Consider the following 171,333-nt stretch of genomic DNA (forward strand, 5'->3'; position numbering starts at 1 on the left):
AATCCACACCGAACCCGGAAGGCCCTCACCCGTTCAAGATCCCTCAGCCGAGATCTGGATCACCCGTCCACAACCTCCCCGGACAGAACACCTAGCGCACGCAAGATCCGCCACGATGCTTGAAGATGCTTGAAAACTCGCGCTATCTTGCAAAAATACGCGCACACTCGAAGGGTGGAGTACGCATATGAGCCATGTCGCACAGGAGTTGGCGAGCCAGCCGGAGTGCTGGACGCGGGCGGCGGAGCTCGCCGCGACCCGGGGCGGGGCGCTCCCGCCCCCCGGCGAGCGGGTGGCGTTCGTCGGCTGCGGCACCTCCCTGTTCATGAGCCAGGCGGCCGCGGCCCTGCGCGAGGGCGCGGGACAAGGAGAGTCGGACGCGTTCGCCGCCTCCGAGTTCCCCGTCGGACGCTCGTACGACCGGGTGGTCGCCCTCACCCGTTCGGGTACCACCACCGAGGTCCTCGAACTCCTCGGCCGGCTGCGCGGACGCGTCCGTACCACCGCGATCACCGCCGACCCCGCCACGCCCGTCATGACCGCGGCCGACGAGACCGTCGTCCTCGACTTCGCCGACGAGCGGTCCGTGGTCCAGACGCGATTCGCGACCACCGCGCTGACCCTCCTGCGCGCCGGTTGCGGCCAGCACACCGACGCCGTCGTGGACGACTGCCGCGGCGCGCTCGACGAACCGCTTCCCGAACGGCTCACGGCCGGTACGCAGTTCACCTTCCTCGGCCGCGGCTGGACCGTCGGCCTCGCCAACGAGGCCGCGCTCAAGGTGCGTGAGGCGTCGGCGTCCTGGGCGGAGGCGTACCCGGCCATGGAGTACCGGCACGGCCCCATCAGCGTCACCACCCGCGGCACCGTCACCTGGATGATCGGCGACCCGCCCGCCGGGCTCGCCGACGAGGTGCACGCCACCGGAGGGACGTGGGTCCCCGGCGGTCTGGACCCGCTCGCCGAACTCGTCCGCGCCCAGCGGCTCGCGGTGGCCCTGGCCGAGACACGGGGCCTGGACCCGGACAGCCCCCGCCACCTGACCCGTTCCGTCGTCCTCTCCGGAGCGTGACCCGTGCCGCTCGCCGAGACCGGCACGCTGGTCGCAGCGGCCGCCGCGGAACGCCGTGCCGTCGCCGCCTTCAACATCATCACGCTGGAGCACGCCGAAGCGGTGATCGCCGGCGCGGAGGCCGCCGGTTCCCCGGTGGTCCTCCAGATCAGCGAGAACGCCGTGAAGTACCGCTACGGCAGAGTCCGCCCGCTCGCCAGGGCCGCCGCCGAGGCGGCGGCCGAGGCCGGCGTGCCCGTCGCCCTGCACCTGGACCACGTCACGGGCGATCAGCTGCTCCGCCAGGCGGTCGACGCGGGGTTCAGCTCCGTGATGTACGACGCCGCCCACCTGCCGTACACGGAGAACCTGGCCGCGACCCGGTCCGCCGCCGAATGGGCACACGCCAACGGCCTCTGGATCGAGGCCGAGCTGGGGGAGGTCGGCGGCAAGGAGGGAGCCCCGCCGCTGGACGCCCACGCCCCCGGGGCCCGCACCGATCCCGAGGAGGCAAGCGCGTTCGTCGAGGGGACCGGAGTGGACGCGCTCGCGGTCGCCGTCGGCAGCTCGCACGCGATGACCGTCCGCACCGCCTCGCTGGACCACGGGCTCCTGGCCCGGCTCGCCGGGAAGCTGGACGTGCCGCTCGTGCTGCACGGCTCGTCGGGCGTACCGGACGGGGAACTGGCGGCCGCCGTGTCCGGAGGCATCGCCAAGGTCAACATCGGCACCGCCCTCAACCTCGCCATGACCTCCGCCATCCGTGACTACCTGGCCGCGAACGCCGACGCCGTGGACTCCCGGAAGTACCTGTCGGTCGGCCGCCGCGCGATGGCCGATACGGTCACCACGCTGATCTGCGTCCTGCGCGACGCCGGAGAGCCCGTCCCCGTCGCCTGAGAGGCACCCGGACACCGCCCCGCGAGGCGGTGTCCGGCCCGGGGCCCGTGTTGCTCCTCGACGTTCCCGCCGACACCCTCGGCCCAGTGCTCGTGCTGCCCGGCAGGCAGCGCGCGGTGCCGCGGACGCCCACACCGCAGGGCACGTCGGACACGCTCGACGGGCGAGATCCCCGCAGGCCGGATGCACCGCCTGGAGCAGCGCTGCCGGGCCGACCCGCGGAGAGGCCGTGCCGGAGCAGGCGTGGGAGCGATACGCCCCGGTCGCCGGAGCCGCCCGGCCCGGCCGCGCACGACCACCGACCGCTCGACCGCAAGGAACACCAGCTGCGCGTCGTACGGCGGGTCCGGTGAAATCCGGGGCGCACGGCCACCGGAACGGACCAACCGCGCGCGGACCCTCCCGGATTCGCCGCATGATCCAGGACACACTTTCCTCGCCATCCGTTCCCCGCGGGCGGCGGAGTGGGCTCGACGGAACGGACGCCCGGCGCAACGGGAACAGCGAGCCGCCCGCCGCCGAACCGAACCGACAGGATTCCCATGCCCCACATCACACCTCCGGCCCTCCGGCGGGGCGGCGCGCTCGCGCTCGCCTGTGCCGCGGCCGCCGCGCTGCTGACCGGCTGCACCTCCTCCGGTGACAAGGAGGGCTCCTCCTCCTCGACCGGAAAGCCGCTCGCCGGGCCCGAGAAGGCCGGTGCCGGCCTGGCCGTGCTCCGCGGCGACACGATCAGGAAGGCGCTCGTGACCGATACCGAGCTGCGTTCGTACCAGGCCCAGGAGATCAGCCCGCCGAACGTGCGGCCCAAGTCCGACCGGGAGGAGTGCCGGCCCCTCGCGGACATGACCGCCTCGGGCACGGCCCGTACGCCCGAGGCCGTCGACTTCGCCAGCCGTTCCTACGTCTCCACGGGGACGCCCGGCCTCACCACGACGGTCAGCCTCTTCTCGTACGAGGGCGACGACGCGCGGCGCACCTTCTCGGACGTCCGCAAGGCGCTCGCCACCTGCGGCGCCGGCTTCACCACTTCGGGAAACAGCGGCGGTACGTCGGTGAAGTACGTGGCCGTGAAGGAGGAGGAGGCGCCCGAGGGCGGCGACGAGGCCGTCTCCTGGAGGATGACCGGCACCGCACAGGGCTCCTCGATGCCCATGCAGATCACCGCCGTGCGGCAGGGGCGCAACGTGGCGGTGTTCTTCACGCTCAACCTCCTCGACCCGAAGAAGGCGGACCTTCCCGGGGACCTGCACGGCCGTCAGACCGCCAAGCTGGCGAAGGCCATCGAGTCGGCCGGCAGGTCCTGACCGGCGCGCGGCGGCCGCCTCCCGGCGCGGCACGTCCTGGGCGGGTCCGTCGGACCGCGGTGGGCCCGCCCAGGAGGGTCCGTCGGACATCGGCGGCCGACACGTCCTGCGTGCGCGCCTCGTGCCCCGGAACCCGCGCCTGGAATCCGGCCCGCCGCACGGTGAACACCGTTCGGCGGGCCGGGCGCGTGTCCGGGCGGCCCGTGCGCGCCGGACCAGCAGGGCTGCTTGCCGGTGGCCCGGTGCGCGTCCGGGACCGGCCCGGGCGGACCGGCCCGTCCGCGGGGAGTTCACTATGCGACATACCGCCACCGAAAGCCATCGAACCCCCGAACTCGTGTTGGCGGAAAGTGACGGGAGTTGCACAACTCGCGTTCGAAGATTGGCTGGTTGACCGTAGGATCTGGATGCCCCCCGGCGCCGGGGGAGCCCGTATGCGGTCTGGAAGGGACTCGTTCTGGCGTGGTCGCGTTATCCGGAAGCGTCGTGTCATGGTCGGGCTGCTGATCGCGGGGGGCGGCGGGGTCGCCGCCCTGGCGCTGCTGATGTGGGCGCTGTCCCTGCGCCGCAGGCTGCTCGCCGAACAGCGTGCACGGGAGCGGGCGGAAGCGCTCGCGGCCGCACGCGAGACCGAGATCGCCCACCTGGCCTCCGTCCGCGCCCCGGCCATCGCCGAACGGACGCGCACCGGCCGTCTCCTGGACGGCGTGCCCGGCCCCGTCGGTTCGGACGCGGAGCTGGGCGCCGCGTTCGCCACGGCCCTGGCCGCCGTCGTGACGGCCCTCGGCTCCGACGAGGCCGTACGCAGGGAGCGGGCCATGCGGGACTCCGTGCAGTCCGCCTTCGAGTCCGTCGCCCGCACCATGCACGCCATGGCGACCGTGCAGCAGCAGGTGCTGGACCACGTCGAACGGTCCATCGACGACCCCCGGTTGATGGCCGAGGTGATGAAGGCCGACCATGCGGCCGCCCGGATGACCCGCAAGGCCCAGACCCTCCTCGTGATGTGCGGCATCTGGCCCGCACGGCGGGAGAGCCGGCCCGTGTCCCTCTACGACTGTGTCCGCGGCGCCCAGTCGCGCATCCTGGAGTTCGGGCGGGTCGAGGTGCACGGCGGCCAGACCCTCCACGTCGTGCCGCCCGCCGTCGAGGGGCTGATGCACGCCGTCGCCGAACTCCTGGAGAACGCGACGGTGTTCTCCCCGTCCAGCACCCAGGTCGTGGTCACCGTCCGGGAGGTGGCCGCAGGTGCCGTCGTCGAGATCGACGACGCGGGCCTCGGGATGCCGCCGGACGTCCTGGCGCAGGCCACGGCACACCTCCACGACGACCCGGATCTGGCCCGGCTCGGCGCGGTGCCGCGCCTCGGACTGGCCTGCGCCGGCCGCTGGGGCCGCGAGCTCGGGTTCAGCGTGGAGCTGACATCAGCCTCCGCCTACGGCGGGACCCGTGCCGTCACGTTCGTACCCCACCGGCTGCTCACCGAGCCGCTGTCCCACCCCGCCCCGCCACGCCACGAGCCGGCGGCGGAACCGCGGGCACCCGGGCATGCGCCGTCGAGCCCGACGACCGTCGAGGGGGAGCCGCACCCCCAGCCGGACGGCCCGGACCCGGCGGTACGGGGCACGGCCGGCCCGGCAGCCGGCCTCCCGGCGCCGGGCGCCGGGCCGGCAACCGGTCCGGTGTCGCCGGGCGGCGGCCCTGCATCGGGTCTTCCGGTCCCGGGCGGCGGTCCGGCGTCCGGATCCCCGGCGCCCGGCGCCGGCCCGCGCGACGCTGGTCCGTCGCCCGCCGACGGCCCGGCGTCCCCGGCCGGCGGACTCCCACGGCGCCGCAGCAGGCGCGGCGGACGTGAACCGGGGACCGAGCAGGGCACCGGACGGAGCCACGGCGCGCAGTCGCCTCCTGCCCCCGGCACTCCTTGGACCCCCGAGGCGGCCCGCGCCTCGATCTCGGGCGTGGTGTCCGGGACACGCCGGGGCCGCGCCGCCCTGGAGAACGGCACGCCGCCACCCCGTGCGACCGATCGCGGACCCGACCACCGAACCGACCACGAGGGAGGCCGCCAGTGACCGGAGCCGTGACCAGGCTGCCCGACCTCGGCTGGATGCTGCGTCCGCTGACCGACGTCCCCGGAGTGCGACACGCCGTGGTGGTGTCCGAGGACGGGCTGCGGCTCGGCCACGCGTCCGCCGGGGACCTCACCGGACCGGTCGCCCTGCTCGGCGTCCCCGAGGCCGAGTCGCTCGCCGCGGCGTGCGCCGCGATGACGATGACCGGCCGGTCCACGGCCGCACTGCTGTTCGGTGGCGGTGCCGGAGTGCGTCAGCTGATGCTGGAGTCGGAGCACGGCTTCGTCCTGTTCACCCACGCCGGGGCCGGTGCCCACCTCGCCGTCGCCACCGGCACCGACGCCGATGTCGGCCTGGTGGCCCAGCAGATGCAGGTGCTGGTGGCGAGGATCGGCACCCATCTGAGCACCGGCCCGCGGGATCCGGCGGACCCGCCGTCATGACGGACGATCCGGAGGGCCGGACCACCACCCGTGCGGTGCGCCCCTACGTGATCACCGGCGGCCGCGCGGCCGCCGGCGGCGCGCCGCTGCCCTGGGAGACGCTGGTGACCGCCACGGGTACGGCCGCACCGGAGACCCTCCAGCCCGAGTACCGCGTGATCCTGACGCACTGCCAGGGGCTGCTGTCCGTCGCCGAGGTGGCGGCCCACCTGGGACAGCCGCCTTCGGTGGTGCAGGTGCTGCTCGCCGACCTCCTCGACTGGGGGCTCATCCTGACCCGTCCGCCGGTGCCCCGCGCCGAACGCGCCGACGTGACCACGCTGAGAAAGGTGCTGCATGGCCTCGAAAGCCGTCTCTGACGCCGGGGCCGGCGCCGCCGGGGCACCGGCCGCACGGCCGCCGCTCGGAACGGGGGCCGCCGCGGAGCCGTACCCGGGGACGGAACCCGGTGACAAGTACCTCGCACCGGGCGTCGCGGGCGCGGCCAAGCTCCTCGTCGTCGGCCCGCTCGGAGTCGGCAAGACGACGCTCATCGGAACCGTGTCCGAGATCAGGCCGCTGTCCACCGAAGCGATGATGACCCGGGCCGGCGCCCGCGTCGACACCCGGGGCGGGCGTACCAAGACGACCACGACCGTCGCCCTCGACTTCGGCCGGATCACGCTCGACGGCGACCTCGTGCTCTATCTCTTCGGAACCCCGGGGCAGCAGCGGTTCCTGCCGGCCTGGCGGGATCTGGCCAAAGGCGCGCTCGGCGCCCTCGCCCTCGTCGACACCCGCGATCCGGCGGCGTCCTTCGACGCCCTGGGCAATCTGGAGGACCTCGACCTTCCGTTCGCCGTGGCCGTCAACACCTTCCCCGGCAGCCCCGAGCACTCCGAGGACGATCTGCGCATCGCCCTCGACCTGCTGCCCAGCACTCCGCTGGTCCGCTGCGACGCCCGCGACGCGCGGTCCTCGGTGCTGGCACTGATCGCGCTCGTACGCCATCTCGTCCACGCCGCCACGGAATCCTCGTGACCACGGAATCCTCGTGACCAGGGAGTCCTCATGACCACCCCGCACGGCTACTCGCCGCCGCCCTCAGGCATCGGCGGACGGCGTCCCACCGCCACCGCGCTGTACGGGCCGCACCTCGACGGCGACGCGATGCCCGCGCTCTACGAGGAACTCCGCAGGAACCACGGCCCGGTGGCTCCCGTCACCGTCGCGCCGGGCATCGAGGCGTGGCTCGTGCTCGGCCATCGCGAGCTGCTCCGGCTCACCCGCGACGAACAGGACTTCTCCCACGACCCGCGCCGCTGGAGCCTGCTGCGCGAGGGCCGCGTGCCGCGGGACTCGCCGATCCTGCCGTTCGTCGGCTGGCGGCCCGCGCTGCTGTTCGCCGACGGCCAGCAGCACCGCCGGATGAGGGCCGCCGTCTCCGACGCCCTCGCGGGGATCGACGGACACGAACTGCGGCGAGGCGTACGGTCCGCCGCCGAGGAACTGATCGCTTCGTTCGCCGGGCGCCGCGAGGCCGACCTCGTACCCCACTACGCGCGCCGGCTTCCGCTGCAGGTCATCACGGCACTGCTCGGACTGGACGAGGGGACCGGCAGCCGGCTCGTCCACGCGATCTCCGGCCTGGCCGCCGCGACGGCCGACTCCGGCAGGGCGAGCAGGCGGATCAACGCGATCCTCCTGGCCCTGATCGACCGGAAGCGGAACCGGCCCGGGGACGACATCACCTCGGCCCTGCTCCACCACCCGGCGCGGCTCACCGACGACGAGGTGCTGCACAACCTCGTGGTGATGTTCGTCGCCGGCCATCAGACCACCGTCAACTGGATCGCCACGACCCTGCGCCTGCTGCTCTGCGACCCGGCGCTCCGCTCCTCGCTGACGGGGGGTCACCTCAGTGTCGACGACGCGCTCGACCTCGTGCTGTGGCGCTTCCCGCCGACGCAGAACTTCCCGGCCCGCTACGCAACCCGCGATCTCCGTTTCGGAGGCCAGTCCATCCGGGCGGGCGACATGCTGATCCTCGGGCTCGCCGCCGCCAACGCCGACCCGGCGGTGCTGCCCCCGGGCGGCCCGGTCACCGGCAACCGCTCCCACCTGGCGTTCGGCGCGGGACCGCACACGTGCCCGGCGCAGGACCCGGCCCGGCTGATCACCCGAACCGCAGTGGACACCATCCGGCACCGACTGCCCGACATGGAGCTGGCCGTGGACGAGTCGGAGCTGGCCTGGGTCTCGTCGCCCTGGAGCAAGGGGCCGGCCGCCCTCCCGGTCCGCTTCACCGATCCTCAGCTGCCCCGGACCCCGCGACCGGACGAGCCGGCCCGTACCGCCGGCCCCGGCCATCCGGCCGCCCCACAGACAGGAGAGGCCCGTTGAGCACCTCACCGAGCACCCCGCACCGGATGGACCCGGCCGGTGGCTGCCCGCACGCCGACAACGCACGGTTGCTGGCGCGGGGGGCGGTGGCTCCCGTCGTCCTCCCCGGTGGCGTGGCGGCCATGGCCGTCCTGGGCCACGACGCGCTCAGGGAGTTCCTGGCCCACCCCGATGTCGCCAAGGGCGCCGAGCACTTCACCGAGCTGCGGGAGGGCCGGATCGCCGACGGCTGGCCGCTGAAGACCTTCGCCACGGTACGGGGGATGACCACGGCCGACGGGGACGACCACCGCAGGCTGAGGTCGCTGGTGAGCAAGGCGTTCACCGCACGGCGGGTCGCGGAACTGCGCCCCCGTGTCGAGACGGTCACGGCGGAGCTGCTGGACGGCCTCGGCCGGGCGGCTGCGGAGCACGGCGGCGTCGCCGATCTTCGCCGGCACTTCGCCATGCCGTTGCCCATGGGCGTGATCTGCGGACTGCTGGGCGTGCACGCCCAGCACCAGCAGCGGCTGCACCACCTCTCGAACCAGGTCGTCGCCACCGACATCGGACCCGAGGAGGCGATGGCCGCCAACCGGGAGCTGGTCGACGTGCTCCGCGCCGTGGCCGCCGCGCGGGCGAAGGACCCGGGCGACGATCTCACCAGCGCGCTGATCGCCGCACGTGAGGAGGACGGCGACCGGCTCAGTGGGCACGAACTCATCGGCACCCTGCTGCTGATGATCGTCGCGGGCCACGAGACGACACTGAACCTGATCACCAACGCGGTCCGTGCGCTGTGCGCACACCGCGACCAGCTGGAGCTGGTCCGCTCCGGCGGCGCGACCTGGGCGGACGTCGTCGAGGAGACTTTGCGCTGGGACAGCCCGGTGAGCTTCTTCCCGTTCCGCTACCCGACACGGGACCTGACCCTGGGCGGCACGGTCATCCCGAAGGGCACCCCGGTCCTCGCCGGATACTCCGCCGCCGGACGGGACCCGGCCGCGTACGGGCCGGACGCGGACCGCTTCGACGTCACCCGGGCGTCCGCGTCACGTCACCTCTCCCTCGGTCACGGTCCGCACTACTGCATCGGGGCACCGCTGGCCCGTATGGAGGCCACCATCGCCCTGGAGCGGTTGTTCACCCGGTTCCCCGGGCTGGACCTGGCCGTACCGGAGCCTGAACTGGCCCGGCACGCCAGCTTCGTGGGGAACAGCGTCCGGGAGCTCCCGGTACGACCCCTGGCCTAGACTCGGGCTGCTTCCGTGGCCCCGGGCGGCGCCTCACCCGTACGGAGCAGGCCGACCGGCCCCGTCACCGGGGTCCGGCGCAGGCTGGAGTGGTACCGGGCACCGCAAGAGCTTCGGCGTCGAAGGACAGGGAGTCATCATGGCCGGACGGTTCGAGGGGACGGTCGTGATCGACCGCCCGGTCGACGAGGTGTTCGCCTTCCTCGCGGACGGCGAGAACGACCGGGAGTTCAGCCCGCGGGTGCAGGAGATGACCAGGGTCACCGACGGCCCGACGGGCGTGGGCACCGTCTACCGCAGCAGGGTCAAGGACGCTGGGATGACCACCTCGCGCGAGTTCCGGATCAGCGAGTTCGAGCCGCCGCGCCGGATGCGCTGGACGGAGGTCTCGAAGAACCTGGTGACGGTCCCCGAGGGCGGTTACGACCTGGAGGCCGTCGACGCAGGGCGGACCAGGCTCACTGTGTTCAACACCCTGGAGGGCCACGGCCTCGGCAAACTGCTCGTCGGACTCGCGCTGAGCGCGGCGCGCAAGGACGCGGACGACTTCGCACGGCGCATCAAGGCGGCGGTCGAGGCGCCCTGAGAGCGCGCAGGCCGGCCCGTTCGTGGTGAACCACGGTCGGGTGCGGCGGGTCCGTTCGCGTGATCCATCGCCGGGTGCGGCAGGTCCGTGACGGGTGTTCGGCGGACGCGCGGTGAGCGGCCGGTCGTGCACGGCCGTACGGCGCACCGGCGCACCGCGTCCGCCGTGGGACGCGTGCCGGCGCCGCGTGCCCGGGACGCGCTCCTCCCGGGGGCCGCCCGGCCCGCCCGCCCGGCGTGCCCGGGACGCGCGTGTCGGAAGGCACGCTCCCCGACGCATACGCGTCGCGGTGCCGCCGCGCCCGCTCGGCCGACTCGCCGTGAGGTGCACCGCACGGACGCCCACCAGGGCGGGTCCGGGCCACGACCGCCGGCGGGCGGGTCCGGACGCGCACGTCCGACGAGGGCGGCCCCCGGCGATCCCGGCCGGGCACGGCTCCGCGCTTCCGGCGTCCCGCCCTCGCGCTGGGACTCAGCCGCCGGCGGCGGGCGACGAGTCGAGACGCAGCCGCAACTGCTTCTCGCCGTCCCCCGAGACCGCGTGCTCCACCTCGACCACGAAACCCGTGGTCATGGCGTGTGCGAGTCGGTCGACCGCCGCGTACGAACCCGACAGCTCGGCTCCCACCGGCCGGTGCAGGGCCGTGGCCGCCACCGGGCCGGCGGTGTCGGCGCGAGCCACGTCGTAGGTCGCCGACCAGATCGTCGGATGGCCGCCCCGGCCCTCCTGGTGGGGGTGCTCCTCGGCATCCCGGTCGCAGGGGTAGGCCGCGAGCAGCGCGGCGAAGACGGCGTCGGCGTCCTCGGGTGCGCCGGTGAGCTGTACCGATACTTCCTCGTGCCTGTCGATGACGGCCATGGTGATCCCCGTCCTCTCTCACGCTCGGGCGTCCCCCTCCAAGGTCGCACCTCCCGGCCGGGACGGCACACGGCCGGACGCGGCGGGGGCGCTGCCGCTCGGTCCGTGCGGGCGCCGGACGGGTGGGGGACGGGCGCCGGACGGTTGGGCGACGGGCGTCCGATGGGGGAGCAGCCCTCCTCCAGGTCGCAGAGGCCCTGCGACCAGAGCCACGCGGACACCCGGCTCCCGAATCGGCGAAGGGTCGTGCAGCCGAGGCGGCCGCGCCGATCCGATTCCGTAGCGCCGGCCGATCCGATCCCGTAGCGACGTGAGCCGTGACTCGTCCCCGCGAGTGCCCCGTGGACCGTCCGGAGCCACGCGGAGCAGGTCCGCTCGTGGCCCGGACACGCCCCCGACCGCATCGTGCCCGCGGCCTCCCCGCTCCGCTCAGTCCGCGCCCGGAAGTTCCCCGGTCCGCGCCCAGTGCAGCACCTCGTCCACGCCTCGGGTGTTGACCACGCGCGACTTCGGCACCCCGCACTCCTCGGCCCGGGCACAGCCGTTGATCTGCCAGTCGAGCTGGCCCGGAGCGTGGGCGTCGGTGTCGATCGCGAAGAGCACGCCCGCCTCCACCGCGCGCCGCAGCAGCGGGCGCGGCGGATCCAGCCGGTCCGGGCGGCAGTTGATCTCCAGCGCCGTGCCGGTCTCGGCGCACGCCGCGAACACCTCGTCCGCGTCGAACTCCGACTCCGGCCGTCCGCGCCCTCCGTCACGCCCTTTCAGCAGGCGTCCCGTGCAGTGCCCGAGGACGTCGACGAGCGGATTGGTCACCGCGGCGACCATCCGCCGCGTCATCGGCCGTGCCTCCATGCGGAGTTTGGAGTGCACGGACGCGACCACCACGTCCAGCCGGTCGAGCAGCTCAGGCTCCTGGTCGAGCGAGCCGTCGGGCAGGATGTCGCACTCGATGCCGGTGAGCAGCCGGAACGGCTGCCACGTCCGGTTGAGTTCGGCGACCGTGTCCAGTTGATCGCGCAGCCGCTCCGGACTGAGCCCGCGCGCCACCGTGAGCCTGGGGGAGTGGTCGGTGAGCACGGCCCACTCGTGGCCGAGGGCGGCCGCCGCGCGCCCCATCACCTCGATGGGGCTTCCGCCGTCGGACCAGTCCGAGTGGAGATGGCAGTCCCCGCGGAGCGCCGCGCGCAGCCGCGCTCCCGGGGCGTTCTCGTCGTGCCGCGCGCCCGTATCGTCCTCCAGGCGCCGCAGATACGCAGGCACCTGTCCGGCCAGGGCTTCCCTCACGACCTGGGCGGTCTTGGGCCCGAGGCCCCGTACCGACTCCAGTGAGCCGTCCGCGGCCCGTCCGGTGACCTCGTCCTCGCCCAGGGCCGTGACCGCCGCCGACGCCGTGCGGAAGGCACGCACCCGGTACGTGGGGGCGCCGGACCGCTCCAGCAGGAAGGCGATCCGGTCCAGTGCCTCCACCGGGTCCATGGCCGGGGACCGCTAGCAGGCGCCGCGGGAGCGGGCCGCGACCGCCGACTCGTGGGCGCCGGTGCCCTGCGCCGGGCGGCCGCCCAGGTGTACTGCCCCGTGGTGCGCCGTCATCACGCCACCCTTCCTCGATGGTCCGCTCCCACCGTGCTCCCGCGGTACGTCACGAGCGACCGACGAACTTCCGCGCCAGTCTGTCGCCCAGCGTCACCGCGGCCCGGTGGGATTCGATGGGGGTGACCTTGGAATCCCGGAACAGGATGTACGTCACGCCGGAGTTGACGCCTCCGGTGGCCGGATCGGGGTCTATGCCCAGCGCCCGCGCGGTGGCGTGCGACGCCTCGCCGATGAGGTCGGTCGGTCCGGCGTCGCCGACGACCGCGTACACCAGCCGGTTGCGGTGGATGACGGCGGCGACGGTACCCCCGCGGATGCGCGAGTAGTTGTAGTCCCACAGCGGACTCGCCGCCGGTACGACGATGAACGGGAGGTCGGCCGAGTCCAGCGGGTACCCCTCCGAGTCCCAGTACGCGGTCTCGGGCTGCCAGTACTCGTCGGTGTCGGGGTTGCACTCCGGGCTGCTCAGCCCGTCGCAGTCGATGTCGAGGTCCGCCTTCCAGAAGACCACCGAACTGGTGCCGCACACCGGTATGGACTCCTCCTGGTCGGCGTCGGTGCGGAAGAGCCCGTCGGATATCTGTGTGCAGCTCCTGACCTTGGCCAGGAGTTCGCGGGCGGTCACGGAGCCCTCGTAGCCGGGGCGGGCGGTGGCGGTGGCGGGCAGGACGGCCGCGACGAGCAGTGCCGCACCGCACGCGGCGACGGTCTTGAAGCAAGGGGACACGGGCTGTTTCCTCCGGTTCGGGGGCGGCGGCCGCGTTCAGCGGCCGCCGCGTATGTGGTGGGCAAGCCGGTCCAGGAAGATCCGCTGGCCGGGGACGAGCAGCTCCGCCGCGCGTTCCAGGGGGAACCAGCCGACCCGGTCGACCTCCGGGAACTCCGTCGGCACACCGGACCGCGGCGGCCACTCCATCGTGAAGGTGCCGGGCACCACGCAACGGGGATCGAGGTCGCCCTCGACCGCCCACACCGTGACGGTCTTGCCGCCCGGCTGGCGGCTCTCACCGAGGGCGATGCGCTCGCCGTCCGGGGCGGGCAGTCCGAGTTCCTCCTCGAACTCCCGCCGCGTCGCCGCCTCCGGCTGCTCCTCCGGGCCGTACTCGCCCTTGGGGATTGACCACGCGCCCTCGTCCCTGGCGGCCCAGTAGGGGCCTCCCATGTGCCCGATCAGCACCTCGAGATCCGTCGCGGCGCCCCGGAACAGCAGGAGGCCGGCGCTTCGCTTGCCCGACATGCCGCCGAGTCTGCGGGGGGCCGACGGCCGCCGCCATCGGACCTCGGGGCCGCCGGCCGCCGGGTGAACGTCATCAGCCGGGTTCACTCCTGGGAGTGGGCCGGTCCGGCCGGAGCAAGGGCGTCTAGCCCAGGAGAGTGGACAGGTCGACGCTCTCGTCGGCGGGGGGCGTCGCCGTCGGGACGGGCTCGTCGTAGTCCGAGAAGTCGACGGTCGCCTTCGCCGCACCGGCGCTCGTCACCACCAGGCGCACCGGGTACGGCTCGCCCTCGGTGGCGACGTACAGAGTGATCGTCCGGCCGGCCAGATTGCCCGACAGCGGGATGGCGTCGACCCCGTCGACCTTGGTCTTCGTACCCTTGGTGAGGTCGACGTCGCTGGTGGGGACGCCGGTGAGGCGGTCGACGAACGTGTCGAGGTCGCAGACCTGGGTCATGCCCTTGAGCAGTCCGTTGTCCGTCGTGCCGCGCAGATAGCGGTCCCCTACGAGCTCCTTGACCGTGTCGCCGCCGCCCGGCACCTGGTTCTTCCAGAACGCCGCGTCCGGCTTCATCCACACCGTCCCGCCCCGCTTGATGATCTCCACGGAGCCCTCGTCGCCCATGCTGACCGTGCCGGCGCAGTTGCCCGAGCGGTCGAGGGCGAGATCCAGCTCGCTCGGCGAGCCCGGCTCGCGCAGGTCGCCCTTGCTGGTGATGTGCACCGACTCGGCGCCGAGCAGCGCCTCACGGGCCCTCTCCGCGATCTGCCGGGCCGTGAGCGTCTCGATGTCGTCGCCCGCGTACGCCGTGCCGCCGGCCGCCAGTGCGACCGCGAGCAACGCCGCGGACGACACCCGTGTCCAGCCCCTGCTCCCGCTGCTGCGGCGAAGTGCGCTCACGATCGCCTCCCGGTGACGCGACCGGCCGGGGTGATCCGCCGCTCCCGAGCCTACGCCGCGGGGGCACCGGCTGCCCGTTCGGGTGAACCGCGGGCGATTGGGGCGGGTGGCGAGCCCGGCGGTTGCGAGGGGCGGCCGGCCCGGCCGGTCGCGTTGCGCCGCCGCTCCCGGCACGGCAGGGTCGTAAGTGCGGCCGAAGGAGGACACAGCCATGGCCATCGCCAGTGTGAATCCCGCGACCGGCGAGACGCTCAAGACCTTCGAAGCCATCGGCCCCGAGGAGATCGAGAACCGCCTGGCCGCCGCCCACGCGACCTTCCGTGCGTACCGCACGACCTCGTTCTCCGAGCGTTCCCGGCTCCTGAAGCGGGCCGCCTCGCTGCTGGAGGAGGACCAGGAGGACATCGCCCGCACCATGACGAGCGAGATGGGCAAGCCGCTGACTGCCGCGAGGGCCGAGGCGGCGAAGTGCGTGAAGGCGATGCGCTGGTACGCCGACCACGCCGAGGAACTGCTGGCCGACGAGCACCCTTCGGACGACGACGTGAAGGACTCGGGTGCCTCCGGTGTCACGGTCCGCTACCGCCCCCTGGGCGTGGTGCTCGCCGTGATGCCCTGGAACTTCCCGCTCTGGCAGGTCGTGCGGTTCGCGGCACCCGCACTGATGGCCGGCAACACCGGACTGCTCAAGCACGCGTCGAACGTCCCGCAGACCGCCCTCTACCTGGGCGATCTCTTCCACCGGGCCGGATTCCCGGACGGGTGCTTCCAGACCCTGCTCGTCGGCGCGGGCGCGATCGAGGGCGTACTGCGCGATCCGCGGGTGGCAGCGGCGACGCTCACCGGCAGCGAGCCGGCCGGGCGGTCCGTCGCCGCGATCGCCGGTGACGAGGTCAAGAAGACCGTCCTGGAGCTCGGGGGAAGTGATCCGTACGTGGTCATGCCGTCCGCCGACGTGGACCGGGCCGCGCGGGTCGCCGTCACCGCCCGGGTCCAGAACAACGGGCAGTCGTGCATCGCGGCCAAGCGGTTCATCGTCCACGAGGACGTCCACGACGCCTTCACCGAGCGCTTCACCGCCCGGATGGAGGCACTCGCCGTGGGCGACCCCATGGACGAGTCCACCGACGTCGGGCCGCTGGCCACCGAGCAGGGCCGCGCCGACCTCGAGGAACTGGTCGACGACGCGGTACGGCTCGGCGCGCAGGTGCTGTGCGGCGCCGGTCGCCCGGGGGAACGGCCGGCCGGCTGGTACTACCTGCCGACGGTCCTCGCGGGGATCACCCCGGAGATGCGGATCCACCACGAGGAGGCCTTCGGCCCCGTCGCGACCGTCTACCGCGTCTCCGACCTGGACGAGGCCGTGAGCGTCGCCAACGACTCGCCCTTCGGGCTGAGTTCGAACGTCTGGACCCGGGACGCGAGCGACATGGAGCGGTTCGTCCAGGACGTGGAGGCTGGTGGGATCTTCTTCAACGGCATGACCGCCTCTCATCCGGCGATGCCCTTCGGCGGCGCGAAGCGGTCCGGCTACGGGCGAGAGCTGTCCGACCACGGGATCAAGGAGTTCTGCAACATCACGACCGTATGGACCGCCGCCTGAGGCGAGCACGGCCTCGCTCAGGGGTCCGGGAGCCTGCGCCCGTCGTGCGACCCGGACGGGCGGGACGGTCCTCGGGCCGCCGCCACCCGCAACCGCGCCTCGTCCTGCCGTGCGACTCGATGTACGCCGCGGCTCCCTTCGTCAGCGGAACCCTCGTGTGGAGCGGTATCGCCCTCCCGCTCATCCGCCCCCGGCCGACCGGCGACTGACGTCGGCGGCCCCCTCGCCGGCGGCTCCCGCCCGGCCGCGACACGAGCCCGTCTGCGACACCGACCGGAACCCGACCCCTCCCGAAGTCCCCTCGGACCGTTCGCCGCACCCACCGGCGGCCGGCGTCCGGGGCGCCGCACCAGGAGCCCGGGTCCTGCAGTTCGTCGCGCGCGATCCCTGGGCAGGAAGAGGGGCAGCGAGTCGCAGGCGAGGGGCAAGGAGCACTCGATCATGGACCGGCAGACCGACTGGCAATTCCTCGACGACCGGGGCCGTCTGGCCACTTCCGACCGGCGGCCCGAACGGGTCGTCGCCTACATCCAGGCCGGAGCGACCCTCTGGGAGCACGGCATACGCCCGGCCGGGCTGTTCGGCTCGAACCACGACGGCGACGGGCCCGACCCGGTCAAGGCCGGATCCCTGCCCCTCGACGACGTCGGCTATCTCGGCTCGGGCGCCGCGCTCGACGCCGACGCGCTGCTCCGCGACGACCCCGATCTGGTCGTCGCCGTCACCTACGGCGGAGGACAGGTCTACGGCCTCGACCCGGACACGGCGAAGCACGTCGAGGAGCGGGTGCCCCTGGTCGTGCTCGACGTCGGCCAGGACCAGTCCCTCGGCGACGTGCGCGCCCGGTTCGCCGCCCTCGCCCGAGCCCTGGGAGCCGCCCAGGACACGGCGGGCGCCATAGCCCTCGCCCGCGCCACCGCCCGGCTCCGGGCCCTCGCACACGACAACGCCGCCCGCCCGCCCCTGCTGGCCCTTTCACCGGCCTCCGCCGACAGCGTCTGGCTCGCCAAACCGCAGTCCTGGCCCGCCCTCAGGGAGCTCACCGCCCTCGGCCTCGATCTGGTGTCCCCGCAGGGAGGCGCCGGCGTCAACTGGCTCACCGCCGACTGGCCGTACGTGGCGGAGCTCTCCGCGCGGGTGCTCCTCGTCGACGCCCGAGCCAACGCGTACCCCCTGGACGCCCTCGGTGACAACGCCGCCTGGCGCACGGCCGCGTCCGCCGCCCGGGTCGTGCCGTGGAACCCCGAGGAACCGCACAGCGACGGTGCGCACGCGCGCTTCTTCGACCGCGTGGCCGACGCGGTGGAGGCCGCGGGAGGCGGTGGGGTGTAGCGGCGGGGCCCGATGACGTACGGGACGCGGCGGCAGGGGCGGGAGCCTTGCGGACGGCGGGCGGGGCTGTGGTGCGGCACCGTCCGTCCTGACGACGTCTCAGCGGCGGCCGGCGAAGCCGTCGAGCGCGGCCAGCACCGCGGCTTCCGCCGCCTCGCTGCCCAGGTGTCCCGCGTCGCCGACCGTCACCAGCCGGGCGTCCGGCCAGCCGCGGCACAGCTCCCACGCCGTGTCAGGAGGGCTGGACAGATCGAGTCTGCCGTGCATCAGCACGCCGGGGATTCCGGTGAGCCGCGCGGCGTTCCGCACCAGGGAGCCCTCCTCGAGCCACGCCCCGTGCGCGAAATAGTGCGAGGCGATGCGGACGAGGGCGACCCGGGCAGCCGGTGCGCGGCCGGAGTAGACGCCGGACGGGGCGTGGGGCTCCAGCGAGACGACCGCGTCCTCCCAGGCGCACCAGTCGTTCGCGGCCTTCTCCCGCACGGCCGGGTCCTGGTCGTTCATCCTGCGCGCGTACGCCGCGACCGGGTCGCCGTCCCGCCCGGCCTCGGGGACCCCCGCCATGAAGCGGTCCCATTCCTCGGGGAAGAATCGGGCCACACCCCGGTAGAGCCAGTCGATCTCCGAACGACGGGTCGTCGTGACCCCGTTGACCACGATCTCCGACACCCGCTCCGGGTGCCGCTGGGCGTACGCGAGCAGCAGGGTCGATCCCCAGGACCCGCCGTACAGCAGCCAGCGGTCCACGCCCAGCAGTTCCCGCAGCCGTTCCATGTCCGTCAGCAGATGCCCGGTCGTGTTGGCCATCAGGCCGGCGCGGGGGTCACTGGCGTGCGGGGTGCTGCGACCGCAGCCGCGCTGGTCGAAGAGGACGACCCGGTAGCGTTCCGGGTCGAACCGGCGACGGGCCCCGGGCCCGCATCCCGACCCGGGGCCGCCGTGCACCACGAGGGCGGGCTTGCCGTCGGGATTGCCGCAGACCTCCCAGTACACGCGGTGGCCGTCACCGGTGTCGAGCATGCCCGTCTCATAGGGATCGATCGGTGGATAGAGCGTGGGCATGACGACTCCTCAGTTGCTCGGGCGAGGGGGAGCGGCAGCATGACGGCCGACCAGACGGCCGTCCACAGCCAGTGGAACATGTCCCTTCCCACGGTCGTGCGCTCAGGACGGCCGGGGTGCCCCGTCGTTGTCGTGCTCGCCGATCCGCTCTTCCGGCCGCTCGTCGTGGCTCTCGGGGATGCCGGCGAGGTCGTCGACATGGAAGATCCGCGCGATGGGCACATCGGTGCTGCTGTGGGCGATGATCGAGAACGCGATGCAGACGGCGATGAGGGTGTACGCCTGCTCGCCCTGCGGTATCCCGGCCTGCAGCACGAGCAGCCCGTAGACGACCGATGCGAAGCCCTTCGGCCCGAACCAGGCGGCGACCAGCCTCTCTCGGCGGTCGAAGCGGGTGCCGACCAGCGACAGCAGCATCGAGGCCGGGCGGATGAGGACGATCGCCAGGACGACGGCGACGTACCCGCCGAAGGACAGGTCGCCGAAGAGCTGGGGGGTGAGCAGCGCGCCGAAGACGAGCAGGGCGGCGAACTTCGCCAGCTCGGCCAGCGCCTCTCCCAGCGGCTCGAAAGCCGTCTTCGCCTCCGGTGACACGGCGGTGATCACCGCGCCCGCCGAGAACGCGGCCAGATACGGGTTGGCGTGGGTGAGGTGGCACACGGCGTACAGGATGATCCCCGTGGCCAGCGGCAGCAGAGGCTGCAACTTGGGCTCGGCGCCCAGCAGGCGGAACCGTGCGAGCCCGTTGACCAGCAGCGGCAGCATGACGCCGAAGGCGAGTCCCAGCCCGAGTTCCAGCGCGATCTTCCCGAACGACGCCTCGGTGTGACCGCTGGTCGGGCCGGCGGCGACGATGAAGATCAGGACGAACGGCAGGGCGAGCCCGTCGTTGATGCCGCTCTCGACGTTGAGCAACTGCCGCAGCTTGGCGGGCACTTCCTTGCGGCCCACGATCGCGGAGGCGAACACCGGGTCGGTCGGCGCCAGGACGGCGCCCACCAGGAAGGAGGTCGTCCAGTCCAGTCCGGCCAGGTAGTGGGTCACGACCGCCATGCCGACGAATGCGAGCGGCATGCCCAGGCCCAGGGCGCGGGCGGGGTTCTTCCAGTGCGCCCGCAGTTTGGGGAAGGACACGTGCATGCCGTCGGTGAACAGCACCGCGAACAGCGCCAGATCGGCGGTGACCGCCACGATCTCGCTGTCCGGTGTGATGTGGATGAGCCCGAGGAACCCGTCACTGACGAGCGCGCCGCCGACGAGGAAGAGGAAGGACGTGGAGAGCACTGTCCGGGCGGCGAGCCCGGAGAGCAGCACCGCGATGAGCAGAGCGGCGCCGAAGACGGCGACGAGCACCATGTACGTGGTCCCCCGATCGGTGGAGAGAGCTGTCTCTTGTTCGCCGACCAGGCTTCCCGGCACTCCGCGGCAGACTTTACACGTCCCTTACGCGTTCCTGACAAGCGCCTGACGGGCATCCGCTTCCGTTCCGGAATTGCCGGGACCCGGCAATTCCGGAAGGTGCGGCACCGCCCGGGCAGCGACCCGGCCCGCGCGAAGCAGGGCGACCCCGCCGTGGCCGCGCGCGGGCGGGGCGCCGACAACCGGGGCGGTGCCGGGGTCGGCTACATCGACTGGTGACGCAGGCGCTTGTCGGTGGCGACGACGAGCGCGGTGAGCGCGGCGATGCCGAGGATGCGCAGCCAGGCCTGGCCGTTGATCGGCGCGGTGTGGAAGAGGTGGTTCATCGCCGGCAGGTAGGTGAGGGCGAGTTGGCCGGCCGCCTGGACGAGGACGCCACCGATGATCCACCGGTTGCCGAACAGGCCGAGACGCCATGGGGAGCGGGTCAGGGAGCGGCAGCTGAAGAGGTAGAGCAGCTCGACGGCGACGAACAGGTTCACCGCTGCGGTGCGTGACTCCGCCAGGCTCGCGCCGGTGCCGCGTTCCCAGGTGAACAGCCACCAGGCACCGGCGACGAGCAGGGCCGAGACCAGCAGGATGCGTACGGCGAGGGCGCCGGTGAGCAGTGGCCGGGCGGGTTCGCGGGGCGGCCGGTCCATGATGCCCGGCTCCTTCGGCTCGAAAGCGAGCATCAGGCCGAGCGCGACCGCGGTGGTCATGTTGATCCACAGGATCTGGGTGGGCAGGATCGGCAGTGTGGTGCCCGTCAGAATGGCCGCCAGGATGACCAGGCCCTCGCCCATGTTCGTCGGCAGGGTCCACACGATGAACTTGGTGAGGTTGTCGAAGACGCCGCGGCCCTCCTCCACGGCGGCTTCGATGGTGGCGAAGTCGTCGTCGGTGAGCACCATGTCGGCGGCGTCCTTCGCCACCTCGGTGCCACCGCGTCCCATGGCGACGCCGATGTTGGCCTGGCGCAGGGCCGGGGCGTCGTTGACGCCGTCGCCCGTCATCGCCACGACATGTCCGCGGTCCTGCAGGGCCTGGACCAGCCGGAGCTTCTGCTCCGGCGAGACCCGGGCGAAGACCCGGGCCCGGTCCACCGCGCCCGGGTAGTCCCGGGAGGGCAGCGTCGTCAGGTCCGCGCCGGTGAGCACCTCCCCCTCGCCAGGTCCCGGCCCCGTCAGCAGTCCGATGCGGTCGGCGACGGCGGCTGCGGTGGCCGCGTGGTCCCCGGTGATCATCTTGACGGTGATGCCGGCCGTGCGGCAGGCGCTCACAGCGGCGGTGGCCGCCGCGCGGGGCGGGTCGAGCATGGCCTGCAACCCGGTGAGGACCAGGGTGCCGGGCAGGTCCTGTTCGGTGAAGGCGGCCGGGTCCGCGGACGGCCGCGCGGCGGTGGCCAGGACCCGCAGGCCGCCTGCGGCCAGGCGCTCGGCAGCGGCCAGGACGCCTTCGCGGTCCAGCGGCTGGATGGAGCCGTCGGTGGCCATCTGCCCCGAGCACAGGCCGGCGATCCGCTCGGTGGCGCCCTTGGCCAGCACCACGTGGCCGCCCGCGGTGCCGTCGTGGTGGAGGGTGGCCATGTACAGCCGCTCGGAACTGAAGGGGATCGTGCCGATCCGGGGGTACCGCTCGGCCAGGTCCGTCGTACTCGGGCCGCCCTTGCCGGCCACGACGAGCATCGCCCCCTCGGTGGGGTCGCCCATGAGCTCCCACCGGCCGTCCCTGCAGGTGAGAACGGCGTCGTTGCAGGCGGCGCCCGCCAGCAGACACCACCGCAGCGCCCGGTTCGCGTCGGCCGCGACCGCCGTGCCGTCCGCGGCGTGCAGCGTACCGTCGGGGGCGTACCCGGAACCGGTCACCTCGAAGACGGCCCCGGGTGTCCACACCGCTCGCACCGTCATCTGGTTCTCGGTCAGCGTGCCGGTCTTGTCCGAGCAGATGACCGTGGTGCTGCCCAGGGTCTCCACAGCAGGCATTCTGCGGATCACCGCACGGCGCCGCGCCATCCGGGACACGCCGATGGCCAGGGTGATGGTGACCGCTGCCGGAAGGCCCTCGGGGATCGCTCCCACCGCCAGGGCGACCGCGGCGGTGAACGTCTGCACCGCCTCCTGCCCTCGGACCAGGCCGATCGCGAAGGTCACCGCAGCCAGAGCCAGGATCACCGCCGTCAGGAGCTTGCTGAAGGCGGCGAGTTTGGCCGTCAGCGGTGTCGCCAGCGTCTCCGCGGCCCCCACCAGGCGGTGGATCGCCCCCAGTTCGGTCTCCGCGCCGGTGGCCACCACGATCCCGGTGCCCTGGCCGGCCGTCACCAGCGTCCCGGAGTGCAGCATGTTGCGCCGGTCGGCGACCGGGGTGCGGGGGTGCAGCACCACCTCGTCCTTGGCGACCGGTACGGACTCGCCCGTCAGAGCCGACTCGTCCACCCGCAGCTCCGCGGCCCGGAGCAGACGCACATCGGCCGGTACCTTGTCGCCGGCCTCCACCAGTACCAGGTCCCCGGGAACCAGTTCCGAGGACGGCGCCTGCCGTCTGCGGCCACCGCGCACCACGGTGGCCGTCGTGCGCACCAGCGCCCGCAGGCCCTCCAGCGAGGCTTCGGCCTTCGACTCCTGCACGAAACCGACCAGGGCGTTCACCAGCACCACACCGAAGATCACCGCAGAGTCGACGTACTCGCCCAGGGCCGCGGTGATCGCGCCTGCGACGAGGAGGACGTAGATCAGCGGGTGGTGGAACTGGCGCACGACTCGCCGCAGCAGGCCGCCGCCCGCCGCCGGCGGAAGCAGATTGGGGCCGAGCCGCTCCAGCCGTCGTGCCGCCTCCTCGGGCGTCAGGCCGCGATCGACATCGGTCTCCAGCAGCAGCACGACCTCGTGGGCCACCAGCGAGTGGTGCGCGTCGGCCGCGGGGCCGCCGGCCCGACGAGGCGGCCCGGGGGCCTCACCGCCCGGCACCGGAGCCCCGTGCGACGCCGACCGGGAACTCCCCCTGACGCCCGAAGCCGCCGTGGAGGAAAGGCAGCGGGCGCGTGGCCCGGATTCCGGTGCTCATCTGCAGGCCTCCTCACCCCCACACTCGCCCAGGCCCTCCCGCCGCGCCAACGGGCCGGCGCGCGTCCCGCGACCATGGGCCGACTGTCCTCCGGCCGGGTGGCCGTCGACGCCGTCCGGGACGGCACACAGCGGCAGGTGGCGCGCTTCAGCCGTCCGCTCGCCACGGCAACCCGGCACCGCGCCGGGGCGCGGGCGTTCGCTCCGGCCGGTGCGGACATACGGTGCGTCCGGTGGGGGCGCGGTTCAGCCGCCGGCGGTCTCCGCTCGCATCGGTGGTGCGGCGGGAGTGCCGGCCACGGGGCCGAACAGCACCGCCCGGGCCATTCGCGGAGCGAACAGGGTGCTCAGGGGGGTGGTCAACGTCAGCACGGAACGGAAGACCGGCCCCACGAGCACGGGATCGCCCGCGTACCGCTGCTGGACGCGGTCCAGGTACCAGCCGACCGGTCGGTCGACGGCCCGGGAGGCGACGGCGTTCCCCACCGCCCCGGGCATGGACCGGTCGGCGCCCGCGGAGATGTCCCACGCCTGGCGCGAGGCGTCGAACAGCGCCCGCTGTACCCGTCGGGTCGTGGGCCTCCGACGCGGGTCGGCCAGCGCGTCGCGCAGCGCCACGGCGCTCATCGCGGCGACCGACATGCCCTGTCCGTAGATCGGGTTGAAGGTGCAGAGCGCGTCACCGGTGGCGAGGAAACCGGCGGGGCGCCGGCCCGGGCGGTCGTACCTGCGGCGAAGGTTGGCCGTCGAGCGGAATCCGTGGGCCGGCGTCTGCGGTTCGGCGGTGAGCAGCCACTCGTGGAGGTACGGGTGGGGGAGGCGCGCCGCGAAAGCGGTGAACCCGGCGTCGTCCGTGGGGGGCTCCTGGCCGCGGAGGCCCGCGAGAGCCACGAGGTGGTTGCCGTCCTCCAGGGGCAGCACCCCGCCCGCGTACGTCTGCGAGGGGCTCGGGTAGAACCAGTAGGCGAGTGCCTCCGTGCCCAGATGGGCACCGGTGTTGCGGTAGACACGGGAGGCGTAGGCCTGGCCGGTGTCGATGCTCTCCTCCTGCGGAGGCTGGGCCCCGAGGGCCGCCAGCCACTGCGGGGCGCGCGAGCCCCGCCCGGAGGCGTCCACGACCAGATCCGCCTCCAGCGTGCGCGGCTGCCGCACACGCGGGTCGTCCGCGGCCCCGTCCGCCCCGCGGCGCTGCCTCAGCAGGACTCCGCGGACCCGGGAGGCGTCCCCGGTCAGCCCCACCGTCTCCGTGGACTCGAGCGTCGTGATCACCGGATTGGCCAGCACCCGCCTGCGCACCAGGTGCTCGAGCTGGGTTCGGGAGCCGGTGTGGATGTGCGTCGTCGGGGCCGTCCGCCGGAGCCAGGCCCCGCTCCACGCCACCATGTCCTGGGGCATGCCCACGCGCGGCGCCCCGGCCGCCCGCAACTCGGCCGTGAAACCGGGCAACAGGGAGTCCAGTGCCAGCTGCCCGCTCTCCAGCAGCACATGGGCGTGTCTGCTCTGCGGAACGCCCGGACGCGGCTGGGGGCCGTCGGGGACGCGGTCGCGCTCCACGACGGTCACCCGGTCGGCGTGGCCGGCGAGCACGTGCGCGGCGAGCAGTCCGGCGAGGCTCCCTCCGATGACGACGGCGTGGCGCCCCTTGCCGTCCCGTCCCCAACCGGCCTGTTCCCGCGCGTCGTTCACCGTGTCCGCCCCTCGTGGTCGGCGAGTACCCCTACGGCCGACCAGTATCCTCGGCTGCGACCGGAAGATCACGGGTGCCGTGCCGCGGACCCCCGATGTGGTATGGCTTCGTCCGGGTGCGGGCCGACGCGCTCGTCGCAGAGGCCGTAGGCGATCCTCTCGGGCGACTCCCTTCTCCGGCGATTCCCGATCGGGCAGCTCCCGGTCGGGTCGATCGGCCCCGGACCGGCGTGCCCCGGACCGGCGTGCCCCGGACCAGTCCGTCGGCCGGGCAACCCGGAGTTGCTCGGCGACGTCCTCCCCGTCGTGATCGACGACTTCGGCCCCGCCCCGTACGACGACTTCGACGACGCGGAGGAGAAGGTCAGGCCCGGGCCGCTCTGGCGACATGCCGTGTGGGTGGTGGCCGTCACCGCCGCCGGTGTGGCACTCGGCTGGGCGTCCGGCCGTTTCCGTCTGGGCCCCGAGGAGTACGGCCTGCCCAGCGCCGCCCCCGGCCCCCTGCTGCCCTATCTCGCCGCCTGGACGGCGATCGGTCTGGTCGCGGCCGCCGTGCTGAGGGCCGCGGCCGCCCGGGTGCCGGTCCACGCACCGGAGACGGTGGCCGTCGGTGTCGTCTGGCTCGGGACCCGGCTGTCGCTCGGCTGGCGCCCCGAGCCGCCGCTGCTGGCCCTGCTGGCGGCCGTCGCGCTCGCGGCCTCAGCGGGGTGGGGCCTCATGGCACTGCGTCCCGGCTCCGGCTGGAGGAGCGGCCGGAGGCGGGCGTAGCCGGGCGCGGGCGATTCGGGTCGCGTCGGCGGGCACCCGCGCCTGTGCCTGCCCCGCGCCCCGCCTGCCCCGCGCCCCGCCTGCCTCGCGGAGGCCCTGCAACCCCGTCCGCCCCCGGCGGCGCCGCCCCCGTCTACCCCCGCCGAGGTGCCGGGGGTAGCCCGCCGAGCTCGTCCAGCGCCTCGGTGAGCCAGCCGATCCAGAACCGCTCCAGCTCGATCCCACCGCGCAGCACCACGTGCCGGAGCCGGTCCTCGGCCGCGCCCCGCTCCGGCGGGAAGTGGCGCTTCTCGATCTCCTCGTACTCCGCCAACTGCCGCCGGTGGAGTTCGAGATGCCGATGCAGCTCCGCCTCGAGCCCCTCCGTCCCGACGACCGCCGCCGCCCGCATGCGCAGCAGCAGGGCGTCCCGGATGGGTTTGGGGTCCTCGGCCCTGGCCACCCAGCCGGCCAGTTCGGTTCGGCCCGCGGGCAGCACCTCGTACTCCTTGCGGTTGCCCCGTGCCGGCTGGGCCGCGGGCAGGGCGCGGATCAGTTCCGACTCCTCCAGCTTCCCCAGCTCGCGGTAGATCTGCTGGTGCGTCGCCGACCAGAAGTAGCCGATGGACCGGTCGAAGCGGCGGGTCAGCTCCAGGCCCGAGGACGGCTTCTCGAGCAGGGCGGTGAGGATCGCGTGCGGGAGGGACATGAACCGCATCCTAAGGATGCGGGGTCAGATCGCAGCCGCCAGCCGGGTGCCCTGGTCGATGGCGCGCTTGGCGTCCAGTTCGGCGGCCACGTCGGCGCCGCCGATGAGGTGCACGGTGCGCCCCGCCGCGGTCAGCTCCTCGTACAGGTCGCGCCTCGGCTCCTGGCCGGTGCACAGCACCACCGTGTCCACGGGGATCGTCCTCTCCGCGCCGTCCACCGTGATGTGCAGGCCCTCGTCGTCGATCCGGTCGTACGCCGCCCCCGCGACCATCGTGACGCCGCGGTGCTTGAGCTCCGTGCGGTGGATCCAGCCCGTCGTCTTGCCGAGGCCCGCGCCGACCTTGGAGGACTTGCGCTGCAGGAGGTGCACGGTCCGCGGGGACCGAGGCCGCTCCGGGGCCCGCAGCCCGCCCCGCTCCGCGTACCCGGTGTCCACGCCCCACTGCCGGAAGTACGTCTCCGGGTCCAGGCTCGCGCCCTCTCCGCCGTCGGTGAGGAACTCCGCGACGTCGAAGCCGATCCCCCCGGCGCCGACGACGGCGACCCGCTCACCGACCTCGGCCCCGTCGCGCAGCACGTCGAGGTAGCTGACGACGCTGCGGTGGTCGACGCCCTCGATCGCCGGCGTCCGGGGCGTGACCCCGGTCGCGACCACGATCTCGTCGTACCCGGTCAGCAGTTCCGGCGTGACGAAGGTCCCGAGCCGGACCTCCACCCCGCGCAGCTCCAGCTGGGTGCGGAAGTAGCGCAGCGTCTCCTCGAACTCCTCCTTGCCGGGGATGCGCTTGGCGATGTTCAGCTGCCCGCCGATCTCCCCGGCTGCGTCGAAGAGCGTCACCTCGTGGCCGCGTTCTGCGGCCGAGACCGAGAACGCGAGGCCCGCCGGGCCGGCGCCGACGACCGCCAGGCGCTTGCGCAGTCGGGTGGGGGAGAGCACCAGCTCGGTCTCGTGGCAGGCACGGGGGTTGACCAGGCAGGAGGTGATCCTGCCGCTGAAGGTGTGGTCCAGGCACGCCTGGTTGCAGCCGATGCAGGTGTTGATCGTCTCGGCGCGGTCCTCGCGGGCCTTGGCGACGAACTCCGGGTCGGCCAGGAAGGGCCGTGCCATGGACACCATGTCCGCGCGTCCCTCGGCGAGCACCCGCTCCGCGACCTCGGGCGTGTTGATCCGGTTGCTGGTGACCAGCGGCACCGACACCGCGCCCATGAGCTTCCGCGTCACCCAGGTGTACGCGCCGCGCGGCACCGAGGTCGCGATGGTCGGGATCCGGGCCTCGTGCCAGCCGATGCCGGTGTTGATGATGGTCGCGCCGGCCGCCTCGATCTCCTTGGCGAGCGCGACCACCTCGTCGAGCGAGGAGCCGCCGGGCACGAGGTCGAGCATCGACAGCCGGTAGACGATGATGAAGTCGTCGCCGACCCGCTCGCGGGTGCGGCGGACGATCTCCCGGGGGAAGCGGGTGCGGTTCTCGTACGAGCCGCCCCATCGGTCGTCCCGCTGGTTGGTCGCGCTCGCGATGAACTCGTTGATCAGGTAGCCCTCGGACCCCATGATCTCGACGCCGTCGTAACCCGCGGACTTGGCCAGCTCCGCGGCACGGACGTAGTCCTCGACGGTCCGCTCGACCTCCTCGTCGGTGAGGGCGTGGGGGACGAACGGGCTGATGGGGGCCTGCAGCGCGCTCGGCGCGACCAGCTGGGGGTGGTAGGCGTAGCGCCCGAAGTGCAGGATCTGCATGGCGATCCGGCCGCCCGCCGCGTGCACCGCTTCGGTGACCGTGCGGTGCTGCGCGGCCTCCTCCGCGGTGGTGAGCTTGGCGCCGCCGTCGTAGGGGCGCCCCGCGTCGTTCGGGGCGATACCGCCGGTCACGATCAGCCCGACGCCCCCGCGGGCGCGCTCGGCGTAGAAGGCCGCCATGCGCTCGAAGCCGTTCTCCGCCTCCTCCAGGCCGATGTGCATCGAGCCCATGAGCACCCGGTTCGGGAGTGTGGTGAAGCCGAGGTCGAGCGGGCTGAGCAGATGCGGGTACGGGGTGGGGGTCATCGGGGCGCCTCCTCGCGCAATGAGCGTCGCCCCCTTTTGTAGACGCCGGAACCTCGTTATGCAACTAGTTGCACAACGAGGTCCGGGTGAGATGCGCTACGCCGGTACGGTCCAGCGGTCCAGCTCCTCCGGGGTCCGGGGGCCCGGGCTGCCCGCTTCCAGCAGCCCGTGGGCGCGCAGCACCTCCTCCGCGGCCATCGCCCACGGCAGGCGCAGCCGGGCCGAGTCCAGCAGTTCCCGGTCCGCCAGCAGCTCCGTGACCGGCCCCGTCCGCAGCCCCGCCGGCGACAGCACGGCGGCGTCGTCCGCCCAGCGCAGCGCCAGGTCCACGTCGTGCGTGGCCATCACCACGGTCGTGCCGCCCTCCCGCAGCCGCTCCAGCACCGCCAGCAGCCGCTCCTGCCCGTGCGGGTCGAGTCCCGCCGTCGGCTCGTCCAGGACCAGCACCCGCGGCCGCATCGCCACCGCGCCCGCGATCGCGGCCCGTTTTCGCTGCCCGTACGACAGCAGATGCGTCGGGCGGTCCTCCAGCGCCGTGATGTCCAGGGCGTCGAGTGCCTCGGCGACCCGGGCCCGTACCTCCGGCTCCGGCAGCCCCAGGTTCATCGGCCCGAACGACACGTCCTGGCCCACCGAAGCGGCGAACAGCTGGTCGTCCGGATCCTGCACGACCAGCTGCACCGTCGTCCGCAGCCGGGTCAGCCCGCCGCGGTCGTACGCCACCGGCTCGCCGTCCAGCAGCAACCGGCCCTCCTCGCAGCGAAGCCCGCCGCTGAGGAGCCGCATCAGGGTCGTCTTGCCGCTGCCGTTGCGGCCCAGCAGCGCCAGGGAACGTCCGCCCGGCACGGCGAAGTCGACACCGCGCAGCACCGGCGGGCCGTCCGGGTAGGAGAATCCAGCGCCGGCCAGTTCCACCACGGGCGCCCCGGCCCCGGGTACGCTCGCGTCCACGGACGTTCTCACAGTACGGACCTTTCCAGTACGAGGGTGAGGGCGACGATCCCCGCCAGCAGCCCGGCGGTCGCCGCCAGGAAGCGGGCCGACACCGTCGCGGGCGGCACCAGGACCCGCAGCGTTCCGTCGTAGCCGCGCCCGGCGAGTCCGGTCTGCAGCCGCTGGGCCCGGTCGAAGGCCCGCACGAAGGCGGTCGCGGCGAGCCCGGCGAGGGACCGCCAGGCCGCCGCCCGGGTCGTGTGCCCGAGCCGGGCCGCCTGCGCCTGACGGATCCGGTGCACCGCGTCGAGCAGCAGAAAGCCGATCCGGTACATCACCAGGGCCACGTCCACGACGGGCCCGGGCACCCCGGCCCGGACCAGCCGGGGCAGCACGTCCGACACCGGCGTGGTGAACGCGAACAGCAGCACCCCGAGCGAGGCGGCGGACGTCCGCAGCAGGATCCGCACGGCGTCCGCGGGGCCGTCGGGCGCGAGCGCCAGGAAGCCGTCGGGGCCGCCCACCGAGAACAGCAGGGGCACCGCGCCCGTGACACAGAACCCAAGCGGCACGCGCCACGCCCGCCACAGCTGCCGCGGAGCCACCCCGGCGGGCCCGAGCAGTACGGACACGGCCGCCGCGGCGACCAGGACGGCGCCCGGCCACGGCGGCAGCGCGACGGCGCAGACCGTCAGTCCGAGCCCGAGTGCCGCCTTCTCGCACGGATGACGGCGGCGCCAGCGACTGCCGTGCGCCGCCGCGTCGATCGGCAGCATCGGCGGCTACGCGCCCGGGCCCGCGGTATCGGAAAGCCCCGCGGAACCGGCGGCCGGCGCCTCCCCGGCCACCGCCCGCGCCTCACCCTGCCGCCGCCCCTTGCGCAGCCCGAAGTAGTACGCCAGGACACCGGCACCCAGGGCCGCCTGGAGGGCGAACAGCGCCGACTCGACCTCCCCGGACGGAGGTTCGTAGAGCGGCGCGAACCACGGCTCGTAGTCCGGTGCGATCTCCGTGATCGCGGTCTCCGCCTCCCCGTCGGCGCCCGTGAAGGGCTCCTCCTTGTGGTCGCCCAGACCGAGGGCGAGCGGCAGCACCGCCAGCGCCGCCACGATCGCCACCAGCAGTGTGTTGATCTTCGCGTTACGGCTCATCGGACCGCGGCCTCCTTCTTGGCCCCGCCCTGGAGGAGCACTCCGAGGCGGGTCAGCTCACCCTTGCTGGACTGCACGAGCAGCCGCATCACCAGCACGGTGAGCAGGCCCTCGCTGACGGCCAGCGGGATCTGGGTGAGCGCGAAGATGCCGCCGAACTTGGCCAGGGCTCCGGCCACGCCGCTGCCCGGGTCGGGGAACGCCAGCGCCAGCTGCACGCTGGTGACGCAGTACGTGGACAGGTCCGCGACGAACGCGCCGAAGAAAACGCCCACCATCAGCGACACCCCGGACCGCCGCAGCAGCGCGTACACCCCGAAGCCGGCCCACGGCCCGACGATCGCCATCGAGAACACGTTCGCGCCGAGCGTGGTCAGTCCGCCGTGGGCCAGCAGCAGGGCCTGGAAGAGCAGGGTGATCGTGCCGAGCACGGCCATGATCGGTGGCCGGAACAGGATCGCGCCCAGCCCCGTGCCGGTCGGATGCGAGCAACTGCCGGTCACGGAAGGGATCTTGAGTGCCGACAGGACGAAGGTGAAGGCCCCCGACGCGCCGAGCAGCAGGGTGGACTCGGGATTCGCCCTGACCTCACGGGTGAGCGCCCGTACGCCGTGGATCACGAAGGGGGCGGACGCGACGCCCCAGGCGGCGGCGTGCACAGGGGGCAGATACCCCTCGGCTATATGCATGGTTGGGAGACCCTCTCCAGCACCTCGTGGATGGACAACGCGCCCTGGCCGGTCTCCTGGCTGACGGGTCCTGCCGCCCGGGCTCCGCCTTCCCGGACACCACGGTCTCCCGTGGCGGTCCAGTGGCTTCCTTGCGGAGAGAGCCGGACTTCCCGATCACAGTGGCGAGGGCCGCACCGGTACTCCACCGGTTTCCCGTTCACCAAGGCCCTGCGACATTAGTGCGTTGACCAGGTGCATCACAAGCCGCGCACGGATGCGCACGGTCACACCTTGCGATAGTCGTACGCCTCGGCGGCCGCCGCCTCCACCGCGTCCAGATCCGCGCCGGCGGACGCGGTGACCACCGCGGCGACGGCGCCCTCCACGAACGGCGCGTCCACCAGCCTGGTCCCCTCCGGGAGTTCGTCGCCCTCGGCCAGCAGCGCCTTGACCGTCAGCACGGCGCTGCCGATGTCGACCAGCACGGCCACCCCGGCGCCCCGGTCCACCTCGTGCGCGGCACGCGCCGTCAGCTCCGAACTGGTGCCGAGGCCGCCGTCCGCGGTCCCGCCCGCCGCGGCGACCGGTACGGCGTCGCCGGCGCCGGCCAGCCTGCGGGCGAGGTCGGCCACCGACTCCGCGACCTGCGCGCTGTGGGAGACGAGGACGATCCCGACCGGGCCGGTCATCGTGCCGCCTCCTCGAGGGCCCCGACCAGCAGGGCGGAGGACGTCGCCCCCGGATCCTGATGCCCGATGCTGCGCTCGCCCAGATAGCTCGCCCGCCCCTTGCGGGCCAGCATCGGCACGGTCGCCGCCGCGCCCTCGTCGGCGGCCTCCCGAGCGGCCGCGAAGGACTCGTCCAGCGCCGCGGCCGCGGGCTCCAGCGCGTCCAGCATCGTCTTGTCCCCGGCCTTCGCGCCGCCGAGCTGCGCCACCGCCGCGATCCCCGCGCGCAGCGCCTCGGCGAGCTGTGCCCGCGTCACCTCGGCCTCGTCGCCGAGCGCCTTGCCGGCCCGCCGCAACAGCGTCCCGTACAGCGGTCCCGACGCCCCGCCGACCGTCGAGATCAACTGCCGCCCGGTCAGCATCAGTACCGCACCGGGGGTGTCCGGCACGTCCTTCTCCAGCGCCGCCCGCACCGCCGTGAAACCCCGCTGCAGATTCGTACCGTGGTCGGCGTCCCCGATCGCGGCGTCGAGTTCGGTCAGCCGGGCCGCCTCGCGGTCCACCGCCTCGGCCAGGGCGTTCATCCAGCGGAGGAAGAAATCCGCGTCGAGCACAGCGCCGCCTCCTTCTCGTGACGCACCGGCTCCCCCGCGCGCGTCGTCGCGGCCCGCGGACGCGGAGCCGCCGTCGGCCGGGCCGGGCATGGCTCAGCGGCCCCAGCGCAGCGCGGGCGTCTCCACGGGGGCGTCCCACAGCCGCAGGATCTCCTCGTCCGCCTCGCACAGCGTCACCGAGCAGCCCGCCATGTCGAGCGAGGTGACGTAGTTGCCGACCAGGGTCCGGGCCACCGGAACGGCCCGCTCGGCGAGCACCCGGTGGACCTCCGCGTTGAAGCCGTACAGCTCCAGCAGCGGTGTCGCGCCCATGCCGTTGACCAGCGCCAGCACCGGACTCGACGGCTGCAGATCCTCCAGGACCGCGTTCACCGCGAAGTCCGCGATCTCCCGCGACGTCATCATCGGCCGCCTCTCCCGGCCGGGCTCGCCGTGGATGCCGATCCCCAACTCCAGCTCACCGGAGGGCAGATCGAAGGTCGGACTGCCCTTGGCCGGGGTCGTCACCGCGCTGAGCGCGACGCCGAAGCTGCGCGACCGCTCGTTGACCCGGCGGGCGACGGCCTCGACCCGCTCCAGCGGCGCCCCCTCCTCCGCCGCGGCACCCGCGATCTTCTCCACGAAGAGCGTCGCGCCCGTACCGCGCCTGCCCGCCGTGTAGAGGCTGTCCTGCACGGCCACGTCGTCGTTGACGAGCACCTTGGCCACCTGGACGCCCTCGTCCTCGGCGAGTTCCTGGGCCATGTCGAAGTTCAGCACGTCGCCGGTGTAGTTCTTCACCACGAAGAGCACACCCGCCCCGCTGTCCACCGCCGCCGCTGCCCGGGCCATCTGGTCCGGCACCGGGGACGTGAAGACCTCGCCGGGGCACGCCGCCGAGAGCATCCCGATTCCCACGAACCCGCCGTGCAGGGGCTCGTGCCCCGACCCGCCGCCGGACACCAGGCCCACCTTGCCCGGGACAGGGGCGTCCCCCCGCACCACGACCCTGTTCTCCACGTCGATGTTCAGCCCGGGGTGCGCCGCGGCCAGACCGCGCAGGCCGTCGGCGACGACCGTCTCGGGGACGTTGATGAGCATCCTCATGGGAACCTCCTGGTGGGACTGGCGACGATCACTCCGGACGGTGTCCTCTCAGGCCGGGCCGTGGCGGGACGGGCCGCACACCCTCTGCCAGTATCGGCGCAAACGGCCCGCACGGCACCGCGCTCCCCCCGATCCGTCGGCACCGTCAGCGGGCGGCCGGAGGTTCCCTGCGGTGACGGCCGTCCGGCGCAGGCGGGTCAGTAGCGCAGCGCGCTCGCGATACCGCCCATCCCCGCGAGCGTGCCGTCCGGGACGAACCGCACCTGCGCGCCCGTCTCCAGGGACTTCTCGACGATCTCGTCCACGACGTCGACCACCGCGTCCAGGTCGCCGGTGTCGGCGGGCAGGAGGTGGGCGCCGGTGTCCCGCACCGTCTCGCGGTAGTTCTCCTCCACGGCGAGCAGCGCGACCCGGCCCGTCTCCACGCTCTGCCGGATCTCGTCGACGCCGGCGGCGAAGGCGCGCCTGCCCCTGGCCCGGTCCAGTTCCTCCAGCACGCCGGAGACCTCCTGCTGCGCGTGGGCCTCGACGAACGGTCGCACCGCCTGCCAGACCGCATCGGCGGAGCCGCCCGCCACCCCGCCCCGGGGTGCGTGGACGGCCTGGCCCTTCGCGGCCGTGCCGACGTCGTCGAGGAGGGCGAGCGCGGCGGGCTCGCCGGTCACGTACAGCGGCCGCGGGTCGGCCTTCAGCACCGCGGCGAGCGCCGTGTCGGCCTCCCGCAGGAAGTGCCGCGTGTCCTCGTCCCGGAAGGTGCTGGGCACATCGCCGATGCGCTCCTGGCGCTCGGCGTCGAAGTTCTCCGCGGGGCGGGACATCGGGAAGGGCCCGGTGCGCTCCTCCGTGAGGCGGTCGGCAGCGCCGCTCCACAGGGTGGCCAGGTCCGACGCGACCGCCAGGACCCAGAAGGGGCGCTCCGCGGCCTGTGCCGAGACGAGGTTGCGGGTCAGATAGGTGTCCGACAGCACCACGCGCTCGGGCACCGGCCGGCCGAGCGTCCACACCTCGTGCTCGCCCGGCGCGGCGAAGACCACCAGTCCGTCCTCCGCGTGCACCAGGTCGATCTCGGCCAGCGCCCGGTCGAGCTGCTCGGACACGTCGATCCGGGTGTCCCGGGTGACGGCGGGATCGGCCTTGAGCTGCTCCTTGGCCTCCGTCATGAGATTGCGCAGCCGGACCGGGTCCTGCGCGCTGTCCGGCTCACGGCGGTGCGTGGGCATGAGCACCGACACCGCGGGATAGGGGCGCTGCCGGCGGAGCCGGACCAGGTCGTCGGAGCTGAGGGCTGGGTGCATCGGGTCCACCCTTTCCGAGCGGTGTGCACTGGAGGGCCGGGCTGTCCGCACCGAGGTGCGACGAGCTGAAGCCGACTCCTTGCACCATAAGTCGGATTGCCTGCGCGGGCACCAGGACCGGTGGGGCGCCGCCCCGCCCGCGCCGCCGTGCGCGTGCGCCGGGCGGGCGCCGACCTCACACCATGCCCACGAGACGGTCGGCGACCGTCCTCGCCCGGGGGCCCATGAGGATCGTCCAGTGGTTGCAGTCGGGCACCGCCTCCGCCGTGAGCAGCGGCGTCCGGGCGGTCCAGTGCGCGACCAGAGCGTCGGACAGCATGCCCGGCTCCGCCCCCGTCAGCCCCCGGGGTGCGTGCAGCAGCACCGCCGGCACCGCGAGTCCCGCCAGGTCCTCGGCGAGGGCCGGCGCCGAGGTGAGCAGCGCGCGGCCGTCGCGGCGGACCGGACCCTCCTGGGCGCGGGAGCGACGGGCGCCGGAGGGGCCCGTGATGTCGTAGCGGACGTACGCCTCGATGTCGTCGTTCCATTCGGGGCCGAGAGCGGGATGGGCGCGGAAGAGGTCCACGTACGCCTCGTCGCTCTCGAACGTACGGGTCAGCCGCGCCAGGACCGGCCCCATCGAGGAGTCGAGCAGGGCATCGGGATCGGCGCCGTCCTCCAGGGGCAGGGGAAGTCCGCCGTCGATCAGCAGCAGCCGGTCGAAGAGCTCCGGGCGGCGCGCTGCGGCCCGCAGCGCCGCACACGCCCCCATCGACTGGCCCGTGACCGCGACGGGCGCGCCGCCGCCCCAGCGCTCGGCAGCCGCGCACAGATCGGCGGCGTGGGCGTCGAGGCCGTGGGGCCCCGGGGTGTCGGCGCTGCCGCCCCGGCCCCGCAGGTCGAGGGCGAACAGCGACCAGTCGGGGTGCAGATGGCGGCCGAGAGCGCGGAACGACATCCCGGACGCGGTGATGCCGTGTGCCGCGACCGCCGTGCGCGGCCCCGTGCCGAACCGCAGGACGCGCAGCGTCCCGCCGTCGACGGGGAGTTCGAGCTCGAGGGGGTCGGTCATCCGGTGCTTCCTTCCGACGGGTCGTCACATCGCATCCGGGTCAGCCTTTCACCCGACCGGCCGGGGCGTTCCGCCCGGGGCGTGGTCGGGCCTCGAACAGGCAGGCGTCGTTGACCGTGTGGTCGGTGTCCGGCACCCCGCCGTCATGGGCGGGGATCGAGGGTCATGGGCTGTGGTCGCGTCCGTCCCGAGGAGCGAAGGCGCCGAGGGCGTCGGCGCCGGTCGCGTGGGCGTCGGCGTCGGTCGCGTGGGCGTCGGTCGCGTGGGCGTGCGGGAAGTGGCGGCCCGATCGGAGGTGTCCGGGCAGGGCGGCACGGGGCCCGCAGTGCGCACGGCGGCGTCCGACCGGCCGGGCCGGCGTCTTCGCGCCACGGATGTCCGCGGGCACCCGGACGCTCGGAGCCCGCGACCGGTCCGTGTCGTACGCCCCCGGCCCGGCAGCCGCCCGGCGGTGTGGTTCAACGGCCTTCTCCCGCACGCCCATTGACTTCCGCTCCGGGGTGTTGGTTCAGTGGCTCATCCACTGAACCACTGAGGAGGAGCGGCGTGGAAGCACTGCCCCGCGAGACGATCGTCGACGTCCTGGAGGGGCGGCTGAGGGATGACATCCTCACCGGACGTCATCCAGCAGGCAGCTATCTGCCGCCGGAACGCAGCCTGGCCGACGGCTACGGCGTCACCCGTACCACCCTCAAGCACGCCTTCGGGCGCCTCGTCCAGGCAGGGCTGCTGGAGACCCGGCACGGAGTGGGCACCCGGGTCCGTGACTTCGCCCGGCTCGGCGGGGCGGATCTGCTCCCCATGCTCGTGCGGCACGACCCCGGCTGGATCCGCGAGATCTTCGAAGTGCGCCGCAGCATCGGTGCGTTGATCGCCGAGCGGGCCGCCCGCCGGGCCACCGCCGGGCAGCGGGCCGAACTCGGCGCGCTGCTGGCGGCCGTGCGCGCCGCCGAGGGCGGTGACGCGGTCCAGCTCGCGGACATCGAGGTGCACCGTTCGCTCGCCCGTGCGACCGGCAACCGGGTCTACGGCCTGCTCACCAACACGCTCTTCAACGCCTATCTGCCCGTACGGGCCGCGCTCGTCGGCCCGTTCACCGACGCCGCGGCCGCCCACGCGCGGCTGGAACCCGTGGTGGCTGCGGTGCGCTCCGGCGACGGGGGCGCCGCGCGGCGGGCGGCGGAGACCTATCTCACCGAAACCGAACGGATCATGCTGGAGGGCCTCGTATGAACACGAGCGGGAACGGGAACGGCGCGGGTACGGGGGCGGAAGCGGTGGCGGTTACCGGATCGACGCCGGGCACGGGCGCGGACGCGGACGCGGAGGTGGTCGTCGGCTCGGCGGGAGACGGGGGTGCCGCCGTGGCGGTCACGGGCACGAAGCCGGACCGGGCCGCCGTGGCGGATACCGCCGCGGCGACGGTCACGCCGTCGGTCACCGCCCCGGGCGCGTCCGGTGGCGCGGGCAGGCGCGGCACAGTGTTCGCCGAGACCATGCTCGGCACGGTCCGGCTCGACGGCGAGGACCGCGCCCGCCGGATCCGCCTCGACCTCCGGGTGACGGCGGACCGTGTCATCCGTCCGCTCGGCACGACCGCAGCCCAGGCGAGCGGACGGATACGCGTCGCAGGATGGTCCGACGACGCCCGCGCCGAGGGCGGGCTGGAGATCTCCCCGCTCGCCCGGCGCCGCATCCGCTACCGGCTCTCGTTCACCGCCGGGGGCCGCCGGTTCACGCTCGACGGATGGAAGTCCGTCACCCCGCGCAGACCGCTCGCGTCCATGACCGTCCTGCCCTTCACCCTCTACGAGGACGGAGCGCGGGCCGGTCGGGGCGCGCTGCGCTTCCCGGTGGCCACGGGACTCCTGCCCTTCCTCGCGAGTTTCCGCTTCCCCCGCGCCGCGGAGAGCGCCGAGGCGCTGACGGCGCCCCGCTGGACGGGCGAGCCGGGACGCACCGAGGTCTGGTACACGACTCTCACCGACCCGGCGACCGGCGCGGGGCTGTGGCTCCACCACGAACTCACCGCCCCCGCCGACGGATCCGCGGCGTACGCCCACGGCTGGGCCGCGGTGTTCCCGAAGGACGGGCCGGTGCGCCATGCCCGTTTCGGTCCCGCCGAGTGGACGCCCGGAGGGGCGGGCTTCACGGCCGAGGGTGTCGAGGCCGTCCCCGGCCGGCTGACCGGCTCGGCCGGAGCGCTGCGCTGGGACCTCACCGAACGGGCCGAGGGCGCACCGCTGTTCACCTTCCCCCGGTGGTCCTGGCGCAGGCCGCTGCTCCCCGCCGCCCAGATCCTCCCGGCGGCCCGCGCCTCGTACGACGGCACGTTCTCCTACGACGGCACCACCCTGACGCCCACCTCCGCACCCGGTGCCTCCGCCCGGATCTACGGGCACGGCAACGCCCGCCGATGGGCCTGGCTGCACGCGGACCTGGGCGATGGCGACGTGCTGGAGATCGTCGCCGCGGTCTCCATGCGGCCCGGGCTGCGCGGCCTTCCGCCCCTGGTCTTCCTGCGTCTGCGCCGGGGCGCGCACACCTGGCCCCGGCGCGCGGAGCGCTCGGCCGCCGGCTGGGCCGGGCTCGGGCGGTTCCGCGCCTCCGTCGGCCTGCCCACGTGGTCCGTCAGCGGGCGCGCGGGGCTGCGCCGGATCCGGGTCGAGGTCACCCAGCCGGAGAACCGCACCCTGGCGCTCGACTACACCGATCCGGACGGCTCTCATGCCGTCTGCCGCAACAGCGAGCGCGCCGACGCCCATGTCCTGCTGGAGCGCCGGTGGTTCGGCGGCTGGCGCACCGAGGCCGAGTGGACCCTGGACGGCACCGCCCACGCGGAAGTGGGGACCCGGTGAGCCTCACCGGCTTCGTCGCCTCCCTCATCGCCGACGACGGCACCGCGGACTGGCCGGCGCGGGTGCCCGCACGGCTCGACGCCGTGCTCGACTCGATGCCCCTGCCCGCGCGCGCCGGGTTGCGGTCCGCCGCACGTGCCCTCGACGCCTACGCCGTCGTCCGCGCCGGCCGCGGCCTGGCCGCCCTCACCCCGGGCGAGCGCGAGTCCGTCCTGGCCGCCCTCGCCGCACGCCCCGCGCTTCTGTCCCTGCTCGACGTGCTCAAGGTGCCCGTGCTGCTCGCCGCCGGCACGGAACACATGCTCCAGCGGCCGCGGCGGGCCCCGCGGCTCGTACGCACGGACCCGCCGCTCGACTGCACCCCCGCCGGGCAGTGGCCCGACCGCTCCACCGCCGACGCCGTGGTCGTCGGCTCCGGCGCGGGCGGTGCCGTGGCCGCGCGGACCCTCGCCCGTGCCGGGCTCGACGTCGTCGTCCTGGAGGAGGGCCGGCACCACTCCACCGCCTCCTTCACCGGGCGCGCCCCGCTCGAACGGTTCGCCGATCTCTACCGCGACGGCGGCGCCACCGTCGCCCTGGGCCGCCCGCCGCTGCTGCTGCCGGTCGGCCGGGCCGTCGGCGGCACCACGGTCGTCAATTCGGGGACCTGCTACCGCACCCCCGACCATGTCGCCGAACGCTGGGCGAGGGACTTCGGGTTCGTCCTCGCCGAACGCCTCGACACCTGTCTCGACGAGGCCGAGCGCACCCTGAGCGTCGCGACCCAGCCGTCCGACGTCCTCGGCCGCAACGGCCGCATCGCCCTCGCCGGGGCCGGCAAGCTCGGCTGGCGGGCCGCGCCGCTGCGCCGCAACGCGCCGGGCTGCCTGGGCTCCTGCCAGTGTGTCGTCGGCTGCCCGACCGGGGCCAAGCAGAGCGTGCAGCTGTCCGTCCTGCCCGACGCCTGTGCCGCCGGGGCGCGCATCGTGACCGGGGCGCGGGTACGGCGCGTGCTGGTGGACGCCGACCGCCCCGGCGGACCCCGAGCCGCCGGAGTGCGCGTACGGCGAGAGGGCGGGGGCGACTTCGAGATCCTCGCCCCGCTGGTCGTCGTCGCCGCCGGCGCCCTCGAGACACCGCCCCTGCTGCGGCGGTCCGGCCTCGGCGGACATCCCCGCCTGGGCCGCAACCTCAGCGTCCACCCCGCGACCAGCGTCGCCGGACGCTTCGACGAGCCCGTCACCGCCTGGGAGGGCGTGCTGCAGAGCGTCGGTGTCGAGGAGCACCACGACCGCGGGGTGCTGATCGAGGCGACGGCGACCCCGCCCGGCATGGGGTCCTTCGTGCTGCCGGGACTCGGCGGCGAGCTGCGCAGGGAACTGGAGGACGCCGACCGGCTCGCCACCCTGGGCGCGATGATCGCCGACCGGCCCTCGGGCCGGGTCCTGGGCCGCGGCCGCACCCTGCCGCGCTACGACCTGGACCGGCGGGACGGCGCCCGGCTGATGCGCGCCGTACGCGCCATGGGGGAGATCCTGTTCGCGGCCGGGGCCCGGGAGGTCCTTACCGGCATCCCCACCGCGCCGCGCGCCCGCGACCTCGGCGAACTGGACGTCGTCCTCGCCGGCGCGGGCCCCCGGAAGCTGCACCTCTCCGCGTACCATCCCACCGGCACGGTCGCGGCGGGCTCCGATCCGGAACGCTCCCCGGCCGACGCCACCGGACGGCTGCGGGGCGTCATGGGGGTGCTCGTCGCCGACGCGTCCGTGCTGCCCGGCTGCCCCGAGGTGAACCCGCAGCTGAGCATCATGGCCGCCGCGCTGGCCGTCGCCGAGGCGCATCTGGAGCGGTGAGCCCGCGTCCGCCGGGTGAGAATGGGCCGGTGAGGTGAGTGTCATGGCTCCATGGCGGGTCCGGGACCTGGACGACGGCGACCTCGACCAGGTGGTGCGCATCTGGGAGGAAGCACGGGACACCCCCTCCGACCCGGCCGTGACACTGGCCGAGGTGGTCGGCGCCATACGCACGGACGCCCCCGCCGTGGTCGCCTCGGTGGGGGACAGGATCGTCGGCGCGGCGGTGTCCTCGACCGCCGAGGAGCGGGCGTGGGTGCTGCGGCTGGCCATCGCCCGCGAGTGGCGCGGACACGGCATAGGATCGGCGCTGCTCGCGGCCCTGGAGGAGCGCCTGTCCCAGGTGGGCGTGAGGCGTATCGGGGCCCTGCTGCCAGAGGGGGAGGTGGGCGAGCGGGCCTTTCTGAACTCCCGGTACACCCAGCGGCCCGACCTGAGCTACTTCGAGAAGGTGCTGTCCGCGGACTCGGCCGAGGCGACCATCCTGGAGCAGTTGGGCGGCGCGGTCCCGGAAGCGGGCCTGTGGCACCACATCGCGGGCATGGACGCGGAGAAGACGCTGATCGAACGGCGCCTGGTGCTGCCGCTGGAGCACCCGGAGGCCGCGGAACGCTTCCAACTGGTGCCGCCGCGCGCCGTCGTGCTGTTCGGCCCGCCGGGCACGGGCAAGACCACCTTCGCCCGCGCGGTGGCCTCCCGGCTGCGGTGGGCCTTCATCGAGGTCTTCCCGTACCAGCTCGCCGCCGATCCGCACGGTGTGGCTGCCGGTCTGCGCCAGCTGTTCTCCAGGGTGGCCCACCTCGACCGGGTGGTCCTCTTCTTCGACGAGGCGGAGGAGATCGCCTCCGAGCGCCGCGATCCCACGACGCTCGCCCACCGGGTGACCAACGAACTGCTCAAGCTCATCCCGCAGTTCCGGCGCGGCGAGCGCAGGCTGCTGATCTGCGCCACCAACGCGGTCCGCAGTCTGGACCCGGCCTTCCTGCGGCCCGGGCGGTTCGACTACCTGATTCCGGTCGGACCGCCCGACGCCGACGCCCGGCGGGCCATCTGGACGCGGTACATCGGCCCCGACCGCCTCGCCGGCATCGACCTCGAGTCGCTCGTCGCCGCGAGCGACCGGTTCACCCCCGCCGACATCGAGTTCGCCGCACGCACCGCCGCGCAGAGCGCCTTCGAGCGGCATCTGGCCGACGGCTCGCCGTCCGTGGGGGAGAGGACCGGTCTCACCGAGGACTACCTGCAGGCGGTGGCGCACACCCGCACCACGCTCACGGAGGAGGACATCCGGGCCTTCGACCACGACCTGAGGGCCGCGGCCAGGGTGTGAGCTCCGCCCGGCGAGCACCGCCCTCGATCGGGGACCCTCCACGACCGGGCACCCGAGGTCGCCGAACGGATCCGACGCGGCCGGACCCCTCCGGCGGCGCTCGCCTGGCGGAACCGCGCCGGGGCGCGCAGCGTGGATGACGGGGTCTGCGAGAAAGGTGGAACGGCATGAGCACGAGCGATCCGGCTCCCCGGGTGGTCGTGGGCGTCGACGGCTCGCCCTCGTCGTACGCCGCGCTGCGCTGGGCCGTCCGGCATGCCGGCCTGATCGGGGCGACGGTGGACGCGGTGGCGGCGTACGAGATTCCGGGCGCGCACGCCTGGTCGGCGCCCGCGGTGGACATGGAGTTCGACGCCGCCGAGGCCAAGCGCGGCCTCGTGGAGGAAGTGCGGAAGGTGCTCGGCGAGACCGGTGAGACCCAGGTCCACGAGCGACTGGTGCACGGCAACCCGGCCGAGGCCCTGCTGGTCGCCGCCGAGGGCGCCGAGCTGCTGGTGGTGGGCTCCCGCGGTCGCGGAGGGTTCGCACGGATGCTCCTCGGATCGGTGAGCCAGCAGGTCAGCCAGCACGCACCGTGCCCCGTGGTGATCGTCCGCCCGGACGTGGACGTGGGTGGCGCCGGGGCCGGTACGGCCTGACGCGGCAATGCCGTGCGCGGCACCCGTGCGCCGCGCACGGCGTGCCCTCGGGCGTCTCTCGAAAGTCCCGTCCGGGCCGGGGCGGACGACGCTGCTTCTGAAACACGCCCTCGCGCCGCGGGCCGGCGAGCGGGCCCGCGGCCGCAGGCCGGGTCAGGTGCGTTCGTCCCGCGACGGCGGCCGGAGCCGGGTGGGCAGGCCGGTGCCGCCGAATGTGCCGGCCCGGGAGCCGCGGGCCGCGGGCCGGGCCCGGGGCCGGTCACCACGGCCCGTACCGGCCCGCCGGTGACCGGCCTCCACGGGGTGTCACACCGCTGCCCGGCCGCTCACGCCCCCGGCTCCGCCTTCGTCGTTCCGATCCCGGCCCGACCGGGAGGCGGGCAGCCGGCGGGTGAACGGGAACGCCGCGAGCGTCACCCCGGCCGTGGTCAGGATCGCCGCTTTCAGACTGCCGAGCTGCGCTTCGGCGTACGAGGCGACGAGAGCGTCGACCTCGGCCGGCGGCAGCGCCGCCTGCTGGGCCGCGGCCCGTACCTGCTCGGTGGTCACGAAGCTGACCCCTGCCTCGACGGCGATGCCGGTCTGCTCACGGGCGGCGTCCGAGACACGGGGGTCGTCCTCGATCTGCGTGGTGAACACGCCGACCAGCGCACCGATCAGGATGGAGCCCACGAGCGCGGTCCCCAGGGAGGACCCGAGATTCTGGGCCGTGTACTGCAGACCGCCCGCCTCGCTGCGGTCCGCCTCCCCGACGCTGGACTGCACCACGTTGCCGAGCTGCGAGGCGAGCAGTCCCATGCCCAGGCCGAGCACGGCCATCGACAGTGCGAACTGGACGTCCTCGATCTGCGGCTCGATCCCGGCGAGGAGCCAGAGCACGGCGGCGAACAGGACGAGCAGACCGACCCGCACCACCGTGCGCGGGCTCGCGAACCGGCCGAGGAAGGGCCCGCTCAGTGAGGCGACGAGCATGGTGAGCGAGACGGGAAGCAGCCTGAGGCCGGTCCGGAAGGCGTCGAAGCCGAGGACGATCTGCAGGTACAGGGGAATGACGAAGAACAGACCGAGCAGCACCAGGTTCTGGCACAGCAGCATGGCCAGCCCCGCGCGCAGCGGAGGGACGCCGAAGAGGGAGAACCGTACGAGCGGGTCCCGGGCCCGCTCCTCCCGCCGGCGCTCCCAGGCCCGGAACAGCGCGAGCAGGACCGCTCCGGCGGCGATGACGGCGAGTGTGGGCGCGAAGCCGAACACCGTGAACGGGGCGTTGCGCGGCCGCACCCACCCCCAGGAACTGCTCTGCAGCACGCCCAGGACCACCAGCCCGAGGCCGACGGCCGACAGCGCGGCACCGACGCCGTCGATCCGCACCCGGGGACCGGTGGCGGGACGGTCGTCGATCCAGCGGATGCAGCACAGCAGGGCCAGGACCACGACCACCTCGCCGGCGAAGACCAGCCGCCACGTCAGATAGGTCGTCACCCACCCTCCGAGGAGCGGTCCCACCGCGATGCCGGCGCCGGCGAGCCCGCCGATGACGCCGTATGCCACGGCACGGTCACGACCCCGGTAGGCGCCCGCCACGAGGGCGGCCAGCGCGGGCAGGACCAGCGCGGCACCGAGCCCCTCGACGACCGACCAGCCGGCCGCCAGCACCCACAGCTCCGGGGCGACCGCCGTGATCGCGGAGCCCGCCCCGTAGACGGCCAGGCCCACCGCGAACGTGCGGCGTCGCCCGAACGCGTCCCCCAGCCGACCTCCAGTGATCATGAAGGCGGCCATGACCAGGGCGTACAGGGTGATCACTGCCTGGATCGCCGTGACCTCCGTGTCGAAGTCCTCGACGAGCCGGCTGATCGACACGTTCATCACCGAGGTGTCCAGCACCATGAGGAACTGCGCAGTCCCGAGGACGAGCAGGGCCCGCCACCGCCGCATGGCCGCACCTCCGGCAGTCGCCTACGAGATGGAGCATCCAGCCTCAGCGTCCCAGCCGTGGCGACTGCCTGCGACTCCGGCGCCGCCCGCGGTGAGCGGTGGCCCGCTCGCGGCACGGTCGCGCGGCCGCACGCGTGCGGGGGATCCTGGAGCGAGGGCGGTGCCGCGCCGGCCCCGGAGGCGCCGGTGCCGGCGGTGCGGCCCGTACGCGGGCGAGGAGGTCACGCCATGACACGGACGCTGGAGTGGAAGGTCCGCATGTACCTGTCCGAGGAGGACGGTACGACCAGGGCCAGGATGGACCTGGACACCGGCACGGCGAAGCTCACCGGCCACGGGACCGCGCGCTGCAACCCGCAGGACGTGGACGTCCCCGAGATCGGCGACGAACTCGCGGCGAGCCGTGCCATGAGCGACCTCGCCCGGCAGCTGATGCGGGTGGCGGACCGGGACCTGGAGGCGGTGGGCGCCGGGCCGGAGAGCACGGTCGCGGCCCCGTACGGCTGGCCCTCGGCATGAGGGCTGTCCGGTGACCTGGCGGAGCCCGGCGCCGCGGCCCCGGCCGGGCCCGGACGGGGCCGCGATCGGGGCCGGTGGGACCTGGCGGTACCCGTCGCCCGGTGTTTCCATGGAAGGGACGGGAAGGGCTCCAACAGAGGACGCGGAGCAGCGGTCGGAACGCTCACCGCGCAATCAGGATCCACGAGAAGTGGATGAGCCCTTTCCGCCTTCCGCGCGCCGGCCCCCTGGCGGCGGCGGGGACCGGCCCGGCGCGCTCCGCCGGCCGCGCAGCCCGGCTTCCTCCGGGCTACGGTGAGAGCTGCGCGTGGCGCGCGATGACCGTTCGACACCGGCGGAGGTGTCATGGGCGGCGACGTCCGTAGCGAAGCGGGTCAGGACGAGGGCCGGGTCCCGCGGCTGAGGTTCGACGAACTGCTCGAAGAACTCCGGGTGCGCATCGACGAGGTGCGCGGTACCAGGGACAGGCTCAACGGTCTGCTGGAGGCGGTCCTCTCGGTGGGCCGGGGGCTGGACCTGTCGCAGGTGCTCCGCGAGATCGTGGAGGCGGCGGTCGTCCTCGTGGACGCCGAGTACGGGGCCCTCGGCGTGATCGGGGGCGACAAGCGCCTCTCCCAGTTCCTGCCCGTGGGCATCAGCGACGAACTGCGCGGACGGATCGGGGACCTGCCCTCGGGGCACGGACTCCTCGGTGAGCTGATCCGGCATCCCGCACCGCTCCGGCTCGCCGAACTGGCGGACCACGAGGCGTCCTCCGGATTCCCCGAGCACCACCCCCCGATGCATTCCTTCCTCGGCGTGCCCATCAGGGTGCGCGACGAGGTGTTCGGCAACCTCTATCTGACCGAGAAGCGCAGTGGGGCCTCCTTCGACGACGAGGACGAGGCGGTCCTGACGACGCTCGCCGTCGCGGCCGGAATCGCCATCGAGAACGCCCGGCTGTTCGAGGAGACCCGGTCCCGGGAGCGGTGGCTCGCCGCGAGTGCCGAGTGCACCGCTGCCCTGCTCTCCGGCGCCTCGGAGTCCGAGGTGCTGGAGATGATGCTCGACCGGGCCCGCCGGATCTCCTGCGCCGACCTCGGGCTCGTCTACCTCACCGAACCCGACGGGAACCTGCGCTGCGCCCTCGCGCACGGTGAGGGCGCCGAGCGACATCTCGGCCTGGTGCTGCCGCGGGGCGAGGGCACGCTGGCCAGGGCCGCGGTGCTGAGCGAGAACGGGCTGCTCACCACGCCCGACGCGGCCGAGGACCCCCGTGTCACGTTCCGGCCGGAACGCTGGAAGGACTTCGGGCCGGCGATGGCGGTGCTGGTGGGCGACTCGCAGAAGCTGCGGGGGGTGCTCATGCTGGCCCGTGCGGCGGGTCGGACCGAGTTCGGCGACCCGGAGACGGCCCCGCTGTCCGGGTTCGCCGGCCAGGCGGCCCTCGCCATGGAGCTGGCCGACCGGCGCCGGGACGCCGAACAGGTGAGCCTGCTGGCCGACCGGGACCGTATCGCCCGGGACCTGCACGATCTCGCCATCCAGCGGCTGTTCGCGACGGGGATGACGTTGCAGAGCGCCCAGCGGTTCGTGGACCACCCGGTGGCCGCGGAGCGGCTGGAACGCGCCATCGACGACCTCGACTCCACGATCAAGATCATTCGCTCGACGATCTTCGGGCTTCGTGAGCACGAGGCCACCGGTGTGCTCCCGGGCCTCAGGGCACGGGCCGTACGGGCCGTGGAGGAAGCCACTCCGGCCCTCGGTTTCGCACCCGCGCTGCGTATGGAGGGACTCATCGACACCGAGGTGCCGAGCCGGGTCGCCGACGAGGCCGTCGCCGTGCTCGGCGAGGCCCTGGCGAACGTCGCCCGCCACGCCCGGGCGTCGAGGGCGGAGGTCACCATCGCCGCGCGCGCCGACCGGATGTCCGTCACCGTGACCGACGACGGCGTCGGCATCACCCCGCACGGTCGCCGCAGCGGACTGCGCAACATGGCCGAACGCGCCGAGCGGCTGTCCGGCGAGCTCGCCGTGACCCGGGGCATCGCCGGCGGCACCCGGCTGGTCTGGACGGTACCGCTGCGCGATGAAGGCCGCGGCTCCTGACGGCAGACCCGCCCCGGCGCCGGCCGTGCACGGAGCCGGCGGCCGCGTGCGCGCTCAGGCCCGTGGTTCGTCGTGCTCGTGGGCCTGCGCGGCGATGACCGCCGCCTGGACGCGGCGCTCCACGCCGAGCTTCGACAGCAGTCGTGAGATGTGGTTCTTGACGGTCTTCTCCGAGAGGTAGAGCCGCTTGCCGATCTGGCGATTGGTCAGGCCCTCGCCGATCAGGTCGAGCACGTCGCGTTCCCGTGCCGAGAGGGCCGCGAGGCGTTCGTCCCCGGCCGGCTGCGCCGTATCCGGGTCCCGCAGGGAGTGCATCAGCCGCGCGGTGGTGGAGGGATCGAGCATCGACTGCCCCGTCGCCACCGTCCGCACGGCGGAGATCAGGTCGGACCCCTTGATCTGCTTGAGGACATAGCCCGAGGCGCCGGCCATGATCGCGTCGAGCAGCGCGTCCTCGTCGTCGAAGGACGTCAGCATCAGACATGCGAGCTCCGGCATGCGGGAGCGCAGCTCGCGGCAGACCGTGACGCCGTCGCCGTCGGGGAGCCGTACGTCCAGGACCGCGACGTGGGGGCGCAGCGCAGGCCCCCGGGCCAGGGCCTGTTCGGCGCCGGCCGCCTCGCCCACCACCTCTATGTCGGGTTCGGCGTCGAGCATGTCGTGCAGCCCGCGACGGACGACCTCGTGGTCGTCCAGGAGGAACACCCTGATGGGCGATTCCTCGGAGAAGACCGGTGCCTCGGACATCTGAGCCCTCCAGGTGTGTCGTCCCACCTGATCACGTCCGCTCGGGAGAACGCGGCAACGGGGCCGGCCCGCTCGTCGGCGGACCTTCCCCCGGAACACCGTCCCCGTCCCCGGTGCACCGCCTCGCCGTACGCGGTGGGAGCGCCACCCCGCCGTGCTGCCGGGCCCCGCGGGAACGGCGCCCCGCCGGACGCACGGGCACGGCGCACGGGCCCCGGGCTCCTCGGCTCACGAGTGACACGGCCCTACGGTCGCCGCCGGTGTCAGCTCGCGGACGAGTTCCTGCTCCACACAGTCGGCCAGGGACTCGACCATGGCCGCGAGCGTCGGCGAGAGGCCGGTCCCGAGCGAGGAGTCGACCCCCTGCACCGCGTACACCATCAGCCGGCCGGGCAGCCTTCCGAGCAGCCGGGACAGCTCCAGGGCCTCGCTCAGCACGCGACCGTGCGGCTCTCCGGTCGCGGGCAGGGAGAGCCCGTCCGTGTCGAACTCCCGGCGGACCACCCTGCCGGGCTCGCCGGGATAGGCGTGTGCGCTGGTCACCACCACCGCCAGGTCCACGTCGTGCCACAGGCCCACCAGCCGTGGGGGCTCTCCGTTGCAGGTCTCAAGTTCCACCTCCGGGGGGAGGGGCCGCTCGACGGCGCGTTCGCGGAGCGCGTCGACGACGCCCCAGCCGACTCCGTCGTCCCGCCGGGAGTCGCTGCCCAGTCCGATGAGCGCGATGCGTGTACGGAGATCCATGGCGTGGCTCCTGTCGTGCTCCCCCCACGCTGGCGTGCCCGCGCGGCGGCGCGCATGGGCCGAACGGCCCAATCGGCGGGACCACCTCGCCCGGACCGGTGCGCTTCGCCCGGTACGGGCGGCGGCCCCGCGTCCTGCGCGGCGGTGCCTGCCGCCCTCTCCGGCCGCCCGCGACAGGTCGCCGCTGTCGCCGTGCCGTGCTGCCCGGAGCATCCGGGTCGTCCGGGGCGTCCGGGTCGTCCGGGTCGTCCGGGTCGTCCGGGTCAAGCATGGCGTCGGGCCGGCCGTGCCGCCGGGCCGGGGCGTCGCGATCTCCGTGCCCGGTTCAGTTGGCCAGCAGCGACTCCAGGACCGCCTCGTCCGGCGGGTTGACACCGGCCCGGTTCATGGAGACGCAGTCCGGGTCGAGGCGCAGCCGCGCCAGTTCCCGGCCGGACACGCCCCAGGCGTGCCAGGACCATCGCTCCCAGGCCAGCTGAGGGGGGGTGTACCAGCCGTCGCCGAGGCCGGAGAGGACCGGCTGGGCCTCGTCGGGGCCGGGGCCGATCCGGTACACCAGTCCGCCGAAGATCGAGGCGAACACCTCTCCGCGCTGCACGGTCAGCTCGCCGTAGCCCGGCAGCCTCCCCGACCTCAGCACCGTCCGGGTCTCCAGGTCCATGGCGAACCACGTGCCCGCCAGTCGCTTGTAGACCCCGTACAGCACCCCGTCCAGCACCTCGATGTGCTGCAGGCTCGCGTACCCCTCGAACGGAGCGACCTCCCACAGCACCTCGCGGCGCCGCAGGTCGAAGGCGACGATCGTCGCGCTCGGCCGGGCCGGGGTCACGCTCCCGCCACCCCAGGTGTCACCGGCGAGATACGCGATCCGGGTGCCCGGGCGGTCGTCCAGGGCCAGGGACATCACGCTCTGGTCGGTGATCACGTCGTGGTACACCTTCAGCCGCCGTCTCGCCCGGTCCGCCAGGGTCAGCGCACCCTTGAGCCGGCCGGCCGGCGGGGCGGACGCGATGAGGAACTGGTCCATCGTCCGCGCGTACACCATGTCCGTCGGCCGCTGCTGGTCGTTGTCGATGAACCCGAGTGAACGGATCCTGCCGCGGTCCGGGTCGAGCTCCAGCACCTCCGTGCTCGGATAGAGCGCCGCGTAGACGCGGTTGCCGGCCGTGCGCAGCTGTTTCGGCTCGCCGGACACCGGGATCCGCCGGCTCGTGCCCTGTGCGGGCCGGTGGGTCGTGATGGAGAAATGCCCGCCGACGTGCACCGCCCCACGCGTGCCCGTGGTGATGGACTGCACGGGGTCCGGGCCCGCCATCGCCGTGTCGATCAGTTCCACCGTGGTCGACCCCCCGCCGTCCGGGTCCAGCCACCACAGCCGGCCGCTGCCCGCGCCCCCGAGCAGTCTGCCGTCCGGGAGCGGGAAGAGCGCCCGGTGCTCGTCGAGCGGAGTGGGCGCGGCGACCGGCACGAGGGCGTCGCCGTCGCGCCGGTAGACCGTGCCGGTCGGGCGGCCGACGCAGTACACCGTGCCGTCGCCGGTCGACGTGATCGCGTCGACGAGTCGCTCCGCGGCCGGTATCGGGATGACCCGCGCGTCGCTCCCGTCGGGGGCCAGGTCCACGACCGACCTGCCGAACCCGCCGACCACCCGTCCGCCCCTGGCGAGCAGACAGGCGGCCCCGCCGTACGGCGTCGGCGTGATGGACCTCTTCGCGCCCGTGGCACGGTCGTACGCGACGATGTGGCCGAGCGGGAGCGTGCCGGCGTAGACGTGGCGGTCGTCGGCCGCGATCGCGCGCACGTACTGCTCGCCGGGCATCGCGACGCCCAGGTTGCGCAGCACACCGGTCGACGGCGAGTACTCCCAGACCTCGCCGCGCGGATAGGTGCCCGCGTAGATCGTCCCGTCCGGAGCCGTCGTCAGGCACCAGACGAAACCGCCCGAAGGCCCTATCGTGCCGAGCTGCGTCACCGATCCGGTCGCCGGGTCGAAGCGGTAGAGGTCCGGGAGGGGATAGGTGCCCACGTAGACCTGCCCGCCGGAGACCGTAGCCGCCCAGCCGCCCTCGCCCCGCGAGAGGCGTACCGTCCGCGTGAGCTTCCCGGACGCCAGGTCGATCTCTCCCAGCAGCGGCGGGTTCTGGCCGCGTGCCACCACATAGGCGTGACCGCCGAGGACGGTCATGCCGACGATCGCCGCGGTGTACGTCGCCGTGCCGTACGTCGAGACCGCCGGACCCGAACAGCGCCCCGCCGTGCCGGCCGAGGCCGCTCCGCTCTCCGGGGCCGGGGCGCCCGGCGTACCCGTGCCGTCGGCCGTGCGGGCCTGGGCCGTGGCCGGCACGGGCCCCAGCAAGGACGCCGCGACGAGCCCGGCTCCGGCATGCAGTAACCGCCTGCGTTCCATGCGAGTCTCCCAGGGGATGCGGACCGTTCCCTAGAGGATGACCAGCGGCTTCTCCGGAAACACCGTGCCACGAGAGGTTTTTGATGCAGTTTCAGCCACTCGCCGGAAAGTGGGGCGGGTGGGACGGGTCGCCGGCCATGGGGCGGGGGGTGGACGAGGGGCGGGGGAGCGCCGTCTCGCCGCACCTTCGCGTATCCCATTCGTTGCCGCACCCCCCGTGTCGTCACCGTCCGTGACACCGTTCACGGCGCGCCGCGTGGAGTCGTGGCCGAGAGGCGTCCCCTCCGCGGAGGCCCGAAGGACACGGCCCCTGGCCGGTGGCCCGGGCGTCGCCGGTACCGGCCAGTACGGTCCCCCGCGCACGCGGGTTGCGGCAGGCCCTGTCGTGCGGGGGCGGGTCGCCGCCGTGACCGGTGGCGGCAGCGGCGGGGGTCGGATCCGGCAGCGCGGCGGTGGCGTCGCCGTGCCCGACGGCGGCGGCGGTGGGGCGGCGGACGGCGGGGGCGACCTGGTGCGACCGCCCGGTCTGCGGGGGAGCGAGCCCCGGCGTTTCCTGCCCGCGCATGTCTCTTCCGGATTCCTGAAACGCGTTCTACTCTGTGCCGCCGCAGGGACGCACGCCGGCACGAGACGCCTGGAGGGACCCGTGCACCTGGAATACACGCCGGGACAGCAGCAGTTGCGCGCCGAGCTGCGTGCCTACTTCGACGGACTCGTTCCCGACAACGCCTTCGCCCGCCACGCGGACCCCGCCGTGCGGAAGCGCTTCTACCGGGAGACGATCCGCCGCCTCGGTGCCGACGGCTGGCTCGGCGTCGGTTGGCCGGAGGAGTACGGCGGGCGCGGGCTGACGCCTATGGAACAGTTCATCTTCTTCGACGAGGCGGCCCAGGCGGGCGTACCGCTCCCGCTCATGGCCCTCAACACCGTCGGCCCGACGATCATGCGGTACGGCACCGGCGAGCAGAAGGCGTACTTCCTGCCACGGATTCTCTCCGGAGAGATCGACTTCGCCATCGGCTACAGCGAGCCGGGCGCCGGCACGGATCTCGCCTCGCTCACGACCCGTGCCGTGCGCGAGGGCGACGCCTACGTCGTCAACGGCCAGAAGATCTGGACCACGAACGGCGACACGGCGGACTGGGTGTGGCTCGCCGTCCGGACCGACCCGGACGCCCCGCCGCACAAGGGAATCACCATGCTGCTCGTGCCGACGTCCGATCCGGGCTACTCCTGCACGCTCATCAACACGCTCGCCTCGCACGACACGACCGCCAGCCACTACGAGGACGTCAGGGTGCCCGTCTCCCGCCGGGTGGGCGAGGAGAACAACGGGTGGCGGCTGATCACCAATCAGCTCAATCACGAGCGCGTCACCCTGGCCGCCCACGGCACCATGGCCATCCGCGCCCTCCACGACGTGCAGCGCTGGGCGTCGGCGACCGAGCTCGCCGACGGAAGGCGTGTCATCGACCTCGGCTGGGTGCGGGGCCGCCTCGCCCGCACGCACGTCCGGCTCGATGCGATGAAGCTGCTCAACTGGCAGATGGTCGGCGCCGTCCAGGACGGCACGCTCACCCCGCAGGACGCCTCGGCCGTGAAGGTCTACGGGTCGGAGGCCCGCCGCGACGCGTATGCCTGGCTGATGGAGGTCGTCGGGGCGGCCGGCCCGCTCAAGGAGGGCTCGGCCGGCGCCGTCCTGCACGGTGAGCTGGAGCGCGGTTACCGGTCCGCCGTGATCTTCACCTTCGGCGGTGGCAACAACGAGATCCAGCGCGAGATCATCTCCTGGATCGGGCTCGGAATGCCGCGAGTCAGGCGCTGACCTCAATACATGGTCCACTGCGTGGACGGACCGGCGGAGGCCGGCGTTTGCCACCAGTCCCTGGTCGCTCCCGCGGAAGGATCGCAGTGCTCTCGTCCGTAGCCGTCCCCTGGCTGTGGCTGATGGCCGTGGTGGCCACCGTGGTGCACCGCTTCGCCATGGCGAGCTGGATTCCCGCCCGCAAGTTCCGGATCACCCACCCCCTACCTGTTCGAGCACGCGGGACTCCCGGACCGCCGCCACCGCCCGCGCGTCCTTCGGCTCGATCGTGCCCTCCTCGTGGACGACCGTGACCCTGCCGTTCCCGCCGGCCGTCCCGCCTTCGCCACCGCACGCCCGGCCGGCAGTGACCGCGCACCCCGCCCGCCGTGCGGCTCTCCGCCTGCCGCCCGGGCTCTCCTCCTACTGCTCGGAACCGTTCCTCTGCTCACGCACCCAGGACCGGTACGCCTCCAGCGCCGTCGGCAGCGTGGGGAAGATCCGGTCCTCGCCGACCGACGCGGTCAGCCCGTAGGCGTCCAGTTCCGCACGAAGGTCCTGCTTGACACGGGCGAGGGCGAAGACGATTCCCCGGCCGGTCAGTTCCTCGCGCACGGAGTCGACGGAGTCGAGGGCGGTGATGTCGACCGCCACGTTCGCCTCGGTGTTGAGCACGAACCACCGCACAGGGCAGTCCTGTTCGTCCACGGCGGCCAGGGCCCGGCGGCGGAAGTCCTCCGCGTTGGCGAAGAACAACGGCGAGTCGTAGCGGTACACCAGCAGCCCGGGGACGACCCGCGCCTCGGGGTAGTCGTCCACGTCGTGCATGCCCGCGATGCCCGGCACCAGACCCTGGACGGCGTCGTGCGGGCGCGCGACCCGGCTCAGCAGCTCGGCCACCGACAGGGCGACCGCCAGCAGCACGCCGTACAGGATGCCCAGGAGGAGCACCCCGACGAGGCAGCCGAGCGCCAGCAGCAGCTCCCGGCGGCGGAAGGAGGCCAGACGCCGGTACCCGGCGAGGTCGATCATCCGGACCGCCGCGTAGACGACCAGCGCTCCCAGCACGGCCGTCGGCGTGCTGCGGAGCAACGGACTGAGGAAAAGCAGCACCGCCACCACGGCGGCACCGGCGACCAGCCCGTACACCTGGGTACGTGCCCCCGTCGACCGGGCGAGAGCGGTCCGGCTCGCGCTGCTGCTCACCGGGAACCCCCGCAGGACACCGGCGCCGAGATTCGCCGCGCCCAGGGCCAGCAGCTCCTGGTTGGGGTCCAGGCGCGGTCCGTCGTCGTCCGTGACGAAGGCGCGTGCCGTGAGGATGAAGTCGGTGTAGCCGACGAGCAGCACCCCCACGGCGGGCAGGAGCAGCCGCGGGATCTCGCCGAGGTCCGGCAGGGCGAAGCCCGGCAGACCGGCGGGGATGTCCCCGACCACCGCGATTCCGCGGGCCTGCAGGCCGAACACCGCCACGGCGGCCGTACCGAGCGCCACCACCAGCAGCGGACCGGGAAAGGCGCGGGGCAGCCGCAGTGCCGAGAAGAGCAGAAGCAGGGCCACGGCGCTGAGGGCGACCGTTCCCGGATGAGCCTCGGGCAGGTGTGACAGGAAGGAGCCCAGCTGCGGGAAGAAGCCCGACCCTTCCGTCGGCACACCCGTCAGCTCGGTCAGCTGATCGACCATCATGATCAGCGCCACACCGGTGAGATAGCCGACCAGGACGGGCCGTGACAGCAGATCCGCGACGAACCCCAGCCGGGCCGCCCACGCCACCAGGCACATCAGCCCGACGGTGACGGCCAGCGCGGAGGCCAGGACGGCGTACCGCACGGGGTCGCCCCCGGCGAGCGGCGCGACGACCGCCGCCGTCATCAGCGCGGTCGTCGACTCGGGACCGACCGACATCAGCCGGGACGAGCCGAGCAGTGCGTACAGGGCGAGGCTCGGAAGCATCGCCCACAGCCCCACGACCGGCGGCAGGCCCGCGACGCTCGCGTACGCCATGACCTGGGGTACGAGGTAGGCGGCGACGGTGACCCCGGCGAGCAGGTCACCGCGCAGCCAGTCCCGCCGGTACGCTCCGGGCACCGCGAGGCCGGGAACGGCGCGGTGCAGGCCGCCGCCCGAGCCGGCGATCCGGTCAGCCACGGGCCGACGCGGCGTACGAGAGGCGAGCGAGGACGAACGCGCCCCGGCGGCACGGAGGGGACATCTGCCGGCGGTTCCCGCCTGACCGGCGGACTTCGCGTCCGGCCGCGGGGACCGGGTGCGCGCGCCGCTGACCGCAGTCGTGATCCATGGCGGCCTCCTTCTCCGGACTCGCCCCGCACACGCTGCCGCACCGGCGCGTGCGGCCCGCCACGCACCGACGGCCCGGAGAGGGCGGGACGGCGCACCCGTGCCGGGCCGGGTCAGCCTACTGCGGGGGAACGACGACGACCGGGCAGCCCGCACGGTGCAGAAGCCCGTGCACCACCCGTCCGACTCTGATCCCGGTCCCGGCACGGCGGTGCGACCGGCCCACGACGACGGCGACCGCCGACGTGGAAGCCCTCACCAGTTCCTCCACCGGGTCGCCGCTCAGTACCTCCTCGGTGACCGCCACGCCCGGATACCTCCCCGACCAGTCGGCCATGGCCCGGTCGAGCAGCCCGCGCTGCCTCTCTCCCGCCCGCTTGCGGCGAGTGAAGGGCAGCACTGGCGGCTCGGTCACGGACACCGCGTCGAGTGCGACGCCACGAACGGCCGCCTCGTCGAAGGCGAACCCCAGGGCGGCGGCGGACGGGGACCGGGTGTCGACCCCCACGACCAGGCGCGGTCGCCGGGCCCGTCCGGCCGGCGGTTCGCGCACCACGACGACCGGACACCGGGCCCGGGCGGTGAGGGGCACGACGACCGAACCGGCGCTGAGCACCTCCTCCAGGCGGTTGAGACCGCGGGAACCCACCACGACCGTTTGCGCGTGACGGGATCCGGCGGTCAGCGCGGCGACGGGACTTCCGTCGTAGACCTCCATGACCAGTTCCGCGAGCGCGTACTCGTCCGAGGCCCACGACGCCGCGGACTCCAGCATCTGCCCGGCCTGTGCGCGCAGGGACAGACGCCGCGGTTCGGCGTCGACGCGCCGGGTGTCCACCAGCCAGGGCACCGCCACCACGAGTCTCAGCGGGATGCCCCTGAGCGCGGCCTCCTCCGCCGCCCAGGAGATCGCCGCGCGTGACCGGTCCCGGGGGTCCAGACCGACGATCACCTCGCGGTCCCCGGTGGCGTCGTTCCCGGCCCCGTGGTTCCCGGCTCGGGCGTCCATGGCTCCCTCTCGTCGTCGTCCGTCCGGGGGCGGTGCCCCGGGCTCCGGACCTCCTCGCACGGCCCGGCCGCTGCGCTGCCCCCGCCCCGCCCCGCGCGGCCCCGGCTCCCGCCGGCCGGCCAGTCCGCGCCCTTCGCGGACCGCCCCGGATCAGGTCCCCGGGCGGCCGGACCACCGCGGCTCGACGACGCTCCACTCCGCTTCCCACGTCTCCAGTGTCCGCCGTTCGAGCCGGCGGGCACCGAGGGTGAAGACGCCCAGGGAAGCGGCCGAGAGGAGGGCGAACACCGACGTGCCTGCCAGCGCCGTGGCCATGATCACGTCCGTGTCCGTACGGGGACTCCTCGTGACCCCGCCGTCGTCGTCGACCCAGATCCGGACGGGGCTTCCGGCCGGTGTGCCGAGCGGTACCTCCACGACGCCCTTGTGCGGGGCCTTCCCCGGTCCCTTCCAGATGGCCTCGGCGAGCGCCGCGTCGGCGAATCCGGAGCCGCTCTCGCTCGTCCTCGCAGCCGCGCGCGTCACGGTGGTCGCCGTGACCTGCCGGCGCTGCTGCCGGTCGTCCAGCGCACGCCGGTGCTCGGCGCTCCAGGTCCCCCATGCGGCGAGGGCGGCGAGTACCAGTGCCGCCACCACGGCGAGTGCGCAGCCCGTCACCAGACGGCTGTGCGCGCGATCGGCGGGTCGGACGAGGGGTCCCGTGTCCCGGCCCGTGGCGCGGCGCAGATGCCGCCACAGGCCGTGCCTCGCGGTCCCCTGCCGCCGGGGCTCGGAGAGATCATGCGCCATGACGGGCCTCCCTGCTGAACCGCCCGTGGCTCGTAAAACCGGTGTGATGGTCGCGCTGACCCCACTCTCCGGCCTCCGCCCGGGCGCCGCGTAGGGGCGACCGTCCCCCTCCCCGGGCCGGTCGGCCCTTCCGGGGGCCGTTCGGACTCTGCCGTCACCGCTCCCGGAGGGGAAGGCTGAGTCCTGCGGGCATCGCGGTCGCGTCATTCCATCGTCACGCCTTCCCCGTCGTCACGCCGCCCCGAGGAGGTCGCCGATGCTGCAGCATGTGACCGTCGGTCTGGACGGATCGGCCGAGAGTGCCGCGGCGGCGGAGTGGGCGGCCCGTGAGGCGCTGCTGCGGACGGCCACCCTGCGTCTGGTGCTGGTGGCGGACTCGCCCGATCCACCACGGCCCGGCCCGGACGAAGGGGACGCCTTCGACGACGTGCTGGCCGGCACGGCGCGAGCCCTGCGGGGCGGAAACCCGGGACTCGAGGTCCGCACGCAACGGCTGTCCGGGCGGCCCCCGGCCGTGCTGGCCCGCGAAGCGGCCACGTCCGGGCTGGTGGTGCTGGGCTCCCGCGGCCTGGGGAGCGTCCGGGGCTTTCTCCTCGGGTCCGTCGCGATGGCGACGATCGTCGGGACGGACCGTCCGGTCGTCCTCGTAAGGCCGGGGAACGAGCCTCGCACGGAGGCGTACGCGGAGGATCTGCCCCGTGCGGAGCCGCACGCGAACAGCGGGCCGCGCCCGGCCCGGTCCGGCGAGCTGGCCGGTGCTTCCGGGCCGGTGGTCGTCGGTGTGGACGTCCACGACGCGTGCGAACCGGTGCTGGACTTCGCCTTCGGCGAGGCGGCCCTGCGCGGCGGACGCCTTCGGGCGGTGCACTCCTGGATGCTCCCGCCGTTCGGGCGGGACGCGCTGGCCCTCGACATGGCCCTGCAGGAGATGCGGCCGGACGTCGTCAGAGCACTCAGGAACGTCCTCGCCCCCTGGCGGCAGAAGTACCCGTCGGTCGACGTCGACGAACTCACGCCCGTGGGCGGAGCCTCCGAGCAGTTGCTGCACGCCGCCGACGGTGCCGCTCTGGTGGTCGTGGGGCGGCGGATCCGCACGGGGCGCATCGGGGCCCACGTCGGGCCCGTGACCCATGCGGTGATCCACCACTGCGGCTCACCGGTGGCCGTCGTCGCCCATGCCTGACGCCCGGCCCGGCTCGACCTCTCCTACGCCGTCTCCAGCACGTCCTCGACGGCGCGGCGGGGAGTCGCCGGGCCCTCCGGGCCGTACCCGAGCCGGATCACCATCTGCACATGCCCCATGGAGGAGACGGGATCGCGCAGCGCCCAGCGGAGTTCGCGCCACTCCAGTGCCTGGGAGGTCAGCGAGGTGACGAGACCGTCCAAGGTGGCCTGGAGCAGCACGCGTTCCAGCGCCTGCCCGGCCCTGAGCCAGTCGAGGGGCCCGTCGTCGGACGTCCCCAACAGGGCGAGCCGGGGCCGCTTCTCGAACGTCGCGCTGCCACGGCCGGCCACGGTCCGTCCGGCCGCGAAGTCCCGTACCGGGGCGGTGACATCGTGCTGCCGGGGGCCGAAGGCGGGCGCGGGGATGCCCTCCCCGGCCGACGCGGCGCCCGGCGTGCCGGTCCAGCGCAGCAGTTCCTCCCGTGCCTCCGGGTCGAGCGACTCGCGGCTCTCGGCGTCGTGCAGCAGGTCCAGGACCTCCTGCACATGCCAGGCGCCGGGCATGTGCAGCCGCGCGCCCTCCAGCCGTGCCGCGGCGCGCAGTCCGTCCAGAACGCCGCTGGGGACGTCTTCGTCGGTGAACGGGAAACGACTGGTGTGCCGCCGGTGAATCGCCGGGTGGAGCGCGGCGAGGTCGTCGTCCCGGCGCACCGGGCGGTTCAGCCGGACCTCCGCCAGGAGCCACGGTTCGTCGGCGTCGGGGAGCAGCACCGCGTCCGGGTCCCTTCCCGCGTGCGCGGCCGCCACTCTCAGATTGAACAGCGCGGCACCGCACCCGAGGTGCAGGGCGCGCTTCTGCGGGTCGGAACTCGGCATGGCCCGTCGCGGGTCCCCGTAGAGCCGGATCGCGCCGCGCCCCGCGTCGTACCGGAACCTCCACGGCTGGGCGTTGTGCATGGACGGGGCCGCCGTGGCGTCCCGGACGAGGGAGGTGAGGACGGCCGTCCCGAGGGGTTCTGCGGTCATGAGACGCTCCAGGGCGGGGATCAGTCGTGTGCGATGACGGCCACCGGAGCGGTGGCGTGGTGGAGTACGGCGTGGGCGACGTGGCCGAGGTGCCCGCCGACCGGGGCCCTCCGGATGCGCCGGCCGACGACCACGAGCTCCGCGTCGGCGGCTTCGCGCAGCAGTTGTTCGGCGGGGGCTCCGACGAGGACCCGTTCCTCGGCCTTGACCGAGGGGTACAGCCCCCGCCACGGCCGCAGCAGTTCGACGACGGCGCCGGCGATGCCGTCGGCGACCTCCTGCCGGACACCGGGATCGACCCCGGGCGCGTGGCCGAACGTGAACGGCAACGACCAGCCGTGCACGGCGCGGACGCCGCAGCCCCTCCGTGCCGCCTCGTCGAAGGCGAAGGCGAGCACCGCGTCGGCGGTCTCGTGGATGTCGACACCCACCACCACGTCCCGTCCCACCGCGACGTCCCCCGGCGGGCGCGGCTGCGCACTTCCGGAAGGGGACTCGGCAGGGGGGCGTACGAGCACGACGGGCGTGTCGGTGAGCCCGACGGTCGCCGTGCCGACCGAGCCGACGAGGAATCCCGCGAGGGCGCCGCGCCCGCGTGACCCGAGCACCAGTAGCTGGGAATCGGCGGCTTCGACGGCGAGGACGGCGGCCGCCCGGCCGGTCGGGCGCCGCGCCGACACCGCCAGCTCGGGGTACCTCCGGCGCAGTTCGCCGGCGGCGTCTTCGAGCACGGTGTCGGCCGAGCGCCGGTGCTCCTCCCGGTCGACGGGAGGCATGGCCGGTACACGCGGCCACTCGTCCGCGTGCACCACGCGCAGGGGAGCCTCGCGCAACAGGGCCTCCTTCGCGGCCCAGTCCGCGGCGGCGCGGCTCTCGCGGAAGCCGTCCACTCCCACGGTCACGGGGCGGGTCATGTCCGTACGCCTCCTTCGGGGGTCGGCCTCGCGGCCGTGCTTCCTGCCCGACCGGGACTCCGGCCGTGCGGGCGGGCCGCCGGGCCCGGACACGAGGGCCGAACGACCCGGCAGGTCGGTCCGCCGGGGCGGGCCCGGGCCGTCCGCCGGGACGGACCCGTGTCTTCGCCCGTCCAGGCCGAACGGTCCTCCGTTCTTCCGCTCGACCGCCGGTCCGGAAGCCGTCACGGTCGCGCGGCCGGAGCCCGTGTGCCGCGGTCAGCCCTGTTGAGCGGGGCCGTCGAGGCTCCGGAGGGTTTCCGCGCGCCTGCGGTACTCCTCGTCGTCGATGTCACCGTGGGCGTATCGCTCCGCGAGGATCTCCTCCGCACGTGTCGGTGAATCCGCACGGCTCGCCCGGCGCCGCTCGGTTCCTCCCTGCGGTGCGCCGACCTCTCCGGTCCGGCGGACCAGGAGGTAGACCCCGAGCAGCAGCACGATGAGGAAGGCCGCCGTTCCGACGGCCATGAGTGCGATGAACCAGCCTCCCGGGCCGTGGCCGTACCAGTACATGACCGGTTCCTCCTCGCCATGTCGTGGATCCCCCCGTACCTCTCCACGATCCGGCGCGTGGCGGTGCGGGGGCGAGGGCCGAACGGCCCCGCCGGGCACCCCGGCCGTCCCTCCGTGAGCGGGCCCTCGGCCCCTCCCGGGGGTCCTGAGGCCGCCGTCCGCTCCCCGGGGGGCGCGCCGCGGGGCCACCGGACCCCGCCGAGCGGTCCGTCCGGCCCCTGCCGGCCCCGGTCGGCCGCGGTCGAATCCCCGTGTCGTAAGCGCGGACGGGAGCGCGGCACGCACGGGCGGGGCGCGGCCCGGTACGCTCAGCGACCGGCCCGCAGTCCTGGTCGTGCGCGACGGGGACGTGGACGGCGCGTTGCCGAAGGAGCCGCCGCCGTCGACGGCCGGCGGATCGTCCGCCCGGGCCACCGCGTTCGCCGCCCCCGACGGGAGCCGCCAGGACGCGCGGACGCGTGCGTGCCGACCGGGTCCACGGGGCAGGGTCGACGTATGAGCGGCGAAGCCGACGACCGGGACCCGGGCCTGTTCGGCCCCGCGTCGGTCACCTGGCAGATGCACGGCGACCCCATGATGTGGATCGCCGGGGTCCGCGCGCTCTACCTCCAGGCCCTGCACCCGCGCGCCGTACGCGGAGTCATGGTCAACAGCGACTTCCGCAGGGACGCGTGGGGCCGGCTGCTGCGCACGGCGGACTTCGTCGGCACCATCTCCTACGGCACCACCGAGGCGGCGGAGCGGGCCGGTGCCCGCGTCAAGCGGATCCACCGGCTCCTCGGCGTGGACGATCCCGACCTGCTGCTCTGGGTGCACTGCGCCGAGGTGGACTCGTACCTGGACGTCCTTCGGCGTTCCGGGTTCCCCCTCACCGACTCCCAGGCGGACCGGTACGTCGACGAGCACCGGACCAGCGCCCGCCTCGTCGGACTCGACCCGGCCGCCGTCCCCGCCACCAGGGCGGCGCTCGCCGGCTACTTCGCCGCCGTACGGCCCGAGCTGGAAGCCGGTGCGGACGCCCGCGTCGTCGACGACTTCCTGCGCCGCCCGCCCGTCCACACGCTGCTCGTCCCGGCGCGTGAACTGGTCTGGCGGCGCGTCGCCGCGCTCGCCTACGACGCGCTGCCCCCGTACGCGCACGACCTCTACGGCCGGTCCGCTCCCCCTCCCGGACGCGTCACCCGGCGGCTCTCCGCCACCGGAACCGCCCTGCGCTGCGTCCCCTCACGCGTGCGCTGGCAGCTGCCGCCAGGTCACATCTTGAAGGCGATGGCGCGACTCGGGCCCGGGAGCAGGCCCGCACCGTACAAACTGCGCAGACAGGCGGCCATACTGGACGGGCCGGGGAGGGCGTAGCGAAGCGACGGGGGCGACACCACGCGATGGCGGACACCAGGCTGATCCAGGGCCGGTACCGGCTGCTTGAACTGATCGGTCGGGGCGGCATGGGTGAGGTGTGGCAGGCCCGCGACGAGTCGTTGGGCAGGCGGGTCGCGGTCAAATGCCTCAAACCGCTCGGTCCGCAGCACGACCAGACGTTCATACGGGTGCTGCGGGAGCGCTTCCGCAGGGAGGCCAGGGTGGCCGCCGCCCTGCAGCACCGCGGCGTGACCGTCGTCCACGACTTCGGCGAGCACGAGGGCGTGCTCTACCTGGTGATGGAACTGCTCGAGGGCCGCAACCTCAGCCAGCTGATGGAGGACAACGAGCAGCATCCGCTGCCGGTGTCCGACGTCGTCGACATAGCCGACCAGGTCGCCGACGCCCTCGCCTACACCCATGAACAGAACATCGTCCACCGGGACCTGAAACCCGCCAACATCATGCGGCTCACCGACGGCACGGTGAAGATCTGCGACTTCGGCATCGCCCGGCTCGGCCACGACATCGGTTTCACGTCCCGGCTCACCGGCACGGGCATCGCCATGGGCACCCCCCACTACATGTCCCCCGAGCAGATCGGCGGGGGCCACGTCGACCACCGCAGCGATCTGTACTCGCTGGGGTGCGTGCTGTACGAGATCGCCACCGGCGCGCCGCCCTTCGACCTCGGCGACTCCTGGTCCGTCCTCGTCGGCCACCGGGACACCGCGCCCCGGCCGCTGCGCAGCCACCGGCCGGAACTCCCCGGCTTCATCGACGAGATCGTCCTCGATCTGCTCGCCAAGACGCCCGAGGAGCGGCCCGCCGACGCCAAGGACCTGCGCCGCAGGATCGGCGCCGGGCGAGTGACGGACACGCCCGCCGCCGGAACCGCGCCACCGCCCCTGCTTGGGCACGGCGGCGGAGAACCGGGGCTGCCGTCCTGGACGCGCGGCATGACGAGCGGTCACAAGGCGGTCACCGTCCCCGCGCTGCGGGCTCTGCCCCCCGACCTCACGGCGGGCCTGACCGGCGAATGGACCACCGGCGTCGATCTGCGCGGTCCCGCGCCCGTGCGACTGCCCCGACCGGAGAGGCCCACCCCGTCGCCGGAACTGCTGGCCGTCCTCACCGGACGGCACAACGCCGGTCTCAGCCTCGGCCGGCTCGGCCGCTGGGAGGAGGCGGGCGAGGTGCACCGCGCCGTCGCCACCGAACGCGAGCACGCGCTCGGCCCCGACCACCCGGACACCCTCGCCAGCCGGTACGAGGTCGGCTTCACGCTGAGCAGGACCGGCCGGGCGGCCGACGCGCTCCGCGAGTTCGGCCGCGTCTCCGAGGGCCGCGAACGAGCCCTTGGCCCCGACCACCCGGAGACCCTGGCCGCCCGTCAGGAGATGGCGTACGTCCTCGGCCGGCTCGGCCGGCACTTCGAGGCGCACCAGTTGTACACGTCGGTGCTCGCCTCCCGGGAACGAACCGTCGGGCCGGAGCACCCCGACACCCTGCGCTGCCGTCACAATCTCGCCTTCAACCTGAGCCGTCTCGGCCGGCTCGAGGACTCGTACCGCATGGCGGAGGAGGTGGCCGCGGCGCGCAGCAGGGTGCTGGGCGCCGGGCATCCGGACACGCTCGCCACCCGGTACGAGGTCGCGTACGCCCTCGGTCAGCTGGGCCGCTGGACCGAAGCCCTGCAGACCTACCGGGACGTGGCGGGGGCCCGTGTGCAGGCGCTCGGCCCCGACCACCCGGACACCCTCGCCGCGCGCTACGAGATCGGGATCAGCCTCGGCCGTCTGGGACGGAGCGCCGAGGCGCTGGAGCAGTACCGGGCGCTGGTGACCGACCGCACCAGGGTCCACGGCGCCGCCGACCCGGAGACCCTGCGGGCCCGCCACGGGCTCGGCGTCAACCTGGGCCGGCTCGACCGCTGGGAGGAGGCGCTGGCCGAGGCCCGCGACGTCTGCGCGGTCCGTGAGCGGGTCCTCGGGCCCGACCACCCGGACACCCTCGTCAGCCGCCGTGAGGTGGCGGTCGGCCTCGGCTGGCTGGGCCGCTGGAGCGACGCGCTGGCCGTCTACGAGCAGGTGGCCGAGTCCCGCGAACGCGTCCTCGGTGCCGGCCACCCCGATGCCCTGGCCAGCCGCAACGACCAGGCTCACTGCCTGGAGCAGCTCGGCCGCGGGGGCGAGGCGGCCGAGCTCTACCGCCGCGTCGCGGCGCTCCGCCGACAGAGCGGGGCGGGCTGACCGTCCTGCCCGGCGGCGGGCGGCTTCGACGAGAACGCCGCCGTCATTCCGAAGAACTCGGCGACCCTCGCGGCACCCGGGCCGGCCGGGCGGATCCGCGCCGGCGAGCCGCCGTGCGGGCCCTCGGCCGTGCGAGCCTCCGTGTCCGTCACCGGCACGTCGCCCCGCGTCGCGGCGTTCCCGCCGCGACCGCACACTGTGACCATGACGGACCTGGCCGAGGAGAGGGAACGCGGCCGCGCCGTGCGCAAGGAGGTGCCGCGGTCCTCCCACGGGCGCTGGATCCCGGCCGCCGACCGGCCGGATCCGATCTCGGTGCTGGAGGACCAGGCCAAGTCCCGCGAGCCGGACCTGGTGCCCGTGCGGTACGGGCGGATGGCCGTCTCGCCGTTCACCTATCTGCGCGGTGCTCCGGCCGTGATGGCCGCCGATCTCGCCGTCCAGCGGAGCACCGGTCTCCGGGTCCAGCTCTGCGGCGACGCCCATCTGCTGAACTTCGGGGTCTTCGCCTCGCCCGAACGCACCCTGCTGTTCGACCTCAACGACTTCGACGAGACCCTGCCGGGCCCCTTCGAATGGGACGTGAAACGCCTCGTCGCCAGCGTCGCCGTCGCCGCACGGGACAACGGCCAGCCGGACGCGGGGGCGCGGCGGGCCGCACGGGCGGCGGCCGAGTCGTACCGGCTGTCCATGCGTCACCTCGCCGGGCTCGGTGAGCTCGACGTCTGGTACGAGCGCATCGCGGCCGAGGACCTGGTGCCCCTCGTGCGCGACCTGGAGCGGGCGCGCCTCGCGGCCCGGCTGGCCAAGGCGCGGCGCCGGACGAGTCTGCAGGCCCTGGAGAAGCTGACCGAGGTCGTCGGCGGACGGCGCCGGATCGTGCAGGACCCCCCGCTGCTCGAAGCTGTGGCCGGGCTCGACGCGGCCTCCGTGCGCAAGATCCTCAGCGACTACCGCAGCACTCTGCCCGAGGACCGCAGGGTCCTGCTGGACCGGTACCGGTTCGTCGAGGCGGCCCGCAAGGTCGTCGGGGTCGGCAGCGTCGGGACGCGCTGCTTCGTCGCGCTGATGACCGGACGGGACACGGAGGACCCGCTGTTCCTGCAGATCAAGGAGGCCCAGCGGTCCGTGCTGGAGCCCCATCTGCCGAAGTCCGCCTACCGCCACCAGGGCCAGCGGGTCGTCGCCGGCCAGCGGTTGCTGCAGGCGGCGAGCGACATCTTCCTCGGCTGGGTCAGCGGTCCGGGGGGCCGGCACTTCTACTGGCGCCAGCTGAGGGACATGAAGGGCTCGGCGGACGTCGCGACGATGTCACCGACGCTGCTGCGCGACTACGCGGCGCTCTGCGGCAGGGCGCTGGCCCGGGCCCACGCCCGGTCCGGGGAGCGCATCGCGATCGCCGCGTACCTCGGCGCGTCCGACACCTTCGACCGGGCGATGGGCGACTTCGCGGTGGCCTACGCGGACCGGACCTTCGAGGACCACCGGGCCCTCGTCGCGGCCATCGGATCCGGGTCGGTCGAGGCCGCCCAGGGCCTCTGAGGCCGCCCTCACGAAACCCGCGGCGCCTTCCGGGTGCGCGACTCGTCCCGCGTCCCGGTCCTCCCCGCGGCCCCGAGCCGCCTGCGCGGTCCGGGGCTCCTTCCCGCAGCCGGGACAGCCCCGCGGCGCTGCCCCTTCCGTCTCGGGGAAGTACGCGGTCCCGGACCGCAAACGTGACGCCGCTCTCTGGCCCGCGCGATCATCGCGTGTTACCAAGAGGCATGCCTGCAGCCTCCTCCGAATCGTTCAGCCGGTCCGTGTACGACGCCGTCATCGTCGGCGGCGGCCACAACGGACTGGTCGCCGCCGCCTATCTGGCCCGTGCGGGGCGCACCGTCCTGGTCCTCGAGCGCCTCGGGAACACCGGGGGAGCGGCCGTCTCCACCCGCCCGTTCGCAGGGGTCGACGCCCGGCTGTCCCGCTACTCGTACCTGGTGTCCCTGCTGCCCGCCGGCATCGTCCGCGACCTCGGGCTGGCGTTCTCGGTCCGCAAGCGCACCGTCTCCTCGTACACCCCGGTCGTGCGCGACGGCCGGGCCACCGGACTGCTCGTCGGCGGCGACCGTACGCGCGAGTCGTTCGCGGCCCTCACCGGCTCCGACCGCGAGTACAACGCCTGGGAGGCGTTCTACGACCGGACCAGGCAGGTCGCCGAGAGGGTCTTCCCCACGCTGACGGAGCCGCTGCCGACCCGCGGGGAACTGCGGGAGCGGGTCGGCGACGAGACTGCGTGGCGGATGCTGTTCGAGGAGCCCATCGGCGCCGCGATCGAGGAGAACTTCGCCGACGACCTGGTCCGCGGCGTCGTCCTGACCGACGCGCTGATCGGCACGTTCGCGGACGCCCACGACCCGTCGCTGGTGCAGAACCGCTGCTTCCTCTACCACGTCATCGGCAACGGCACCGGCGACTGGGACGTGCCCGTCGGAGGGATGGGCGCGCTGACCGACGCGCTCGCAGGGGCGGCCCGTGCGGCCGGCGCCGAGATCGTCACCGGCCACGAGGCGGTCCGCGTCGAGACCGACGGTACGGCCGCGGAGGTCGTCTTCCGCACGGGCGACCGCGAGGGCACGGTCGCCGCCCGCAAGGTGCTGGTCAACGCCTCCCCGCAGGCCCTGTCCGCCCTTCTCGGCGAGCCCGCCCCGCCCCCGGCCGAGGGTGCCCAGCTCAAGGTCAACATGCTGCTGCGACGACTGCCCCGGCTGCGGGACCGCTCCGTCGATCCGCGGCAGGCGTTCTCCGGTACCTTCCACATCTCCGAGGGCTACGGCCGGCTGGCGGCGGCCTACGCCCAGGCCGCGGCGGGGCGCCTGCCCGAGGCGCCGCCGTCGGAGATCTACTGCCACTCGCTGACCGACCCGTCCGTCCTCGGCCCCGAACTTGCCGCCCAGGGCTACCAGACCCTGACCCTGTTCGGGCTCCACACGCCGGCCCGGCTGTTCGCCGAGGCGCCGGACGCGACCCGTGACACGCTGCTCAAGGCGACCCTCGCCGAGCTCGACGCCCATCTGGACGAGCCGATCACCGACTGTCTGGCGCTCGACGAGGCGGGGCGTCCCTGCATCGAAGCGAAGACCCCGCTGGATCTGGAGCACGATCTGAGGCTTCCGGGAGGGCACATCTTCCACCGCGACCTCGCCTTCCCCTGGGCGGACGGCTCGACCGGCCGCTGGGGAGTGGAGACGGCCCACGCCAATGTGCTGCTCTGCGGCGCCGGAGCCGTGCGCGGCGGTGGTGTGAGCGGCATCCCGGGCCACAACGCGGCGATGGCGGCACTGGGTCGCTGACCGTCGGTCCCTGGTGGCGGTCGGCCCGGATCCGGCCGCCCGCCTGCCGCCCCGCGGCGGTCAGGGCCCGGCCGCGGCCCGGCCGGAGGCCATCGCGGTGTGGAAGGTGCGCCGGTAGGCGGCCGGGGAGACGCCGACGAGTCCACGCATGTGCTGCCGCAGCGAGTTGGCGCTGCCGAAGCCGGCGCGGTCGGCCACCAGGTCGATCGACAGATCGCTGGTCTCCAGCAGTTGCTTGGCCACCTCGACCCGCTGTGCGGTGAGCCACTGGCCGGGGGTGACTCCCGCCTCGTCGCGGAACCGCCGGGTGAACGTCCGCACGCTCATCCGCGCGTGCGCGGCCAGCTCGCCCAGTGTCAGCGGGCGTTCCAGCCGCTCCAGCGCCCAGGCCCGGGTGGGCGCGGTGGTGGCAGTCGTGGGCTCGGGCACGGGCCGCTCGATGTACTGGGCCTGGCCGCCGTCGCGCCACGGCGGGACGATGCAGCGGCGGGCCACCTGATTGGCGAGCGCGCTGCCGTGGTCGCGCCGCACCAGGTGCAGGCACACGTCGACGCCGGCCGCCGCGCCGGCCGAGCTGAGCAGGTCGCCGTCGTCGACGAAGAGCACGTCCTCGTCGAACCGCACCCGCGGGAACAGCCGCCGGAAGTGCTCCGCCTCCGCCCAGTGGGTCGTGGCGGGCCGGCCGTCGAGCAGTCCCGCCGCGGCGAGGACGAAGGCGCCCGTGCAGATCGACACCGTGCGGGTGCCCGGCCGGATCCGTGCGAGGGCCTGCGCCAGCGGCGCCGGTAGTACCCCCTCCTCGGCGATGCCGCCCAGCCGGTGGGTCGGTGCGACGATCACGGTGTCGGCGCTCTCCAGTGCCTCGGGGCCGTGGGCCACGTCGATCGAGAAGCCCGCCTCGGTGCGGACGGGTCCGCCGTCCGGGGTGCAGACGACGACCTCGTACAGCGCCGTCCCGCCCGAGGACCGGGCGCTGCCGAAGATCCGGGCGGGGATGCCGAGTTCGAAGGTCATGACCCCGTCGAGGGCCAGGACCACCACGCGGTGGGGGTCCGGCCCGGGCGGTACGACGCAGCCGTCGTACACGTCCCACTCATCGCTCGCCTTCCGCCGCTCCGTCGCGCGGTCCGTGGCGCGTCCCGTGTCCCGTCCCGAACTACCCATGGCCGGATTCTGTCACATCATGGCCATCCGGCCAGTTCTGGGCGGGGTCACGAGCGCCGATGGTGGAGGCGTACGGAGAACGGAAAGGACCTCTCATGCACGACACCGACATCGACACCGGCGCCACGATGCGCGCGATCAGCCCGGCCGCCTGGGGCGGACCCGAGGTGCTGCGCGAGGTGACCCTCGCCCGGCCGGCCCCGGGCCCCACGGAGATCCTGGTGCGGGTGCACGCGGCCGGGGTCAACCCCATCGACTGGAAGACGCGCGCCACCGGAGGCTTCGGGATGCACGGTGAGCCGCCGGTGCTCGGGCACGACGTCTCCGGCGTCGTCGAGGCCGTGGGGCCGGGCGTCACCGTCCACCGCCCGGGCGACGAGGTGTTCGGCATGCCGGAGTTCCCGCGCCAGGCCGGCGGCTACGCCGAGTACGTCACCGGCCCGGCCCGGCACTTCGTGCCCAAGCCCGCGGCCCTGAGCCATGTGGAGGCGGCCGCCCTGCCGCTGGCCGGCCTCACCGCCTGGCAGTCCCTCGTGGAGACCGCGGGTCTCGCCCCAGGCCGGCGGGTGCTCGTCCACGCGGCGGCGGGCGGTGTCGGCCATCTGGCCGTCCAGATCGCCGCGGCCCGCGGCGCGTACGTCATCGGCACCGCCCGCGAGGAGAAGCACGCACTGCTGAAGGAACTGGGCGCGGACGAACTCATCGACTACACCCGGCACGACTTCACGGCCGTGCTCCGGAACCAGGACGTCGACATCGTCCTGGACTCGGTCGGCGGGGACTACGGCCACCGGTCCCTGCAGGTGCTGCGCGAGGGCGGCACGCTCCTCACGCTGCCCTCGCCCGACGAGGTGCCCGCCCCGGACGGGACCGCACCGAGGGGTATCCGCACCGGATTCACGCTGGTGGAACCGGACTCCACCGGGATGCGCGCCCTCGCGTCGCTGGCGGTGGAGGGAAGGCTGCGTCCCGTCGTCGAGGCCGTGCTGCCGCTGGAGCGCGCCGCCGACGCCCACCGCCTGGGCGAGACCGGACGCACCCGGGGGAAGATCGTGCTCACGGTCGTGGACGCCTGATTCGGGACCCCGTTGACGCGGAAACCCCGTTGCGTGTCCCGTGGCCGTCGGGAAAGTGCCTGCCGAGTTCCTTCCGCGTGAAGACTCACTCGGGCGGCACAGGCGGGCCGGGGCAGGGGTTCCGGCCCGCCCCGGCCCCGCGGCCGACCGCGGCGGCCCGGCCCCCCGGGCCTTGCGGCCGACCGCGGCGGCCCCCGGGGACGGGCCCGAGGCCGCGCCCGGGACCCTCCGCGGGACCTCAGTCGGCGGACGGGCTCCAGCCGGCCGCCTCGATCCGCGCCGCGTCGCCTGCCCGGGACTCGTCGAAGAGAGTCCTGCCGCCGTCGTCGATCCGCAGGCCGTCCACGTACGCGCCGCGCCCGGTGTGCGACGGGTCCGTCGTGCACCGCCAGCACAGCCGGAGAGGCCGGCCGTGCCAGGCCGACAGATCAGCCTCGACGCCGTGCCAGACCCGGCCCGACCACCCGGTGACCCAGCCCTCGTGGCGGGTCTCCGCGTCCTCTCCCCGGCGCCGGGTCTCGAACGGCAGCGCCTGCCAGGTCGTCCCCCCGTCGGCTGACGCCTCCAGGAACACCTTGCCGGAGCCGGGTTGGGTGTCCCACCACAGGGAGCACCGCAACCGGGCGCGCCCGGAGGAGGGGATGACCTCGGGCAGTACCAGCCTCGCGGTGGTGGCCGGGACCATCCCGGCGAACCAGGCGGTTCGCCCGTGCGCGGGACGTACCGGGACGGCACGGGCGAGGTTGTTCGCGGCGGCGACGCGCGGCGCGCTGCCGGAGCGCCATGTGCGCACCGGATGGACGGAGTTGCCGAGGACGATCAGGAACGAGTCCGTCGACGGGTCGAGTACGAGACTGGTGCCGGTGAAGCCGGTGTGTCCGGCGGTGCGTGGCGTGGCCATCGCGCCCATGAACCAGTGCTGGTACAGCTCGAAGCCGAGCCCGTGCCCGTCGCCGGGGAACGCGGTGTTGGCGTCGGTGAACAGCAGTTCCACCGACTCCGGGGAGAGGATGCGGGCCCGCCCGTACGCGCCCCCGTTGAGCAGGGTACGGGCGAGGACGGCCAGGTCCCAGGCGTCGGAGAACACCCCGGCGTGCCCTGCGACCCCGCCGAACGCGTGGGCGTTCTCGTCGTGCACCTCGCCCCACACCAGCCCGCGGTCCAGACCCGACCACGGCAGTCGGGCGTCCTCGGTCGCCGCGATCCCCGGACGCCAGGGGGCGGGCGGGTTGAACCGGGTCCGGTCCATGCCGAGCGGCTCCGTGACGTCCTCCCGCAGGAGGGAGTCCAGGCGGCGGCCGGTGATCTCCTCCAGGACCAGCTGAAGCACGATCAGGTTCAGGTCGGAGTAGCGGTATCTGGTGCCCGGAGGGCTGATGGGTGCCTCGTTCCACAGCAGCCGGAGCCGGCCCGCGTGCGTGGGCTCCTTGAAGAGGGGGATCCAGGCCCGCAACCCCGAGGTGTGGGTGAGCAGTTGCCGTACGGTGACGTCCTGCTTGCCCGCCGCCCCGAACTCCGGCAGGTACGAGGCGACCTTCTGTTCCAGCCCCAGCGTGCCCCGTTCGATCTGCTGCACCGCCAGGATCGACGTGAACAGCTTCGACACCGACGCCAGGTCGAACACGGTGTCCCGGGTCATGGGGATCTGCCGCTCCGGCGGCAACTCCACGCCGGTGTCGGTCCTCTCGTCGTAGGCCGAGTAGCGCAGGGCCCTGCCGATCGGATGGTGCAGGGCGACCGTGCCGCCGCGGCCGGCGAGCAGGACGGCCCCGGCGTACCAAGGGCGCCGGGGGGAGGGGGAGAGGAAGGTCTCGGCGTCCGTGACCAGCCGGTCCAGATGCCCTGCGACGAGCCCGGCCCGCTCGGGCGTACCGTGCCGCAGCGTCGTCCGCCGTCGTCCGCCGCCTCCGCCCGCGGCCGGCACCGCCGCTGCGGCTCCCGGGACGGGTTCGATCACCTGGGGGTACCTCCCATGCGTGGCTCCGGGGAAGCTGCTCCCGGTGCGGCCGGCCCGCCGCCGAACCGGCGGCGGCCGATCCCTCCGCCTGCCGAGGCCTCCGTCATACCTCACCCTCCCTGAAGGATTCCTCCGGGTGACCATGCGACACGTGAAGCCTTCTTACCGGGACGGGAATGCGTCAAGGCGACTCAATGATCTGACACTGCATCAGAAAATCTCTTCCCTCGGCCGCTCCACTGCGGCATCCTGCGCCCATGGAGACGGAGCTGAGCAAGAGACTGGGCATCGAGCACGCCATCTTCGGCTTCACCCCCTTCCCCGCGGTCGCCGCCGCCATCAGCCGGGCCGGGGGCCTCGGTGTCCTGGGCGCGGTCCGCTACACCTCGCCCGGGGACCTCGCCCGGGACCTTGACTGGATGCAGGAGCACACCGGCGGCAGACCGTACGGACTGGATGTCGTGATGCCGGCCAGGAAGGTCGAGGGCGTCACCGAGGCCGACGTCGAGGCCATGATCCCCGAAGGGCACCGCCGCTTCGTCGAACAACTCCTCGCCGAACACGATGTACCCCCGCTGCCCTCCGGTGAGGCGTCCGGCTGGCGGATCACGGGCTGGATGGAACACGTCGCCCGCGGCCAGCTCGACGTCGCCTTCGACTATCCGATCAAGCTCCTCGCCAACGCCCTCGGCTCCCCGCCCCCCGACGTCGTCGATCGCGCCCACGGCCACGGAGTGCTCGTCGCGGCCCTCGCCGGCAGCGCCGCGCACGCCCGCCGTCACGCCGAGGCGGGCATCGACATCGTCGTCGCGCAGGGCTACGAGGCGGGCGGCCACACCGGTGAGATCGCCTCGATGGTGCTCACCCCCGAAGTCGTCGACGCCGTCGGCCCGCTGCCGGTGCTCGCCGCCGGAGGCATCGGCAGCGGCGAGCAGATCGCCGCCGGACTGGCCCTGGGCGCCCAGGGCGTCTGGCTCGGCTCGGTCTGGCTCACCACCACCGAGGCCGACCTCCACTCCCGCGCGCTCACCGCGAAACTGCTCGCCGCGGGATCCGGCGACACCGTCCGCTCCCGCGCCCTCACCGGCAAACCTGCACGCCAGCTGCGCACCGAGTGGACCGACGCCTGGGACGACCCGGACGGGCCCGGCACCCTGCCCATGCCCCTCCAGGGCCTGCTCGTCGCCGAAGCCGTCTCCCGCATCCAGAGGTACGGGACCGAACCGCTCCTCGGCACACCCGTCGGGCAGATCGTCGGCCGGATGAACTCGGAGCGGAGCGTCCGGCAGGTGTTCGACGAGCTCACCCGCGGATTCGAACGTGCCGTGGACCGCGTCCAACGCATCGCCGGAAGGAGCGCATCATGAGCGAACGGCCGCCGGGGGCACCGCTGACCGACACCCCGGGAGGCTTCTGGGCCCAGGCCGGCGCCGATCCGGATCGGACCGTGCTGATCGCCCCCGGAGGCGAGGAATGGACCGCGGGACGTCTGCACGAGGACGTCAACCGCCTCGTGCACGGGCTGCGCGCGGCGGGGATGCGGCGGGGCGACGCCTTCGCCGTCGTACTGCCCAACGGCGTGGAGTTCCTCACCGCCTACCTCGCCGCCTCCCAGGCGGGCTTCTACCTCGTACCCGTCAACCACCATCTGGTCGGCCCGGAGATCGCCTGGATCGTCGCCGACTCCGGTGCCGAAGTCCTCATCGCGCACGCACGCTTCGGCGCCGCGGCGACCGCCGCCGCGGAGGAGGCGGGGCTGCCCGCGGACCGCCGCTACGCCGTCGGGGAGGTGGACGGCTTCCGCCCCTACGCCGCGCTGCTGGACGGACAGCCGGCGACGCCGCCGGGGGACCGCACCCTCGGCTGGGTCATGAACTACACCTCCGGCACCACCGGCCGGCCCCGGGGCATCCGCCGTCCGCTGCCCGGCAGGCCACCGGAGGAGACGCACCTCGGGGGGTTCCTCGGCATCTTCGGCATCAGGCCCTTCGACGACAACGTCCACCTCGTGTGCTCGCCGCTCTACCACACGGCCGTGCTCCAGTTCGCGGGAGCGTCACTGCACATCGGCCACCGCCTGGTGCTGATGGACAAGTGGACGCCCGAGGAGATGCTGCGGCTCATCGACACCCATGCCTGCACCCACACCCATATGGTCCCGACCCACTTCCACCGGCTGCTCGCGCTGCCCGAGGAGGTCCGTGCCCGGTACGACGTCGGCTCCATGCGGCACGCCATCCACGGCGCCGCACCCTGCCCCGACCACGTGAAGCGGGCGATGATCGACTGGTGGGGGCACTGCGTCGAGGAGTACTACGCGGCGAGCGAGGGCGGCGGTGCCTTCGCCACCGCCGAGGACTGGCTCAAGAAGCCCGGCACGGTCGGGCGGGCCTGGCCCATCAGTGAACTCGCCGTCTTCGACGACCACGGAAACCGGCTGTCACCCGGTGAACTCGGCACCGTCTACATGAGGATGTCCACCGGGGGCTTCAGCTACCACAAGGACGAGGCCAAGACCCGGGGGAACCGCATCGGCGACTTCTTCACGGTCGGCGACCTCGGTATCCTCGACGAGGACGGCTACCTCTTCCTGCGCGACCGCAAGATCGACATGATCATCTCGGGCGGCGTCAACATCTACCCCGCCGAGATCGAGTCCGTGCTCCTCGGCCATCCGGCCGTCGCCGACGCCGCCGTCTTCGGCGTCCCGCACGCCGACCGGGGCGAGGAGGTCAAGGCCGTCGTCGAGCCGACCGAGGGCCACACCCCCGGCCCCGGCCTCGCCACCGAGCTCCTCGCCCACTGCGAGGAGCGTCTCGCGGGCTACAAACGGCCCAGGAGCGTGGACTTCACCGCCGCCATGCCCCGCGACCCCAACGGCAAGCTCTACAAGCGCCGGCTGCGCGAACCGTACTGGGAGGGGCAGGAGCGCCCGGTGTGACGGCCTGTGGGCTCCCGCCCCGCGGTGCCCGGCCCGGCTCAGGACGTGGTCCCGGTGCGGCGGGGCGGGATCCGAGCCCCGCACGGGAGCCCGCCCGCCGCGGTCCCGTCGGGGGTACGGGGGCTCCGGGGACTCCGGGGGGTCCGGGGACCGCCCCGTACCCCCCGGACCCCGTACCCCGGCCCCGTGGTCCCGTGGTCCCGTTGGCCCACCAGGCCGCGCGGGCCGCCCGGCCTCCTGGCAGCGTGGCGCGCATGAAGACCGGCACGAAGGCGCTGGGCGCGCAGTGGACCACCTGGGTGCCGGTGGCCGCCGCGCTGGCGCTCGTCGTCGGCTGGGGCCGGCACCTTCCGGGCTTCGCCGTGACCGTGGTGGGACTGTGCCTCGTCGGTGCCGTGCTGGCCGCGGTCCACCATGCCGAGGTCGTCGCGCACCGGGTCGGCGAGCCGTTCGGCTCGATCGTCCTCGCCGTCGCGGTGACCGTCATCGAGGTCGGACTCATCGTCACCCTGATGGCGGGCGGCGGGGACAAGGCATCCACCTACGCCAGGGACACCGTCTTCGCGGCGGTGATGATCACATGCAACGGGATCGTCGGACTGTCGCTGCTCGTCACCGCCCTGCGCAAGCGGATCGCCGTCTTCCACGCCGAGGGCTCGGGTGGGGCGCTGGCCACCGTGTGCACCCTCGCGACCATGACACTGGTGCTGCCGAGTTTCACCACCGGCCGCCCGGGCGGCGAGTTCACCACGGCCCAGCTGGCATTCGCCGCGATCGCCTCGCTCTGCCTCTACGCCATCTTCATCGCCGTGCAGACCGTCCGGCACCGCGACTACTTCCTGCCCGTCGAACGTGAAGGGCGGGGGAGCGACCCCGACGAGCACGCCCCACCGCCGGGGGTGCGCCAGACCTGGTGGAGCGTCGCGCTGCTGTTCGTGGCGCTCGTGGCCGTCGTGGGCGACGCCAAACTCGTCTCACCGACCATCGAGGGCGGAGTGGCATCGGCCGGACTGCCCAACTCCGTCGTCGGCGTCGTCATCGCCCTGATGGTGCTGATGCCCGAGACCCTCGCCGCCGTTCGCGCCGCCCGCCGGGACCGCATGCAGACCAGTCTGAATCTCGCCTACGGCTCCGCCATCGCCAGCATCGGGCTGACCGTCCCGGCGATCGCCCTCGCCTCGATCTGGCTGCCCGGTGCGCTGATCCTCGGAATCGACGCCACCCACCTGGTGCTGCTCACCCTCACCGCCGTGGTCAGTGCCCTGACCGTGGTCCCCGGCCGGGCCACCCTGCTCCAGGGCTTCGTCCACCTCGTGCTGTTCGCCGCCTTCGTCCTGCTGTCGTTCAGCCCCTGACGACGGGCGGGGCGACGGTCCGACCCGGACCGCCGTCGGCACCGGCGAGGTCGCTTCTGCCGGCGCCGGGCCCACGCTCCCCGATCCAGCCGGCGGTCGGATGATCCGGCAAGACGGCCTAACCGCCGGGCGGGAACGGCTGAGCCTGCTGTGGGGGGACACCGGCCGGAATCGCACCCGACCGGATCACCTGCTCCAGGCCGCGCAGCGTCCGCTCGGCCTCCCGGCGCACCTGAGCGGGCACATCACCGCGTTCGGTGACGAGCCGGTCGTAGATCGGCGCCTCTTGCCACACAGCCAACCAGCCCTTTCCGCAGACAAGTTCCACCTCCGGTTCCGGAGGCGGCTGCCGAGCTTAGCCGGTGCCCGGCGGCGCGCCGAAACCGGCCCGTGGAACCGCCCGTCCGCCGAACCGGCCCGTCCGTCGAACGGCCCGTCCCTGTGCGCCGGGGGGCTTCGGCCCCGGGCACCGGGTCAGCGGCGCCGGGAGGCGAAGGCCGCGGTCGAGGTGTCGTCCAGGTCCACGCAGCAGCCGTAGCCCCAGTAGACGTAGTAGTGCGGGGTGGCGAGCCGGCGGCGGCACTCGACGCACTGCACCTGTTGGTGGGGGTTGGCGCGGATCACGGCGGTGTCCTTGAGCGCGAACACCGCCCGGGTGGCATCGAGACCGTGTTCCTCGATTCCCTGCTTGACGAACTCGAACGCCCCGTAGATGTGGCCGGAAGGGCACTTGATCCGGTTGGAGTAGGCGGATCCGCACGCCTCGGCCCCGAGTTCCGCCGTGATCCGGGCCATCTCCTCGTCGGACACCGGCTCCAGGCCGAGTTGCTTCATCCGGTTGGGGGTCCAGTACCAGGCGTTCACGGCGTCGAACTGGGACCGGGTCAGATAGAAGGTCGCCGTACGGCCGCTGCGCACGGTCTCCTTCACAGCGTCCACGACAGCGGTGTCGTCGGCCGCCATCACGGCTCTTCCGCCCTTGACGACCGACTCGATACCGGCCAGTGAGGATGTGTCCACGGCGTATCCCTCCGCGGGACGGACAGGCCCGGGTGGCCTGTGGCAGGAGGCTTCCGCAGTGATGGTCCGTCCGGCGCGGGTGGACCGCAAAGCGTGGCGGGCGTTCGGGTGGACCGGGCGAGGGTGGTGGGGTGCGCGGCGCGGGTCCTCGCGACGCGGGCAGGGGCGCGAGGTCCACGCCGTCTGGGCGGTGGGGCGCGAGTGGGCGGCAGCCGGCCCTGCGCTGTCTCCGGGCCGGTCCTCAAGAGCCGGTCAGGTCGACCGAAGGTCGACGATCCGCTTGATCTTGCCGACGGATCGCTCCAGCGTCTCCGGATCGACCACCTCGACCGCGACGGACACGCCGACCCCGTCCTTGACCGCCGCCGCGATGCCCACGGCCGCGGCCTCGCGCTGCTCAGTCGACACGCCCTCGCGCGCCTCGGCCCGGACGGTGAGCGCGTCCATCCGGCCCTCCCGCGTCAGGCGCAGCTGGAAGTGCGGGGCGACACCGGGCGTGCGGAGCACGATCTCCTCGATCTGGGTCGGGAAGAGGTTCACCCCACGCAGGATGATCATGTCGTCGCTGCGCCCGGTGACCTTCTCCATCCTCCGGAACACCCGGGCCGTCCCCGGCAGCAGCCTCGTCAGATCCCGCGTCCGGTACCGGATCACGGGCATGGCCTCCTTGGTGAGCGAGGTGAAGACCAGCTCGCCCTCCTCGCCGTCCGGAAGCACCTCGCCCGTGAGGGGGTCCACGACCTCCGGATAGAAGTGGTCCTCCCAGATGTGCAGACCGTCCTTGGTCTCCACGCACTCCTGGGCCACGCCCGGCCCCATCACCTCCGACAGCCCGTAGATGTCGACCGCGTCGATCGCGAACCGCTCCTCGATCTCCCGCCGCATCTCCTCGGTCCACGGCTCCGCGCCGAATATCCCCACCTTCAGAGAGGTGGAGCGCGGATCGACGCCCTGCCGCTCGAACTCGTCCAGCAGCGTCAGCATGTACGACGGGGTCACCATGATGATCTCGGGCCGGAAGTCCTGGATCAGCTGCACCTGCCGGGCCGTCATCCCGCCCGAGGCCGGGATCACCGTGCAGCCGAGGCGCTCGGCGCCGTAGTGCGCGCCGAGCCCGCCCGTGAACAGGCCGTACCCGTACGCCACATGGACCTTGTGCCCCGGCCTGCCGCCGGCCGCGCGGATGGAGCGGGCCACCACGTCCGCCCAGGTGTCCAGGTCCCGGTCGGTGTACCCGACCACCGTGGGCCGTCCGGTCGTGCCGCTTGAGGCGTGGATGCGGCGCACCCGCGACTGCTCCACGGCGAACATCCCGAACGGGTAGTTGTCGCGCAGGTCCGCCTTGGTGGTGAAGGGGAAGCGGGCCAGGTCCGCGAGGGAGCGGCAGTCCTCGGGCCGCAGCCCGGCCTTGTCGAACGCCTCCCGGTAGAAGCCGACGTTGTCGTACGCGTGGCACAGGGCCGACCCCAGCCGTTCGAGCTGCAGGGCCCGCAGCTCGTCACGGCCGAGGCGCTCACCGGCGTCCAGCAGGTCCTCCGTCGGGTCCGTCAGGTCCGTCCGATCCGTCATACGGATGACTCCCGTGTCACTCGCAAACCGGGCGACCGATCATTCGGTCGACGTGTCCGGGATCAGTAACCCAGTCACCCCGGCCGGGCGTCAAGACATGGGTGCGGCCAGGCCGGCTCCGTCGGGCGCGCGGCGCACCCTGGGCTGCCCGATCCGTTGGCGGGATCGCCGGCGCCCGGAGAGGATCACCGTATGCCGACCTTCAGCGCCCACGACGGCACGGGGCTCGCCTACCACGCCGAGGGCGAGGGCGAGCCGCTGGTCTGCCTGCCCGGCGGTCCGATGCGCGCCTCCGCGTACCTCGGCGACCTCGGCGGCCTGGCGGCCCACCGCGGGCTCGTACGGCTCGATCTGCGCGGCACCGGCGACTCCGCGGTCCCCGGCGACGACGCGACGTACCGCTGCGACCGGCTCGTCGACGACGTCGAGGCGCTCCGCGAGCACCTCGGGCTCGATCGCGCCGACGTCCTCGCCCACTCGGCGGGCGGCAACCTCGCCCTGCTGTACGCGGCGGCGCACCCCGGACGGGTGCGCTCACTGACCCTCGTCACCCCCGGCACCCGCGCCCTCGGCATCGAGGCCACCGCGGAGGACTGGCGCGGCGCGGTCGCGCTGCGCCGGGGCGAACCCTGGTACGAGGCGGGCCGCTCGGCCTGGGAGGCGTTCCTCGGCGGGGCGGAGCTCGACGACCTCTGGCCGGACATCGTGCCCTTCATGTACGGCCGCTGGGACGCCGCCGCCCGGGAGCACGCGGCGGACGACGCGCACCAGACGAACCCGCACGCGCGCGGTGGCTACTACGCCGAAGGCGCGTTCGACCCGGGCGCCACGCGGAAGGCGCTCGCCGCACTGGAGGTGCCCGTCCTCGTCCTCGCCGGGGAGTACGACGGCGGGCCGACCCCCGCCCGGGCACGCGAGATCGCCGCGCTGTTCCCGCACGGTACGGCGGCCGTGCAGTCCGGCGCCGGCCACTATCCGTGGCTCGACGACCCCGGTGCCTTCCGCCGTACCGTCGCCGCCTTCCTGGAGGCCGGACGACCGCCGTGAAGCTCTGCTGTCGGCCGGCTTAAGAAGATCTCGATGGACTGAACGCCCTGGGCTCGGCAGATTGGTGCGCATCACCGCCGGCCGGGTCGTCATGCCTGGTCAACCCTCGCCACGCCTGGAGCCGCACTCATGAAGGCACTCGTCAAGCAGCACGCCGAGCCCGGGCTGTGGCTCATGGACGTCCCCGAGCCCGACCACGGTCCCGGCGACGTGCTGATCAAGGTTCTGCGCACCGGCATCTGCGGGACCGATCTGCACATCCGCTCCTGGGACGGCTGGGCGCAGCAGGCGATCTCCACGCCGCTCGTGGCCGGCCACGAGTTCGTCGGAGAGGTCGCCGCCGTCGGCACGGACGTCGAGGACGTGGCCGTCGGCGACCTGGTCAGCGGCGAGGGCCATCTCGTCTGCGGAAAGTGCCGCAACTGCCTGGCCGGCCGCCGCCATCTGTGCCGCAGCACGGTCGGGCTCGGCGTCGGCCGCGACGGTGCGTTCGCCGAGTACGTCTCCCTGCCCGCGTCGAACGTCTGGGTCCACCGCACCCATGTCGACCTCGACGTCGCCGCGATCTTCGACCCGTTCGGCAACGCGGTGCACACGGCGCTGTCGTTCCCGCTCGTCGGCGAGGACGTCCTCATCACCGGCGCGGGCCCGATCGGCGTCATGGCGGCGGCCGTCGCCCGTCACGCCGGCGCCCGCAACGTCGTGATCACCGATGTGAGCGAGCCCCGTCTGGAACTGGCCCGCAAGGTGGGTGCCACGCTGGCCGTCAACGTCGCCGAGACCGGCATCGCCGAGGCACAGCGCTCGCTGGGGCTGAAGGAGGGCTTCGACGTCGGCCTGGAGATGTCCGGCCGTCCCGAGGCCGTCCGCGACATGATCGACAACATGACGCACGGCGGCCGGATCGCGATGCTCGGCCTGCCCGCGCAGGACTTCGCCGTCGACTGGTCGAAGATCGTCACCTCGATGATCACGATCAAGGGCATCTACGGCCGCGAGATGTTCGAGACCTGGTACGCGATGACGGTCCTGCTGGAGGGCGGGCTCGACCTCAGCCCCGTGATCACCGGCAGTTACGGCTACCAGGACTTCGAGGCCGCCTTCGACGAGGCCGCCACCGCCCGCAGCGGCAAGATCATCCTCGACTGGACCGCCTGAGCCCCGGCCCGGCGCACGCGCCGGGCCGCAAGGCGTCCTCCGCCACCCGCCCGCAGCCACACCCCAAGGGAGCACCCCGCATGTACGCCTCCGTGCGCGACGACCTCCGCGCCACCCTCGACGAGATCCGCGCCGCCGGCCTCCACAAGCCCGAGCGGGTCATCGGCACCCCCCAGTCGGCCTCGGTGGCCGTCACCGCCGGCGGCGCCCCCGGAGAGGTCCTGAACTTCTGCGCCAACAACTACCTCGGACTCGCCGATCATCCCGAGGTCGTCGCCGCCGGCAAGGAAGCCCTCGACCGCTGGGGCTACGGCATGGCCTCCGTCCGCTTCATCTGCGGCACCCAGGAGGTCCACAAGGAGCTCGAGCGGCGCCTGTCCGCGTTCCTCGGCCAGGAGGACACGATCCTCTACTCCTCCTGCTTCGACGCCAACGGCGGCGTATTCGAGACCCTCCTCGGCCCGGAGGACGCCGTCATCTCCGACGCGCTCAACCACGCCAGCATCATCGACGGCATCCGCTTGTCGAAGGCCGCCCGCTTCCGCTACGCCAACCGCGACATGGCCGAGCTGGAGGCCCGCCTCAAGGAGGCGGCCGACGGCGGCGCCCGCCGCAAGCTGATCGTCACCGACGGCGTCTTCTCCATGGACGGCTACGTCGCGCCGCTGAACGAGATCTGCGACCTGGCCGACCGGTACGACGCGATGGTCATGGTCGACGACTCGCACGCCGTCGGCTTCGTCGGCCCCGGCGGCCGCGGCACCCCCGAGCTGCACGGCGTCATGGACCGCGTCGACATCATCACCGGCACCCTCGGCAAGGCCCTCGGCGGAGCCTCCGGCGGCTACGTCGCGGCCCGCGCCGAGATCGTCGAGCTGCTGCGCCAGCGCTCCCGCCCGTACCTGTTCTCCAACTCCCTCGCCCCGGTCATCGCCGCCGCCTCCCTCAAGGTCCTCGACCTGCTGGAGTCGGCCGGCGACCTGCGCGGGAAGCTCGCCGCCAACACCGCGCTCTTCCGCCGCCGGATGAGCGAGGAGGGCTTCGAGATCCTGCCCGGCGACCACGCGATCGCCCCCGTCATGATCGGCGACGCCGCCGAGGCCGGGCGCATGGCCGAGCTGCTGCTGGAGCGCGGCGTCTATGTGATCGGCTTCTCGTACCCGGTCGTCCCCATGGGCCAGGCCCGCATCCGGGTGCAGCTCTCCGCAGCGCACTCGGCCGAGGACGTGGAACGGGCCGTGGGGGCGTTCGTCGACGCCCGGGCGACAATGGCGGGGTGATCGACCCTCGCAGGCTCCGCATTCTGCGTGCCGTGGCGGACCACCGTACGGTGACCGCCGCGGCCGCGGCGCTGTATCTGACCCCGTCGGCCGTCTCCCAGCAGCTCGCCGCGCTGGAGCAGGAGACCGGCCACACCCTGCTCATCCGCAGCGGGCGGGGCGTGACGCTGACGACGGCGGGCGAGATCCTGCTCGGCCACGCCCACGCCGTGCTCTCCCAGCTGGAACGGGCGGAGGCGGAACTCGCGGCATACGCGGGCGGCGCGGCCGGTGAGGTCACCGTCGCCTCCTTCGCCACCGGGATCGCCGAGGTCCTCGCTCCGGCCATCGGACGGCTCGCCCAGGACAACCCGGGGATCCGGGTGCGCGTCCGCGACGCCGAGGGCGACGAGAGCCTGCCCATGGTCCTGGACGGGGAGGCCGACCTCGCCCTGGCCGTGGAGTACCGGGGTGCCCCGCGTGAGGACGACCGTCGCCTCGCGCGCGTCCCGCTCTACGCGGAGCCCTTCGACGCCGTACTGCGGTGCGGCCACCCGCTCGCGGATCGCGGCCAGGTGGAGCTCGCCGCCCTCGCGGACAGTGACTGGATCGGCCAGTACCCCGGCAACCCCTGCCATGACGTGATGCTCCTGGCCTGCGAACTCGCCGGATTCCAGCCGCGCCTCACCCACTCGTCCGACGACTTCCGGGCCGTGGTGGCCCTGGCCGGCGCGGGCGCCGGAGTGGCCCTCGTACCCCGCTCGGCCCTGCGCGGCATGGAGCTGAAGGACACCGTGGTCCTTCCCGTCGCCGGCCCGGCCGCCACCCGGCGCGTCTTCGCGGCGGTCCGGCGCGGCGCCGAGAGCCATCCGCTGCTCAGCCCGGTCCTGGAGGCCCTGGCACGCGCTGCGGCGGGTCTCTCCACCGGCTGACCGTCCGCCGGGCTCGGGCCCGGGGCGGCGTCACCCCTGCCGGGCCGGCGCCGGCGGCCGGTACCGGAACGGCGTCGTCGTGCCCAGCGCGGTGAATCCCAGCCGTTCCAGGATCGGCCGGCTCGACGGCAGCGCGTCCACCTGGAGGTAGCGGTGGCCCCGCTCGGCCGCGATGCGTGCGCGGAAGGCCACCGAGGCCCGGTACAGACCGCGGCCGCGCCACTCCGGTACCGTGCCTCCGCTCCACAGACCGGCGAAGTCCCGGCCGGGGGCCAGCTCCAGCCGCGAGGAGCCGACCGGTTCCCCGTCCACGGTCGCCACCACGGCCACCACCGTCCGCCGCTCCGACGGCAGCTGCGCCAGCAGGTGCTCCCGCAGCCAGGAGCCGTCCGCGCCGAACGCCCGCGCGTAACCGCGCACCGCGAGCTCCACCCCGGCCGCGTCCGTCACCTCGTGGAGCGTCACCCCCGCGGGGAGCTCCACCTCGAGGTCCCGGAGGGCGCCGACCGGGGCGGCCATCAGCGTCTCGGTCGGCTCCCGTACGAACCCGGCGGCGAGCAGCCGGTCCGCCAGGTCGGCCGGCCGGTCGTGTCCGTACAGCTTCCACTCGAAATCCCGCCCGAGGGAGGCGAAGTGGTGCACCTGCTCCGCGACGGCCACGTCGGCCGTCGCCCCGTCCAGGTCCGACCAGAGGACCCCGTCCCAGCCGCCGTCGTGCCCGGCGGTCTGCCGGACCACCCCGCCCACGTGCTCGACCCGTGCACCCGGTCCGTCCGCCACCGCGCCCCGCCGCATCTGCCGGTCGTGCAGCGCGAGTACCGCCTCATGATGACCCATCCGGCCAGTCCAGCACCGGGGCGGGGCTGCGGCAACGGAGTTTCACCGGTACCGGAGGGCGGTGGTCGCCTCGCGGGCCGGGTTCAGGCGCCCTGCACCAGCCGGTCCACCGCCGCCGTACCGGAGGCGTACGGCAGTGCGTGGGCCGGGTCCGCCTGGGCGGGCATGGGCATGGGGCCGGGATGCCGGCCGGCCGGCACCAGGGCCTGGCCGGGCACCGGGGCCGGGCCGGACGTGTGGGGCGTCCCGTACAGCGTCCGCTCCAGCCCCGCCACCAGCCGCTGGACGTCCGGCTGCGGTCGCACCACGAGCCGCAGGTACCTGCTGGAGCTGCCGATCTTGTTGCCGCACTCCCGCACCAGCACCCCGTGCTCCTCCAGCAGCCGGTCCCGCAGCAGCGCGCCGTCCGCCCCCTCCGGGAGCCGCACGTACACGAAGTTGCCCTGCGACGGGTACACCGTGAGCCCGGGCAACCTGCTCAGCTGCCAGATCATCTCCTGGCGGTCGCGCTGTACCAGCCGCAGACTGTGCGCATACTCCAGCCGGTGCTCCTTCAGCATGAACACCACGGTCTCCGCGAAGGAGTTGAGGTTCCACTTGGGCAGGGCCGCCCGCACCCGCCCGGCGAGCCCCGGGTTGGCGACGAGATAGCCGAAGCGCACCCCGTGGAGCCCGAAGTTCTTGCCCAGGCTCCTCAGTACGATCGTGTTGGGCCGCAGCACCGCGTCGCCGACGACACTGGCGTCCGCCTCGGCGTCGGCGAACTCCAGGAACGACTCGTCCACGACGACCAGGTCCAGGTCCTGGAGCTGGTCGAGCAGGGCGAGGACGGCGTGCCGCGGCAGCAGACCGCCGTCCGGGTTGTTCGGATTGCAGATGACGGCGGTGCGGGAGCCGCGCGAGCGGACGAAGTCGACGAACGACGCCGGATCGAGCACGAAACCGTGCGACTCGGGCAGCGGGAACATGTCCACGCGCTTGCCCGTCTCCATCGGCTGGTCCGTCCAGCGGCCGAACGTCGGCACCGGCACCGCCAGCGACTCGCGCACCAGCAGATGGTCGATCCAGGTGATCAGTTCGGTGGAGCCGTTGCCCATGGCCACGGTCTGCGGATTGAGCCCCAGCACCGAGCACAGCTCCGCGGTGATGGTGTCCGCGCTGCTGGGGTAGTAGGTGAGGATATCCCGCAGTCGGTCACCCAGTTCCTCGAACATCCCGGGTGTCGGGAAGTACGGGTTGCAGGGGATGCAGAAGTCGGTGATCGGCTGCTGGTCACCGGTCGCCCGGCTCAGGGCGGCGTACGACGGGCTGTGCGCCGTGGACGTGCGGAAGAGCTCGGTGACGTTGCTGCCGGCTTCGGCCATGGGGTTCCTCCGGAGGTGGCTCGCTGCTCCCTGCCGGGGAATACGTACGGTCGCGCGACCGTGCTCAACGCGAGTGGCCGACGAGGTTCCCGGGACGGGCGGGACGGGCGCCGCCCCTGACCGTGGGCGGTTCGCCCTCGCCGGGCCCCGTGGGGCGTCCGGCGAGGGCTCACGGCGTCCCGGTGCCGCCGGCCGCCGCGGCGACCGCCCGTGCCCAGCGGTAGTCCGCCTTGCCGCTCGGAGAGCGCTGGATGGCCGGGGCGAGGACCAGCTGCCGCGGGATCTTGTACCCCGCCAGCCGGCTGCGGCAGTGCGCCTGGAGGGACCCCAGGTCCAGCGCGGGCGCCCCCTCCCGCAGTTGTACGACAGCGGCCACGTGGTTGCCCCACTTGGCGTCGGGAACCCCGGCCACCAGCGCGTCGTAGACGTCCGGATGGGCCTTCAGCGCCTGCTCGACCTCCTCCGGATAGACCTTCTCCCCACCGGTGTTGATGCACTGGGAGCCCCGTCCCAGCACGGTGACCACGCCCTCCTCGTCCACCGTGGCCATGTCGCCGAGCAGCACCCAGCGCTCGCCGTCCCGGCCGAAGAAGGTCTCGGCGGTCTTGGCCGGGTCGTTGTAGTAGCCGAGCGGTACATGGCCGCGTTGGGCGATGCGGCCCGGCTCGCCCACCGCGACCGGCTCGCGGGTGACCGGGTCGACCACCTGAGTACGGTGGTTGACCCGCAGCCGGAACCCGTTCTCCGGACCCGAGTCCTCCGTGGCGGTGCCGTTGAAGCCGGACTCCGAGGAGCCGAAGTTGTCCAGGAGCATCACATGCGGTGCCAGTGCCTTGAACTGCTCCCGCACCGTCTCGGACATGATCGCGCCGGAGGACGACACGCTGAACAACGACGAGAGGTCCGTGCCCTTCAGCGGGCCGTTCAGGGCGTCGACCAGCGGTCGCAGCATCGCGTCGCCCACCAGCGACACCGACGTCACCCGCTCCCGCTCGATCGTGCGCAGCACCTCCTCCGGCACGTACTTGCGGTGCAGCACCACCCGCTGGCCGAAGCCGAAGCCGATGAACGACGTGAGTGTCGACGTGCCGTGCATCAGCGGGGGAGTGGGGAAGAAGGTGATGCCGTCGCCGCCGGAGGCGACACGCTCCGCCAGTTCCTCCGGGCGCTTCACCGGCTCACCGGTCGGCGCTCCACCGCCGAGCCCGGCGAAGAAGAGGTCCTCCTGGCGCCACATCACACCCTTGGGCATCCCGGTCGTGCCGCCGGTGTAGATGATGAACTGGTCGTCCGCCGAGCGCGCCCCGAAGCCGCGCTCCGGCGAGCCGGATGCCTCGGCGTCCGTGAACGCGGTGCAGTCCAGGGCCGGCGCGTCCGGCTCCGGTGCGCCGACGCGCACGAGGTGCCGCAGCTTCTCCGTCCGCGGCAGTGCTGCCGCCACCCGCCCGGTGAACTCGGCGTCGAAGACGAGTGCCGCGAGATCGGCGTCGCGGTAGAGGTAGACCAGTTCCTCCTCGACGTAGCGGTAGTTCACGTTGACGGGGACGACGCGTGCCTTGAGGCAGCCGAGGACCGTCTGCAGGTACTCGACGCCGTTGTAGAGGTGCAGCCCGAGGTGCTCCCCGGGCTCAAGCCCGGCGTCGGCGAGGTGGTGGGCGATCCGGTTCGCCGCCGCGTCGAGCTGCGCGTAGGTGAGCCGGCGCTCCGCCCCCGTTCCGGGGCGGTCGACGTAGACGAGGGCCTCGCGGTCCGGCACCACGTCGACGACCGACTCGAACAGGTCGGCAAGGTTGTACTCCACCGTTCCTCCTGACCCCGGCCAGTACGGCGCAACCGCCTCGGAGCGGTCATTAGAGCGCCGCCGCCCACAACTGGGAAGGGCTACCGCAGAAGTAATCTGACTGCCTGTCAGAAAACTATTGAACTGTTCCTCCGGCTCCTGCAACCTGTTCTGGGTCTTGCGACGGGAGGACGGTCATGACGGGTACGGAACACCTCACCGTGCTGCGCGAAGGCGCGACCCTGGTGCTCACGCTGAACAGACCGGAGGCCAGGAACGCGCTGTCGCTGCCCATGCTGGTCGGTCTGTACGACGCCTGGCTGGAGGCGGACGCGGACGACGACGTCCGCTCGGTCGTCCTGACCGGCGCGGGCGGCTCGTTCTGTGCCGGAATGGACCTCAAGGCCCTGGCCGGGAAGGGCATGGAGGGCGAGGAGTACCGCGACCGGCTCCGGGCCGACCCCGATCTCCACTGGAAGGCCATGCTCCGACACCACCGCCCCCGCAAGCCGGTCGTCGCCGCGGTCGAGGGGCCCTGCGTCGCAGGCGGCACCGAGATCCTCCAGGGCACGGACGTCCGGGTGGCCGCGGAGAGCGCCGTGTTCGGGCTGTTCGAAGTCCGCAGAGGACTCTTCCCCATCGGCGGCTCGACCGTGCGGCTCCAGCGTCAGATCCCGCGCACCCACGCCCTCGAGATGCTGCTCACCGGCCGCCCCTACACCGCCGCCGAGGCGGAGCGCATCGGACTCGTCGGCAGCGTCGTCCCCGACGGCACGGCGCTTGAGCGGGCCCTCGAGATCGCCGGGCGGATCAACGCCTGCGGGCCGCTCGCCGTGGAGGCGGTGAAGGCGTCCGTCTACGAGACCGCCGAGATGACGGAGGCCGACGGGCTCGCGGCCGAACTGAAGCGCGGCTGGCCGGTCTTCGACACCGCCGACGCGAAGGAGGGCGCCCGCGCCTTCGCCGAGAGGCGCGACCCCGTGTACCGCCGAGCCTGACCGCCCGGCCTGCCGCCCGACCGCCCGGCCTCGCCGTCCCGCAGCCGCGACGGCCCGAGCCCCCACCGGCCGAAGGTCCGCGCGGGAGCGCCGCGGCACCCCGGGGGACCCCCGGGGCCTCCCTACGCAACCGGCAGAAGGAGTCCCATGACCGCCACCCCCGCACCCCGGGTGCCTCCCGCACCGGAGGTGCTGCGCGCCCCGTTCGCCGTCGAGTTCCCCTTCACCCGCTCCCTCGGCCCCGTGCAGTCGTCCTTCCTCACCGGTCTGCGCGAGCGCATCGTGCTCGGTGTGAGGACCACCGGCGACCGGGTCCTGGTCCCGCCCGTGGAGTACGACCCCGAGACCGCCGAGGAGATAGGCGAACTCGTCGAGGTCGGCACCGCCGGCACCGTCACCACCTGGGCCTGGAACCCGGAACCGCGCCCGGGCCAACCCCTCGCCACCCCCTTCGCCTGGGTACTGGTGAGGCTCGACGGCGCCGACACGGCCCTCCTCCACGCCCTCGACGCGCCCGGCCCCGACGCCGTGCGCACCGGAATGCGGGTCCGCGTCCGCTGGGCCGCCGAGCGTGCGGGAGCCATCACGGACATCGCCTGCTTCGAGCCGTACGAGGACCGCGGCCAGGGGGACCCGACCCCGGCGACAGCCGGGACCGAGGGGCGCGCCGTGACCGGACCCCGCCCCCACAGCGGGGAGTTCGACGACCCCGTCACCGGTGTCGTCGCCCCGGCCCGACTCGACTACACCTACACGCCCGGGCGTGCCCAGACCCGCTTCATCAACGCCCTCGCGGAGCGCCGCACCACCGGCGAGCGCTGCCCCTCCTGCCGCAAGGTCTACGTACCGCCGAGGGGAGCCTGCCCGACGTGCGGCATCGCCACCTCCGAACAGGTCGAGGTCGGTCCCCGCGGCACCGTCACCACGTTCTGCATCGTCAACATCAAGGCGAAGAACCTCGACATCGACGTCCCGTACGTGTACGCGCACATCGCCCTCGACGGTGCCGGCCTCGCGCTCCACGGCCGCATCGGGGGCATTCCCTACGACCGGGTGCGCATGGGCCTGCGCGTCGAACCGGTGTGGACCGAGGGCGGCCGGCACCCCGACCACTACCGGCCCACCGGCGAACCCGACGCGGACTACGACACCTACAAGGAGCTGCTGTAGCCATGCGAGACGTCGCGATCGTCGCCTTCTCCCAGACCGACCACGTACCCGGCAGCGAGGAGTCGTCCGAGGTCGAGATGCTCATGCCGGTGCTCCACGACGTCCTCGGACGAACCGGGCTGCGCACCGGCGACATCGGCTTCACCTGTTCCGGCTCCTCCGACTACCTCGCCGGCCGGGCGTTCTCCTTCACGATGGCGCTCGACGGCGTGGGTGCCTGGCCGCCCATCGCCGAGTCGCACGTGGAGACGGACGGCGCCTGGGCGCTGTACGAGGCCTGGGTCGCGCTCCTCACCGGCGAGGCGGACACGGCCCTCGTCTACTCGTGGGGCAAGTCCTCGCCCGGCTCCGTCCGCGACGTCCTCTCCCGCCAGCTCGACCCCTACTACCTCGCCCCGCTCTGGCCCGACTCGGTGGCCCTCGCCGCCCTGCAGGCCCAGGCGCTCGTCGACGCGGGGGAGACGGACGAGCCGGCCCTGGCCGCGATCGCGGCACGCAGCAGGACCGACGCCGCGGACAACCCGCACGCCCAGCTCCGCGGGGCCCGCGCGCAGGGCGACTACGTCGTACGGCCCCTGCGCACCGGCGACTGCCCGCCCGTCGGCGACGGCGCGGCCGCGGTGGTCCTCGCCGCCGGGGACAGGGCACGGGACCTGTGCGACCGCCCCGCCTGGATCCGGGGCATGGACCACCGCATCGAACCGCACTCCCTCGGGGTGCGCGATCTCACCGACTCGCCCTCGACCCGGCAGGCCGCCGAACGGGCCGGAGCGTTCGAGCGATCCGTGGACACCGCCGAACTGCACGCCCCGTTCACCTCCCAGGAGGTCGTGCTGCGCAAGGCGCTGCGCCTCGACGGGTCCGTGCGGATCAACGCCTCGGGCGGTGCCCTCGCGGCCAACCCCGTCATGGCGGCGGGCCTGATCCGCATCGGCGAGGCCGCCGCCGCCGTCCACCGGGGCGCCTCGGACCGCGCCCTCGCCCACGCCACCTCCGGCCCCTGCCTGCAGCAGAACCTGGTCGCCGTCCTCGAAGGAGAGCAGCATGTCCGCTGAGGAACCCGTGGCCGTCGTCGGCGTCGGCCAGACCAAGCACGTCGCGGCCCGCCGCGATGTGTCGATCGCCGGGCTGGTCCGTGAGGCCGCACGGCGGGCCCTCGACGACGCCGGACTCGGCTGGGCCGACGTCGACGCCGTCGTGATCGGCAAGGCCCCCGACTTCTTCGAGGGCGTGATGATGCCGGAGCTGTACCTGGCCGACGCCCTCGGCGCCGTCGGCAAGCCGATGCTGCGCGTGCACACGGCGGGCTCGGTGGGCGGGTCGACGGCGCTGGTCGCCGCCAACCTGGTGGCGGCTCGTGTCCACCGCACGGTCCTCACCCTCGCCTTCGAAAAACAGTCCGAATCGAACGCGATGTGGGGGCTGTCGCTGCCCGTCCCGTTCCAGCAGCCGCTCCTCGCCGGCGCGGGCGGGTTCTTCGCCCCGCACGTACGCGCGTACATGCGCCGCAGCGGCGCACCCGACACGGTGGGCTCCCTGGTCGCGTACAAGGACCGCCGCAACGCGCTGAAGAACCCGTACGCCCACCTCCACGAGCACGGCATCACCCTGGAGAAGGTGCAGTCCTCGCCGATGCTCTGGGACCCGATCCGCTACTCGGAGACCTGCCCGTCCTCCGACGGCGCCTGTGCGATGGTCCTCACCGACCGGGCCGGAGCCGCCCGTTCGCCGCACCGCCCGGCCTGGGTGCACGGCGGCGCGATGCGCAGCGAACCGACGCTGTTCGCGGGAAAGGACTTCGTGTCCCCGCAGGCCGGCAAGGACTGCGCGGCCGACGTCTACCGGCAGGCGGGCATCACCGACCCGCGCCGCGAGATCGACGCCGTGGAGATGTACGTGCCCTTCTCCTGGTACGAGCCGATGTGGCTGGAGAACCTGGGCTTCGCGGCCGAGGGCGAGGGCTGGAAGCTCACCGAGTCCGGTGTCACGGAACTGGACGGCGACCTGCCGGTGAACCCGTCCGGCGGGGTGCTGTCCACCAACCCCATCGGTGCCTCCGGGATGATCCGCTTCGCCGAGGCGGCCCTCCAGGTTCGCGGCCGGGCCGGCGAGCACCAGGTGGAGGGGGCACGGAAGGCCCTCGGCCACGCCTACGGCGGCGGCTCGCAGTTCTTCTCCATGTGGCTGGTGGGAGCCGAACCCCCGGCGACCTGAACTCCGTGGGCCCGGTGGGCGCGGATGTCCGGGAGAACGCGGGCGGGCGGCGGCTGCGCACCGGGGCCGGGAACACGGCGGCGGGCCCCCGAGCGGCCCCGGCCGGCTTCCCGGAGGCGGCCGCGAGTCCTCCCGCGGCGGCCTGTCCGCGACCGGCCCCGATCGCTACGCTGACCCCGGACGACGAACCGGGAGGAGTAGGGACGTGGCCGAGAGCATCACCGCGGAGCAGCCGCTTTCGGGTTGGGACAAGCCGGAGCTCGACCTCAGCCAGGCGGACTGGCAGTCGGGGAGCCAGGGGGCGGGTGACGTCCAGATCGCCTTCGTCGAGGGCTTCATCGCCATGAGGAACGGCGGCCGCCCCGGCGGCCCGTCACTGATCTTCACCCCGGCCGAGTGGCGCGCCTTCGTCATGAACGCCCGGCACGGGGAGTTCGACCTCACCTGACGTGCCTCCGGCGGCGGCCCGGGTGCGAGGCGCACGGGGCCGCCGGCCCGGACGTCGGCCTTCGAACGAGAGGTGGGTGCCCCGAGAATCCTTGGGTTCCTGATCTTCGGGTTGTGCCCGTGGCGGATCGTCTCGATGGGACAGGGGAGAGCCCCTAGGCTGACGATCATGAGCCCAGAACGTGACCTCGGCCGTCTGCTGACCGGCATGCGTCCCGAACTGAACCTCGGCCGGTACGTCTTCACCACCGTCACCGCTGCGCCGCCGCCCGGCCTCACCCCCGTGGTCACCGTCGCCGAGGACGAGGGCCTGACCCTCGTCGTACGCGAGGAGGAGGCCGACGCCGCCGGGCTGGCCCACGACTACGTCGCCGGCTGGATCACCCTGCGCGTGCACTCCGCACTCGACGCCGTCGGCCTCACCGCCGCCGTCGCCACCGCCCTGGCCGACGCGGGCATCAGCTGCAACGTCGTGGCCGGCCACCACCACGACCATCTGTTCGTCCCGTACGAACGCGCGGACGAGGCCGTCACCCTGCTGCACGAGCTGGCGGGGCGCGCCGGCTGAGCCCGCCGGGCCCGGCCGTCCGGCCCGTTCCGGCGTGTCGCGCCGCCGAGCTCCCGCTCGGCGGCACGGCCCGCGGGACACGTACCATGTCGGCATGTCCTTCCTCCGCCGCCGCAGCGCCTCCACTCCCGCGGGCCCGGACTTCGACGTCCTGGCCATGGACCCGGGGGACTGGCCCGGCAACCTCGGCGCCGGGCTGCTGCCCGCGCCCGACGGCAGCTGCCAGGGAGTCTTCCTGCGCTACGACCTCTTCGGCGGCCGGGGTCCCGCGATGATCATCGGCAATCTGCCGGAGGGATCGCCCGCCCGAGAGGTCGCCGAAGGACAGCCCCCCTTCGAGGTCGCCCAGCTGCTCGCGGCACTGGAGAACGACGAGGAGGTCACGGTCGTCGGCACCGAGGACGTCCCCGTGATGCAGGGCGACAACCTGCTGATCGTGCGCAGGGTCAAGCTCTCCGAGGGCCGGATCTCCTGCGTGCAGTTCGACCGCAGCGACAACGTCCTCGTCACCATCGCCAGCTGGGACCGGCCGATCACCGACGATCTGTACGCCCTCCTCAAGCCGCTGCCCGCGGAACTCTTCCAGCAGGGCTGAATCCTCCGGGCACCCCCGCCGGGAGCGCGCGGACGGGCCGCACCCCGGCGGCGTCCGGGCCCGCCGGTGCCGGTGAACCCGATCCGGGTCGGGTCGTGCCCTCGTGCCCGCGCCCTGGCGCCGCCGGCCCCGGTCCCCAGCCTCCCACCGCCGCCCCACGACAGTCCGTCCGCCTCGGAGGTCGGCGGCAGGCGACGTGCCCGGGCGGACACGACCCGCCCGGGCACCGGGGTCAGAGCCGCACGGCACCCGCCGCCGCGCCGCTGTGCGATCCCGTGCCGGTGCCCACCGGGGACCCCGATCCCGCACCCGTCCGGAGCAGTCCGACGACCCTCGCCGCCGACATACCCAGAGCCAGGGGTCCGTCGAGACGCAACGCCGAGCCCGCGCCCGACCGTACGTCCGCAGCCCCGTAACGGCGCGCCTTCCGGTGCCAGTTCAGGATGCCCACGAGCCAGTCCTCCAGTTCCCGCACATAGGAGTCCAGTGCCGCCCGGCCCCGGGAGTCCAGCGCGAACCGCTCGTGCAGCAGCGGGAGTTCGTGCTCCTTGATGTGCAGGAACTGACTCAGCCGCGACCGCATCAGATCGTCCACGATCGCGACGGCAGCCCCGTAGTCGCAGCCGAAGAAGTTCTGCACCACCAGGACGCCGTTGTGCACCTCGCCCTCGACCTCGATCTCCTTGTGGTACGAGAAGAGGTCATTGAGCAGACAGGCGTAGTCCGACGCCGCGAGTTCCAGGCTCCGCATCGTCCCCGTGCCGTGGATCTCCGGCGGCAGCTCCCCCTCGTGCCGCAGCCGGCACAGCATCATCGTGAGGTCCGATCCGAAGGTGCTGCGCCGCATCTCCATGTAGTCCACGGGGTCGGGCACCCGGTGCTGCGCCTGGTTGTGCAGCTCCCACAGCCAGCTCTCCAGCATCACGTCCAGCGCACGGCGCAGCCCCGCCCGCGACTCGGGGCCCATCGGCCCCGCCGTCCGCGCCCAGAGGTCCGCGAGCGACCGCTCCATCGGGCTCCGCGCGACCGCCGCGCCCGACCCCGGGTCGTCGAGCGGCATACAGGCCGTCAGCCGGTCCGTGCACGCCTTCGCGCCGAGAAGGTCCCGGGGGCGGCCGAACACCAGCGGGTAGTAGTCGTCCCCGTACGTGCCCCAGGTCAGCCACTCCGTGCTGAGCTCCAGTTCCTCGGGCGTGGCGTCAGGGTCGATGCCGGCCGCGCACAGGGCGAAGTCGAAGCCGGTCAGCATCTCCTCGTCCCAGATGTCCCCGAGCAGCCCCATCCGCTTCGCCCAGGCGACCGACCTGGTCGTCGCCTCCTGGTGGTGCGGGCTGAGCACGAGGGGGAACGGGCAGTCGAACTCGGGCAGCAGCGACGGCCCCGTCGGCCGGTGCGGCACGTGCGTCAGTCCGCGCAGCCGGGATGCCGCCGGCCGGCCGAACAGCGCCCGGACATCGCGGGCAGACGTCCCGAGCACCCCGTCGAAGAGCGAAGGCCCCGCCACCGCGCCCTTGTTCATGTAGCGGCTGGAACGCAGATGCCACTCGTGTCCGCCCGACTGCCAGTCCTGCAGACCCTTGGTGTACGCGGCGACCGCCGCGCACTGCGCCGGGTCGAGCCCGTTCTCCACGCAGAGCGCCGGGACCTCGGTGAGCGCGGTGTTCTCGAACTGCTGCAGGCGTGACGTCAGCAGGTCGTTGACCGCGTCGGCCGCCTCCTGGGTGGAGCAGCCGAGGAACGTCTCCAGCACCAGCACGCCGTTGCTGTTCTCGCCCTCGTCGCCGACCTCCCGCTCGTACGAGAACAGGTCGTTGCGCAGATGAACCCCGTCGGAGAACGCGTCCCTCAGCACTCGCATCGGCCGCGAGCCGGCGATCCGCTCGGGGACCTCCGCGCCCGCCGCGAACTCGACGAGCCCCGCCGACCACGGCGCGCCGCCGACCTTGCGCCGCATCTCGATGTACTCGACCGGGTTGGCGATCCGGCCCCGGTTGATGTTGTGCAGCTCCCACAGCGACTCGTTGAGCAGATGCTCCGTCGCCTCGGCGAACCGGGCCCGCCACGCCGCGGACATGCTCGGCACCGTCCGCGCCCACAGGTCGGCGAGTCCCGCCTCCACCTGGTTGGTCGGCTCCGGGACGCCCTGCTCGGGATCCGGCGGCATGAACGCGGGCAGCCGGTCCAGATAGGCCTTGCCGCCCGCCGTGTCGCCCGAGCGTTTGTAGACCTCCAGGAAGTGGTCGTCGAAGAAGAACACCCACACGTACCAGTCGGTGACGAGCGAGAGCACCTCCGCCGAGCAGTCCGGATGGGTGTAGGCGCACAACAGTGCGTAGTCGTGCGCCTCGAGGTCCTCGAGCTCCCAGATCCCCGACCCCTCCAGCATCCCCATGCGGCGCGCCCAGGTGCGGGTGTGCCGCCGTGCCGCGTCGACATGGGGGTTGAGACGGGCCGGATGAGGGACGTAGAAATCCGGCAGTTCGAAGGGCTGTGCCATACGTGCCCGGCCTTTCGGTGTGCGTCCGCGCGCGAGCCGCGCGGACCGGTCGGCGTACGGGCGAGCCCTACCCGCCGCCTTTCCGGGCCACGCGGTCCCGATGATCACCCGTCCGGATGAACCGGCCGTGAGCCGGGGCCCGCCGGCGGACCGCTAACGGCGCACGACCCGCACGTCGGAGGCCTTCACGAAGGCGACCCGGTGCCCGAACTGGATCTTGTGGTAGCGCTCGGTGCCGCGCACCACGGTGTGTTTCGACGTGTCGAACGTCGTCGCCCAGTAGTACTCGCCCGGCGTGCTGCCACCGGTCACGTACCTCTGCCCCGCGAGCAGCTTGTACGGCAGCGGCGTCACCGTCTGCACCGGCACGCCCGCCGGGTACGCCGTCGGCTCGGGATAGGCGCGGCCGTACACCGGAACCTCCGCCAGGCCCTCGCGCGGGGTGACCAGTGCGGCCCGCGCGCCCACCGCGGTCGGCCGGGTGCGCGGGTTGTGGAACCAGGCCTTCTGGCCCAGGTACCAGATGGCCGTCCAGTCACCGCGGCGCTCCGCCACGGCGTACTGCTGCCCCGTCGTGGCCCGTGCGCCGGTGTCGTTGACACCGGTCGTCGACTCGCCGCCGCCCGGGCGCAGTCCGGCGTCCTTCACCAGCGGCGCCGAGTCGTCCGGCGCGGTGTGCAGCCGAACCGCAGCCGAACCGTGCGGAGCGCAGGTGTCGCCCGCCTTGGCGCAGCCCGTGTACACCGGCTGGTGCCGGTCGTAGTCGGGACGGATCGTCACCGCGGACGCGCCCGCACCCGCCGTCGGTACGAACGGCCGTCCCAGCAGCGCGAAGTAGTGCGCCCAGTCCCAGAACGGACCCGGGTCGGTGTGCATCCCCGGGATGGTGGAGGGCAGCGTGCCCGGCACGTTGTCGTGCCCGATGATGTGCTGCCGGTCCAGCGGGATGTCGTACCGCTTGGCGAGGTGGCGCACCAGCCGGGCGGAGCTGCGGTACATCGCCTCCGTGTACCAGGCGTCGGGACTGACGAGGAATCCTTCGTGCTCCAGCCCGACCGACTTGGCGTTGACGTACCAGTTGCCGGCGTGCCAGCCGATGTCCTTCAGCCGCAGGTGCTGGGCGACATGACCGTCCGACGAGCGCAACGAGTACTGCCAGGACACGTACTCCGGGTCCTGGACCAGGCGGAGTGTGGTGTCCCAGGTCGCCTCGGTGTCATGGATGACGATGTACTCGACCGACTGCGAGGCGGGCCGGTCCGCCTTGTCGTGGTTGCCGTAGTCGCCCTCGCCGAACTGCTCGTACGGTGCGGGGATCCACTCGCACGCCACGGTCACCGGACACTCCGTGAGCGACCGGTCCGCGGTGCGCAGTCCCAGCCGGGCCAGGCCCGACTTGTCGGGACGCAGCCCCTCGTCGGCCCGCAGGGACACCCGCTGCCCGCTGTCCGTGGTGCGCCGCTGGCCGGTGCGGATGACGTCGAACACGTCGTCGGCGTACGTCGCCGCGGTCGCCGTGTCGTCGGCGCCCGAGAACCGGGCGACCGCCGCGTACCAGTCCGCCGCGCCGCCGCCGGGCGCCCGGCCCAGCTCCCGCTGGGCGTCGGCGAGCAGCGCCGCACCGCCCCGTACGTTCGCGGCCGCGTTCGTGCGCAGGCGTTCGGCGGGGATGCCGGTGAGGTCCGCGGCCCGCTCCAGGGTCCGCAGCCGGGCCGGCAGCACGGAGCGCTTCGCCGGCGTGGTGCCGTCGCCCGCCCGGGGGCTGCGGGCCGCGTCGCCACGGGCGTCCTCCGCGCCGTGCGAATGGTGAGGGGCCTCTGCCAGGGCCGTCGCGGCGTCCGTGAGGTGCATCGGCCCGTAACCGCCCGTGACACTCGGGGCGCCGCCGTGCCCGTCCCAGCGCGACTGGAGGTAGGACACGCCGAGCAGCACGCTCTGCGGTACCCGGTACTCGGCGGCGGCGTCGGCGAAGGCGCGTTGGAGTTCGTCGGAGGGCGCGCCCGGCTCCGCGACGGCGGACGGAGCGGCCGAGGCCAGGGTCAGCAGCAGCGCCGCGACCACCGCCCCCCGCCTGCGAGCTTGTCTCGGTCGTGCCAGGGCGGATGCCTGCAATGCAGCCTCCAGTGACGGATGGTGCGCGAGCGACCCGTACAGGGGTAGCGGCTCCCGGACGATCCGTCAATGAGGCTCAGCGGCGCGGCAATCCAGGTCTCCGACGGGTGGGGCGCGGCCTGCGGTGCGTCAGTGGAGTGGACCAATGATCGTCGTTGGGGGGCCGTCAGGCGCGGACCTTCGCAGGGCTCGGGGAAGCACGGCCGTGGGGCGTGGCACCGCGCCCGAGAGCCGTCGCCCGCCCTGGGACGGCGGTGAACTCCCGGCGAGCGCGGGCTGCCCGGCCGCGGTGGACGACGCCGACGTCAGCTCGGCGGTACGACCGCCACGGGGCAGGGCGCGTGGTGCAGTGCGGCATGGGCGACCGAACCGATCCGCGCTCCGACGGGAGAACGGCGTGCGCGGCGGCCGACGACCAGCAGCAGCGCACGCCCCGCCGCGGACAGCAGCACCTGTCCCGCGCTGCCCATCTCGACGTGCTCCGTCACCGGCACCTGGGGGTAGCGCTCCCGCCAGGGCTTCAGCGCGTCCGCCAGGGCCTTCTTCTCGAACGGCTCCAGGCCGCCGGCCTCGTCGGCCAGCCGCATCGACCCCGGGCTGTAGGTGTAGAGGGTGGGCAGGCTCCAGGACCGCACCGCGCGTACCCCCACGCCGTGTGCGGCGGCGGTCTCGAAGGCGAACCCGAGGACGGCGTCGCAGTCCTCCGGCGTGCCGTGCTGGCCCACCACGACCTCGGCGCCCTCGTGGGGTTCCGGAACCGAGGCCTGGTCCTGATCCTCCCCGGCCGGCGCGCGCACGGCGACGACGGGGCAGGCGGCGGAGGCGATCACCTGCTGGCCGTAGGAGCCGACGACGAAGCCGACGATCGCGCCATGGCCCCGGGAGCCGAGCACCAGCATCGATGTGCGCTCCGACTCGTCGAGCAGCGCCGCCACCGCAGTGTCCGCCACCACCTCGGCGGAGACCGGCACGTCCGGATAGCGCCCGGTGATCTCCGCCTCCGCCTCACGCACCAGACTCTCGACCGAACGCGCCTGCGCCTCGCGGTCCTGCACGATCGGCACGTCGAGGGGCTGCCACAGCCATGCGTGAACCATACGGAGCGGAAGCCCGCGGAGCGCCGCCTCGCGGGCCGCCCAGTGGACCGCGGCCCGGCTCTCCGGTGATCCGTCCACTCCGGCAGTGATGCGTCGGGCCATGGGGCGTGTGCCTCCGTCCGAGGTCCGGGCTCGACCAGGCGGTCCGCCCTGGGGATGTCAGTATCGCGCAGCCGGCGCGCGCACGGGCGCGCGGCCCGCTCCCGGGTCACGGACCCGTGTTGCCCGGGTCGCCCGTGCCGCCCGGACCGGTAGCGACTTCCCCTGGGCCGGACTTGCCGCACCTCCCGCCGCGGGTCGTCCTTCCGTGGCGGGATACCGGTCCGCGTGGCGGACGGCCTCTGCCTCGGCCGTGCGGGGCGTGGCAGCAGACCTCCGACACCCCACCCGGTGCGGCCCGGACACACGCGCCGTCCCCGGCACGGTGTCCCTCGGCACACGACAGAGCGCTGTGCGTCCAGTGTGTCGGCACTGGGCACACAGCGCTCTTCCCCCTCGTCCCGGTCAGCGGGTGCCGACCGCCGCGCGCACGGCCCGCCGTGCCAGCGCGCAGTCATCGTGCAGCCGCCGCAACAGCAGCCGCTGCTCCTCGCCGGAGGAGACTCCGGCCTGCGCCGAGGCGACGGTGCCGGCCGGCGGGGCCTCCCGCATCGTCCGCTGCACGGCCGTCTCGTAGGTCCTGATCTCCCGGGTCAGCACCAGCATCAGGTTCACCAGGAAGGCGTCGCGGGCCGCGGGGCCCGACTGCTGGGCCAGCTGGCTGATCTGGCGCCGTGCCACCGGTGCGTTGCCCAGCACCGCCCAGAGCGTCGCCAGGTCGTACCCCGGCAGGTACCAGCCGGCGTGCTCCCAGTCCACGATCACCGGGCCAGTCGGCGCGAGGAGGATGTTCGACAGCAGCGCGTCCCCGTGACAGAACTGGCCCAGGCCGCCCTGCCGTCCGCCGGCGTGAGCGAGACCGTGCAGCAGCTTCTGCAGATCACCCAGGTCGCGGTCCGTGAACAGCCCCAGCTCGTGGTAGCGGGCGATCCGCGAAGCGTAGTCCAGCGGCGCGTCGAACGTCCCGGCCGGCGGTCTCCATGAGTTCAGCCGGGCGATGGCCCCGAGCGCGGCGCGGACGTCCGCGCGCGGCGGCGCCTCGGAGGGATGCCGGGCGAGGGCGGCCGGACGTCCGGGCATCCGCTCGACGACGAGCGTGCAGTTGTCCGGGTCCGCGGCGATGAGCCGGGGCGCACGCACCGGAGGCCGGTGCCGGACGAACGCACGGTATGCCCCTATCTCGTGCCGGAACCGCTCCGCCCACGCCGGCGACTGGTCCAGTAAGCACTTGGCGACGGCCGTCGTCCGCCCCGTCGTGCCGACGAGCAGCACCGAGCGACCGCTCCTGCGCAGCACCTGCACCGGATTGAACTCCGGACAGATGCGGTGCACCGAGGCGATCGCCATGCGCAGCTGCGCGCCCTGGGGGCCGGACAAGTCGATTCTCCCGCTGAGCGGTTGGCCGACGGCCCCCGGCCAGCGCCGGGTCCTGCCGGTCGTGGAGGGATCGAACGACGGCCCGCCGCCTGCCTGCAGGGTGCGCGGGCGGGGCGGGGCGGACACGGAGGACGATGCTGTGTACATGGGCGATACAGATCCCTTCGTGTGCCGACAAGTCGCGTGCGCGGCCCTGCCCCGGAAGCCTTCGGCACCCTGGGGAATGCGGTCTCGCTCCCGGGGCGGGGTGGCGCTTTCCTACCTGACACCCGGCTGCGGGTGGCACACCATCTGGCGGACCCTGGCGAACCCTGGCGAATAGTCGCGGCGCATCTGACAGGGGGTTACTGTCAACTCAGCCGAGAACCTGGGGGCTTGACGTGACCGGAGAACCCAACACCCGTCTCGCGGACCTGTTCGGCCTCGCCGGCTGGTCCAAGGGCGAGCTCGCGCGGCTCGTGAACCGGCAGGCGGCGGCCATGGGGCATCCGCAGCTGGCGACCGACACCTCGCGGGTGAGGCGCTGGATCGACATGGGGGAGTCCCCCCGCGATCCGGTGCCGAAGGTGCTGGCGGCTCTGTTCACCGAGCGACTCGGCCGTGTCGTGACCATCGAGGACCTCGGGTTCGTACGGCACGGGCGCACGCGCAAGCGAAGGGATGCCGGCGGCGCCGGCCATCCCGACGGCCTGCCCTGGGCACCCGAACGTACGGCGGCGGTCCTCACCGAATTCACGGGAATGGACCTCATGCTCAACCGACGCGGCTTGGTGGGCGCGGGCGCCGCGCTCGCCGCAGGCTCCGCACTCAGCAGCGCCATGTACGACTGGCTGCACACCGACCCCGCTCACGCCACCCATGCTCCGCGTGCCCACGATCCCCTGCACGCCGACCCCGCTGGGTTCGACCGCTACGAGGCCGCCCCCATCGGGTCGCAGGAGATCGACGCCCTGGAGCGCTCCGTCGAGGTGTTCCGCGCCTGGGACGCCTCCCGAGGCGGCGGACTGCAGCGCAAGGCGGTGGTCGGCCAGCTCAACGAGGTGGGCGGCATGCTCGCCTACCGCCACCCCGACCACCTCCAGCGTCGCCTGTGGGGGGTCGCGGCCAACCTCGCCGTGCTCGCCGGCTGGATGTCCCACGACGTCGGCCTCGAACCCACCGCCCAGAAGTACTTCGTCATCGCCGCCCACGCGGCACGCGAGGGGGGCGACCGTCCCCGCGCGGGAGAGGCCCTCTCCCGGGCCGCACGCCAGATGGTGCATCTGGGCCGTCCGGACGACGCCCTCGATCTGATGAAGCTCGCCAAGTCCGGTTCCGGGGAGGAGACCCTGCCCCGTACCCGGGCGATGCTGCACACCATCGAGGCGTGGGCGCAGGCTTCCATGGGCCGGGCCCAGGCCATGCGCCGGACCCTCGGCGAGGCCGAGGACCTGTTCGTCTCCGACAAGGGCGACGTTCCGCCGCCGAGTTGGATGCAGATGTTCGACGAGGCGGACATGCACGGGATGCAGGCGCTCGCCTACCGCACCCTCGCCGAGCACGATCCGGCGGCCGCCGGAATCGCCCAGCGCCATGCCAAGCAGGCGCTGGAGCTGAGGGAGGGGGGCCGTCAGCGGTCCAAGATCTTCGACTACCTCTCCATGGCGTCGGCGTGCTTCATCGCCGACGACCCGGAACAGGCCGACAGGTATGCCAGGTTGGCGCTGGTGTCGATGGGGGAGACCTCGTCCCACCGCACCTGGGACCGGCTCCGGGAGATGTACCGGCTCACCGGGCAGTTCGCGGGCTACGCGAAGATCGAGGACCTCCGCGAGGAGATCCAGCACGCCCTGCCCAACAGCCCTTCGAGGAGCATGCGGAACGCCCGGATCTGAGCGCCGTCGGTACCGATCACCGTCACCACCCGGAGGTGACCGCAGGCGCGGGTCGGCTGTGGCGGGCCGAATGGTGCGCTGAAGGCACGGAAGCAGCGATGTCACCGATGCCGTTCTCGTGCAGGAGACCACCGGTCGCGCCCGACGGGCCCGCTGCCGGCGCGCCTCCACCCACCCGCTATCGACTGACCCTGGCCACCATCACGCAGGCGTCGTCCTGACGCTCGATCTCAGCGAACTCCTCGACGATCAACCCGGTGCACTCCTGTGCGCTTCGGGCGACGGAGAGTGCGGGGGCGAGGGCCAGCAGACGTTCAGCGCCGGAACCGTCGTGGGCGGCGCCGGGTCCCCTGGTCAGCCCGTCGGTGTGCAGAACCAGCACATCACCGGGCAGCAGGCCGATCTCGGCCTGCTCGTACGCCCCTCCGGCCGTCGCGCCGAGCAGCACGCCGTCCGGCTGGGGCAGGGCACGCCCCGTCCCGCCGCGGAACAGCAGCGGGGCGGGGTGCCCGGCCTGTGCCCAGGAAAGCAGCCGGGTCTCGGGGTCGTAGTGGCAGCACACCGTGCTGCCGAGCGCGGGCTGTGCCGAGGAGTCCAGGAGACGGTTGAGCTGGACCATCAGAGGGCCGGGCCGGATGCCCGCCGCGGCGAGAGCCCGCAGGGCGCCCAGCAGCATCGCCATGGTCGAGGTCGCGGTGACCCCGTGGCCGGTGAGATCGCCCACGCTCAACAGCGCCCTGGCACCTGGCAGTTCCAGGGCGTCGAACCACTGGCCGCCGATCAGGCCGCCGCCCGTCGAGGGGAGGTGATGGCCCGCCAGTTCCAGCGACTCCTGGCCGTGCCCGGGCAGGATGAGCGGGCCGCGCCACGGAGGGAGAACCGCCTGGTGCATCTCCCTCGCGACCCGGCGTTCGGTCCGGTCGACGTGCTGCCGACGTGCGAGCGAGTCCTGGGACTCGCGCACCGCGCGCTGGGACCGCCGCAGTTCGCTGACGTCCCGGAGCACGGCCCACATCGAGGCCGTGCAGCCGTCTGCGTCGAGGACCGGCTCTCCCATCATGTGGAGCGTACGCACACGTCCGTCCGTGCGGACGATGCGGAACTCCCCGTCGATCGGCTTCCCGTCGACCAGGCAGTCCGTCACCATTTCCGTGAGTAACCCCTGGTCCTCGGCGAAGACCAGGGAAGGCAGCTCGTCCAGCGTCATCGGGTCGCTTCCGGCGGGCAGTCCGAAGATCTGGTGCAGTTCCCCGGACCAGCCGACCTCGTCCGTCAGCAGGTTCCACTCGGCACTGCCGACCCGGCTCAGCAGGGACCCCGGGCGCGGCGCGAGGTCCTCGTAGGGAGCCGGCTCCTCCGGGCCGAGGAGGTCCTCGGGCCCCTGCGGGGCGGGCAGTCCCTCCTTGAGCTGACCCAAGTGCGACCCGAGATCGTCGAGCTGATGGACTGCCAGGTCGCACAGTGCCCGGTGCCAGCGTCCCTGGGGGTCGTCCTCGTCGACCACGGCGTCGCGCCGGACCGCGTCCACGTCCCCGCGCAGCCTTCGGGTCTGCGAGATCAGCTCGTCAACCGAGCCGCGCCGAGGAGGCTGGGGGGCGGGGCGGTCCGCGAACAGATGGGACGGCATGTCGTACTCCGATGCAGGCGCGGCATGGCCAGGTCTCGGTGGGAGACCGTTACGACTGTTGCACAGGTAACGGGGGCGCGTAAGGGATTTGGCAACACTCGATACGGTGGTGCACCTGGCATATGTCAATGGCTCGCAGTGCTCCGACCAGCCATGACGTATTCGCTGTTACTCCTGAGTGCTCGTGAGGCGTGGCCCGGAAATGTCCCGTTCGACCTTACGCAGCAAGGCAGGCACCGGGCAGTCGCTCATCCGGGCACCGCCGCGACGGACGGGGAAGGCCCCGAAGCACGGACGGTCGCCCTCCTCCGCGAGGACTGCCGTTCGGCCCCGTCCGTGCCGTGCGCGTAAAGGTATTGAGCGCTCCGGGTGCTCGTCCACTAGCCGCTGGGCGAGGGGGACGAAGGTGTCGAGGTCTTCGGACATGTGGAGCCGCCGAGGGACTTGGGGATGTACACGCCGCCCTTGCAGGGCGCGACCTGGAAGATGAAGAGGGAGCCCTGTGTTCCCATCATGTACACACGGCCGCCGTAGCCGATGTTGATGAGGCTTCCGGTGGTCGTGGCGGGGTGCTCGGTGCTCTGGGCGAGGGTCTTGCCTGTCTTCTCGTCCAGCCACATCAGGGTTTCCTGGTAGTTGGAGGCCTCGGCGAAGGCTTTCGCGGGCGTGTTGTCGATCACGTTCTGGGTGAGGAGCACTCGCCGGTCGGCCGGTCCGATCGTGGTGAAGTAGTCGCCCATGGTGATGTCCTCACGCTGCCACTGGACCTTCATCTCACCGGTCTGCTGGTCGATGTGGACCGCGAAGATCCCCGGAACGAGCCAGTCCTGCATGAAGACCAGGCTGTTCTCCGGGTCGGTGGAGAAGGAGGCCGCGGACGTGCTCAGGCTTGCGCCGCGGACCGGCATCTTCTCGCCCCACGGGCACAGGCGGCTGGACTTGTTCGGGTCGGCCTGGCTGACGGCGAACGCGCAGATGGGAACGGTCTTGGAGGGGTCGGCGTTGGCGTTGGCGATGATCCATTCGCCGACGGCGGCGGGGGCCGCGCCGGCGCCCTGGCCCTTCAGCAGGTATTCGGGTGCCCAGGAGGTGTCTTCCGTGAGCTTCTTGGCCTGCGGGTCCCAGCGCACACGCAGCAGTGTCTCGGTGCCGGAGACGTAGGCGTAGATGTCTCCCTTCCACGTTGCCACGATGGTCCGGGCCACGATGGCCTGGCTCAGCTTGATCTCATTGACGACCTTGAGCGAGAGCGGGTCGAGGACCGCCATGGTCGTCTTCGGGTTGGCGCCGGGTGCGCCCGGGCAGGAGGTGAGCGCGTAGTTGCCGTAGGTGAGGCACCCGGGCACCCGGTTCTGGGTCTTCATCAGGATGTGGCCCTGCGGGTCGGGCAGGATGTGGAACCCGTCGAAGTTGGCATCGCTCTGCGGCCCGTCGAGCATGGGCACTTCCTGGTGAGCCAGGATCGCACCCGAGGCCGGGTCGAGCCGGTAGACGTGGGCGCCGAAGGCCGCGTAGACGCCGTCCTTCCCGACCCCCATGCTCGGCGCCGGATTGAACTGGCCGTTGATGTTGATGTTCAGCAGCGGCTGGCGCCAGATCTCCCGTCCGGTCGAAGGGTTGAACTTCGACACGTACGGCCCGGGCGAGTAGACCTCCAGGCCGCTGGCCCCGCCGATGAGGTAGGCGTCGTTGGGCCCGCCGAAGGTGACGAAGGAGATGCCGCCGGGGTAGTCGGTCTCGGACTTGTAGGAGAAGACCTGGTTGGGTCCGCTTGAGTCGCCGGTCCATGTGGCGCACGGGTAGACGCCGCTGTGGATGGCGTCGGTGTGCTCGGGGGCACCGATCACCGGCGGGTAGTTGACCATGTTGTTGGCCGGGTCGGCCGCGTAGCTCTTCATGCACGCGACCTCTTCGGGGATCGCGTTCAGGTCACCCGTGAGGGGCCCGGTGTTCGCCAGGGGACTGTCGGCGAAACCACTGAGGCTGTTCTTGACCTGGGGCGTTGCACCCTTCAGCACCGGCAGGACGATGAGCACGGCGAGGACGGCGAGCGCGACGGCCACCTCCAGGACCGGCTTGATGACGCGCCAGGCACGATGCCGGAACCGCTTCACTTGCCTGCCTCCGCGGTAGTGGAGCCCGGCGGTGCCGGCTCGGTCGTCATGGATGCCCTGGCGCTGCGGTACTCCCGCAGGGTGAGGACCGCGCTCGCGAGCAGCACCCACACCACGAACGCCACCCACCAGGCCCACAGTCCCAGTGCCCCGGTGGCGGGGTTGAGGACGCCGCTCAGCCAGAAGGGGCTGATGAACGCGAGCGCCGCCGGCACCGCGGCGACCAGCGCCAGCCATCCCAGCCAACCGCCCATCACTCCGGTGTGCAGGATCACCTTGCCCACCGCGAAGAAGAACACAGACAGCACGCCGCCGCCGAGCGCGAACAGCACCGCCGAACCGGTGAAGAACGCCGGAACGGCATCCGCCTGCGCCGGGCTCGTCGTCAGCAGGACCGAGTACGTCAGCGCCAGGGCCACCAGCATCAGCGCCGCACCGACGCCCGCCCCCACCAGCGCGACCGTCGCCCCACGTGCCGGCTCTCCCTCGGCATCCCGCAGGACCCGCCACAGAGGTCCCAGGAACCACAGGAACAACGCGATCCCCAAGGTGGTGAACAGCACTTGCAGCCGGATGTGGTTGACGTTCTGGGAGTAGAAGTCGTTCACCGTCTGGGCGTCCGCAACCGACGGGTACGGCGTGCCACCCGAGGGATCGGTAAGCATGAACATGATGAACCCGACCATGAACATCAGGGCCGCGAGCAGCCCACTCGCCGCACCCATCTGCTCCCAACCGCGGCGCTCACCCACGGAACCAGTCCCTTCTGTGCATCGGCGGTGGCCCGCCACAAGTCGTGTCGGGCGAGTACCGCCCCGACACGGCCACGGGCACGAGCGACAAGGACTTCGCCCGACCCCATGTTCAGAAGAAGCGTGGTGGCCATGTGCGCATTGCGCCGTTCCCGGGCGAGCCGGTCGTGTACAGGCAGGTGCCGGCGGGAGCGCTGAACCACCGACAGCACGACACGTGCGGGACCACACTGCCAGGACCGTCCCGCCGGCGGGCAGGGCGGTCCGGCCTGGACGTCGGCGCACGTGGCCGGAACGCACTGCCGGTGGCGCGACGGAAGAGAGGACGCGCCGAGCCGTCCGGACCGGCGTCCGGACGGCTCGGCGCCGTCAGGGCCCCGGTTCGCCGGTTTCCTTGCCGGAGCCGGAGCCGGAGCCGGAGCCGGGGTCGGGGCCGGGGCCGGAGTTCCCGCCCCCGGAGGCGCCACCGGGCCCCTCCGCGGCGGCCGGGTCCAGGATGCGGCTGAGGAAGTCGCGCGTCCGCTCCTGTCGCGGGGAGCCCACCACCCGTTCCGCCGGGCCCTGTTCGACGATCGCTCCCTCGGCCATGAACACGACCCGGTCGGAGACCTCCCGGGCGAAGCTCATCTCATGGGTGACCACCATCATGGTCATGCCCTCAGCCGCCAGCATCCGCATGACCGCGAGGACCTCCCCGACGAGTTCCGGGTCCAGCGCCGACGTCGGCTCGTCGAAGAGCATCACCTCCGGGCTCATCGCCAGGGCCCGTGCGATCGCCACGCGCTGCTGCTGCCCGCCGGACAGTTGCGCCGGATACGCGTCCGCCTTGTCCGAGAGACCTACGCGCTCCAGGTTCTCCCGGGCCACCGCGACGGCTCGCGCCTTGTCGCGCTTCAGGACCCGCCGCTGCGGGAGGGTGAGGTTCTCCACCACGGTCACGTGCGGGAAAAGGTTGAACTGCTGGAACACCATGCCGATCCGGCGCCGTACCGCGTCGATGTCGACATCGAGGTCCGTGACCTCGGTGCCGCCCACGAAGACCTTGCCCGCGCTCGGCTCCTCCAGCAGGTTCACACAGCGCAGCAGCGTCGACTTGCCCGACCCCGACGGGCCGATGACGCACACCACTTCGCCACGGGCCACGTCCATGTCGATGCCGCGCAGCACCTCGTTGTCCCCGAACGACTTGCGCAGTCCGCGGATCTCGATCTCGTTCTCCGCCATGTCCGGTCGTCACCTGGCCTTCTCGGTTCGTGCTTCCAGCCGGCGCACGACCAGACTCAGTGGGATCGTCACCAGCAGGTAGCACAGCCCGGCGACCAGGATCGGCGTGGAGTTGGCGGTCTGGCTGGCCAGGTCCCGGCCGAACTTGGTCAGTTCCCGCTCGCTCAGCGTCACACCGAGGAACAGCACCAGCGAGGAGTCCTTGAACAGCAGTACCAACTCGTTGGTCAGGGGCGGGATCACGATCCGGAAGGCCTGCGGCACGATCACCGACACCATGGCCCGCGCATGGGAGAACCCGAGCGAACGCGCCGCCTCCATCTGCCCCCTGGGCACGGCCTGGATCCCGGCCCTGATGGTCTCGGCCATGTACGCGGCGGCCACCAGCCCGAGACCGAGTGCGACCTTGCCGTACACCCCGCCGGGGATCTCCGTCCCCGGGAAGGCCAGCGGCACCGCGACCCCCACGAAGATGAAGATCAGCAGTGCGGGGAGACCGCGGAACAGTTCGATGTAGACGCTCGCCACCCAGCGGTACGGCGCCACCGACGACAACCGCATCAGCGCCACGACCATGCCCAGCACCAGACCGAAGGCGAAGCCCGACAGTGTGTACACGACCGTGTTGCGCAGCGCGATCGTGATGATGTCGGGAAACAGCTCGCTCGCGAGGTCCTTCTGCGCGAACTGGTTCCGCAACCGGTCCCAGTCGGCCAGCACGGCGATCAGGACCACGCCGGCGACGAACACCGCGTACTGGATTCCCTGCGACACCCGGCGCCGCTGTCGCCTGGTCAGCCGCGAGGTCACGACCGGCCCTCCGGCAGCGGCCCGATCCACTGCCGGTAGAGCCTGTCGTACGTGCCGTCGGCCTTGGCGTCCGTGATCGCCCCGTCGATGGCTGCACGGAGCTCGTCGTTGCCCTTCTTCACCGAGAAGCCGTACTGCTCGCCGGTCTCGATGTTCTGCCCGACCACGAAGGCGTCCGCGTTGGCCCTGTCCTTGAGCCAGCCCTGCACCACCGGGTAGTCGATCACCACGGCGTCGACCTGGCCGGTGCGCAGCCCGTTGAGCACGGCGTCGGAGCTCTCGAACGCCACCGGGTCGAAGCCCTCCGACTTGGCGTGGCTCTCGCCCGTCGTCCCGGCCTGAGCACCCAGCTTCGCGCCCTTGGCCTTGACGTCGGCCAGCGAGGTGATGCCGCTCTTCTTCGTGGCGAGCAGCGCCTGCGTGGCGTCGAAGTACGGTACGGAGAAGTCGACGTTCTTCTTGCGCTCGTCGGTGATCGTCATACCGGCGGCGGCGAGGTCGCACTCGCCGGAGTTCAGGAACGCGCCCGTCTTGAAGTTCTCGAAGGGCGTGTCGAGGATCTTCTGTTCGACCTCGAGGTCCTTCGCCACCAGGTCGACGAGGGCCACGTCGAAGCCGACGACCTTGCCGCCCTGCTCGAACTGGAACGGCGGATAAGGCAGATGCGTGCAGGTGGTCAGTTTCCCCTTCTCCACCACCGGCACTCCGCCCGCGGCCTCGCCCGGCCCCTCCCCGGAGGAGCAGCCGGCGGTGAGCGACAGGCCCGTCGCCGCGGCGCAGAGCAGGGCGAGAAGGCGGATCGGGTGGGTACGGCCGCCGGCAGTCCTGGACATGGTGACCTCCATGGGCGCAGGGATTCGGTGGATGGCACCGCCACACATGAGCGTAGGCCCTCGGTACCGCCGCGGCCCGGAAGATCGTGGACCTTGCCGGTCCGGGTGGTCTTTCCGCAGGTGCGGATCGCGGATACGGTGGGGCGATGACCATGCGGCAGGCCCCGGTGCACCTCTCGGCGTCGACCTGGCGGCAACCGCGTCCGGCTTCCGCGTCCCCGGGGCGGGACGCCCTCGTGGCGCGGATCGCGGAGCGGGTCCTCGCGCTCGGCGACCGCCGGCTGCTCGTCGGCATCGACGGGCTCACGGCCTCCGGCAAGACGAGCTTCGGCCATGAGCTGGGCGCCCGGATCGGCGCGGCGGGCCGCCCGGTGCTCCGCGCCACCCTGGACGACTTCAAGCGGCCCTGGAAGGACCGGCACCTCTACGACCGGGAGTCCGGCGAGGGCTACTACCGCAACGCGTACGACTACGAGGCCGCCCGGCGGCTGCTGCTCGACCCCTGCCGTACCGAAGGCGCCGCGTCCTGTGCGCTGTGCAGCATCGACCCGCTGACGCAGCAGGACCACTCGGCGACCAGGACACCGCTGACCGACGACAGTGTGCTGATCGTGGACGGGGTCTTCGCCTTCCGCCCCGCGATCGACGCGTACTGGGACTTCCGCATCTGGCTCGACGTCGACGCCGAGGTCTCCGTACGCCGCGGCGCCGCGCGGGACGGGGACTGGGCCGGCTCCGCGGCAGAGGCCATCCACCGCGACCGCTACCTCGCCGCCATGCGTGTCCACCTGCAGGAGGCCGAGCCGCTGACGCGGGCGGACGCGATCATCGACAACACCGACTTCGCCCGCCCACGGCTCCGCTGACCGCGGCCCTTCGCGTGCGGCGCCGTCGGGGCGTCGCACGTCGGCCCGGGGGTGGGCCCGGCGGGCCCGGCGGACATCACACCTGTGGGAACCCGGGGGGTACTTCGAGGGTCCGCGCGACCGTCCCCCAGATAGCCGTCTGGGCCGCGTCCAGGTCGACCTTCGGGTCCGACAGCATCAGTCGGATCCCGTAGCCGTCGCAGAGCGCGAGCAGGAGGGTGCTGGTGGCGTCGATGTCGCAGGAGGCGAACTCCCCGGAGTCGACGCCCCGCTTCAGCGCGCCGCCGACCCATTCGTGGAGCTGGTCGTACAGGTCGACGGCCAGCCGCTGGGCCGTGTCGTCGCGCAGCGCACGCACCCACAGCTCCTGCCAGAGCCGCCAGTCCTGACGCAGCTCGGGGTCGGTGGGGAGCAGAGTGCGCAGGATCCTGGCCAGGATCACCGCGGCGGGCACCGAGCCGGCGTCCTTCTCCAGCTCCGTCCCGGTCTGGGCGAATGAGTGCGTCATCGCCTCGGCGAAGAGCTTCTCGCGGGTGTCGAAGTGGTAGTGCAGCAGTGCCGTGGACACCCCGGCGTGCTCGGCCACCATCCGCATGCGGATCTTCTCGAAGCCGACCTCGGCGATCACTGCGCACGCGGCGGAGAGGATCCGCTCACGGGTCTCGCGAGTGCGTTCGGCCTTGGTCACGTGTGTGCTCCCGGTTCGGATCGCTGTCGGTGGTGTCGGTGGTGTCGATGTGGCTCTCGGTACGGGCCGTCGGTGCGGGCCGTCGGTGCGGGACGGCCCGTACCGCCGTCGTCCATCTTGGCGCATCCACGCCGTACGCGGGTCCCGGCACCGGCGGTCCGGGATGCCGGGACACGGCTGCGGCCGGTCGTCGGCGGGAACAGGCCACCGGTCATCGGTAGGAGTGGAAGCCGCGTCCCGACTTCCGTCCCAGCAGCCCCGCGTCCACCATCCTCGCCAGCAGCGGCGGCGGCGCGTAGAGCGGCTCCCGGAACTCCTCGTACATCGACTCGGCGATGGCCTGAGTGGTGTCCAGGCCGATCAGGTCCGTGAGCGCGAGCGGCCCGAGCGGATGCGCGCAGCCGAGCACCATCCCCCGGTCGACGTCCTCGACCGAGGCCGTGCCGGACTCGACCATCCGCACGGCCGCCAGCAGATACGGCACCAGCAGCGCGTTCACCACGAAACCGGCCCGGTCGCGGGCGCGGACGACCTCCTTGCCGAGGACCCCGGAAGCGAACGCCTCCGCCCGCCGCACGGTGCTCTCACCGGTCAGCAGCGACGGCACCAGCTCGACCAGCGGCAGCACCGGCACGGGGTTGAAGAAGTGCAGCCCCACCACCTGCTCGGGGCGCGCGGTCGCCGTCGCGAGCCGGATGACCGGGATGGACGAGGTGTTCGTCGCCAGGATCGCGTCGGTCCCGCCCACGGTCCGGTCGAGATGGGCGAACACCCTTACCTTGGCCTCCTCCCGCTCGGCCACCGCCTCCACCACGAGGTCCCGGTCCGCCAGTCCCTCCATGTCCGCCGTGACCACGATCCGCGCCAGGGCGGCGTCACGATCCGGGCCCGCGAGCCTGCCCGCGGCCACGGCCCGGTCCAGCGACGCAGTGATCCGCCCGCGGCCCTCCTTCACCGCCGCCGCGCCCGTCTCGACCACGACGACGTCCCGGCCCGCCCGCGCACACACCTCGGCGATCCCGGAGCCCATCAGACCGCAGCCCACGACCCCGATCAGCGAGCACTCCCGCTCTCCGCCAGCCATCAGTTCCTCCGGTTCAGCATCCTCAACCACCCGGCAGCAGGCACCACGGCACCGAGGGGACCGTGTCCCGGCGATCCCGCCGGGACACGGTCCCCCGGGCCTCAGCCCGCGGACGGCATCCGCAGAACGCCCGTGCCCCGCTTGACCAGTTCACCGGCGACGATCAGCCGCTGGATCTCGGAGGTGCCCTCCCAGATGCGGTCCACGCGCAGTTCGCGGTAGAGGCGTTCGACGGGGTAGGAGCGGTCGTAGCCGCGCCCGCCGAAGATCTGTACGCAGCGGTCGACGACCCGCCCGGCCGCCTCGCTGGCCGACAGCTTGGCGATCGCCGCCTTGGCGTGCAGGGTCTTGCGGTCGGAAAGGCCGGCGTCCACCTCCCAGGCGACCTGGTGGGTGTAGGCGCGGTTGACGGCGATGTCGACGGCGCAGTCGGCGAGCATGCCCTGGACGAGCTGGAAGTCGGCGATGGGGGAGCCGAACTGGCGGCGTTCGACGGCCCAGTCGCGGGCCAGTTCGAGGGCGCGCTCGGCGGCCCCGGTCGTGCGGGCCGCGATCATCAGCCGCTCCTCGGTGAACCAGGACCTGGTGATGTCGTATCCGTTTCCGACCCCGCCGAGCACCGCGTCCTCGCCCACGCGGACATCGGTGAAGGTGAACTCGGGGTGCTCGTAGACGAAGGTGTGCATGAAGCGCGGCACCCGTGTCATCTCGATCCCCGGCGTCTCCTTGTCGACGAGGAACAGGGTCGGCGCGCCCTCCTCTCCGGCGGCCGCCAGCACGATCATGAAGTCGGCGTGGTCCCCGACGGTGACGAACCACTTCTCGCCGTTCAGCACCCAGCCGTCCGGGGTGCGGGTCGCCGTCGTGGCGATGCCCTGCGGGTCCGAGCCCGCGCCCCGCTCGGTCACCGCGTAGCAGTCCCGCCGCCGGCCCTTGATGACGGGGACGAGATAGCGCTCGCGCTGCTCCGGGGTGCAGAACCGCAGGGCGTTCGCCGGCCGCCACACGGTGTCCCACAGTGCGCCCGTGAGCCTGCCGAGCTCCTCCTGCACGATCGCCTGCTCCAGGATCGTCAGCCCGGCGCCGCCCCATTCGGCGGGCATGTTGACGGCCTGGAGCCCGCTCGCGAGCACGGCGTCGCGGATCTCGTGGTGGGCCTGCGGCTGCAGCCCGTTGTTCTCCTCGCAGTCGACTTCGTACTTCATGATGAACTCGGTGAGCCCGCGGGCCGAGTCCTTCAGCTCCTTCTGGCGGGCGGTGAGACGGAAGTCCATGGCAGTGGGTCCTTTGGGGTCGGCGTCGGCGCGCAAGGGTCGGGGGTCGGGGGTCGGGGCGGCGGTCGTGCCGCCGGTGGGCGAGCCGGATCAGGAATGAGGCAGGGCGAGGGCCCCGGTGCCCCGCTTGACCAGCTCGTTGGCGACGATCAGCCGCTGGATCTCGGAGGTGCCCTCCCAGATGCGGTCCACACGCAGTTCGCGGTACATGCGTTCGACGGGGTAGGAGCGGTCGTAGCCGCGCCCGCCGAAGATCTGTACGCAGCGGTCGACGACCCGCCCGGCCGCCTCACTGGCCGCCAGCTTCGCCGTCGAAGCCTTGGCGTGCAGCGCCTTGCGGTCGGTGCCCGGCTGATCGGCCTCCCAGGCGACCTGGTGGGTGTAGGCGCGGTTGACGGCGATGTCGACGGCGCAGTCGGCGAGCATGCCCTGGACGAGCTGGAAGTCGGCGATGGGGGAGCCGAACTGGCGGCGTTCGACGGCCCAGTCGCGGGCCAGTTCGAGGGCGCGCTCGGCGGCCCCGGTCGTGCGGGCCGCGATCATCAGCCGTTCGTCCGTGAACCACTCCTTCGTCAGCTCGTAGCCGTTGCCGACCCCGCCGAGCACGTCCTCGTCGGAGACGAAGACATCGGTGAACGTGAACTCGGGGTGACCGTTCACGGCGGAGTGCATGAAACGCGGCACCCGCGTCATCTCCACCCCCGCCGCCTGCTTGTCGACGAAGAACAGGGTCGGTGCGCGTTCCTCGCCGGCGTCGGCCTGGACGAGCAGGAAGTCGGCGATGTCGCCGCAGGTGACGAACCACTTCTCGCCGTTCAGTACCCAGCCGCCGTCCGTACGGGTCGCGGTGCTCGTCCCCGACGAGGGGTCCGAGCCCGCGCCCGGCTCGGTCACCGCGAAGGCGTCGAACCTCTCGCCCCGGATGACGGGCAGCAGGTACTTCTCCCGCTGTGCCTGCGTGCCGTACGCCAGGACGTTCGCGGGCCGCCACGGAATGTCCCACAGACAGTTGGTGACCTTGCCGAACTCCTCCTCCACGATCACCTGGTCCAGCAGGGACAGCCCGGCGCCGCCCCACTCGGCGGGCATGTTGATGGCGTAGACACCGGCCTCGATCGCCGCCCGGGTGAGTTCGCGGACCGTGTCGGCCGGCAGCGGACCGCCCGCCTCCTCGGACCGGTCCTCGTACTCCATGAGCAGGCGGGAGTAGGCGGCGGCCCGGGCCTTGAGGTCCGCCTGTTCGGGGGTGTAGCGAAAGTCCATGGGGTGTTCCTCCGGAGATGCGTCAGTGGGAGGGTGAGGGAACCGGCGCGTCGCGCCGGGGGAGCGGGGAACGGAATCGGAGGTGCCGGTACGGCCGGGCGTGGGGTGCCGGGCCCGATGGAGCCGGCGAGCGGGTGTGCCGGGCCACGGCGGCCCGATTGCGGGAAGGGCGTCAGGCCAGTACCGCCCGGGCGTCGAGGGCCAGGGCCCCGTCCGGCCGTACCAGCAGCGGATTGACCTCCAGTTCGGCGATCTCGGGATGCGCGGCCGCGACGGCGGTGATGCGTTCGACCGCCTCCGCCGCGGCGTCGACGTCCACCGCAGGCAGGCCGCGTACACCGGAGAGCAGGGCCGCGGTGCGCAGGCCCCGCAGCAGTCGCGCGGCGCGCTCCGCCGGCACCGGTGCGAGCGAGAAGGCGACGTCGTGCAACGTCTCCGTGAGAACGCCCCCGAGCCCGACCATGGCGACCGGACCGAAGCGCGGATCGCGGTTGACTCCCACGATCAGCTCGACGCCGTCCGAGAGGTCCGCCATGGCCTCGACCGAGTAGGAAGGGGCGCCGAGCCGGGCGTGCATCTCCCGGTAGGCGGCGAGCAGGGCGTCACGGCCGGCCAGGCCCAGTGCCACCCCGCCCGCGTCCGACTTGTGCAGCACGTGCAGCGCCTTGAGGACGTACGGCCCCGGGAACTCCTCGGCCGCCGCGAGCAGTTCCACCTCACCGGTGACCTCCCGGGCGGCGGGGAACCGCACCCCCGCCGCGGCCAGCAGCCCGCGGACCGCGTGGTACCCGCAGTCGCGCAGCGCCGGGGCGGGCGGCGGCAGCGAGGACACACCGGACCGTCCGTCCGGGTGGGCCGAGGTCATCGCGGCCAGGGCGCGTGAGGCGTCCTCCGTGGACGGGAACACCGGTATGCCCGCGTCGACCAGGGTCCGGCAGCTCGGCGACGCCGGGTACATCGACTGGACCACCAGCGGCTTCGGCCGCCTCCTCCAGTGGTCGACGATCTCACCGGCCGCACGGCCCTCGCCGTCCGCGAGCGTCGCGCCACCGCCGCCCAGCCCGCCGCCCGCGGCCGCGTAGCCGCCGAAGTAGCCGGTCATCAGAACGGCGTCGACCTCCTCGGCGGCGAGCAGGGCCCCGACCGTCGCGGAGTACGAGAGGGGGTCCTGTTCCCCCATGCCTGCCAGGTCCACCGGGTTGCCGACCGCGGACTGCTCCCACAGCACCGACCGCAGCCTCTGCCTCGTGGGCTCACCGAGTTCGGGCACGTCGAGCCCGGCGGCCTCGGCCGCGTCGGCCGCGATGACGCCGTGCCCGCCGCCGTCGGTGAACACCGCCGTACGGCGGCCGCCGGACCGGGCCCGGGCGTTCAGCGCCGCGAGGACCACCGTCATCTCCCGCGGGGTGGCGACGAGTTCCACTCCGGCGTCCCGGCACGCGGCCGCGACCACATCGGCCGACGTGGTCAGCGCCCCGGTGTGGGACTGGGCACTGCGGGCGGACGCGGTGCCACGGCCCGCGGTGAGGAGGACCACCGGCTTGCCGGCCGCGGCGGCCGCCCGCGCGAAGGCGCGACCGTCGCCGAAGTCCTCCGCGTACACGGCGACGGCCGACGTCGCGGTGTGCCGTGCGCAGTCCTCGACGAGGTCGACGAGGGTGACGTCGGCCTGGTTGCCGAGCGAGACGAACCGCGAGAAGCCCAGCCCGTGCGGGGCCATTCGCAACTGCAGTTCCAGGGCGAGGTTGCCGCTCTGGCTCAGCAGGGCGATCCCGCCGGGTGCGAACGTGTCCGAGGCGAGATACAGCTCGGTCGTGTTGTCGGCGACGCCGAGGCAGTTGGGGCCCACCAGCACGGCTCCCGCCTCCCTCACCCGCGCCGCGACGGCACGCTGGCGCGCGAGCCCGGCGGGGCCGGTCTCGGCGAAGCCGGCGGTGATACCGACGATCGCGCGGGCACCGCACGCCAGTGCGGAGTCGACGGCCTCCTCGAAACCTGCGCCCGGGACGGATACCACCACCAGCTCCACCGGCTCGCCGATCTCGGCGAGGGTCCTGGCGGCGGGGCGCCCGAGGACGGTGCCACCGCGGCGGTTCACCAGATGCACCGGCCTGCGGTGCGGGGCGCGGAGCGCCTGCGCGGCCACGGCATGGCCGTACTTGGCGGGATCGTCACTGGCGCCGACGACGGCGACGGACTTCGGGTCGAACAGCGCGCTCAGATCACGGGTCATGTCACTTCTCCAGGCGCAGCGCGGTGTTGGGGCAGCTGTCGGCGCAGGCGCGTGCCGCGTCCTCCGAACCGGGCGGCACGTCGGCGACAGGCACCGACGCGTAGCCCCATTCGTCGAGGTCGATCAGCCCGGGGGCGTGCTCCTGGCAGAGCCCGTAGCCCTGGCAGCGGGTGGAGTCCAGGATGAGTTTCACGCGGCGTTCCTTTCGGGGAGGGCGGGACGGGGAGGGCGCCCGGCCGGCCGGGACCGGGTCAGCGGACGGGGGCGGGGTCGGGGCGGAGGCCGGCGACCTCCGGAACGGGCACGACCAGCCGATGACCACCGGTGGCGGGGCAGCCGGCACACACCGGGCACGCCGTGCCCAGGTGGTCGCGCACGGCGTCGGGGAACGCGCGCAGCAGGCTCCCCGCCGTGCCCGCGGCCGCGTCGAGAAGACCGCACGCGCCGCGTCCCGGCAGACCCCGGGCCCAGCGTTCGAGCCGCACCGCGGCGTCCGGCCCGGCCCCACCGGTGGCCAGCTGACCGAGCGTGTCGCGGATCGCGGCGGTGCCCGACACGCACACACCGCACTGCCGCGCGCTCTCGGCGGCGAGATGGTCCACGGCGTCGTGGGCGACGGCGACGGGGCATCCGCCCGGTGCGAGAAAGCGGATCGCCCCGCAGCCGAGGGACGTGCCGGCGGCGGCCAGGTCATCGGGGTCCAGCCGCAGCGCCAGCGCGCCGGAGCCGACGAGGCCGCCGAACAGCCCGCCCATCAGCACGCCGTAGGCGTCGCCGGAGCCCTGGCCCGCGGCGAGGTCGTGCAGGCGCACCCCGTAGGGTGCCTCGACGAGCAGGGGGGCGTCGCGCCGGGACGACAGGGTGAGCAGGGTGGTGCGGGCGATCGTGCCGCTGAGTTCCGGGTGCGCGGCGATCAGTGCCATCCGGGCGAGCGTCTCGACGTTGGCGACCAGCGTCGGCCGTCCGGCGACCCCGCGCTCGTAGGGGCGGGGCGGTTTGGCGGTCGGCAGCGCGGGGCCGCCGTTGATGCGCCGCACCACCGAGGTCTCCTCGCCCGCGACGTAGCCGTGCGCGGTCTCGACGACCTCCACCGGGACCTCCGGCGGGTGTTCCTCGAGGGCCCGGCGGACCTCCGCGGCTGCGCAGGGGTCGGACAGATACACATAGCCCTGCGCGGCGCCGGTGACCTCCGCGGCGCGGGAGATCCCGTCCAGCACGAGATGCGGCCTGGCCCGCAGCAGCCAGCGGTCCTTCACGGACCCGGGCTCGCCCTCCTCGCCGTTGGCCACCACGACCGGTACGCCGCCCCCGTCGCGCACGGAGCGGAGCTTCACTGCGGCCGGGAAACCGGCGCCGCCGCGGCCGCGGAGGCCCGCGCGGCCGACGGCCTCCAGGAGCCGGGCGGCCGAGGCGGCCTTCCCGTATCCGCCCGAGCGGATGTACGCCTCGGCGCTCTCGGCCCCGCCGGGCTCCGTGCCGAGCACGGAGACGGCGGGATCGCCCAGGAGCGAGCGCACGGCGGTCGCGACGGTCATGGCCGGTCTCCGTCCGGAGTGGGGGTGTTCGGTGTGTGGGTGTCCCCCGAGGGGGCCTGGAACGGGGCGCGGCCCTGACGGGCCGGGGCCGTCCGCGGGGGAGGACCGACGCGCGGTCCGGCCCCGTTCGCCGCCGCGGGGGAGCCGGCGGTGGGACGTTCCCCCGGTGACGCGGGCTCCGGTACGGCGTCGCCCGCGGGGTGGGCGGAGCCGCGCGCTCCCGGCGCGGCGGCCCGCAGGGTGCGGACCGCGGTCTCCAGCAGGGAGCGGTCCCGTGCCGTGCGGTCGTAGCCGGAGCCCGGCAGGCCGATGAGCATGCGGTGGTGTTCCAGGACGACCTCGCCCGCGACGAGCGCGGCCCCGGGGTCGCCGGCCGTGGTCCCGTCGGCCACGGAGGTCACGAGTTCGGTGACCTCCGCGAGATAGCGCAGCCAGCTGCGCTCGGAACCGTGCAGGATCAGCCGCTCCACCCGGCGGCGCTCGGCGGCGGCCGGTTCCCGGGCCTCGTCGCCGGCGTCCGGTGCGCGGGTGCGCAGCGCGGCCACGGCGGGGGGCAGTTCCCGCTCGGGTTCGGGCGTGAGCCCGAGCCAGACGAGACTCCGACGACCGCTCATGCGTGCCTCCGGGAGGGGAGAGGGGGACTTCGGGGAGCTGGAGCAGCAGAGGAGGAGCTTCGGGGTGGAGCGTGGTGCCGGGGTCTCGCGGCGTACCCCGGGGCGTGGGGCCGGAAGAGGGCCGGTACCGGTGGTCCGCCCGGGACGGCGGATGCCCGACGTCTCGGGCGCGTGGTCCGGTGTGCGGGACCGGGGCCGGGGCCCTTACGCGGACTCCCGGCGTCCGGCTGGGGCCGGGACCGGGACCCCGGAGCCCGGATCGCCGGGAGCCGCGATGCCGACTACGCTAACTAATCAGTTAGTCAGTCCACAAGTCTTGACACCGCCGAAACACGTCAGCAATCTGACTGACCAATTAGTCAGCTCGGTTCCGGTCCTTGGCCGGCCCGGCCGACCCCCCTGGGCCGCCTCAAACACCGATCGCCGCCTCCGGCGGCATGGATGGAGTCAGCCGATGCAGCCCGAAGCGCCCGCAGAGACACCGAGCAAGGCCCGCACCGCCGGTAACCGCACGGACGGGAGCCGCGCCGCTCCCGAAGCCCCGCCGTCGCCCGCCCCGGAGGACGGGGCCGGCTTCCCGGCGTCCGCCGCCGGGAACGGGGCCGGGACCCCGGCCGCCCCGGACGTTCCCGGTGCGGCGCTCGCTGCCCGCTACTACACCGACCCGGCCGTCGCGGAGGCCGAGACCGCACACATCTTCGCCAGGTCCTGGCAACTCGTCTGCCACGAGTCCGACCTCCCGGGGCCGGGAGCCCGCCTCGCCGCCGCTGTCGCCGGTCAGGAGGTGATCGTCGTACGCACCGAGGACGGCAGCCTCGCCGGCCACCTCAACGTCTGCCGCCATCGCGGCACCCGGCTGGTCACCCGGCCCGAACCGGCCGGCAAGGCGATCCGCTGCCCGTACCACGGCTGGACGTACAAGTTGGACGGACGGCTCGTCGGGGCGCCCGAGGCCCGGCAGATCCCCTGCCTGGACAAGCCCCGCCTCGGACTGTTCCCCGTCCGGGTCGAGTCCTTCCTCGGCTTCGTGTTCGCCAACCTCGACCCGGACGCAACCCCGCTCGCCGAGCAGTGCGCGGGTCTGGCGGAGGCCGTCGGCCACTATGCCGGGGCCGATCTCGTGCCCGTCGGCCGAAGCCGCATCCACGACCTCGGTTCCGCCGAGGTGCAGCACGCCAACTGGAAGGTCGCCGTCGACAACTACCTCGAGGGCTACCACGTACCCGTCGCCCACCCCGGTCTGATGCGCCTGCTCGACTACCAGCGCTACAGCTGCGAGATCGACGAGGCGTACGCCCTCTTCGCCTCGCCGCTGCGCGACAAGCCGTCGTCGAACTGGGCCGAGCGCCTCTACCAGCGGCTCGCCGCCCCCATGCCGGGACTGACCGAGGCGGACCGACGTGTCTGGCGGTACGCCGTGATCTACCCCAACACGCTCATCGACTTCTACCCCGACCATGTGCTTGCCTGGACCGCGATCCCGACGGCGGTGGACCGCGTGGCCGTGCCAGGAGCGTTCTACACCCGCCGCGGCACCGGGCTGCGCACCCGGATCGCCCGGCGGCTGAACATCCACATCGGCTGGATCACCAACGACGAGGACGCCGAACTGGTGTCCCGTGTGCAGAAAGGACTGACGACCCCGGGCTTCGAGCCGGGTCCGCTGTCCCGGCGCGAGGAGGCGGTCGGCTGGTTCGCCGGGCGCGTCCGTGCCGGCCTCGACGGCGCGGAGCGCTGAGCCGCCAGAGCCCCACGGCCGCCGAGCGGTGCCCCTGCCGGTCCACGGCACGGGCGAGTGACCCACACAGACCACGGCGACGCGGACCGACGAGCCTCATCCGCCCGCCACGTACCCTGTCGAGCCACACCCGGCGGTGCACCCCAACACCGCGCAGGCTCCCCGGTCCGTGCACGGAACCAGAGCCACCGTGCACCCGCGACCGCACCCGCAGCAGTGCCCGTCACCGTACGGCCCCCATGGAGAGGACCCCGATGTCCCCCGAGGTACCCTCATCCCCGCCCCAGCTCACCGTCCCGACCGCCCTGTCCCGCCGTTCCCTCCTGCGCGCCGGCACTGCCGCGGCAGCCGGTCTCGGCCTCGGCCTGACCTCGGCGGGATGCGGATTCCTCTCGTCGGGTCCCACGGCCGACAGCGACGCCCGAGAGCCGATCGACGTCAAGGTCGACGGCGACCTGGTCTACTTCAACTGGGCCGACTTCGTCGATCCCGCCGTCTTCGCCGGGTTCGAGAAGGAGTACGGCGTCAAGGTCGTCCAGTCGAACTTCGACTCGATGGAAGGCATGGTCGCCAAGCTCAACGCCGGCAACCGCTACGACATCATCTTCCCCACGGCCAAATGGGCCCAGCGGCTGGCCGCCGGCAACCGGCTGCACCGGATCGACCACGGCAAGCTCAGGAACGCCGAGTCGATCCTCGCGCAGTACGCCTACTTCGCGGACCCCTGGTACGACTCCGGTTCCCGGCACACCCTGCCGTTCACCATGTACAAGACAGGGATCGGCTGGCGGAAGGACAAGATCGGCGACGGTCTCGACGGCTCCTGGGACGACCTGTGGAACGCCCGCGCCAAGGGCCGGGTGTTCGTGCTCGACGACCGGGACGAGGTCCTCGGCCTCGCCGCACTGAAGCTCGGCCTCGACGTCTCCACCACGGACGAGGACGACCTCGGGCGCATCACCGAGACCCTCCGTTCCCTCCGCCCCCATCTGCGCGGCTTCTCCAGCGACAGCTACAACAACCTCCTCAACGGCAACGCGGCCATGACCCAGGCCTGGAGCGGGGACATGGCCGCCATGCTGGTCCAGGCCAAGGACCCCTCGGTCTTCGGCTTCGAGGTGGCCAAGGAAGGCGCCCCGGTCAACTCGGACTGCTACGCCATCCCCTCCAACGCCCGCCACCCCGGTACCGCGATGCTCTTCATCGACTACATGCTCCGACCGGAGAACGTGAAGAGGAACATCGAGTACATCGGCTACCCGATGCCGGTCGGCGGCACCGAGGACACCTACGCCGCACTCGTGGAGCCCTTCCCCGAGTGCCTGGTCTCCGCGGAGGACCTCAAGGACGACCTCTACTTCCGCAACGGAACCACGAAGGGCGAGCAGGCACGGGACAGTGCCTGGACCCGCGTGAAGGCGGGATGACATGGCACCGCACATCCCTGATCCGGGAACCCGGACCTCCGGGAAGCCGGGCCCCTCCGCGAGGAGCAACCGGCTGTGGACCTGGCTGATGATCCCCGGCACCCTCTGGATGGCCACCTTCCTCGTCGCCTCGCTCCTGCTGGTCGCCACCCTCGCGCTCGGCACCACGGATCCGCTCGGCAATCCGCGGTTCGGCCTCAACTTCGAGAACTTCGCGGCGCTGGCAGATCCCGCCTACCGCTCCGTGCTGCTCCGCTCCCTCGGCTACGCCCTGCTGACCTGTCTGATCTGCCTGGTCGTGGCCTACCCGGTGGCCTATGTCATCGCCCTGCACGGCGGGCGGTTCAAGAACCTCCTGATCGCCGCCATCGTCGTGCCGTTCTTCGCGAACTACCTGGTCCGGATGTACGGCTGGTCCGTCGTCCTGTCCGACGACGGGCCCCTGCTGGAGGCGCTGCGCGGGATCGGGATCGCGGGCGGCGACACCAAGATCCTCCAGACCGGCGCGGGCGTCGTCGCCGGACTCGTCTACGGCTTCATCGTGTTCATGATCATCCCCCTCTACGCGGCGCTCGAGCGGATGGACACCTCGCTGATCGAAGCCGGACGCGATCTCTACGGCGGACCGCTGCGGACCTTCTTCCACGTCACCCTGCCGGCCACCCGGCAGGGCGCGGCCGCCGGCTGCGTCCTCGTCTTCCTGCCCGCCATGGGCGACTTCGTCAGTGCCCAGCTGATGGGAGGTCCCGACCAGATCATGATCGGCAACCTGATCCAGGACAAGTTCTTCCAGGGCCAGAACTGGCCGCTGGGCTCAGCGCTCACCATGCTGATGATGGCCGTGCTGTTCATCGGGATGCTGGGCTATCTCCGACGGGCCCGCAAGGACGAGACGGAGCACTCGGAGGCAGCCCGATGACACTCCGCCCGGCTCTCAAGCCCAAGCCCCGCCCCGCGGCCGAGACGGTGCGTACGCACGGCCTCCGCAAGCGCGGAGCCCGCCCGGGAACCGGTGGGCGCTCCCGCCCGGCCCCGCGCCGGGGCCGCCGCGGCACCGACCGCAAGCCACGCCTCGCCATCGCCGTGACCGCCGCCTTCTTCGCGCTGCTCTATCTGCCGATCGGCGTCGTCGTCCTCTTCTCCTTCAACTCCCAGAAGTCCCTCACGGTCTTCAAGGACTTCAGCCTGCGGTGGTACGGAGCCTTCCTCCGCGACGACCATCTGCTCGAGTCGCTCGACATGAGCCTGCGGGTCTCGCTGGTGGCCATGGCCGGTTCGCTGGTGCTGGGGGTGACGCTGGCCCTCGGACTGGTGCGCTGCCGAAGCCGGCTCGGTTCCCTCGCCGGGCTGATCATGCTCATCCCCCTGATCACTCCGGAGATCGTCACCGGGGTCGCGGCCATGCTGCTCTTCAAGGGCATGGGCATCACCCTGTCCACCACGACGGTGATGCTCGCCGAGATCACGTTCTCCATCTCCTACGTGACGGTCGTCCTGCGCTCCCGGATCGCCGCACTCAACCCGGAGACCGAGGAAGCGGCGATGGACCTGGGTGCCACCCGCTGGCAGGCCCTGCGCCTGGTCACCCTGCCCGCGCTGCTGCCCAGCATCCTGGCGTCGGGGGTCCTGATCTTCGCCCTGGTCTTCGACGACTTCGTCCTCGCCTACTTCACCACCGGCGTCGACCCGCAGCCGCTGTCCGTGCGGATCTACTCGGCGATCCGCTTCGGGGTCCAGCCCACCATCAACGCGGTGGGCACCCTGATGCTCGTCGGCTCGATCGCCCTCATCGTCCTCGCCCTCTTCATCCCGCGCCTGTTCGGTCGTCGCGGCGGCCTCGATCTGCTTTCCGGGAAGTGACACCGTGACGCCCACCGCATCCTCGAACCCCACCACCACCGCGCCGACCGGGGACCCCGCACCCGCCGTCCGGCTCGACGGGATCAGCAAGAGCTACGGCGACTCCTACGCCGTGCACGAACTCTCCCTGGACATCGCCCCCGGTGAGTTCTTCTCGCTCCTCGGCCCCTCCGGCTGCGGCAAGACCACGACGCTCCGGATGGTCGGCGGCTTCACCGACCCCACCGACGGGACCGTCCTGCTCGGAGGAGAGGACGTCACCGCCCTCCCGCCGAACAAGCGCGACGTCAACACCGTCTTCCAGAGCTACGCCCTGTTCGACCATCTCTCGGTCGCCGACAACGTGGCCTTCGGCCTCAAGCGCAAGGGTGTCGGCCGCGCCGAGACCCGCGAGCGGGTCGGCACCATGCTGGAGCGGGTCCAGCTCGGCGGTCTCGGCGACCGCAAACCCCGCACGCTCTCCGGCGGCCAGCGCCAGCGCGTCGCACTCGCCCGCGCCCTGGTCAACCGCCCGCAGGTGCTGCTCCTCGACGAGCCGCTCGCAGCCCTCGACCTCAAGCTCCGCCGCCGGATGCAGGTCGAGCTCAAGCAGATCCAGCGCGAGGTCGGCATCACCTTCGTCTTCGTCACCCACGACCAGGACGAGGCGCTGACCATGTCCGACCGGGTCGCGGTGATGAACGAGGGACACGTCGAGCAGTGCGGAACCCCCGAGGACGTCTACGAGCGCCCGGCCGGCAGCTTCGTCGCGTCCTTCATGGGCACCTCCAACCTGGTCCCGGGCACCTATCGCGCCGGCGAGATAGTCGTCGACGGCGGGCCCGCGCTGCCCGTCGGCACCCGGGCCGGCATCGCCGACGGCAGCCGCGTCAGCCTCTCCATCCGCCCCGAGAAGATCTGGCTGTCCGACTTCGAACCGGGCATGGCCCTGGCCACCGGCGTCATCCGCGAGACCGTCTACTCGGGCGCCACCACCACGTATTTGATCGAACTCGTTCCCGGCATCACGCTGTCCGTACTGGAGCAGAACACCGCCCGCTCCCGTATGGAGGACCGCTGGACCGGCGGGGAACGCGTCGAGTTCGGCTGGAAGCCCGAGCACTGCCTCGTCCTGGACTGACCCCAGCCGCCCCTGACGCGCCCTCCGGCAGCGGCCGGCGCCCCATCCAGCGAAGGAACCAACGCCCATGAACCACGACGTCATCGTGCTCGGCGCCGGACTCGCCGGCCTCGTCGCCGCACGGGACCTGGCGGCCGGCGGCGCCGACGTGCTCGTCCTGGAGGCCCGGGACCGCGTCGGCGGACGCGTCGAGCAGACCACGCTCCCCGACGGCCGGCTCGTCCAGCTGGGCGGAGAGGTCGTCGGCCGCGCCCACACCGCCTACCGCGAACTCGCCGCGGAGCTCGGACTGACCCTGGTCCCCAGCTATGTCGCCGAACCCGGCCGCATGGCCAGGGCCACCCCGGAGGGCGTCTCCGCGGGAGACCCGCCCCACTGGTTCGGGGCCGGCGACGACGCCTGCCACCGGCGCGTCACCGCCGCCTTCACCGCCCTCGCCGCGGGCGTCGACCCGGACGACCCGTGGTCCCACCCCGAGGCCGGCGCCCTCGACGCGCTGTCGGTCGCCGACTGGCTCCGCTCCGAAGGCGCGGGTCCGGCCGTCGTCCGCCTGTGGGAGATCGGGCAACTGGCTCTCGCGAGCGGCTCGTACGAGCGGACCTCGCTGCTGTCGGCCCTGCGCAAGCACGCCGCCGTCCCCGGCGCCGACGCATGCGAGCACTACGACTACGAGGACTGGGAGGGGCTGCGGATCGCGGAGGGTTCCGCCACCGTCGCCCTCCGCATGGCGCGGGACCTCGGCCCCCGCGTCCGTACCGGCGCACCCGTGGACCAGCTCGCCGTACGGCCCGGCGGCTGCTCCGTACGGCTCGCCGGTGGCGAGACGCTCACCGCCGGCGCCGTCGTCAGCGCCCTCCCCGTGGGCCCGCTGCGCGCGGTCGCCGTCAGCGGCGTGTCCGACGCACGGCTCTCCTCGCTGCACCGGCAGCGCCAGGCCGTCGCCGCCAAGTTCACCGCCGCCTACGACAAACCCTTCTGGCGCGACAGCGACCGCAACGGGCTCTCCGAGTGCGAAGGCGTACTCGGCTCCACCTGGCCGCAGAACGAGGGCGTCCTCTCCGCCCTCGTCCCCCCGGAACGGTACGGAGTGCTCCTCGGCATGCCCGGCGCCCTGCGCACCCGGGAACTGCTCGCCGACATCGCCCGCCTCTACGGCGAGGAGGCCCACGCCCCACTGAGCACCCACACGCGGATGTGGGGCACCGACCCGTGGACCCAGGGATACGTCACCCAGTGGGTCCCCGGTGACGTGATGGCCGTCGGGCCCCGGCACGGCACCCACGAACCACCCTTCTACGTCTGCGGATCCGACCAGTGGGTCGCCGGCTACATGGAAGGCGCGGTGCGCACCGGCCGCGCGGCCGCGAAGGAGGCACTGCGCCGTGGCTGACGCACCCATGACCGTCCTCAACCACATCGGGGGAGCGGACGTTCCCGCCGCGTGCGGTGCCACGACGCAGTTGGTCGACCCCACCAGCGGTCTGGCCCGGGGCACCGCGCCGCTGTCCGGCGCGGCCGACACAGACTCCGCCTGCGCGGCGGCTGCGGCCGCGTACGACCACTGGTCCCTGACCACCCCGGCCGAGCGGCAGCGCGCCCTGCTGCGCATCGCCGACGCCATGGAGGACCACGCGGACGCACTCGTGGCGGCCGAGACCGCGGACACCGGAAAGCCCGCAGCCCTCTTTCGCGCCGACGAACTGCCCGCCGCCGTCGACACCGTGCGCTACTTCGCGGGCGCCGCCCGGAATCTGCCGGGAGCCGCCGCCGGCGAGTACACCGAGGGGCGGACCTCCCTGCTCCGGCGCGAACCGGTCGGCGTCTGCGCCCAGATCACACCATGGAACTACCCACTGATGATGGCCGTGTGGAAGATCGCCCCCGCGATCGCCGCCGGGAACACCACCGTCCTCAAGCCCGCCGACACCACCCCCTCGTCGACTGCCCTGCTCGCCCGGCTCGCCGCCGAGCATCTGCCGCCCGGCGTCGTCAACGTCGTCTGTGGCGACCGCGACACCGGTCGCGCGCTCGTCCAGCAGCCCGCCGTCCGACTGGTCGCCGTCACCGGCAGCGTCCGCGCGGGGCGGGAGATCGCCGCCGCCGCGGCGGCCGACCTCAAACGCGTCCATCTGGAACTCGGCGGCAACGCCCCCGTCATCGTCCACGACGACGCCGACATCGCGACCACGGCCGCCGAGCTCGCCGCCGTCGCCTACTACAACGCGGGCCAGGACTGCACGGCCCCCACCCGCGTTCTGGTGCACACCGACGTCCACGACGCCTTCCTCGCCGCGTTCGCGGCCCGGGCGGAGCAGCAGCGCCCGGCGGCCGACTTCGGCCCCCTCAACAACGCGGCCCAACTCGCCGCGGTCGAAGGGCTGCTGGAGCGCCTGCCGGCCCATGCGGAGATCGTCGCCGGCGGCTCGCGCGCCCTGCGACCCGGCCACTACCACGAGGCGACCGTCGTCGCCGGCGTCCATCAGGACGACGAGATCGTCCAGGAGGAGGTGTTCGGCCCGGTCGTCACGGTGCAGCGCTTCACCGACGAGGCCGAGGCGTTCCGGCTCGCCAACGGTGTACGGCTGGGGCTCGCCGCCGGTGTCTGGACCACGGACCACGACCGGGCCATGCGCGCGACCCGAGCGCTCCACACCGGGATCGTCTGGGTCAACACCCACGGCACCACCGTCTCGGAGATGCCGCACGGCGGCGTCAAGCACTCGGGCTACGGAAGCGATCTGTCCCTGGCCGGTCTGCTCGACTACACGCAGGTCAAGCACGTGATGCTGTGACCATGTGACGGCGCGTGGGCCGGTTGGCCCCGTACGCGGCGCGCCTCGGCCGGACGGCGGGGACGGCCGGGAGGATCGCTTCCGGGGCGGCACGCGACACGGCCGCCCGGAGCCGTCACCCGCACCACGAAGAGGTCCCCGCCATGACCGTGACCGACACCGCGGCCCTCGCCGGCCGGCAGTGACGCGCCCCGAGCACGGCGGTCCCGCCCGCCGCGACGCGCACGACGACGGCCGCTACGGCGAGGAGGTCTTCCCTCCGGGGCAGGCGGGTGAGGACGACCGCATCGACCTGGGCGCCCTCGCGTACGACGAGACGACCCTGGCCCGTCTGACCGCCCTCGGCGCGGGGCCGGACTGGCACTGCCTCGACATCGGAGCCGGTACGGGAAGCGTGGCGCGCGGTCTGCTGCACCGGGCGGGAGTGCGGTCGGTACTCGCCGTGGACCGGGACGTCCGGTTTCTCGCGGCCCGGCCGACACCGGGCCTCACCTCGCTGGAGGCCGACGTCACCGACCCCGCGTTCGACCCCGGCCGGTTCGACCTCGTCCATGCGCGGTTCGTCCTGATGCACCTGCCGGAACACGAGGAGCTCATCACCAGGCTGAGCCGCCTGCTCACCCCAGGCGGCGTCCTCGTCCTCGGCGACGCGATCGACCTCACCACGGCGACGGCGCCCACCGACCCCTACACCCGGGTCATGCGGGCGATGTGGAAGGGGCTGCGGGACACCATCGGCACCGATGTCTCATGGGTGACCGGCTACCCCGAACTGCTGCGCGGTGCGGGTCTCGTGTCCGTGGGTGCCGAGATCCATGTGCCGCCGCTGCTGCCCGGCAGCCCCATCAGCCGCTTCTGGGCGGAGACCTGGGACCGGGCGCGCGACGCGATCCTGGCCACGGGACAGGTGGACGCCGACGCGATCGACGCGGCCAAGGCCCATCTGGACTCTTCCGACTGCGCCGCGCTCTCGGCCGGGATGATCACGGCCTGGGGGTGGAACCCCGAAGGGCCGTCCCCGGCCGGCAGGCGGCCGGGGACGGCAGGGGTTCACCGCGAGCGGTGGACGTCTACCAGTAGATGACGGCGTATCCCGCGCCGCCCTCCTCGCCGTCCTCACCGGGACGGGCGAAGAACTCGTCGTCCTCGCCGCTGCCGCCGTCACCGCCGCTGCCACCGACTGCAGCATGGGCGGGCAGCGCGACGATGCCGTCGGCGACGGTCCCACCCCCGTTGCCGGAAGAGCCGTCCGAACCGGGCCGGTTCACACCGCCGGTGGTGCAGGAACTGTCACCGCCGTCCCCGCCGGCACCGGGCGCACCCGGGTCGGTGTCGTCGGACGTGCCTCCCTCACCGCCCTCACCGCCCTCGGCGGAGAGGATCACGGAGCCGCTCGGGGAGTGGAAGGAGGTGGTGCCGCCGGACGACCCCTCCCGGCCGTCCCGGCCGGGGCCACCGCCCGATCCGTTGTCGCCGGCGGTTCCGATGTCCACCAGGTAGTCCTTGCCCGGCTTGACCGGGACCAGGCACCAGGTGAATCCGCCACCGCCGCCACCGCCGCCGTCACCGCCGTCGGCTTGCGGCGTGCTGCCCCCGCCCCCTCCGCCGGCTCCGCCGCCGCCACCGCCCCAGGCCTGGACGAACACCGAGGTGACGCCCGCCGGAGGGGTGAAGGTGTCGTCTTCGCTGAACTGCTCGATCCCGTGCAGGACTTCGGGGCGCTTCGGCCTGTTCTTGCCGTGGTCCCAGCCGAAGTCCTTGCCGTGGTTCTTCTGGGCCTCACCACGGTCCCCGCCGTGCTCCTCGCGCTTGCCGCTGTGGGCCTCGTCGCGTTTCGCGTCTTCCTCTTCGGCGTCGTCGTCGCGTTTCGCGCTCTGTTCCCTGCCTTGCTTTTCCTGGCGGTTGTGGTCGCGGTCGGCTTCTTCGTCTTCCTCTTCGGCGTCGTCGTCGCGTTTCGCGCTCTGTTCCCTGCCTTGTTCTTCCTGGCGGTTGTCGTCGCGGCCGGCTTCTTCTTCGTCGTCGCGTTCCTCGCCGCGGTTCTCGCCCTGTTCCCTGCCCTGGCCCTCCTCGCGGTCACCGCCCTGCTCCTGACCGCGGTCCCCGTCCTGGTCCTCGGTCCGGTCCTCCTCGCGGTCGGCGGAAGAGGAGGGACGGCCGTCGGCCGACTGGGGCCGGTGGTCGCCGCGGGGTTCCGGGTCGGCTGCGTGAGTGGCGGGGGCCGTCACCAGGAGCTGGCCGGTCACAGCGACCACGCCGGCGATTGAGGCAAGCAGGACCCGAGCGCGTCGCGCCCGGGGCAGTCCCATCCGTATACGAGAGTTCATGTCTTGGCTTCCTTCCCCGCGGTCACGAGGGACTGCGCGGGAGAGCAGGGGAACAGAGCACGGACCGACGGCCCGTACGTCGCCATCCCAGCCTTCGGTACCGGGGCTCGCGCGCCGCTCGCACACCGCAGTGATCCGGTCAGGTGATCGTTCTACCTGACTGGAGTCAGGCCCGGTCGGCGGAGGCAGCCTCGGCTTCCGCAACGGGCGGGATGTGCGCCCACGTCGGGCCCGGAGAGCCCGCGCCTGCGAGGGAGCGGACCGGTGGCGCCGTCCGGCCTCGTGCGCCACTCCCGCGGCCCGCGGTCGGATGCCGTCCCCGCCCCGGCACGGGACAGTGGTCCGGGTGGGCACCCTCAGGGAACTGACGCCGCAGCAGCGCGCCGCCATGATCGCCACCGTCACCGCGAGCGTGCTGCTGTTCTCCAGTCTGACGAGCGTCATCGTCGCCCTGCCCCGGATCCAGCGGGACTTCGCACTGGACGGTTCCACCCTGCACTGGGTCGTCGTCGCCGCCCTGCTCCCGCTCTGCGCCGTCGCTCTCGTCAGCGGGCGGCTCGGCGATGTGCTGGGGCGGCGTCGGGTGTTCCTGCTGGGCATGGTCTGCTTCGGGATCGGCTCGGCGCTGTGCGCGGCCGCGCCCGACGGGCTCGTGCTGGTGGCGGCCCGCGGTGTGCAGGGGCTCGGTGTCGCCCTGGCCGTGCCGCTCGCGCTCGCCAATCTGACCGCCGCGCTGCCGGAGCGGAGGCACGGTTGGGCCATCGGGGTGCAGACGGCCTTCACCAGCTTCTTCGGTGTGGCCGTACCCCTGGGCATCGCGCTCCTCGTGGAGTTCGGCAGTTGGCGCTGGGCGTTCGCCGCCTGCGTTCCGCTGAGCGCGATGGTCGTCGTCACCGCCCGCAGGCACCTCGTGGAGAGCCGGGCGCCCGCCGGGACGTCCATGGACGTCCCTGGCGCGTTGCTCATCGCCGCCGGTCTCACCCTCGTAGTGCTCGCCTGCGAGCGCTCCTCCGACCTGGGCTTCGCCGCGCCGGGCACCCTGCTGCCGCTCGTCACGGGCGCCGCGCTGCTCGCCCTCTTCGTCCCGGTGGAGCTGCGGGCCGCCGAACCGCTGCTGGACCTGCGTCCGCTGCGTGCCCCGGCGGTCTCCGTCCCGATGACCGCCCTGGCCCTGGTGCAGTGCACCTCGCTCGCCGTCGCCGTCTACGTGACGCTCTATCTGCAGCATGTGCTGGATCTCGGCGCACTGCGCACGGGACTGCTCCTCGCGGCGTCCAGTGTCGGCACGGTCGTACTGTCGCCGCTCGTCGGACGGCTCACCGACCGGGGGTACGGTCGTCGGCTCATCCTCACGGGACTGGCGGTGCTCGGCTGCTGCCTGCTGTGGCTGACCTACGGGGTGGCGAACCGCCACGGCACCCTGCTCGTCCCGGCCCTGCTGGTGTTCGGTCTCGCGCCGCCCCTGGTCTACCCGGCGGCGACCGCCCTGATCATGGCATCCGTGCCCGGTTCTGCGCGAGGGGTGGCCGCGAGCCTGTCCGTGCAGAGCCGCCAGATCGGCGCGGCCGTCGGACTGGCCCTGCTGAACGCGTTGTTCACCACGGCCGAGTGGGACGAGCGCAACGATCTGCTGGCCTCGGCCGCCGGTGACGGCGACGACTTCACCCCGCGGGAACAGCGCGCCCTGGACACGGTCCTCTCGCGTGAGGAGGAGCGGCAGGAACTGCTCGCCCGGCTTCCCGGGGCCGCGCACGAGCGGGTCGGGGCGGCGGCCGACAGCGCGTTCGTGACCGCGCTCGAGGTCAGCCTGCTGACGCTGGCAGGCCTGATCCTGGTCAGCGCAGCCCTGCTCGCCCTGGTGGGCGGCCTCGGCCGAAGCGCCGCGCCTCCGGACGGGCCTGCGCCGGCTCGCTCCGCCAGGCGAGCGGGCCCCTCCAGCCGTACCGCAGGGCCAGCAGCCGGAGAACGAAGGTGGCGAGCATGGCGGCGGCGCTGCTGACCGGTCCGAGCAGGCCGAACTGCAGCAGAACGGCCACCGTGCCCGCGCCGAGCACGGAGGGCAGCGCGTACATCTCGCGGTCGCGGCGCAGCAGTGAGGGGACCTCCATGGCGAGCAGGTCCCTCAGCACGCCGCCGCCCACGGCCGTCGCGACCCCGATGGCGGCGGCGTGGAACGGCTCGATGCCCCACACGGCGGCCTTGACCGTGCCGGAGACGCTGAACAGCCCGAGCCCTGCCGCGTCCACAACCTGGACAGCTCCGCCGATGCGGTTGATCGCGGGATGCAGGAAGAACACCAGCGTCCCGGCGATGATCGGGGTGACGAAATAGCCCATGTCCCGGAAGGCCGCGGGCGGGACGTCGCCGATGACGAGGTCCCGGAAGATGCCGCCGCCGAGAGCGGTGATCTCGGCGAGCGCCATGATGCCGAAGACGTCGAACTTCATGCGCACGGCCACCAGCGCACCGGTGACGGCGAAGATGAAGATGCCCGAGAGGTCCGCCACCAGGTGCACCGAGTGATCGAAGATCTCGTAGGTCTGCGCCACTCCCGATCTGTTCCTGGCGCGGCGGACCGTGAGGCTCCGCCATCGGGGCGACCGTGGGGGCCGTCCGTGCGGTCTTCCGCGACGCGGACCGCGCCGACGGCCGCGCGTCCAGGCGTACCGGCCGGGGCGTGCGCGCACCTGCACTTCGGCACGGAGGGCGGCGCCGAGAAGGCGCCGGCCGCACCGGGAGCCCGTCCCGGTCCGGGATCCGTGCAGGAACCGGTCCGGGATCCGTGCAGGAACCGGTCCGTGGTGCCGCAGCGAGCGGCGGTCCGGGCAGCGCCGGCGCGGCACCTCCGGGAGCAGGCCGTGACCGGACGAGCCCGGCAGGCGGCCGAACGGCGGCTTTGGCCCGGTGCCGGTGGCGCCGGGCCGCAGGTCCCGTCCGTCCGTCAGGCTCCGCTCGCGCGGAGCATGCCCTCACGGTCCACGATCTTCACCCGCTCCCGGCCCTGGGGCTCACCCAGCGCGCGCTCGGCCTCGTCCAGCCGGTACCAGCCGTCCCACGTGGTGTACCGGACGTCACGGTCCTCGAGGAAGGCGACGACCGCTTCGGGGTCCGGCGCCGAGGGCGTGTGCAGGCGGTCGTTGGCGTGGTCGTCGAGGAGGCTCGCGACCGTCTCGTTGGCGTCGCCCTTGGTGTGGCCGATGAGACCGACGGGCCCGCGCTTGATCCATCCGGTGACGTACGTCGACTGCAGGTGCTTCCCCGCCTCGACGACGCGGCCCGCCTCGTGCGGCACCGTGCCGCTGCGGAGGTCGAAGGGCAGCTTGGCCACCTCCTCGGAGAGGTAGCCGACCGCGCGGTACACCGCCTGGACGTCCCAGTCGTGGAACTCGCCCGTGCCGGTGACGTTCCCGCTGCCGTCGAGCGCCGTCCGCTCGGTGCGCAGACCCGTCACCCTGCCGTCCTCGCCCACGACCTCGACCGGGGACTCGAAGAAGTGGAGGAACAGCTTGTGCGGCCGGTCGCCGACGTCCCGGATCGCCCAGTTCTCGAGCGTCTTCGCGACCATGTCCGCCTGCTTGTTGGCGCGGCGCGTGGCGATGGAGCCGTCGTCGTAGTCGATGTCCTCGGGGTTGACGATGACCTCGATGCTGGGGGAGTGGTCGAGTTCGCGCAGCTCCATGGGGCTGAACTTCGCCTGCGCGGGGCCGCGGCGCCCGAACACGTGCACCTCGCGGGCCCTGTTCACGGCCAGCCCGTCGTACACGTTCGGCGGGATCTCCGTGGGCAGCAGTTCGTCGGCGGTCTTGGCGAGGATGCGGGCCACGTCGAGCGCGACGTTGCCGACGCCGAGCACCGCCACCTTCTCCGCCTCCAGCGGCCAGGTGCGGGCCACGTCCGGGTGGCCGTCGTACCAGGACACGAAGTCGGCCGCGCCGTAGGAGCCCTCGAGGCCGATGCCGGGTATGTCGAGCGCCCGGTCGGCGTTGGCGCCCGTGGAGAAGACGACCGCGTCGTAGAAGGCGCGGAGGTCGTCGAGGCCGATGTCACCCGGGTAGTCGACGTTGCCGAACACCCGGATCTGCGGCTTGTCGAGCACTTGGTGGAGGGCGGTGATGATGCCCTTGATCCGCGGGTGGTCGGGTGCCACGCCGTACCTGATCAGCCCGAACGGGGCCGGCAGCCGCTCGAAGAGGTCGATGGACACACCGGGGTCGGCGGCGGCCTCGGACTTCAGCAGGGCGTCGGCGGCGTAGATCCCCGCGGGTCCGGCTCCGACGACAGCTACCCGCAGGGGGCGAGGCATGACGGTTTCCCTTCGAACGGCAACGACGGTCTCGCCGGTCACTCTCTCACCCGGATGACCTGGTCAGGTAAGGGGGCCCTAATTTATGACCTCATAAGCGGGCCTTATGGGGCCTCAAAGCGCAGGCTGATGAGTGCGTGTCGTTCCAGGCCGGGCCCGGCTGCCCCGCGGTCCGGGTGCCGGTGCTCAGGCGACCAGGGGACGGTCCCACGGTGCGATCGGCGCCGGCAGCACCGTGGAGCCGGTGAGATAGCGGTCCGCCGCGGCTGCGGCCGCCCGTCCCTCCGCGATGGCCCAGACCACCAGTGACTGCCCGCGTCCCGCGTCGCCGGCCACGAAGACCCCCTCCGTACACGGCTTCCCGCCCTCCTGCCCCGCCCGACCCGACGAGGCGTCCGCACCGGTCGGGGAGTCCCGTCCACCGGCGGTGTCACGGCCCGGCGGAGATGCCGGCAGGGCGCCGAAGTCACCGCCCCGGGCGAAGTTGCCCCGACCGTCCACGGTCAGTCCCAGCTGCGCCATCAGGCCCGAGCCCTGTTCGGGCCCGGAGAAGCCCAAAGCGATCAGCACCAGCTCCGCCGGCAGTACCCGTTCGGTCCCCGGCAGCGGGCTCCTCGCCGCCGGCTCCACCTCCGTCAGGCACAGCCTGCGCACATGCCCCGCCGTATCGCCTTCGAAGTGAAGTGTCGCCGAGGAGAACAGCCGGGGGTCGATCCCCTCGCGGCCGCGCGCCTCCGCATGGGCATGGGATATCCGGTACACCTTCGGGTGGGTCACGGGCCACGGCTGCGCCTGCGGCCTGACCTCCCCGGGCTCCGGGTTGATGTCCAACTGAACCGCGGAGAGCGCGCCCTGGCGCAGGACGGTGCCGAGGCAGTCGGAGCCGGTGTCCCCGCCCCCGACGATCACGGCGTGCTTGCCCTCGGCGGTCACCGGGGGCGCGGCGTAGTCGCCCTCCTGGACGCGGTTCGCGTACGTCAGGTAGTCCATGGCCTGGTGGATGCCGAACAGCTCCCTGCCCGGCACGGGCAGCTCGCGCCGTTCCGTGGCGCCCACCGCGACGATCAGCGCGTCATAACGCCGTCTGAGCTCGGCGGCATCCAGCTCACCGCCGACGTCCACACCCGTCCGGAACTTGGTCCCCTCCTCACGCATCTGCTCGATGCGGCGGTCCAGGTGGCTCTTCTCCATCTTGAACTCGGGAATGCCGTAGCGGAGCAGCCCGCCCAGCCGGTCGTCGCGCTCGTAGACGACGACGGTGTGGCCCGTGCGGGTCAGCTGCTGCGCCGCCGCCAGTCCCGCCGGTCCGGACCCGACGACGGCGACGGTCCTGCCGCTCAGCCGCTGGGGCGGCTGCGGCGGCGCGTACCCGCGCTCCCACGCCTCGTCGGCGATGGTCTGCTCGACGTTCTTGATCGTCACCGGATCGGTGTTGATCGCCAGGACGCATGCGTCCTCGCACGGCGCCGGACACAGCCTCCCGGTGAACTCGGGGAAGTTGTTCGTCGCGTGCAGCCGTTCCGCCGCGGCCTGCCAGTCGCCGCGCGAGGCGTACGCGTTCCACTCCGGGATGAGATTGCCCAGCGGGCAGCCGCTGTGGCAGAACGGGATGCCGCAGTCCATGCAGCGCAGGGCCTGCTCGGACACGAGTGGGAGCAGCGCCTGCCCCGCGTAGACCTCCCGCCAGTCGTCCAGGCGCTCCTCCACGGGGCGCGGCGGGACGGGCCGCCGGGGAATCCTGAGGAAGCCGCGTGGGTCGGTCATGCGCCGCCTCCGTCGTCCACTCACCGCACTGCGACGTTCCGACCAGCCTACGCCTGGTTCATCCCCTCTTGTCACGGTTCGAGGAGCGCCCGGTGCCGTGCGACCGAGCCCCACCGTGTCCGCGCGTACCGCAGCTCCACGCCGCACCGTCCGAGCACCGGCGGCGCCGCCGTGGCCCTGGACATGACCCGCCGGTAGCGCCGCGAGGCGGAAACCGCCCCCGGGGTTCCCGTCACACGGCGTGCCGTCCTTCACAGTGCCGCCAGGCAACGCCGGGGCCGCGCCCAGCGTATTGCTCGGTGAGACCGCGTGCCGCGGGGGCGTGCGCGCGGGGCCGACCGAGGAGCAGCCGCAGATGAGCGAAGAAGCCCAACCGTCCCGCTCGCGCCTCCGGCGGAGCGTGCCGAGCCGCCGCCGGATCGACTACCCGCGCCGCGGCAGACAGGGTTTCCGGCGGTGGCTCCCCTCCTGGAAGCTGCTCCTGGGCGCCTTCTCGACCGTGTTCGTCGGGTTGCTGGCGCTCTTCGCCGCCGTCTACGCCTACGTCGACATTCCGAGCGAGAACGCGGCGGCGCGCCAGGAGGCCAACGTCTACTACTGGTCCGACGGCACCCAGATGGTGAGCGTCGGCGCGGTGAACCGGCAGAACCTGCCGCTGTCGCGGATCCCCGTCTCCGTCCGCAACGCCGCCATCGCGGCCGAGAACGCCCGCTTCTACGAGGACTCCGGCGTCTCGGTCCCCGGTCTCGCCCGGGCCGTCGCCAACATGGCCCGGGGCCAGGAGACCCAGGGCGGCTCCACCATCACCCAGCAGTACGTCAAGAACACCTACCTCTCGCAGGAGCAGACGCTGTCCCGCAAGGTGCAGGAGTTCTGCATCGCCCTGAAGCTCGACAGCCGCAAGACCAAGGACGACATCCTCCAGGGGTACCTGAACACCAGCTGGTTCGGCCGTGGCGCCTATGGGATCCAGGCCGCCTCCAACGCGTACTACGGCATCGGCGCCGAAAAACTGAATCCCAGTCAGGGAGCCTTCTTGGCAGCCCTGTTGAAAGGCGGCAACGACTACGACCCGGCGCTCGGCGCGAGCCGGCACAGGCGTGCGGTGGAGCGCTGGTCCTGGATCCTGGACCGCCAGGTCGAACTGGGCATGATGAGCGCGGAGGAGCGGGCCCGGTACAAGGTGTTCCCGGCGCCCCGCCCCCAGTCCAAGTCCACCAATCTGAGCGGGCAGACCGGCTATCTCGTCGACCTCGCCAAGCGCTACGTCAAGAAGCGGACGAACCTCACCGACGCCGACCTGGACCGCGGAGGCTACCGGATCCACACCACGTTCGACCGGGCGGCCGTCCAGCAGCTGGAACGCTCCGTCCAAGGCGTACTCGAGCGGGACATCGACCCGAAGACCCGGGCGGAGGACCGCCACGTGCAGGTCGGCGCCGCCTCGGTGCGGCCCGACGACGGCGCGATCGTCGCCGTCTACGGCGGACCCGACGCCACCGCGCACTTCACCAACAACGCCGACACCTCCGGGGTGCCCGCCGGCTCGGTCTTCAAGCCGTTCGTACTCGCCGCAGCGCTCCAGCACGGTGCCGTGGCCGACGACGGCTCCGTGCAGGCCGTCTCCACCGAGAGCGCCTTCGACGAGTCCGGCCGGCTGACCACGGGTCTCTCGCCGGTACGGCAGGACCGCACGTTCGTGTCCCCGCTGGACGGTTCACGCGGCCTGCTGACCCTGCGCAAGGCGATGGCCGCCGGCGTCAACGCCCCCTTCGAGCGCCTCGGTTCGGCCACCGGACTGGCACGGGTCGAGGACATGGCGGTGGGAGCCGGCATGCTCCGGGACAGCATGGCGCCCCGCACCAGGGAGTTCCCGCTCGGCACCTCCTCGCCCAGCGCCATCCGGGTCGCGGGCGCGTATGCGACCTTCGCCGGCGACGGCGTGCGGCACGAGCCGTACTCCGTCACCAAGGTGCTCCGCGGGGACGAGCCCGTCGCCGGCCTCGACCGGCCCGCGTCGCGCCGCGTCATGAACCCCGAGGTGGCCCTCGACATCACCTCCGTACTGGAGGACACCGCGTTCGGCACCCCTGCGGCATCCGCCTCCGGCACCCTCGGCCGCTTCGCCGGAGCGGCCACGGGACGGAGCGACATCCAGCGTGCGGCATGGTTCGCCGGGTACACCGGGAACCTGTCCACGGCCGTGACGATGTTCCGTTCCCAGCCGGGGAAGCCGCTGCTCCCCATGGCCGGCACCGGCGGTGGGGGAACGGAGCGCGGCAGCGTCTTCCCGGCCAGGATCTGGGCGGACTACATGGCCTCCGACGCCCTGCGGAAGATGGCGCCGACACGGCCCGTCGCGGCCCCGGCCCCCACCACCCCGTCGGCGGAGTAGGGGCTGCCGTCCGTCCGTGGCCTCAGGCGCAGCGGGTGCCGTCCGCGGGTGGCAGGCCCTCGATCAGATATCGGTCGACGGCCCTGTCGACGCAGTCGCTGCCGACGTTGTACGCGCTGTGCCCGTCGCCCTCGCGGGTCAGCAGCACACCGGACTCCAGCTGCCCGGCCAGGGACTCCGCCCAGTCGTACGGCGTCGCCGGGTCCCTGGTGGTGCCCACGACCAGGATCGCCGACGTGCCCGGCGCGGAGACCGTGCGCGGCGTGCCCACGGGGTCGACCGGCCAGTCCGCGCAGCCGAGCGCGGCCCAGGCGAGCCATTCGCCGAACACGGGGGACGCCTGCCGGAAGGAGGGCAGCGCGGCCTGCAACTGCTCGGCCGACGTGACGGCCGGCGGCAGGTCGAGGCACGAGATCGCCAGGAAGGAGTGGCCGTACGAGTCGTCGCCGGAACCCTCTGCCAGCCCCGAGAACTCCGTGCCGTTGCCCGCGAGTGCCGCGGCGACGGCGGACTCCAGGACGGGCCAGGAATCCCTGCTGTACAGCGACTGCGCCATGATCACCACAGCGCCGTCCCGGTCGAGGAGTTCGGTGCCGCTCACCGGGAGCGGGGCACGGTCCAGCCGTGCCAGCAGATCGGTCAGGCGCCTCGCCGCCCTGTCCGGATCGGTGCCGAGAGGGCACTCCGGCCGGCTCGCGCAGTCGGCGAGGAAGGCGTCCAGGGCCCGCTGGAAACCGGCGGCCTGGCCGCGGAGGGACTCCAGCGCGTCCAGCCGGGGGTCCACCGCTGCGTCCAGGGCCAGCCTTCCGACCCGGTCGGGGAAGAGATCGGCGTACAGCGTGCCCAGATACGTGCCGTAGGAGACACCGAGGAAGTTCAGCCCGGGGTCGCCCAGGACGGCACGGAGCACGTCCATGTCGCGGGCCGTCTCCAGGGTGGACACATGGCCCAGGCGCGGCCCCGTTCCGGAACGGCAGGCGGCCCCGGTCTCCCGGGTGGACAGGACGAGTCCCTCGACCTCGGCCGGGGTGTCGGGAGTGATGTCGACCGGGCCGGCGTCGGCGGCCGCTCGGACGGGCGCACAGCGCACCGGGGCGCTCTCGCCGACACCGCGCGGATCGAACCCCACGAGGTCGTACCTGGCGGCGAGTTCGGGGGTGACCGGCAGCCCGGCAGCGGACTTCACGGCATCGACGCCCGACACACCGGGCCCTCCGGGGTTGTACAGAAGCGAGCCGAGCCGGCGGCCGGGATCGGCCGCGCGCACGCGGGCGAGCGACAGCCGGATGGTGCCGGCGGCCGGGTCGGCGTAGTCCAGCGGTACCTCCAGCAGGCCGCACTGGACGTCCGGCCCGCAGCTCTCCCAGTCGATCCGTTGCGCGTAGAACGGACGGAGCCCTTCCGGGGCCGAGGCGGGGATGCTCGCCGCGGTGCCCTGGGAGCGGGTCGCCGAGGTCCCGTCATCGGCCGCCGCCGGGGCCGGGAGCCCCGCTCCGGCGGTCAGCGCCAGCGGCACGGCCGCCAGCAGCGCCGTCGCCCGGCGGCGTACGCCTGCGGGCCGGTCGCCGCCGGAGCGGGTGATCGGCGAGCCGGCGGCGATCACGGTTCGGTGCAGGGTCGCTCTCAGCCCGGCCGCCCGGCGTCGGGCGGCCCGGCGCACACGGGCCGGGCCCCCGCGCACGGGGCCGGCGTTCAGGGACCGCCCGGGGCGGTCGTGGCCGGGCACTCGGGTGTCCATGCTCGCTCCCATCTGCGGACGGCCGCGGCTGCGGCCCACCCCCGAGTGAAGCGGCGGGGAGCGCGCGGGAACACGTCCGAGAAGGCGTGGCTTGACAGTCCTGGCACCCTCTGGAACGTGGCGTACGCGCAGGTCGGAGGCGGGGTGCCGCGATCCGGCGGGTCCACCGGCGTGAGATCGTGTGATGACGTGGTTTTGGCGGCGTCCGGGTGATGTGCGGGACGAGCAGGAACCGCTGCGCCGCCGGAGAGCGCCCTCAGTGGTGTCAGTGACGCAACCACTGGAGGCTTCCATGACTGCTGAGCCCCTTCTTTCGCTGTCGTCGGCGCTGTCGGCGACGGGCGCCGATCCGTACCGGGTCCCCGGTGCGCGTGACATCGACGGGCTCTACCCCGCGATGGCGGGTGACGGAGGCGGACTGCTGCCGCCCGCCCCGCAGGAGCGGCTGCCCATTCCGCTCGCGGCGCACGACCGGCGGCGACTGGACCTGCACTCGGCCCTGACCGCCAACGGCGTCGCGCCGCTGCCGGGCGACCTGGACGCGATCAACATCCTCAGCGCGCTCGACGACCGGACGGTGGAGACCATCCTGCACTGGATCACCGTGCCCGGCCCCAGGCCGGCCCGCGCCAGTTGACCACCCGGCACGACCGGCCGTTCCCGAGTTGCGCGAAGGGCCGGGAGCCGGGCACCGCGGGAGTACGAGCGTCCCGGCCCGGTGCGCCGGCTGTCCGAGCCCCGCGGCGGTCCCGGCGGTCCCGGCGGGCGCGGCGCGCACCGGGACCGCCGGCGGCAGGACCGGACGGACGCCGGCGCCGCGGGCCGCTCCGGCGGGGTCCCGGCCCCGGCCGTACCGGGCGGCGATCGGGCGGTCCCCGTCACCGAGCCGCGGAGGATCCGGCGGACCAAGTGCCCTGCCGGGGCGATTCCGGGCTCACGGCCCTGCCGGTCGCCGCGGACGACGAGAGGGCCGAGCGGGTCGTCCGCGCCCTCATCGACGCCCTCGGCTTCGACACGGACGACGCCGGTGGTGCGGCGCCTCCCGCGAACCGTGGGGGTGGCCCAACGCGCGGCCTCGGCACCTCCGTGCAGGCGGACGGTGCCGCCGCACGTCGTGGCGGGCGGCCCTGGGCGGGCACCACTCGTAGGGTGCCGGGATGGTCGACGGCACGGGCGGAACAGGCGGGGCGGGCCAAGGCGGAGCACGCGGGGAAGGGCGACCGGGATATCCGGCGGCTGCCGCCGTGTTCGCGATCGGCATGGCCGGGACGACCCTGCCCACGCCGCTGTACGGGCTCTACCAGGAACAGATCGGCTTCTCCGAGCTGATGGTGACGGTCGTCTTCGCCGTGTACGCGGTCGCCGTCATCACCGCCCTCCTGGTGGCCGGCAACTACTCCGACGTCGTGGGCCGCCGGCCCGTACTGCTGGCCGCCATGGGCTTCTCGGCGGCCAGCGCCTGCTGTTTCCTGCTCGAGACCGGTCTGCCGTTGCTGTTCGCGGGACGGCTGCTGTCGGGCTTCGCGGCCGGGCTGCTCAGCGGTGCCGCGACGGCCGCCGTCATCGAACTCGCCGCGCCGGCGAGGAGGGCGCGCGCCGCCTTCGCGGCCACCGCCGCGAACATGGGCGGCCTGGGCTGCGGGCCACTGCTGTCCGGGCTGCTCGCGGAGTACGCGCCGTGGCCGCTGAAGCTGGTCTTCTGGGTGCACCTCGGGCTGATCGCGGTGGCCTGCCTGCTGACCTGGCTGCTGCCGGAGACGGTCGAGGACCCGCGGCGATGGCCCCCGCTGAGCCCGCAGGGGGTCTCCGTGCCGGCCGGGGTGAAGGGCGTCTTCGTGCCCGCGTCCGTCGCGGCGTTCGCCGGGTTCGCCCTGCTCGGCCTCTTCACGGCCGTGGCGCCCAGCTTCGTCGCGCGGACCCTGGACGTGCACAACCTGGCTGTGACGGGCGCCGTCGTGTTCTCCGTGTTCCTGGCCTCGACCCTGGGCCAGTCGATGACACCGAAGGTCGGTGCCGCCCGGGCGCTCCCCGTCGGCTGCGGCGTACTCGTCGTCGGGCTGCTGTTCGTGGCCTCGTCGCTGATCGTCCAGTCCCTGCCGCTGCTCGTCCTCGGCGCCCTCTTCGGCGGCACCGGCCAGGGCCTCGCCTTCCGCGCCGCCCTCACGCTGGTCAGCGGCGCGGCGCCGGCACGCCACCGGGGCGGGACCATCTCGGCGTTCTTCGTCGTCGCCTACGCCGGAATCTCCTTGCCCGTGGTCGGCGTCGGCGCCCTGGCCATGGAGCTGGGTCTGCGCACCGCGGGGCTCGTCTTCGCCGGCTGTGTGACGGTGGTCGCCTCCTGCGCGGGCGCGTACGCGGCACTGCACCCGCCGAGTCGGGACTGAGGGTCCCGCCTCGGGCAGGCCCCGCCCGGTCGGTGTGGGGCTGAGCACCTCATTTCGCGCAGGCGCCCCGCCGGGCCGGCGGCCTTCGTTCCCGGCGTCGTGCGCATCCCGGTTCGCGTGCCGCCCCTGCGGCGTCGCTGCACGGCCGGCCGCCGTGACCCGCGGAGTCCGTCTCCGCGGGCCACCCATTGCACCGGTCGGCCCACCGGCCGTCCGCATGCCGGGGGTGCGTGGCCGCCCGCCGGTGAGACAAGCCGTCCGACTGAGGCTCAAAACAGGCGGAATGGCCGCCAACCACTTGTTCCGCGGGGCCAGTTGGGCGACGGAACGCCTTCCCTTGCGGCATCGCGGTCTGAGATCTTGCGTCCATTCCGTTCATCACACGCCCGGTGTGCGCCTCGGTGTGGCCGGGCTCTCGGAGGATGCATTGCCTACCCCCCTCATATCCAGCCGACTGAGACGCCCGCTCGTGGCGGCCGCCGCCATCGGCGCGGCCCTGGCGACCGCCGTCCCCGCGAGCGCGGCGCAGGCCACGCCCGGAGCGGTGAGCGGTACCACCGCGTCCGCGGCGGCACCCACCGCGCCGCAGGCCGCCTGGGCCGCCGGGACCCGGGCGTACCTGGTGATCACCGCGCCCGGTGACACGTCCGCCGTGCGCGGCGCCGTCACCGCCAACGGCGGCACCGTCTTCGCGTCCCACGACGCGATCGGTGTGATCGTGGCGCACTCCACGTCCACGGCGTTCGCCGGCACCATGCGCGGCGTCGCCGGGGTGCAGCAGGTCGGTGCGACCCGCACCTCGGACGTCCCCGCGGACGCCTACGACCCCGCGCTGCCCGCTGCCCCCTCGCAGTCGACGACCACCCTCACCGAGTCCAACCGCTGGGACATGACCCAGATCAAGGCGGACAAGGCCTGGGCGGTCAGCACCGGTTCCTCCTCGGTCAAGGTGGGTGTCCTCGACACCGGCGTCGACGACCTGCACCAGGACATCGCGCCCAACTTCAACGCGGCGGATTCGGTCTCCTGCGCCTACGGCAGGCCCGACACCCGTGCCGGTGCCTGGCGCGACATCGGCGACCACGGCACACATGTCGCGGGCACCATCGCCGCGGCCCGGAACGGCAAGGGCGTCATCGGTGTCGCCCCCGGGGTGCGGATCTCCTCCGTCCGCATCGCCGAACCCACGACCAGCATGTTCTTCGCCGAGAACACCATCTGCGGTTTCATGTGGGCCGGTGACCACGGCTTCAAGGTTACCAACAACAGCTACTACACCGATCCGTGGATGTTCAACTGCCCGGACAACGCGGACCAGGCCGCGATCATCGAGGGCGTGAAGCGCGCCCAGCAGTACGCGGAGGGCAAGGGCTCGCTCCAGGTCGCCGCCGCCGGCAACTCCAACTACGACCTGGCGAACAAGCGTACCGACAGCTCCAGCCCCAACGACTCGACGCCGGTGACCCGCACCATCACCAACGCGTGCATCGACATCCCGACCGAGCTCCCGGGCGTCGTCACGGTCGCGGCGATGGGCAACGGCAACGCCAAGGCGTCGTACTCCAACTTCGGCCGCAACGTCATCGACGTCGCCGCACCCGGCGGTGACGGTGCGTCAGGGGTGTACTCCACGCTCCCGGGCGGCAAGTACGGCAACATGAACGGCACGTCGATGGCCTCCCCGCACGTGGCGGGAGTCGCCGCACTGCTCGCGAGCACCGACCCGGGCGCGACTCCGGCGGATCTGCGCGCCCGCCTCGCCGCCCAGGCCAACGACACCGCCTGCCCGTCCGACAGTCGCTGCACGGGCACGACAGCCAACAACGCCTTCTTCGGGGAGGGCCAGGTCGACGCGCTGAAGGCGGTCGGCGGCACGCCGCCCCCGGCCCGCTACTTCGAGAACACCACCGACGTGGCCGTCAACGACAACGCCACAGCCGAGTCGCCCATCGCCGTGACCGGTGTCGCGGGCAACGCCCCGGCCGCACTCAAGGTCGGTGTGGACATCAAGCACACCTACCGCGGTGACCTGGTGCTGTCCCTCGTCGCCCCGGACGGCACGGTGTACCTGCTGGAGGACTTCCCGGACGGCGACGGTGCCGACAACGTCGTGAAGACGTACACGGTGGACGCCTCGTCGGAGGTCGCCGCCGGCATCTGGAAGCTGCGCGTACGGGACAACGCAGCCCAGGACACCGGTCGTATCGACGCCTGGAACCTCACCTTCTAGCAGGTTCGGGCCGAACACGACACGGCCCCGGGGAGAGTGTCCGCGCCCTCCCCGGGGCCCGTCCGTGTCCGGGCCCCGGAAGGGGTGGTTCCGCGAACGCCGCCGGCCGCGCGTACGGGAAGGCGTGGCGAACGGCCGGACGGTCCGTGGATGCATAGGTTCTGCACCACCGCCGTCCGAAAGGTGCAAAGTGGTCAGTACGTCCGAGGCCCCCGAAGCGACCCGTACGTTCTTCGGACATCCCAGGGGCCTGTCCACGCTCTTCCTCACCGAGATGTGGGAGCGCTTCAGCTACTACGGCATGCGTGCCCTGCTCGCCCTCTATCTCGCCGCGCCGAAGAGCGAGGGTGGCCTCGGCCTCCCGGACAGCACGGCCATCGCCGTCTTCAGTGTCTATCTCTCGATGGTCTATCTGCTGACACTGCCGGGCGGCTGGGTGTCCGACCGGTTCCTCGGGCCGAGGAGAACGGTGACGGTCGCCTGTGTGATCATCATGATCGGGCACTTCCTCCTCGCCGTCCCCACCGAAGGGTTCTTCTTCGCCGGGCTGTTCTTCGTGGCGATCGGGTCGGGCCTGGTCAAGGCGAACATCTCGACCATGGTCGGCCATCTCTACGAGGGCCCGCTGGAATGGCGCCGCGACAGCGCCTTCACCATCTTCTACATGGGCATCAACCTGGGTGCCTTCTTCGCCCCGCTGGTCATCGGCACCATCGGCCAGAAGGTGGGATACCACCTCGGGTTCGCCGTGGCCGGCGTCGGTATGGCGGTGGGGCTGCTCCAGTACCTCCTCGGGCGGCGCGGGCTGAGCCCCCACAGCGACGTCGTGCCCTCGCCGATGGACGCTGCACACCGCCGGGCCATGGTGAGGAAGGGACTTCTGTGGCTCCTGGTGCCCGTCGCCGTCTACACGGTCGTCGGACTCTCCGGCCACTACACGCTGAACTGGATCATCGTTCCGCTCACCGTCCTCGGGCTGGTGCTCCCAGCCTGGACGCTGATGCGCATCAGGAGGGACCCGGAGCTCACCCCGGCGGAACAGCAGCGGATGACCGCCTACGTCTGGCTGTTCGTCGCGGCGGCGGTGTTCTGGATGATCTACGACCAGGGCGGCTCGACACTCAACATCTTCGCCGAGAGGAACACCGACACCGACGTCGCGGGCGTCGACTTCCCGTCCAGCTGGTTCCAGTCGCTGAACCCGCTCTTCGTCATGGCACTCGGGCCCGTCTTCGCCTGGCTCTGGCTGTGGCTCGCCGCACGGGACCGGGAACCGTCCACGCCGGTCAAGTTCGGCCTCGGCCTCATCCTGGTCGGGCTGTCCTTCGCAGTCTTCCTGCCGGCGCTCACGGCCGCCTCGGGCGGCTCACCGGTCTCCCCGATGTGGCTCGCCGTCATCTATCTCGTGCAGACAGTGGGCGAACTGTGCCTCTCCCCGGTCGGTCTCTCGGTGACCACCAAGCTGGCACCGGAGAAGTACGGCAGCCAGATGATGGGCGTGTGGTTCCTGGCGGTGACGGCGGGGGACTGCGTCACCTCGCTGGCCTCGCTGGCCGGTGCGAACCTGAACGGGCGGCCGTTCGTCGTCGCCGAGGTGGCGGTCGCGGTGGCCGTGGGCGCGCTCATCCTGGCCTTCCGCAGGCAGATCGGCCGACGGTTCGTCGGACACCACTGACCGACCTCGCCGATGCCGATGCCGATTTCGCAAGCGACGGCGGTCGGAGCGGGAACACGGACCGGGGGCCCGGCCGCGTCGAGCGGCCGGGCCCCCGGGTGTGCGGTGCCGCGTCAGCGGCGGTGTCCGAACCGTCCCCAGGACTTGGTGTCGACGACGCGCCCGCGGTCGTTCCGGAGGGTGGCGGTGTCGCGGTTGTCCCAGACGTAGTTGCGGCGGTCCTGGTAGACGTCGGTGCGGGTGTCGCGGCCGATGCCGGTGTGGACCCGGACGCTGGAGCGTCCGCCCAGGCGCAGGTTGTCGAAGCGGTAGTGGTTGCCGTCCCGGTCGCTGAGGGTGTAGCCGCGGAGGTTGACCGCGTGCCGGCCGTTGTTCCTCACCTCGACCCATTCGGCGTTGAGGCTGCGGTTGGAGCGGTCGTCCCTGCCGGGGCTGTCGTACTGGACCTGCCCGATGACGACCGTCGACCGGAAGGAGTGGTGCCGGTCGTGGCCGGCCGCCGACGCCGGCAGCGCGGCTGCCGCGACCAGGGCGCCGGAGGCGAGTGCGGTGGCGACGACGCGGCGGGTGATGCGAGAAGCAGACATGGAATGCCCCTTCGAGGACGTGCCCGACAAGGCCCTGCTCAGGGCCTCTGCGTGGCGGTTCAGGTTCCCGGCTTGCTGCCGAGGGCCCTCACTCTGGCCTGGTCGCGGGCCCTACGAGACGCAAACCGGACGCTATGACGAAATGCGGACATCTCCGTAACTCTTGCTTGTATGGATCAGTCTTCTCGCCCGTGGGCGGGCCGGAGGTCGTTTCATCTTGCATCGATCGGTTGACTGATCAACAACAAGCGGTTTCCTGCGCCCCGGGCGCCCCCTGTGTGCGCGTGTGTGTGCCGTCGAGAGGGTGGGATGATTTGTGTAACAACGCCCGTGCCTTCGGGTTCGAATGATTGGTCCCGAATCCCGTGTCCGTGCGAACTTCGCGGCTCGTCCGGCCGTGTGCGGCCGGATGCGGTTCCCTTTCCCGGATCGGCACGAGGGCGGGCCGGCTGAAGGGGTCGGGGGAGTGGTGTCGTGATCCGTGCCGGGTGAGCCGCGTCTCATCCGCCCGCGGTGTCTTGTCTATGCAACGAGTTGCATAGAAGGATCGGGAGCATGGCGCTCGAACACGCGATCCTCGTCTCCCTGCTGGAGAAGCCCGGCTCCGGCTATGAGCTCGCCCGCCGGTTCGAGCGGTCCATCGGGTACTTCTGGACCGCCACCCACCAGCAGATCTACCGCGTCCTCAAGCGCATGGAGAGCGACGGCCTGCTGGAGGCCCGCGAAGTGGCCCAGCAGAGCCGCCCGGACAAGAGGGAGTACTCCGTCGCCGGCCCCGGTCGCGCCGCCCTCTCCCGGTGGCTGCACGAACCGGTCGAACCGGAGAGCATCCGGCACGAACTCGCCGTGAAGATCCGGGGCGCCGCCTTCGACGACCCGGCGGCGCTGATCTCCGAGGTCGAACGCCACCGAAAGGCGCACGGCGACCGGCTCGCGCACTACCTCTCGGGGGAGCGGCGGGACTTCACCGGCCCGGAGGCGTCCCTGCCGCTCGACGACGGCCAGGAGCTCCAGCATGTCGTGCTGCGCGGCGGCATCGCCTACGAGCGGATGACGATCGCCTGGCTCGACGACGTCCTCGTCACCCTCCGTCGGCTCGAGGCCGCTCGCCCGCGCACCTGAACCGCGCCGGCCGTGTGACGGTGCGCCGGTCTCGCCGCCGCGCCCGTGGCCGCCCATCCGTACCCGCTTCGCACCACCGTCGACGCACCGCATCCGACCCCCGACCCGGAAGGCGTACCCCATGGCCGACCAGCTCCTGTTCAACCCGCGCACCTACGACCCCGCGCACTTCGACCCCGAGACCCGAAGGCTGCTGCGCGCCACCGTGGACTGGTTCGAGGCCCGCGGCAAGCGCAGGCTGATCGAGGACTACCGTTCCCGCGTCTGGCTGGAGGACTTCCTCGCCTTCGCGGCCAAGGAGGGCCTGTTCGCCACCTTCCTCACGCCGGCCCCCGACGCCGAGGGGCCGGACCAGCGCTGGGACACCGCGCGTATCGCCGCGCTCAACGAGATCTTCGGGTTCTACGGCCTCGACTACTGGTACGCCTGGCAGGTCACCATCCTCGGCCTCGGGCCGGTGTGGCAGAGCGACAACGCCGCCGCCCGGGCTCGCGCGGCCGAACTGCTCTCCCAGGGCGAGGTGTTCGCCTTCGGTCTGTCCGAGAAGAACCACGGCGCCGACATCTACTCCACCGACATGCTGCTGGAGCCCGACGGAGAAGGTGGATTCCGGGCGACCGGTTCCAAGTACTACATCGGCAACGGCAACGCCGCCGGGCTCGTCTCCGTGTTCGGCCGCCGCACCGATGTCGAGGGCCCGGACGGCTATGTCTTCTTCGCGGCCGACAGCCGCCACCCGGCCTACCGCCTGGTGAAGAACGTCGTCGACTCCTCCAAGTACGTCAGCGAGTTCCGCCTCGAGGACTACCCGGTGGCGGGCGAGGACGTCCTCCACACCGGCCGTGCGGCCTTCGACGCCGCCCTCAACACCGTCAACGTCGGCAAGTTCAACCTCTGCACGGCCTCGATCGGCATCTGCGAGCACGCGATGTACGAGGCCGTCACCCACGCCCACAACCGCATCCTGTACGGCCGCCCCGTCACCGCCTTCCCGCACGTGCGGCGCGAACTGACCGACGCCTACGTACGCCTCGTCGGCATGAAGCTGTTCAGCGACCGAGCCGTCGACTACTTCCGCTCCGCCGGCCCGGACGACCGCCGCTATCTGCTCTTCAACCCGATGACCAAGATGAAGGTCACCACGGAGGGCGAGAAGGTCATCGACCTGATGTGGGACGTCATCGCGGCCAAGGGCTTCGAGAAGGACAACTACTTCGCCCAGGCCGCGGTCGAGATCCGGGGTCTGCCGAAGCTCGAGGGCACGGTCCACGTCAACCTCGCGCTGATCCTGAAGTTCATGCGCAACCACCTGCTCGACCCGGTCGACTACCCGGAGGTGCCGACCCGGGTCGATGCCGCCGACGACGAGTTCCTCTTCCGGCAGGGCCCTGCCAGGGGCCTCGGTTCCATCCGCTTCCACGACTGGCGCACCGCCTTCGACGCCTGTGCCGGGGTGCCCAACGTCGCCCGCTTCCGCGAACAGGCCGACGCGCTGTGCGAGTTCGTCACCACCGCGGCCCCCGACGAGGGGCAGAGCCGCGACCTGGACCTGCTGCTCGCCGTCGGCCAGTTGTTCGCCCTGGTGGTGCACGGCCAGCTGATCCTCGAGCAGGCCGGGCTGACGGGCCTGGACGAGGACGTGCTCGACGAGCTCTTCTCGGTCCTCGTCCGCGACTTCTCCGGCTACGCCGTGGAACTCCACGGCAAGGAGTCCGCCGACGAGCGGCAGCAGAGCTGGGCGCTGGGCGCCGTCCGCCGGCCCGTGGTCGACGAAGCCCGTTCCGCGCGGGTGTGGGAGCGCGTCGAGGCGCTCTCCGGTGCCTACGAGATGGCTCCGTAGGTCGCGGGAGGCCGAGGTCCGCGGGTGCGCGAAGGCGGCCCGTCGGACCGCCGGCCGGACCGCGGGACCGGTCCGCGACGCAGGGCTTGTGCCGTCCGGGCGGCGCTTCAGCCGGGGCCGCGGAACCGCCACCCCGGCCGGAGGCCGCCCGTGCCGAGGACCTCCTGTGCCGCGGACCTCCCGTGCCTCGGAACTCCTGAGCATCCGTTTGGGAATCGGCGGCGGAAGAAGACGCCGGAGCCCCTGTCCCACACGTCGGCGGGACAGGGGCTCGTCGTTCGCGTGAGGTGGACGGGCCGCAGCGGGAGGGGCGGTTCAGCCGAGGACGTGGCGCAGATAGGACCGCGGGTCGGCGAGGTAGCGGCGCCAGTGGTCCACCAGGGCGAGTTGGTCCCATGCGGCCCGGCGCACGCCGTGCTCGCCCACCTCAAGGATGTCGGCGCCCGGGAGCGCGGTCAGCAGCGGGGAGTGGGTGGCGCAGACGACCTGTCCGCCCTTCCTCGCCAACTCGTCGATGTGACCGATCAGTTCCAGGCACGAGCCGAATGACAGGGCGGCTTCCGGCTCGTCCATGACGTAGAGGCCGGGCTGCAGGAACTTGTGCCGGAAGGCAGCCAGGAACCCCTCGCCGTGACTGACGGAGTCCGGTGCGAATCCCTCCCGGTCCAGGGCGTCCAGTGCCGTCTCGGCACGCAGGAAGAATCCCCTGCGCGCCGACCAACTGCCCATCATCCGCCGTCCCCGGGGTGCGGCGTCGAAGCGGATCCGCTCGCCCAGGGCGGACTTGGGGCGATGGGTGGCGTAGCGCCAGTCGTGCGAACCGCCCCAGGAGTCGAGCCCGAAGCCCTCGGCGAGCGCTTCGACGAGGGTCGACTTGCCCGAGCCGTTCTCCCCGACCAGGAACGTCACCGGTGCCGTGAAGCGCAGTCCGTCCGCCAGCAGGGCACGTACGCACGGTACGTTCCACGGCCATGCGTCCTCGCGGTGCGGACCCACGGCTGCGTACGCGCGTTCGATGATCACGGGCCGAGTCTCTCACGGCGTGTGTCCCCGGGTGTCGCTCGCGTTCCCTAGCTGGCGGAATGACCGGTTCAGCCCTGCAATGATCGGGAGTGGCTGTTTTCGGTCAGGATTTGGTCCGTCACGCTATGTGGCGGATCGTCGGGTGGGGATTCCGGGAGCCGCCCGCCCCGCCCTGGCTCCCCATGTCCGGCATGGGCGGGGTGAGGGAGGCGTTCATGCGGACGTACCTCGGGTATGGCGAAATTTTTCCTGAGGAGTCGCCAAGATGGCAAAAGAATCGACCGAAAGTGACTGTGGGCTTTTGACTACTGATCGGCCATTCAGTGACTGTCGTTCACATGTCCGTCACATCCCGAGCCGCCGGCCCGATGCGCATACGAGACTTCCGGCTGCTGCTCGCGGGAGCGGCCACCGGACAGCTCGGTGCCCACGTCACACTGGTGGCCCTGCCGCTCGTGGCCGTCCTCGAACTCGACGCCACCGCCTTCGAGGTTGGTCTCCTCACCGCAGCGGAGACCGCGGCGTTCCTGCTCATCGGGCTGCCTGCCGGTGCCCTCGCCGACCGGATGCGCAAGCGGCCCCTGATGATCCGGGCGGACGTGGTGCGCGCCGCGGCGATGGCGAGCATTCCCGCGGCGGCCGTGGCCGGTGTCCTGACGATGGTTCAGCTCTACGCCGTCGCGCTCGTCGTCGGTGTGGCGACCGTGTTCTTCGACGTCGCCCACCAGAGCTACCTCCCCCAGCTCCTGCCCCGCGAGCAGCTCGTCGCGGGCAACGGCGCGCTCGAGACGGTCCGTTCAACGGCCCAGGTGACCGGTCCCGGCATCGGCGGCGGACTGGTCCAGTTGGTCGGAGCACACCTCGCGGTCATCGCCGACGCCGCAGGCTACGCGCTCTCCGCCCTGTTCCTCATCGGCATCGGACGGCCCGAGGAACGGCCCCGGCGCGACGCCGGTGGCTCCCTGCGCAAGGACATCGGCGAGGGCGTCCGCTTCGTCATCCGCCATCCCCTGCTCCGCGTCATCGCCGTCACCACGGGCCTCGCCAACCTCTGCACCGCCGTCCTCATGGCGACGCAGACCGTCCATCTCGTCCGCACCGTGGGGCTGCAGCCCGGGGCGCTCGGACTGGTCCTGTCCGCGTCGGCCGCCGGAGGACTCCTCGGCGCCCTGTGCGCCGCGCGTCTCGCCGCGCGGCTGGGCCAGGCACGTCTGATCCGCCTCTCCGCCCTCGCGACCGGACCGTTCGCCGTGCTGTGGCCCCTGTCCGGCCCCGGCGTCCCCGGGGCGGTGCTCTTCGCCACCGGATCCGCCGCCGTCTCCTTCGGTGCCGTCGTCTACAACGTCGCCCAGGTCAGTTTCCGCCAGGCGCTGTGCCCGCCCAGGCTGCTCGGCCGGATGAACGCCACCCTGCGCTTCCTGATGTGGGGCACCCTGCCGATCGGCGCCCTCCTCGGCGGCGCGATCGCCGAGTCCTTCGGCGCCCGTACGGCGCTCGCGTGCTGCGCCCTCGGCTTCCTCGCCGTACCGCTGCCGCTGCTGCTCTCCCCGCTGCGCCGGATGCGCGACCTGCCCGGGCCCGACGGCCTCCTCGACGACGGTGCGCAGGAGGCGTCGTGCGGTGCCCCGAACGGCGTCCCGCACGGGGCACCGCACGACGGCGGACCGGGGTGCGGGAGACCGGGGGACAGCCGAAGCGCGGACGGCGACGAGCGGCCCCTTCCCACGTCCGCCCACTGACCCACCGTCAGCAGCCGCGGCCGGGACCACCCCGTCCCGGCCCCGGCTCGCGGACCGCGCCCCCGTCGCGCGTCCGGACCCCGCCGGTGCCGGCCCGCATCGCGCGCCCCCATCGCCCCTACCGCGCAACCGCGGTGACGACAGAGAGGATCACGTGCTCAGCATCACGAGCCAGTACCTGGCCCGCTACCGGCACCTCACCGCAGGCGACCGGGCCGAAGCCCTGCTGCCCGTCACCGGGGCACAGCGCCGCTTCGTACTGGTGCGTTCGCTGGACCCGGCGGGACGCCCCGACGTGGTGCCGATGTTCTTCGCCTTCCCGCCCGGCACCGTCGACGTCGAACGCCTCCGGTCGTCGGCCCGCCGCCTGGCCGCACGGCACACGGCCCTGCGCTCGCGCCCCGCCGTGGTCCGCGGAACGCCCGTGCTCGTCGCCGGCGGACCGGAGGTCCCCGTGACCCGGCCCGCCGCCGTTCCCGGAGAGCGGCCCGCCGACACGCTCCGCCGTGCGCTGGCCGCCTGGGACCCGCACGGGCCACCGCTGAGGCTGTTCCTCGTGCGCGACGCCGGCGGCAGGGAGGACGACGTCCTCGCCGTCGTCCTCGACCACGCCGTGTGCGACGGCCGCTCGCTGGCCCGGATCGTCGAGGAACTCGGCGCCGCGTACGCCGAGAGCGCCGACGCGGGGGACCCCGCGCCCGAGGAGGCGGAGGCCGAACTCTCCGTCTACCGGGAGGCCGTCCTCCTGCAACTCGCCGCGGAGGAACGGGCGGACACGCCCGAGGCGGCCGCGTACTGGGCGGACCGGCTCCGTGCCGTCCGCGAACAGGCCCCGCCGCCGCGCCCGGAGCGCGTACCGGACGGCACGCTCCCGAGCGGCTCGGCCGAGGCCAGGCTGCCGGCGCACGACGGCACCGTGCCCTTCCCCGAACTGCTCGACGCCAGCCGCGCCGCCGCGCGTGCGCTGTACGGCCCGGGTGGCGTCGTGCCGCTCGGCTACCCCTGGGGCGGACGCCCCACCGGCGCCGAGCCGGTCGTCGGCTGCTTCCTCAACACCGTCGTCTTCCCGGCCGCCACCGGCCACGGCCCGGCACCGGAGGTGACCGCCGACGCCTGGTGGGACGACCTCGACCGCGCCGACGCGCCGTTCGACGCGGTCGTGAGCGCCGCACGGTCCGCCGGTTCCGGCTGGACCGGACGCCTCGACGGTCTGCTGACCGTGGACGACGACCGCCGTCGCCCGCCGCTGCGGCTGGGCGGTGTCGAGGGGCGGGAGATCCATATCGACGGCAGGACGGTCCGTGGACCCTTCGCGGTGTCCGTCACGCAGGGGGCCGAACTCCGCGTGCGGATGGTCTGGGACCGCGCGGTCCTGGACGACGACACGGCGAACGAGGCGTTCGACGCCCTCGCCGGCGCGCTTCGGCCACCAGGGCGGGCCGTGGACTGACATCCCCCGCACGGCGTGGCGGCGCGGTCCGGGCGAGGGACCAGCACGACCGAGCCGGAGCGCCTCGGACCTGCCCGGCGCCGGGGCCGCCGGGCACCACCGCGCCCGCGGCACACCACGGGCACAGCACGGCGGCCCGCGCCACGGCGTCACCGTGCGCCCCCCAGCACCCCCCCGCGCGACCGCACGCCGGCGCACACCACCCCGACGTACCGCCGACGTTCGACGCACCACCACCCCGACCCACCCCGACCCACGCCGACGTACGCCGCAACCCCGACGCACCACCGTCCGAAGCGCCACCGCGCGACCCGCGGAGCGCCCGTACGACCACCGCCGGCCACGACCGTGACCGGCGCAGGACAACCGACCCGACGACCTCAGGGATCGCCCATGCTTCCGCTCTCCTCCTCGCAGGAGATCGTCTGGCTGCACGAGCAGATGCAGCCGGGCAGCCGCGCCTACAACTTCACCGCCGCACTCGACCTCTGGGGCACGCTCGACACCGAGGCGCTGCGCCGCGGGCTCGCCGCCACCCTGGACCGCCACCCCGGCCTGCGGCTCGAACTCGTCGCCTCCACCGGGTCGGTACCGGGTCAGCGGGTCGCGCGGGAATGCCGGCCGAGGCTGAGCACGGTCGACATCAGCGGGGAGGAGGACCCCGAGGCGGCGTTCGCGGAGCTGCTGCGCGCCGAGGCCGAGTCGCCCCTCGACACCTTCGAGGCCCCGCTGCTCCGCTGGACACTCGTCCGTCTCGCGGAGCGCCACCACCGCCTGATCCACGTCGAGCACCATCTGATCCACGACGGGCACTCCTTCGCGATCCTGCTCGACGACTTGTTCGGCGTCTACCGTGCCCACGTCCTCGGCGAGCCCGCGGAGCTCCCGCCCGCCCCGTCGTACGCGGACCACGTCCTCGCCCGGGCCGAGGCCGCGTTCGCCCCCGAGAGCCTCGACTTCTGGCGGACGGCACTCCGAGACCAGCCCCACGATCTGCCACTGCCCGGCCTCGCCCGCCCCGGCGCCGGGCGCAGGCACCACGGCGGGCAGCTGCGGCAGTCGATCGGCGCCGACCTCGCAGACCGGCTGCGCGAGCACACCCGCTCACGCGGTCTCACCCCGTTCGCCACGCTCCTCGGGCTCTTCGCCGAACTGCTGCGCCGGCACAGCGGGCGCTCCCGGATGGTCGTCGGCACGGCCGTCGGCAACCGGCCCCGGGGCTACGAGAACTCCGTCGGCATGTTCGTCAACACCATCCCGCTGCCGCTCGCCCTGGACGCCGGCGCGCCCGCGCAGGACACGATGGACGAGGTCACCGACACCCTCATCCGCGCCCTGCCGCACCAGGACGTGCCCGTCCAGGAGCTGACGCGTGCGCTCGGCATGCACTCCTCGGGCGCCGACAACCCGCTGTTCTCCGTCATGTTCAGCGCCCACGACGCCCCCCTCCCCGAGATCGACGTACCCGGTCTCGACATCACGCTCTTCGAGGGGTTCAACACCGGCACCACCCGGTTCGACCTCGACGTGGTGCTGCTGCCGGACGACCGGCGCGGAGTCACCCCGCGCCGCGGCGCGGCCGGTATGACGCTGGTCTGGGACTACGACGCCGACCTCTTCGGCGAGGACGTGGCACGCCTGCTCGCCGGCCGCTTCCTGGACCTGCTCCGGGCCTACCTCGACGCCCCGGAGACCCCGCTGGCCGATCTGGCGCCCGCGGCCGTGGAGCCGGCCGCCGAAGCCGTCCCCGTACCGGCGGACCGCGACCCGCTCGATCCCACGGCCGGCCACGACCCGTCCCTGCCGGCCCTGCTGTCCGGCGCACGGCGCCTCACCTACGGCGAACTCGACGCGCGCGTCGGCTCGCTCGCGCGGCGGCTGCGCGCCGCGGGTGTGACCCCCGGACAGCCGGTGGCCGTCGTCCTGCCCAGGGGAGCCGACTCCGTCGTCGCGCTGCTGGCCTGCCTGCGCACCGGCGCCGTCCACTGCCCGCTGTCCCCCTCCGACCCGCCCGCCCGAATCGCGCTGCTCCTGGAACGGCTCGGCCCGGCGCTGGTGCTCACCGGCGAGGGCGGCCCGGCCGTGCCGGACGGACTGCCCGCCGCGCCGGTCGACTCACCCGTGCTCCCCCGCGCGCGCGAGGCCGCGGTACTGCCCGGCACCACCTACGTCATCCACACCTCCGGATCCACCGGGACCCCGAAGCCCGTCGCCGTCGGGCGCGCGGCGCTGGAACACCATGTGACGGCGGTCGCGGACCGGTTCGGTCTCGCCGCCGGGGACCGGGTCCTGATGTTCGCCCAGCCGTCCTTCGACGTGGCGCTGGAGGAGGTGCTGCCGACCCTGTACGCCGGAGCGTGCCTGGTCCTCCCCGACCACGAGGTGCCCACCGGGGCGGAGCTCGCCGACCTGCTCGCGTCCGCGCGCGTCACCGTCGCCAATCTGCCCACCAGCTACTTCCTCGCCACCCGGGACGACCTGCGTCCCGCGCTGCGCGACGGGAACTGGGCACCGCGGCTGCTCGTCCTCGGCGGCGAGCGCCTTCCCGCGGACGCCCTCCGCGACGTCCTCGCCGACACCGGGGCGACCGTCCTCAACGCGTACGGCGTCACCGAGGCCGCCATCAGCTCCACCGTCCACGAGATCTCCCGCGCGGCCCTCGCCGACGGTGCCGAGATCCCCCTCGGCACCGAACTCCCTGGCGAACGCGTCCACGTCCTCGACGCCCACCGCCGTCCGCTGCCGCCCGGTGCCGTCGGTGAACTCGCCATCGCCGGGCCGGGCCTCGCCGAGGGGTACGCCGGGAACCCGGAGGCGACGGCCGCCCGTTTCGTCACCGTCGACGCGCTCGGCGGGGAGCGTGTCTATCTGACCGGAGACCTCGGCTACCGCGGACTGGACGGCCTCCTGTACTTCCTGGGCCGACGGGACAACCAGATCAAGCTGCGAGGGCACCGCATCGAGCTGGAGGAGATCGAGGCGGCGGCGTCCGCCGCACTCGGCGGCCGGTCGTGCGCCGTGGTCCTGGACCGCGAGACCGCTGGGGGCCCCCGGCTCGTCGGTTTCCTCGAGGACGGCGGCGGCCGCGCGGCGTTCGACGAGAAGACGCTGCACGCCGAACTCAGCCGCCGGCTGCCGGCTCCCCTCGTCCCCGCGCGCTGGGCACTGCTCGACACCATGCCGACCCTCGCCGGCGGCAAGCCCGACCGGACGGTGCTGGCCCGCCGTGCGGCGGCACTCGAACCCCTGGCGCCCACCGCGACCACGTCCTCGCCCGCCGTCGTGCCGGACGACCCGATGACGGCCCTGCTCGCGGAGGGCTGGCGCGAGGTCCTCGGCCACAGCCGGTTCGACGCGCGTTCCCACTTCTTCCGCAGCGGAGGCCACTCGCTCCTCGCCGCCGAGCTCGCGGCCTGGCTGGAGCCCCGGCTGGGCACCCGCCCGCCGCTCAGGGTGCTCTTCCGCAACCCCGTGCTCGCCGACCAGGCCGACGCCCTCGCGGCCACCTCCACCCTCTCCACGGAGTCGTGATGACCCAGCCCCTGACCACCCCTGACACCACGGAAGCCGCCGTCGGCGAGACGGTCCGCGGTGCCGCGGCCGCCGAGGCCGCCGGTACCGGGCCCGCCGTCGTCACCGCTGCCGTTCCCCACAGCCCCGACGGCATGCCGCTGAGCGTCGCCCACGGCCCCGCGGCCCGACCGACCGGCGTGCTCGACCGCTTCGAGGACTGGGCCCGGCGCACCCCGCAGGCCCCCGCCGTGATCGACGGCGACCGCACCTGGACGTACCGGGATCTCGACACCGCCGCCGCGCGGGTCACCGACGCACTGCGCGACCGCGTGGGACCCGGGGACCTGGTCGGCGTCTGCCTGGACCGCTCCGCGGCCCTCGTCGTGACCGCCGTCGCGCTCGCCCGTCTCGGTGCCGTCTACCTGCCGCTCGGCCCCCGCCCCGGCGAGCGACGCACCGAGGCCGTCACCGAGGACCTCGACGTCGCCTGCCTCGTCGGCGACCCCGGAGTCCTGCCCGCCCGCCACCGTGCCGGGGACCTGATCGCACTGCCGCTGCCCACCGAGGGCAGCAACGGCCCCGCCGCCCCCGTGGCCGCCTTCGCCGCCCCGGCCGCCGGCGCTCGACGGGCGCCCGAGGGCGCGCTGTACGCCGTCCTCACCTCCGGTTCCACCGGCCGTCCCAAGGCGGTCGCGGTAGCCGGGCCCGCCCTGTCCGTCGCCCTCGACTGGTACCGGGCCGAGACCGCTCTCGCACCCGGCGACCGCCAGTCCCTGCTCATCGGTGTCGCGTTCGACCCGCACCTGCTGGAACTGTGGGCCGGGCTCACCTCCGGAGCCGCCCTCGTTCCCGCACCCGACGACGTCCGCTGGGACTCGCGCGTCCTCACCGACTGGTGGCGCGACGCCGCCGTCACCGTGTCCGTGGCGGCCACCCCGATGGTGGAACCGCTGCTGGACCGGCCCTGGCCCCAGGACCTGAGGCTGCGTCACCTCGTCGTCGGCGGCGACCGGATGCGCCGGCGGCCCGGCCGCGACGTCACAGCAACCGTCCACAACGCCTACGGTCCCGCGGAAGCCACCGTCGTCGCCACCACCTACGCCATGCGCGGCACCGATCCGCAGGCGGGCAGCGCGACCCCGCCGCCCATCGGCACCCCACTGCCCGGCGTCACGGTCGTCGTCACGGGGGAGGACGGCCGGCCCGTCGCCCGTGGGCGGGACGGCGAACTCCGCATCGGTGGCCACTGCCTGGCACTCGGCTACCTCGACCCCGAGCTGACCGCACGGCGCTTCGCCGCGCCGCCGCAGGACCCGCCGCTGCCCGGCATCGGCCGTCTCTACCGCACCGGCGACCGGGTGCGGATGACCGCCGACGGCAGCCTCGACTTCCTGGGACGCCTCGACGACCAGGTCAAGATCAGCGGTGTGCGGATCGAACCGGCCGAGGTGGAGGCCGCGTTCGAGCGGGACCCGGCCGTCCGGAGCGCCGTCGTGACCGTGCTGCGCGACGAGTCCGGCCACGCGCGCCTCGTCGCCCACGTGAGGCCCGCCGCCGGCACCCGGCCCGCGACCGATGACCTGCTTGCGGCGGTCCGCGCCTGGCTTCCCGAACAGGCCGTGCCCACCGCCGTACGCATCGTCGAGGGCTACCCCCTCGACGCCAACGGCAAGGTGGACCGGGCCGCGCTGGCGTCGGAGACCTCCGCATCCGGCGGCTCCGCGCCCCCCTCCGACGACGCAGGTGCGACGACACCCGCCGAACGGCTCGTCCTCTCGACCGTACGGGACCTCCTCGGCCGGCCCGGGACCTCCCTCGGCGACAACTTCACCGACGCGGGCGGCACCTCCGTCGTCGCCGCCCGGCTGCTGGCGGCGGTCGAGCGCGAGACGGGCGTCCGCCTGCGCGCTCCCGAACTGCTGCGCAGCCCGGACCTGCGCGCCTTTGCCGCCCTCCTCGACGAGCGCCGGACCACTCGGCCGGCAGGAGCCTGAGATGTCACACAGCATTCCGCAGCCCCTCGACACCACGACGGACGTGCCCGCGCGGCCGCCCGCCGCCCCGGCCGGCCCCGGAGCCCGGCCGTCCGGGCCACGGACCGGCCTGCCCGCGCTCGTCGCCCGGCACGCCGAACTCGACCCGCACGCCCTGGCCGTGGTCGACGGCGACACCACCCTCACCTACGGCCGGCTGGTCGCGGCCGGTCGTGCGCTCGCCGCACGCCTGCGCGCCCACGGAGTGACCCGCGGCGACCGGGTCGGCCTGCTCACCACCCGCTCCGCCCGTACGATCGTGGCGCAGCTCGCGCTGTGGTGGGCCGGAGCCGTCTGCGTGCCGCTCGACCCGGCCCAGCCCCGGCCGCGCACCGAGGCGATGACGGCCGACGCGGAGGTGACGCTCACCGTCGGCGACGCCAAACTGCTGGACGCGTCCGTGGCCGCCGGCCCCGTGTTCGCCCTGCCGGAGGAACCGCTGACCAGCACCGGCCTCCCGGAGGAAGTCGACCCGGACAGCCCGGCGTTCATCATGTTCACATCCGGTTCCACCGGACGCCCCAAGGGCGTCGCCGTCCCGCACGGCGCCATCGCCGAGCTGGTCACCGCACCGGAGTACGTCACCGTCACCGCGCGGGACCGCGTCCTCTTCCACTCGCCGATGACGTTCGACGCCTCGACGTTCGAGGTGTGGGCGGCCCTGGCCAACGGCGCCGCGGTCGTCGTGTGCACCGTGGAGCGCCCCACCCTGGAGGACCTGGCCCGGCACGTCGAACGCCACGGTGTGACGGTGGCGTTCTTCACCACCGCCCTCTTCCACCAGCTCGCCGCACGCCGGTCCCGCGTCTTCGACCAGCTCCGCTCGGTCGTCGTGGGCGGTGAGGCCCTGGCCGCCGCCCAGGCTCGCGAGGTGCTGACCGCGTTTCCTTGGCTGGAGCTGGTCAACGGTTACGGACCCACCGAGACGACCACCTTCGCCACCGCCCACCGGGTCACCCGGGCCGACTGCGACGGACCGGTACCGATAGGCCGGCCGGTCGCAGGCGCGACCGTGCACGTCCTGGACACGGACGGCCGCCCGGTCGCGGACGGGGACCGGGGAGAACTGTGGATCGGCGGCAGCAGGCTGGCCCACGGCTACACCGGACTGCCCGCGCTCACCGCCGAGCGGTTCGTCGACCACCCCGGCACCGGACGGCTCTACCGCACCGGGGACATCGTCTCCCGCCGCCCCGACGGCACGCTCGACTTCCACGGGCGCAACGACGACCAGGTGAAGGTCCGCGGATTCCGCATCGAACCCGGCGAGGTCGAACACGCCCTGCGCGAGCGGCCCGACGTCGACGACGCCGCCGTCACCGTCGACCGGGCGGGCACCCCCGAGGCGCGCCTCGTCGCCTTCGTCGTACCCGCGCCCGGCCCGGTGCCCCGGCCCGCGGCGCTCCGCGACCGGCTCGCCGACGTCCTGCCCGCCCATCTGGTGCCCGACGCGGTCACCGTGGTGGAGCGGCTGCCGCTCACACCGTCCGGCAAGGTCGACCGGCACGCGCTCGGCGGACTCTCCGGTACGGGCGGGAACGGTGCGCCCGATACGCCCGCGGACCCGCTGACACCCCTGGAGCGGGCCGTCGCCGACGTGTGGGGCCGGGCGCTCGGCAGCGAGGTCACCCGTGCCGACGCCGACTTCCTCGCGCTCGGCGGCCATTCGCTGCTCGCTCTCGCCGTCACCGACGACCTGCGTGAGGAACTCGGCGTGGAGATCGCCCTCGCCGACTTCTTCACCGCCCCGACCGTCGCCGGCCAGGCCGCCCTGGTCGAGCGCGCCCTGCTGGCCGCGCACGGCGACCTCCACCCCGAGACCCCGGAGCACAGCGATGCCCACTGACGCCGAACCCGTGCCGCCGGCCCGGCAGGAACTCCAGCGGGAACTGCTGCGCCGCGCCCGCGCCGCCCGGCGCACCTCGGCCCCGTCCGCCCCGTCGGCGCCGGGGGCGACCGGCGCAGGGACCGCCGCCGCAGGAGTGGCCGGGGAGGCACGGCAGGACGCCGCCGCCCGCCCCCACGGCACGCCGCCCGACCCGACGCGGGCCGGCTCCGCGTCGCAGACCGGGGACGGCGGGCCGGCCCCGCTCTCCCGCGCCCAGCGCCGCATGTGGCTGATGGAACGGCTCGGCGGCTCGGGCGACTCCTACCACGTGCCGTTCGCCACCCGGGTGCGCGGTCCGTTCGACCCGGCCGCGCTCGGCACCGCGCTGACCGGGCTGGTGCGCCGGCACGGGATCCTGCGCACCCGCTACCTCCAGCACGACGGCGAGCCGTACCAGGAAGTGCTCCCGGCCCCGGAGGCCGTGCCCGTGCCCGTGGCCGGCAGCACCGTGGCGGAGGCCCGGCAGGCTCTGCAGCGGGAAGTCGCCCGTCCGTTCGACCTCGCGGCCGGGGAGGCGGTACGTGCGCTGGTCCTGCGCCACGGGGAGCAGGACCACACCGTCCTGCTGACGTTCCATCACATCGCCGTCGACGGCGGGGCACTGGAGACGGTCGCGGCTGAGCTCGCCGCCCTCTACACCGCGGCCGTCGACGGAACCGGCGGGCACGGCCTCGCCGATCCACCGCAGTACGCCGACCACGCGCGCCGCGAGCAGGCCACGACCCCGGGCCTCGAGGAAGAGCTGCGCCGCTGGAGCGGGCTGCTGGCCGAGGCCGCCCCGCCCCGGCTTCCCCGCCCGGCGCCCGCTCGGGACGGCGCCGTGCGGCGGGCGGCCGTCCGCACCGTGCCGCTCGCCCCACGACTGCCCGACGCCCTGCGCGCACTGGGCGCCGAGCGGCGCGCCACGCTCTTCACGGTGGCGCTCACCGCGGCCTTCGCCGCCCTGCACCGGCTCACCGGCGACGACGACCTCGTCATCGGCGTGGCCGGCACCCACCGTCGCGGAACCGCCATGCGCGGCCTCGTCGGACTGTGCGTCAACACCCTGCCCGTACGGGTCGACACCTCCGGCGACCCCTCCTTCGCCGAGCTGCTGGACCGGGTGCGCGACGCGCTCCTGGAGGCCCAGCGCCACCGGCACATCCCGTTCGACCTCGTCCTCGAACGCCTCGGCTCCGGTGCGCGCGGCGTCGACGGAACCGCGCTCGTCCGTGTCACCTCGGACGTCCTCGGTGAGCCCACGGTGCTGCGGCTGCCCGGCACGTCGGCGGAGTACGTCGACGTGGTGGCCACCGGGGCGAAGTTCGACCTGTCCTTCGGGCTGGGGCTGGGCGACCCGGCGGAGCCGGTGGCGCTCGTCCAGTACGACCGGACCGCGCTGGACGACGCCGTGGCCGAGGCGACCGCCCGGCACTACGCGGCGCTGCTCGACACGGCGGCCTCCGACCCGAGCCTTCCGCTGGGCGGGCTCCCGGCTCCCGACACGGCTCCGGGCTCCGCCACTGTCGCCGGGTCCGGTCCGGCCACGCCCGGTGACGCACCGCCCGTCGGACCGGCCACGCCCGGCGACGCATCGGCCGCCGAGGCCGCGGACGGTCCGCCGGCCTCCGTCAGCGGGCACGACGCACCGGCCGCCGCGAGCCCGCGGGACGAGGCGTCCGTCCGCGAGGCCGGCACCGCGGAATCCGGGGCCGGCCCCGACGTCCCCCGTGAGCACCCGGCCGCACGCACCCTGCGCGCCCACCCGCGAGTCGCCGACGCCGCGGTGGTCCACCCCGCCCAGGGACCGGCACTGGCCTTCGCCGTACTGCGCGACGGCGTCGGTCCCGCACGCGACGACCTGATGGGCCTGCTCCGGCGAACGCTCGCCCCCGAGTCCGTGCCCGCCGCCGTCACCCTGCTCGACGTGCTGCCGCGCGCGGCCGACGGCACGGTCGACCGGACCCGGCTGCCCGGTCTCCCCGTGCCGGACGCCCCGACGGGTCCGCGCGCCCTGGCCGTCACCGAGGGCTTCACCGCGCTGCTGGGTCTCGTACCGTCCCCGGACGACGACTTCTTCGCCCTCGGCGGCCACTCCCTGGTCGCGGTGCAGCTCGCCGAGCGGCTGCGCACCGCCCTCAAGCTGCCGCTCACGGGACTGGACGTGCTCCAGGCGCGGACACCGCGGGCGCTCACCGCCCTGCTCGACGGCCGGGCGACCGAGCAGGCCGCCGCGACTGCCGACAAGGCCGCGAAGGCCGCGAAGACCGCGTCCGGGCAGGGCCGGCCGCGCGCCACCCGTGCCGGCACGGTGCTGGTGACCGGGGCGACCGGTGGCGTGGGCACCTTCGTCCTGCGTGAACTGGTCGCCCGAGGGCGGCCCGTGCTGGCCCTGGCCCGGCCCGAGTCGGCCCATCTGGTCGCCGCGGAGGGCGTCGACGTCGTGGAGGGCGACCTCGGCGATCCGGAAGGGTTGCGGGACGCCGTCGCGGGCGCGGACGCGGTCGTCCACGCGGCCTGCACCTTCACCCGTCCAGAGGTCGACCTGGCGGCCATGGCGGCCATGACGGCGGCCTGGCGGCGCGGTCCGTTCGTCTTCGTCAGCAGCGTCGACGCCTACGGCCACCCGGAGGGGGACCATGTCGCCGAGGAGTCTCCGTCGTACGAGCCGCTGAGCCCGTACGGGAGGGCCAAGCTCGACTGCGAGACGATGCTGCTGAGGGCGGCCGGGACCGGGGGACGCGGGGGAGCCAGCGCCGTGCGCTCACCGATCGTCTGGGGCGCGCACGACAGGCTCCGCGATCAGCTTCGCTGGGGCGCCACCGGCCGCCTCTACCAGGCCGCCCGCGAAGGCGGACCGATCGAGCTGCCCCGCCCGGGCGCCTGCGGTCGTCCCTGGTACGGCGTCGCCTGGGTGCACGCCGCCGCACTGGCCCGGGCGGTGGCAGACTGCCTCGACCGGCCCGTGCACGGCGTCGCCAACGCCTGCAGCGGACACGTCTCCTGGCGGGACCTGGCCGGGGATCTCACCGAACTGCTGGGAACCCGAGGCGAGTTCGTCGAGAGCGACGGGACGACGCCCCGTGATCTCGACCACCACTGGCACTACGACAGCGCCCGCCTGGCCGCACCCCTCCGGGCTCGGCCGGGTGAGGACCGCAGGACGGTGCTGGCGGAGATGGTCGGCGGCATGCCCGGCGGCGACGGCTGAGGTCGCGGCGGCGACGACGGCCGGGACGGCGGTGCCCGGGGTCCGTGAGGGCCGCCGGGCGCCGCCGTCGCGTGGACCCGCCCGCCCCGTCGGCGAGTGCCCGTCCCGGGGACCGTCCGCCGACACCGGCCGGGCCGGACGCCACGGTCGGCCGGGACGCGTGGCGGCATGCGGACGCGAGGGTCATCCGCCGGTCGTGCGGAAGCGCATGAGCAGCAGGGCGATGTCGTCGACGGGGTTGGGCACGTGCTGGACGAGCGTGTCCGCCAGGGCGTCCAGGTCGGCGGGATCGGCGCTCCGGAGCAGGTCGCCGAGCGAGTCGAGCGCGTCGTCCGGATCCACCCCCGGCTCCTCGACGAGGCCGTCGGTGTAGAGGAGCAGCACGCACCCGGGTGGCAGGGGAAAGCCCAGTGTCGGGTAGTCGGCCTCCGGGTCGATGCCGAGGAGCAGGCCCGGTGGCACGGTCAGCACGTCGGTGCGGCCGTCGGCATGCCGCAACAGGGGCCGCGTGTGCCCGGCGGTGGCCATGCAGAGCTCCCGCCGGGCCATGTCCACATGGGTGTAGAGACAGCTGGTGAACAGATCGCTGTCGAGGTCGATCAGCAGACGGTTCGTGCGGCGGAGGACGTCGTCGGGAGGGGCGCCGGCGGTGGCATGGGCGTGCACGGCGGTGCGGACCTGGCCCATCAGCGCGGCGGCGTCGATGTTGTGCCCCTGGACGTCGCCGATGGCCGCCGCGGCGGTGGTGTCGTCCAGCCGGATCAGGTCGTAGAAGTCGCCGCCGACATCGAGGCCCCGTCCCGCGGGCAGGTACCGCGCGGTCACGTCGAGTCCCGGCACACGGGGGAGGCTGTGGGGCAGCAGCGCGGCCTGGAGACGACGGGCGACGTCGTGTTGGGTGTCGTACAGCCGGGCGCGTTCCAGGGCCTGGCCGATCAGCCCGGCGAGCGAGGTGAGGACGGCCCGCTCGGTGGCCGGGAACCGCTTGTGCCGGTCGTACGCCAGCACCAGCGACCCGATCGGCCGTCCGGACGCGATCAGCGGCAGGACCGCCCAGGACTCCATGCCGTCCCGGTGGACGGCCTGCGGATGGGCGCGCCTGAGCTCGGCGAAGTCGCCGAAGAATCCCGCCTCGCCGGTGAGCATGGCGCGGGCGGCCGGAGTGTCCGGCGTCAGGGGGATGTCGTCGAAACGCTCGATGAGCGCGTCGCTGTAGCCGCGGTGGCCGAGGACCCTCAACCGCCCGTCCTCGGCGGCCAGCAGGGCCATCGCCTGCGCCCCGAGTGCCGGCATGAGCTGGTCCGCGCTCTGCGCGACGACGTCCTTGACGCCGGCGGCCTCGGTGAGTGTGGCGGCCAGATGCATCAGGTGGTACAGCACGGTGGCGCGGCTCGGTCCTGCGGGCGGCGCGGCCCCCGGCTCGGGCACTTTCGGGCCGGGGCCGCAGGGAGTGATGCGGACGCTGATGCCGGAGGCGTCCGGGTACAGCTCGAAGGTGAGCCGGGTGTCCGGCGGGCGAAGCGCGGTGAACGAGGTCGGCATCTTGCTGACCAGGGCCGCTCGGTAGCGGTCCTCGACCTCGGGCACGTCCGTCCACGGCAGCGCCTCCCACGGCAGTGCGCCGAGCAGGTCCGCCGGGTCGGCGCCGACGAGGGCCGCTGCCTCACGGGTGATGAAGGAGATCCGGCCGTTCAGGTCCAGGGCACAGGACCCGCCCGGCAGTCGCTCGACGAACGCGGCCAGCGCCTCGGGCGGTCCCAGCTCGCGGTCCGGTTCCGGGGCGATGGTGCGGGGACGTTTGCAGGGCACCAGTTCGCCGGCCTCCGCGGCCGCCCGCAGGGCGCGACCGAGTCGGCCGCAGGCGGTCTTGACGAGCGCCCGCTCGTCGGAGCCGAGCCGGGCGGAGTGCGATCCCGGCCACAGCAGCACCAGCCCGCCCTGAAGGGCGCCGCCGTCGGCCACCGGCGCGGCCGCAAGCACGAAGTCGTAGGGCAGCACGAGGGACGGCCTCGGGTACCGCCGCGCGAATTCCTCCGTGCCGCCCACCCACACCAGCCGTCCTTCCCGCACGGCATCCGCCACGGGAAGCGGATCCGTCAGCGCCACCCGGATCCACGGGGCGGCGATGTGGCGGGGAACGCCCGTCAGGACCGCCAGCCACAGGGCGTCAGCGCCGGTCTCGAGGACGTACAGCATCGCGGCGGAGGCGCGGGAGTCCCGCACCACGTCCACCAACGCGGCTTCCACGTCCCGGCCCGGGCCCACCGCGGCACGCGGACCGGCGGGCCTGCCGCTCATCCGATACGCCCCGCTCATCCGAACTCCCCGGTCACCCGGCGGTGGTCCGCGTGTCGAACCCCGTGCGCGGCCACGTCCACGGCTCGCCCACGCCGGCCTCCGTCAGGGGCCGGAGGGCATCGGTGCCCGCAGCCGTACGGGCCGTGGGTCTCCCGGCACCGATGGTGGCCGCAGCTCCCTGCGGTGCGCGGATGCGCGACGCCGGCGGCCGTGTGCGGCCGTGTGCGGCGCTTCCACCGAGCATCGCCCATATGCGGACCATATGCCCGCCCGCTGCCGAGGACACCCGGGCAGCCGGCACGCACCCCGGGGCGGCCCGCGGCCGTGCGCACGGGGTCACGACAGCACGGCACGCAGTGATCCCCGGTCGGGCACCGGGCGACGTGCGGGCCGCCCGGCCTTCACGGACGGCCCGGCGGCCCCGGCGCGGCCGGGCAGATGGCCCGGCGGCCTTCCCGGGGCCCTCACCAGCGCCCCCTGCCCCGGCCGTCGTGACCCCCCGTACCCCGTACTGGCTTCGTGGGGCGCCGGGCCCTGCGGCCCCGGCGAGGCCGTACGCCCACTTGCCGCGCCCCGCCCGGAGGCGGTGACCTCCGGCGCTGGCGTCGGAACGCATCGACCCGTGTCCCCGGCCCGGCCCGGCCCCGGTCCGCTCCGCGGATCGCGAGCCACCTCCCCGCCACCTGGGAGAATGGGGCACGGGAGACACGACCTGCCCGGACGCCCGCCGCGGGCGCGCCACGACCCGCCGACTCCGTACCCGACCCCGAGGAGCGGTTGTGGAATTCGCGGTCCCGAGGACCTTCGGCACCGACCGGGGGATGCGCACGGCACCGCCGGGCACGGTATGCGGGGAGCGCGCGTCCGAGCCGTTCGGGTTCCGCGGAGACGGGGCGCGATGCCTGCCCTGACGAGCGCCGAGGCGCGGGAGCGGTTCGCGGCGGCCCGGGTGGCCCGGCTCGCCACGGTCGGCACTGCGGGCCGTCCGCATCTGGTCCCCGTCGTGTTCGTCCTGGAGGGCGACACGGTGATGACGGCCGTGGACCACAAGCCGAAGAACACGACGCGGCTCAGGCGCCTGGCCCACATCGAGGCCGCACCGGCCGTCTGTCTGCTCGCCGACCACTACGAGGAGGACTGGGACCGGTTGTGGTGGGTCCGCGCGGACGGGGAGGCACATGTGCTCCCCGGGGCGGGCCGGTCCCCCGAGGCCGCACGCTGTATCGCATTGCTGACGGCGAAGTACGGGCAGTACTCCGGCCGGCCTCCCGCGGGCCCCGTGGTTCTGGTCGACATCGTGCGCTGGAGCGGCTGGCGTGCATCGTGAGGGCGGGGCGGGGCCGGCGTCGAGGCAGCCGGCCGGGGTGCGGGCGACCACGCCGGTCGGCCCTGGGCCCGCTGCCGGTACGGCCGGTAATGCGGTCGACCCCCGACCGCCGTGGGAGCTAGCTTGTGTCGGCATGACCACCCTGGAGAGGATCCACGACGTCCCGGTGATGCTCTGCGCGGCGGAGGGGAAGCCCATCGCCGGCGAAGCCGACGCCCTGGACCTCATCGGTGATGCGATGTACCAGGGCGCTCGGTGGGTCGCCGTGCCCGCCGAGCGGTTCGACGAGTCGTTCTTCGTGCTCCGCACCCGCGTCGCCGGTGACATCGTGCAGAAGTTCGTCAACTACCGGCTGGGCCTGGCGATCGTGGGCGACATCTCGGTCCGCACGGAAGCCGCCCCCGCCCTCCGGGACTTCGTCCGTGAATGCAACCGTGGCCGTCAGACCTGGTTCGTCGCCGACGGTGGGGAACTGCGGGAGCGACTCAAAGGCTAGGAGCTGCCGTCTGCCGTCTGCCGTCTGCCGTCTGCCGTCTGCCGCTCGGCGGCCGGTGGGCGGCCGTCACGCGGTCGCGCCGGACCGGCGCGGCGGCGCGCGCCCGTGGCTCGCGCCGGGGGGTCAGCCCGTGGGGGAGGGGGCCACCGCGGCCGGCGGGGCGAGTACGTGCTCGCCGTAGAGGTCGTGGACCCAGTTGGTCTGGTAGATCGTTTCCAGGTAGCGCTCCCCCAGGTCCGGTGCGATGGCCACCGCGGTCGGGTTCTCGTCGCCGTGCGCGGCGAGCCAGCTCGTCGCGCCGCTGACGACCGTTCCGGTCGAGCCGCCGAAGAGGAATCCGCGCCTCGCCAGCTGATGACACGCCCGGATGGTGTCGGCCTCCGGGACGTGGACGACCTCGTCCACGTACGAGGTGTCCAGCAGTGGCGGACGGACGCTGGTGCCGAGACCGGGGATCATCCGCCGGCCCGGGGTGTCACCGAAGGTGACCGAGCCGGAGCTGTCCACGGCCACGATCCGCACGGGGCGGTGCCACTCGCGGAAGTAGCGTGCGCAGCCCATCAGCGTTCCGGTCGTCCCGGCACCGACGAACAGCACGTCCAGGTCGGGGAACTGCCGGGCGATGGCCGGAGCGGTCCTGCGGTAGTGGGCCATGCCGTTGTTCGGGTTCGTGTACTGGTTCAGCCATACGTAGCGGTCGTCGGACGCGCACAGAGCCCGCACATGGTCGATGCGAGCCCCGAGGAATCCGCCCTCGCCGGGCTCGGTGACGACGTGCACCTCGGCGCCCAGGGCCTCCATCAGCAGTCGGGTGGACAGATTGCAGCGTGAGTCCGTCACACACAGGAACCGGTAGCCCCTGCTGGCGGCGATCATGCTCAGTGCCACGCCCAGGTTGCCCGACGAGGACTCGATCAGGACCGAGCCCGGTCCCAGCAGGCCGTCGCGCTCGGCGGCCTCGACCATCTCGGTGGCGGCCTTGAGCTTGATCGAGCCGGCGAAGTTGAACCCCTCGCATTTCAGGAACAGCGGGTGCCCGGAAAACGACTCGAGGTCGACGTAGAGATTGTCTTCGTTGAAGTCCTGCGGGGCGGATATGACAGGCACGGCGGCCTCCTGTCAGGGCGTGGGAATCGGGGACGAAAGCCGTTCGGGTGGCGCCCGAACGCTCCTCCAGTACGCCCGACGGGAAGCCCCCCGTCATGCCACCGGAATTCGGGGCTTGACATCGAAGCATCGTGTGCATGTCCGTGCGATTCCACTGCCTTTGCAGGTCAGAGCCATGATCGGGCAACCGGATGGGATCGCGGGCAGGCGGCGGGAATGCGGTCGTGGCTCCTGTCGGGGTACGCCTTCCGTGTCAAGTGGCGAATTTCCGTAGCAGGACGGAACCGGCCCCGGCAGGGCCTACTGGATTGCGTTCGGCTCCGGCGGAACCCGCATACGGGATCCGCTGTCGGGGCGGCCCGGTAAGAGCCGCCCCGGGGCGGACGATTCCAAGGGAAAAGACAGTGCAACCGTGCGGATGGCAGGTGAGCGACCGATGTGTTCGCGGTTCCGTGAGCAGGACGAGGCCCATGACCCCGTCCTTCCCGAGCGGCCCCTGTCGGGCACGGGCACGGCCCTTGGGCCGGCCCGCCAGGGACAGCCTCCGAAGGAGGCAGGCAACGGGACCGTGCGCCCCTCGGCCGCGAAGTTCCCCCTAACGCACGGTGGGGTGGCAACCCGGCCCGGGAAGTACGGGACCACGGGGCCCTCCACCACAAGGCCGTGACACAACGCCACCATCCACCACACCGCGGCCCGGAACACGCCCACCGACGGCCCACCGGCACCGCGACTTCACCCCACACACCACCAGAGCAACCGAGGAAAGAAACGATGGACATGCATGCGGACACGGGCCGGGAGTTCTGGTGCGAGGTGCTCGGCGCCGGAGGACTGACCACGATCCCGAGGTGGACGACCGAACCGGCGCCGGGGAGCGCGGAGCACATGGCCCGGGTCCCGGACGAGGTGGCACAGGGCCTGCGGCGACTGGCCGAGGAGCTCGGGGTCCCGGTCACCTCACTGGTGCTCGCGGCCCACGCTTACGTGCTTGCGGTGCTGTCGGGCGAGGACGAGGCCGTCACCGGCTTCGTTCCCGCCCCGGGTGCTCCGGCCCTGCCGCACCGGGTGGCCACCGACGTCCCCTCGTGGCGGGCCCTCGTCCGGGACACCCATGACGCCGTGACGCGGATCGTCGAGTACCGGGACTTCCCCGTCGAGGACCTGCGCCGTCGGATGGCGATCGCGGGGCCGGTCACCGAGGCCGAGTTCGATCCCCACGGGGTCGGTGGGGACGTGGGTGGCGGGAGGGTGCTGCGTGTGTCGGTGGTGGAGGGGGTGGGCGGGGACGTGG

At 73.2% G+C, this 171,333-nt stretch carries 131 protein-coding genes, 2 pseudogenes and 1 riboswitch; of the genes and pseudogenes, 68 read left to right on the plus strand and 65 right to left on the minus strand.

Annotated elements, in window-relative coordinates; all coding sequences use genetic code 11:
• Window positions 1-187 precede the first annotated feature (187 nt).
• From AB0J10_RS20180 to AB0J10_RS20225, 10 genes are all read left to right on the plus strand, one after another.
• Window positions 188-1,072: a sugar isomerase gene (locus tag AB0J10_RS20180; protein WP_363063406.1), complete on the plus strand. Its 885-nt coding sequence runs from the start codon at window positions 188-190 to the stop codon at window positions 1,070-1,072.
• Between the two features lie 3 nt (window positions 1,073-1,075).
• Window positions 1,076-1,951 (plus strand): class II fructose-bisphosphate aldolase, encoded by an 876-nt coding sequence (locus AB0J10_RS20185; RefSeq protein WP_363063408.1) that lies wholly within the window; start codon window positions 1,076-1,078, stop codon window positions 1,949-1,951.
• 542 nt (window positions 1,952-2,493) lie between these two features.
• The gene (locus AB0J10_RS20190) at window positions 2,494-3,258 is read left to right on the plus strand and encodes a hypothetical protein (protein ID WP_363063410.1); all 765 of its coding nucleotides are present in this window, start codon (window positions 2,494-2,496) and stop codon (window positions 3,256-3,258) included.
• A gap of 491 nt (window positions 3,259-3,749) precedes the next feature.
• Window positions 3,750-5,330 (plus strand): ATP-binding protein, encoded by a 1,581-nt coding sequence (locus AB0J10_RS20195; RefSeq protein WP_363063412.1) that lies wholly within the window; start codon window positions 3,750-3,752, stop codon window positions 5,328-5,330.
• The gene (locus AB0J10_RS20200) at window positions 5,327-5,773 is read left to right on the plus strand and encodes a roadblock/LC7 domain-containing protein (protein ID WP_363063414.1); all 447 of its coding nucleotides are present in this window, start codon (window positions 5,327-5,329) and stop codon (window positions 5,771-5,773) included. The genes AB0J10_RS20195 and AB0J10_RS20200 overlap by 4 nt, the downstream gene beginning before the upstream one ends.
• The gene (locus AB0J10_RS20205; RefSeq protein ID WP_363063416.1) at window positions 5,770-6,132 is read left to right on the plus strand and encodes a DUF742 domain-containing protein; all 363 of its coding nucleotides are present in this window, start codon (window positions 5,770-5,772) and stop codon (window positions 6,130-6,132) included. The genes AB0J10_RS20200 and AB0J10_RS20205 overlap by 4 nt, the downstream gene beginning before the upstream one ends.
• The gene (locus AB0J10_RS20210; protein WP_363063418.1) at window positions 6,110-6,793 is read left to right on the plus strand and encodes an ATP/GTP-binding protein; all 684 of its coding nucleotides are present in this window, start codon (window positions 6,110-6,112) and stop codon (window positions 6,791-6,793) included. The genes AB0J10_RS20205 and AB0J10_RS20210 overlap by 23 nt, the downstream gene beginning before the upstream one ends.
• 30 nt (window positions 6,794-6,823) lie before the next feature.
• Window positions 6,824-8,155 carry a cytochrome P450 gene (locus tag AB0J10_RS20215; protein ID WP_363063420.1) on the plus strand — a complete coding sequence of 444 codons (1,332 nt, stop codon included), beginning with the start codon at window positions 6,824-6,826 and terminating at the stop codon, window positions 8,153-8,155.
• 26 nt (window positions 8,156-8,181) lie between these two features.
• Window positions 8,182-9,387 carry a cytochrome P450 gene (locus AB0J10_RS20220; RefSeq protein WP_363063651.1) on the plus strand — a complete coding sequence of 402 codons (1,206 nt, stop codon included), beginning with the start codon at window positions 8,182-8,184 and terminating at the stop codon, window positions 9,385-9,387.
• Between the two features lie 139 nt (window positions 9,388-9,526).
• Window positions 9,527-9,973, plus strand: a complete 447-nt coding sequence (locus AB0J10_RS20225; RefSeq protein WP_363063422.1) for an SRPBCC family protein — start codon at window positions 9,527-9,529, stop codon at window positions 9,971-9,973.
• Between the two features lie 471 nt (window positions 9,974-10,444).
• Here AB0J10_RS20225 and AB0J10_RS20230 read toward each other — a convergent pair whose 3' ends face one another.
• The 5 genes from AB0J10_RS20230 to AB0J10_RS20250 all read right to left on the minus strand — a co-directional run bounded on the left by AB0J10_RS20230 (window position 10,445) and on the right by AB0J10_RS20250 (window position 14,541).
• The gene (locus AB0J10_RS20230; protein WP_363063424.1) at window positions 10,445-10,831 is read right to left on the minus strand and encodes a hypothetical protein; all 387 of its coding nucleotides are present in this window, start codon (window positions 10,829-10,831) and stop codon (window positions 10,445-10,447) included.
• Window positions 10,832-11,260: 429 nt separating this feature from the next.
• Window positions 11,261-12,307, minus strand: a complete 1,047-nt coding sequence (locus tag AB0J10_RS20235; RefSeq protein ID WP_363063426.1) for a PHP domain-containing protein — start codon at window positions 12,305-12,307, stop codon at window positions 11,261-11,263.
• A gap of 163 nt (window positions 12,308-12,470) precedes the next feature.
• On the minus strand, window positions 12,471-13,151 hold the full coding sequence (locus AB0J10_RS20240; protein WP_363063428.1) for a glycoside hydrolase family 75 protein: 681 nt from the start codon (window positions 13,149-13,151) through the stop codon (window positions 12,471-12,473).
• A 36-nt stretch (window positions 13,152-13,187) separates the two neighbouring features.
• Window positions 13,188-13,661, minus strand: a complete 474-nt coding sequence (locus AB0J10_RS20245) for an NUDIX domain-containing protein (protein WP_363063430.1) — start codon at window positions 13,659-13,661, stop codon at window positions 13,188-13,190.
• A gap of 124 nt (window positions 13,662-13,785) precedes the next feature.
• Complete coding sequence (locus AB0J10_RS20250) at window positions 13,786-14,541, minus strand: hypothetical protein (RefSeq protein WP_363063432.1); 756 nt, start codon at window positions 14,539-14,541, stop codon at window positions 13,786-13,788.
• 211 nt (window positions 14,542-14,752) lie between these two features.
• Here AB0J10_RS20250 and AB0J10_RS20255 point away from each other — a divergent pair, with 211 nt between their 5' ends.
• Window positions 14,753-16,144, plus strand: a complete 1,392-nt coding sequence (locus AB0J10_RS20255) for an NADP-dependent succinic semialdehyde dehydrogenase (RefSeq protein WP_363063434.1) — start codon at window positions 14,753-14,755, stop codon at window positions 16,142-16,144.
• Window positions 16,145-16,585: 441 nt separating this feature from the next.
• Entirely contained in the window at window positions 16,586-17,476 is an 891-nt protein-coding gene (locus tag AB0J10_RS20260) for an ABC transporter substrate-binding protein (RefSeq protein ID WP_363063436.1), read from the plus strand.
• A 99-nt stretch (window positions 17,477-17,575) separates the two neighbouring features.
• Here the strand turns inward: AB0J10_RS20260 and pip are convergent, their stop codons facing one another.
• The 4 genes from pip to AB0J10_RS20280 all read right to left on the minus strand — a co-directional run bounded on the left by pip (window position 17,576) and on the right by AB0J10_RS20280 (window position 24,621).
• The gene (gene pip, locus AB0J10_RS20265; protein ID WP_363063438.1) at window positions 17,576-18,538 is read right to left on the minus strand and encodes a prolyl aminopeptidase; all 963 of its coding nucleotides are present in this window, start codon (window positions 18,536-18,538) and stop codon (window positions 17,576-17,578) included.
• Between the two features lie 102 nt (window positions 18,539-18,640).
• On the minus strand, window positions 18,641-19,894 hold the full coding sequence (locus AB0J10_RS20270) for a cation:proton antiporter (protein WP_363063653.1): 1,254 nt from the start codon (window positions 19,892-19,894) through the stop codon (window positions 18,641-18,643).
• Between the two features lie 266 nt (window positions 19,895-20,160).
• Window positions 20,161-22,830 (minus strand): HAD-IC family P-type ATPase, encoded by a 2,670-nt coding sequence (locus AB0J10_RS20275; RefSeq protein WP_363063440.1) that lies wholly within the window; start codon window positions 22,828-22,830, stop codon window positions 20,161-20,163.
• Window positions 22,831-23,244: 414 nt separating this feature from the next.
• Window positions 23,245-24,621 carry an FAD-dependent monooxygenase gene (locus AB0J10_RS20280; RefSeq protein WP_363063655.1) on the minus strand — a complete coding sequence of 459 codons (1,377 nt, stop codon included), beginning with the start codon at window positions 24,619-24,621 and terminating at the stop codon, window positions 23,245-23,247.
• Window positions 24,622-24,990: 369 nt separating this feature from the next.
• Here AB0J10_RS20280 and AB0J10_RS20285 point away from each other — a divergent pair, with 369 nt between their 5' ends.
• Window positions 24,991-25,452 carry a hypothetical protein gene (locus AB0J10_RS20285; RefSeq protein WP_363063442.1) on the plus strand — a complete coding sequence of 154 codons (462 nt, stop codon included), beginning with the start codon at window positions 24,991-24,993 and terminating at the stop codon, window positions 25,450-25,452.
• A 133-nt stretch (window positions 25,453-25,585) separates the two neighbouring features.
• Here the strand turns inward: AB0J10_RS20285 and AB0J10_RS20290 are convergent, their stop codons facing one another.
• From AB0J10_RS20290 to AB0J10_RS20340, 11 genes are all read right to left on the minus strand, one after another.
• Window positions 25,586-26,140 carry a PadR family transcriptional regulator gene (locus AB0J10_RS20290; protein WP_363063444.1) on the minus strand — a complete coding sequence of 185 codons (555 nt, stop codon included), beginning with the start codon at window positions 26,138-26,140 and terminating at the stop codon, window positions 25,586-25,588.
• Between the two features lie 24 nt (window positions 26,141-26,164).
• A complete protein-coding gene (locus tag AB0J10_RS20295) occupies window positions 26,165-28,186 on the minus strand; it encodes an NADPH-dependent 2,4-dienoyl-CoA reductase (RefSeq protein ID WP_363063446.1) in 2,022 nt (673 codons plus the stop codon).
• Between the two features lie 96 nt (window positions 28,187-28,282).
• A complete protein-coding gene (locus AB0J10_RS20300) occupies window positions 28,283-29,137 on the minus strand; it encodes an ATP-binding cassette domain-containing protein (protein WP_363063448.1) in 855 nt (284 codons plus the stop codon).
• Between the two features lie 8 nt (window positions 29,138-29,145).
• Window positions 29,146-29,895, minus strand: a complete 750-nt coding sequence (gene cbiQ / locus AB0J10_RS20305; RefSeq protein ID WP_363063450.1) for a cobalt ECF transporter T component CbiQ — start codon at window positions 29,893-29,895, stop codon at window positions 29,146-29,148.
• Between the two features lie 6 nt (window positions 29,896-29,901).
• Window positions 29,902-30,270 carry an energy-coupling factor ABC transporter substrate-binding protein gene (locus AB0J10_RS20310; RefSeq protein WP_363063452.1) on the minus strand — a complete coding sequence of 123 codons (369 nt, stop codon included), beginning with the start codon at window positions 30,268-30,270 and terminating at the stop codon, window positions 29,902-29,904.
• Complete coding sequence (locus AB0J10_RS20315; protein ID WP_363063454.1) at window positions 30,267-30,959, minus strand: energy-coupling factor ABC transporter permease; 693 nt, start codon at window positions 30,957-30,959, stop codon at window positions 30,267-30,269. The genes AB0J10_RS20310 and AB0J10_RS20315 overlap by 4 nt, the downstream gene beginning before the upstream one ends.
• Window positions 30,960-30,987: 28 nt before the next feature.
• Window positions 30,988-31,209: riboswitch (cobalamin riboswitch) on the minus strand.
• A gap of 16 nt (window positions 31,210-31,225) precedes the next feature.
• On the minus strand, window positions 31,226-31,630 hold the full coding sequence (locus AB0J10_RS20320) for a PTS fructose transporter subunit IIA (protein WP_363063456.1): 405 nt from the start codon (window positions 31,628-31,630) through the stop codon (window positions 31,226-31,228).
• Entirely contained in the window at window positions 31,627-32,223 is a 597-nt protein-coding gene (gene dhaL / locus AB0J10_RS20325) for a dihydroxyacetone kinase subunit DhaL (RefSeq protein ID WP_363063458.1), read from the minus strand. Before dhaL ends, AB0J10_RS20320 begins: the two co-directional genes overlap by 4 nt.
• A gap of 93 nt (window positions 32,224-32,316) precedes the next feature.
• On the minus strand, window positions 32,317-33,309 hold the full coding sequence (dhaK, locus tag AB0J10_RS20330) for a dihydroxyacetone kinase subunit DhaK (protein WP_363063460.1): 993 nt from the start codon (window positions 33,307-33,309) through the stop codon (window positions 32,317-32,319).
• A gap of 197 nt (window positions 33,310-33,506) precedes the next feature.
• Window positions 33,507-34,604 carry a chemotaxis protein gene (locus tag AB0J10_RS20335; RefSeq protein WP_363063462.1) on the minus strand — a complete coding sequence of 366 codons (1,098 nt, stop codon included), beginning with the start codon at window positions 34,602-34,604 and terminating at the stop codon, window positions 33,507-33,509.
• A gap of 175 nt (window positions 34,605-34,779) precedes the next feature.
• Entirely contained in the window at window positions 34,780-35,655 is an 876-nt protein-coding gene (locus AB0J10_RS20340; protein ID WP_363063464.1) for an alpha/beta hydrolase, read from the minus strand.
• 546 nt (window positions 35,656-36,201) lie between these two features.
• Between AB0J10_RS20340 and AB0J10_RS20345 the strand changes: the two genes are divergently transcribed.
• From AB0J10_RS20345 to AB0J10_RS20365, 5 genes are all read left to right on the plus strand, one after another.
• Window positions 36,202-36,888, plus strand: coding sequence for an FCD domain-containing protein (locus AB0J10_RS20345; protein WP_363063466.1), 687 nt, complete (start codon window positions 36,202-36,204; stop codon window positions 36,886-36,888).
• Window positions 36,885-38,513, plus strand: coding sequence for a hypothetical protein (locus AB0J10_RS20350; RefSeq protein ID WP_363063468.1), 1,629 nt, complete (start codon window positions 36,885-36,887; stop codon window positions 38,511-38,513). The genes AB0J10_RS20345 and AB0J10_RS20350 overlap by 4 nt, the downstream gene beginning before the upstream one ends.
• A complete protein-coding gene (locus AB0J10_RS20355) occupies window positions 38,510-40,345 on the plus strand; it encodes a GMC family oxidoreductase (RefSeq protein ID WP_363063470.1) in 1,836 nt (611 codons plus the stop codon). The genes AB0J10_RS20350 and AB0J10_RS20355 overlap by 4 nt, the downstream gene beginning before the upstream one ends.
• Window positions 40,346-40,388: 43 nt before the next feature.
• On the plus strand, window positions 40,389-41,675 hold the full coding sequence (locus AB0J10_RS20360) for a GNAT family N-acetyltransferase (protein ID WP_363063472.1): 1,287 nt from the start codon (window positions 40,389-40,391) through the stop codon (window positions 41,673-41,675).
• Between the two features lie 167 nt (window positions 41,676-41,842).
• Entirely contained in the window at window positions 41,843-42,313 is a 471-nt protein-coding gene (locus AB0J10_RS20365; RefSeq protein WP_363063474.1) for a universal stress protein, read from the plus strand.
• Window positions 42,314-42,619: 306 nt separating this feature from the next.
• Here AB0J10_RS20365 and AB0J10_RS20370 read toward each other — a convergent pair whose 3' ends face one another.
• Window positions 42,620-44,248: an MFS transporter gene (locus AB0J10_RS20370; RefSeq protein ID WP_363063476.1), complete on the minus strand. Its 1,629-nt coding sequence runs from the start codon at window positions 44,246-44,248 to the stop codon at window positions 42,620-42,622.
• Window positions 44,249-44,476: 228 nt separating this feature from the next.
• Here AB0J10_RS20370 and AB0J10_RS20375 point away from each other — a divergent pair, with 228 nt between their 5' ends.
• On the plus strand, window positions 44,477-44,767 hold the full coding sequence (locus tag AB0J10_RS20375; RefSeq protein WP_363063478.1) for a DUF1876 domain-containing protein: 291 nt from the start codon (window positions 44,477-44,479) through the stop codon (window positions 44,765-44,767).
• Window positions 44,768-45,112: 345 nt separating this feature from the next.
• Complete coding sequence (locus AB0J10_RS20380) at window positions 45,113-46,858, plus strand: GAF domain-containing protein (protein ID WP_363063480.1); 1,746 nt, start codon at window positions 45,113-45,115, stop codon at window positions 46,856-46,858.
• A gap of 54 nt (window positions 46,859-46,912) precedes the next feature.
• On the opposite strand, the gene AB0J10_RS20385 is transcribed toward AB0J10_RS20380, so the two are convergent.
• From AB0J10_RS20385 to AB0J10_RS20395, 3 genes are all read right to left on the minus strand, one after another.
• The gene (locus AB0J10_RS20385) at window positions 46,913-47,605 is read right to left on the minus strand and encodes a response regulator transcription factor (RefSeq protein WP_363063482.1); all 693 of its coding nucleotides are present in this window, start codon (window positions 47,603-47,605) and stop codon (window positions 46,913-46,915) included.
• 228 nt (window positions 47,606-47,833) lie between these two features.
• The gene (locus tag AB0J10_RS20390) at window positions 47,834-48,349 is read right to left on the minus strand and encodes a hydrogenase maturation protease (RefSeq protein ID WP_363063484.1); all 516 of its coding nucleotides are present in this window, start codon (window positions 48,347-48,349) and stop codon (window positions 47,834-47,836) included.
• Between the two features lie 325 nt (window positions 48,350-48,674).
• Complete coding sequence (locus tag AB0J10_RS20395) at window positions 48,675-50,756, minus strand: hypothetical protein (RefSeq protein WP_363063486.1); 2,082 nt, start codon at window positions 50,754-50,756, stop codon at window positions 48,675-48,677.
• A 646-nt stretch (window positions 50,757-51,402) separates the two neighbouring features.
• Between AB0J10_RS20395 and AB0J10_RS20400 the strand changes: the two genes are divergently transcribed.
• Window positions 51,403-52,581, plus strand: coding sequence for an acyl-CoA dehydrogenase family protein (locus AB0J10_RS20400; protein ID WP_363063488.1), 1,179 nt, complete (start codon window positions 51,403-51,405; stop codon window positions 52,579-52,581).
• Between the two features lie 402 nt (window positions 52,582-52,983).
• Here AB0J10_RS20400 and sulP read toward each other — a convergent pair whose 3' ends face one another.
• The 3 genes from sulP to AB0J10_RS20415 form a co-directional block, all read right to left on the minus strand.
• Entirely contained in the window at window positions 52,984-54,696 is a 1,713-nt protein-coding gene (gene sulP / locus AB0J10_RS20405) for a sulfate permease (RefSeq protein ID WP_363063657.1), read from the minus strand.
• A gap of 280 nt (window positions 54,697-54,976) precedes the next feature.
• Complete coding sequence (locus tag AB0J10_RS20410) at window positions 54,977-55,867, minus strand: universal stress protein (RefSeq protein WP_363063490.1); 891 nt, start codon at window positions 55,865-55,867, stop codon at window positions 54,977-54,979.
• A 150-nt stretch (window positions 55,868-56,017) separates the two neighbouring features.
• Window positions 56,018-56,656: a hypothetical protein gene (locus AB0J10_RS20415; RefSeq protein ID WP_363063492.1), complete on the minus strand. Its 639-nt coding sequence runs from the start codon at window positions 56,654-56,656 to the stop codon at window positions 56,018-56,020.
• A 256-nt stretch (window positions 56,657-56,912) separates the two neighbouring features.
• On the opposite strand from AB0J10_RS20415, the gene AB0J10_RS20420 reads away from it, so the two are divergent.
• Entirely contained in the window at window positions 56,913-57,839 is a 927-nt protein-coding gene (locus tag AB0J10_RS20420) for a universal stress protein (protein WP_363063494.1), read from the plus strand.
• Window positions 57,840-57,862: 23 nt separating this feature from the next.
• Here the strand turns inward: AB0J10_RS20420 and AB0J10_RS20425 are convergent, their stop codons facing one another.
• The 3 genes from AB0J10_RS20425 to AB0J10_RS20435 all read right to left on the minus strand — a co-directional run bounded on the left by AB0J10_RS20425 (window position 57,863) and on the right by AB0J10_RS20435 (window position 60,312).
• Window positions 57,863-58,846, minus strand: a complete 984-nt coding sequence (locus AB0J10_RS20425) for a nitroreductase (protein WP_363063497.1) — start codon at window positions 58,844-58,846, stop codon at window positions 57,863-57,865.
• Between the two features lie 20 nt (window positions 58,847-58,866).
• Entirely contained in the window at window positions 58,867-59,760 is an 894-nt protein-coding gene (locus AB0J10_RS20430) for a universal stress protein (RefSeq protein ID WP_363063499.1), read from the minus strand.
• 258 nt (window positions 59,761-60,018) lie between these two features.
• Window positions 60,019-60,312 (minus strand): SHOCT domain-containing protein, encoded by a 294-nt coding sequence (locus AB0J10_RS20435; RefSeq protein ID WP_363063501.1) that lies wholly within the window; start codon window positions 60,310-60,312, stop codon window positions 60,019-60,021.
• Between the two features lie 495 nt (window positions 60,313-60,807).
• On the opposite strand from AB0J10_RS20435, the gene AB0J10_RS20440 reads away from it, so the two are divergent.
• The 4 genes from AB0J10_RS20440 to AB0J10_RS20455 all read left to right on the plus strand — a co-directional run bounded on the left by AB0J10_RS20440 (window position 60,808) and on the right by AB0J10_RS20455 (window position 67,252).
• On the plus strand, window positions 60,808-61,668 hold the full coding sequence (locus AB0J10_RS20440; RefSeq protein WP_363063503.1) for an oxygenase MpaB family protein: 861 nt from the start codon (window positions 60,808-60,810) through the stop codon (window positions 61,666-61,668).
• Between the two features lie 26 nt (window positions 61,669-61,694).
• Window positions 61,695-63,923 (plus strand): serine/threonine-protein kinase, encoded by a 2,229-nt coding sequence (locus tag AB0J10_RS20445; RefSeq protein WP_363063505.1) that lies wholly within the window; start codon window positions 61,695-61,697, stop codon window positions 63,921-63,923.
• Window positions 63,924-64,127: 204 nt separating this feature from the next.
• Window positions 64,128-65,465: a DUF2252 domain-containing protein gene (locus AB0J10_RS20450; RefSeq protein WP_363063507.1), complete on the plus strand. Its 1,338-nt coding sequence runs from the start codon at window positions 64,128-64,130 to the stop codon at window positions 65,463-65,465.
• A 221-nt stretch (window positions 65,466-65,686) separates the two neighbouring features.
• On the plus strand, window positions 65,687-67,252 hold the full coding sequence (locus tag AB0J10_RS20455; RefSeq protein ID WP_363063509.1) for an NAD(P)/FAD-dependent oxidoreductase: 1,566 nt from the start codon (window positions 65,687-65,689) through the stop codon (window positions 67,250-67,252).
• A 60-nt stretch (window positions 67,253-67,312) separates the two neighbouring features.
• Here AB0J10_RS20455 and AB0J10_RS20460 read toward each other — a convergent pair whose 3' ends face one another.
• Window positions 67,313-68,416 (minus strand): helix-turn-helix domain-containing protein, encoded by a 1,104-nt coding sequence (locus AB0J10_RS20460; protein ID WP_363063511.1) that lies wholly within the window; start codon window positions 68,414-68,416, stop codon window positions 67,313-67,315.
• A gap of 95 nt (window positions 68,417-68,511) precedes the next feature.
• On the opposite strand from AB0J10_RS20460, the gene AB0J10_RS20465 reads away from it, so the two are divergent.
• Window positions 68,512-69,492 carry an NADP-dependent oxidoreductase gene (locus AB0J10_RS20465; RefSeq protein ID WP_363063513.1) on the plus strand — a complete coding sequence of 327 codons (981 nt, stop codon included), beginning with the start codon at window positions 68,512-68,514 and terminating at the stop codon, window positions 69,490-69,492.
• A gap of 238 nt (window positions 69,493-69,730) precedes the next feature.
• Here AB0J10_RS20465 and AB0J10_RS20470 read toward each other — a convergent pair whose 3' ends face one another.
• On the minus strand, window positions 69,731-71,416 hold the full coding sequence (locus AB0J10_RS20470) for a serine hydrolase (RefSeq protein ID WP_363063659.1): 1,686 nt from the start codon (window positions 71,414-71,416) through the stop codon (window positions 69,731-69,733).
• Between the two features lie 290 nt (window positions 71,417-71,706).
• On the opposite strand from AB0J10_RS20470, the gene AB0J10_RS20475 reads away from it, so the two are divergent.
• From AB0J10_RS20475 to AB0J10_RS20485, 3 genes are all read left to right on the plus strand, one after another.
• Entirely contained in the window at window positions 71,707-72,816 is a 1,110-nt protein-coding gene (locus tag AB0J10_RS20475; protein ID WP_363063515.1) for a nitronate monooxygenase family protein, read from the plus strand.
• Window positions 72,813-74,390: an acyl-CoA synthetase gene (locus tag AB0J10_RS20480; RefSeq protein ID WP_363063516.1), complete on the plus strand. Its 1,578-nt coding sequence runs from the start codon at window positions 72,813-72,815 to the stop codon at window positions 74,388-74,390. The genes AB0J10_RS20475 and AB0J10_RS20480 overlap by 4 nt, the downstream gene beginning before the upstream one ends.
• Window positions 74,391-74,644: 254 nt before the next feature.
• A complete protein-coding gene (locus AB0J10_RS20485) occupies window positions 74,645-75,745 on the plus strand; it encodes an ionic transporter y4hA (RefSeq protein ID WP_363063518.1) in 1,101 nt (366 codons plus the stop codon).
• 118 nt (window positions 75,746-75,863) lie between these two features.
• Here AB0J10_RS20485 and AB0J10_RS20490 read toward each other — a convergent pair whose 3' ends face one another.
• From AB0J10_RS20490 to paaK, 3 genes are all read right to left on the minus strand, one after another.
• Window positions 75,864-76,046: a hypothetical protein gene (locus AB0J10_RS20490; RefSeq protein ID WP_363063667.1), complete on the minus strand. Its 183-nt coding sequence runs from the start codon at window positions 76,044-76,046 to the stop codon at window positions 75,864-75,866.
• Window positions 76,047-76,219: 173 nt separating this feature from the next.
• Window positions 76,220-76,765 (minus strand): hypothetical protein, encoded by a 546-nt coding sequence (locus tag AB0J10_RS20495; protein ID WP_363063520.1) that lies wholly within the window; start codon window positions 76,763-76,765, stop codon window positions 76,220-76,222.
• Window positions 76,766-77,017: 252 nt separating this feature from the next.
• Window positions 77,018-78,334 (minus strand): phenylacetate--CoA ligase PaaK, encoded by a 1,317-nt coding sequence (gene paaK, locus AB0J10_RS20500; protein WP_363063522.1) that lies wholly within the window; start codon window positions 78,332-78,334, stop codon window positions 77,018-77,020.
• Window positions 78,335-78,526: 192 nt separating this feature from the next.
• Here paaK and AB0J10_RS20505 point away from each other — a divergent pair, with 192 nt between their 5' ends.
• The 4 genes from AB0J10_RS20505 to AB0J10_RS20520 all read left to right on the plus strand — a co-directional run bounded on the left by AB0J10_RS20505 (window position 78,527) and on the right by AB0J10_RS20520 (window position 82,730).
• Window positions 78,527-79,381, plus strand: coding sequence for an alpha/beta hydrolase (locus AB0J10_RS20505; RefSeq protein ID WP_363063524.1), 855 nt, complete (start codon window positions 78,527-78,529; stop codon window positions 79,379-79,381).
• A gap of 129 nt (window positions 79,382-79,510) precedes the next feature.
• Window positions 79,511-80,539 (plus strand): L-threonine 3-dehydrogenase, encoded by a 1,029-nt coding sequence (gene tdh, locus AB0J10_RS20510; RefSeq protein ID WP_363063526.1) that lies wholly within the window; start codon window positions 79,511-79,513, stop codon window positions 80,537-80,539.
• Between the two features lie 80 nt (window positions 80,540-80,619).
• Window positions 80,620-81,819 (plus strand): glycine C-acetyltransferase, encoded by a 1,200-nt coding sequence (locus AB0J10_RS20515; RefSeq protein WP_363063528.1) that lies wholly within the window; start codon window positions 80,620-80,622, stop codon window positions 81,817-81,819.
• Window positions 81,816-82,730, plus strand: a complete 915-nt coding sequence (locus tag AB0J10_RS20520) for a LysR family transcriptional regulator (protein WP_363063530.1) — start codon at window positions 81,816-81,818, stop codon at window positions 82,728-82,730. Before AB0J10_RS20515 ends, AB0J10_RS20520 begins: the two co-directional genes overlap by 4 nt.
• A gap of 30 nt (window positions 82,731-82,760) precedes the next feature.
• On the opposite strand, the gene AB0J10_RS20525 is transcribed toward AB0J10_RS20520, so the two are convergent.
• From AB0J10_RS20525 to AB0J10_RS20535, 3 genes are all read right to left on the minus strand, one after another.
• Window positions 82,761-83,567 (minus strand): GNAT family N-acetyltransferase, encoded by an 807-nt coding sequence (locus AB0J10_RS20525; protein WP_363063532.1) that lies wholly within the window; start codon window positions 83,565-83,567, stop codon window positions 82,761-82,763.
• An 83-nt stretch (window positions 83,568-83,650) separates the two neighbouring features.
• Complete coding sequence (locus AB0J10_RS20530; RefSeq protein ID WP_363063534.1) at window positions 83,651-84,931, minus strand: histidinol-phosphate transaminase; 1,281 nt, start codon at window positions 84,929-84,931, stop codon at window positions 83,651-83,653.
• A 169-nt stretch (window positions 84,932-85,100) separates the two neighbouring features.
• Window positions 85,101-86,732 carry an acyl-CoA synthetase gene (locus tag AB0J10_RS20535; RefSeq protein ID WP_363063536.1) on the minus strand — a complete coding sequence of 544 codons (1,632 nt, stop codon included), beginning with the start codon at window positions 86,730-86,732 and terminating at the stop codon, window positions 85,101-85,103.
• 176 nt (window positions 86,733-86,908) lie between these two features.
• Between AB0J10_RS20535 and AB0J10_RS20540 the strand changes: the two genes are divergently transcribed.
• The 7 genes from AB0J10_RS20540 (at window position 86,909) to AB0J10_RS20570 (ending at window position 92,703) form a co-directional block, all read left to right on the plus strand.
• Window positions 86,909-87,709, plus strand: a complete 801-nt coding sequence (locus AB0J10_RS20540) for a crotonase/enoyl-CoA hydratase family protein (protein ID WP_363063538.1) — start codon at window positions 86,909-86,911, stop codon at window positions 87,707-87,709.
• 147 nt (window positions 87,710-87,856) lie between these two features.
• Window positions 87,857-88,879 carry an OB-fold domain-containing protein gene (locus AB0J10_RS20545; RefSeq protein WP_363063540.1) on the plus strand — a complete coding sequence of 341 codons (1,023 nt, stop codon included), beginning with the start codon at window positions 87,857-87,859 and terminating at the stop codon, window positions 88,877-88,879.
• Window positions 88,880-88,881: 2 nt separating this feature from the next.
• The gene (locus tag AB0J10_RS20550) at window positions 88,882-89,934 is read left to right on the plus strand and encodes a thiolase domain-containing protein (RefSeq protein WP_363063542.1); all 1,053 of its coding nucleotides are present in this window, start codon (window positions 88,882-88,884) and stop codon (window positions 89,932-89,934) included.
• Window positions 89,924-91,093, plus strand: a complete 1,170-nt coding sequence (locus AB0J10_RS20555) for a thiolase domain-containing protein (RefSeq protein WP_363063544.1) — start codon at window positions 89,924-89,926, stop codon at window positions 91,091-91,093. The genes AB0J10_RS20550 and AB0J10_RS20555 overlap by 11 nt, the downstream gene beginning before the upstream one ends.
• A 205-nt stretch (window positions 91,094-91,298) precedes the next feature.
• Complete coding sequence (locus AB0J10_RS20560; RefSeq protein ID WP_363063546.1) at window positions 91,299-91,541, plus strand: DUF397 domain-containing protein; 243 nt, start codon at window positions 91,299-91,301, stop codon at window positions 91,539-91,541.
• 168 nt (window positions 91,542-91,709) lie between these two features.
• The gene (locus tag AB0J10_RS20565; protein ID WP_363063549.1) at window positions 91,710-92,108 is read left to right on the plus strand and encodes an ACT domain-containing protein; all 399 of its coding nucleotides are present in this window, start codon (window positions 91,710-91,712) and stop codon (window positions 92,106-92,108) included.
• A 94-nt stretch (window positions 92,109-92,202) separates the two neighbouring features.
• Complete coding sequence (locus tag AB0J10_RS20570; protein ID WP_363063551.1) at window positions 92,203-92,703, plus strand: hypothetical protein; 501 nt, start codon at window positions 92,203-92,205, stop codon at window positions 92,701-92,703.
• Window positions 92,704-92,935: 232 nt separating this feature from the next.
• On the opposite strand, the gene AB0J10_RS20575 is transcribed toward AB0J10_RS20570, so the two are convergent.
• The 4 genes from AB0J10_RS20575 to AB0J10_RS20590 form a co-directional block, all read right to left on the minus strand.
• Window positions 92,936-95,200, minus strand: a complete 2,265-nt coding sequence (locus AB0J10_RS20575) for a terpene synthase family protein (protein WP_363063553.1) — start codon at window positions 95,198-95,200, stop codon at window positions 92,936-92,938.
• Between the two features lie 153 nt (window positions 95,201-95,353).
• Window positions 95,354-97,261, minus strand: coding sequence for an N-acetylmuramoyl-L-alanine amidase (locus AB0J10_RS20580; RefSeq protein ID WP_363063555.1), 1,908 nt, complete (start codon window positions 97,259-97,261; stop codon window positions 95,354-95,356).
• Between the two features lie 356 nt (window positions 97,262-97,617).
• On the minus strand, window positions 97,618-98,511 hold the full coding sequence (locus tag AB0J10_RS20585) for a universal stress protein (RefSeq protein WP_363063557.1): 894 nt from the start codon (window positions 98,509-98,511) through the stop codon (window positions 97,618-97,620).
• A gap of 402 nt (window positions 98,512-98,913) precedes the next feature.
• The gene (locus tag AB0J10_RS20590) at window positions 98,914-100,032 is read right to left on the minus strand and encodes an aminoglycoside phosphotransferase family protein (RefSeq protein WP_363063559.1); all 1,119 of its coding nucleotides are present in this window, start codon (window positions 100,030-100,032) and stop codon (window positions 98,914-98,916) included.
• Window positions 100,033-100,265: 233 nt separating this feature from the next.
• Between AB0J10_RS20590 and AB0J10_RS20595 the strand changes: the two genes are divergently transcribed.
• Window positions 100,266-101,759, plus strand: coding sequence for a hypothetical protein (locus AB0J10_RS20595; RefSeq protein WP_363063561.1), 1,494 nt, complete (start codon window positions 100,266-100,268; stop codon window positions 101,757-101,759).
• 178 nt (window positions 101,760-101,937) lie between these two features.
• Here the strand turns inward: AB0J10_RS20595 and AB0J10_RS20600 are convergent, their stop codons facing one another.
• From AB0J10_RS20600 to AB0J10_RS20625, 6 genes are all read right to left on the minus strand, one after another.
• Complete coding sequence (locus AB0J10_RS20600; protein WP_363063563.1) at window positions 101,938-103,386, minus strand: SpoIIE family protein phosphatase; 1,449 nt, start codon at window positions 103,384-103,386, stop codon at window positions 101,938-101,940.
• 380 nt (window positions 103,387-103,766) lie between these two features.
• Complete coding sequence (locus AB0J10_RS20605) at window positions 103,767-105,500, minus strand: hypothetical protein (protein ID WP_363063565.1); 1,734 nt, start codon at window positions 105,498-105,500, stop codon at window positions 103,767-103,769.
• On the minus strand, window positions 105,497-106,252 hold the full coding sequence (locus AB0J10_RS20610; protein ID WP_363063567.1) for a hypothetical protein: 756 nt from the start codon (window positions 106,250-106,252) through the stop codon (window positions 105,497-105,499). The genes AB0J10_RS20605 and AB0J10_RS20610 overlap by 4 nt, the downstream gene beginning before the upstream one ends.
• Before the next feature lie 369 nt (window positions 106,253-106,621).
• Complete coding sequence (locus tag AB0J10_RS20615; RefSeq protein WP_363063569.1) at window positions 106,622-107,476, minus strand: amino acid ABC transporter ATP-binding protein; 855 nt, start codon at window positions 107,474-107,476, stop codon at window positions 106,622-106,624.
• Window positions 107,477-107,485: 9 nt separating this feature from the next.
• Complete coding sequence (locus AB0J10_RS20620; protein WP_363063571.1) at window positions 107,486-108,286, minus strand: amino acid ABC transporter permease; 801 nt, start codon at window positions 108,284-108,286, stop codon at window positions 107,486-107,488.
• Complete coding sequence (locus tag AB0J10_RS20625; protein ID WP_363063573.1) at window positions 108,283-109,119, minus strand: ABC transporter substrate-binding protein; 837 nt, start codon at window positions 109,117-109,119, stop codon at window positions 108,283-108,285. The genes AB0J10_RS20620 and AB0J10_RS20625 overlap by 4 nt, the downstream gene beginning before the upstream one ends.
• Before the next feature lie 146 nt (window positions 109,120-109,265).
• On the opposite strand from AB0J10_RS20625, the gene AB0J10_RS20630 reads away from it, so the two are divergent.
• Window positions 109,266-109,985, plus strand: a complete 720-nt coding sequence (locus AB0J10_RS20630) for a uridine kinase (protein WP_363063575.1) — start codon at window positions 109,266-109,268, stop codon at window positions 109,983-109,985.
• A 76-nt stretch (window positions 109,986-110,061) separates the two neighbouring features.
• Here AB0J10_RS20630 and AB0J10_RS20635 read toward each other — a convergent pair whose 3' ends face one another.
• From AB0J10_RS20635 to AB0J10_RS20670, 8 genes are all read right to left on the minus strand, one after another.
• The gene (locus AB0J10_RS20635) at window positions 110,062-110,673 is read right to left on the minus strand and encodes a TetR/AcrR family transcriptional regulator (RefSeq protein ID WP_363063577.1); all 612 of its coding nucleotides are present in this window, start codon (window positions 110,671-110,673) and stop codon (window positions 110,062-110,064) included.
• A gap of 211 nt (window positions 110,674-110,884) precedes the next feature.
• On the minus strand, window positions 110,885-111,757 hold the full coding sequence (locus AB0J10_RS20640; RefSeq protein ID WP_363063579.1) for a 3-hydroxybutyryl-CoA dehydrogenase: 873 nt from the start codon (window positions 111,755-111,757) through the stop codon (window positions 110,885-110,887).
• A gap of 101 nt (window positions 111,758-111,858) precedes the next feature.
• Complete coding sequence (locus tag AB0J10_RS20645) at window positions 111,859-113,031, minus strand: acyl-CoA dehydrogenase (RefSeq protein ID WP_363063581.1); 1,173 nt, start codon at window positions 113,029-113,031, stop codon at window positions 111,859-111,861.
• A gap of 90 nt (window positions 113,032-113,121) precedes the next feature.
• Window positions 113,122-114,294 (minus strand): acyl-CoA dehydrogenase family protein, encoded by a 1,173-nt coding sequence (locus AB0J10_RS20650; RefSeq protein WP_363063583.1) that lies wholly within the window; start codon window positions 114,292-114,294, stop codon window positions 113,122-113,124.
• 172 nt (window positions 114,295-114,466) lie between these two features.
• Entirely contained in the window at window positions 114,467-116,527 is a 2,061-nt protein-coding gene (locus AB0J10_RS20655) for an acetate--CoA ligase family protein (RefSeq protein ID WP_363063585.1), read from the minus strand.
• Between the two features lies 1 nt (window position 116,528).
• Window positions 116,529-116,720, minus strand: a complete 192-nt coding sequence (locus tag AB0J10_RS20660; protein ID WP_363063587.1) for a ferredoxin — start codon at window positions 116,718-116,720, stop codon at window positions 116,529-116,531.
• 58 nt (window positions 116,721-116,778) lie between these two features.
• Entirely contained in the window at window positions 116,779-118,062 is a 1,284-nt protein-coding gene (locus AB0J10_RS20665; protein ID WP_363063589.1) for an NADH-ubiquinone oxidoreductase-F iron-sulfur binding region domain-containing protein, read from the minus strand.
• Window positions 118,059-118,676, minus strand: a complete 618-nt coding sequence (locus tag AB0J10_RS20670) for a hypothetical protein (protein WP_363063591.1) — start codon at window positions 118,674-118,676, stop codon at window positions 118,059-118,061. The genes AB0J10_RS20665 and AB0J10_RS20670 overlap by 4 nt, the downstream gene beginning before the upstream one ends.
• Before the next feature lie 454 nt (window positions 118,677-119,130).
• Here AB0J10_RS20670 and AB0J10_RS20675 point away from each other — a divergent pair, with 454 nt between their 5' ends.
• The 8 genes from AB0J10_RS20675 (at window position 119,131) to AB0J10_RS20710 (ending at window position 128,697) form a co-directional block, all read left to right on the plus strand.
• Complete coding sequence (locus AB0J10_RS20675; RefSeq protein WP_363063593.1) at window positions 119,131-120,414, plus strand: aromatic ring-hydroxylating dioxygenase subunit alpha; 1,284 nt, start codon at window positions 119,131-119,133, stop codon at window positions 120,412-120,414.
• A gap of 254 nt (window positions 120,415-120,668) precedes the next feature.
• Window positions 120,669-121,841: a spermidine/putrescine ABC transporter substrate-binding protein gene (locus AB0J10_RS20680; protein ID WP_363063595.1), complete on the plus strand. Its 1,173-nt coding sequence runs from the start codon at window positions 120,669-120,671 to the stop codon at window positions 121,839-121,841.
• Between the two features lies 1 nt (window position 121,842).
• Entirely contained in the window at window positions 121,843-122,760 is a 918-nt protein-coding gene (locus AB0J10_RS20685; protein WP_363063597.1) for an ABC transporter permease, read from the plus strand.
• Window positions 122,757-123,701: an ABC transporter permease gene (locus AB0J10_RS20690; RefSeq protein WP_363063599.1), complete on the plus strand. Its 945-nt coding sequence runs from the start codon at window positions 122,757-122,759 to the stop codon at window positions 123,699-123,701. The genes AB0J10_RS20685 and AB0J10_RS20690 overlap by 4 nt, the downstream gene beginning before the upstream one ends.
• 4 nt (window positions 123,702-123,705) lie before the next feature.
• Complete coding sequence (locus tag AB0J10_RS20695; RefSeq protein WP_363063601.1) at window positions 123,706-124,821, plus strand: ABC transporter ATP-binding protein; 1,116 nt, start codon at window positions 123,706-123,708, stop codon at window positions 124,819-124,821.
• A 67-nt stretch (window positions 124,822-124,888) separates the two neighbouring features.
• A complete protein-coding gene (locus AB0J10_RS20700; RefSeq protein ID WP_363063603.1) occupies window positions 124,889-126,211 on the plus strand; it encodes an FAD-dependent oxidoreductase in 1,323 nt (440 codons plus the stop codon).
• 7 nt (window positions 126,212-126,218) lie between these two features.
• Entirely contained in the window at window positions 126,219-127,613 is a 1,395-nt protein-coding gene (locus AB0J10_RS20705) for an aldehyde dehydrogenase family protein (RefSeq protein ID WP_363063661.1), read from the plus strand.
• Between the two features lie 181 nt (window positions 127,614-127,794).
• Window positions 127,795-128,697 (plus strand): methyltransferase domain-containing protein, encoded by a 903-nt coding sequence (locus AB0J10_RS20710; protein ID WP_363063605.1) that lies wholly within the window; start codon window positions 127,795-127,797, stop codon window positions 128,695-128,697.
• On the opposite strand, the gene AB0J10_RS20715 is transcribed toward AB0J10_RS20710, so the two are convergent.
• Entirely contained in the window at window positions 128,684-129,865 is a 1,182-nt protein-coding gene (locus AB0J10_RS20715) for a hypothetical protein (RefSeq protein WP_363063607.1), read from the minus strand. The two genes, AB0J10_RS20710 and AB0J10_RS20715, sit on opposite strands and share 14 nt — an antisense overlap.
• A gap of 460 nt (window positions 129,866-130,325) precedes the next feature.
• Here AB0J10_RS20715 and AB0J10_RS20720 point away from each other — a divergent pair.
• Window positions 130,326-131,498: pseudogene (locus AB0J10_RS20720) on the plus strand (MFS transporter); the annotation flags it as partial.
• A gap of 274 nt (window positions 131,499-131,772) precedes the next feature.
• Here the strand turns inward: AB0J10_RS20720 and AB0J10_RS20725 are convergent.
• The 3 genes from AB0J10_RS20725 to AB0J10_RS20735 all read right to left on the minus strand — a co-directional run bounded on the left by AB0J10_RS20725 (window position 131,773) and on the right by AB0J10_RS20735 (window position 136,004).
• Window positions 131,773-132,486 (minus strand): trimeric intracellular cation channel family protein, encoded by a 714-nt coding sequence (locus AB0J10_RS20725; protein ID WP_363063609.1) that lies wholly within the window; start codon window positions 132,484-132,486, stop codon window positions 131,773-131,775.
• Window positions 132,487-132,878: 392 nt separating this feature from the next.
• Window positions 132,879-134,240 (minus strand): FAD-dependent oxidoreductase, encoded by a 1,362-nt coding sequence (locus AB0J10_RS20730; RefSeq protein WP_363063611.1) that lies wholly within the window; start codon window positions 134,238-134,240, stop codon window positions 132,879-132,881.
• Window positions 134,241-134,426: 186 nt separating this feature from the next.
• Window positions 134,427-136,004, minus strand: coding sequence for a glutamate synthase subunit beta (locus AB0J10_RS20735; RefSeq protein WP_363063613.1), 1,578 nt, complete (start codon window positions 136,002-136,004; stop codon window positions 134,427-134,429).
• A 355-nt stretch (window positions 136,005-136,359) separates the two neighbouring features.
• Between AB0J10_RS20735 and AB0J10_RS20740 the strand changes: the two genes are divergently transcribed.
• Window positions 136,360-138,399, plus strand: coding sequence for a transglycosylase domain-containing protein (locus tag AB0J10_RS20740; protein ID WP_363063615.1), 2,040 nt, complete (start codon window positions 136,360-136,362; stop codon window positions 138,397-138,399).
• A gap of 22 nt (window positions 138,400-138,421) precedes the next feature.
• On the opposite strand, the gene AB0J10_RS20745 is transcribed toward AB0J10_RS20740, so the two are convergent.
• The gene (locus AB0J10_RS20745; protein ID WP_363063617.1) at window positions 138,422-140,137 is read right to left on the minus strand and encodes an alpha/beta hydrolase; all 1,716 of its coding nucleotides are present in this window, start codon (window positions 140,135-140,137) and stop codon (window positions 138,422-138,424) included.
• A gap of 292 nt (window positions 140,138-140,429) precedes the next feature.
• Between AB0J10_RS20745 and AB0J10_RS20750 the strand changes: the two genes are divergently transcribed.
• The 4 genes from AB0J10_RS20750 to AB0J10_RS20765 all read left to right on the plus strand — a co-directional run bounded on the left by AB0J10_RS20750 (window position 140,430) and on the right by AB0J10_RS20765 (window position 146,426).
• A complete protein-coding gene (locus AB0J10_RS20750) occupies window positions 140,430-140,774 on the plus strand; it encodes a hypothetical protein (RefSeq protein WP_363063619.1) in 345 nt (114 codons plus the stop codon).
• A gap of 520 nt (window positions 140,775-141,294) precedes the next feature.
• Window positions 141,295-142,521 (plus strand): MFS transporter, encoded by a 1,227-nt coding sequence (locus AB0J10_RS20755; RefSeq protein WP_363063621.1) that lies wholly within the window; start codon window positions 141,295-141,297, stop codon window positions 142,519-142,521.
• Window positions 142,522-142,990: 469 nt separating this feature from the next.
• Window positions 142,991-144,751: a S8 family serine peptidase gene (locus tag AB0J10_RS20760; RefSeq protein WP_363063663.1), complete on the plus strand. Its 1,761-nt coding sequence runs from the start codon at window positions 142,991-142,993 to the stop codon at window positions 144,749-144,751.
• A 190-nt stretch (window positions 144,752-144,941) separates the two neighbouring features.
• On the plus strand, window positions 144,942-146,426 hold the full coding sequence (locus tag AB0J10_RS20765) for an oligopeptide:H+ symporter (protein ID WP_363063623.1): 1,485 nt from the start codon (window positions 144,942-144,944) through the stop codon (window positions 146,424-146,426).
• A 113-nt stretch (window positions 146,427-146,539) separates the two neighbouring features.
• On the opposite strand, the gene AB0J10_RS20770 is transcribed toward AB0J10_RS20765, so the two are convergent.
• On the minus strand, window positions 146,540-147,013 hold the full coding sequence (locus tag AB0J10_RS20770) for a lamin tail domain-containing protein (RefSeq protein ID WP_363063625.1): 474 nt from the start codon (window positions 147,011-147,013) through the stop codon (window positions 146,540-146,542).
• 555 nt (window positions 147,014-147,568) lie between these two features.
• On the opposite strand from AB0J10_RS20770, the gene AB0J10_RS20775 reads away from it, so the two are divergent.
• Window positions 147,569-148,135: a PadR family transcriptional regulator gene (locus AB0J10_RS20775; protein WP_363063629.1), complete on the plus strand. Its 567-nt coding sequence runs from the start codon at window positions 147,569-147,571 to the stop codon at window positions 148,133-148,135.
• Between the two features lie 121 nt (window positions 148,136-148,256).
• Entirely contained in the window at window positions 148,257-149,975 is a 1,719-nt protein-coding gene (locus AB0J10_RS20780) for an acyl-CoA dehydrogenase family protein (protein ID WP_363063631.1), read from the plus strand.
• A gap of 315 nt (window positions 149,976-150,290) precedes the next feature.
• Here the strand turns inward: AB0J10_RS20780 and AB0J10_RS20785 are convergent, their stop codons facing one another.
• The gene (locus AB0J10_RS20785) at window positions 150,291-150,998 is read right to left on the minus strand and encodes an AAA family ATPase (protein ID WP_363063633.1); all 708 of its coding nucleotides are present in this window, start codon (window positions 150,996-150,998) and stop codon (window positions 150,291-150,293) included.
• Between the two features lie 338 nt (window positions 150,999-151,336).
• Here AB0J10_RS20785 and AB0J10_RS20790 point away from each other — a divergent pair, with 338 nt between their 5' ends.
• The 6 genes from AB0J10_RS20790 to AB0J10_RS20815 all read left to right on the plus strand — a co-directional run bounded on the left by AB0J10_RS20790 (window position 151,337) and on the right by AB0J10_RS20815 (window position 164,811).
• Window positions 151,337-152,737 (plus strand): MFS transporter, encoded by a 1,401-nt coding sequence (locus AB0J10_RS20790; RefSeq protein WP_363063635.1) that lies wholly within the window; start codon window positions 151,337-151,339, stop codon window positions 152,735-152,737.
• A gap of 154 nt (window positions 152,738-152,891) precedes the next feature.
• Window positions 152,892-154,187: a condensation domain-containing protein gene (locus AB0J10_RS20795; RefSeq protein ID WP_363063637.1), complete on the plus strand. Its 1,296-nt coding sequence runs from the start codon at window positions 152,892-152,894 to the stop codon at window positions 154,185-154,187.
• A 393-nt stretch (window positions 154,188-154,580) separates the two neighbouring features.
• A complete protein-coding gene (locus tag AB0J10_RS20800; RefSeq protein ID WP_363063639.1) occupies window positions 154,581-157,718 on the plus strand; it encodes an amino acid adenylation domain-containing protein in 3,138 nt (1,045 codons plus the stop codon).
• Window positions 157,718-159,694, plus strand: a complete 1,977-nt coding sequence (locus AB0J10_RS20805) for a non-ribosomal peptide synthetase (protein WP_363063641.1) — start codon at window positions 157,718-157,720, stop codon at window positions 159,692-159,694. Before AB0J10_RS20800 ends, AB0J10_RS20805 begins: the two co-directional genes overlap by 1 nt.
• Before the next feature lies 1 nt (window position 159,695).
• Entirely contained in the window at window positions 159,696-161,579 is a 1,884-nt protein-coding gene (locus AB0J10_RS20810) for a non-ribosomal peptide synthetase (RefSeq protein ID WP_363063642.1), read from the plus strand.
• Window positions 161,569-164,811 carry a condensation domain-containing protein gene (locus AB0J10_RS20815; protein ID WP_363063643.1) on the plus strand — a complete coding sequence of 1,081 codons (3,243 nt, stop codon included), beginning with the start codon at window positions 161,569-161,571 and terminating at the stop codon, window positions 164,809-164,811. Before AB0J10_RS20810 ends, AB0J10_RS20815 begins: the two co-directional genes overlap by 11 nt.
• A gap of 183 nt (window positions 164,812-164,994) precedes the next feature.
• Here AB0J10_RS20815 and AB0J10_RS20820 read toward each other — a convergent pair whose 3' ends face one another.
• Complete coding sequence (locus AB0J10_RS20820) at window positions 164,995-167,109, minus strand: SpoIIE family protein phosphatase (protein WP_363063665.1); 2,115 nt, start codon at window positions 167,107-167,109, stop codon at window positions 164,995-164,997.
• Window positions 167,110-168,007: 898 nt separating this feature from the next.
• Here AB0J10_RS20820 and AB0J10_RS20825 point away from each other — a divergent pair.
• Window positions 168,008-168,436 (plus strand): TIGR03668 family PPOX class F420-dependent oxidoreductase, encoded by a 429-nt coding sequence (locus AB0J10_RS20825; RefSeq protein WP_363063645.1) that lies wholly within the window; start codon window positions 168,008-168,010, stop codon window positions 168,434-168,436.
• 133 nt (window positions 168,437-168,569) lie between these two features.
• Entirely contained in the window at window positions 168,570-168,932 is a 363-nt protein-coding gene (locus AB0J10_RS20830) for a DUF4180 domain-containing protein (RefSeq protein ID WP_363063647.1), read from the plus strand.
• Between the two features lie 123 nt (window positions 168,933-169,055).
• On the opposite strand, the gene sbnA is transcribed toward AB0J10_RS20830, so the two are convergent.
• Window positions 169,056-170,039: a 2,3-diaminopropionate biosynthesis protein SbnA gene (sbnA, locus tag AB0J10_RS20835; RefSeq protein WP_363063649.1), complete on the minus strand. Its 984-nt coding sequence runs from the start codon at window positions 170,037-170,039 to the stop codon at window positions 169,056-169,058.
• Between the two features lie 774 nt (window positions 170,040-170,813).
• On the opposite strand from sbnA, the pseudogene AB0J10_RS20840 reads away from it, so the two are divergent.
• Window positions 170,814-171,333 (plus strand): annotated as a pseudogene (locus AB0J10_RS20840) (non-ribosomal peptide synthetase); the annotation flags it as partial.

The organism is Streptomyces sp. NPDC049887 (assembly GCF_040656535.1).
In the GTDB taxonomy this organism is placed as follows: Bacteria; Actinomycetota; Actinomycetes; order Streptomycetales; family Streptomycetaceae; genus Streptomyces.

Coding starts and splice junctions, on each gene's coding strand:
- AB0J10_RS20550 (WP_363063542.1), top strand. CDS start 88,882: ATGCGAGACGTCGCGATCGTCGCCTTCTCCCAGACCGACCACGTACCC.
- AB0J10_RS20780 (WP_363063631.1), top strand. CDS start 148,257: ATGGCCGACCAGCTCCTGTTCAACCCGCGCACCTACGACCCCGCGCAC.
- AB0J10_RS20650 (WP_363063583.1), bottom strand. CDS start 114,294: ATGGACTTTCGCTACACCCCCGAACAGGCGGACCTCAAGGCCCGGGCC.
- AB0J10_RS20215 (WP_363063420.1), top strand. CDS start 6,824: ATGACCACCCCGCACGGCTACTCGCCGCCGCCCTCAGGCATCGGCGGA.
- AB0J10_RS20585 (WP_363063557.1), bottom strand. CDS start 98,511: ATGGCCCGACGCATCACTGCCGGAGTGGACGGATCACCGGAGAGCCGG.
- AB0J10_RS20505 (WP_363063524.1), top strand. CDS start 78,527: ATGCCGACCTTCAGCGCCCACGACGGCACGGGGCTCGCCTACCACGCC.
- AB0J10_RS20615 (WP_363063569.1), bottom strand. CDS start 107,476: ATGGCGGAGAACGAGATCGAGATCCGCGGACTGCGCAAGTCGTTCGGG.
- AB0J10_RS20395 (WP_363063486.1), bottom strand. CDS start 50,756: ATGGAACGCAGGCGGTTACTGCATGCCGGAGCCGGGCTCGTCGCGGCG.
- AB0J10_RS20745 (WP_363063617.1), bottom strand. CDS start 140,137: ATGGACACCCGAGTGCCCGGCCACGACCGCCCCGGGCGGTCCCTGAAC.
- AB0J10_RS20805 (WP_363063641.1), top strand. CDS start 157,718: ATGACCCAGCCCCTGACCACCCCTGACACCACGGAAGCCGCCGTCGGC.
- AB0J10_RS20270 (WP_363063653.1), bottom strand. CDS start 19,894: ATGGTGCTCGTCGCCGTCTTCGGCGCCGCTCTGCTCATCGCGGTGCTG.
- AB0J10_RS20815 (WP_363063643.1), top strand. CDS start 161,569: ATGCCCACTGACGCCGAACCCGTGCCGCCGGCCCGGCAGGAACTCCAG.
- AB0J10_RS20435 (WP_363063501.1), bottom strand. CDS start 60,312: ATGTACTGGTACGGCCACGGCCCGGGAGGCTGGTTCATCGCACTCATG.
- AB0J10_RS20255 (WP_363063434.1), top strand. CDS start 14,753: ATGGCCATCGCCAGTGTGAATCCCGCGACCGGCGAGACGCTCAAGACC.
- AB0J10_RS20450 (WP_363063507.1), top strand. CDS start 64,128: ATGACGGACCTGGCCGAGGAGAGGGAACGCGGCCGCGCCGTGCGCAAG.
- AB0J10_RS20320 (WP_363063456.1), bottom strand. CDS start 31,630: ATGACCGGCCCGGTCGGGATCGTCCTCGTCTCCCACAGCGCGCAGGTC.
- AB0J10_RS20685 (WP_363063597.1), top strand. CDS start 121,843: ATGGCACCGCACATCCCTGATCCGGGAACCCGGACCTCCGGGAAGCCG.
- AB0J10_RS20820 (WP_363063665.1), bottom strand. CDS start 167,109: ATGAGCGGCAGGCCCGCCGGTCCGCGTGCCGCGGTGGGCCCGGGCCGG.
- AB0J10_RS20600 (WP_363063563.1), bottom strand. CDS start 103,386: ATGCCGTCCCATCTGTTCGCGGACCGCCCCGCCCCCCAGCCTCCTCGG.
- AB0J10_RS20680 (WP_363063595.1), top strand. CDS start 120,669: ATGTCCCCCGAGGTACCCTCATCCCCGCCCCAGCTCACCGTCCCGACC.
- AB0J10_RS20655 (WP_363063585.1), bottom strand. CDS start 116,527: ATGACCCGTGATCTGAGCGCGCTGTTCGACCCGAAGTCCGTCGCCGTC.
- AB0J10_RS20290 (WP_363063444.1), bottom strand. CDS start 26,140: ATGTCCCTCCCGCACGCGATCCTCACCGCCCTGCTCGAGAAGCCGTCC.
- AB0J10_RS20380 (WP_363063480.1), top strand. CDS start 45,113: ATGGGCGGCGACGTCCGTAGCGAAGCGGGTCAGGACGAGGGCCGGGTC.
- AB0J10_RS20410 (WP_363063490.1), bottom strand. CDS start 55,867: ATGGACGCCCGAGCCGGGAACCACGGGGCCGGGAACGACGCCACCGGG.
- AB0J10_RS20540 (WP_363063538.1), top strand. CDS start 86,909: ATGACGGGTACGGAACACCTCACCGTGCTGCGCGAAGGCGCGACCCTG.
- AB0J10_RS20465 (WP_363063513.1), top strand. CDS start 68,512: ATGCACGACACCGACATCGACACCGGCGCCACGATGCGCGCGATCAGC.
- AB0J10_RS20675 (WP_363063593.1), top strand. CDS start 119,131: ATGCAGCCCGAAGCGCCCGCAGAGACACCGAGCAAGGCCCGCACCGCC.
- AB0J10_RS20190 (WP_363063410.1), top strand. CDS start 2,494: ATGCCCCACATCACACCTCCGGCCCTCCGGCGGGGCGGCGCGCTCGCG.
- AB0J10_RS20390 (WP_363063484.1), bottom strand. CDS start 48,349: ATGGATCTCCGTACACGCATCGCGCTCATCGGACTGGGCAGCGACTCC.
- AB0J10_RS20445 (WP_363063505.1), top strand. CDS start 61,695: ATGGCGGACACCAGGCTGATCCAGGGCCGGTACCGGCTGCTTGAACTG.
- AB0J10_RS20430 (WP_363063499.1), bottom strand. CDS start 59,760: ATGACCCGCCCCGTGACCGTGGGAGTGGACGGCTTCCGCGAGAGCCGC.
- AB0J10_RS20455 (WP_363063509.1), top strand. CDS start 65,687: ATGCCTGCAGCCTCCTCCGAATCGTTCAGCCGGTCCGTGTACGACGCC.
- AB0J10_RS20555 (WP_363063544.1), top strand. CDS start 89,924: ATGTCCGCTGAGGAACCCGTGGCCGTCGTCGGCGTCGGCCAGACCAAG.
- AB0J10_RS20750 (WP_363063619.1), top strand. CDS start 140,430: ATGACTGCTGAGCCCCTTCTTTCGCTGTCGTCGGCGCTGTCGGCGACG.
- AB0J10_RS20220 (WP_363063651.1), top strand. CDS start 8,182: ATGGACCCGGCCGGTGGCTGCCCGCACGCCGACAACGCACGGTTGCTG.
- AB0J10_RS20705 (WP_363063661.1), top strand. CDS start 126,219: ATGACCGTCCTCAACCACATCGGGGGAGCGGACGTTCCCGCCGCGTGC.
- AB0J10_RS20790 (WP_363063635.1), top strand. CDS start 151,337: ATGTCCGTCACATCCCGAGCCGCCGGCCCGATGCGCATACGAGACTTC.
- paaK (WP_363063522.1), bottom strand. CDS start 78,334: ATGACGGATCGGACGGACCTGACGGACCCGACGGAGGACCTGCTGGAC.
- AB0J10_RS20810 (WP_363063642.1), top strand. CDS start 159,696: ATGTCACACAGCATTCCGCAGCCCCTCGACACCACGACGGACGTGCCC.
- AB0J10_RS20485 (WP_363063518.1), top strand. CDS start 74,645: ATGAAGACCGGCACGAAGGCGCTGGGCGCGCAGTGGACCACCTGGGTG.
- AB0J10_RS20235 (WP_363063426.1), bottom strand. CDS start 12,307: ATGGACCCGGTGGAGGCACTGGACCGGATCGCCTTCCTGCTGGAGCGG.
- AB0J10_RS20640 (WP_363063579.1), bottom strand. CDS start 111,757: ATGGCTGGCGGAGAGCGGGAGTGCTCGCTGATCGGGGTCGTGGGCTGC.
- AB0J10_RS20825 (WP_363063645.1), top strand. CDS start 168,008: ATGCCTGCCCTGACGAGCGCCGAGGCGCGGGAGCGGTTCGCGGCGGCC.
- AB0J10_RS20360 (WP_363063472.1), top strand. CDS start 40,389: ATGGCTCCATGGCGGGTCCGGGACCTGGACGACGGCGACCTCGACCAG.
- AB0J10_RS20630 (WP_363063575.1), top strand. CDS start 109,266: ATGACCATGCGGCAGGCCCCGGTGCACCTCTCGGCGTCGACCTGGCGG.
- AB0J10_RS20205 (WP_363063416.1), top strand. CDS start 5,770: ATGACGGACGATCCGGAGGGCCGGACCACCACCCGTGCGGTGCGCCCC.
- AB0J10_RS20565 (WP_363063549.1), top strand. CDS start 91,710: ATGAGCCCAGAACGTGACCTCGGCCGTCTGCTGACCGGCATGCGTCCC.
- AB0J10_RS20545 (WP_363063540.1), top strand. CDS start 87,857: ATGACCGCCACCCCCGCACCCCGGGTGCCTCCCGCACCGGAGGTGCTG.
- AB0J10_RS20830 (WP_363063647.1), top strand. CDS start 168,570: ATGACCACCCTGGAGAGGATCCACGACGTCCCGGTGATGCTCTGCGCG.
- AB0J10_RS20350 (WP_363063468.1), top strand. CDS start 36,885: ATGAACACGAGCGGGAACGGGAACGGCGCGGGTACGGGGGCGGAAGCG.
- AB0J10_RS20195 (WP_363063412.1), top strand. CDS start 3,750: ATGGTCGGGCTGCTGATCGCGGGGGGCGGCGGGGTCGCCGCCCTGGCG.
- AB0J10_RS20525 (WP_363063532.1), bottom strand. CDS start 83,567: ATGGGTCATCATGAGGCGGTACTCGCGCTGCACGACCGGCAGATGCGG.
- AB0J10_RS20385 (WP_363063482.1), bottom strand. CDS start 47,605: ATGTCCGAGGCACCGGTCTTCTCCGAGGAATCGCCCATCAGGGTGTTC.
- AB0J10_RS20440 (WP_363063503.1), top strand. CDS start 60,808: ATGAGCGGCGAAGCCGACGACCGGGACCCGGGCCTGTTCGGCCCCGCG.
- AB0J10_RS20730 (WP_363063611.1), bottom strand. CDS start 134,240: ATGCCTCGCCCCCTGCGGGTAGCTGTCGTCGGAGCCGGACCCGCGGGG.
- dhaK (WP_363063460.1), bottom strand. CDS start 33,309: ATGAGGATGCTCATCAACGTCCCCGAGACGGTCGTCGCCGACGGCCTG.
- AB0J10_RS20570 (WP_363063551.1), top strand. CDS start 92,203: ATGTCCTTCCTCCGCCGCCGCAGCGCCTCCACTCCCGCGGGCCCGGAC.
- AB0J10_RS20475 (WP_363063515.1), top strand. CDS start 71,707: ATGGAGACGGAGCTGAGCAAGAGACTGGGCATCGAGCACGCCATCTTC.
- AB0J10_RS20415 (WP_363063492.1), bottom strand. CDS start 56,656: ATGGCGCATGATCTCTCCGAGCCCCGGCGGCAGGGGACCGCGAGGCAC.
- AB0J10_RS20335 (WP_363063462.1), bottom strand. CDS start 34,604: ATGCACCCAGCCCTCAGCTCCGACGACCTGGTCCGGCTCCGCCGGCAG.
- AB0J10_RS20800 (WP_363063639.1), top strand. CDS start 154,581: ATGCTTCCGCTCTCCTCCTCGCAGGAGATCGTCTGGCTGCACGAGCAG.
- AB0J10_RS20700 (WP_363063603.1), top strand. CDS start 124,889: ATGAACCACGACGTCATCGTGCTCGGCGCCGGACTCGCCGGCCTCGTC.
- AB0J10_RS20225 (WP_363063422.1), top strand. CDS start 9,527: ATGGCCGGACGGTTCGAGGGGACGGTCGTGATCGACCGCCCGGTCGAC.
- AB0J10_RS20260 (WP_363063436.1), top strand. CDS start 16,586: ATGGACCGGCAGACCGACTGGCAATTCCTCGACGACCGGGGCCGTCTG.
- AB0J10_RS20670 (WP_363063591.1), bottom strand. CDS start 118,676: ATGAGCGGTCGTCGGAGTCTCGTCTGGCTCGGGCTCACGCCCGAACCC.
- AB0J10_RS20770 (WP_363063625.1), bottom strand. CDS start 147,013: ATGTCTGCTTCTCGCATCACCCGCCGCGTCGTCGCCACCGCACTCGCC.
- AB0J10_RS20645 (WP_363063581.1), bottom strand. CDS start 113,031: ATGGACTTCCGTCTCACCGCCCGCCAGAAGGAGCTGAAGGACTCGGCC.
- AB0J10_RS20530 (WP_363063534.1), bottom strand. CDS start 84,931: ATGGCCGAAGCCGGCAGCAACGTCACCGAGCTCTTCCGCACGTCCACG.
- AB0J10_RS20665 (WP_363063589.1), bottom strand. CDS start 118,062: ATGACCGTCGCGACCGCCGTGCGCTCGCTCCTGGGCGATCCCGCCGTC.
- AB0J10_RS20575 (WP_363063553.1), bottom strand. CDS start 95,200: ATGGCACAGCCCTTCGAACTGCCGGATTTCTACGTCCCTCATCCGGCC.
- AB0J10_RS20295 (WP_363063446.1), bottom strand. CDS start 28,186: ATGACCCCCACCCCGTACCCGCATCTGCTCAGCCCGCTCGACCTCGGC.
- AB0J10_RS20735 (WP_363063613.1), bottom strand. CDS start 136,004: ATGACCGACCCACGCGGCTTCCTCAGGATTCCCCGGCGGCCCGTCCCG.
- AB0J10_RS20480 (WP_363063516.1), top strand. CDS start 72,813: ATGAGCGAACGGCCGCCGGGGGCACCGCTGACCGACACCCCGGGAGGC.
- AB0J10_RS20755 (WP_363063621.1), top strand. CDS start 141,295: ATGGTCGACGGCACGGGCGGAACAGGCGGGGCGGGCCAAGGCGGAGCA.
- pip (WP_363063438.1), bottom strand. CDS start 18,538: ATGCCCACGCTCTATCCACCGATCGATCCCTATGAGACGGGCATGCTC.
- AB0J10_RS20625 (WP_363063573.1), bottom strand. CDS start 109,119: ATGTCCAGGACTGCCGGCGGCCGTACCCACCCGATCCGCCTTCTCGCC.
- AB0J10_RS20740 (WP_363063615.1), top strand. CDS start 136,360: ATGAGCGAAGAAGCCCAACCGTCCCGCTCGCGCCTCCGGCGGAGCGTG.
- AB0J10_RS20315 (WP_363063454.1), bottom strand. CDS start 30,959: ATGCATATAGCCGAGGGGTATCTGCCCCCTGTGCACGCCGCCGCCTGG.
- AB0J10_RS20425 (WP_363063497.1), bottom strand. CDS start 58,846: ATGACCGCAGAACCCCTCGGGACGGCCGTCCTCACCTCCCTCGTCCGG.
- AB0J10_RS20690 (WP_363063599.1), top strand. CDS start 122,757: ATGACACTCCGCCCGGCTCTCAAGCCCAAGCCCCGCCCCGCGGCCGAG.
- AB0J10_RS20420 (WP_363063494.1), top strand. CDS start 56,913: ATGCTGCAGCATGTGACCGTCGGTCTGGACGGATCGGCCGAGAGTGCC.
- AB0J10_RS20180 (WP_363063406.1), top strand. CDS start 188: ATGAGCCATGTCGCACAGGAGTTGGCGAGCCAGCCGGAGTGCTGGACG.
- AB0J10_RS20245 (WP_363063430.1), bottom strand. CDS start 13,661: ATGTCGGGCAAGCGAAGCGCCGGCCTCCTGCTGTTCCGGGGCGCCGCG.
- AB0J10_RS20210 (WP_363063418.1), top strand. CDS start 6,110: ATGGCCTCGAAAGCCGTCTCTGACGCCGGGGCCGGCGCCGCCGGGGCA.
- AB0J10_RS20370 (WP_363063476.1), bottom strand. CDS start 44,248: ATGCGGCGGTGGCGGGCCCTGCTCGTCCTCGGGACTGCGCAGTTCCTC.
- AB0J10_RS20375 (WP_363063478.1), top strand. CDS start 44,477: ATGACACGGACGCTGGAGTGGAAGGTCCGCATGTACCTGTCCGAGGAG.
- AB0J10_RS20590 (WP_363063559.1), bottom strand. CDS start 100,032: ATGTACACAGCATCGTCCTCCGTGTCCGCCCCGCCCCGCCCGCGCACC.
- cbiQ (WP_363063450.1), bottom strand. CDS start 29,895: ATGCTGCCGATCGACGCGGCGGCGCACGGCAGTCGCTGGCGCCGCCGT.
- AB0J10_RS20775 (WP_363063629.1), top strand. CDS start 147,569: ATGGCGCTCGAACACGCGATCCTCGTCTCCCTGCTGGAGAAGCCCGGC.
- AB0J10_RS20230 (WP_363063424.1), bottom strand. CDS start 10,831: ATGGCCGTCATCGACAGGCACGAGGAAGTATCGGTACAGCTCACCGGC.
- AB0J10_RS20310 (WP_363063452.1), bottom strand. CDS start 30,270: ATGAGCCGTAACGCGAAGATCAACACACTGCTGGTGGCGATCGTGGCG.
- AB0J10_RS20515 (WP_363063528.1), top strand. CDS start 80,620: ATGTACGCCTCCGTGCGCGACGACCTCCGCGCCACCCTCGACGAGATC.
- tdh (WP_363063526.1), top strand. CDS start 79,511: ATGAAGGCACTCGTCAAGCAGCACGCCGAGCCCGGGCTGTGGCTCATG.
- AB0J10_RS20365 (WP_363063474.1), top strand. CDS start 41,843: ATGAGCACGAGCGATCCGGCTCCCCGGGTGGTCGTGGGCGTCGACGGC.
- AB0J10_RS20340 (WP_363063464.1), bottom strand. CDS start 35,655: ATGACCGACCCCCTCGAGCTCGAACTCCCCGTCGACGGCGGGACGCTG.
- AB0J10_RS20460 (WP_363063511.1), bottom strand. CDS start 68,416: ATGGGTAGTTCGGGACGGGACACGGGACGCGCCACGGACCGCGCGACG.